This window comes from Ferrovibrio sp. MS7, from assembly GCF_038404985.1.
In the GTDB taxonomy this organism is placed as follows: domain Bacteria; phylum Pseudomonadota; class Alphaproteobacteria; order Ferrovibrionales; family Ferrovibrionaceae; genus Ferrovibrio; species Ferrovibrio plantarum.
On the sequence record NZ_JBBKBA010000001.1, the window covers coordinates 1,121,756 to 1,352,441 of the forward strand.

Genomic DNA, 230,686 nt, shown 5'->3' on the forward strand with positions numbered 1-230,686 from the left:
CGCCAGCGCCAGTTCGCGCACCACCTCGCTGGAATTGGTGCGCAGGAAACTGGCGCCGCCGACACTCACCGGGCCATGACGGCCCTGCAGGCGCCAGGGCAGTTGCCCTTCGGCGGCAAGTAGGCGGTGGCGGCTGAGGTCCTTGAGCTTCGCCGGGGCGCCGAATTCGGCGAGATAGCCTGGCGAAGCGCAGAGCACGCGGCGGTTCGGTGCCAGCCGATGCCCGACCAGGCCGCCCTCCACCTGGGCCGAGACGCGGATCGCCAGGTCGATGCGTTCGGCCACCAGGTCGACATAGGCATCCGATAGGTCCAGCTCCACCTGCAGCTTCGGCCAGCGGTCGAGGAAGGGCTTGAGATGCGGCGCCACATGCAGGCGGCCGAACGAGGTCGGTGCGGTGAGGCGCAGCCGCCCGGCCGGATCGCCGGCGATATCGGCGACCAGATTTTCCGCTTCCCGCGAGGCGGCGAGGATCGCCACCACGCGCTCGTAGAAACGCTGGCCGGCCTCCGTGGTGGCGAGCTTGCGTGTCGTGCGGTGCAGCAGCGTGGCGCCGAGCCGTTCCTCCAGCCGGGCGATGCGCTTCGACACCATGGCGGGGGAGAGATTCAACGCCCGCCCGGCGGCAGCCAGGCTGCCGCGCTCGATCACCTCGGCGAAAAGCTGATATTCGCGGTCCATGCCATTCTTTCTCTACAAGAACGACTGTATTCAATTATTGCCGTCTTTTGCAATAATGCATCCCTGGCTATGCTGCTTGCCGAACAGCGATTCTTGCCAGAGGAAAATGCAGATGAGCCAGATCGTCGACCGCGCCGGGCTGAAAGTGGCAGCCTCGCTTGCCCGCTTCATCGAGGACAAGGCTCTGCCGGGCACCGGGCTGAACGCCGATGCCTTCTGGCGCGGCACCGCCGAGATCTTGGCGCGCTTCGCGCCCGAGAATCGCGCCCTGCTGGCCAAGCGCGACAGCCTTCAGGCCAAGATCGACGGCTGGCACAAGGCACGCCAGGGCCAGAAGCATGATGCGGTGGCCTATGAAGCCTTCCTGCGCGAGATCGGCTACCTGGTGCCTGAGCCGGCGCCGTTCAAGATCGCCACCGAAAACGTCGATGTCGAAATCGCCACCATGGCCGGGCCGCAGCTCGTGGTGCCGGTGCTGAATGCGCGCTTCCTGCTCAACGCTGCCAATGCGCGCTGGGGCAGCCTCTATGATGCCTATTACGGCACCGATGCGATTCCGCACGAGCCGGATGAGAAGAAGGGCTATGACCCGGTGCGCGGCGCCAAGGTGATCCAGAAGGCCAAGGCTTTCCTGGATGTCGCGGTGCCGTTGGCCGAGGGCAGCCATGCTGATGTTGCCGGCTGGTCGGTGTCGAACGGCCAGCTCAAGCCGGCATTGCAGAACCCGGCCGCCTTCGCCGGCTATCGCGGAGATGCCGCCAATCCTTCCGCCATACTGCTGAAGCATAACGGCCTGCATATCGAACTGGTGCTCGACCGCACGCATTCGATCGGCAAGGGCGACCCGGCCGGCCTCGCCGATGTGATCCTTGAGGCCGCGCTCACCACCATCGTCGATCTGGAAGACTCGATCGCCGCCGTGGATGCCGAGGACAAGGTGGAGGCCTATGGCAACTGGCTCGGGCTGATGCAGGGCAATCTCGAAGCCAGCTTCGAGAAGGGCGGCAAGACCATGACCCGCGCGCTGGAAGCCGACCGCACCTATAGCGCACCGGATGGCAAGCCGCTGACCCTGCCGGGCCGCTCACTGCTGTTCGTGCGCAATGTCGGCCACCTGATGACCAACCCGGCGATCCACCTGCCCGATGGCAGTGAAGTGCCGGAAGGCATCCTGGATGGCATCGTCACCAGCCTGATCGCGATCCACGACCTCAAGCGCCGGGGCAAGTTCACCAACAGCCGTGCCGGCTCGGTCTATATCGTCAAGCCGAAGATGCACGGGCCGGAGGAATGCGCCTTCACCAACCGGCTGTTCGATGCCATCGAAGACCTGCTCGGCCTGGCACGCCATACCGTGAAGGTCGGCGTGATGGATGAGGAGCGCCGCACTTCAGCCAATCTGGCGGCCTGCATTGCCGCCGTGCAGTACCGCATCGTGTTCATCAACACCGGCTTCCTCGACCGCACCGGCGATGAGATGCACACCTCGATGCTGGCTGGCCCGATGGTGCGCAAGGCGCAGATGCGCTCCAGCGCCTGGATCAATGCCTATGAGGCGCGCAATGTCGCCATCGGCATCGCCTGCGGCCTTTCCGGCAAGGCGCAGATCGGCAAGGGCATGTGGGCGGCGCCCGACCGCATGGCCGACATGCTGGAACAGAAGATCGGCCATCCGCGCACTGGCGCCAACACCGCCTGGGTGCCGAGTCCGACCGCCGCGACGCTGCATGCGACGCATTACCACATCGTCGATGTGTTCGCGCGCCAGGCCGAAGTGGCGAAACAGCCGGTGCCCGCGCTGGCCGACCTGCTCACCCTGCCGCTGGCCACGGGGCAGAATTTTTCCGAGCAGGATGTGAAGGACGAACTCGACAACAACGCCCAAGGCATTCTCGGCTATGTGGTGCGCTGGGTAGATCAGGGCGTCGGCTGCTCCAAGGTGCCCGATATCCACGATATCGGCCTGATGGAAGACCGCGCGACCTTGCGCATTTCCTCGCAGCATATGGCCAACTGGCTGCTGCATGGCATCTGCACGGCTGAGCAGATTGAAGACTCATTCAAGCGCATGGCGGCCAAGGTCGATGCGCAGAATGCCGGCGATGCCGCCTATCGCCCGATGGCGGTGAATCCGGCCGCCAGCCTGGCGTTTCAGGCCGCTCGCGCCCTGGTCTTCGAGGGCATGCAGCAGCCCAACGGCTATACCGAGCCGCTGCTGCACGCCTTCCGCCAGAAGGTGAAGGCACAGGGGTAGGGCCTGATCGTACAAAGCGCGTCATGCCCGCCGAGACCCTTCGGCTCTGCGCGCCCAGGAACGCCTTGCGTTCCCGCGCTTACAGTGATCCGGGCATGTTTATCCACTTGGCATGAGATCGCCGGATCAAGTCCGGCGATGACGACTGTTAAATATCAACGTCATCCTCGGGCTTGACCCGAGGATTTCAGGCGGGCGCGTAAAAACGCCGATGCTGGCCTAATCCAGCAGGCTTTCGAGCAGGCGCGCGACATGGATCGCGTGCCGTGACCAGTCGCCGCGCGTGCCATCGGCGATCTGGTGGCGGCAGCTTGTGCCGTCCGCGACGAGAATCGCTTCCGGCGCCTTGCGGATGGCCGGCAGCAGGCTCAGCTCCGCCATCTGCATCGACACGTCATAATGCTTGGCTTCAAAGCCGAAGCTGCCGGCCATGCCGCAGCAGGATGAGTCGATCAGTTCCGGCTTGGCACCGGGGATCAGTTTCAGCACATCCAGGATCGGCGGCACGGCGCCGAACGCCTTCTGATGGCAATGGCCATGCAGCAGGATCGGCTGTTCCACGCTCTTGAGCTTCGGGGCGAAACGGCCAGCCTTGGCTTCCGCGCTCAAGAATTCCTCCAGCAGCAGCGCCTTCGCGGCTACCGTTTTGGCCTTCTCGCCCAGCCCGAGCGACAGCGCTTCGTCGCGCAAGGTGAGCAGGCAGGAAGGCTCAAGTCCGACAATGGCGATGCCGGCTGTCGCGAAAGGCAGCAGCGCGTCGATCAGCGCCGAGACCTTTTCGCGCGCCTGATCGATCATGCCGGCGCTGAGATAGGTCCGCCCGCAGCAATGCTGCCCACCGGACTTCTCGACCACATGCACGGCATAACCGGCATGATGCAGCACGCGGGCGGCGGCATGGCCATTCTCGGCCTCGAAATAGCCATTGAAGGTATCAACGAACAGCACGGCGGCTTTCGGTGCCGCGAGCGTCTTCGCGGCATCGGCATAGAGTGCCTGGTCGCGGCCTTGCCAGAAGGTGTCGCTGCGCCAGCGCGGCAGGCTGCGCCGGGCAGAAAAGCCGAGCAGTTTTTCCGAGGCCCAGGCGGCACCCGGTAGCCTGTCACGCAGATTCGCCAGCCAGGGCAGGCGGCTCATGGTACCGGCATAATCCGGCAGATGCGCGATCAGCCGGTCCTTCAGGGTGAAGCCGTGGCGCGCCTTGTAATGGCTCTGGAATTCCAGCTTCATCTTCGCCATGTCGACGCCGGTCGGACAGTCGCGCTTGCAGCCCTTGCAGGAGACGCAGAGGTCCAGGCTCTCCGCCATCGCCTCGCTAGTGAAGGCATCGGGGCCAAGCTGGCCCGATAGTGCCAACCGCAAGGTGTTGGCGCGGCCGCGCGTCAGATGCTGCTCGTCGCGGGTGACGCGGTAGCTCGGGCACATGGTGCCGGCATCGAATTTGCGGCAATGGCCGTTGTTGTTGCACATCTCGACGGCCATGGCGAAGCCGCCGGTGACATCGCCGCCGGTACCCGGTGCTGTGGTCGCCTCGGTGACCGGATCGTTCTGCACATTCCAGTCCGACCAATCGAGATTGGTCTTCAGCGGCAGGCGCTGATAAGGCCGTGGGCTGCCCGGCGGCGGGAAGCGGAACAGCGCGCCGTCATCCATCTTTGGCGGATCGATGATCTTGCCCGGATTGAACAGGTTCAGCGGATCAAGCTGTTGCTTGATGGCGCGGAAAGCATCGTTCAGTTTCGGGCCGAACTGCCACTCGATCCATTCGCCGCGGCACAGGCCGTCGCCATGCTCGCCGCTATAGGCGCCCTTGTACTTGCGCACCAGGGCGGCGGCTTCCTCGGCGATGGCGCGCATCTTCGCGGCGCCGCCTTCGGCGCCGGCGCGGCGCATGTCCAGGATCGGACGCACATGCAGCGTGCCGACGGAAGCATGGGCATACCAGGTGCCGCGCGTGCCATGGCGGGCGAAAACCTCGGTCAGCGCGTCGGTGTAATCGGCCAGATGCTCCAGCGGCACCGCGCAATCCTCGATGAAGCTCACCGGCTTGCCGTCGCCCTTCAGGCTCATCATGATGTTGAGGCCGGCCTTGCGCACCTCCCACAGATTCTTCTGCCGGGCCTCGTCGGGCATTTCCACTACGCTGCCCGGCAGGCCGAGATCGCCCATCAGTTCGACAAGCTGGCGCAGCTTCGGCAGCAAAGGCGCGCCGCTCTCGCCGGAGAATTCCACCAGCAGGATTGCTGCCGGCTGGCCGATCAGCGCGGTCTGCATCGTCGGGCGGAAAGCCGGATTGGCCAGCGCCAGTTCGATCATGGTGCGGTCGACCAGCTCCACCGCCGTCGGTCCCAGCTTCACGATATGCTGCGCGGCTTCCATGGCGGCGCGGAAGGTGGGGAAATTCACCACACCCAGCACCTTGGCGCGCGGCAGGTCGGAAAGATTGAGCGTCAGGCTGCGCGTATAGGCCAGCGTGCCTTCCGAACCGACCAGCAGATGCGCCAGGTTGACGCTGTTGTCGGTGGTGTAGGGCCGCTCGCTCTGACAGTCGAAGATGTCGAGATTGTAGCCGGCGACACGGCGCATCACCTTCGGGAAATTCGCCGCGATCTCGCCGGCATGGCTGCGCGCCAGCGCCTCGACGAACAATGCAATGTCGCGTGCCTTGCCGCTCAAGTTGGGTAGCGGGCCGAAATCCACGGCGCTGCCATCCGAGAGCCATGCCGACAGGCCGTGCACGTTATGCACCATGTTGCCATAGGCTATGGAGCGCGAACCGCAGGAATTGTTGCCGGCCATGCCACCCAGCGTCGCCTGCGCCGAGGTCGAGACATCCACCGGATACCACAGGCCATGTTTCTTGAGCGCGGCATTGAGGTGGTCCAGCACCATGCCGGGCTGCACGGTGACGCGGCGGCGCGAGGTATCCAGCTCCAGGATGTCGCGCAGGTATTTCGAATTGTCGATCACCAGGGCGGTGCCGCTGGTGGTCTGGCCGCATTGGCTAGTGCCGCCGCCGCGCGCCAGGATTGGCAGCTTCATGTCGCGGGCAATGTCGATGGCCACCGTGACATCGCGCTCCGATTTCGGCACCAGCACACCGATGGGAAACGCCTGGTAGATCGAGGCATCGGTGGCGTAGCGGCCGCGCGAGGCGAGGTCGAACATCACCTCGCCCTCGGTCTCGGCACGCAGGCGGCGTTCAAGCAGGTGGCTGGTATCGGTATGGGTCTGTGGGGCGGCAGACATGACGGGGCGGATCAAGCCTTGGCAGAGAGAGGATAGATTTCACCGGCGCGCAGCAATTCCAGCACCGCATCGCGCTTGCGCCGCAGATGCTGCATCAGCAATTGCCGCATGGCCGGGGCATCGCGGCGGCTCAGGGCTTCCACCATCTGCTCATGCTCGCGCACGGCTTCCGCCCACTTCGCCTCATTCTGGTTGGTGCGGAAGCGCAACGACTGCACGCGCGCATTGATGGCGCGGTAGGTATTGGTCAGAACCGGATTACGCGCCGCGTTGTTGATCGCGGCATGAATTCGCGCATTGATGCGGTAATAGCCGGAAAGGTCGCGGCGCGCATAGCAGGCCATCATCTCATACTGCAATGCGCGCAGCTCGCTGAGCTCTGCATCGGTGATGCGCTCGGCGGCGAGTTCGCCGGCCATGCCTTCCAGCGTCGCCAACAGCTCGAAGGTGTTGATCACATCGTCTTCGGTCAGCTTCACCGCGATGGCGCCGCGATTGGGCAGCAGGTCCACCAGCCCCTCGGCGGCAAGCAGCTTGATCGCCTCGCGCAACGGCGTGCGCGACACGCCAAGCTTTTCGCAGAGTTCGCGCTCGTTCAGCTTGGCGCCAGGCTGGATCAATCCCTCCACCAGCATGGTGCGCAGCCGTGCCGCCACCTGGTCATGCAGGCCGAGGCGGGTGATCTCGACGATGTCTGCCATGGCGATGCTCCCGTATGCTGGGTCAGGCGGCGGCGCGGCTGGCGAGGAAATCCATCGCGGCCTGCACGCCGCCCTTGTTATGCGGAATCTTCGCCACGCCCAACGCCATTTCCACGCCGGCTAGTGCGCCGAGGATGGTGAGGTCGTTGGTATCGCCGAGATGGCCGATGCGGAAAACCCGGCCGGTCACCTTGCCAAGCCCGGTGCCGAGCGAAATGTCGAAGCTGTTCAGCGCCACTTCGCGGAAATCGTCGGCATTCAGTCCCTCGGGCAGCAGAACGGCGGTGAGCGAGGAGGAATAATCCTCAGGCTTGCGGCAGAGAATTTCCAGGCCCCAGGCGGTGACGGCGCGGCGCGTCGCCTCGGCATGGCGGTCATGGCGGGCGAAGACATTCTCAAGCCCTTCCTCGTGCAGCATGTCGATGGCTTCGGCCAGGCCGTAGAGCAGGTTGGTGCCGGGCGTGTAGGGGAAGAAGCCGCGGGCGTTATGCGGCAGCATGTCCTCCCAGGCCCAGAACAGTTTCGGCATCTTCGAGGCCTTGGCCGCCGCCAGCGCCTTGTCGGAAAGCGCATTGAACGACAGGCCGGGCGGCAGCATCAGGCCCTTCTGCGAGCCGGAGATGGTGACATCGACACCCCATTCGTCATGGCGGTAGTCAATCGAGGCGAGCGATGAAATCGTGTCCACCATCAGCAGGGCAGGATGCTTCGCCGCGTCGATGGCCTTGCGGATCGCGGCAATCGGCGAGACGCAGCCGGTCGAGGTCTCGTTATGCACGACGCAGACCGCCTTGATGGTGTGTGCCTTGTCCTCGCGCAGCCGTGCCTCTATCGCCTGCGGATCGGCACCGGTGCGCCAGTCGGAGGCGATGAACTCGGCCTCCAGGCCGAGCTTGCCGGCCATGTTCTTCCACAGCGTGGCGAAATGGCCGGTCTCGAACATCAGCACGCGGTCGCCGGGCGAGAGCGCATTGGCCAGCGCGGCTTCCCAGGCGCCGGTGCCGGAAGCCGGGTAGATGATCACCGGGCTGGCTGTCTTGAACACGGTCTTGATGCCGTCCAGCACCCGCTTGCCCAGCTTCTGGAAGTCGGGACCGCGATGGTCGATGGTCGGCATGTCCATGGCCCGCAGGATGCGGTCGGGCACCGGGGTCGGGCCGGGAATCTGCAGAAAATGGCGGCCGGCCTTGCGGGCTGCGTTGCTTGCCATGGCGGGATCTCTTTTTTGTTGTTTTCGGCATGAGCGCCGAAGTGTCCTGCCCCGGCTAAAATGCATAATGAATGCAAAAATGAGTTTGGTCAAATCGCCTAAATGTAAAAAATACAAAGCCTGTGGATAAAATGCATGCAAATTGCCTAGGCCCCCCGGCCCCATGCTAGCCTGCGGCAAGCGATAGAGAAGGGAGCCAACCGCATGACCGATCTGAGCCTTGCCGCCGCCCGCATCATTGTCGATACCGCGCTGTCCCATGCCCGGGGCGCCAGCCTGAAGCCGCTGGCCGTGGCGGTGCTGGATACGCGCGGTGCGCTGAAAGCCTTTGCGGCGGAAGACGGCACCAGCCTGAAACGGGCCGAAGTGGCGCAGGGCAAGGCCTCTGGCGCCCTGGCGCTGGGCATCGGCTCGCGCTCGATCTGCAAGCGCGCCAAGGAGCAGGATTACTTCATCGCCGCCGTCAGCCATGTGGTTGGCGGGGCGCTGATCCCGGTGCCGGGCGGCGTACTGATCCGCGACAAGGCCGGTGTCCTGCTCGGCGCCGTCGGCATCTCTGGCGACACCTCCGACAACGACGAGGCGGCGGCCTTGGCCGGCATCCAGGCGGCGGGCCTGGTTGGCGATCCCGGCGTCGATTGAGGCCTGCTATGATCCTGGAGGGCAAGCGAATCCTGATCACCCAGGCGGACACTTTCATGGGGCCGATGCTCTGCGCGGTGTTCCGCGAACAGGGCGCCACGGTGATCGCCGATGACCGCGCGCTGGCCGATCCGGCCTTGCCGGCGGAACTGGTGGCTTCTGCTGGCGACATTGATGTGCTGGTCGCCAATCTGGCGATCCCGGCGCCCGCAACGCCGGCAGCGCAGGTCGGCGAGGAAGAATGGCGCGAGGCGTTTGCCCATATGGTCGATCCGCTGCCCCGTCTCTGCCGCGCCGTGCTGCCGCAGATGCTGGCGCGGCGCGCGGGCAAGATCTTGCTGATGGGCAGCGCCTCGGCTTTGCGCGGCATGCGCAATGCCTCCACCTACAGCGCGGCGCGCGGCGCGCAGCTTGCTTACATCCAGGCGCTCGGCGTGGAAGTGGCGGCACAGAATGTACAGGTCAACGCCATTGCACAGAACTTCGTCGACAACCCGACCTATTTCCCCGAAAGCGTACAGCAGAATCCGCGCTTCCAGGAGCGGCTGAAGCGCGAGGTGCCGCTGGGCCGGCTGGTGTCGCCGCGCGAGGATGCGAGCTTCGCCGCCTATCTCTGCAGTGATGCGGCGAATTGTTTCGTCGGTCAGATTTTCCCGGTCTGTGGCGGTTGGGCACCGCGCTGATCGCGCTGCCGCCGCAATGCGGCGGTAGTATCGCACCGCGAATTGATAATCCTAATTTTACCTGACGCGTGCGCGGCCTGCGTGATACGCCAATCATGGGTTTCATCCCCATGACAATGCAACGATAATCCCGGAGGAAAACATGCCCTCGCCTGCGCTCAAGCGCGGCCTGTTTGCCGCATTCGCTCTTGCCACCACCGCCATTTCCGCGCCGAGCCTGGCGCAGGGCGTGAAGATCGGCGTGCTTAACGATCAGTCCGGCGTCTATGCCGATTACGGCGGCAAATGGTCGGTGGAAGCCGCGCGCATGGCGATCGAGGATTTCGGCGGCAGCGTGCTCGGTGGCAAGATCGAACTGATCGCCGCGGACCATCAGAACAAGCCCGATGTCGGCTCCAACATCGCCCGGCAATGGTACGATATCGACGGCGTCGACATGATCACCGAACTCACCACCTCCTCGGTGGCGCTGGCGGTGCATGAACTTTCCAAGCAGAAGGGCAAGGTCGATATCGTGGTCGGCGCGGCCACTTCACGTCTTACCGGCGATGCCTGCCATCCGTTCGGCTTCCACTGGGCCTATGATACCCGCGCGCTGGCGGTGGGCACCGGCGGCGCCTTGACCAAGGAAGGCGGCGATACCTGGTTCTTCCTCACCGCCGACTACGCCTTCGGCTACCAGCTCGAGGAAGATACCTCGAAGATCGTCACCGCCTCGGGCGGCAAGGTGTTCGGCGCCGTGAAGCATCCGCTGAACGCCACCGACTTCGCCTCCTTCCTGCTGCAGGCGCAATCCTCCAAGGCCAAGGTGGTGGGGCTGGCCAATGCCGGCGCCGATACGGTGAACTCGATCAAGCAGGCCGCCGAATTCGGCATCACCGCTGGCGGCCAGAAGCTCGCCGGCCTGCTCACCACGCTGGCGGAAGTGCATGGCCTCGGCCTGCAATCCGGCCAGGGCCTGGTGGTGACGGAGGGCTATTACTGGGACAATGACGACAAGTCGCGGGAATTCGGCGAACGCTTCATGAAGCGCACCGGCCGCATGCCGAACATGATCCAGGCCGGCACATACTCGGCCACGCTGTCCTACCTCAAGGCGGTAAAGGCGGCGGGCAGCAAGGATGCCGCCGCTGTCTCGGCCAAGCTGAAGCAGTTGCCGGTGGATGATTTCTTCGGCCAGGGCGGCAAGGTGCTGCCGAATGGCCGCATGGTGCATGACATGTACCTGTTCGAGGTGAAGAAGCCGTCCGAGAGCAAGAAGCCCTGGGATTATTACAAGAAGCTCGCCACCATCCCGGGCGACCAGGCCTTCTTCACGGTGGCCGAAAGCGGCTGCAAGCTGTAGTCACCAAGCTGTAGTCAGGTGTCTTCCGGTTGGTTAGCATCGGCGCGCCAACCGGAGGAAACCCATGATTCACGTTATCGCCGTCATCACCGCCAAGCCGGGCCAGCGCGCCGCTTTGCTTGACCTGTTCCGCGCCAATGTGCCGGCCGTGCTGGCGGAAGACGGCTGCATCGAATACGGCGCCGCCGTCGATATCGATGCCATCGGCCCGGCCCAGGCCCGCTTCGGCGAAGACAGCTTCGTGGTGATCGAGAAATGGGCCAGCATCGAGCATCTGCGCGCCCATGCGGTCGCCCCGCATATGAAGGAATACAGCCTCAAGGCCAAGGACCTGATCGCCAACCGCGCCATTCATGTGCTGGGTGCGGCCTGAGGCATGACGCGGCGGTATGACGTCGCCATCATCGGCGGCGGGGTGATCGGTTCGTCCGTCGCCTATCACTTGAAAACGCTCGATCCCGCCCTCTCGGTGGCGGTGATCGAGCGCGATCCGACCTACCGCACGGCCTCCTCGGCGCTTTCCGCCTCCTCGATCCGGCAGCAATTCTCCACCCCGGTGAATATCGCCATCTCGCGTTTCGGCATCGACTTCCTGCGCCGCGCCAATGAGTACTTGAGCGTCGATGGCGAAATGCCACATCTCGGCCTCACCGAGCCGGGCTATCTCTATCTCGCCACGGATGCCGGCGTGCCGGTGCTGCGCGAGAACAATGCCATTCAGCGCCAGGCTGGCGCCGATATCGCCCTGCTGGAACCGGCGGCGCTGCAGCAACGCTTTCCCTGGCTCAACACGGAAGACCTGGCGCTGGGCTCATTGGGCCTGCGCGACGAAGGCTGGTTCGATGGCTATGGCTTGCTGCAGGCCTTCCGCAACAAGGCCCGCGCGCTCGGCGCCGACTACATCACCGCCAGTGTCAGCGGTCTGGACATCAGCGCCGGCAAGGTCGAGGCCTTGCTGCTTGATAGCGGCGAGCGGATTGCCTGCGGCTTTGCCGTGAATGCCGCCGGGCCGCATGCCGCCGCCATTCTTGGTAAAGCCGGGGTGGATTTCCCGCTGGCGCCGGAGCGTCATTGCGTGTTCGTGTTCACCTGCAAGGAAACCCTGCCGGCCTGCCCGCTGGTGATCGATACCAGCGGCGTCTGGTTCCGCGCCGAAGGCTCGGGCTTCATCGCCGGGCCGCCGCCAAGGATGAGCGATACGCCCGAGCAGCAGGCATCACTGGAAGTCGATTACGGCCTCTATGAAGAGGTGCTGTGGCCGGCGCTGGCGCATCGCGTGCCGGCCTTCGAGGCGATCAAGTTCAGCAATGCCTGGGCGGGGCATTACGACATGAATCATTTCGACCATAATGCCATCATTGGCTTCGTGCCGGGCCATGGCAATTTCCTGATGGCGAATGGCTTTTCCGGCCATGGCATGCAGCAATCGCCAGCCGCCGGGCGTGGCATCGCCGAACTGATCCTGTTCGGTGCCTATCGCAGCCTGGATTTAAGCGAATTGGGGCCGGAGCGGCTGCTCAACAACCAGCCGATCATCGAGAAGAATATTATCTAGCTCTACCCCGATACCCGTTTCTAATTTTGTCACTCTCGCGAAAGCGAGAGTCCCATTAGAATAAAATTGCATCCCCGCTTTCGCGGGGATGACAAGGCAGGGATGTGTCAGTCTCAAATCAGCGACCAGCCGAGATTCTCGCTGCCGAACACCACCAGACGATCGCTGCCCAATGGGATTTCGGCGGGCACACTGGCCGCCTGCTTGCGCAGGGTGATCTTTTCCTGGTTCACCGGCAGGCCATAGAAGCGCGGGCCGTTCAGCGAGGCGAAGGTTTCGAGCTGGTCCAGCGCGCCTTCCTCATCGAACACCTGGGCGTAGCATTGCATGGCAGTCGGCGCATTGAAGATGCCGGCACAGCCGCAGGCAGCTTCCTTGGTATGGGCGGCATGTGGCGCCGTGTCGGTGCCGAGGAAATAGCAGGCATCGCCGGAGGTGGCGGCCCGGCGCAAGGCCAGCCGGTGCGTCTCGCGCTTCGCAATCGGCAGGCAGTAGAAATGCGGCCGGATGCCGCCGGTAAAAATATCCGTGCGGTTGATGATCAGGTGATGCGGCGTGATCGTGGCGGCAAGCTGCGGTGCACGCTCTTTCACGAAATCGGCGGCTTCGGCGGTGGTGATGTGTTCCAGCACCACCTTCAGTTCCGGAAAATCCTGCAGCAGCGGGGCCAGCGTGCGGTCGATGAACACCTTCTCGCGGTCGAAGATATCGACATCGTGGTCGGTCACTTCGCCATGCACCAAAAGCGGCATGCCGATACGTTCCATCATCGCCAGCACCGGGCGGATTTTCGCCAGGCTGGTCACGCCATGGTCGGAATTGGTGGTGGCGCCGGCCGGGTAAAGCTTGGCTGCTACCCAGGCGCCGCCCTCATGGCCGCGACGGATTTCTTCCGGGTCGATCGTGTCGGTGAGGTAGGCGGTCATCAGCGGCTGAAAGCTGCTGCTTGCAGGAAGGGCGGCCAGGATGCGCTGGCGATAGGCTTCAGCGGCGGCAACCGTGGTCACCGGCGGCTTCAGATTCGGCATCACGATGGCGCGGCCGAACTGTGCCGCCGTGTGTGGCAGCACGGTGGCCATCACGTCGCCATCACGCAAATGGGCATGCCAGTCATCCGGCTTGATGATCACCAGATCGTTACTGCTCATGCCCTGGTCTCTCCTGCTGTGTGGCGGCGCTGAATCGGCGCAGCATATTGGCAAAAACGCCCCGCTCTTGCCAGGGCGCGGAACCTTGTTGCGGCTCGTAACTGCATCAAAGCCTCTGGCAGCGGGGCAGGGCAATACGTTAAGGTAATTTATCAGCGCATTATTCCAGCCGGCAGGCCCCAGCCGGGTATCGCCTGCCGTCTTTGCCCCCAATTCAGGACATGAGAAGCCTTCAAGGAGGACGGCGATGGCGAAGTTGAACGTGAATGGCAAGCTGCAGGAATTCCAGGCCGAGGAGGATACCCCGCTGCTCTGGGTGCTGCGCGACCATCTGCGCCTCACCGGCACCAAGTATGGCTGCGGCGTGGCGCAATGCGGCGCCTGCACCGTGCATGTGGATGGCGAGGCGGTCCGCGCCTGCTCGATGCCGGCCTCGGCCTTCACCGAAGAACAGAAGATCGTCACCATCGAAGGCCTGTCGCCCGATGGCTCGCATCCGGTGCAGAAGGCCTGGGCGGCGCTGGATGTGCCGCAATGCGGCTATTGCCAGTGCGGCATGATCATGGCCGCCGCCGCGCTGCTGGCGAAAACGCCGAAGCCGACCGACGCCGATATCGACAACGAGATCACCAATATCTGCCGCTGCGGCACCTATAACCGCGTCCGCGCCGCGATCAAGACGGCCGCGGGCTAAGGGGAGGGCATACCATGACTGAACTCAAGCCGCTCTCCCGCCGTGGTTTTCTCGCCACTGCTGGTGCCGCCACCGCCGGGCTGACGCTCGGTTTTCACATCCCCTTTGGTGAAGCCCAGGCGCAGGGCAGCATCCCGCCGGAAATCAATGCCTGGGTGGTGGTGAAGCCTGACGACACCGTGGTGATCCGCATTGCCCGCTCGGAAATGGGCCAGGGCTCGCTCACCGGCCTGGCGCAGCTCGTCGCCGAGGAACTGGAATGCAATTGGGCCAAGGTGACGACGGAATACCCGACGCCGGGCCAGAACCTGGCGCGCAACCGAGCCTGGGGCAATTTCTCCACCGGCGGCAGCAGAGGCATCCGTGAGTCGCATGATTATGTGCGCAAGGGCGGTGCCGCCGCCCGCATGATGCTGGTGCAGGCCGCCGCCGAGCAATGGAAAGTGCCGGTGGCCGAATGCATGGCGGCCAACAGCGTCGTCACCCATCGCCCCTCGGGCCGCACGCTGCGCTATGGCCAGCTCGCGGACGCCGCCGGCAAGCTGCCGGTGCCGACCGATGTGGCGCTCAAGGACCCGAAGGACTGGAAGATTGCCGGCAAGCCGCTGAAGCGCCTCGATACGGTGGACAAGCTCACCGGCAAGCAGGTCTATGGCGCCGATCTGCAACTGCCCGGCATGCTCAATGCCGCGATCAAGGATTGCCCGGTCTTCGGCGGCAAGGTGAAGAGTTTCGACGCGGCCGCGGCGATGAAGAAGCCGGGTGTGAAGAAAGTCGTCCAGGTTGGCGATTCCGCCGTGGCGGTGATTGCCGATACCTGGTGGCGGGCCAAGACCGCGCTGGATGACATGGCCATCGTCTGGGACGAAGGCCAGCATGCCAATGTCTCGAGCGAGAGCATTGCCGCCATGCTGCGCGAGGGCCTGGAGGCCAAGGAAGCCGCTGTCGGCAACAAGGTCGGCGAGGCGCTGACTGTATTGGCGCAGGGTGCCCCGGCGGGCGGCCGCATCGTCAGCGCCACCTACGGCTATCCGTTCCAGAATCACGCCACCATGGAGCCGATGAACGCGACGGCAAAGTGGACGCCGGATTTCTGCGAGGTGTGGACACCGACGCAGAATGGTGAGGCGGCACTGGCTGCTGCCTCGGAAGCTTCCGGCCTGCCGCCGGCGAAATGCGAGGTCTACAAGCTGCATCTCGGCGGCGGCTTCGGCCGGCGCGGCGCGGTGCATGACTGGGTGCGCCAGGCGGTTGCCATCGCCAAGGAGATGCCGGGCGTGCCAGTGAAGCTCCTGTGGTCGCGCGAAGAAGACATGCTGCATGGCCGCTATCATCCGGTCACGCAATGCAAGATGACGGCGTCGCTGGATGCCAATGGCGATGTGCAGGCGCTGCATATGCGGATTTCCGGCCAGTCCATCGTTGCCGGCATCTTCCCGCAGAATATCCGCAACGGCGTCGATCCGGTGGTGTTCCAGGGCCTCAACCCGCCGGGGCCGGAAGCCTCCATCGGCTACAGCTTCCCGAACCTGCTGATCGACCATGCCATGCGCAACCCGCATGTGCCACCGGGCTTCTGGCGCGGGGTGAACCTGAACCAGAACACCATCTATCTCGAATGCTTCATTGATGAGCTGGCGAAAGCCGCGAACAAGGACCCGCTGGAATTCCGCCGCAAGCTGATGGCCAACCACCCGAAGCACCGCGCGGTGCTGGAGGCGGTGGCTGAAAAGGCCGGCTGGGGCAAACCAGCGCCGGCCGGGGTGTTCCGTGGGCTGGCGCAATGCATGGGCTTCGGTGCTTACGTGGCCGCCTGCGCCGAGGTCTCGGTGTCGAAGGAAGGCAAGGTGAAGGTGCATCGCATCGTCGCCTCCACCGATCCGGGTCATGTGGTGAATCCGCAGCAGGTCGAAGCGCAGATCGAAGGCTCCTTCGTCTATGGCCTCACGGCAGCGCTGCATGGCGAATGCACCGTGGCAAAGGGCCGTATCGAGCAGGAAAATTTCGATACCTACCCGATGATGCGGATCGACGAGATGCCGAAGGTGGAGAGCGTGCTGATTCCGTCCGGCGGTTTCTGGGGCGGCGTCGGCGAACCGACCATCGCCGTGGCGGCGCCGGCGGTGCTGAACGCGATCTTCGCCGCCACCGGCAAGCGGGTGCGCAGTCTGCCGCTGAAGAACCACGATCTGAAATCCGCCTGAGGCGCCGTGGCGCTAAAGCGGTTCGGATTCCTGGTTCTTTGTTTGGCGTTGCTGGGCTTTCCTGCGCTGGCCCAGCCGGCATTGGCGCAGTCCGATGAACTGCGCCAGCCGCTGGAGCCGGGGCTTGTTGGCGATGCCACACGTGGCCGCGCCATCGTGGTCAGTCGGCAGAAGGGCCTCTGCCTGCTCTGCCATAGCGGGCCGTTCGCCGAGGAGCGCTTCCAGGGCAGTCTGGCGCCGAGCCTCGCCGGGGCGGGGGCGCGGTGGAATGTGGCGCAGTTACGGTTGCGTATCGCCGATTCCCGGGCGGTGAACCCGGACTCGCTGATGCCATCCTATTATCGCATCGAGGGCTTGCGCCAGGTCGGCGCGGCCTGGCAGGACAAGCCGATACTCACGGCGCAGGAGATCGAGGATGTGGTGGCATTCCTGGCCACGTTACGGGAGTAGGCCATGCTGAAGGCGAACCGGCGCATGGTGCTGGCGGGCGCGGCCTCGCTGTTGCTGGTGCGGCCGTCTCTGGCCACACCCCAGGCGATGCAGGAAGCGATCCGCGCCCTGGTCGGCGAGGCGCCAATCCGGCCTGGCCGCATCAAGCTGGATATCTCGCCGCTGGTCGAGAATGGTAACAGCGTGTCGGTGACGCTCACTACCGACAGCCCGATGACCGCAGCCGATCATGTGGCGAAATTCGCGCTATTCACCGAGGCCAATCCGCAGCCGCATGTGGCGGTGTTCCATCTCGGGCCGCGCTCGGGCCGCGCCATCGTCACCACGCGGATGCGGCTTGCCACCTCGCAGGCGGTCACCGCCCTGGCGGTGATGAGCGATGGCAGCGTGTGGTCAGACCGCGCCGATGTCATCGTCACGCTCGCCGCCTGCGTGGAGGGTTGAGGTTATGGCCCGCGCGCTGATCAACTTTCCCCGCAATGTGAAGAAGGGCGAGATCTTCGAGATCCGCACCCTGGTGTCGCATCCGATGGAAACCGGCTACCGCCCCGGCCCCGATGGCCAGGTGGCGCCGCGCGACATCATCCGCCGTTTCACCTGCCATTACGGCGGCGAGGTGGTGTTCCACGCCGAGATGCATCAGGCCATCGCCGCCAATCCCTTCATCTTCTTCACCACGGTGGCAACAGAAAGCGCCATGCTCAGCTTCACCTGGGAAGGCGATAACGGCTTCAGCCAGACCGAGGCCATCGCGATCACTGTTACATGAAGCGTGGGACATGAAGCGTTTTGCCTGGCTGCTGCTGTTAGCCACGCCGGCCATTGCTGGCGATATTCCTTTGTCCGAACGCCGCTCCGGCTTTGATTTCATGACCGCCGAGACCCAGGCGATGCAGCGCGACGACACGCTCAATCCCGGCATGCTCTGGGTGCTGGAAGGCGAAGCGCTATGGCGCCAAGGCAATAAGCCCTGCGCTTCCTGCCATGCGGAAGGCAGCATGCAGGGCGTGGCGGCACGCTATCCGGCCTATGATGAGAAAACACAGCAGCCCATCGACCTGGCTGGCCGGATCAATCGCTGCCGCAGCGAGAATCAGGGCCAGGCGGCCTATGCCCCGGAAAGCCGGCCACTCCTCAGTCTTGCCGCCTATATCGGCCAGCAATCGCGCGGCCTGCCGATGGCGCCCCCCGAAGATCCCCGGCTCACACCTTTCATCGAGCGTGGCAAGGCGGCGTTCGAGCGCCGCATCGGGCAGCTCAATTTCTCCTGCGCGCAATGCCATGAGCAGAATTGGGGCCAGAAGCTCGGCGGCAGCCCGATACCCCAGGGCCATGCCAATGGCTATCCGATCTACCGCCTGGAATGGCAGGGGCTGGGATCGTTGCAGCGCCGGCTGCGCAATTGCATGATCGGCGTGCGCGCCGAACCCCATGCCTTCGGGGCGCCGGAACTGGTGGAGCTGGAGCTGTATCTTGCCCAGCGCGCCAAGGGCATGGCGGTGGAAACCCCGGCGGTGAGGCCCTGATTGCGTGACATTACCGAACTTGGCCCATCGCCCTTCCTGAAAGGCTTCCGTCTCGCCGATGTGCCGGTGAGTGAGGAGATCACCTTGCGTGCCGCCATTAGCGGTTCGGGTCCGCCCCTGCTGCTGCTGCATGGCCATCCGCAGACCCATGCCACCTGGCACAAGATCGCGCCGGCCCTGGCCGAGCGTTATACCGTGGTCGCCGCCGACCTGCGCGGCTATGGCGATTCATCCAAGCCCGAGGGCGGCGAACGGCAGATCAATTATGCCAAGCGCGCCATGGCCGCCGACCAGGTGGCGCTGATGCGGCTTTTGGGTTTCGGTCGTTTCGCCGTTGTGGGCCATGATCGCGGCGCCCGCGTGGCGCACCGCATGGCGCTGGATTGGCCGGAGGCCGTGGAACGGCTGGCTTTGTTCGATATCGCTCCCACCGCCACCATGTATGCCCGCACCGACAAGGCTTTCGCCACGCGGTATTTCTGGTGGTTCTTCCTGATCCAGCCGGCGCCGTTCCCGGAAACCCTGATCCTCAATGATCCGGCCTTCTTCCTGCGCCATCATCTCAACGGCCAGAGCAAGACGCCGGGCGCCACGTCCGAAGCCATCTTCGCCGAATACCTGCGCTGTTATCAGCGGCCCGAAACCATCCGTGCCATCTGCGAGGATTACCGCGCCGCCGCCGGCATCGACCTCGAGCATGACGCCGCCGATGCCGACAAGCGCGTCACCGCGCCGCTGCTGGCCCTGTGGGGCGGCAAGGGCACGGTCGGCGCACTCTATGATGTGCTGCAAACCTGGCGCGACAAGGCGCTGGATGTGCGCGGCAGGCCGCTCGATTGCGGCCATACCTTGCAGGAAGAAGCGCCGGAAGCGACACTGGCGGCGCTGCTGGACTTTCTGAGTGGGGAAACGCGATGAAATTCTACGATCTCAAGAACGGCATGAATCCGCGCCGGGTGCGCATCTTCATGGCCGAGAAGGGCATCAAGCTCGAGACCGTGGTGCTCGACATGGAGGCCGGCGACAACCGCACACCGGAATTCCTGGCGAAGAATCCGCTTGGCACCCTGCCGTTGCTGGAACTGGATGATGGCACGATCCTGACGGAATCGCTGGCGATCTGCCGCTATCTCGAGGAATTGCAGCCCGAGCCGCCACTGTTCGGCACCACCATGCTGGAGCGTGCCCAGGTCGAGATGTGGACGCGGCGGCTGGAACATGAAGTGGCGATCCCGGCTACCAACGTGTTCCGCCACATTCACCCCTACTGGGTTGGCCGCGCCGAGCAATATGGCGATTACGGCCAGTTCAGCCAGCAATACTTGGCGGCCCGCATGGCCTGGCTGGATGAGGAGCTGGCCGGCAAAGAATACTTTGTCGGCGACCGCTACAGCATCGCCGATATCACCGGGCAATGCGCCTTCCTGCTGGCGCGTGCCTGCAAGCAGGCAATCCCGGCGGAGCTGCAGAATCTCACCGCATGGTATGGCCGTGTCACCAGCCGGCCGACGGCCCGGGCCTGAATTACACCTCTTAATTTTTTCCAATACGGCTGCCGGCCCGCCGGCTAGAGTAGCGCCATGGATTTCCCCCATGCAAATTTTGCTGGACAAAGCATTCTTATTTCCGGCGCCACTTCCGGTATTGGCCGCGCCACCGCGCTGGCCTTCGCCCGGCGTGGCGCGCGGCTCACCCTGGGCGGCCGCGATGCGGCGCGCGGCGAAAATATACGGGCTGCCTGCGCGGCCCTGGGTGTCGAAGCCCAGTTCCTGCTCAACGATGTGAAGGATGTGGCTGCGCCAGAGGCGCTGGTGCAGGCGGCGCTTTCGCGTTTCGGCCGGCTGGACGTGGCGTTCAACAATGCCGGTGCACAGGAAAAGCGCGCCCTGCTTGCCGAGCAGTCGCTGGAAGTCTACGAGCATATCCTGGATACCAATCTGCGCGCCGTGTTCCTGGCGCTGCAGGCGCAGGTGAAGGCGATGCTGGCACAGCCGAAGCGCGAGGGCGCCCAAGGGACCGGTGTGATCATCAACACCGCCTCGGTCAGCGGCGTGCGCAATTCCAATACGGGCCTGAGCGTTTATTCGGCGTCGAAGGCGGCTTTGCTGTCGCTGACCCGCTCTGCGGCGCTGGAATATGGCCCCCAGGGCATCCGCATCAACGCCGTATCGCCTGGTCGGGTGAAGACGCCGATGATGCTGGCCTCCGGCATCGCCGACATGAAGGCCGTGGCCGATGGCCTGCCGATCCGCCGCATGGGCGAGCCGGAGGAAGTGGCGGAAGCCGTCGTGTGGCTGGCGAGCGATGCAGCCGGCTACATGGTCGGCCACAATCTCTGCCTCGACGGCGGCTTCCTCGCTTCCTGACGGCGCTCCCTAGTAGCCGAGATACTTCGGCAGCCAGGTGATCAGCGGCGGGTAGATGATGAACGATACCAGCAGCAGCATCATCGCCAGCACGAACCACATCACCCAGGGCACCGTCTTCTCGATCGAGATGCCGGCCAGCCTTGAGGCGACCATCAGGTTCACCGCCATCGGCGGCGTGAACTGGCCGATCGCCACCATGTAGGTGAGCAGCACGCCGAACCACACCGGATCCCAGGCGAAGGCCCGCATCAGCGGCATCAGGATCGGAATGAAGATCAGGAAGATCGACACGCCGTCCAGCACCATGCCGGCGGCCAGCAGGATCACCACAATGATCGCCAGGGTCATGGTGCTGCCCATGCCGCTGGTGGTGATCGCCTTGGCGATGGGGTCGATGATGCCCAGCGTCGAGACGGCATAGGCGAAGACCGAGGCCAGCCCGAGGATGATCAGAATGATGCCGGCGGTTTCCGCCGCTTCCACCAGGATCGGGCCGATATCCTTCACCTTGATCGTGCGATGCACCACCATGCCGACGAACAGGCCGTAGAACACCGCCACCACAGCGGCTTCGGTCGGTGTGAACCAGCCGGCACGCATGCCGCCGAGGATCAGCACCGGCGCCGCCAGGCCCCAGCTCGCCTGCAGCAGCGAGGAGAAGAAGGGCGGGCGCGGCTGTTCGCGTTCCTTGGCGCCAAAGCCATGCTTGCGCGACAGCCAGATAGCCGGGATCATCAGCGCCAGGCCGGCCATGATGCCGGGCACGATGCCGGCGGCGAACAAGGCCGGCACCGAGGCGCCCGGCACCAGCACGGAATAGACGATGAAGGCGATGGAAGGCGGAATCAGGATATCGGTGGCCGCCGCCGCGCCGATCACGCTGGCCGAGAACGGCGCCGGATAGCCGGCGCGCGCCATTGCCGCCAGCATCACGCCGCCGACGGCGGCGGCGGAAGCCGGGCCGGAGCCGGAAATGCCGCCGAAGATCATCGCCACGGTGATCGCCACCACCGGCAGCATGCCGGGGCCGCGCCCGATCACCGCCTGGGCGAAGGTGACAAGGCGCTGCGCCACGCCAGAGCGGTCGAAGATCACGCCCACCAGCACAAACATCGGCAGCGCCAGCAGCGGATATTTCGCCACCGTGGGATAGAAGTTGTTCGGAATCGACATCCAGCCGAGATTGCCGAAGCCGATGCCGATGGCACCGCCGAGCAGCAGGGCGACGCCGATCGGTACCCCCACGGTCATCAGGAAGGCGAAAACGATGAAGATGGTAAGGCCGGTCATGACTGCCGCCACTGCTTGATGAAGAGTTGCGCGGCGCGGAGCGTCACGGCCAGAGCAAGCAGCGGCAGCCAGATGCTGAACCACCATTGCGGCAGACCGATGCCCGGCGAGGTGACATCGAAGCGGTAATCGTCATAGGCAAAGCGGCAGCCGAAACCGGTGAGCAGGCCGAAGGCGATGGCGGTGCACAGCGAGGACAGCAGCGCCAGCAGCTTGCGCCGCGCTGCCGAGCCGGAGAGCAGCAGGAATTCGATACGGATATGGCGGTCGCGCGCCACGGCGGCGGCGCCGGCGGCCAGCGTCAGGGTCACCATCAGGCCGGTGGAGATTTCCTCGGTCCAGGCGAAGGACTGGTCGGTGAAATAGCGCGCCACCACATTGGCCATGGTGATGATGGCGAGCAGGCCCATGGAAGTGGCGCCGATCCAGTCTTCCCAGCGCAGCGCATTGTCGACCGGCGGTGGATCGAGCGGGGCGGGTTTTTGATCGCTTGGGCTTGTCACGGCACCACCTTCTACGAAATTTTTACGGCAAGGTCTCTAAAGCGAAGGCCGGGACTTGCCCGGCCTTTGCCTCATCTTGTTGTCTGGTCGCGCTGGCCGATCAGGCCTTCTTGCGCGCGGCCACGGCATCCTCGGCCCGCTTCACCAGGTCGGGGCCGATTTCCTTGGTCCACTTCTCGAACACCGGCTTCACCGCCGCCTTGAAGGCATCCTTCTCGGCCGCCGAGAGTTCGGTGACGGTGACGCCGAAGCCCTTCACCTCCTCGACCAGCGACTGGTCGCCCGGCACCAGGCCCTTGCGGGCGATGGCGATTTCCTGCTTGCCGGCATCCAGCGCCGCCTGGCGCACGATGTCGCGGTCCTTGGCCGACCAGGAATCGAACACATCCTTGTTGGCGGCGAAGATCAGCGGATCGGCGACATAGCCCCAGCGGGTGACGAACTTCTGCGCCAGGTTATGCAGCTTCGCGGCAGTGAAGATATGCAGCGGGTTTTCCTGGCCTTCTACGGCGCCCGAAGCCAGCGCCGGCTGCGCATCGGCCCAGCTCATCTGGGTCGGGTTGGCGCCCAGCGCGGTGAAGGTGTCGTTGAAGATCGGCGAACCGACAACGCGGAACTTCAGGCCCTTCATGTCGGCGGGGGTGCGGATCTCACGCTTCGAATTGGTCACTTCGCGGAAGCCGTTCTCGCCCCAGGCCAGCGCCACAACGCCGGACTTCTCCACCAGGCCCATGATCTCCTTGCCGACCGGACCCTGCACCATGGCGTCGATGCCGGCATGGTCCTGCGCCAGGAAGGGCAGCGAGAACAGGTTGAGCTGTTTGATCTGCGGCGACCAGTTGATGGTCGAGCCGATGGCGAGGTCGATCACGCCCTGGCGCATGGCGGTGAATTCGCGGGTCTGGTCGCCGCTGACCAGGGCAGCGCCCGGATACATCTTGATATTGATGCGGCCCTCGGTGCGCTCACGCACCAGGTTGCCGAGGATCTCGCCGCCCTGGCCCCAGGGGAAGGGCAGGCCGACCACGGTCGAGAGCTTGTATTCCGGCTTGTAATTGGCTTGCGCCCAGGCCGGACGCAGACCCACCAGGGCCGGCGCGGCAATGAGGCCGAAGCCGGCGGCGCCGGTCTTGAGCAGGGTGCGACGGTTAAACTTCATCTCTTGTTTCCTCCGGTTACGGTTCTACTTTTGCCGAAAGCCTTGCACAGCTTCGGCGGCTTTACCAGCCCTGACCGTATTGGTTCAGGGCTTGCACAAATTTACGGCTTGCACAAATCCCGTGCCCTTGCGGCGATGCGCTCGGGCGTCACCCGCACCTCCGCCTCCAGCAGCGGCGCGTAGCCCACCGGCAGGCGCTGCCCGCCCAGCCTGGCGACCTTCGCCGTGCCGGCCTCGGCCAGGGTGGCGGCGATTTCGGCGCCGAAGCCGGCCACCTGCACGGCTTCATGGGCGATCAAAACCCGGCCGGTCTTTTTCGCAGAAGCGAACACCGCTTCGCGGTCCCAAGGCCAGAGCGTGCGCAGGTCGATCACCTCGGCCGAGATACCGTCGGCAGCCAGCGCGTCGGCGGCTTGCAGCGACCAATGCACGGCGCGGCTCCAGCTCACGATGGTGACGTCTCGGCCCTCGCGGCGGATCGCGGCGCGGCCTAATTCGGCGGGCGCGGACGTGTCCACCTCGCCTTCCAGGCCCCAGAGTTCCTTATGCTCGAAATAAGTGACGGGGTCGCCGCAATTGATCGCGGCGCGCAGCAGGGAGTAGTTGTCCTGCGGTGTTGCCGGCGCGATCACCACCAGCCCCGGCACATGGGCGAACCAGGCTTCCAGCGACTGCGAATGCTGCGCGGCGGAAGCGCTCCAGATGCCGATGGGCATGCGGATCACGGCGGGCACGCGGCCCTGGCCGCCGAACATGAAGCGGTTCTTCGCCGCCTGGTTCACGATCTCGTCCATGGCGCAGAGCGCGAAATCCACCACCCGCATCTCGACCACTGGCTTCAGGCCGGTCAGCGCCATGCCGACAGCGGCGCCGACGATGGTGGCCTCCGAGATCGGCGTGTCGATCACCCGCTCCGGCCCGAATTCCTGCTGCAGGCCACGATACTGGCCGAAAATGCCGCCACGGCCGATATCCTCACCCAAAGCGACCACGGTCTGATCCTGCCGCATCATGGCGCCGAGGCTCTCGGCGGCGGCGGCGGCGTAGGTCATCACAGCCATTGCCCGGCCCCCGTATCCTGAATTTGCGTGAAGGCGGCGCTGGTCTCGGGCCAGGGCGCATCGGCGGCAGCCTGCACGGCCTTCGCCACTTCGGCGCGTGCCTCGGCCATGATCGCCTCGATACGGGCCTCCGACAGCCCGGCATCGCGCAATTGCCGCGCGGTGACACCGAAGGGATCGTTCAGCAAGGCGGCTTCCAGTTCCTTCGGGTCGCGGTAGCTCGCCGGATCGACCGAGACATGGCCCTTGAAACGGTAGGTCTTGGCATGCAGCAGGCGCGGACCCTTGCCGGCGCGCACATCGGCGACCAATGCCTTGGCGGCTTCATGCACCGCCCAGGCATCATTGCCATCCACCATTTCCGCCGGGATGCCGTGCGCGCGGGCGCGGGCGGCGGCGCCATCGCCGGCCGAGACCGGGCCGGTTTTGGTGGTGGCGGACCATTGGTTGTCCTCGCAGACGAACAGTACCGGCAGCTTGAAGGCGGCGGCCCAGTTCAGGCTTTCGGCGAAGGGACCGCGATTGATCGCGCCATCGCCGAAGAAGGTCACCGCGATGGCGTCGATACCGCGCAGCCGGATCGACTGCGCCGCGCCGACCGCAATCGGTATGCCGGCGGCGACGACGCCATTGGCGCCCAGCATGCCGACCGAGAAATCGGCGATATGCATCGAGCCGCCCCGGCCGCCGCAGAAGCCCGGCGCGCGGCCGAACAATTCCTGCATCATGCGGGTGAGGTCGGCGCCCTTGGCCAGCGTGTGGCCATGGCCGCGATGGGTCGAGGTGAGATAGTCGGCGGGCTTGAGATGGGCGCAGACGCCAGCCGGCACGGCTTCCTGGCCGGTGGAGAGATGCAGCGGGCCGCGCACCTGGGCGGTGCCGGCGGCGGCCTGGCCGAAGGCGGCGACGCCGCCCTTGCTGGCGGCCTCGGCGGCATCCTCGAAGGCGCGAATGCGGCACATGGTGCGGTAGAGCGCCTCCAGAATGGGCAAGGCGATATTGGTCTGGTTCACACGAAATCTTCCCGGCTTTATGCGTGATTTGGAGGCTTATTAAGGGAGGGAAGCTAGCAAAGACCGTCGGCTGTGTTAAGACTTTCGTGGCGTATCAGATGGGAGGAAATCAATGGCGGCGATCCTGACCGAGCAGCGCGACGGGCTGCTGATCATCACCCTCAACCGGCCGGAGGCGCGCAACGCCATCAATGCCGAATTGGCCCAGGGCCTGGATGCGGCGCTGACCCGGCTGGATGAGGACGCGACCTTGCGTGTCGGCATCATCCAGGGCGCCGGCGGCACCTTCTGCGCCGGCATGGACCTCAAGGCTTTCGTGCGCGGCGAAAGCAGCTACACGCCGAAGCGCGGCTTTGGCGGCATCACCGAGAAACCGCCGGAAAAGCCGCTGATCGCGGCGGTGGAGGGCTTCGCGCTGGCCGGTGGTTTCGAGGTGGCTTTAAGCTGCGACCTGATCGTGGCGGCGGAAACCGCGCGGTTCGGCCTGCCGGAAGTGAAGCGCGGCCTGATCGCTGCCGCCGGTGGCCTGATGCGCCTGCCGCGCCAGCTACCCTACCGCCTGGCGATGGAAATGGCGCTTACCGGCGACATGTATGACGCCGCCCTGATGCACCAGCATGGCCTGATCAACCGCCTGGTGCCGGCGGGCGGCGCGCTGGCGGCGGCGCTGGAACTGGCCGCCCGCATCACGCCGAATGCGCCGCTGTCGCTGGCCGGCACCAAGCGCACCATCGTGGAATCGCGAGACTGGCCGCAGGACGGCATGTTCGCGCGGCAATTCGCCATCTCGAAGCCGATTTCCGGCTCGGCCGATGCCATCGAGGGCGCCACCGCCTTTGCCGAGAAGCGGGCGCCGGTCTGGAAAGGCAAGTGACTTTGTGAGTAGACTCGGGATACCTAGGGTCGGGGCCTTGAAGCAGGAGTGGCGGAATGGCCAAGCGTGAGGCGGTGCGGCAGGAGCCGAAGCTGGGGCTGGTAACGGTGGAAGCCGTGCCATCCGAGGGCCGCGCCATGGCGCGGCGGCGCAAGATCATCACTGAAGCGGCGCGGCAATTCGTCAAGCAGGGCTTCGACGGCACCTCGATGCGCGACATTGCCGCCGCGTCAGGCATCATGGCCGGCTCGCTCTATTATCACTTCGCCTCCAAGGAAGACCTGTTCGTTGCCGTGCATGCCACTGGCATGGACCTGATGGAGACTTCCGTGAAGCGGGCGCTGATTGGCGTCAGCGACCCCTGGGCGCGGCTTGAAGCGGCAGCGGAAGCGCATTGCGAAGCGCTGGTGAACTGGTCTGATCTCGGTGCCATCGTCACCGCGCATTTCTCGCCCTCGATGGCCAAGATCCAACCCGAGCTGATCGTGCGGCGCGACCGCTACGAGGTGATCATCAAGGAACTGATCGCGGCTTTGGACCTGCCAGCCGAAATCGATCCGGCGGTCTTCCGGCTGCATTTCCTAGGTGCGCTGAACTGGATTCCCACTTGGTATCGCGCTGGCGGTGAATTCACCCCGGCGCGCATCGGGCGGCAACTGGTGCGCATGCTGCGCGATGGTGGCAAGGGGAAGGCAGCGGCTAAAGCCGGCGCCAAACCGGCAAAGCGGCGCGTAAAGCCAGCGAAGTAACAGCGCTCAGCGCGGCTGGCGGATCAGCAAAACCGCCGGCATCGATGCCACCGCGATCAGCATCAGCAGGCGGAAGCAGTCGTTATAGGCGATCAGCATGGTCTGGCGCGTCACCTCTGCCGCCAGGGCTGCACGGCCCGTATCGGTGGCTGGATTCCACATCTCCGGCAGCCAGCGCACGATGTCGCTGAACGGTGTCACGTGCTGCACCAGGTCGGCCTGCAGCAGACTCTGGTTGCTCGACAACACGAATACCGTGGTCGAGACCAGGATGCTGGAGCCGATATTGCGCAGCAGGCTGTAGAGCGCCGTGCCCTGCGGGCGGTGCTCTGCCGGCAGCGTGCTGAAGCTTAGCGTGGAAAGCGGAATGAAGATCATGCCGAGGCCGAAGCCCTGCAGCAGGCCGGTACTGATGATGTCCGCCATGCCGCTGTTCAAGGTGAAGCCACTCATGCCATGCAGCGACAGCGCGGTGAGGCTGAGGCCGATGAACAGCAGCAGCCGCATGTCGACGCGGTGGATGATGCGGCCCACCAGCATCATCGATACCATGGTGCCGATGCCGCGCGGCATCATCACGGTGCCGACAGTGAGCGCGGGATAGCCGAGCAGGCTTTGCGCGAAGGGCACCAGCAGGGCCAGGGTCGTCACCATGATGCCGGCGGCGACAGCGATGAACAGCAGGCCGGTCACGAGATTGCGGTCGCGGAAGATCGCCGGCTCGATGAAGGGATTGCGCGCGGTGAGGATGTGCACCACGAACAGGTAGGCACCGAGCAGGCTCAGCGCCGCCTCGATGACGATTTCCGGCGAGGAGAACCAGTCGAGCTGCTCGCTGCGGTCCAGCATCAATTGCAGTGCGCCGATGGCCAGGCTCATGGTGGCGAAGCCGAACCAGTCGAGCCGCTTGCCGGGATCAGGCGGCGTTGCCGGCATCACCGCCGAGAGGCCGAGGAAGGTGAGCACGCCGACCGGCAGGTTGATCAGAAACACCCAATGCCAGGAGAAATTATCGGTCAGCCAGCCGCCGAGCGTAGGCCCCAGGATCGGGCCGATCATCACCCCCATGCCCCACAAGGCCATGGCATAGCCGTGGCGCTCGCGCGGGTAGCTGTCCAGCAGCACCGCTTGTGAGAGCGGTACCAGTGGCGCGCCGAACACGCCTTGCAGCAGGCGGAACAACACCATCTGCTCCAGTGAGGTGGCCAGGCCGCACAGCACGGAAGCAATGGTGAAGCCGGCGACGGCAAAGAGAAATACCGGCTTGCGGCCAAAGCGCGCGGTGAGCCAGCCGGTCGGCGGCGTCATGATCGCGGCAGCGACGATATAGGAGGTCAGCACCCAGTTGATCTGGGTCAGGCTGGCGGAAAGCGAGCCCTGCATATAGGGCAGCGCGACATTGGCGATGGTGACATCCAGCGCCTGCATGACCGTCGCGGCCATGACGCAGGCGGTGATTGCCGCCAGACCGGCGGCCTGCTTCTGCGGCGGTGCCGATGCCGCTACAGCCCGGCCCATTGCTTCAGGCTTCGCAGCACATCGCTCAGGCTGCGCTGTCGGCCGCTGTCGATGCTGGCCGTGGCGCTCATGCCGGCGCGCAGCTCCGGTGCGCCGGGTTCAGGCTGCAGCCGGATGCGCACCGGCACGCGCTGCACCACTTTGACCCAGTTGCCGCTGGCATTCTGCGGCGGCAGCAAGGCGAATTCAGCGCCCGAGGCCGGGCTCAGGCTTTCCACCACGCCGCGCCACACGCGGCCGGGATAGGCATCCACTTCCACCGTAACCGCATCGCCCGGCTTGATGGTGCCGAGATCGGTTTCCTTCGGATTGGCTTCCAGCCAAGCGCCGGCGGTGGCAACGATGCTCAGGGCAGGCTGGCCGATTTCGAGATAGCGGCCTGTGCGCACGGCATCCAGGTTGGCCAGCGTGCCGGCGGTCGGTGCCGTCACCGTGGTCTGGCGCAGGTCGCGCCCGGCTTTCGCCACTTGGGCCATGGCCTGACGCACGCGCGGATGCTCGTCGGTCGGGCGGTCGGGATTGCCGCCCAGACTGGCCAGCACCGCCTGGGCCTGCTGGCGCAGCACCAGGATACGCTGGCGGGCGACATCCAGGTTGCGCTGCGCATCCTCGAATTTCTGTTGTGTCGCCACGCGGCGTTCGGCCAGATCGCGCTGGCGGTTGAACTCGCGCTCCATATAGGCGAGGTCGGCTTCCGCCTGCTTGATCTCGGCCAGGGCCTGACGGTATTGCGCCCGCGTGGTGGCGATCTCGTTGCGCACCGCATCGAGCTGCGCCTCGGCGCCGGTGAGTACAATGCGATAAGGCTCTGGATCGAGCCGGAACAGCACCTGGCCGGCCCTTACGGTTTCGTTGTCGCGCACCAGCACGGCGCTGACGATGCCGGCGACTTCCGGCGCCAGGTTCAGCTTCTCGGCGCGGATATAGGCGTTGTCGACGGTGATATAGCGGCCGCCTTGCAGATAGAGGTAGCCGGCGATGGCGGCAGCGAGCAGCGGCAGGCCGAGCAGCAGCAGGCGGCGCAGCGCGCCATTGCTGCGGCCGATGCGCCGCGAAGCGGTATCGCCGATCTCGATTGCCTCATCCATTGCCGAGTTCATCCATTGGCCGCATCCTCGGCGTCATTTTGCAGCAGGTTTGCCTTCATCACCTGCAACGCCGCGAGCAGCGTTTCCTGATCCGCCGGGCTGATGCCGGCCAGGGCTTCCTGGCGTACGGCGGCACCCAGCGCGCGCATCTCGGTCAGCACCGGATGGGCGGCGGGAGTTAGATAGAGGCGCCGCGTGCGACGGTCGCGCGGATCGGGCCGTCGCTCCACCAGCCCGTCGCTTTCCAGGCGGTCGAGCAGCCGCACCAGGCTGATCGGCTCGATCTCCAGGATTTCCGCCAGGCCGGCTTGGTGGATGCCTTCGCGGCGCGAGAGATGCGACAGCACCGACCAATGGGCGCGGGTGAAGTCGCGACCGAAGGCACGGGCACGCTGCTCGAACTGCTTGCGGAGCAGGCGGGCTACGTCGTGCATCAGGAAGCCGACATGCTGGTGTGGATTTTCGAGGGGCATTAGGTCCGGAACAAAAATAGATTACATTGTATATAATAAGCTTTATATATGATTCGGCAAGGCTGGAAACAAGCCTAGAAAATCGACTGCCCGTCGGCGTCGTAGAGATGCGAATAGCCCAGCACCAGGCCGAACAGGCCTTCGTGGCGGAAGGGCAGCACCAGATTTTCGATCATGCCCCATTCACGCTGCACCATCATGCGCGGCTTCCCCCGGCGGAAGCTGGGTTCGGCGCTGGCCACCGCCTCGCGGTAGCGTGTGCCCTGCTCGGGGCCGAAATGCGGCCACACCTCATCGACCCACTTGCCCGTCGGGTCGCGGCCATAGGAGCCCGAGATATGGGTGCCGACCAGGCGGTAGCGCAGCCGGTAGGGTTCATGCACTTCGATGGCCCAGAGCCGGGAAAGATGCTTCGGCATCCGGATCGGATCGAAGCGGCGCCAGTCGGGCAGCCGGTCCGGGCCGCGCAATTCCTGCCAGTAATCGAACAGCGCGGCATAATCCTCGCCCCATTCCAGCAGGTCCGAGGCAGTGTGCGGCGTGAAGGGCTCTATGGGTGCGCGCGGCGACATCTACTGCCAAGTAAAGCATCCGGCATGGGCGCTGTCTACCTTAGGTAGCAAACGACCCGTAATGCTTGCGACGTTCCGCCGCGCGGCAATCTGCCGGAAGGGTGGTCCATGGCTTTCAACAGGGTAACATGGTGGAATGAGTGATGCGGCGCGGGTGCCGCGGCAACGCCTGGGGTGAGCCATGGACGTGCTGTTCGATCCGCTGTTTCTGGCGCGGGCGCAATTCGCCTTCACCGTTTCTTTCCACATCGTGTTCCCGGCCTTCACCATCGGGCTGGCCAGCTATCTCGCGGTGCTGGAGGGTCTGTGGCTGCTGACCGGCCGCGATGTCTACCTGCAGGTCTTCCGTTTCTGGCTCAAGATCTTCGCCGTCAGCTTTGCCATGGGGGTCGTCTCCGGCCTGGTGATGAGCTACCAGTTCGGCACCAACTGGTCGGTGTTTTCCGACAAGGCCGGGCCGGTGATCGGTCCGCTGATGGGCTATGAAGTGCTCTCGGCCTTCTTCCTCGAGGCCGGCTTCCTTGGCGTCATGCTGTTTGGCATGAACAAGGTGGGCAAGGGGCTGCACATGTTCGCCACCGGCATGGTCGCCTTCGGCACCTTCCTCTCGGCCTTCTGGATCCTGGCGGTGAATAGCTGGATGCAGACGCCAGCGGGTTACGCCATTGCCGCCAACGGCCAGTATGTGCCAGTCGACTGGCTGGCGGTGATCTTCAATCCCTCTTTCCCCTATCGCCTGGTGCATATGGTGCTGGCGGCCTATCTCACCACCGCCTTCGTGGTCGGCGCGGTCGGCGCCTGGCATCTGCTGAAAGACAAGTCGAACCAGGCGGCGCGCGTCATGTTTTCCATGGCGATGTGGATGGCGGCCATCGTGGCGCCGATCCAGATCGTTGCCGGCGACTTCCATGGCCTCAACACGCTCAAATATCAGCCGGCCAAGGTGGCGGCGATGGAGGGGCATTACGACACCCATCGCGGCGCCCCGCTGATCCTGTTTGGCTGGCCCGACAACGATGCCGCCGAAACCAAATATGCCATCGCCATCCCGAAGCTCGGCAGCCTGATCCTCACGCACGAGTGGGAAGGCGAGGTGAAGGGCCTGAAGGAATTCCCGCGCCAGGATTGGCCGCCGGCGCATGTGGTGTTCTGGAGCTTCCGCATCATGGTCGGGCTTGGACTGTTGATGGCCCTGCTCGGCGGCGTCACGCTGCTTTTGCGCTGGCGCGGCGGGCTTTATGATGCGCCCTGGCTGCACAAGGCCGCACTGCTGATGGGGCCAAGCGGCTTCATCGCCGTGCTCGCCGGCTGGGTCACCACCGAAGTCGGCCGCCAGCCCTATGTGATCTACGGCCTGCTGCGTACGGCGGATGCGGTCTCGCCGATCGGCCTGCCTGGCGTTGCCGCCTCGCTGATCGCCTTCGTCATTGTCTATTTCATCGTGTTTGGCGCCGGCATCTTCTACCTGCTGCGCATGCTGGGCAAACGGCCCGGACCGGACGACCTGCATGCACCGGCTGCGGAAGCACCGATCCGCTCGGCTGGCATCATGCCCGGCCCGGCAATGAGTCAGGCTGATATGAATCAGAATCGGGGAGGCACGCCATGACTCTCGACCTGCCGCTGATCTGGGCCGGCCTGATCGCCGTTGCCATCATCGCCTATGTCATCCTCGATGGCTTCGACCTCGGCGTCGGCATGCTGTTTCCGCTGTTCAAGCGCGAGGATGAACGCGACACACTGATGAATTCCGTCGCCCCGGTCTGGGATGGCAACGAGACCTGGCTGATCCTCGGTGGCGGCGGCCTGCTTGCCGCTTTCCCGTTGGCTTACTCGATTGTGCTGCCGGCACTCTATGCGCCGCTCACCCTGATGTTGCTCGGCCTGATCTTCCGTGGCGTGGCGTTTGAATTCCGCTGGCGCACCGCGCGCTGGAAGCGCGTGTGGGACTACGCCTTCGCCGTCGGCTCGGTGGTGGCGGCCTTCACGCAAGGCATCGCGCTCGGCGGCCTGATCCAGGGCATCAAGGTGGTGGACCGCGCCTATGCCGGCGGCTGGTGGGACTGGCTTTCGCCGTTCAGCCTCGCCACCGGCTTCGCGCTTGCTGCCGGCTACTGTCTGCTCGGTGCCTGCTGGCTGATCATCAAGACCGATGGCGAGATCCAGGCGCGCTGCTACGGCTATGCGCGCTGGCTGGCTATCGTGCTGGTCGGCATGATCGGCATTGTCAGCCTGTGGACGCCGTTCCTCGATGCCAAATTCCTGGCGCGCTGGTTCACCTGGCCGAACATTGCCCTCACCGCGCCGATGCCGCTGCTGGTGCTGGCCGCCGCCTGGGCGCTGTGGCGCGGCCTGCGGGACAAGACGCGCGAAAAGCAGCCCTTCCTGGCGGCTTTGGCCTTGTTCGTGCTGTCCTATATCGGGCTCGGTATCAGTTTCTGGCCGCTGATGGTGCCGCCCAGCATCACCATCTGGGACGCGGCGGCACCCGATATCAGCCTGGGTTTCCTGCTGGTTGGTGCCCTGGTGCTGCTGCCGATCATCCTGGCCTATACCGGCTATGCCTATTGGGTGTTCCGCGGCAAGGTGGACAAGCATGCCGGATACCATTGAAGCGAATAAGCCGCTTGATAAGTCGTGGGGCAAACGGCTGCTATGGTTCGTGGCGTTGTGGGCCGCTGGCGTCTTGAGCGTCGCGGCGGTCGGCGCCCTCATAAAATGGGCACTTAAGAGCTGATTGGAGCCCTCTATGAGCGTCATGCCCGGGCTAGACCCGGGCATCTTTCTCCGCGTCAAGGAGATGCCCGGGTCTAGCCCGGGCATGACGAATTTCCCCAAGTTAATCAGGAGGAAGTCAAAGTAATAGGGCTGGGCTTGCCAATATGATGATGATCATCATATTATGTCCGTCATATTCCCTGGCCCGAGACCGCCATGCCCCGCACCCAAGCTGCCCGCAACACCCGTCCCGCATCCGGTGGGCGCAAGCAGGAGACGCCCGCGCCGAGCAGGCGCAAGCAGGAGAGTCACGAGAAAGTGCTGCGTGCCGCCGCCCGCGCCATTCGTGCCGAGGGGCCGGGCCGTGTCGGCGTGCTGGAGGTGATGCGCGAAGCCGGGCTGACCCATGGCGGCTTCTACGCCCATTTCGCCTCCAAGGACGCGCTGATCGCCGAAGCCATCGCCTGGATGTTCGCCAGCGCGCGTGCCAAGCGCGAGGCGCGCGCCGCGCTGGACCCGGATAGCGACACGCTGGATGCCTGGATCGAGAGTTACGTCTCGCGCCGCCACCGCGACGATCCCGGCAGCGGCTGTCCGCTCACCGCCTTGATCAGCCATATGCCGCATGCTTCGCCCGAGGCGCGCGCCGCTTTCGATGCCGGCCTTGCCAACATGGCCGGACGCGTCGCCGGCAAACTGAAAGGCAGCGAGGCGAAGCGCCGCCAGCAGGCCCTGGCGTTGATCGCGCAGATGGCCGGCGCGGTGGCGTTGTCACGCGCGGTCAGCGATCCGGCACTTTCGGACAGCATTCTCGATTCAGCGCGCACGGAACTGCGCCAGAAGGTGGCGTAATGCCAGAAAGTAGTGTCATGACTGCGCAACAGAAGATTGCCAAGCCGGCCAAGGCGCCGCTGGTCGGCGAGAAGCTGCTCACCACACCGATCCTCTCGACCCTGTTGTCGCTCACCATCCCCAATACCATCGCCATGCTGGCGACGGCGTTGGCGGCGGTTGCCGAAACCGCCTATGTCGGCCGCCTCGGCGTCGAGCCGCTGGCGGCAATGGCACTGGCTTTCCCAATGGTGATGCTGATGCAGATGATGTCGGCCGGTGCCATGGGCGGCGGTGTCTCTTCCGCCGTCAGCCGCGCCATCGGTGCCGGCGATATTCCGCGTGCCAACGCGCTGGCGCTGCATGCCATCGCCATCGCGGTGATCGCGGCGGCCTGTTTCACGCTGTTCTTCTTAACATTAGGCCCGGCGATCTACCGTCTGCTCGGCGGCAGCGGCGGCGCGCTGCAGCAGGCAGTGATCTATTCCAACATGCTGTTCGCCGGGGCGCTGGCGATCTGGCTGTTCAATACGCTTGCCTCGGTGCTGCGCGGTACCGGCAACATGGCGATGCCATCGCTGCTCGGGCTGCTGCTGGCCGGTTTCCAGGTGCTGCTTGGCGGTTTCCTCGGGCTTGGCTTCGGCGGTTTCGAGGGCATCGGCATCATCGGCCTTGCCATCGCCCAGGTGGCGGCCTTCGGCCTCGCGGCATTGGTGCTGCTCTGGTATCTGATTTCCGGCCGCTCGCGGCTGGTGCTGCGCTTCAGCGGGGTACCGTTTCAGCGCGCCATGTTCCTCGATATTCTCAAGGTCGGCGCGGTGTCCTGCCTGTCGCCGCTGCAATCGGTGCTTACCGTGCTGATCTTCACCGGCCTGGTGGCGCGCTTCGGCACCGAGGCGCTGGCTGGCTATGGTATCGGCGCGCGACTGGAATTCCTGCTGGTGCCGATTGCCTTCTCGGTTGGTGTTGCCAGCGTGCCGATGGTCGGCATGGCGGTCGGCGCCGGGGCCATTGCCCGCGCGCGGCGCGTCGCCTGGACTGCGGGTGCAGTCGCGGCCACGGCGCTCGGTCTGATCGGCCTGGTAGTGGTGATCGCGCCGGAAAGCTGGTCCGGCCTGTTCACGCGCGATCCGGCGGTGCTGGAAGCGGCGCGGCAGTATCTCACCGCTGCGGGCTTCGGCTTCCCATTCTTCGGCGTCGGCCTGTGCCTCTATTTCGCCTCGCAGGGTGCCGGCCGCATCGTCGGCCCGGTGCTGACAGCGACGATCCGCCTGGTGCTGGTGGCGGCGGGCGGCTGGTGGCTGACCCAGATCGGTGCCCCGGTCTGGACGCTGTTCGCACTGGCCGGCGTGGCGATGGCGGCTTATGGCCTCGCCACCGCCGCCACCGTCTATTTCACCGATTGGTCGAAGAAGTAAGTATCACTTGCCCTGGAAAGCCGGCTTGCGCTTGCCCTTGAAGGCGGCAATCCCTTCGGCGATGTCGTCGCTGCCGAAAGCCATGGTCTGCGCCGAGGCTTCGCTTTCCAGGAAACCTTCCAGCGGCAGGTTATAGGCGCGCTGCAGCAGGCCCTTGGCCAGGCCATAGCTGGCGGTGGGGCCGGCGGCGAGCTGTTCGGCCAGCTTCATGGCTTCTTCCATCAGCTTGTCGGCGGCTATCACGCGCGTCACCAGGCCGATGCGCAAAGCCTCCTCGGCATCCACATCGCGGTTGGAGAACAGGATTTCCTTCGCCCGCAGCATGCCGACGGCGCGCGGCAGGGTGTAGGCAAGGCCGAGATCGGGCACGGCGGCGATGCCGAAGAAACCGGCGCGGAACCGCGCTTCCGTGGAGGCCAGCACATAATCGCCGGTCAGCGCCAGGGCGAAGCCGGCGCCGGCGGCAGCGCCGTTCAGTGCCGTGATCACTGGCTTGCGCGCATTCAGCAGCGGCAGCAGCCAGTTGTAATTGCTGCGCATGCGGGCCTGGCTGCGGAGCGTGCCGCGCTCATCCATGGCGCGGATATCGCCGCCGGCACAGAAGGCGCGGTCGGTGCCGGTGATCAGCAGGCAGCGCACGGCATCGTCTTCCAGCAGTCCCGGCAGATGCCGGTTCAGCCCGGCCTTGATGGTCGGCGACAGCGCATTCATGGATTTCGGCTCGTTCAGCCGCAGCACAGCCACGGCCCCATGGCGTTCCAGCACCACGGCGTCAGTCGTTCCCGGCTCGCTCATCGCCGCACCCTCCCCAGGGATCATATTGAACTTGCGAAGTGACATTTCATTATGCGAAATTGTGGGGCAAGGAACAATGGTCCTCTAGGGAGGGATTCGTATGCTGCGGCTGACCGCCTCGCTGCACCGCGCGGTGCAGATCCGGCCGGCGCATCCTGCGGTGATTTTCGGCGACAGGCGCTGGACCTGGACCCAATTCACCGACCGCGTCGCCAGGCTCGCCGCCGTGCTGCGGCAACTCGGCCTCAAGCCCGGCGACCGTGTCGCCATGCTGGCGCATTCCAGCGACCGCTACCTGGAATTCTACTACGGCACGATGTGGGCCGGCGGCGTCATCGTGCCGGTCTCGACCCGTTATGCCCTGCCCGAAACCGCCTTCCTGCTGAACGATAGCGGCGCCGAAATCCTGCTGGTGGATGATGAATTCGCAAGCCAGGTGCCGGCCCTGAAGCCGCTGGCGCCAGGGCTGCGCCATGTCCTCTTCACTGGCGAGGGCGCGCTGCCTGACGGCTTGCTGGAGTATGAGGCGCTGCTGCGGGCCGCCAGCCCCTGCGAGGATGCCAGGCGTGGCGGCGATGATCTGGCGGTACTGTTCTATACCGGCGGCACCACCGGGCGGTCCAAGGGCGTGATGCTCAGCCACGCCAACATGCATATCAATTCCTACAACTCGATCATCCATTGCCGCTTGCGCGATGTGGTCGGCCTGCATGCCGGGCCGCTCTACCATGCCGCCGCCGGCAGCCGGGTCTTTACCAATTCCATTCTTGCCGGCACCCATGTGGTTATCCCGCGCTTCAGCGTCACGGCTTTGCTCGAAGCCCTGCACAATCACCGCATCACCATGGTCTCGATGGTGCCGACCATGCTGACCATGGTGCTGAATGAGCCGACACTGGACCGCTACGATCTTTCGGCCCTGGAACTGATCGGCTATGGCGGCGCGCCGATGCCGCCGGCGACCTTGGAGGCGCTGATGCGCCGCCTGCCGCATGTGCGCTTCTCCCAGGCCTATGGCATGACTGAACTCTCGCCGGCCTGCACCTATCTCGATCCCCAGGATCACACGCTCGACCCGAAGGTGGCGCATCGCCTGGCGTCGGGCGGGCGCGCGGCGCTGGGCCTTGATGTCCGCATCGTCGACCCGGAGGACCGTGAAGTGCCGCGCGGCCAGATCGGCGAAATCGCCGTGGCCGGCGCCACAGTGATGCTCGGCTACTGGCGGCAGCCGGAGCTGACGGCACAGGCGATCCGCAACGGCTACATGCATACCGGCGATCTCGGCTACATGGATGCGGACGGCTATGTCTATGTCATGGACCGGCTGAAGGACATGATCGTGTCTGGCGGCGAGAACGTCTACACGGTGGAAGTCGAGAACGCGATCCTCAAGCATCCGGCGGTGCGCGAATGCGCGGTGTTTGGCATCCCGCATGAACTCTGGGGCGAGGCGGTGCATGCCGCCGTGTCGCTGAAAGATGGTGCCAGCGCTTCCGCCGAAGACCTGATCGAGCATTGCCGGCAGCATATCGGCGGCTTCAAGATTCCGCGCAGCGTCGAATTCCGCAGCAGTTTCCCGCTTTCGGCGGCGAACAAGATTCTGAAATCCGAATTGCGCAAGCCCTTCTGGGATGGGCGCGCGCGCTCAGTCAATTAATAGTGGCTGTGAATTAGAACGGGAGTATCGGCGTGCATCAGGGCATTGTCAGCGGCAGGCAGAACCGCACCGACGCGGAAGTGGAAGCGCGGGTGCAGCGCATGGCCGGCGGCTTCAAGGCGCTGGGTATCGGACAGGGCGATTGCGTCGCCATCCTGATGCGCAACGACATTGCCTTCTTGGAAGTGACCTATGGCATCATGCGGCTGGGCGCCTATGCGGTGCCGGTCAACTGGCATTTCAAGCCCGAGGAAATCGCCTATGTGCTGCAGGATAGCGGCGCCAAGGCGTTGATCGGCCATGCCGACCTGCTGAACAAGCTTCGCGCCCATGTGGCGCCCGATGTGTTGGCTGGCCGCCTGCTGCTCTCGGCGCCACCGCCGGAGGAAGTGGTTGCCGCCTATAAGCTGGCGCCGGCGGATTGCGCAGCACCCTCTGGTATTCTCGATCTTGAATCCTGGCTCACCACACAGCCGGTTTACGATGGCCCTAACCTGCCGGCGCCGCAGAGCATGATCTATACGTCTGGCACCACTGGCGCGCCCAAGGGCGTGCGCCGCATGGCGCCGACGCCGGCCGAGGAAAAAGCCACCACCGCGATGCGGGCGCTGATCTATGGCGTGAAGCCCGGCGTGCGCGCGCTGCTGCCGGGGCCGCTCTATCACTCGGCGCCCAATGCCTTCGCGGTACGCGCTGGCCGGCTCGGCGGCGTACTGGTGCTGCAATCGCGCTTCGACCCGGAGGAATTCCTGCGGCTGGTGCAGGACGAGCGCCTGGACACGGCGTTCATGGTCCCGACCATGTTCGTGCGGCTGCTCAAGCTGCCTGAAGAGACGCGGCACAAATACGATATCTCGTCGCTGAAATTCATCATCCATGCCGCCGCGCCCTGTCCGCCGGAAATGAAGACGGCGATGATCCGCTGGTGGGGCCCGATCATCCATGAATTTTATGGCGGCACCGAAACCGGCCCGGTCAGCTTCGCCTTGCCCGAGGATGCACTGAAAAAGCCCGGCACCGTGGGCCGCGCTTCGCCGGGGGCGGAAATCCGCATTGTCGATGACCAGCTTAATGCCCTGCCGACCGGCAGCATCGGCGAAATCTATGCCCGCATCGAGGGCTATCCCGATTTCACCTACCACAACAAGCCGGAAAAGCGCGCTGAGGTCGATCTCGATGGCCTCGTCACCTGCGGCGATGTCGGCTACCTGGATGAAGATGGCTATCTGTTCATCTGCGACCGCAAGCGCGACATGGTGATTTCCGGCGGCGTGAATATCTATCCGGCCGAGATCGAGGCGGTGCTGGTTGGCCTTGAGGGGGTGCAGGATTGCGCCGTGTTCGGTATCCCGGACACGGAATTCGGCGAAAGCCTGCTGGCGGTAGTGGAGCCGCGTCCGGGCGTGACGCTGGATATCACCGCGCTGCGCCAGGAATTGGCGAAGCATCTGGCGGATTACAAGGTGCCGCGCCGCATCGAGATCGGCGCCAACCTGCCGCGCGAGGATTCCGGCAAGATCTTTAAGCGCCGCCTCCGCGATCCCTATTGGGAAGCGGCCGGCCGGAAGATTTGAGCGTTGTTACAAGCCTCGTCATGCCCGGGCTTGACCCGGGCATCTCGCTCCGGTTGGCCTGAGATCGCCGGGTCAAGCCCGGCGATGACGTCTAGATAAAAAAAGCCCGGGGCATGCCCCGGGCTTTTAGCGTCGTGTTATCCGCTCATTCAGCCGTCGTAGCGGCCGACAATCGAGATCGAGCAGACATTCTGGTGCGGGAAGCCGCCCAGGTTATGCGTCAGGCCGAGGCGCGGCACCTGCTTGCGCTGGCGTTCGCCGGCGCGGCCCAGCATCTGCAGATACATCTCGTAGATCATGCGCAGGCCCGAGGCGCCGATCGGGTGGCCGAAGCATTTCAGGCCGCCATCGATCTGGCAGGGGATGCTGCCATCAGCGTCATAGAAGCCGTCCAGCACGTCGCGGATGGCAGTGCCTTCCGCCGAGATATGAAGGTCTTCCATGGTCACCAACTCGGTGATCGAGAAGCAGTCATGCACCTCGATCAGGCTGATCTCGTCGCGCGGCTTCTCGATGCCGGCTTCCTGGTAGGCGCGCTTGGCGGCGATGCGGGTGGTGGCGAAATAGCTGCCATCCCAGGAATTATGCTGCGCTTCCTGGCCGTTGGAGACCGAAAGCTGCAGCGCCTTCACGGTGATCAGGTCGGTCTTGCCCAAGCTGCGGGCGATTTCCGGCGTGGTGACGATGGCGCAGGCGGCGCCGTCCGACACGCCGCAGCAATCGAACAGGCCGAGCGGCTCGGCGATCATGGGCGCGTTGAGCACGGTATCCAGCGTGATCTTGTTGCGCAGATGCGCCTTCGGATTCTTGGCGCCGTTGTCGTGGCTCTTGACCGAGATATGCGCCATGGCGCGCTTCAGATCTTCGGGCGAGGAGCCATGCTTGGCGCGGTAGGCGGCGGCGAGTTGGGCGAAGCTGCCGGGCGCCGAGAGATTCGGCCAGGTCTGGTTGTTCAGTGTGCCACGGGTGCGCTGCGGCAGACCGCCATAGCCGGTATCCTTCAGCTTCTCGACACCGAGCGCGAGCGCGATATCGGCGGCGCCCGAGGCGACAGCATAGACCGCGCCGCGGAAAGCTTCGGTGCCAGAGGCGCAGAAGTTTTCCACCCGCGTCACCGGGATGAAGGGCAGGCGCAGGCCAACAGCCAGCGGCACGGCGGACTTGCCGACATGCTGTTCCTCGATAGCGGTGCCGAGCCAGGCGGCATCGATCTGCTTGGTCTCGATGCCGGAATCCTGCAAAGCCTCGGCATAGGCCTCGACCATCAGGTCATGTGCCTCCATGTCCCAGCGCTCGCCGAACTTCGAGCAACCCATACCCAGAATGGCGACCTTGTCGCGAATACCCTTCGGCATGATTAACTCCCCTGCGCTGCTGCGGTGGGTGCAGCTTTCCAGAAATAGCGGCGGAAGCCGCGTTGCTGATCGATATCCTTGATGCGGAACATCATCTGCATCGACTGGCCGACGGCAAGCGCGTTGGCATCGATGTCGGTGAAATCCATCATCCAGCGGCCGCCTTCATCGAACTGGATCATGCCGTAGCAGGCTGGCGGATCCGGCGAGTAGGTGAGGCGGTCGGCGGTATAGGAGTTGATGCGGCCGATCTTGTCGGCGAAGGCATGTGGCTGCTGGCTGTCGATGGCGTTGCAATTCGGATTGACGCAGATGCGGCTGATCGGGAATTGCAGCGTGCCGCAGCGTTTGCATTCGCCGCCCATGAAGCTGGTCAGCGCGGCGCGGTTGCGCCACAGCGAAGAGAGCGGCGTTTCCTTATCCACCTCGGCACGCTTGCCGCGATCCAGTTCCATATTGTCGTTGAAGGCGAGGAACTTGGTGTAGTTGGTCTCCGGCTGGCGGCGGGCCAGATGGCCCTTCACGCCGAGTCGCGCCGGCAGCTTGGGCAGCGCCGGCGTCACCTGGAACAGCAACGCATCGGCGCCCTGGCCGAAGCCCACCACCAGGATCAGGTCGCCGGGCTTGGCCTCCTCGAAGGCGGCTGCCAGCATCAGCAAAGGATGCGCCGTGCCGGTTTCGCCGCACACGCTATGCAAATTGTCGCGCACGGCGGCATCGGCAATGCCGGCCGCCTTGGCCATGGCATTGGCGAGTTTCGGCAGCACGGCCGGCATGCAGAAATGCGTCACCTCGGCGGCAGACTTGCCGGCCTGCTCCAGGCAGCGCTTGATCACCGGCGGCACGATCCGGGCATAGCCGGCATCGCGGATCCAGCGTTCTTCCCAGCCGTAATCGCCGTCCGAATCGGCGCTGCGGAAGTGATCGACGAAATCCGCCGAGCGGGTGGCGGCGCCGAGCAGCAGGGCGATGGGGTCGCCCTCGCCGATCAGCAGAGCGGCGGCGCCGTCGCCAGACGACATCTCCACCGGGCCGGCCGGCTTGGCTTCGCGCTTCTCGGCGCCGACGATCAGCACGTCCTCGCGGCCCTGCAAAGCTTGCAGCAAGGCCGTGGTGGCGGCGCGCTGGGTGCCGGAGACATCCTGCGAGCCGATTTCCTCGCCCAGATTCAGTGCCTCGGCGACCAGGCTGGCATTGAGGCGGTCGAGGAAGGGAAAGGTGGTGGAGGCGAAGCGCAGTGACTTCACGCTGGCACGGCTGCGGCCCTTCAGGGCGTCGCGGCCGGCTTCCACCGCCATGGTCACCGGGTCTTCATCCCAGTTGCAGATGGCGCGCTCGCCCTTGGCCTGGGATTTCAGTGCCGGATTGAACCAGCTATTGGCATCGGCGATGGATTTCCGCGCCAGCCGCAGCCGGGGGATATAGGCGCCGAAACTGAGAATACCGTAACTCATTGCTGCTTATCTCCGAATCAGATCGGGTCCCAGGAGAAGATGTCGGCGGAACGGTCCAGCGGATAGAACGAGCTTTTCAGCGCCGGAATGCCGTGGTCGCGCAGGCTGTCGCAAGTCCAGCCTTCGCTGCGGTGGATCGAGCGGATGGGCCGCGACTGGCTCATCAGGAAAATCTCGTTCATGCGCACGGAGAAGATCTGGCCAGTCACGTCCTTGGCGCCGTCACCCAGCAGGAACACGCTCAACGGCGCGATCTTTTCCGGGCCCATCGCCTTCATGCGGTCGACGCGCTTCTTCTCGGCTTCCGTGTTGGTCGGGATTTCGCCGATCAGGCGACTCCAGGCGAACGGCGACACGCAGTTGGAACGCACGTTGAAACGCTGCATGTCCAACGCGATCGACTTCGACAGGCCGACAATGCCGAGCTTGGCGGCGGCATAATTGGCTTGGCCGAAATTGCCCACCAGGCCCGAGGTGGAGGTGAAATGCACAAAGCTGCCGCTATTCTGCTCGCGGAACAGCCGTGCCGCCGCATGGGACATATAGAAGCTGCCCATGAGGTGCACTTTGATCACGATCTCGAAATCCGCCACGCTCATCTTGTGGAAGATCGAGTCGCGCAGGATGCCGGCATTGTTCACCACGCCATCGAGGCGGCCATACTTGTCCAGCGCGGTCTTGATGATGTTGTTGGCGGTGGCCGGTTCGGCCACGCTGTCGAAATTGGCAATCGCCTCGCCGCCCTTGGCCTTGATCTCGTCCACCACCTGCTGCGCCGGTTCCTGGCTGGCGCCGCTGCCGTCACCGCCGCCGCCGAGATCGTTCACCACCACGCGACCGCCTTCGGCCGCCGCCAGCAGCGCAATTTCGCGCCCGATGCCGCGCCCCGCGCCGGTGACAATTACCACCTTGCCGTCGAGGGCCCCGTTCCCGCTCATCCCGTTTCCTCCAGGTTATGCTCAGTCTATCAGTCGTTAGATTTGCACCCTAGGGAGGTTCGAGTCAAGAATTACGAAATCCCATTTCATTTGACGAAACGCTCGGGCCAAGGCAGAGTGGGGCCAGAAACGTTGAGGAAACCCCAAGGAGACCGCCCCATGGCCGCCGCCGCAGCCCTGTCCGACCTGCCTGCCTATACCGAGGAGCATGAACTGTTCCGCAGCACCGTGCGCAAGTTCATTGCCGCCGAGGTGGCGCCGCATCATGCGCGCTGGGAGGAACAGGGCGTGGTGGACCGCAGTGTTTGGCAGAAAGCGGCGGAATACGGCCTGCTGCTGACCAATATCCCGACCGAGTATGGCGGCGGCGGCGCCGATTTCCTTACCAGTGCCATCATGGTGGAGGAGATGGCGCGCGGCATCTTCTCCGGCCCCGGTTTCCGGCTGCATTCCGATATCGTCGCGCCCTATATCCTGCATCACGGCTCCGAGGCGCAGAAGCAGAAGTGGCTGCCGCGTATGGCCCGGGCGGAAACCATCACCGCTATCGCCATGACCGAGCCAGGCGCCGGCAGCGACCTGCAGGGCATCCGCACCACCGCCGTGCGCGATGGCGACCATTTCATTATCAACGGCCAGAAGACCTTCATCACCAATGGTCAGCTCGCCGACCTGATCATTGTTGCCTGCAAGACCGATGCGGCGGCCGGCGCCAAGGGCATCAGCCTGATCCTGGTGGAAGCCAGCACGCCGGGCTTCAGCCGTGGCCGCAACCTGGAAAAGGTCGGCATGAAGGCGCAGGACACCTCGGAATTGTTCTTCCAGGATGTGCGCGTGCCGGTGAGCAATGTGCTGGGCCAGGAAGGGCGCGGCTTCGCGCTGCTGATGACCGAATTGCCGCAGGAACGCCTGCTGGTCGGTATCACCGCCGTCGGCGTCATGGAAGCAGCCTATGAGATGACGCTGAACTACACCCGCGAGCGCAAGGCTTTCGGCAAGCCGTTGGCGGATTTCCAGAACAGCCGCTTCCGCCTGGCGGAAGTGAAGACGGAAGTGCATGTAGCGCGCACCTTCCTCAACGACTGCGTCGCCAAGCATATGCGCGGCGAACTCGATGTGCCCACAGCCGCGATGTGCAAATGGTGGCTCTCGGAGTTGGAAAACCGTGTCGTCGATACCTGCGTGCAGCTCCATGGCGGCTACGGCTATATGTGGGAATACCCCATTGCCCGCGCCTTCGCCGATGCCCGCGTGCACCGCATCTATGCCGGCTCGAACGAGATCATGCGCGAGATCATCGGGCGGTCACTCTAAGGCATCGGACATCGGGAGGGCGTCGCCATGGCGATCGAGTATCAGAAGCTGAAAAATTGGAAATTCGCCGATCTGGAGCACACCTACACCACCCGCGACACCATTCTCTATGCGCTGGGCCTTGGGTGTGGCGCCGATCCGATGGACCTCGACGACCTGCGCTATGTCTATGAGGAAGGCGATGGCCTGCTGGCATTGCCGAGCATGGCCGTCACGCTCGGCTATCCCGGTTTCTGGCTGAAAGACCCCAATACCGGCGTTGACTGGCGCATGGTGCTGCATGGCGAGCAGGGCATCGTGCTACACAAGCCGCTGCCGGTGGCCGGCACGGTGATCGGCAAGAGCCGCGTCACCGAAATCGTCGACAAGGGGCCGGGCAAGGGCGCGCTGCTGTTCTCCGAGCGCGACGTGATCGACAAGCAGAGCGGTGACCTGCTCTGCACGCTCACCTCCACCACCTTCATTCGCGGCGAGGGTGGCTTCGGCGGCCCGGCCGGCCTGAATGGCGGCCCCGTTCCGGCGCCGCATCCGATCCCGGAACGCGCGCCGGATGAGACCGTGGATATTCCCACCCTGCCGCAGGCGGCGCTGATTTACCGGCTTTCTGGCGATTACAATCCGCTGCATGCCGATCCGCGCATCGCTCAAGCGGTCGGCTTCAAGATGCCGATCCTGCATGGCCTGTGCAGCTATGGCATCGCCACGCGTGCGCTGGTGCGCGCCTGCTGCGGCAACGAGCCGGCCAAGCTCAAGACCATGCAGCTCCGCTTCACCGCGCCGGTCTATCCGGGCGAAACCATCCGCACCGAAATCTGGCGCGAGGCCGAGGGCGTGTCGTTTCGCGCCCGCGTGATCGAGCGTGACCTGGTGGTGCTGAACAACGGCAAGGCGACGTTCCTGTAGTCTCCAGCATATCGAAATGAAATTTCACCTCGCGAAATAAGTTATTGTCGCCGCCTGTAACGGCTGTTATCGTTTCTTTCAGAGACCGCTGAAGCGGCCGCGCCCGATCAGGGCATACTGGGAGAGAAACGATGGGTCTGCGCAGGATTGCGGGCAGCAAGGCTGTCATTAATCGTCGTCAATTCGGCCTTGGTGCTGCGGCACTCGGCTTCGCCATGCCCTATATCCGCCCCAGCTACGCCCAGGGCGCCACCATCCGCGTCGGTGTGATCAACTCGATGAGCGGCAACCTCGCCGCTTACGCGCAGGAAGGCCATCCCGCCTTCCTCTACGTCATCAACAAGATAAACGCCTCTGGCGGCATCAAGAGCATGGGCGGTGCCAAGATCGAACTGGTGGTGGCCGATGACACCAGCCAGCCGGCGCGCACCGCCGCCGAGGCCCGCCGCCTGATCACGGAAGAGAAGGTGGCCTTCCTCACCGGCACGATTCTTTCGGCGCAGATGCTGGCGATCACGCCGGTGCTGGATGAATTGAAGATGCCGACGCTGTCGGTCTGGGCCGGCGGTTCCAAGTCGCCCTACATGTATTCGCTGGGCTATCCCTATGATCGCGGCTATGCCCAGTCGATGCATGATTTCGTTGTCTGGCTGCGCGACAAGCAGGGCTACAAGCTCAAGACCGTGGCGCCGGCCTATTCCAACTACGAAGCCGGCCAGCAGGTGAACAACTTCCTGGTCGACAAGCTGAAAAAGAGCGGCTTCGAGATCATCGGCGAGGCGCCGCTGGATACCAAGGCGCAGGATCAGACGGCGGCGATGATCCGCATCCGCTCGCTCAAGCCCGATCTCGTCACCGGCCTGGTGACGCCGCGCGACGGCATCCTGATGCATCAGGCGCGTTTCAACGTGAATTACCATGGCAGCCTGTTCGTCGGCGGCACCGGTGGCTACACCGACATGTCGCTGTGGCGCGACCTGGGGCCGGAAATCGGCAAGTCGGTGCTGACCCGCAACCTGTTCGGCATGACCGGTTTTTCCGCCGGCGCCAAGATGGAATCGATGCAGAAGATCATCGCCGAGCTGCGCGACAACGCCAAGCTCAGCATCATCGGCCAGGGCGCGATCCAGGCGGCGCAGGCCGCACGCATCGTGCAGCGCACGCTGGAAGGGGCGGGTTCGGCTGATCCGGTGGCGATCCACAAGGCGCTGGCAGCGGTGAAATTCCCCAGCGGCGACCCGGACCTCTATGTCGCCAAGCCGCAGGGCCTGGCCTTCGCCGAGGACCGCCTGCCGGCCGATGGTTCGGCCATGTTCATCCAGTGGCTGGAGAATCAGGGCCAGGAAGTGGTGTTCCCGAGCGAATTCGCGCAAGTGAAGCCGCGGGCGCGCACCTAACCCATGGCGCTTCTCGAAGTCGATGCCGTCACCAAACGCTTCGGTGGTTTGGTGGCGGTGAACGCAGTCAGTTTCAAGGTCGAAACCGGCGACATTCTCGGCATCATCGGGCCGAATGGCGCCGGCAAGACCACGCTGTTTGCCTTGATTTCCGGCTTCCTGCCCATCGATAGCGGCGAAGTCCGTTTCGAGGGCCAGCGCATCAACGGCGTGCCGCCGCATCATCTGGTGCGGCGTGGCCTGGTGCGCAGCTTCCAGATCGTGCAGACCTTCGCCGACATGACCACTCTGGACGTGGTCGCCACCGCCGCCCTGGTGCGCCGGCCTTTGCGCGAGGCCATTGATTTTGCCGCCCACACGCTCAAGCGTGTTGGCCTCGGCGGCAAGGAATTGCTCACCCCGGCTTCGCTTTCGCTGCAGGACAAGAAGCTTTTGGAAGTGGCGAAATGCGTCGCCACCGAGCCGCGCTTCATTCTGCTGGATGAAGTGATGGCTGGCCTCACCATGGCCGAGACCGAGGCGCCGATCGCCGCTATCCGCGACCTGCATGCCCAGGGCGCCACCATCGTCATGGTAGAGCATGTCATGCCGGTGATCATGCGGCTGGCGACGAAAATGGTGGTGATCAACTTCGGCGAAAAGATCGCGGAAGGCACGCCAGCCGAGATCATCGAGGACCAGCGCGTCAAGGACGCTTATTTCGGCGAGCATCTCGATGCTTGAACTGCGCTCCATCACCGCCGGCTATGACGGCGTCGACGTGCTGCATGACGTGTCGATCACCGTGCAGCCGGGTGAGATCGTCGGCCTGCTCGGCGCCAACAATGCCGGCAAGTCGACCCTGATCAACTGTGTTTCCGGCATTGTGCCGGCCAGCAAGGGCCAAATCCTGTTCGAGGGCCGCGACATCACCGCCATGCCGGCGAAGCAGCGCGTCGCCGCCGGCATCGTGCAGGTGCCGGAAGGCCGCCTGGTCTTCCCGGAAATGAGCGTACGCGAGAACCTGCTGCTTGGTGGCCTCAATCCCACCGCCAAGCCGCATCGTCCGGCGGAACTTGAGCGCGTGCTGGAAATGCTGCCGCGCCTCAAAGAACGCATGAGCCAGGATGCCGGCACGCTTTCCGGCGGCGAGCAGCAGATGCTGGCCATCGGGCGTGGTCTGATGGCGCGCGGGCGGCTCTTGATGCTGGACGAGCCATCGCTCGGCCTGGCGCCGCTGTTCGTGCAGTACATTTTCGAGATCATCGACCAGTTGAAGGCCGCCGGCATGACAATCCTGCTGGTGGAACAAAATCTCAATCTGACGCTGAAGCATGCCGACCGCTGCTATGTACTGGAACGCGGCCGGATCGCGGTGGAAGGCGTGGCCGATGCGGTGCGCGACGATCCGCGCACCCGGCGCGCCTATCTCGGGCTCTAGGAGGAAGCGATGGAAGAACTCCTGCAAGCCCTCAGCCAAGGTCTGCTGATCGGCTCCACCTATGGCCTGCTGGCGCTCGGCATGGGCCTGGTCTATGGCGTTAGCGGCATCGTCAATTTCTCCCATGGCGATTTCGTCTCGCTCGGCATGTTCCTCTGCCTCGCGGTCTATTCGCTCACTGGCATGGACCCGTATCTCGCCATGCTGATTGGCGTGCCGGTGCTCACAGCCCTTGGCGGTCTGGCCTATCATTTCCTGATCCGGCCGGTGGCAGGGCATCATCTCCTGATGGTGATTCAGCTCACGCTCGGCCTGTCGCTGCTGCTGCAGAACGGCCTGCTGATGGGCTTCGGCGGCCAGCCGGTGCGCGTGCCCTCCATGGTGGAATCGAAGCTGGTGATTGCCGGCGACGTGATCATGCGGCTGCCGCATATCATCGCCTGCCTGTCGTCCTTCGCGCTGGCTATCCTGCTTTACGTCATGCTGCGGGCCACCGATATCGGCCGCTCGATCCGCGCCGTGCACCAGAATCCGCGTGCCGCAGCCCTGATGGGCATTGATGTGCCGCGCGTGCGGCTGTTCACCTTCGCGCTCGGCATCGGCATCCTGGCCATAGCTGCCGCTTTGCTGATCCCCGGCACGCCAATCCATCCCAACCAGGGCCTGCGCTACACGGTAATCACCTTGCTAGCCGTGGTGCTCGGCGGCATGACCAATTTCGTCGGCATCATGCTCGGCGGTATCGTCATCGGCACGGCGGAAGCCATGGGCACGATCTACCTCTCGCACACGCTCGGCATGCTGCTGCCCTACATCATTTTTGTGCTGATCATGCTGTTCCGGCCGCAAGGCCTCACCTGGAAAACCCGCTAGGAGAGGCGACGATGCGTCCGGAATTCTTCACCACGATCAAGAATCCCTGGCTCTGGCTGGCGCTGGCGGCCACCGCCACCCTGCCGCTCATGCTGCCGAGCTATTACCTGCATATCCTGACCCTGACGCTGGTCTACATGGCGCTGGCCTCGGCCTGGAATGTGGTCGGCGGCATTGCCGGGCAGATTTCGCTGGCCCATAGCCTGTTCGTCGGCTGCGGCGCCATGCTGGCCAGTGCCTTGCTGCTGAAACTCGGTATCAATATGTGGTTCGGCATGCTGATTTCGGCGGCGGTTGCCGCTGTGCTGGCAGCAGCCATCGCCTGGGTCGATTTTCGCTTCCGCCTCGGCCATCTCTCGTTTGCGCTGATCACCCTGGCTTTTGCCGAGATGGCCGAGATCGTGGTGATCGGCAGCGATTTCCTCGGCGCCGCGTCCGGCCTGTTCCTGCCCAAGGATAACGGCAATTTTCTCAATTTCGAATTCGGCGGTGGCAAGGGTGCCTTCTGGATGATGCTGGCGCTGGCCGTCATCTGCATTCTGGTCAACCTGGCGATCCTGAATTCGCCGCTCGGCTATTACCTGCGCACGGTGCGCGACAACGAGAATGCCGCCCAGGCCATCGGCGTCGCCCTGCTGCGCAACAAGACCCTGGCGATGGTGATTTCCGCCGTGCTGACCTCGCTGGTCGGCACCGTCTATGCCCGCTATCTCACCTTCGCCGATCCGTATCAGCTGGTTTCGCCGGTGATCACCATTGAAATCGTGCTGTTCGCCACGGTGGGCGGGCTGGGCCGCGCCTTCGGGCCGGCGCTCGGCGCGCTGCTGCTGGTGCCGCTCGGCGAAGTACTGCGCGGCAAGCTCGGCGGCGTGCTGCCGGGACTGCATTACTTCATCTATGGCGCGGTGGTGATCGGCGTCATCCTGGCCTCGCCGCGTGGCCTGCTGCCGCTGATCGAGCGGCTATTCAAGCGCAAGCCGGCTTAACTCAGGCTTTGCCGCTTTTTTGCGTCACCAGGGCCTTGGCGATGCGGGCGGCGGTCTGGCGCAAGGGCTCGGCGAACTGCTTGATGCCGTCTTCCACCGCCACGGCGCGGCGCAGCATCATGATGTTGATGCTGGCGAAAACCTGATCACCCTGCATGATCGGCGCGCCGATGGCCCACATGGCGTCGTTGAACACTTCGCGGCTATAGGCATCGTCGGTGAAGGCATAGCCGCGGCTGCGGGTATCGCTCAGCAGGCGGTTCAGCTTCTTGCGGTTGCGTGCCAGATCGTTCCAATGCTCCGGATTCTTCGCCAGTTCGCTGACCACCGCCTCGCGTTGTTCCTCGGGCAGGAAGGCGAGATAGGCACGGCCGAGCGAAGTCGCCAGCAGTGGGAAACGGAAGCCGGGCTTGCGGCTCAGCAGCATCGAACCGGGTTCGCGTGTGGTCTGCACCACGATCATGGCGTCGCGGTCGAACAGCGCCACGTCGGAGGGCCACCCGATCTGCTTGCGGAATTCCTGCAGGAAGGGGTCGGCAACGCTGCCGATCCACAGATGCTGGTCATAGCCCTGGCTCAGCACCAGCACGCGGCCGGTGGGGGCATAGAGCGCGCGGTCGGCGTCGCGCATCACATAGCCCTCATGCTCCAGGGTTTCCAGCATGCGCACGATGGTGGCCTTGTCGAGCCCGGTGGCCTTGTGCAGCGCGCCCACGCTGGTCTGCTGCTGCTCGTTCACCACACGCAGGATTTCCAGGCCGCGCGTCAGCGCGATCACCGGCTTGAAGGATGGCATGTCTGCTGTCTCCTCCCGGAAACTCTTGAACGCCCATTTCAATACGTGAAATAGTGCCGAAGGGCAAGGGAAATCCCTTCAAATACGCCGCCGTCTTCGCTAGGAAGAAGGCCAAGAAGCAATCGGAGGAAATGCCATGAGCCAGCCGAGTTTCGCGGCACGCCGCGCCGCCCTGCGCCAGCGTCTCAAGGCCAGGGACAAGGGCCTGCTGGTGGCGCCCGGGATCTATGATCTGATCACCGCGCGCATCGCCGATACCTTCGGCTTCGAGGCGCTTTACATGACCGGCTATGGCGTTTCGGCTTCCTATCTCGGCGTGCCTGATGCCGGCTTCGCCACCTATACGGATATGGAAAACCGCGTGCGCACCATCAGCAATGTGGCATCTACGCCGCTGATTGCCGATGGCGATACCGGCTATGGTGGCGCGCTGAACGTGATGCACACAATTCGCGGCTACGAGCGCGCTGGCGCCGCTGCGATCCAGATCGAGGACCAGGAATTCCCCAAGCGCTGCGGCCACACCCTGGGCCGCCGCGTGCTGCCGATGGAAGACATGGTGCTGAAACTGCGGGTGGCGGTGGATACGCGCGAGGACCCGAATTTCCTCATCATCGCCCGCACCGATGCGCGCACTACCTTGGGCCTGGACGAAGCCTTGCGGCGCGGCGAGGCCTATGTGAAGGCCGGGGCCGATGTGCTGTTCGTGGAATCGCCTGAAAGCGAGGAGGAGATGGCGCGCATCTGCCGCCATTTCGACGTGCCGCTGCTGGCCAACATGGTGGAATCCGGCCGCACCCCGGTGTTAAGCCGCGAGAAGCTGGAACAGCTCGGCTATGCCCTGGCGATTTTCCCCACCGCTGCCTTCCTCTCGGCCGGTGCGGTATTCCAGCAGGTCTACACCACGCTGAAAGAGCAGGGCTCGACGGCAGGCAGCCCGATCCCGATGGCCGATTTCCAGAGCTTCAGCCGCCAGATGGGTTTTGCCGAAGTGTGGGATTTCGATAAGAAATACGGCAGTCGCGACTAGTTGGGAAAATGCTCCACATGCATTTCGCCGTCGCGGCCGTAATAGACCACGCGGCGGCCCAATAGCGACACGATATAGCCGGCGCAGCCGGCCGTTGCGGCCTTGATGCAGAAGCCGGGATAGGTGTAGCCCGGCGCATTGCTCTGGGCCTCCCGGATCGCAGCGCGGATCGCTTCCGCCTCGAAGCGCGGCGCGATGGCCGCATCGAGCCTGTGCATGGCAATATCCAGCGGTGCTGCCTCGGGCGGATAATAGGTTGCCATGCCACGGCGGAAATCCACTGCATAGCCATCGAAGCCGGCCTGCATCAGCGCGCCGATGATCTCGGGAAAACTCATACTGCCGGTCTCCGCCCCCTTCATGCAGGCGGTGGCCAGGGTTTCATGGGCAGAGATGTTCATGGTCGATGTCCTTATTCGGTGGCCATGCCGCTGATGCGATGCTGTATGGCAAGCAGTTGCAGTAGCCGGCGCAGGGTTTTCTGATCCGTGGCCGAGAGTGCGCCGAAGAATTCTGTGTCGTTGCGGTCGGCATGGGCGGCGAGTTTTGGCACCAGCCGGGTGCCGCGCGGCGTGAGTTGCAGGGTCTGGGCGCGGCCATCCGCCGGATCGGCTTGGCGTAGCAGCAGGTCCTTCGCGATCAGCCGGTCGGCCAGCTTGGTGATGGCGCCGCGCGTCATGCCCATCATCTCCGCCAGCCGGCTTGGCGCCAGGGGCGGCTGGCCGTGCAATGCCCGTAGCATCACCCATTCCGCCACCGTCACTTCCTCGGCGGCGAGCCGGGCAGCGAAATTCTGCGACACCTGGTTCGATACCAGGCGCAGCCAATAGCCGAGATGGTCTTCGATGCCGGAGGGAGCGGACATGACAATTCCTTGTTGACTAGGAAACTACATGGATGTGGTTTCTTAGTCAACTATTATCCGGGCAGTCATTGGCTCACGGCTATGGGCAGCTTCAGGCGGTGATATCGTGGCGGGTCAGCAACCGTTCGGCGCTGTCGTTCCACACATCCATCTGCACGATCTTGCCGCCGCGCACCACGAAGCGGTCGATATAGCGATTGCCCTCGAAAGGGGTGCCGTCGGGCCATTCGCCATAGAGCGTGCCGAGCGAATAGACGATGGTCTCGGCCTCGTCGGGCACCACGTCGAAGCGTTCGAACTGCTTCTTCACCCGCTGGTAGCGCCCGGCATTGAAGGCAGCGGTCTCGCGCGGATGGCGGTATTTGCGCCCGCCGGTGAAGGTGATCACTAGGTCGGGGCTGATATAGCGTTCGGCGGTTTCCGGGTCCGGCACCATGCTGGCTTCCAGGAATAGCCGCACCGTCTCGGCATCCTGCTCGGTTTGGCTCAGGGTCTGCTTCGGCGCGGCGCTCATGGCTTCCTCATATATAGATGTGCGGCAATTGCTCTCTGCAAAAGCAGTGCCGCCGGCTGGTGTATGACAGTCCAGGGCTTTGACCATAGCTGGTCGCCATACTGTATACAATCTTGGCAAATTCCGCGTGCAATCTGCTCAAAACCTGGGCACGGAACCCCCTGCCCAGGGATAAACTCCGCCGTATCAAAAGCTTAGCCTCTGGCATGGGCCTTGCTCTTTCTTCCTTCGGCTTATCAACCGGGGGAGACCTGCCATGTCCGTACATACTGCCTTCAGCCGCCGCCAGCTTTTGGGCGCCGCCGCCATCGCCGCTATGCTGGCGCTGCCGGGCGCCGCTGCCCATGCCGCTGATCCGATCAAGATCGGCCTGGTCGCCGCGCTTTCGGGCCAGTCGGCGAAATCCGGTGAAGCCATCACCCGTGGCCTCACCATCGCCATCGAGGAAGTGAACGCCAAGGGCGGCGTACTCGGCCGGCCGCTGGAACTGATCCGCCGCGACGACGAGAGCAACCCCGGCAAGGGCCTGCTGGCGGCGCGTGAACTGGTGCAGCGCGAGAAGGTGGCGGTGCTGTTCGGCGGCCTCGATACGCCGGTCTCCATGGCCATCGTGCCCTATATGAATACCGAGAAGGTGCCCTTCATGGGCGTCTGGGCCGCCGGCACGCCGATCACTCGCAATGGTGCGGCCGAGAATTATGCCTTCCGCGTTTCCGCCGTGGACGAGATCGTCGATCAGGCCCTGGTCGATTACGCGGTGAAGAAATACGGCGCCAAGAAGCCGGGCATGATCCTGATCAACAATTCCTGGGGCGAGTCGAACGAGGCTGGCCTGAAGAAGGCGCTCGGCGGCGCCAACATGCCCTATGCCGGCATCGAGAAGTTCAACGATGCCGATGTCGACGTGGTGCCGCAGCTCACCCGGCTGAAGGCGGCCGGTGCCGATACGCTGTTCATGGTCGGCAATGTGGCGCCCAGCTCCATCGTGGTGAAGTCACTCGACCGCATGGGCTGGGATGTGCCCATCGTGTCGCATTGGGGTCCGGCCGGTGGCCGCTTCAACGAACTGGCCGGTGCCAGCGCGCCCAAGGTGCATTTCATCCAGACCTTCACCTTCTCGGGCAAGCTGACGCCGAAGGGCGAGCAGGTTTTCGCCGCGCTGAAGAAGAAGTTCCCGGAGATCAAGACCACTGCCGACGTGACGCCGGCGGTCGGCATCGCCAATGCCTATGATGGCCTGCATCTCACCGCGCTGGCGATTGCCAAGGCCGGCAGCACCGAAGGCCCCAAGGTGCGCATGGGTTTCTACGGCATCGACAAGTATGACGGCCTGATCAAGAGCTACTTCAAGCCGTTCTCATCCGATAACCAGGATGCGCTTGGGCCCAAGGACTATATCTTCACCCGCTTCGTCGGCCCGGAAATCCTCCCGTTGACCAATTGATTGCCTCCTGCCGGGCCGTCTGCGCGGCCCGGCAGTTCTTCATTGTTAGGGCAAGCCCATGCTTCTCACCGCCGCCATCGTCTCCGGCCTCGGCCTCGGCAGCATGTATGGCCTGATCGCGCTCGGCTATCATGTCACCTATGCCGTGTCGAACACGGTGAATTTCAGCCAGGGCAGCGTGGTGATGCTGGCTGCTGTGCTCGGCTACATCATCGGCGTCCGCTATGGCTGGCCGATGCCGCTGGCAATCATTTTGAGCCTCATCCTCTGCGCCCTGTTCGGCCTCGTTGTCGAACGCTTCCTGGTGCGGCCGTTTGCTGAACGCGGCTCGAATGGCTGGCTGATGGCCACCGTGGCCGGCGGCATCATCCTGGATAATTGCGTGCTGTTCACTTTCGGCAAGGAGCCGCGAAGCTTTCCGTCCGAACTCGCGGTGAAGCCGGTGGAGATCATCGGTGCCGGCGTCTATCCGCTGCAACTACTGATTCCGGTGGCGGGCTTGAGCCTTGCCGTGCTCTTGCAATTCGTCATGCAGCGCACGCGGCATGGCAAGGCCTTGCTGGCGGTGGTGCAGAATGCGGATGCCGCGCGCCTCATGGGCGTCAATGTACGCGCCGCGATTGCCATTTCCTTCGCCGTCTCGGCGCTGTTCGCCGGCATCGCCGGCCTGTTGATCGCACCGCTCTATGCGGTGCATTCGGATATGGGCACGCTGTTCGGCATCAAGGCCTTCGCCGTCGCCATCCTTGGCGGCATCGGCTCTGCCTGGGGCGTGATGCTGGCCGGTCTGGTCTTCGGCCTGATGGAAGCGCTGATCACCGTCTCGTTTGGCTCGACCTATACCCAGATCGTCACCTTCGCTCTGGTCATCGTGGCTTTGGCCTTCCTGCCCAATGGCCTTTTGGGCCGCGCCAGCGTCAAGAAAGTCTAGGCCATGCCGCGTTCCGCCCTCATGCCGCTGCTGATTTTCGCTTTCACCATGCTCGGCATCATTCTCGCCGGCATGGCCAAGGGCTACATGCTGCTGGTGCTCTCCCTGATCGCCATGACGGCCACGGTCGGCGTCGGCCTCAATGTGTTGCTCGGCCTCACCGGCCAGGTCTCCTTCGGCCATGTCGGTTTCTATGCGCTCGGCGCCTATACCACCGGCATCCTGGCGCTTAAGGGCGTCAGTTTCTGGAGCGCCTTTCCGCTTGCCGGCCTGATCGGCGGCGCCATCGGCTTCCTGCTCGCCTTGCCGGCGTTGCGCGTCAAGGGGCCGTATCTTGCCATGGTGACGATTGCCTTTGCCTTCATCATCGAACATGGCGCGGTGGAATGGCGCGACCTCACTGGGGGCGCCAATGGCCTGATGGGGATCATGCCGCCGGCCCTGGGCCGCATCTCCTTCGGCGAGCGCGAAATGGCGATGCTTGCCGTGCTGCTCGCCGGCCTGGCTTTCGCGCTGTATCACCGGCTCGATAAATCCGCCTGGGGCCTCGGCATGCGCGCGGTGCGCGATGCGGAAACCGCCGCGCAGTCGCTGGGCCTCGATCCGGTGAAAATCAAGGTGGTGGCCTTCACGCTTTCCGCCGTGCTCACCGCTTTGGCTGGGGCGCTGTTCTCGCCGCTGATGATGTTCATCGCGCCAAGCTCGTTTCCCTTCTTCCAGTCGATCCTGTTTCTGCTGGCGGTGATCATCGGCGGCGCCGGCTCGGTGCTGGGGCCGTTGCTTGGCGCCGTGGTGGTGGTCGGCCTGCCGGAAGTGCTGTCCGATTTCGCCGAATACCGGCTGCTGTTTTTCGGCGTGGTGCTGCTGGTGGTGCTGTGGGCAGCGCCGAAGGGCCTGATCGGCACGCTTGGCAATCGTTTCCGCCGCGAGGATCCGCGTCGCGCAATGGAAGACAGCGACATGCTGCTGCCCGATATCGCCGCCTGGCTGAAACCGGCCGATCCGGCGCCGCTGGAAGTGAAGGGGCTGGGCATTTCGTTCGGCGGCCTGCGCGCCGCGCATGACGTGGCCTTCACCGCACAGCCCGGCCAGGTCACCAGCGTGATCGGCCCCAACGGCGCCGGCAAGACCACGGTGCTGAATATGATCGGCGGCTTCTACAAGCCAGGCAGCGGGTCGATCCAGTTGCAGCATGGCGAACTGGCTGGCTTGCCGGCCTGGCGCATCGCCCGTGCCGGCATCGCCCGCACCTATCAGACGACGCAGCTTTTTCCCGAACTCAGCGTCATCGATAACATCCGTATCGCGCTGCGCCGCGGCCGGCTGGGCGCGCTGCTGGGACGGGCCGGGGCGAGGGGCGCGGAAGAAGATGCGGTGGCCGAGGCGCTGCTCGCCTTCGTCGGCTACCGCGAGCCGCTGGCGCGGCTGGCCGGATCGCTGCCCCATGTCGATCGCCGCCTGGTGGAGATCGCCCGCGCGCTCGCCACCCGCCCGCGCGTGCTGCTGCTGGATGAACCTGCCGCCGGCCTGATGCGTGCCGACAAGGATGGCTTGAGCCTGCTGCTGCGCCGCATTGCCGATGCCGGCATCGCGGTGATCCTGGTGGAGCATGACATGACCCTGGTCATGGGCATCTCCGATCATATCGTGGTGCTGGATGCCGGCACGCCGATTGCCGCCGGCGCGCCGCTGGCGGTGCGTGGCGATGCCCGCGTCATCAAGGCCTATCTCGGCGAGGCCGGCGCCACCGGCCGGCCGCGCGCCGCGCCCTGGCAGGGGCCGAGCGATCCGATCCTGGCGGCGGTGAACCTCACCGCCGGCTACGGCGCCGCACCGGTGCTGGAGAAACTCAACATCGCGGTGAAGCCCGGCGAGTTGGTGGCTCTGCTCGGCGCCAATGGTGCCGGCAAATCCACCGCTATGCGCGCCATCAGCGGCCTGCTGCGGCCTATCGAGGGCCAGGTGCTGCTGAACGATGCCGAATTGCGCCAGCAATCGGCGCCGGCCATTGCGCGCGCCGGCCTTGCCCTGGTGCCGGAAGGGCGGCAGGTATTTCCCGAACTGAGCGTGCTCGACAACCTCAAGCTGGGTGCCTATACGCGCCGCGACTTCGATGCTGCCGAGATCGACGCGGTGCTGAACCGTTTCCCACGCCTGCGCGAACGCCTGCAACAGCGCGCCGGCCTGCTATCGGGCGGTGAGCAGCAGATGCTGGCTTTGGGCCGTGGCATGCTGGCGAAGCCGAAAGTCATGCTGCTGGACGAGCCCTCGCTCGGCCTGGCGCCGGCCATCGCGCAGGAAGTCTTTACCGTGCTGGCCGATCTGCGCGATGAAGGCGTGACGCTGTTGCTGGTGGATCAGATGGCGACCCAGGCGCTGGCGGTGGCGGACCGCGCCTATGTGCTGGAACAGGGCCGCGTGGTGCGCGAGGGCCAGGCTGCCGAGCTGCGCGGCGACAAGGCCCTGGAAGCCGCCTATCTCGGCGGTGGCCAGGCAGCGGCGGAATAAGGCCATGTCTTTCGATCTCATCCTGCGCGATGTGCGGCTGCCCGAGAACGAGGCCGAGCGCGTTGATATCGGCCTATCCGGCGGCCGCATCGCCGCCGTGATGCCGGCATTGAAAGGCGACGGGCCTTCGCTGACCTTTGGTGGCCGGCTGGCATTGCCCGGATTCATCGAAACCCATCTGCATCTCGACAAGGCCTGCATCCTCGATCGCTGCGCCTGCGCCAAGGGCACATTGGAGGAGGCCATTGCGGAAGTGGCCGCCGCCAAGCGTGGTTTCACCGAAGCCGATATCGAAGCGCGGGCGGCGAAAGTGCTGGAACGCGCCATCGCGCAGGGCACCACGCGCATCCGTAGCCATGTGGAAGTGGATCCGCGCATCGGGCTGAAGGGCTTCGATGCGGTGATGCGGCTGCGCAAGGCCTATGCCTGGGCGTTGGATATCGAAATCTGTGTCTTTCCCCAGGAAGGTCTGCTGAACGATCCCGGCACCGAGGCGCTGCTGCGCCAGGCGCTGAAACAGGGTGCGCATCTGATCGGCGGCTGCCCCTATACCGACACGGACCCGTTCGGCCAGATCGAACGCATCTTCTCGATTGCCCGCGAATTCGATGTCGACATCGACTTCCACCTCGATTTCGATCTCGATGCCTCGCGCAACACCATCGAGGAAGTCTGCCGCCAGACCGAAGCGCATGGCTGGGGCGGGCGGGTGGCTATCGGCCATGTCACCAAGCTTTCCGCCATGCCGGCGGCGCAGTTTGATCATATCGCGCGGCTCTTGGCCGATGCCGGCGTGGCAGTGACGGTGCTGCCCGCGACCGATCTGTTCCTGATGGGCCGGGGCTTCGACCATAACGTGCCGCGCGGCGTGGCGCCGGCGCATCGCCTGCTGCGCCAGGGCGTCAATTGCTCGCTTTCCACCAATAATGTGCTCAATCCCTTCACGCCGTTTGGCGATGCCTCGCTGGTGCGCATGGCCAATCTGTTCGCCAATGCCGCACAGCTTGGCCGGCCGCAGGACATGGCCGATTGCTTCGACATGGTGACGCGCCGCTCGGCAAGGCTGCTCAACTTGAGCAGCTATGGCATTGCCGCCGGTGCCGAGGCCGACATCGTGGTGCTGGATGCGGAAAGCCGCGCCCAGGCGGTGGCGGAACTGGCGCAACCGCTGATCGGCTTCAAGCGCGGGCGCCAGAGCTTCACGCGCCCGGCGCCGGCATTGAATAAGCCCTAGCGGCGCTGCCGCGAGAACGGCCCTAGCGCCGCTGGCGCGTGAAAGGGAGCGTACTGCTGAGGCCGCCATCCACGGCGAAGGCCTGGCCGTTCACATAGCTCGCCTCGTCGCTGGCCAGGAACAAAGCCATGGCGGCGATTTCCTCCGGCTGTCCGGCGCGCTCCAGTGGATTGAGCTGGCCGATGCGGTCGCCCTTGCCTTTGGCGCGAGCGGCATCGAAGATCGGTTGCGTCATGCCGGTCTCAATCAGGCCGGGGCAGATGGCGTTGACGCGCACGCCGGTGCCGGTCAGGGCATTGGCCGTTGTCTGCACCAGGCTGATCACGCCGGCTTTGCTGGCGGAGTAGGGCGTGCCGGCGGCATTGGCGCGCAGGCCCGCCACGGAAGCCGTGCAGATGATCGAGCCCTTGCCGCGCGATGCCATGCCCTGGGCGGCATGCTTGATCGCCAGGAACGGCCCGATCAGGTTGATGCGCAGGATTTCCTGCCATTGCTCCACGGTTTGCTCAAACAGCGGCACCAGGCCGCCGCTGATGCCGGCATTGGCATAGAGCACATCCAGCGGCCCGAGATCGCGTTCCGCCAGGGCGATCATTTCCTGCACATCGGCTTCCGATCCGGCATCGATGGTGGTGGCTAGCACGTCATGGCCTTCATCGCGCAGGCGGGCAGCCACTGCTTCCACGGCATCGTGCTGGCGGTCGGCGATCAGCAGCCGGGCGCCTTCGCGGGCAAACAGCCCTGCGGTGGCGCGGCCGATGCCGCTGGCGGCGCCGGTGACAATTGCGGTTTTTCCAGCCAGACGCGACATAGGCTTCCTCTCCGTTTTGTTGACAATCATACGGGGCGGCGCCTACCGTTGCCACAATCATAAGAATACGGGGGGCAGGGAAACCACGATGGCGGCAGAGCGGCCTTTTCCATGGGAGAAATCCTATCCGCCCGGCATGCGCTGGGATGCGCCGATTGTGCGTTCCAGCCTGCCCGACATGCTGCGCCGCGCTGTGGCGGAACACGGTCCCAGTCCGATCCTGGAATACCGCGATAGCGTCATCAGTTTCACGGAACTGGGGCGGCAGGCGGAAGCATTTGCAGCCGCCCTGCTGCGCGACGGTATCGGCAAGGGCAGTACGGTAGCATTGTACTTGCCCAACACGCCCTATCATCCCTTCTGCTTTTTCGGCAGCGGTATCGCCGGGGCAAAGGTGACGCATCTCTCGCCGCTCGATGCCGAGCGCGAACTGGCGCACAAGCTTTCCGATAGCGGCGCGCGGCTGCTGGTGACGGTGGATTACCCCGCGATGCTCAGCATGGCGCTGAAGCTGAAAGCCGCCGGGCTGGTGGATCAAGTCGTTGTCGGCTCGGAAGTCGATTATGCCCTGCCGGCCTCTTCTCTGATGCCGATACCGGCAGAGCCGGGCGTGCAGCGCTTCAGCGATTTCATTGCCAATGCCGTGGCGCCCGCCGCTTGGCCTGCTGTGGGGCCCGACGATATCGCGCTGCTGCAATATACCGGCGGCACCACCGGGCGTGCCAAGGGCGCCATGCTCACCCATGGCAATCTCACCGCCGCCTTATCGATGTATGATGAATGGTATAATCGCCAGGCTGATGATGTGAGCATGCGCCAGCGCGTCATCGGCGTGCTGCCGCTATTCCATATCTATGCGCTCACCACCATTCTGCTGCGCCAGGTGGCGGCCGGCGGCGAAATCCTGCTGCGGCCGCGCTTCGATGTTGAAACCACATTGCGCGATATCGAGCAGAAGCGTGCCTCGGCCTTTCCCGGCGTGCCGACCATGTGGATCGCGCTGGCCAATCATCCCGGCATTGAGACGCGCGACTTTTCCTCGTTGCAGCATTGCGGCTCCGGAGGCGCGCCCTTGCCGGTCGAAGTCGCGGCGCGGTTCGAGAAGCTCACCGGCATGCGGCTTGGTGGCGGCTGGGGCATGACCGAAACCTCGCCCGCCGGCACGGCGCAGTTGCGCCATGGCCTGCACAAGCCGGGTTCTGTCGGCCTGCCGATGCCGGGTATCGAAATGGATGTGGTGGCGCTCGACGATCCGCGCCGCAAGCTCGGGCCCAACCAGACTGGTGAAATCCGCATCAAGGGCTTGAATGTCACGCCTGGTTACTGGAACCGTCCGGAGGAAACAGCGGAAGCCTTCGTGGATGGCTATTTCCTCACTGGCGATATCGGGCATTACGATGAGGACGGCTATTTCTATCTCGTCGACCGCAAGAAGGACATGATCATTTCCGGCGGTTTCAATGTCTATCCGCAACTGATCGAGCAGGCGATCTACGAGCATCCGGCGGTGGCGGAAGTGCTGGTGGTTGGCGTGCCGGATGGTTATCGCGGCGAGGCGGCGAAGGCCTTCATCACCGTGAAGCCGGGCCAGGCCGAATTCACCCTCGATGAACTGCGCGCCTTCCTGGCCGACAAGGTCGGGCGCCATGAAATGCCGGCGATGCTGGAATTTCGCGAGGCCCTGCCGCGCACGCCGGTGGGCAAATTGTCGAAGAAGGAATTGCGCGACGAAGAACGCGCCAAAGTATCTCAGGAGAAAGCCGCGTCATGACCCACCCGTTTGATCTTTCCGGCCAAGTCGCCATCGTCACCGGCTCAAGCCGGGGCATTGGCCGCGCGGCGGCGCATGCGCTGGCGGCCTGCGGCGCGAAAGTGGTGATCTCGGCGCGCAAGGCCGAACCTTGCGAGGAGGTTGCCGCTGAGATCCGTATGAAAGGTGGCGAAGCACTGGTGGTGCCTTGCAACATCTCGCGCAAGCCGGAAGTCGAGGCGCTGGTCGCTGGCACGCTGCGGCATTGGCATCGCATCGACATCCTGGTCTGCAACGCGGCGATCAATCCGGTTTATGGCCCGCTCGGCAATTTGAGCGATGAAGCCTTCGACAAGATCATGCATGCCAATGTGAAGAGCAATCTCTGGCTCTCCAACCTGGTGCTGCCGGGCATGGCCGAGCGCGGTGGCGGCAGCATGATCATCGTCTCGTCCATCGCCGGTATCCGCGGCACGCCGGTGATCGGCGGCTACGGCATCTCGAAGGCGGCCGATTTCGCCCTGGCGCGCAATCTCGCCGTCGAGTGGGGCGTGAAGAATATCCGCGTCAACTGCGTGGCACCCGGCCTGATCAAGACCGATTTCGCCCGCGCGCTGTGGGAGGACGAGGCGCTGCTGAAACAGCGCACCGCCACCACCCCGTTGCGCCGCATCGGCGAGCCGGATGAGATCGGCGGCATCGTCGCCTTCCTCGCCTCTGGGGCGGCGAGTTTCATCACCGGCCAGGTGATCGTCGCCGATGGCGGTGTGACGATCGGGTAGGGGCGCTCTTACACCAATTCGTCATCGCCGGGCTTGACCCGGCGATCTCTCGCCATTTTGCCTGAGATCGCCGGGTCAAGCCCGGCGATGACGCTCTTTAGGCAAGTCTAATCCCACGGATTTTCCACCAGCGGCCAGTAATCCGGCTTGCGCTTGGTATAGACCAGCGTGTCGCCTTCGCCGAATACGGCGCCGGGGGTCTGCACATAGATCACCTCCTGCGCTATCGGCGCGAAGCCGCGATAGAAATGCTGGCTGGATTTCACCACGATGATGCGCATGGCCGAAAGGTCGATGCCGAGTGCCGTGAAGGCATCGGGATGGAAGGTCTGGCTGCGGGTGCTGGCCAGCACCAGATGCAGGCCGTCGATATCGAGATGCACGGATGTGCCGAGCGGGCTGCGCTGGCCGGACATGTCGGTCTGGGAATGATCCTCGATGATGTTGCGCACCAGGCCATAGACATCCACCGGATCACCCGATGTCGGCCCTAGCTTGCCGCCGATGCGCAAGGGCAGACGGGCACCGATGCCGACTTCGCGGCAGATCGCCACCGCCTGCGGGTCCCAGTAGACGCCGCTGGCAACATCGCTCAAGCCCCGCGCCACAAATTCGCGCAGGATGAAGGTTGAATCGCCGCCAGCACCGCCGCCGGGATTGTCAGCGCTGTCGGCCAGTATGACGGGTTTTCCTCGCGGCATCGCCAGGGCACGGTCGATGGCATCGCTTACCGATACGCTGATCGGGATCGTAGCCTCGCGCATGGCAAAGACCTCGCGGGCCATCTGCTCGGCCAAAGCCGTCGCTTTCGCTGCATCATTGTCGGTGATCACCCAGGTGCGGGCGCCGACATCGGGCACATCGCCGAGGCCGAAGCCATGGCCGAAATTGACGCTGAGCACGCCGTCGCGGCCCTCGAAGCTTTGCATCCGGGCGATGAAGCTTTTCGCCGGCTCGCGCGTGGTGTGGAACACGCCGATCAGCCGGCAATCGGCCAGGTGCATCACCGGTTTGGTCCGCCCCAGCGCGGCATCACGGCAGAGCGCATAAAGCTCAGCCGCGCGCAGCAGCGTATCGGCATGGGGGTATTCCTTGTAAGCGATCAGCGCAGTGGCATTGTCGATCATCGCCTCGGTGGTGTGGCAATGCAGGTCGAGTTCGGCGCCGACCACCATATCGGGCCCGACCAGATCGCGGATATGGCGCAGCAGGTCGCCTTCGCAATCGTCATAGCCGTCGGCCACCATGGCGCCGTGCAGGTTCAGCAGTACCATATCGACGGGCAGGGCGGCCTTCAGCCCCGCCACCAGTTCATCGCGGAGCGCCTCGTAGACCTTGCGCACCGTGGTGCCGGCCGGCTGCGCCGCCGCCATCAGACCCTCGATCACGTCATGGCCTTCGGCCTCGGCAAGCAGGCGCCATTCATGCAACGGCCCGGAGAAGAAATGCGCCGGGCGCCGGGTGGCGTCGCCTCGAAACGTGCCCTGGGCGAAAGCAACCTCGCCGGTGGGGAGCGGCGAGAAGGTGTTGGTCTCGGTGGCGAGGCCGGCAATGAAGAGGCGGAGCGGCTTTTGCGTCATGGTCTGGCTCATAGGGGGGCAGGGGAACTGCTTTTGCTCCCAGCATAGCCGGCGTGGTGGTGGTTTAGGAATTGGCTTGCCTCTGCTACCCTGGGCAAACCGATTCGGAGTCCCCAGACGTGTCCTTGGAGCAGGCCCGCGCCACCCTGAAAAGCGTGTTCGGCTTCGCCGATTTCCGCCCCGGCCAGGCCGAGGTGATCGGCGCCGTGCTCGGTAACCGCGACGTGCTGGCGGTGATGCCTACCGGCAGCGGCAAGTCGCTCTGCTATCAGCTTCCCGCCATCGTCCGCCCCGGCCTCACTCTGGTGGTGTCGCCGCTGATCGCCCTGATGCGCGACCAGGTGCGCCAGCTTTCGGCCTTCGGCATTGAGGCCGGCAGTCTCAATTCCGCCAATGACCCGGATGAGAACCGCCGCGTGCATCAGGCTTTGCGCGAGGGCCGGCTCAAATTGCTCTATATCGCGCCCGAACGCCTGGCGCGGCCCGATACCCTGGCCTTGCTGGCCAACAGCAATGTGTCGCTGCTCGCCATCGACGAGGCGCATTGCGTTTCGCAATGGGGCCATGATTTCCGCCCCGAATATCTCGCGCTGGGCAACCTGCGGGCCGAGCTGGGCCAGGTGCCGGCCATCGCGCTCACCGCCACCGCCGATGCGCCGACGCGGGATGATATTGTCAGCAAGTTGTTCCCGCGCGAGCCGCAGAGTTTCGTCCGCTCCTTCGACCGCCCGAACCTGCATCTGCTGATGCGGCCGAAGAACAGCGCGCCGAAGCAGATCGCGGAATTCCTCAGCGCGCGGCGCGGCGCTTCCGGCATCGTCTATTGTTCCTCGCGCAAGCGCACCGAGGATATGGCGGCCTCGCTCGCCGCCGCCGGCCACCGCACCTTGCCCTATCATGCCGGCATGGAGCAGCGGCTGCGCGATGAGAATCAGGATACGTTTCTGCGCGAGGATGGCGTGGTGATGGTGGCTACCGTGGCCTTCGGCATGGGTATCGACAAGCCCGATGTGCGCTTCGTCTGCCATGCCGACCTGCCGGCCAATGTGGAAGCCTATTACCAGGAGATCGGCCGCGCCGGCCGCGATGGCCTGCCGGCGGAAACCTTCACGCTCTATGGCCTCGACGACATGCGGCTGCGCCGCTTGCAGATCGAGCAGGGCGAGGCGCCGGAGGAGCGCAAGCGCATCGAGCGCCAGCGCTTCAATGCCCTGGTGGCACTGGCTGAATCGCCGCGCTGCCGGCGCCAGACCCTGCTGGCCTATTTCGGCGAGCAGGCCGAGCCCTGCGGCCATTGCGACCTCTGCCAGGAAGGCGTGGCGGTATTCGATGGCACCATCGAGGCGCAGAAGGCGATGTCGGCCATGGCGCGCACCGGCGAGCGGTTCGGCACCGAGCATCTGGTCAATCTGCTGGTCGGCAATGCCACCGATGCCATCATCCGCTACGAGCATGACCGGCTGCCGACCTTCGGTGTCGGCAAGGACCGCCCGGCCGATGCCTGGCGCTCGATTTTCCGCCAGATCTATGCCGCCGGGCTGATCGGCCTGGATATCGTCGGCCATGGCCGCTGGGTGCTCACCGATGCCGGGCTGCAGGTGCTGCGCGGCAAGGCGCGGGTGGAACTGCGCCGCGATGTGGTGGAAGGCGGCGGGGCAAAGCGCGCCAAGAGCAAGAGTAGTGTTGCCGGCCTGGCGGAAGATACGCTCAATGCCGCCGATGCCGCGCTGCTGGCGGAGTTGAAGGCACAGCGCCGCCAGCTCGCCACCGAGCAGAACCAGCCAGCCTATGTCGTGTTTTCCGACCGCACCTTGCTTGAACTGGCGACAAAGCGGCCCGACAGCTTGGCCCGGATGGCGGAAATCCACGGTATCGGCGCCGCCAAGCTGGAACGCTACGGGCCGCTGTTTTTAACCATTCTGCTGCGGCATCAGAGCCTTGCCGCGTGATCCCGGTCCTTTTTTCGCCATAAAGCCCGGTCTATAAGGCGGAAAAGGGATAAAACAGACGCCATGCCTCGCCTCGCCATTTTCCGCGCCGCCTGCTTCAGTCTGACTTTGGGCCTGATCCTGGTTCCAGTCGCTTATGCCCAGGAAGCCAAGCCGGCGCCCGAGCCGCCGCCGCCGCAAAAGGCCGGCACGCTCAGCTTCGTGCTGGAAAATGACATGCTGTTCGCCAATGCCGACCGGCATTACACCAGCGGCGTCTATATGTCGTGGCTGACGGCCCCCGGTGCCGAGCCGGAATGGCTCGGCAATGCCTTCCGCGAGCTTCCTTTATTCTTCGATACCAAAGATTTGCGGTTCGATCTGGGCCTGGGCCAGGCGATGTACACGCCGCGCGATATCAGTCTGGTCAACCCGCCACCGGGCGACCGGCCCTATGCCGGCTGGCTGTATCTCAATGCCGGCGTGATCTCGGAAACCAAGAGCCACCTCGATCAATTTCAGGTTGGCATCGGCATTGTCGGCCCGGCCTCGCTGGCGGAACAGTCGCAAAAGGTCGTGCATGAGGCGATCAATTCCCGCGAGCCGATGGGCTGGGACAGCCAGCTCAAGACCGAACCGACCTTGCAGCTCAACTACCAGCGCTCCTGGCGCCGGGTAGCGGAGCCGGAATTCTTCGGCCTGAAACTCGAGGCGACGCCCCATGCCGGCGTCGCGCTCGGCAATGCCCTCACCTATGCGAATACCGGCCTGATGCTGCGGCTGGGCTACAATATCCCCAAAGATTACGGCCCGCCGCGGGTGCAGCCGAGCCTGCCGGGGTCGGGCTATTTCGAGCCCACCGGCGAGTTCGGTTTCTATTTCTTCGTCGGTGGCGAAGGCCGTGCCGTGGGCCGCAACATGTTCCTGGATGGCAACCTGTTCGCCGATAGCCGCAGCGTGGACAAGCGTTACCTCGTCGGCGACCTGCAAGGCGGCGTGGCGGTGATCTGGCAGGGCATCCGCTTCGCCTACACCCATGTGCTGCGCAGCCGGGAATTCGAGACCCAGGAGACACCGGATCGCTTCGGTGCCTTCAGTGTCTCCTTCCGCTTCTGAGGTGAAAAAATACACCCGGCTTTGGATGAGTCACACGTGGTGATTGTTTACGGTCTGCATTAATAAAATTTATGAATTAAAACAAAAGCTTGTTTAAAAATATTAGCGTTTTTTGATCTGGATCAGGGGTTTTTTGATGAGCCGATCTTAGGGTCGCGCCCGCTTTGGTGGGCGCTTTAGTGCTCGATTACTCAACCCCTGTGATGTATAAGTAAAATTATGAACGATGACAGATTGGCTCAACTTATCGCCCAGGTTGCGCATGCCCGGGATGGCCAGACCCTGGAACATTCCACCCGGATGGTCGAAGTCGGCAGCGTGCTGGCCGAGGCCATGGCCCTGCCGGCCCCGACCATCGAAGCCATCAAGCTTGGCGCCTTGCTGCACGATATCGGCAAGAACGCGATTCCGGACACGGTGCTGTTCAAGCATGGCCGGCTGGATCCGGAAGAGCGCCGCATCATGGCGCTGCATCCGCAGCAGGGGCATGACATGCTGCGCCTGGCCCAGAATCCGATGCTGGATGCCGCCGCCGATATCGCGCTGTCGCATCACGAAAACTACAATGGCAGCGGTTATCCGCGCGGTTTGGCGGGCGAAAAGATTGCGCTGCCGGCCCGTGTCGTGGCGGTGGCGGACGTGTATGATGCGCTGCGCGCGATCCGCAGCTACAAGCCCGGCCTGAGTCATGAACAGGCGATGCGGATTATCACCGTGGGTGACGACCGTACCACCCCGGATTGCTTCGATCCGGCCGTACTGGCCGCCCTGGAAAAGCGCCAGGGTGCGATTCAGGCACTTTACGGGTGACCACGCTTTTGCCGTTTTCGTCGAAATAATACGAGTTTAACCCGGCTTTAAGATTCACCATGCTGATAATGCCGGCGTCGCGCTAGTCTCAAGGACGTGGGGGTAGTGCGACCGGCCTGTGCCGCGCCGGGAGGAAGCTTCCGGCCCGAAATGTAGCCGGTCGTCAAAATGACGATTGCGAAGTTGGAGAAACCTGCGTTAGCCACATGACACGACCACGCCCGCCTTCCGCCATGAAAACGGCTTTCCTGCTTTGCGCGGGATATTTTGCCGCGGCCGGCGTGTTCAGCCTCGTCATCAATCTGATGGGCCTGGCGCAGCCGCTCTACATGATGCAGGTGTTTGACCGTGTGCTGTCGTCGGGCAGCCTCGCCACCCTGGCGATGCTCACCCTGGCGGTGTTCGTGGCACTGATCGTGATGTCGCTGATCGATGATGTGCGCAGCCGCATCCTGATCGGCTGGGGCATCCGTATCGACAACATGCTTTCCGCCAAGGTCCTGGCCGTGGAAGTCGAGCGCGCCTCGCAGCGCTCCGGCGGCTCGCAGGGCCAGGCTTTGCGCGATCTCGATCTGGTGCGCCAGGTCGTCACCGGCAGTGGCACGCTGGCTTTCCTCGATCTGATCTGGACCCCGGTCTATCTCGGCATCTGCTTCATCCTGCATCCGCTGCTTGGCATCACCGCGCTGTCCGGCGCCGGTATCCTGCTGCTGCTGGCCATCGCCAACCAGATTTTCGTCAGCAAGCCGATGGCGGAAGCCTCGCAGCATGCGCAGAAAAGCTATCGTCTCACCGAAGGCAGCCTGCGCAATGCCGAGGCCGTGCAGGCCATGGGCATGCTGCCCGGCCTGATGCAGAATTGGCGCCGTGAACGCAATGCCTTCATGCTGCGCCAGGCCACGGCCAGCCGCCGTTCATCCGGTTTCATGGCCGCCATCCGCATGCTGCGCGTCGGCCTGCAGATCGCCATTCTCGCCGTCGGCGCCTGGCTGGCGGTGGACCAGTTGATCACGCCCGGCGCGATGTATGCCGCCATGTTGCTGGCCGGTCGCGGTGTGCAGCCGGTGGATCAGGTGGTCAGCGTGTGGAGCCAGATCGTCAATGCCTTCGCCGCCGCCAAGCGCGTCGATGAAGTGCTTTCCCAGCCGATGCGCGAGCAGCAGATGCAACTGCCCGAGCCGGAAGGCCATCTCTCGGTCGAGGGTGTCACCTTTGCCGCACCTGGCTCCGAACTGGCGATCCTGCGCGGCGTCAGCTTCGCGCTGCAGGCCGGCGAAAGCCTCGGCGTAATCGGCCCCACGGCGGCCGGCAAGTCGACGCTGGCGCGCATCCTGGTCGGCGTGTGGAAACCCTATTCCGGCGTGGTGCGCCTGGATGGCGCCGATGCCTTCAGTTGGGATCGCGAGGATTTCGGCCGCCATGTCGGCTATCTGCCGCAGGATATCGAACTCTTCGCCGGCTCGGTGCGCGATAACATCGCGCGCTTCGGCAATGTCGATGCGGAAGCGGTGGTGGAAGCGGCGCGGCGCGTCGGCATCCATGACATGATCCTGAGGCTGCCGAAGGGCTACGACACCGATATAGGCGACGGCGGCGCGGTGCTGTCCGGTGGCCAGCGCCAGCGCATCGGCCTGGCCCGCGCCATCTACGGCAATCCGCGCCTCGTGGTGCTGGACGAACCGAATTCCAATCTCGATGGCCAGGGCGAGGAAGCCTTGCGCCAGGTGCTGCTGCATCTCAAGCAGACGCGCTGCACCGTGGTGATCATCGCGCACCGTCCCAGCATGCTGGTGACGGTGGACAAGATCGTGGTGCTGCGCAACGGCCTGGTCGACCGCATGGGTCCGACCGCCGCGATCATGGCGCAGTTCGCACCGAACACGCCGCAGTTGCGCGTGGTGCAGGGCGGTGCGCAGCCGGCCGTGCCAGGTGCCGCGCCGAAACAGATTGACGCGAGGCAGGCATGAACAAGGCCGTCGCCCCGCGCCAGGAGACGTTGCCCGATAACGTGCAGCGCCGGCCGCGTGCCCTGGTGCTGGCCGGCGGCAGTGGTCCTGGTGGCCGCGCGAGCGTCGAGCCGCCGCTGAAAGATGGCGCCAAGGGCTCGATGTGGTTTGGCTTCATCGTGATCTTCATTTTTATCGGCCTGTCAGGTCTGTGGCTCTATACCGCGCCGCTCGATAGCGCCGCCATCGCGCCCGGCGTGGTGCGCGTGGAAGGCAATCGCAAGGCGGTGCAGCATCTCGATGGCGGCATCGTGCGCAGCATCAGCGTGCGCGAAGGCGATCTGGTGCAGAAGGGTCAGGTGATGATCCAGCTCGACAGCGTGCAGGCCCAGGCGGCGGTCGAAATCTTCTCCAATCAGTATGACATCCTGCGTGCCCAGGAGGTGCGTCTGCGCGCCGAACGAGATGGCGCGCTGGTGGTGGAATTTCCGCCCGATCTGCTGGCCCGCGCCGGCAATCCTGTGGTGGGCGAGGCGATCCGCGGCGAGGCGCAGCTTTTCACCTCGCGGCGCGTGGCGCAGGAAGCGCAATTCAATGTGCTGCGGCAGCAGATTCTGCAATTTGGTGAGCAGAGCCGTGGCCTGGTGCAGCAGGTGGCGGCGCTGGAGCGCCAGATGTCGCTGATCAACGAGGAACTCAGCGGCACGCGCGACCTGTATGAGAAAGGCTATGCGCCGAAAACCCGCGTGCTTGCTCTGGAGCGCGCCATGGCAGCAATCTCGGGCCAGATCGCGGAATATCGCGGCTCGGTTGGCCGCGTGCGTTTCACCGTGGCGCAGGCCGAAGCGCAGATGGAACAGCTTCGCCGTGATCGCCTGTCGCAGGTCAGCACCGAACTGAATTCCGTGCAGGCCCGTCTCGCCGATACCGGCGAGCGCCTGAATGCGGCACGCGATGTGCTCGAACGCATCGATATCCGTGCGCCCGATACCGGCTTCGTCGTCGGTCTCACCGTTTTCACCGTCGGCGGTGTGATCAACAAGGGCGAGCGTATCCTGGAGATCGTGCCGGAAGGCGAGCCGATGGTGATCGAGTCGCGCCTGAAGCCGGAAGACGCCAAGGACGTGCATGAAGGCATGCGCACCGAAATCCATCTGCTGGCCTACAAGCAGAAGGGAATCCCGATCATCCATGGCACGATCAAGACTCGCTCCGCCGACCGCTTCACTGATCCGCGCACGGGCGAAGGTTTCTTCACCATCCAGGTGGTGCCGGACGCCAAGGAACTGGCCGCTTTGCCCGATGTGAAGTTGGCGCCGGGCATGCCGGCCGAGGTGATCGTGCCGACCGGTTCCCGTACGGCACTGGAATACCTGATCCAGCCGCTGGTTCTGGCCAGCCGTAAGTCATTCAAAGAAAAGTAGGATTCTGACGGAAATGTACTACACAACCCTCAGTATACGACCGGGTTCCAGGAATTGCGGGCGGAAAACCGCTCTGGATGCGAAGTTTCTTGCCCTCGTCAATTGCCGTAAACGCTTCGGTAATAAAACTCTGATTGACTCCACCGTGAACCAGGAGTAGTGGTTAGGCATCATTAGGGGAAGAGTACCCGCCGTCTCATTTGGCAGGTTCGTCAGGAATTGTGCCAAAATTTGCAGGGTTCCATCCTCTGAAACAGTATCCGGTCGGGTATCCGACCAGCGTAAAAAGTTAGCGTAACCGGGGAAAAAACCGGAATTTGACGCTCCGTTAATGCCAGGCGAAGCCTGGATGGGGGCATCTCAGAAGGAGAGGTCGCGTCATGGCTGATAGCATTACCCTTGGCAATTCCGACAATTCCGCCACCCTCAGTGGCTTCGGCACCCTCACGACGGGCACCGGCACGGACACGATCGTCGTTACCGGCGGTCTGACCAACGCCTCCGTCAACCTCGGGGACGGCAACGACAGCCTCACCCTTGGCAACGCCGCAAACTCCCTCACCGTCAGCAACGTCGAGACCCTCATCGGTGGCTCCGCTGCGGACACGGTGACGATCAGCGGCACGCTCGACAGCTCGGCCTCGATCGACCTCGGCGATGGCAAGGACAAGCTGACGCTGGGCAACAGCGGCTACAGCCTGACGGTCGCCAACGTTGAAAGCGTGGTCGGCGGCACCGGCGCCGATGTCATCGGCCTCTCCACCACGGTTTCCGGCGGCAGCTTCCTGCTTGGCACCGGTAACGACCAGCTCACCTTCGCTGACGGCGGCAACTCGGCCACGGCCAGCGGCGTTGAAACCATCATCGGCGGCACCGGCGCCGACGTCATCACGCTCGGCGCTGCCGCCACTGGCATGCAGATCGACCTGGGCGATGGCAACGACAGCGTCACCCTGTTCAACGGCACCAACAGCGCCTCGATCTCCAATGTCGAGACCATCACCGGCGCCGCCGGCGCCGACACCATCACGCTTGAGACCACCGTCACCAACGGCGTCATCAACCTCGGCGCCGGCAACGACAGCCTGACCCTCGCCGATGGCGGCAACACGCTGACCGCTACCAATGTCGAGACCATCACCGGCGGCACCGATGCCGATGTCGTGACGCTCGGCGCCGCGATTGCCGGCGGCAACATTGATCTGGGCGATGGCTCTGACAGCCTGGCCCTGGCGACCGGCTCGAACACCGCGACGGTCACCAATGTCGAGACCCTGACCGGCAACACCGGCGCTGACACCATCACCCTTGGCAGCACCATCGACTCGAGCTCCTCGATCGATCTCGGCGACGGCAAGGACAAGCTGACCCTGGCCGATGGCGGCAACACCGCCAACCTGGCCAACATCGAGTCGATCATCGGCGGCTCTGGCGCCGATGAAGTGACCCTGACCGGCACGATCTCCGGCGGCAATGTCGATCTGCGTGCCGGCAATGACACCCTGACTCTGGCCGATGGCGGCAACAGCCTGACGGTTTCCAACGTCGAGAGCATCATCGGCGGCACCGGCTCCGACGTCGTCACTCTGGGTTCGACCCTGCCGTCCACCGCTTCGGTGGATCTCGGCGATGGCGCCGATACCCTGAATCTGTTCAACGGCCCGAACCACCTCACCATCACCAATGTCGAGACGGTGATCGGCGGTTCCAATGCCGATGACCTCACCATGTCGCAGACCGTGACCGGTGTGCTGTTCCAGCTCGGCGCAGGCGCCGACAAGCTGCAGCTCGCTGATGGCGGCAACGACCTGACCGCGACCAATGTCGAAACCGTGCTCGGCGGTTCGGGTGATGACGTTGTCACCTATGGCGCTGGCGTCACCAATGCCACCATCGACCTGGCCGGTGGCAGCGACAAGGTCACTCTCGCCAATGCCGTCAATTCGGCCAGTGTCTCCAATGTCGAGACCCTGATCGGCGGCACCAACAACGACACCATCACGCTCGCCACCACGATCGACAGCTCGGCTTCGATCGACCTCGGCGACGGCAAGGACAAGATCACCCTGGCCGATGGCGGTAACACCGCCGTGCTGACCAACATCGAGACCGTGATCGGCGGCTCGGGTGCTGACGATGTCACCCTGTCCACCACCATCACCAGCGGCGTCGTCGACCTCGCGGCGGGCAGCGACAAGCTGACGCTCGCCGATGGCGGCAACACCCTCACCGTTTCCAACGTCGAGACCCTGACCGGCGGCACCGGCAACGATGTCGTCACCCTCGGCGCCACCGTGGCGGGCGCTTCCGTCGACCTCGCGGCCGGCAATAACAGCCTGACGCTCGCCAACGGCACCAACAGCCTTACCGTCACCAACGCTGAAACCGTCACTGGCGGCAGCGGCGCTGACACCGTTACCCTGGGTTCCACCGTTTCGGCCGGCTCCATCAGCCTCGGCACTGGCAACGACACCCTGACTCTGGCTGATGGCGGCAACACCGCCACCGTGTCGGGCGCCGAGACCATCAATGGCGGCGCTGACGCCGACATCATTACGCTGGGCGCGGCGCAGTCCTCGGGCACCATCGATCTCGATGATGGCAGCGACAAGCTGGTGCTGGCCAACGGCACCAACACCCTGAATATCGCCAATGTCGAGACCCTGACCGGCGGCACTGGTACCGACAACATCACCCTGACCACCACCATCGACTCTTCGGCGGCGATTGATCTCGGCGATGGCAAGGACAAGATCACGCTCGCGGCCGGCGGCAACACCGCCGTGCTGGCCAATGTGGAAAGCGTGATCGGTGGCTCTGGCGCCGATGACGTTACCCTCTCCACCACGGTTTCGGGTGGCACGGTCGACCTCGCCGGCGGCAGCGACAAGCTGACTCTGGCCGATGGCGGCAACAGCCTGACCGCGACCAATGTCGAGAGCGTCGTCGGCGGCACCGGCGCTGACGTTGTCACGCTCGGCACCACCATCGACTCGAACGCCTCGATCGACCTGGGCGACGGCAACGACACCATTATCCTGGCCAATGGTGCCAACACCGGCACGCTGACCAACGTTGAAACCGTTACCGGCGGCACTGGCGCTGACGACATCACCCTCGGCAGCACGGTCACCAATGGCGCGATCAACCTCGGTGCCGGCAGCGACAAGCTGACGCTCGCCGATGGCGGCAATACCGCCACCGTGAGCAACGTTGAAACCCTGACCGGCGGCGCCGATGCCGATGTGGTCACCCTGGGTGCCGGCGTCACCGGTGCGCAGATCGACCTCAAGGATGGCAGCGACAGCCTGGCGCTCGCCAATGCGGTCAACTCGGCCACGATCTCGAATGTCGAGACCCTGACCGGCGGCAGCAACAACGACACCATCACGCTCGGCACCACGATCGACAGCTCGGCTTCGATTGATCTCGGCGCTGGCAAGGACAAGCTGACCCTGGCCGATGGCGGCAATACCGCTGTGCTGGCGAACGTGGAAAGCGTGGTCGGTGGCAGCGGCGATGACGATGTCACCCTCTCCACCACGGTTTCGGGCGGTTCGGTCGACCTGCATGGCGGCAGCGACAGCCTGACCCTGGCCGATGGCGGCAATACCCTCACCGTCACCAATGTCGAGAGCGTCACCGGTGGCACCGGTGCGGATACCGTCACCCTGGGTTCGACCCTGCCGACCAACGGCCTGGTCGATCTCGGCGATGGCGCCGACACCCTCTACCTGGCGGCTGGCGGCAACAACTTCTCGATCACCAACGTCGAAACCGTGATTGGCGGTTCGGGTGACGATCAGCTCACCCTGTCGCAGACTGTGACCGGCGTGCTGTTCCAGCTCGGCGGCGGCAATGACAGCCTGACTCTGGCCGATGGCGGCAACGAGCTGACCGCGACCAATGTCGAGACCGTCACCGGCGGTGCCGATGCCGATACCGTGACGTTGGGTGCGGCGCAGTCCTCGGGCACCTTCGATCTGAAGGACGGCACCGACAAGCTGGTGCTGTTCAATGGCGCCAACACCCTGAACGTTGGCAACGTCGAAACCCTGACCGGCGGTACGCTGACCGACAACATCACCCTGACCACCACCATCGACTCATCGGCGGTGATCGATCTCGGCGATGGCAAGGACAAGATCACCCTGGCGGCTGGCGGCAATACCGCTGTGCTGACCAACATCGAGTCGATCATCGGTGGCTCCGGCGCCGATGACGTCACGCTCTCCACCGCCCTGACCGGCGGCACGGTCGACCTGGCTGGCGGCAGCGACAAGCTGACCCTCGCCGATGGCACCAACTCCATCAGCGTCGCCAATGCCGAGAGCATCGTCGGTGGCACTGGTGCCGACACCATCACCCTGCAGTCGACCATCGACAGCAACTCGTCGATCGACCTGGGCGACGGCGCCGACACCCTGATCCTGGCGAACGGCGGCAACACCGGCACGCTGACCAACGTCGAGAGCGTCACCGGCGGTACTGGCGCTGACGACATCACCCTCGGCAGCACGGTCACCAATGGCGTCATCAACCTCGGCGCCGGCAGCGACAAGCTGACGCTCGCCGATGGCGGCAACACGCTGACTGCCACCAACGTTGAAACCATCACCGGCGGCGCCGATGCCGATGTGGTCACCCTGGGCGCCGGCGTTACCGGCGCTTCCATCGACCTCAAGGATGGCAGCGACAGCCTGGCGCTCGCCAATGCGGTCAACTCGGCCACGATCTCGAACGTCGAGACCCTGACCGGCGGCAGCAACAACGACACCATCACGCTTGGTACCACCATCGACTCGAGCTCCTCGATCGATCTCGGCGCCGGCAAGGACAAGCTGACCCTGGCGGCTGGCGGCAATACCGCTGTGCTGGCGAACGTCGAAAGCGTGGTCGGCGGCTCTGGCGATGACGATGTCACCTTCTCCACCACGGTTTCGGGTGGCTCGATCGACCTGGATGGCGGCAGCGACAAGCTGACGCTGGCCGATGGCGGCAATACTGTCACCGTCACCAACGTTGAAAGCGTGATGGGCGGTACCGGTGCGGATACCGTCACTCTGGGTTCGACCCTGCCGACCAACGGCCTGATCGACCTCGGCGATGGCGCCGACACCCTGACCCTGGCGGCTGGCGGCAACAACTTCACCATCACCAACGTCGAAACCGTGATCGGCGGTTCGGGCGACGATCAGATCACCCTGTCCGAGACCGTGACCGGCGTGCTGTTCCAGCTCGGCGGCGGCAATGACAGCCTGACTCTGGCTGACGGCGGCAACAGCCTGACCGCGACCAACGTTGAGACTGTCACCGGCGGCTCGGGCGATGACACCGTGACCCTGGGCGCAGCCCAGACCTCGGGCACCTTCGACCTGGATGCCGGCAGCGACAAGCTGGTGCTGGCCAACGGCATCAACACCCTGAATGTCGGCAACGTCGAGACCCTGACCGGCGGCACCGGCAACGACACCATCACGCTGACCACCACGGTGGACAGCTCGGCGTCGATCGACCTCGGCGACGGCAAGGACAAGATCACCCTGGCGGCTGGCGGCAATACCGCTGTGCTGACCAACATCGAAAGCGTGGTTGGCGGTTCGGGCGATGACGATGTCACGCTCTCCACTGCCCTGACCGGCGGTTCGGTGGATCTGGATGGCGGCAACGACAAGCTGACGCTGGCCAATGGCACCAACTCGGTCACCGTCACCAATGTCGAGACCCTGGTTGGCGGCACCGGTGCGGATACCATCACCCTCGGCGCTGCGCTGACCACGAATTCCTCCGTTGATCTGGGTGACGGCAATGACGCCATCACCCTGGCGAATGGCGGCAACACCGGCACGCTGACCAACGTCGAAAGCGTCACCGGCGGCACCGGCGCTGACGACGTCACGCTCGGCAGCACGGTCACCAATGGCGTCATCAACCTCGGCGCCGGCAGCGACAAGCTGACGCTTGCCGATGGCGGCAACACGCTGACCGCGACCAATGTCGAGACCGTCACCGGCGGTGCCGATGCCGATGTGGTCACCCTGGGCGCCGGCGTCACCAACGCTTCCATCGACCTCAAGGATGGCAGCGACAGCCTGGCGCTCGCCAATGCGGTCAACTCGGCCACGATCTCGAACGTCGAGACCCTGACCGGCGGCACCGGCAACGACACCATCACCCTCGGCACCACCATCGACTCGAGCTCCTCGATCGATCTTGGCGCCGGCAAGGACAAGCTGACCCTGGCCGATGGTGGCAACACCGCCGTCCTGGCCAATATCGAGAGCGTGGTCGGCGGCACCGGCGATGACGATGTCACCTTCTCGGCGGCCATCACCGGCGGCTCGATCGACCTGCATGGCGGCAGCGACAAGCTGACGCTGGCCAATGGCACCAACTCGGTCACCGTCACCAACGTTGAAAGCGTGATGGGCGGCACCGGTGCGGATACCGTTACCCTGGGCTCGACCCTGCCGACCAACGGCCTGATCGACCTCGGCGACGGCGCCGACACCCTGACCCTGGCGGCTGGCGGCAACAACTTCTCGATCACCAACGTCGAAACCGTGATCGGCGGTTCGGGCGACGATCAGATCACCCTCGGCCAGACGGTCTCGGGCGTGCTGTTCCAGCTCGGTGCCGGCAATGACAGCCTGCAGCTCGCCGATGGCGGCAACGAACTGACCGCGACCAATGTCGAGACCATCACCGGCGGTGCCGACGCTGATGTCGTGACGCTGGGTGCGGGCCAGACCTCGGGCACCATCGACCTCAGCGATGGCGCTGACAAGCTGTCGCTGTTCAACGCCAACAACACGCTGACTGTCACCAACGTCGAGACCCTGACCGGTGGCAACCAGAACGACACGATCACCCTTGGCAGCACCATCGACTCGAGCTCCTCGATCGACCTCGGCGCCGGCAAGGACAAGCTGACCCTGGCCGATGGCGGCAACACCGCCCTGCTGACCAACATTGAAACCGTGATCGGTGGTTCGGGTGACGATGATGTCTCCTTCTCCACCAATGTCGCGGGTGCCACCGTCGACCTGCTCGGCGGCAACGACAAGCTCACCCTGGCGGCCGGCGGCAATTCCGCCACCGTCAGCAATGTCGAGACCATCGTTGGCGGCGGCAACAACGACGTCATCACGCTCGGCAGTGCGCTGACCACCAACTCGTCGATCGATCTCGGCGACGGCAGCGACACCGTGAACCTGGCCAATGTTGCCAACACCGGCACGCTGACCAATGTCGAGAGCATTGTTGGCGGCACCGCTGCTGACAGCATCACGCTGGGCACCAACACCGCTGGCGCGACCATCAACCTGGGTGCGGGCGCTGACAGCCTGACCCTGGCGGCTGGTGGCAACACGGTCACGGTAAGCAACGTCGAAACCATCACCGGCGGCACCGATGCCGATGCGGTGACCCTCACCGTCTCCCTGACCCAGGGCAAGATCGACCTCGGCGATGGCACCGACAGCCTGACCCTTGGCGGCGCTGGCAACGTGATCTCGGTGAGCAACGTCGAAACCCTGATCGGCGGCACTGGTGTCGACAACATCACCCTGGAGACCACGGTCGACAGCTCGACCTCGATCAGCATGGGTGCTGGCTACGACACCCTGAAGCTGGCTGACGGCGGCAACACTGCGGTCATCAGCCAGGCCGAAGTCATCACCGGCGGTACCGGCGACGACGATGTCACCGCGATCAGCAACAGCGCCACCAAGGTCGACCTTGGCGATGGCAACGACAAGCTGACGCTCGGCACGGCGGCCCTGACCTGGACGGTGACCAACGTCGAAACCCTGGCGGGTTCGTCGGGTGCCGATACGGTGACCCTGGGCGGCGCGCTGACCACCAACCACACGATCGATCTCGACGCCGGCAATGACAGCCTGACCCTCGCGGCGGGCGGCAATACCGGTACGCTGACCAATGTCGAGACCGTGATCGGCGGTACGGGTGCCGACGTCATCACCTTCGGTACCAATGTCGCCGCGGGTTCCGTCAGCCTCGGTGCGGGCAATGACAGCCTGACCCTGTCGGCTGGTGCCAACACCCTGACGGTCAACAACGTCGAAACCCTGACCGGCGGCGCCGATGCCGACACCGTGACGCTGAGCCTCAATATCAGCAACGGCCATTACGACCTCGGCGATGGCAGCGACAAGCTGACCCTGTCTTCGGGCAACAACACCCTGACGGTGTCGAACGTCGAAACCCTGATCGGCAACACCGGCGCCGACGCCATCACCCTGCTGACCACCCTGGACAGCAGCGCTTCGATCGACCTCGGCGGTGGCAAGGACGTGGTCAACCTGGCTGACGGTGGCAACACCGCCATCCTGACCAATGTCGAAGTCATCACCGGCGGTACCGGCGACGACGACGTCACCCTGGGCGCGGCCGTGACTGGCGCCACAGTCAACCTGGGTGCCGGCAGCGACATCCTGCGCCTGGCCAATGGCACCAACAGCCTGACGGTTGCCAATGCTGAGACCGTGATCGGCGGTACCGGCAACGACACCGTGACCCTGACCAGCACCCTGCCGGCCACTTCGCTGATCGACCTCGGCGATGGCGTCGACACCTTGGTGCTGTTCAACGGCCAGAACAACTTCACCATCACCAACGTCGAGAACGTCGTCGGTGGCACCAACAACGATACCGTGGTGCTCTCCGAGGCGGTCACCGGCGCCAAGTTCGACCTGGGTGTGGGCAGCGACAGCCTGACCCTGGCCGATGGCACCAACAGCCTCACCGCGACCAGCGTTGAAACCCTGATCGGCGGCACCGGCGCTGACACCGTCACCCTGGGTGCGGGCCAGACCACCGGCACCATCGACCTCGGCGATGGCGCCGACAAGCTGACGCTTGCCAACGCCAACACCACCATCACGGTCAGCAACGTTGAGACCCTGATCGGCGGCACCGGCGTGGATACCATCACGCTCGGCACCACCATCGACAGCTCGACCTCGATCGACCTCGGCGCCGGCAAGGACAAGCTGACGCTGGCCGATGGCGGCAACACCGCCAACCTGACCAACGTCGAAATCGTGGTCGGCGGTTCGGGTGACGACCTGGTCACCCTGGCCACCACCGTGAACGGCGTGACCGTGGATCTGGGTGCGGGCAGCGACAGCCTGGCCCTGGCCAATGGCAACAACACCATCACGGCGGCGGGCATCGAAACCCTCACCGGCGGCACCGGCAACGATAACGTCACCTTCTCGGCTTCGCTCGATAGCTCGGCGGTGGTCGATCTCGGTGACGGCACCGATACCGTGACGCTGGCGACGGGCGGCAACACCCTGACCCTGACCAACGTCGAAAGCATCGTTGGCGGCACCGGCGCCGATGCCATCACCATGGGCAACGCGGCGACCAACGTCATCGTGAACCTGGGTACCGGCAACGACAGCCTGCAGCTCGCCGATGGCACCAACAGCATCACCGTCTCCAACACCGAGACCGTCACTGGCGGTACCGGCAACGACACGGTGACCTACGGCGCCCTGATCACCAATGGCACCATCGACCTGGGCGACGGCAGCGACAAGCTGGTGATGTCCTCGGCCGGTGGCACCGTCACGGTGGCCAACGTCGAAACCGTCCAGGGCGGCACGGGTGCTGACAACATCACCCTGTCGGCCACGGCTGACAGCTCCACCACCATCGATCTGGGCGCTGGCGCCGATAAGCTGACGCTTGCCAATGGCGGCAACGAGCTGGCGGTGAGCAATGTCGAGACCGTCATCGGCGGCACGGGTGCCGACCTGCTGACCCTCAGCCTGGCTCTGACCAATGGCCGCATCGACCTGGGCGCAGGCAGCGACAGCCTGACCCTGGCCGCTGGCACCAACAACGTCACGGTCTCCAATATCGAGACCGTGACCGGCAACACCGGCAACGACAGCATCACGCTGCTCACCACGGTTGACTCCTCGACCACCATCGACCTGGGCGCCGGCAACGATAAGCTGACGCTCGCCAACGGCACCAACGTGCTGTCGGTGGCCAACATCGAAACCATCACCGGCGGTACCGGTGCCGACGAGGTTCACCTCTCGGGCACCACCAATACGCTGCAGATCAACCTCGGTACCGGCAGCGACAAGCTGGTGCTGCTGGATGGTGGCAACACGGTGACGGCGACGGCGGTGGAGAGCATCATCGGCGGCACCGGCGACGACATCATCGTCTACGGCGCATTCATCACCGGTGCTTCCGCCGACCTCGGCGACGGCAACGACAAGGTGACGCTGGCCAATGGCGCCAACAACATCACGCTGACCAACGTCGAGACCATCCTGGGTGGCACCGGCGCGGACATCGTGACGCTGGGTGCCTCGCTCGCCTCGAATGCCTCGATCGACCTGGGTGCCGGCGTTGACACGCTCAACCTGTCGAACGACGGCAACACCCTGACCCTGACCAACGTCGAAACCGTCAATGGCGGCACTGGCGACGATGTCATCACCCTCAGCGGTGCGCTGGCCTCGGGCAAGTTCGACCTCGGTGCCGGTACGGGCGACAGCCTGACGCTTGCCAACGGCACCAACAGCATCACGGTCAGCAATGTTGAAACGCTGACCGGCGGTACTGGCGCCGACACCATCACGCTGGGCGCCACCGTGGCCGGCATGACCATCGACCTCGGCACCGGCAGTGACAAGCTGACGCTGGCCAACGGTGCGAACTCGCTGTCGGTGGCCAATGTCGAGACCATCACCGGCGGCACCGGTGCAGACATCATTACGCTGACGGCCGGCATCACCGGCGGCAGCATCGCCCTCGGCTCCGGCAACGATAAGCTGGTGCTGGCCGATGCGACCAACAGCGTGGCGGTGAACGGCATCGAGACCATCATCGGTGGTACCGGCAACGACACCGTCACCTTCGCGGCGGCGGCGACCAACACGACGATCGATCTCGGCGACGGCAACGACAAGGTTACGCTGTTCAACGGCGTCAACAATGTCACCATCACCAATGTCGAAACCATCGTGGGCGGCACCAACAACGACACGGTGACCCTGACCACCACCGTCTCGTCGATCAACCTCAGCCTCGGCAACGACAAGCTGATCCTGGCCGATCTCGCCAACAACCTGACTGTCTCTGGCATCGAAACTGTCATCGGCGGCAACCAGGCTGACGACATCACGGTCAGCGGCGGCATCACCAAGGGCTCGATCGACGGCGGCGCCGGCAACGACAGTGTCACCCTGCTGGGCGGCACCAACTCACTGGTGATCACCAATGTCGAGACCATCACCGGCGGCACCGGCGCTGACACTGTCACGCTCGGCAATGCGGTGAGCGGCCTCAACATCGACCTCGGCGCGGGTGGCGACAAGCTGATCCTGTTCTCGGGCACCAACACCCTGACCACCACCAATATCGAGAGCATTACCGGCGGCAGCGGCGCTGACACGGTGACCATCGATGGCGCGGTGAACAACGGTGTCTATGACCTGGGTGCGGGCACCGACACGCTGAACCTCGACGACACGGTGAATATTGCCACCGTGGCGAATATCGAGACCGTGAACGGTGGCTCCGACATGGATGTCATCACCATCACCGGCACCCAGGCGACCATGGTGTTCGGCAATGGCGGCGACGACGAGGTTATCGGCGGTTCCTCGGCCGATACGATCATCGGCGGTGCGGGCAACAACACGGTCACCGGCGGCGCAGGTAACGATACCTTCGTCTTCGCGGCGTCCGGTGGTGCCACCACCTTCGTCCGTGACATGTCGGCCAGCGACAAGATCGGCCTCGATATCGCAGGCGGCACCTTCGGTACCGATGCTTTCGCGGCGGTCTCCTCGCTCAGCAACAACGTCAACATCAAGGCGGTGGCCGATGCCACGGCCCTGGGCGGTACCAACCTGTCCCAGGCCGGCTTCGCCTACCAGTCCGATACCGGCGAGCTGTACTACAAGGCGGATGGCGATTTCAGCAGCGGTGCGGTGCTCATCGGCACCATCACCACGAACTCGACCACGCCTTGGACCTACGACTTCACCAAGTTCCAGGCGGTGTAACCGCCCGGGTTCCTGGTCCAGACCGGTTCAGTATCAGCGGGGCGGCCCATCGGGCCGCCCCGTTTGCTTTCCAGGGCCAGGGCTGGCGGAAAGCCGGCGCCGGTGTTGCATTTCGCCGCATTCGGCGCCGTGGTAACGGTTGGGTAAGATCGAACCGGAATACTCCCTGCACAACCTCGGCGTTGATTCCGGGGGCCTGGGCATGGCCCGGGCGATTCCGTCATTCCCGATGGGATGGCATGATGAATGCGGTGTCAGGGTAGGACAGGACAGGCATGGCCAAGGCGGCGGCAGGCGGGGTGGTGACGGCACAGGCGGTGGTTGAGGCAGCGGTGGCTGCCTTCCAGCGCGGGGCTTATGAGGAAACCGAGAAGCTCTGCCGCGTGCTGCTGAATGCCGCGCCGAATGATCCGGCGGCCTTGCAATTGCTTGGCCTTGCCGCTTTTCGCCGCGGCCAGTTGATTGATGCCGAGGCGACCCTGGCCAAGGCGGCCGCCAATGCCAAGACCTCGCCGGAAATCCAGGCCAACCACGCCGCCGTGCTGCGGGCGCTGGGGCGGCTGAAGGATGCCGAGGCGGCCAACCGCCGCGCCATTGCGCTGAAAGAGGATTTCCCCGAGGGGCACCAGAATCTCGGCAACACGCTGCGCGATCTCGGCCGCCATGCCGAGGCCGAAGTCGCCTTCCGCCGTGCCGTCGAGCTGAAGCCGAATTTTTCCGATGCCTGGCTCAGCCTCGGCCGCCTGCTGCAACTGGTCGGCCGTCTCGCCGATTCGGAAGTGGCATTCCGCAAGGTGATCGAGCTGAAGCCGGATTTCGCCGATGTGCACAGCGATCTCGGCAATTCGCTGATGGGCCTGGACCGTCTGACGGAAGCCGAGGCGTCTTTCCGCCAGGCGCTGGCACTGAAGCCGAACAGCCATGAGGCATCGGTCAATCTCGCCGCCCTGCTGCTGCGTGCCGGTCGCCCGAACGATGCCGAAATCTTCGCCCGCCGTGCCCTGGCGCTGAAGCCCGATCTGCATCAGGGCTTCAACAATCTCGCCATCGCGCTGGAGGACCAGGGCCGCCTGGATGAAGCCTCCGGCGTGTTCCGCCAGGTGCTGAAGCTGAAGCCGGATTATGCCTCCGGCCATAGCAGCCTGCTGTTCTGCCTCAATTACCGCCACGATCTTTCCGCCGAGGAAATCGCCGAGGAATACCGCACCTGGGACAAGACCCACGCGAGGCCTTTGCTGCCGCGTCCGCTGCGCCATGCCAACAGCCCGGAAGCCGGTCGCAAGCTGAAGATCGGCTATGTCTCGCCGGATTTCCGCCAGCATGCCGTTGCGTTGTTCTTCGAACCGGTACTGGAAGCGCATGACCGCGAGCAGGTCGAGATCTATCTCTATGGCGAAGTCAGCAATCCCGATGCGGTGACACAGCGGCTGAAATCCAAGGCCGATCACTGGCGCAGTACGGTGGGCCTGAGCGACGACCGCATGGCGGCGCTGATCCGCCAGGATGGCATCGATGTACTGATCGATCTTGCCGGGCACACCGCCGGCAACCGTCTACTGGTTTTCGCGCGCAAGCCGGCGCCGGTGCAGTTCAGCTACTTGATCGGCCATGGCACCACCACGGGCCTGTCCGCCATCGACGGTTTCATTTCCGATGACTTCATGGTGCCGGAAGGCTTCGAGCATCTGTTCTCGGAAAAGATCATCCGCATCCCGCGCTCGCCACTGGTCTACCGGCCGCCGGAGCATATGCCCGATGTCGGTCCGCTACCGGCGAAGCAGTGTGGCAAGCTGCGGTTCGGCTGTTTCAGCCGCACCGTGCGCATCAACGAAGATGTCATCGCCATCTGGGCTGAATTGCTCAACCGCATCCCGGATGCCACGCTGGTGCTTAATTCGAAGCCTTTCGCGGAAAAGTTCACGCGCCAGATGTTCGAGGAGCGTTTCGCGACGCACGGTATCGGGCCGGAGCGGCTGGAACTGATCTATACCCAACCGCAGCCCAAGACCTGGGCGCATTACAACGAAATCGATATTGCGCTGGATCCGTTCCCGCATAATGCTGGCACCACCACCATCGAGGCGCTCTGGATGGGCGTGCCGGTGTTGAGCCTGGCGGCCAGGCCGTCGGTGGGGCGCTTCGGCGCCTCGATCCTCGGCGCGCTCGGCATGAGCGACTGGGTGGCGGCCGATCCGGACGAGTATCTCGATATCGCCGAACGCTGGGCCAAGGACATCGATGGCCTGGCCAAGCTGCGGGCTGGCCTGCGCGACCGCTTCGAGGCTTCGGCGATGCGCGATGCGCCGGGCCTGGCGCGTGCCATCGAAACCGCCTACCGCCAGCTCTGGAACGATTGGTGCGAAAGCCGCGCGCTCGCCGGCACCGAGCCACCGGAAGCCGAGCGGCCACTGACCTATTCCGATGTCGTCGCCGCCTTCAATGTCGGTGACCGCGAACAGGCCCGCCGCATCTGCGCCGCCCTGCTGGAGCAACAGCCAGACAATGCCGATGCGCTGCAGGCGATGGGCGTGCTGTGCTGCGACGTGAAGGATTATCCGGCGGCGATGAAATGGCTGTCGCGCGCCGTAGCGATCAATCCGAATTTGCCGGAATACTGGTCCTCGCTCGGCGTCGTTGCCCGCGCCATGAAACTGCATGGCGATGCGGAGAATTTCTACCGCAAGGCCATTGCGCTGCGGCCCATTTTTGCCGAGGCCTACAACAATCTCGGCAATGCGCTGCGCGATCAGGGCAAGCTGGTGGAAGCCGAGGAGGCCTTGCGCAAGGCCATCGAGCAGAAGCCGGATTTCGAGGATGCCATGGTCAATCTTGGCCTGGTGCTGCTCGCCCGCGAACGTTTCGACGATGCCGAAGTGGTGCTGCGCAAGGTGCTGGCGCTGAAGCCGGAGCGACCGGATATTCACGATGCCCTGGCGATCATGCTGATGCGTCGTGGCCGGCTCTCGGAAGCCGAGGAATTTGCCCGCTCGTCGTTGCGCCTGCGGCCCGATCATCCGGCCACGCTCGGCACGCTCGGCGTGGTGCTGGAAGACCAGGCACGCCATGACGAAGCGCTGGCGGCCCTGCGCCGCGCCGTCACCATCGCGCCCGGTGATCTCGCCGTTTCCTCCAGCCTGCTATTCTGCCAGAACTACCGCCCCGGTGCGACGGCAGAGGAAATCTTCGAGGAATACAAGCGTTGGGACGACCGCCACGGCAAGCCGCATCTGCCCAATCCGCTACGCCATGACAATGATCCGAACCCGAACCGCAAGCTGAAGATCGGCTATGTCTCGCCCGATCTGCGCCAGCATGTGGTGTCGCTGTTCTTCGAGCCAGTGCTGTCGGTGCATGATCGCGGCAAGTTCGAAATCTTCCTCTATGGCGAAGTGCCGAATCCGGATGCGATGACCACGCGCTTTCAGAAGATGGCTGATCACTGGCGCAGCACGGTGGGCAAGAGCGACGATGAAGTCGCCAACATGATCCGCGCCGATGGCATCGACATCCTGATTGACCTGGCCGGCCACACGGCGGGCAACCGCCTCACTATGTTCGCGCGCAAGCCGGCGCCGGTGCAGTTCACCTATCTGATCGGCCATGGCACCACCACCGGCCTCAGTGCCATCGATGGCTTCCTGGTCGATGCCGCCATGGTGCCGGAAGGCTATGATCATCTGTTCGCCGAGAAGGTGGTGCGCCTGCCGCGTTCGCCGCTCTGCTACATGGCGCCGCCGGCGATGCCGCTGGTGGCCCCATTGCCGGCGCTGAAAAAAGGCAAGAAGAAAAAGCCTGTCGTCACCTTCGGCTGTTTCAGCCGCACGGTGCGCATGAATGACGAGGTGATCGAGGTCTGGTCGCGGATTCTGAATGAGATTCCGAATGCGCGCCTGGTGCTGAATTCCAAGCCCTTCACCGATGAGCCGACGCGCAAGCTGTTTCTCGACCGTTTCGCAGCCCATGGCGTCGAGCCGGAACGGCTCGACCTGATCTTCACCAACCCGCAGCCGCGCACCTGGGACTACTACGGCAATATCGATATCGCGCTGGACCCGTTCCCGCATAATGCCGGCACCACCACCATCGAAGCTTTGTGGATGGGCGTGCCGGTCCTAAGTCTGGCTGGCCGGCCCTCGGTGGGCCGTTTCGGCGCCTCGATCCTCGGCGCGCTCGGCATGGATGACTGGGTGGCGCAGAACCACGACGAATACGTCGCGATTGCCAAGAAATGGGCCAACGACCTGCCGGCCCTGGCGGAGCTGCGGCGCAATCTGCGCGGCACATTCGAAAAGTCGCCGATGCGCGATGGCGTTTCGCTCACCCGCGCCATCGAACAGGCCTATATCCAGTTCTGGCATGACTGGTGCGCCAGCCAGGGCGCCAAGTCTGCCGTGCCGGCGGTTGCCAAGCCGGCGGCGACGCCGGCCCAGGAAGCTGCTGCCAAGGCGCAAGCCCTGCTGGATGCGGCGATCCGGGCGTTCCAGTCCGGGCAATTGCCGCAGGCCGAGCAGGCTGCCGTGGCTTTGCTCGCCCTGGCACCGAAAAATGCCGATGCCTTGCATATCCTCGGTCTGATCGCCTATCGCCGCCGCGACTGGCAGAAAGCCGCCGATCTGATCGGCGAAGCGGTGAAGCAGCTGCCGGACATGGCGGAATTGCGCTGGAACCGCGCCGGTGCGCTGCGCCAGCTTGGCCGCCTCAAGGAAGCCGAAGCCGAATGCCGCAAGGCGGTGGCGCTGAAGCCGGATTCGGCGGAAGCGCGCAACAACCTGGCCAACACGCTCAAGGATCTCGGCAAGCTCGATGAATCCGAGCAGGAATTCCGCGAAGCGGTGCGGCTCAGGCCGAACTATCCCCATGGCTGGGCCAATCTCGGCAACACGCTGTTCGCCATGGGCCGCTTTGTCGAGGCCGAGGAAGCCTGCCGCAAATCCATTGCGCTGGAAGCGCGCAATCCGGATGCCCATAACAATCTCGGCAATGCCCTGCTCGGCCAGGAGCGGCTGGACGAGGCCGCGGAATCCTTCCGTGCCGCACTGGCGATCAATCCGGACTATGTGCTCAGCCATTCCAACCTGCTGTTCTGCTCGAACTACCGTGCCGATCTCACGGCGGAAGAGATCTATGCCGAATACCGGCGCTGGGATGAGCGTTTCGGCAAGCCGAAGCTGCCGAACCCGTTGCAGCATGCCAATGCCCGCGAGCCGGAACGACGGCTGAAGGTCGGCTATGTCTCGCCGGATTTCCGCAATCATGCGGTGGCGATGTTCTTCGAGCCGCTGCTGGCCTCGCGCGACAAGGCGGCTTTCGAGATTTACCTCTATGGCGAGGTGCCGACGCCGGATGCGATCACCGAGCGGCTGAAATCGCAGGCCGATCACTGGCGCGGCACTGTGGGCAAGGGCGATGACGATGTGGCGGCGATGATCCGCGCCGATGGCATCGACATCCTGGTCGATCTGGCCGGCCATACGGCGGGCAACCGGCTCGGCGTGTTCACGCGCAAGCCGGCGCCGGTGCAGTTCAGCTACCTGATCGGCCAGGGCTATACCACCGGCCTGTCGGCGGTGGATGGCTTCTTCTCCGATGATTACATGGTGCCGCAGGGCTTCGAGCACCTGTTCTCGGAGCGCATCGTGCGGCTTGGCCGCTCGCCCCTGGTCTACCGCCCACCGGAAGCAATGCCGGAAGTGGGGCCGCTGCCGGCCTTGCGCAACGGCCATGTCACCTTCGGCAGTTTCAGCCGCACCGTGCGCCTGAACGAGAAGGTGATTGCCCTGTGGTCTCGGCTGCTGAAGCGCGTGCCGGATTCGCGCCTGGTGCTGAATTCCAAACCCTTCGCCGAGGCTGCGACGCGGGATCTGTTCCAGCAGCGCTTCGATGCCCATGGCATCACACCGGAACGGTTGGAGCTGATCTACACCTTCCCGCAGACCAAGACCTGGGCGCATTACAACGAGATCGACATTGCGCTGGATCCGTTCCCGCATAATGCCGGCACCACAACCATTGAGGCGTTGTGGATGGGTGTGCCGGTATTGAGCAAGGCAGACCGGCCTTCGGTAGGCCGCTTCGGTGCCTCGATCCTTGGCGCGTTGGAAATGCAGGATTGGGTCACCGAGGATGAGGCCGCCTATATTGAGATCGGAGCCCGCTGGGCCGGCAATCTCGAGGCTTTGGCGCAGCTCCGCGCCGGCCTGCGGCCGCGTTTCGAAGCCTCGCCGATGCGCGACGGGCCCGGCCTGGCGAAGGCCATTGAAGCCGGCTATCGCCAGCTCTGGCGGGAGTGGTGCGGCGGATGACATCGCCGGGCGCCAGCACGGGCGCCGATATCGGCGCATTGCTGCAGGCGTCGCTGGCTGCGGCCAAGGCGGGCGATCTCGACCGCTGCTTCGCTTTAGCCAAGCAGGTGCTGCGGCTGGATCCGGCGCATCGCGATGCGTTGCGCCTGGCCGCGCTCTCGGCGGTACAGCGTTATAACTGGCCGATAGCCACCCGCTACCTGCAGCAGTATCTGCAGTTTTATCCCAATGATGCCGGCATGCTGGTGCATCTCACCAATGTGATGGTGAATAGCGGCGATGCGGCTGAACTTGACAGCGTGTTCCGTGCCGCCTTGGCGGCCTCGCCGCCTGGGCCGAAACTATGGCAGCGCCTGGTCTATGGCCTGATGAGCGCCAACCGCACCGGTGATGCCCGGCGCTATGCCGAGGAAGCGCAGGCGCTATTTCCGGCCTTGCCGGATTTCGAGAGCGCGCTGGCCATAATCCTGGTGCGCGAAGGCCGCATGGATGAGGCCCGCGAGGCGTTGCGCAAAGTGGTCGAACGCTATCCGCATCTGGCGGTGCCGCATAGCAACCTGCTGTTCTGCCTCAACTACGACATGACGCTGACGCCGGAACAGCTTTTTGCCGAATACCAGCGCTACGATGAACGGCATGGCCGGCCATATCTGCCGCAGCCCTTGCAGCATGGCAACAGCCGCGATCCGGCACGACGACTGAAGGTTGGCTATGTCTCCGCCGATTTCTGCCGTCATGTGGTGCCGATGTTCTTCGAGCCGCTGCTGCGTGGCCATGACCGAGAGGCGGTGGGGGTGTATCTCTATGCCGAAGTATCCGTGCCAGACCAAGTAAGCCAGCGGCTGCGCGAACAGGCGGATCATTGGCGGGTCATAGTCGGCAAGAGCGACGATGACGTGGCAGCGATGATCCGAACCGACGGCATCGACATTCTGGTCGATCTTTCCGGCCATACGGCAGGCAACCGGCTGGGCGTGTTTGCACGCAAGCCGGCGCCGGTGCAGTTCAGCTATCTCATCGGGGCCGGCTATACCACCGGGCTTTCCGCTATCGACGGTTTCTTCGCCGATGCCGAGATGGTGCCGCCGGGATATGAGCATCTGTTTTCGGAAAGAATTATGCGGCTTGGCCGCTCGCCGCTGGCCTATCAGCCACCCGATGATGTGCCGGCTATCGGGCCACTGCCGGCCTTGCGCAATGGCCATGTCACCTTCGGCTGCTTCAGCCGAGCGGTGCGGATCAACGACCGCGTCGTCGCGCTCTGGGCGCAATTGCTGCAGCACGTGCCAGCTTCCCGCCTGGTGCTGAACAACCGGCCCTTTGTCGATGCCGCGACGCGGCAGTTTTTTGCCGAACGCTTCGCTGCCCATGGCATCGCGGCGGAACGGCTGGACCTGATCTTCACCTCGCCGCAGGCCAAGACCTGGGAATATTACAACGAGATCGATATCGCGCTCGATCCATTCCCGCATAATGCCGGCACCACCACGATTGAAGCCTTGTGGATGGGGGTGCCGGTGTTGAGCCGCTCGGATCGGCCATCGGTTGGCCGTTTTGGTGCCTCGATCCTCGGTGCGCTCGGCATGAGCGACTGGGTGGCGCCTGATGATGCCGGTTTCATTGCAGCGGGGATCGCCAAGGCCGGCGATCTTGCGGCGCTGGCGCAACTTCGCGCCGGCTTGCGTCAGCGTTTTGAAGCATCGCCGATGCGCGATGGTGCCGGGCTGGCCCGCGCTATAGAAGCCGGCTATCGCCAGCTCTGGCGCGAATGGTGTGCCGGATGACGGAAAAGACGCTTGCCGAAGCCGCGGCGGCGCTCGAGGGCGGCGACAATGATCTGGCCTTCCAGCTTGCCAAGGCGGTACTGCGGGTGGCGCCAGCTACAGTCGCGGCCCTGCGCCTGGCCGGATTGGCTGCGATGCGGAAGGGCGTCTGGCCGGTGGCATTGCGCTATTTTGATCAGGCGCTAGCGCTGGTGCCGGCGGATGCGGAGCTTGCCCGTCTGCGCGATGCCTGCCGCGACAAGGCCGGCGATCTGGCGGTGCCAACCGTGAAGCAAGAGGCCGCGCCGCCGCCGATCCGCCTGGTCAATTTGTTGCTTGCCCAGGAAAAGCTACCGCAGGCGGAAAAGCTGCTGCGGCAGATGCTGGTGTTGCAGCCGGAAGACTCCTCGGCGCATTCCAGCCTGTTGTTCTGCACCAATTACCGCATGGATCTTACGCCGGAGCAGATTTATGCCGAATACCACCGCTGGGATGAAGTGCATGGTCGGCCACGCCTGCCGAAGCCATTGGCGCATGACAACAAGCCGGAACCCGGGCGGCGCCTGAAGCTCGGCTATGTCTCGCCGGATTTCCGCCGTCATGCCGTCGCGCTGTTTTTCGAGCCGCTGCTGGCCGCCCATGACCGCGTGTCTTTCGAGATCTATCTCTACAGCGAAGTGCAGAAGCCGGACCACATCACCGAGCGGCTGAAGGCTCAGGCCGATCACTGGCGCAGCACAGTGGGTTTGAATGACGCCGCCGTGGCGGCCATGATCCGCGCTGATGGCATTGATGTGCTGGTTGACCTTGCCGGTCATACCGGCGGCAACCGGCTGCTAACCTTCGCGCGCAAGCCGGCACCGGTGCAGTTCAGTTATCTGATCGGCGCTGGCTGCACCACCGGGCTTTCCGCCATCGATGGTTTCTTCGCCGACGATGCCATGGTGCCGCCTGGGCGCGAAAATCTTTTCTCCGAACGCGTGATGCGACTTGGCCGCGTGCCGCTGGCCTATCGTCCGCCCGAAGGTATGGCGGAGGTCGGCCCGCTGCCGGCGTTGCGCAACGGCTATGTCACGTTCGGCCATTTCGGCCGCACGGTACGGCTGAATGAAAGCGTGGTGGCGGCCTGGGCCGCATTGCTGCAGGCGGTGCCGGATGCGCGGCTGATGCTGAATGCCAAGACCTTCCTGGATGAGGGTATACGACAGGATTTCAGCCAGCGCTTCGCCACCCATGGCATCGCGCCGGAGCGGCTCAGCCTGGTCTATACCCACCCGCAGACCGCCACCTGGGCGGCCTATAATCAGATCGATATCGCGCTGGACCCGTTTCCGCATAATGCCGGCACCACCACCATCGAGGCCCTGTGGATGGGGGTGCCGGTGGTCAGCATGGCCGCCCGTCCGCCGCTGGGGCGTTTCGGCGCCAGTATTCTGGGCGCGCTCGGCATGGGCGATTGGGTGGCCGAGGACAGGACTGGCTATCTCGGGATCGCCACCCGCTGGGCGAATGATCTCGAAGCGCTGGCCAGGATCCGTGCCGGATTGCGACCGCGCTTCGAAGCCTCGGTCCTGCGCGACGCGCCCGGGCTGGTGCAGGCCATGGAGGCCGGCTACCGCCAGCTCTGGCGTGAATGGTGTGCGTCAGCCGGCGCCTGATCAGGCCGGGCTGATGCCTAGGCGCTCGTCGCGGCGGCGCAGCCAATGCACCAGCGGCAGCGCCAGCAGCACCATCCACAGCTTGCCGATCATCTGGCCACCGAGATAATTCAGGCTGCCGAAGGCGAGATAGAGAAACACCACGGAATCGACCGCCAGGCCGACCAGGCTGGAAAGCAGCACGGCGCGCACCAGGCCGCGCTGCTGCAGCGGCGTATAGACCGCGAAGTCGGCGAGTTCGGAAAGCAGGAAGGCGATCATCGAGGCGATCACCAGGGCCGGTGGCGCCACGAAGGCGGAGAGCAGGGCGCCGATCACGATGGCACCAATGGTCCAGGCCTTGCCCAGCCGGCGCTGCAGCAGGTCACGCAGCACCAGAGCGGCGCCGATCATCAGCACGCCGCTCGGCGCGGTGATCGGCCCGTCCAGGCCCGGGGCGACCGGCACCAGGCAGGGGCCCTTGGGGATGCAGGTGGTGCCGACATTGCCGATCAGCCAGTTCGCCGCCGGTACACAGGCGATGAAAGCGGCCAGAAACAGGTAGCCCTCGATACGCAACCGGTTCATGTTTGTTCTCTTATGGGGGAGCTTCTTTCAGCCGGGTATACGGCGAAGCGGCAAGCGCCGCAAGCCAGTTTCAGGCTTGCAGCCGGGTTCAACCCTGAAGGCGGGCGATGGCGTGATCGAGCTGGCGGCGCAGCGCCCGGGTCTCGGTATTGCCCAGCAGGGCGCCGATTTCGCCCTGGGCCTGGTGCCACAGCGGCAGGGCGCGCTGGAAGGCGCCGCGACCTTGGGCAGTCAGTTCGATCACCCGGCGGCGGCGGTCATCCTTGGCGGTTTCCTGCCGCAACAGGCCGCGCTTTTCCAGCGGCCTGAGGATGCGGGTCAGCGTCGTCGGGTCAACGCCGACCAACTCCGCCAGTTCGCCCATGCTCAAGCCGCCATCGCGGTAGAGATAGGCCATCGGCGCGAATTGCGTGATGGCGATGCCGGCGGGTTTCAACGCCTGGTCCAGTCGCTGGGTGGCCAGCCGCATCGCCTGGCGCAGGCGCATGCCGATGCAGCCGACGCCATCCAGTTCCTGCCAGGCGGCAGTCCAGGCGGCATCGGAGGCAGAGGTTGCGCGGCGGGCCATGCTTCCGGTTTAGGGTTTTTCCCGGCTTTTGCCAAGCGGTGCGGGCCTTGCCAAGCAGTGGCACAAGCCATATATCTGCATATACATCTATTGTATATGCAGGAGACTGGTGATGCGCGAAGTCGTGATAACCGGCATGGGCCTGGTGACGCCGTTGGGCCAGGGCGTGGCGGGCAATTGGCGCCGCCTGCTGGCCGGGCTTTCCGGCATCCGCCGCATCGCGCGTTTCCCTGTGGATGACCTCGGCGCTCGCATCGCCGGCATGGTGCCGGGGCGCGAGGCGGATCCCGAACACGGCTTCGATCCGGAAACAGCAGCGCCGGCCAAGGATCGCCGCAAGATGGACAGCTTCATCCAGTATGCCCTGGCCGCCGCCGCAGAAGCGATGCAGCAGGCCGGCTGGGCGCCGCAGGACGAGCGGGCGCGCGAACGCGCCGGCTGCATCGTTGCCACCGGCATCGGCGGCTTCCCGGCCATCGCACAAGCCACACGCACGGTGGCGCAGGATGGTCCGCGCAAGCTCTCGCCTTTCGTGATCCCGAGTTTCCTCGGCAATCTTGCTGCCGGCCATATCTCGATCCGCTGGGGCCTGGAGGGGCCGATCGGCTGCCCGGTCACCGCCTGTGCCGCTGGCGCCCAGGCGATTGGCGATGCGGCGCGCGCCATCCAGCGCGGCGAAACCGATGTGATGATCGCCGGCGGTGCCGAGGCCTGCATCGACCGGGTCAGTCTGGCCGGCTTCGGCGCGGCGCGGGCCTTGTCCACGGTGCATAACGAGGCGCCTGAGCGCGCTTCGCGGCCCTTCGATGCGGCACGCGATGGCTTCGTGATGGGCGAGGGCGCCGGCATCCTGGTGCTGGAAGCCGAGGAGCATGCAAGGGCACGCGGCGCTGAAATCCTGGCGCGCTTCGGCGGCTATGGCACCAGCGCCGACGCGCATCACATCACCGCGCCGCCGGAAGATGGCCGTGGCGCCATGCTGGCAATGCAGAAGGCGCTGGCGGAGGCCAAGCTGTCGCCGGACGCTATCGGCTATATCAACGCCCATTCAACCTCGACGCCGGTGGGCGATGCAGCGGAAGTGGCCGCCGTGCGCCGCGTTTTCGGCAATGGCATCGCGCAGCTCGCCATGTCCTCCACCAAGTCGGCCATCGGGCATCTGCTGGGTGCTGCGGGTGCGGTGGAGGCGATCTACTCGATCCTGGCGCTCCGCGATCAGGTGGCGCCGCCGACGCTGAACCTGGAGAATGTCGATCCGGCCTGCGCCGGGCCGGACCTGGTGCCGCTCACCGCTCAAGCACGCCGCTTCAGCCACGCCATGTCGAATGCTTTCGGCTTTGGCGGCGTGAATGCCGCGCTGGTGTTCGGTAAAGCGTAATCTTAGTGTCACCCTCGCGAAAGCGAGGGTCCCATTTCAGATAGCAAATGGGATGCCCGCTTTCGCGGGCATGACGGACAGAGAGGTATTTCTATTCAACGCCTCACCTGTCTTCGCTACACTGCCAATCCTGGCATGGAGGCGGAGCGGGATGCGGTTGCGGCTGTTCGGAATACTGCTGATGCTGCTTGTGGCGGTGCCCGCCATGGCGCAGCAGGCCGACTTGTCTGGCCGCTGGTATGGCGAGGGCTATCAGGGCCGCGTCTACCTGCATTGGCTTTCCGAGCGCCGGCCTGATGGGGGCTTCGCGGTGGAATTCCGCCGCTATGAGGAATGCCAGATCGTGCATCGCTCACTGGAAGCCGGGCGCTGGTCGCTGCAAGGCAGCATCTATGCCACCAACACCACCATGATCGATGGTCAGCGCGTCAACTATGCCGACCGCTACCTGCTGCTGGGCTTAAGCAATAACGAGATGAGCTATCAGCATATCGCCAGCGGCACGCTATTCCGCGCCCAGAGGGTCGCTGCGGATTTCGACTGGCCCGGCTGCGACCCGTCGAAGCTGGTGTCTTAGCGACTTGAATAACACAATCGTCATGCGCGGACTTGATCCGCGCATCTCATGCAGAAGGCCAAAGATGCCCGGGCTCTAAGCGCGCGCCACTGAAAGCGGCGTGGGCGCAGAGGCTCGAAGGGCTGGCCCGGGCATGACGACTGGGAGGTGGCCGCCTCACTTCCCCAGAAACGGCAGCTTGAGGCCCTTTTCCTCGGCGCATTGCACGGCGATGTCGTAGCCGGCATCGGCATGGCGCATCACGCCGGTGGCGGGATCGTTCCACAGCACGCGCTCCAGACGACGCGCCGCGCCCGCCGTGCCATCGGCCACGATCACCACGCCGGCATGCTGCGAATAGCCGATGCCGACGCCGCCGCCATGATGCAGCGACACCCAGGTGGCACCCGATGCGGTGTTGAGCAGGGCGTTCAGCAGCGGCCAGTCGGAGACCGCATCCGAGCCATCCTTCATCGCTTCGGTTTCGCGGTTCGGGCTCGCCACCGAGCCGGAATCGAGATGGTCACGGCCGATCACGATCGGGCCTTTCAGTTCGCCCTTGGCCACCATCTCGTTGAAGGCGAGGCCAAGGCGATGGCGCTGGCCGAGGCCGACCCAGCAGATGCGCGCCGGCAAGCCCTGGAAGCTGATGCGCTGCCGCGCCATGTCGAGCCAGTTATGCAGGTGCGGATCGTCCGGGATCAGCTCCTTCACCTTGGCATCGGTCTTGTAGATATCCTCCGGGTCGCCTGAGAGCGCTACCCAGCGGAACGGGCCAATGCCACGGCAGAACAATGGCCGGATATAGGCCGGCACGAAGCCGGGGAAATCGAAGGCTTCCGCGACGCCGACTTCCTTGGCCATCTGGCGGATATTGTTGCCGTAGTCGAAAGTCGGGATGCCTTGCGCCTTGAAGGCCAGCATGGCGCGCACATGCGCCGCCATGGACTCTTTCGCGGCCCGCGCCACGCCTTCCGGGTCGCTCAGCTTGGCTTCTTCCCACTTCGCCAGGCTCCAGCCGGCCGGCAGGTAGCCGTTCACCGGGTCATGGGCGCTGGTCTGGTCGGTGACGGCATCGGGGCGGATGCCGCGCTTCAGCATTTCAGGCAGAATCTCGGCGGCATTGCCGAGCAGGCCGATGGAGATTGCCCTGCCGTCGCGCTTGGCTTCTTCCAGCATGGCCATGGCTTCATCCAGCGTCTTGGCCTGCTTGTCGAGATAGCGCGTGCGCAGCCGCATCTCGATGCGCGAGGGCTGGCATTCGATGGCGAGGATCGAGGCACCAGCCATGGTGGCAGCGAGCGCCTGGGCGCCGCCCATGCCGCCGAGGCCAGCGGTGAGAATCCAGCGGCCCTTGAGATTGCCGCCGTAATGCTGGCGGCCCATCTCGACGAAGGTTTCGTAAGTGCCCTGCACGATGCCCTGGCTGCCGATATAGATCCAGGAGCCGGCGGTCATCTGGCCATACATCATCAGGCCGGCGCGGTCGAGCTCGTGGAACTTCTCCCAGGTGCCCCAATGCGGCACCAGGTTCGAATTGGCGATCAGCACGCGCGGCGCATCCTCATGGGTGCGGAACACGCCAACGGGTTTGCCTGATTGCACCAGCAGCGTCTCCTCCGGCCCCAGCGTCTTCAAAGCCTGCTCGATCTGGTCGAAGCTCTGCCAGTTGCGCGCGGCGCGGCCGATGCCGCCATAGACCACCAGTTCCTCCGGCTTTTCCGCGACATCGGGATCAAGGTTGTTGCGCAGCATGCGGTAGGCGGCTTCGATCTGCCAGTTCTGGGTATGCAGCGCATCGCCGTGCGGCGAGCGGATGACGCGGCTGTTGTCGCGGCGCGAGGGAGCGGACATGGGAGGCCTCATGCTTACAGATTGGATCGCTTCGACGTGCCGTCGGAACGGTAGGCGAAGCGGGTGGTGAAGCGGTGGCTGTTGCCGGGATATAGCAGCGTGGCGCTGGACACCACGACGCCGCCGGACCAGGTGCGGCGGCGCAGCCGCAGGCAGGGTTCGTTATCGGCCAGCCGCAGCAGGCGGCGGGTGCGGGCATCGGGCATGGCGGCTTCCACCACATGCTCGACTTCCGTCAACGGCGCCACCAGGCTCAGATGCTCGTTCGGCGTCATGCGGCTGAAATCGGCGTTCAGGTAATCCGGCGCCGCCGCCGGATTGACCCAGCGGTCTTCCAATTGCACCGGAATGCCATCGGCGGCATGCAGGATGATGGAGTGGAATACGCGGGCGCCGGTCCTGAGGCCGAGATCGCGCGCCACATCGGCGCCGGCTTTCTCGGGCCGCAGCAGTTCCACCTTGGCGGCGTGGCGCTGGCCGCGCTCATTGATCTCGTCGGCGATATTGCGCAGCTCCACCAGATTGGCCATTGGCCGCTTTTCGGCGACGAAGGTGCCGGCACCCTGCACGCGCACGAGCAGGCCTTCATGGGTGAGTTCGCGCAAAGCACGGTTCACCGTCATGCGGCTGACCTTCAGCGTCGCCACCAGGGCGCTCTCGGAAGGCACCTGGTCGCCCGGTTTGTAGGTGCCGCTTTCGATATGGCGGACGATGAATTCCTTGACCCGGCGATAGCGCGGGGTCGGCCCTGCACTGCTCATGGCGTGCAGTATAGGGTCAATTGTATATACAAGTCCAGACGGCTTTTACGTCGCCTGTTTCCGGGGCGTTTTTACGCGGGCGGTTGCGGCCAGGCCGGCAGGGCCGGGCGCAGCCTTTCGTAGATCGCCGCCAGCCGCAGCACGCCGAGATCATCGAAACGATGGCCGATGATCTGCAGGCCGATGGGCAGGCCATCCTCATCCTGGCCGCAGCAGATCGAGGCCGCGGGCTGCTCCGACATGTTGAAGGGCGCGGTGAAGCAGATGTGGTGGAACGGCTTCGACACGTCGTTGCCCGGCGCGGCTTCCTCGGCTGCATAAGCCGTGATCGGCGAGGTCGGCGACAGCACCAGGTCATAGGGTTCGCAGGCGGTGCAGGCGGCTTCCCGCATCGCCATCACCTGGCCGAGCGCGCGCATCGCCTGGGCGCCAGTGATCTTCTTGCCATCGCGGCACCAGTCGGCGATGAAATGCAGCAGCTTGCCCTGCTGTTCCGGTGTCATCAGTTCGAAATCCGCCAGGGCGCGGGCCTGGAAGAAGGTGTTGAGGCCCTGCATCATCGCTTCGGTGAGGAAGGGTTGGATCGGCTCGATGATGGCGCCGTGCTTTTCCAAGAGCCGCGCCGCCGCGACCACGGCATTGCGCACCGCCGGCTGCGGCTGGCTGCCATAGCCGATATCCAGCAGCAGGCCGATGCGCAGGCCCTTGGCCTCGCCATCCAGGCTGCGCGCCCAGTCGCGGTCCTCATAGGGCAGCGCCATGTAGTCGCGCGCATCGGGCAGGGCCAGGTGATTGAGCAGCATCGCTGCATCCTGCACCGTCCGGGTCATCGGGCCGGTGACGCGGCCCAAATAGGGCGGATGGATCGGCACACGGCCAAGCGTGGGCTTCAATGCGAAGGTGCCGGTATAGGCCGCCGGCAGGCGCACCGAGCCACCGATATCGGTGCCGAGCGCCAGCGGGCCATAGCCGGCGGCGAGTGCCGCGCCGGCGCCGGATGAGGAACCGGCGGTGTTGCGCTTGAGGTTCCAGGGATTGCGGCTGATGCCGTGCAGGCTGGAAACGCCCGATGCCAGCATGCCGAAATCCGGCATCGTGGTCTTGCCGAGAATGACACAGCCGGCTTCGCGCACCCGCGCCGCCGGCGGCGCATCAGCCGGTGCCGGTGTCATCGGGCTGGCCGCCGTGCCGATCGGGGTCGGCACGCCCTTGGTGGCGATGTTTTCCTTGATGGTGATCGGCACGCCATCCAGCAGGGAAAGCGGCTTGCCGTCGCGCCAGCGTTTCTCGGCCTCACGCGCCTGCTTCATGGCGCCGGCCATATCCACCAGATACATGGCGTTGATATGGCGCTCCCAGGATTCGATGCGGTGCAGGGCCGCCTTGGTCGCCTCGACCGGCGAGAGCTTGCGGGTGCGGAAGCCAAGCGATAGTTCGTGCGCCGTCAGGTCATGCAGCTCGGCCATCTTGTCCTCCCGGATGTAACGAACGGTCTTGGTTTATTCGCCGGCCTCCAGCCAGTCTCGGCCAGGCAGGGCGGCGAAAAGCTGCCGCGTATACTCATGCTGCGGATCGGCGAACAGGGTGGCGGTATCCGCCAGTTCGACGATGCGGCCGCGCTGCATCACCGCGATGCGGTCGCAAAGCCGTGCCGCCACGCGCAGGTCGTGGGTGATGAACAGGATCGCCAGCTTAAACCGATCCCGGATCGATTCCAGCAATTCCAGCACCTGCGCCTGCACCGAGACGTCGAGTGCCGAGACCGCTTCATCGGCAACCAGGATTTCCGGTTCCATCGCCAGGGCGCGGGCGATGCAGAGGCGCTGGCGCTGGCCGCCGGAGAACTGGTGCGGGTAACGGCTCAAGGCTTCCGCATCCAGGCCGACCAGGCGCATCAGCTCGCGGGCCTTTTCCAGCGCCTGGGCGCGCGACACGCCATAATTCAGCGGCCCCTCGATGATCGAATCGCCCACCATGCGGCGCGGGTTCAGCGACCGGTAGGGATCCTGGAAGATCACCTGGATGCGGCGGCGGAAGGGGTGCAGGGCGCCTTCCGAAAGCTGCGCGATATCGGTGCCATCCAGGGTCACTTTGCCGCCGCTGGGGCGGATCAGGCGGGCGATGCAGCGTGCGGCGGTGGACTTGCCGGAACCGGATTCGCCGACAATGCCGAGCGTCTGGCCCCGATAGAGCGCCAGTTCCACATCGTTCACCGCATGCACCACGCGGCCGGCCTTGAACAGGCCGCCATCGCTGTAGATCTTCTGCAGCTTCTCGGCGCGCAAAACCGGTTCGCCGCTCAAGGGCTGCGCCGCGCGCGGGGTCAGGCGCGGCACGGCATCAATCAGCAGCTTGGTATAATCATGCTGCGGCTGGCGCAGGATCTGCGTCGTCGGTCCGGTTTCCACCACCTCGCCATGACGCATCACCACCACGCGGTCGGCGATATCCGCCACCACGCCGAAATCATGGGTGATGAACAGCACGCCGGTACCGCGCTTGCGCTGCAATTCCTTCAGCAACGACAGGATCTGCGCCTGCGTTGTCACGTCCAAAGCCGTGGTCGGCTCGTCGGCGATCAGCAGGGCCGGCTCGAGCGCCAGCGCCATGGCGATCATCACGCGCTGGCGCTGGCCGCCGGAAAGCTGATGCGGGAAGGCCTGGGCCAGGCGTTCCGGATCGGGCAGATGCACATCCTGGAACAGTTGCAGCACGCGCTCCTCGATGGAAACGCCACGGCCCTTCCAGCCATGCTGGTGCAGCATTTCCGCCACCTGTTCACCAACCCGGTGCACTGGGTTCAGCGCCGTCATCGGCTCCTGGAAGATCATCGCCATGCGGCTGCCGCGCAATTCGCGCAAGCGTGTCTTGGAAGCGGCGAGCAGGTTCTCGCCTTCGAGCAGGATTTCGCCGCCCACCACCGGCAGGGCGCCGAGTCCCATCACCGAGAAGGCGGTGACGGATTTACCCGAGCCGCTTTCGCCGACCAGACAGACGATTTCGCCCGGCGGCACATCCAGGCTGATGCCTTTCACGGCATGGGCGCGGTCGCCGCCCTTCGGCAGCGCCACGGCGAGATTGCGGATGCTCAGAACAGGCTGCGCGGTGTTGGCGGAGGTCATCGCACGCCCCCCAGCCGCTTCTGCAGGCGCGGATCCAGCGTATCGCGCAGGCCGTCGCCCAGGATGTTGATGGCCAGCACGGTGACGGCGAGCAGGCCGCCGGGGAAAAAGATGATCCAGGGCGCGCGCTGAAACACGGCGCGGCCTTCCGAGATGATGTTGCCCCAAGTCGGCACTTCCGACGACAGGCCGGCGCCGAGGAAGCTCAGGATGGCTTCGGTCAGCATGGCGGACGCGCAGATATACGTGCCTTGCACGATCAACGGCGCAATCGTGTTGGGCAGCACATGTTGCACCAGGATCTTGCGCAACGGCGTGCCGAGCCCGATGGCGGCCTCGACATAGGGTTCCTCGCGGATCGACAGCACGACGCTGCGCACCAGGCGGGCGACGCGCGGGATTTCCGGCACCATGATCGCCACGATCACGGTGATCAGCGAGGCGCCCGAGAGCGACACCAGGGCAATGGCGAGCAGGATGCCGGGGATTGCCATCAGGCCGTCCATGGCACGCATCACGATGCCATCCAGCCAGCGCAGATAGCCAGCCAGCAGGCCGATCACCAGCCCGACCGACAGGGCGATGGCGGCGACGCAGGCGGCCACCAGCAGCGACACGCGGGCACCATACATGGCGCGGCTGAACACATCGCGGCCCAGGCCGTCGGTGCCCATCAGGAATTGCTCGGATGGCGCGCGCAGGCGGAAGCGCGGCGCGATGGCGGCCGGATCGGCGCTGGCCAGCAAGGGCGCGGCAATGGCGAGCAGCAGCAGCACCAGCAGCAGGCCGCCGCCGATCAGCACGGAAGGATTGCGGAAGGCGGGATGCTTGATCAGGGCGCGCATCAGTAGCGGATCCTCGGATCAAGCAGCACATAGGCGATGTCGATGGCCAGGTTGATCAGCACATAGATGCCGGAGAACAGCAGGATCACGCCCTGGATGATCGGGTAGTCGCGCGCCAGTACCGCTTCCACCACCAGGCGGCCGATGCCGGGGATGTTGTAGACAGTCTCGGTGATCACCACGCCGCCGATCAGCAGCGCGAAGCCGATGCCGATCACCGAGACGATCGGGATGGCGGCATTGCGCAGCGCATGGCGGGTCAGCACGATATGCTCGGGCAGGCCCTTGGCATGGGCGGTGCGGATATAATCCTCACCCAGCACTTCCAGCATGGCGGCGCGGGTGATGCGGGCGAACAGCGCGATATAGATGAAGCTCAGCGTGATGGTGGGCAGCGCGATACGCTCGAGGAAGGCACCGAGGCCCTGTTTCAGCGGCGCGAAGCCCTGCACCGGGAAGAGGTCGAGCTTGATCGAGAACACGAAGATCAGCACATAGCCGAGCACGAAGACCGGCACCGAGAAGCCGGTGACCGAGAGCGCCATGATGCCGCGGTCGAGCCAGCCGCCATGCTTCCAGGCGGCCAGGATGCCGAGCGGCACCGCGACCATGATGGCGAATAGCAGCGTGGTGAAGGCGAGGCTTAAGGTCGGCTCCAGGCGCTGGCTGATCATCATGGTGACCGGCTGGCGTGAGATCACAGAGCGACCGAGGTCGCCCTGGATCAACTGCCCGACCCAGGTGACGAATTGCTCAGGAATGGGTTTGTCGAGGCCGAGATTGGCGCGGATCGCCGCGATGGTTTCCGGTGTGGCGGCATCGCCGGCCAGGATGGCCGCCGGGTCGCCGGGGCTCAGGCGCAGCATGAGAAAGACGAAGACCGCCACCACCCCCATAACGGGGATGGCGGCAGCCAGACGCGACAGAACCAGACGCAGCATGTTGTGCTGGGGATTTTATATGCTGCTTAGCTTCAGTTCTTTTCCACGTTCCACAGCAGGAAGGCCGGGCTCTTGAGGATGCCCTTGATGTTGCTGCGGTGGGCCGAGGGCTGGAAGTATTCGCCGAGCGGGATGTAGGTGACCATCTCGTAGGCGCGCTTCTGCACCGCGGCAGCCAGTTCCTTCTGCTTCGCCGGATCGGTCTCGCGGGCATAGAGGTCGCGCAGCTTCTCGATCTCGGCATCCTCGGTCCAGCCGAAGAAGCCACCGGTCTTCCCTAAGCCACGCACGCCGGCATTGGCAATCGGGTTCATCATGTCGGCGGTGCCCCAGGCGGTGTGGAAGATATGCCAGCCGCCCTGGTCAACCGGGTCCATCTTGGCGCGGCGGCCCACCAGGGTCTGCCAGTCCATCGACTGCACGTCGATATTCATGCCGATGGCGCGCAAAGCCGGCGCGGTGACCAGCGGCAGCTGCGAGATCGACTGCAGGTCGGTCGGCGCCATGATGACGATCTTTTCGCCCTTGTAGCCGCTCTCGGCGAGCAGCTTCTTGGCGGCGGCGATATCCGGCTTCTTGGTGCCGACGGCGCCGGCATCGGAAGCCAGCGGCGTGGAGCAGCCGAACATGGCACCGCAGATCTTGTACAGCGACGGATCGCCGATCTGGGCATCCAGGTAATCGCCCTGGTAGATGGCGTGCAGGATCGCCTGGCGCACCTTCACGTTATCCAGCGGCGGCTGCAGCCAGTTCATGCGCATCATGTAGTTCATGCCAAGCGGGCCGTAATCGGCCACCACCACATCCTTGGCCTTCTTCACTTCCGGCAGCAGGTCGTAGGAAACCTGTTCCCAGATGTCGATTTCGCCCTTCACCAGGGCATTCATCGCGGTCTGCGGATCGGCGATGGAATTCCACACCACGCGGTCCACCTTGGCCAGCTTGGCGCCGCTCATGAAGCTCGGCGCTTCCTTGCGCGGCACGTAATCCGGGTTCTTCTCGTAGACCACCTTCACGCCGGGCTGGAACTCAGCCTTGACGAAGCGGAACGGGCCGGAGCCGATTTCCTCGGGCACGTTCTGGGTATGCGGCGTTTCCGCCATCTTCTTGGTCATGATGAAGGGCACGTTCGAACTCGGCTTGCCGAGCGAATCGAGCACCAGGCCGTAGGGCTCCTTGAGGATGAGCTGGAAGGTCTTGTCGTTTACCTTGGTCAGTTCCTTGGTATAGCTCATGAGCTTGATGCCCATGCCGTCGGCCTTGCCCCAGCGCTGCAGCGAGGCGATCACGTCATCCGTGGTCACCGGCGAGCCATCATGGAACTTGAGGCCATCGCGCAACGTGAAGGTATAGGTCAGCTTGTCGGCCGAGACTTCATACTTGTCGACCATCTGCGGCTGCACTTCCATCTTCTCGTTCACGCCGAACAGCGTGTCGTAGATCATGTAGCCGTGGTTGCGGCTCATGAAGGCCGTGGTGATGATCGGGTCGGTGATGCGCAAGGAGGCATGCGGCACCATCACCAGTTCCTTCTTGGCCTGGGCCTGGGCGTCGGCCATGCCGAGGCCGGTCGCCAATGCCAGCAAGGATACCAGGGTCAGGGCCCGCGAGGGCTTGGATAGGCGAATCGACATGGTGTTGTTCCCCATTGTTGTTTATCCCTGTTGGATCGTTTGACGACTTATGAAATTCTGACCCTATTGAAACCGTCCGGTCAAGCGGAGTCATGCGGGCGGTGCCGTAAAAAGCGGCTTGCCTTTTCCGGCGGCAGGTTGCCTAGCGCTTTTGCCCAAAGGGGAGACAATAATAATGGTGCAGAATCTCAGCCGCAGCTTGCGCTATGCCAAGGATGCCGTGGTAGGCCGCAACGGCGTGGTGGCGGCGCAGAATCAGGCGGCGGCGGATATCGGCGCCCGCGTGCTGGCCGAAGGCGGCAATGCGGTGGATGCGGCGGTCGCCACCGCCTTCGCGCTGGCCGTGCTGGAGCCGTGGATGAGCGGGCTGGGCGGCGGCGGCTTCATGCAGGTTTATGATGCCCGCAACAACAAGTCGCATTGCATCGATTTCGGCATGATCAGCCCGAAGCGGCTGGACCCCGCCACCTATCCGCTGGCCGGCGGCACGGCGGGCGACCTGTTCGGCTGGCCGGCCGTGGTCGAGGACCGCAATATCGTCGGTTATCACTCCATCGCCCTGCCGGGCCAGCCCGATGGCATGCGCCTGGCGCTGGAGCGATTCGGCACCCGGAGCTGGGCGGAATCGCTCGCTCCGGCGATTGCCGTCGCGGAAGAGGGGCTCGAGGTCGACTGGTTCTTAAGCCTGGTGGTGGCCTCTGCCGCCAAGGATCTGGCGCGCTTCCCGGCGTCTGCCGCCTATTTCCTGCCCGATGGCCTGCCACCGCCGGCGGAATGGGTCGGTGCGCCGGCCAAGCTGAAGAATGCCGCCTTGCTGGCGACGCTGAAGCGGCTGCAGGCTGCCGGCGCGCGGGATTTCTATGAGGGCGCATTGGCGAAGAGCCTGGTCGCCGATCTGCAGGCCGGCGGCAGCACCATCGCCGCCGATGATCTGGCCGGCTATGCGGCGCGCGAAGTGGCGCCGCTGCTGGTGCAGGAAGGCGCCTATACCCTGGTGCTGCCGCCGGGTCTTACCGCCGGCCCGACCTTGGCCGATGCCTGGGCACGCTGTCGCGCCGGTCTGGAGAAAGGCGCCAAGGGGCCGGGTGCTAACAGCTTCGTCGCCTATGCCGAGGCGCTGGATGCCGCCTATGAGCATCGCCTCGCCACCATGGGCGATACCGAAAACAACGGCGGCTGCACCACCAATTTCGCCATTGTCGACAAGCACGGCAACATGGTGACGCTGACCCAGACCCTGCTCTCGTTGTTCGGCAGCCGCGTCATGCTGCCGCAATCGGGTGTGCCGATGAATAACGGCATCATGTGGTTCGATCCGCGGCCCAATCGGCCGAATTCCATCGGCGCCGGCAAACGGCCCTTGTCCAACATGGTGCCGAGCCAGGTGCTGAAAAACGGCAAGCCGTGGCTGGCGGTCGGCGCCTCGGGCGGCCGGCGCATCCTGCCCGCCGTGATGCAGCTTATCTCCTTCGCGGTGGATTTCGGCATGGACCTGGAAACCGCCTTCCACCAGCCGCGCATCGATGCCAGCGTGGTGGGCATGCCGGCCTATAACCCGCGCCTGCCCGCCGATGTGATCGCCGCCGTGAAGGCGCGCTTCCCGAAGGCAATGGAGCGCCGCCTCGATCCCTTCCCGCTGGCCTTCGCCTGCCCCTCTGCCGTGATGGTCAACGACGATGGCAGTCAGGTGGCGATGACCGAAATCGGCCAGCCCTGGGCGGGAGCGAGTGCGGGGTAAGGAACGGGAAACAGCTTGACGTCACCGCCGCCGGGCCCTTCGGGCCTGTGCGCCCACCGACGCTTTATTCGCGTCGGCGCGCTTACAGTGACACGGCGGTCTTGTCAAAACCGGGATGAGATGCGCGGATCAAGTCCGCGCATGACGATACTGTTTGTATGCTTTGGCCAACTCAACTCAAATCAGCGAATTGGCGCCGGGCCAGGTCGGCGAACACGCCGCCCTGTGCCACCAGTTCGTCAAAGCTGCCGCGCTCGATGATGCGGCCCTGCTGAAGTACCAGGATCATATCCGCCTTGCGGATGGTGGAGAGGCGATGTGCGATCAGAAATGTCGTGCGGCCCTGCATCAACTGCTCCAGCGCCTTCTGGATGCGCGCTTCCGTGGCGGTATCCAGCGCCGAGGTGGCTTCGTCGAGAATCAGGATCGGCGGGTTCTTCAGCAGCGCGCGGGCAATCGCCAGGCGCTGGCGTTCGCCACCCGATAGGTTGACGCCGCGCTCGCCGACAATGGTGTCATAGCCCTGCGGCTGGCGCAGGATGAAGTCATGCGCCTCGGCCAGTTCGGCGGCGCGCTGCACCTGTTCCAGCGTCGCATCCGGCGAGCCGATGCGGATATTGTCGGCAATCGAGCGGTGGAACACGGCCGAGTCCTGGAACACCACGCCGATCTGGCGCCGCAGGCTTTCGAGCGTTACGTCGCGGATATCGGTGCCATCAATAGTGATACGGCCAGCTTGTGGATCCCAGAGCCGCGAGAGCAGCGCCATGGTGGTGCTTTTTCCTGAGCCGGTGGCACCGACCAGGGCCACCGAGGTGCCGGCTTTAACGGTGAAGCTCAGATCGCTCACCGCCGGGCGGCCGCCGTCATAGCTTAAACTGACATGCTCGAAGGCGACTTCGCCGCGCGGCTTTTCCAGCGGCCTGGCGCCGGGCTTGTCCATCACGCCCGAGCGGGTATCCAGCACGCCGAAGAATTCCATCAGGCTGTGCATCTGGAAGAACAGCCGGCTGACGAAACCCATGGCATGTTCCAGCCGGCCGATCAGCATGGTGGCGAAGCCCATGAAGCTGACGATCTCGCCGACACTGGCCTGGCCCTGCAGATGCAGCCAGCTTCCCAGCACGAAAATCGCGATCACCGTGATGGTGGAGGCCATGCGGCTCAACACCGTCATCAGCGCCCAGAGATTCAGCACCGGGAATTGCGCGGCGAGCAACTTCTGCATCACGCCGCCGAGTTCGCGTGCCTCCAGTGCCAGGCGCACGAAGCTCTGCACCAGGGTCACGTTGCCGAGCGCATCGCCGGCCCGGGCCGCCAGTTCGGAATGGTAATCCTCCACCTGCGACTGCGCCGTCTCGGTCTTGTGCACCACGAAGGCCGAAAGGGCGGCGAACACCACGATCAGCAGGATCAGCAAGAGGCCGAGGCGCCAGTTCATCCACAAGGCCAGCGGCAGCAGGGCCAGCACGGCGACGAGTGTGGAAAGATGTTCGCGGAAGAAGGCGAGCCAGAGGCCGAACAGGTTATCGGCGCCGCCGAGCATGATCTTGAGCAGGCGGCCGGAATGGGTGGCGCCATGGAAGGCCGCCGGCAGGCTCAGCACATGCTCGAAATACAGCGACATGGCAGCGAGCCGGCGGCGATGCGCCAGGCGGTCGGCATGCAAGGCCACCAGGATCCCGGCGGTGATGCCGACCAGGCCGGCGGCGCACCACAGGCCAAGCAGCTTCAGCGTTTCCGCCCAGGTGACATCGGGCGGGTTTTTGTCGGAAGCCGAGAGCACGTCGATGATGCGGCCGAACAGCACCGGCTCGATGAAACTGATGCCGGCCAGGCCGACATTGGCAATCGCCAGCAGCCAGCCCAGCTTCTTCTCCGGGCCGAGCAAAGCCAGCACCCGGCCATAGACGCGCATGAATTCCATGGCCCGATTATCGCCAATCGGGCGGCTGCGTGCTAGAGGCACAGGCATTATGGAACTGTCCCCGGAGTTGCTGGGCGCGCTGTGGCGCGGCCTGTCGGTCGCCTTGTTCGTCGGCGCGGTGGTCTATGTCATGGACCGGGCGCCGCCCTTCATCGGCGGTATCGTGCTCGCCCTGCCGATGGTGGTGGGGCCGAGCTATTTCTTCCTCGGATTGCAGCAGGATGCGCTGTTCCTGCATCAGGCCATCGTCATCGCGCTGGGCATGATTGGCGCCGTGCTGTGTTTCCTCACGCTCTATATCCGCCTGATCGGCCAGTTCAGCGCGCCGCTGTCGCTGCTCGGCGCGCTCATGGCGTGGATGCTGGCGGCTGTTCTGGTGCGGCATCTGCCGCTGCTCTGGCCGGTGATGCTGGCCTTCACGGCCGCCATTGGCCTGCTCGCCTGGCGGGTCAATCGCGGTGTGGTGCAGCTTGGTTTCAGCGACGGCAAGCGCGCCCCAGCGCCGACCTATGACGTGCTTTTGCGCGCCGCCAGTGCCGGGCTGCTGGTGGTGCTGGTGACGCTGCTGGCGAACCGCCTAGGCCCGCTCGGCTCCGGCCTGCTGGCATCCTTCCCGGTGGCGCTCAGCGTGATCTGCCTGTTCCTGCTCCGGCGCTACAGCCGCCAGGCGGCCCGTGCCGCGCTGGCTTCGACCCAGCGCGGCCTGGTCTGCCATGTGGTGTTCTTCCTCAGCCTGCTCGGGCTTGAAGCGGCTTTGCCCGCCGTCACGCTCGGCTGGCGCTTCCTGCTGGCTGCCCTGGCCTCGGCGGCCACGGCGACCGCCGTGGCCCTGCTGACGCGGCGCGCTTAGGCTTTCGCCGGAATCGTGCGCGGCGTGTCGACGCCGACGACGCGACCGCGCAGATATTGCGGCGGCACCGTCACCTTGCCGCCCAGCTTGTCGGCGGCACGCCAGGCCCAGAAGGGATCATGCAGCAGGCCGCGCGCCATGGCGATCAGGTCGGCCTGGCCATGGTCGAGGATCGCCTGCGCCTGCTCGGCCTCGGTGATCATGCCGACCGCCATGGTGACAAGCCCGGTGGCCTTGCGCACCGCATCGGCGAACGGCACCTGGTAGCCAGGGCCGGTGGTTATCTTCTGCTGCGCCGAGACGCCGCCCGAGGAGACATCGACGAAATCGCAGCCGCGCGCCTTGAGTTCACTGGCCAGCGCCACCGCATCCTCGATGCCGAGGCCGGCGACGCCGACCCAGTCGCTGCCGCCGATGCGCATGCCGAGCGGCTTATGCGCGGGCCATGCCGCGCGTACCGCCTCGAACGCTTCGAGCGGGAAACGCATGCGGTTCTCGCGGCTGCCACCATAGCGGTCGGTGCGGCGGTTGCTCACCGGCGAGAGGAATTGATGCAGCAGGTAGCCATGGGCGCCATGCAGTTCGATCAGGTCGACGCCGATGCGGTCGGCGCGCTTGGTGGCCTGCACGAAGTCGTCGCGCACGCGCGCCAGCCCGGCCTCGTCCAGCGCCTCCGGCGCCGGCCAGTCGGCGTCATGCGGCAGGTCGCTCGGTGCTTCCGTCACCCATGAGGCGGCACCGCTCAGCGGCTTGCCGCCATTCCAGGGTGCATCGCTCGAGCCCTTGCGGCCGGCATGGGCAAGCTGCACGCCCACCGGCGGGCCGTTCAGCGCCTTGATCATGGCGACCACGCTGCCCAAAGCCTGTTCATTGGCATCGCTATACAGCCCGAGGCAATAGGGCGTGATGCGGCCACGGGCCGAAACATGGGTGGCTTCGGTGATGATCAGGCCGAGCCCGGCGCTGGCATAGCGGCCGAGATGCACCCGGTGCCAGTCGTTGGCCGATCCGTCCGTGGCGCTGTACTGGCACATCGGCGAAAGCACAATGCGGTTGCGCAGCGTGACGGAACGCAGGGCTAAGGGCTCGAACAACGACGGCATGAATGATCTCTCCGTTAAGGTCGCTCCCGGATGTAGCGCCCGGGATGGCTTAGGGCAAGCATTGCTTGCTGCCCCATGACTGTTGGCCTAACATAAGCCAGACTTATCGCTCAATCGGAAATCGATAAATGGTCGATCTGCGCAATCTCGAAACTTTCGTCTGGGTGGCGCATCTTGGCGGCTTTCGCACCGCTGCCGAGAAGCTGAATACCACCCAGCCCGCCGTGTCGCAGCGCATCGCCCAGTTGGAAGACGAACTGGCGGTGAAGCTGTTTCAGCGCGAGGCGCGCGGCGCCAAGCTGACGGTGAAGGGCTTCGAGCTGCTCGGCTATGCCGAACGCATGCTGGCCCTGCGCGCCGACATGCTGCAGGCGTTGCGCGAGAAGAAGGCGATGCGCGGCGTGGTGCGGCTCGGAGTGGCCGAAACCATCGTGCATACCTGGCTCTCGCGGCTGATCGAGCGCATGCATGCGGTCTATCCGGCGATCACGCTGGAAATCGAGGTCGATACCACCCCGATCCTGCGCCAGTCGCTGCTCAGCCATCAGCTCGATATTGCCTTCGTGCTCGGTCCGATGAGCGAACCGCGCATGAAAAATGTCAATCTCGGCTCCTATCCGATGGCCTGGGTGGCCAGTCCCAGCCTGGATATCGGCCCCGAGCCGGTGCGCGTCACCACGCTCGGCCGCTGGCCGATCATCACCTATCCGCGCAACACGCGGCCCTATATCGCGGTGAATGAGATGCTGATCCGCGCCGATGTGCCCAATCGGCGTATCTACGGCAATGCCTCGCTTTCCACCATCGTGCGCATGACCCTGGACAATATCGGCATCAGCGCGATCCCGCCGGTGGTGATTCAACGCGAACTGGCGGAAGGCCGCCTGCGCATGCTGCGCGCCGAAGCGGTGCTGCCCGACCTCACCTTCACCGCCACCTACCCAGTGAAGCCGGACAGCTACATGGCGGAGGCGGTGGCCGAACTGGCGCGTGAGGTGGCTGCCTCAGAACCGGGCCGGCTGCCCGGCAATGCGGCAGGGCGCAAGCAGAAGCGATAAGTTTTTCTTATCAATCTCCATCCTAACTCACGATTGGACATATCACCCCGCTTCATGCTGCCATTGTGACAGTGGTGAGACACAGTGGTTAAGGCATGGAGGGGACCATGAACGCGGTGGCACGGCATGCGGATTTCCGTGGCGAGACCGGCGAAGCGGCGCGGCTGCGCGTGCGCAGCGGCGACCATCGCGGCCCCACGGCCGGCCTGGCGCCCGGCTATGTGCAGGCCAATCTGGCAATTCTGCCGCGGGCACTGGCCGCCGACTTCCAGCGCTTCTGTGCGCTGAATCCGAAGCCATGCCCGCTGCTGGCTTCCACCGAGCCGGGCGACCCGCGACTGCCGACGCTTGGCGCCGATATCGATGTGCGCACCGACCTGCCGCTCTACCGCGTCTGGCGCAACGGCGAATTGGTCGAGGAAGTGCGCGACCTCAAGGCCTTGTGGCGCGATGATCTGGTTGCCTTCCTGATCGGCTGCTCGTTTTCCTTCGAGGAAGCGCTGCTCGAGGATGGCATTCCATTGCGCCATATTGCTTGCGGCAGCAACGTGCCGATGTACCGCACCAATATTCAGAACCAGCCCTCTGGCGCCTTCCATGGCCCGCTGGTGGTGTCGATGCGTTCGTTCAAGCCCGCCGATGCGATCCGCGCCGTGCAGATCACCTCGCGCTTCCCGAATGTCCATGGCGCGCCGGTGCATATCGGCAAGCCGGAACTGATCGGCATCAAGGATCTCGCCAAGCCGGATTACGGCGATGCGGTGGAGGTGAAGGACGATGAGTTGCCGGTGTTCTGGGCCTGCGGCGTCACGCCCCAGGCGGTGATCGCCGCCGCCAAGCCGGATTTCTGCATCACCCATGCGCCGGGCTACATGCTGGTCACCGATCTGAAGAACAGCCGCCTGGCGATTCTTTGAGACGTTTTCGATAGTCAACCACAGGAGGGGAATATGCGTGCCATGATGAAATCGCTGGCTTTGGCCGGCATGGTGCTGGCCGGCATGGCCGGCAGCGCCGTTGCGCAGGAAATGCCGAAGACCGCACTCAAGGTCGTCGGCGCCTGGGGCAACCTGACCCAGTACAAGAATTTCGAGCAGCCGTTCTGGACCAAGGAAATCACCGAGAAGTCCAAGGGCGCCATCACCGCTGAAATCACGCCGTTCAACGAAATGGGCCTGAAGGGCGCGGAAATCTTCCGCCTGATGCGCCTCGGCGTCATCGATTTCGGCTCCACCGTGCTTGGCTATGTCGCCGCCGACGATGCCCGCAACGAAGCCGTCGACCTCGCCGGCCTGTCGCCGGATGTCGCCACCGCGCGCAAGGTCTCGGATGCCTACAAGCCGGTTTACGACAAGTTCTACCGCGAGCGCTTCGGCGTGCAGGTGCTGGGCATCTGGCCGTATTCGGCCCAGGTGCTGTTCTGCAACGGCGAGATCAAGGGCCTCGCCGACCTGAAGGGCAAGAAGGTGCGCACCGGCAACCGCACGCTGGCGGAATTCGTCGAAGCCTTCGGCGGTACCGGCGTGACGCTGGCCTTCAACGAAGTGGTGCCGGCGCTGCAGAACAAGGTGGTGGATTGCGCCATCACCGGCACGCTGTCGGGCAATTCGGCCAAGTGGTACGAAGTCGCCACCCATATCTATGCCCTGCCGCTGGGCTGGAGCCATGTCATGCACGCCGTGAACGTGAAGACCTGGGACAAGCTGCCGGCGCCGGTGAAGACTTTCCTGCAGGCCGAGATCGCCAGCCTGGAAGACCGCATCTGGAAGGCCGCTGCCGAAGAGACCGACCAGGGCTATGACTGCAATGCCGGCAAGGACAATTGCACCATGGGCACCAAGGCCAAGATGACCGTTGTGCCGGTGTCGGAAGCCGACAAGGCGCTGCTCAAGAAGGTGATGGCCGAGACCGTGGTGCCGAAATGGGCCGCGCGTTGTGCTGGCGATTGCGTGCCGGCCTGGAACGACTCGATCGGCAAGATCGTCGGCATCACTGCCAAGGCCAACTAAGTAAATTGGGGCCGGAGCGATCCGGCCCCAATCTCTTCTCTCTCTCTTCCCATCTCAATTTCATCTGCATCGGAGGGCGGGCGATGACCTTGCTCGATCGCTGGTTGGCGCTGGCCGACCGTATCTCCAGCTATGCCGTCTGGTTCGGCGGCACGCTGGTGCTGGCTTCCGCGATCCTCGTGTCGGTGGACGTGCTGCTGCGCAAGATCCTGCTGGTGTCGCTCGGCGGTGCCGATGAACTTTCCGGCTATGCCTTCGCCATCGGCACCGCCTGGGCGCTCGGCTTCACGCTGCTACGCCGCGCCAATGTCCGCGTCGATGCCCTCTATACCCGCCTGCCAGCGCCGGTCTGCGCCGTGCTTGATCTCGTCGCCCTGGCCAGCCTCGGCCTGTTCATCGGCCTGCTCACCATCCAGGCCTGGGATGTGCTGGATACCTCGCTGAGCTTCCAGGCCCGCGCCACCACGCCGCTGCAGACGCCGCTCTGGATCCCGCAGGTCCTGTGGGTGATCGGCCTGGGCCTGTTCCTGTTCACCCTGGCGCCGCTATTCCTGCGCAGTCTGCTGGCCCTGTTGAGCGGCGATCTCGCCACGGTGCGGCGCCTCGCCGGTGCGCGCACCATCGAGGAAGACGCCGCCGATGAATCGGCCCATACCGCTGCCCTGCGCGTGAAGGAGTAAGGCCCATGCTTGGCACCACCCTGATCCTCCTGCTGGCCCTGCTCGCCGCCGCCCTGCCGGTAGCCGGCGCACTCGGCACCCTCGGCCTGCTGCTCGACAAGCTCTATTCCAAGATGCCGCTGAGCCTGGCGCTCGGCGAGGTCGCCTGGTCGTCGTCTAAGGATTTCCTGCTGGTCTCGATTCCGATGTTCATCCTGCTCGGCGAGATCCTGCTGCGCGCCGGTGTCGCCGAGCGCATGTATGGCGCCATGGTGAAGTGGCTGAGCTGGATTCCCGGCGGCCTGATGCATTCCAATATCGGTGCCTGCGCCATTTTCGCCGCGACTTCTGGTTCCTCGGTGGCGACGGCCGCCACGGTCGGCACCGTCGCTTTGCCGCTGGTGAAGAAGCATGGCTATAACGAGCGCCTGTTCCTCGGCACGCTGGCTGCCGGCGGCACGCTCGGGATTCTCATCCCGCCGTCGATCAACATGATCATCTACGCGGTGCTTACCGATACCTCGATCCCCAAGCTCTATCTCGCCGGCATCATTCCGGGTCTCGGTCTCGCCGGCCTGTTCATGCTGCTGGTGGCTTTGGCCTGCTTTTTCCGCCCCGCCTGGGGCGGCAGCAGCCTGAGCTATAGCTGGGGCGAGCGCGTTGCCAGCCTGGTCGACCTGGTGCCGCCGCTCGGCATCTTCCTGGTGGTGGTCGGCTCGATCTATGCCGGCATTGCCACGCCGACCGAAGCCGCTTCGCTGGGTGTTGTCGCGGCGCTGGGCTTGGCTGCGTGGTACCGCAAACTGTCGTTTGCCATGATGCGCGAAGTGCTGGAAAACACCATGCGCACCACCGCCATGGTCATGCTGATCATCGTGGCGGCGTATTTCCTCAATTTCGTCATCTCGGCCATCGGCCTCACCACCATGCTCACCGATTTCATCTCCGGGCTGGGCCTGTCCAAATTCTCCATGCTGATCGCCGTGGTGATCTTCTATCTGATCCTCGGCTGCTTCATGGAGACCCTCTCCATGATGATCACCACCATCCCGATCATTGCTCCAGTGATGATCGGCCTCGGCTTCGATCCGATCTGGTTCGGCATCGTCATCATCGTGCTGATCGAGATGGCGCTGATCACGCCGCCGGTGGGCCTGAACCTGTTCGTGGTGCAGTCGCTGCGCAGCCATGGTTCGCTGAACGACGTCATCGCCGGCTCGATTCCCTTCGTGCTGACCATGATCGTGCTGATCGTCCTGCTGGCGATCTTCCCCGGCCTGGCCCTGTGGCTGCCGCAGACTTTTGGGTAAGGAGTTGACGATGCTTCAGTTCACCCGCCATTGGGCCGGCCGCCAGGATCGTATCGCGGCCGAGATTACCACCCTGATCGTTGCCGGCTGGACCGGCCGCGACAGCCACGCCATCGAGCATCACATCGAGGAACTGGCCGCCCTTGGCGTGCCGCGTCCGAGCACGACGCCGCTATTCTATCGTCTCGGCGTCGGGCAGTTGATCCAGACCGGCAATCTGCAGGTGCTGGGGCCGGATAGCTCGGGCGAGGTCGAGCCGGTGATTGTATCGCTGGCCGATGGCCTCTGGGTCACGCTGGGTTCCGACCATACCGACCGCAAGGCGGAAGCCGCCGGCGTCGCGCTCTCAAAGCAGATGTGCGGCAAGGTGGTGGGCGAGGAATTGTGGCGCTTCGACGAGGTGGCGCCGCATTGGGACAAGCTGATGCTACGCAGCCATGCCACCATCGACGGCCAGCGCCTGTTGTACCAGGAAGGCAGCATTGCCGCGATCCGCGATCCGCGCGACCTGATGGCGCGCTATCTCGGCCCAGGCTCGAGCTTGGATACCGCCAGCCTGCCGCCCGGCAGCCTGATGTTCTGCGGCACGCTCGGCGCCATCGGCGGCGTGCGTCCGGCGGCGCGGTTCGAGATGGAATTGCACGACCCGGTGCTAGGCCGCAGCCTGAAGGCTGGCTACACTGTGGAAGTATTGCCCGTTATCGCCTGAGGAGCCGTTCGTTATGCCTGTGTCCAGCCGTGATCGTCTCGAGGCCTGCCTCGCCCGCATCAAGGATCCGGCCGGCGAGGGCAAGCGCGTGTTCATGCGGGTGTATGAGGAAGCGGCCTTTGAGGCCGCTACTGCTGCCGATGCGCGCAAGGCGCGCGGTCTGCCCCTGAGCCCGCTGGATGGCAGCATCGTCTCGATCAAGGACCTGTTCGACCAGCCCGGCGAAGTGACGCTGGCCGGTTCGAAGCTGCTGCGCGATGCGGCCCCGGCGCTCGCCGAGGCACCGGCCATCGCCCGGCTGCGTGCCGCCGGTGCGGTGATCATCGGCAAGACCAACATGACCGAATTCGCCTTTTCCGGCGTTGGCATCAATCCGCATTACGGCACCCCGGGTAACCCGGCCGATCGCAGCCGCATTCCCGGCGGTTCTTCGTCGGGCGCGGCGGTGAGCGTGGCCGACGGCATGGCGGAAATCGCCATTGGTACCGATACCGGCGGTTCAACGCGTATTCCCGCAGCGCTCTGTGGTATTACTGGCTGGAAGCCGAGCCAGCAGCGGGTGCCGCGCGATGGCGCCTTCCCGCTCTCCTTCGCGCTCGATTCCATCGGGCCGCTGGCGAAAAGCGTGACGGAATGCGCGCTGGCCGATGCCGCCATGGCCGGTGAGCCGGTGCTGCCGCCCGATGCCGCGCCTCTGGCCGGCCTGCGTTTCGGCATCCCCACCGGTCCGCTGCTCGACAACATGATGCCCGAGGTGGCGCAGGCTTTCGCGGTTGCCAAGGCCGTGCTGGAAAAGGCCGGCGCGCGCATCACCGAATGGCCGATTGCCGATCTGCTGGGGCAGGCCGGTGTGCTGAATGCGCGCGGTGGCCTGGTGGCGCCGGAAGCCGCCCATATCCATTCGGCCTGGTTGGAAAGCAAGGCGGAAGAATTCGATCCCATGGTGCTCGGCCGCGTGCGCCGGGGCTTGGCTGTCTCAGGCCCGGATTACGTGGCGATCCAGCAGGGCCGCGCCGCCCTGGTGCATGCCATGGACCAGCGGCTGGCCGATATCGACGCGCTGCTGTTGCCCACCGTGCCGCTGCTGGCGCCGAAAATCGCCGAACTGGCCAATGATGAGGCGGCCTTCACCCGCGACAACCTGCTGCTGTTGCGCAATACAGCAGTTATGAATTTCTTCGATCTCTGCGCCATTTCGCTGCCCATGCCGGTGGCGCTGGGCGCACTGCCCGCCGGGCTCATGCTGGCTTCCCGCAATGGCCAGGATAAGCGCTTGTTCCGTATGGCGCTTTCGGTCGAGGCTGCCCTGGCTTAAGGGCGGTCTAGCCAAAGCGGGGTTTTTAGCCCTATAACCCCGGCCATGAGCCAGTCCCGCCCCGCCTCACAGCCCGCTAAAGTCGGTATCGTCAGCCTTGGCTGCCCCAAGGCGCTCGTCGATTCCGAACGCATCATCACCAAGCTGCGCTCGGAAGGCTATGCCATTTCCGGCGCCTATGACGATGCCGATGTGGTGCTGGTGAATACCTGCGGCTTCCTCGACAGCGCCAAGCAGGAAAGCCTGGAAGCGATCGGCGAGGCGATGCGCGAGAATGGCCGCGTCATCGTCACCGGCTGCATGGGCGTGGAGGAAGAGAAAATCCGCGGCCTGTTCCCGGATGTGCTCGCCGTCACCGGCCCGCAGCAATACGAGGCGGTGGTCAGCGCCGTGCATGAAGCGGCGCCGCCGGCCCATGATCCCTTCGTCGATCTGGTGCCGCCGCAGGGCATCAAGCTCACCCCGCGCCATTATGCCTATTTGAAGATTTCCGAAGGCTGCAACCATTCCTGCAGCTTCTGCATCATCCCCTCCATGCGCGGCAAGCTGAAGAGCCGGGCGTCGAATGATGTGCTCTACGAAGCCGAGCGGCTGGTCAAGGCCGGGGTCAAGGAACTGCTGGTGATCTCGCAGGATACCTCGGCCTATGGCGTCGATCTCAAGCATGCCGAAAGCGTATGGCGCGGCCAGAGCGTCAAGGCACGCATGACCGAGCTATGCGAGGCGATGGGCTCGCTCGGTGCCTGGGTGCGGCTGCATTACGTCTATCCCTATCCGCATGTCGATGAAGTCATCCCGCTGATGGCGGAAGGCAAGCTGCTGCCCTATCTCGATATCCCGTTCCAGCATGCCGAGCCGCGCGTGCTGAAATCGATGCGCCGCCCCGGCAACCAGGTGAAGCTGCTGCAGCGGCTGAAATCCTGGCGCGAGATCTGCCCGGATATATCCGTGCGCTCCACCTTCATCGTCGGCTTCCCCGGCGAGACCGAAGCCGATTTCGAGTTCCTGCTCGACTGGATGCAGGAAGCCCAGCTCGACCGCGTTGGCTGCTTCAAATACGAGAATGTGGAAGGTGCCGCCGCCCGCGACCTGCCGGACCAGGTGCCGGACGAGGTGAAGCAGGAGCGCTGGGAGCGGTTCATGGCGGCGCAGCAGAAGATTTCCGCCGCCAAGCTGAAGGCCAAGATCGGCCGCACCCTGGATGTGCTGGTGGATGAGGTGAAGCGCACCACTGCTGTCGGTCGCAGTTACGCCGATGCGCCGGAAATCGACGGGCTGGTGAAGATCAAGGCAGCAAGCGGCGTCAAGGTCGGCGACATGATCAAGGTGCGCATCGACAAGGCCGACGCCTACGACCTCACGGGTACGCGGGTCGGGTAACCAACTATCGTCATACCCGCGAAGGCGGGTATCCCATTTTATAGTGAAATGGGACCCTCGCTTTCGCGAGGGTGACACAGGTTGTCGTCTTAGGGCCGCCCCTTCACCGCCTGCTTCCAATACTCGGCATCCTCATACACCGTCGGATCAGGGATGCCGGCGAGATGGAAGGCTTCGGCACGCTCGACGCAGGTGCCGCAGCGGCCGCAATGATGCGCGCCACCCTTGTAGCAGCTCCAGGTTTCGGCAAACGGCACGCCCAGCATGGCCGCTTCCGTGACGATGCCGGCCTTCGTGGTGTGCACGAAGGGCGCGAAGAGTTCGACCTCCCCCATGCCTTCGAGTGCCTTCTCCTGCATGGTGCGGAAGGCATCGACGAAGGCCGGGCGGCAATCGGGGTAGATGAAATGGTCGCCGCTATGCACGGCGATGCCGACCGCCTCCGCCTTCATGCCGCTGGCGATGCCAAACGCGATGGTCAGCATGATGGCGTTGCGGTTCGGCACGATGGTGGATTTCATCGTCTCTTGCGCGTAATGACCGTCGGGAATGGCATCCGCCGCCCCGGCGATCAGCGAGGATGACGACAGGAACTGCGCCAGGGCGCGGATATCCACCACGTCATGCCGCGCACCAAGGCGCTGGGCGGTGCGGGCGGCATATTCCAGTTCCTTGGCATGGCGCTGGCCGTAATCGAAGGTCAGCAGCCGCACCAGTTCGCGCTCGGCAGCCACCTTATGCGCCAGCGTCACCGAGTCGATGCCGCCGGAGCAGAGGATGACGGTCTTGAGGCTCATGCCGGCCCCCCATTCATGCCGATTGTAACTCAAGTTTGCGGCGGCGCTGCTGGTTCAGCGCCAGCAGGCCGAGCAGGGCCAGTGCCGGCACATAGACCCAGTGCTTGGTCGGCCGGTCGGAGGGCAGCAGCACCTCGGTGATGACAAAGCCGTTTTCCAGGCCGACGCGCTTCGCCGCCGAGCCGAACTTGATGCCGGCGATCTGCATGCGGTCACCGAGCTGGGTCACCGTGGCGCCGGCGGCATTCACCCGGACGCGGCCATCGCCAGGCGCAGTGAGCGGCAGCGACACCGTCTTGCGCACATCCTCGCCCTCGATATTGGTGCCTTCCACGATCATCAGCAGGCGGCCATCGGCGGGCAGTTCGCCGGCAATGCGGAACAGCTCATTGCCCGGCCGGTGGATATAGGGATCATACAGCTTGTCCCAGAAGAAGCCGGGGCGGAACAGCGCAAAGCAGATCAGCAGCAGCGCGATATTCTCCCACCAGCGGCTGCGGGTGATGAACCAGCCCATGGTGCCGGCGGAGAAGACCAGGATGGCGATGGTGGAAATCACGATCACCAGGCCGGCTTCCAGCCAGTGATCGACGTCGATCATCAGCATCTGCGGATTGAAGATGAACACGAAAGGCAGGATCGCCGTGCGCATCGAATAGACCGTGCCCTGCAGGCCGGTCTTGATCGGGTCTTCGCCGGAGATGGCGGCGGCAGCGAAGGAGGCAAGGCCGACCGGCGGCGTGACGTCGGCCATGATGCCGAAATAGAACACGAACAGATGCACCGCGATCAGCGGAATGGCGAGGCCCGATTGCGCGCCGAGTTCCACGATCACCGGCGCCATCAGGGTTGCCACCAGGATGTAGTTCGCGGTGGTGGGAATGCCCATGCCGAGGATCAGGCAGATGAAGGCGGTGAGCAGCAGCATGGCGATCAGGTTGCCGCCGGAGACGAACTCGACGAAGTCGGTCATCATCAGGCCCATGCCGGTCAGCGTCACGGTGCCGACGATAATGCCGGCGGTGGCGGTGGCGATGCCGATGCCGACCATGTTGCGGGCGCCGAGATTGAAGCCATCCACCAGATCGGCAACGCCCACCCGGAAGGCGGCACCGATATCCTGGTGGCGGAACAGCGCGATCAGCGGCCGCTGCGTCACCACGATGGCCATGATCGAGGCGGTGGCCCAGAAAGCCGAGAGGCCGGGCGACATTTCCTCCACCATCAGGCACCACAGCAGCACGATGATCGGCAGGGTGAAATGCAGTCCGGTGCGGGCCACGGCCCAGGCCTCGGGCAGCACGGTGATCGGTGAGTTGGGATCATCGAGCTTGAGATCGGGATAGCGCGCGCCATACCACAGCGTCACCAGGTAGAGGCCAAGGCCGGCAAGGCCCACCAGCCAGGGGGCGGCAGCGCCGAACACAGCCTGGATGCCGAGGATGCCGTAATAGATCGCGCACATGGCGACGATGGTGCCGCTCCAGCCCAGCGCCAGCCGCAGCCAGCGTTGCGCCCTGGTATGCGCGGCGGAGCGCATCAGCGGCTTGGAGCCGATCTTCACCGCTTCCAGGTCGACGATGTAGAACAGCGCGATATAGGAGATGATCGCCGGCAAAGCGGCGTGCTTCACGATTTCGGAATAGGGCAGGCCGACATATTCGGTCATCAGGAAGGCGGCGGCGCCCATCACCGGCGGCATGATCTGGCCGTTCACCGAGGAGGCAGTCTCGATGGCGCCGGCCTTGATGCCGGAAAGCCCGGTACGCTTCATCATCGGGATGGTGAAGATGCCGCCAGACACCACGTTGGACACCGAGGAACCGGAAACCACGCCGTTCAGCGCCGAGGAAACCACCGCCACCTTGGCCGGGCCGCCGCGCAGATGGCCGAGCAGGGCAACGGAAATCTGCATCATGTAATTGCCGCCGCCGGCCTTCTCCAGCAGCGAGCCGAACAGCACGAACAGGAACACGAAGCTGGTGGAGACGCCGAGCGCGACGCCAAACACGCCTTCCGTGGTCAGCCATTGATGCTGCAGGAACTTGGTCAGCGACGAGCCTTTGTGCTGGATCACTTCCGGCATGTAGGGGCCGGCGAAGGTGAACAGGATGAAGAACAAGGCCACCACCACCATGGGCGGGCCGAGCGTGCGACGCGTTGCTTCCAGCAGCAGCAGCATGCCGATGCCGGCGATCACCAGGTCCTGCATGATCGGCGTGCCGGGGCGGGTCGAGAGCGCCACGTAATGGCTATAGAGATAGCTGGCAGCAAAAGCGCCGAGCAGGGCGAAGATCCAATCGAGCAGCGGCACGCGGTCGCGCGGCGATTTCTTCAGCGCCGGATAGGCGGTGAAGGCCAGGAACACCGCGAAGCCGAGATGGATGGCGCGGGCTTCGGTGTCGTTGAGGATGAATACACCGAAGATGAAGGGCAGCGGCGAGGCATACCAGACCTGGAAGACCGACCAGGCCACGGCAACGATCAGCAGGATGCGGCCCGCCAGGCCCAGCGGCTCGCGCGCACCGGTATCGGCTTCCGCCACCAATTCATGCAATTCGGCTTCGCTTGCCGGCCGGCGCTTGCTGTCGTCGCTCATCACTGTCCCCGAAAAATCGTCACGCAATAGAAAACGGCCGGCCCGTTGCCGGGCCGGCCGTGCAGGCCGGACTTACATCCAGCCCTTTTCCTTGTAGTACTTGATGGCGCCCGGATGCAGCGGCGCCGAGAGGCCGTCCTTGATCATGTTCTTCGGCTCCAGCACGGCCAGTGCCGGATGCAGCTTCTTGAACTCGTCGAAGTTGTCGAAGGTGGCCTTCACCATCTGATAGACGGTCTCATCCGCAACCTTGGCCGAGGAAACCACGGTGGCGAGCACGCCGTAGGTGGTGGTCGGCTGCGGGTTGTTGTTGTAGAGACCACCCGGGATCGTCGCCTTGGCGAAGAACGGGAAGTCAGCAACCAGCTTGTCCACGGCCGGGCCGGTCAGCGAGATCAGCTTGGCGCCGCAGCTCGTAGTCGGATCCTGGATGTTGGCGGAAGGGTGGCCGACGCCGTAGAAGAAGCCGTCGATCTTGTTGTCGCAGAGCGCCGGGCCATGCTCGTCGGCCTTCAGCTCGGAAGCCAGAGCGAAGTCCGAGAGCTTCCAGCCCATGGCGCCCATGAGCTGCTCGAACGAGTTCCGGGTGCCCGAACCCGGATTGCCGATGTTGAAGCGCTTGCCCTTGAAATCCTCGAACTTGGTCACGCCGGCTTCCTTGCGCGCCAGCACGGTGAACGGCTCGGGATGGATCGAGTAGACCGAGCGCAGGTCGGTGAACGCGCCGGCATCCTTGAACGCACCTTCGCCCTTCAGGCCGTAGTAATGCACGTCAGACTGCGCCATGCCGAAATCCAGTTCGCCGGCCCGGATGGTGTTGACATTGAAGGCCGAGCCGCCGGTCGATTCCACCGAGCAGCGGATGCCGTGAGCCTTGCGATCCTTGTTAAGCAGGCGGCAGATCGCGCCGCCGGCCGCATAGTACACGCCGGTGACGCCGCCGGTGCCGATGGTGACGAATTTCTGCTGGGCGATGCCGGCGCCGGGCAGGGCGGCCAGCAAGGCAGCGGCGAGTGCGCCACCGGCCAGATGCTTGATTGAGAACGCGGTCATATTGTTGTCCCTCCTTGTTGAGATCGCGATAGGCACGCAAAACGGTGAAGAGTCGCGAGGCCGCTTACCGTCCTTCTGATAGCGGAAAGCGCATTGCCCCCGCCATGCGTATCGGTGCCGGCCCCATGCTCTTGTGTAATGGGGCCGTTCCAGAATGATTCCGTCAAGCCGCAGGGGCCGACAACATTGTAGCGATACTTTTCTCCGCCCAGGTAAGGGCTGCGCCGAATTGCCCGGCCAGCAGGCCCGGCGGGCCATGCTTGGGGCGCATCACCTGTACGGCGAAGGGAATCGAGGGCTGCAGGCGGCGGATCGCCACCTTGGCCGGATTGCGCGCTGCCGCCGTATACTGATCGACGATGGCTGCCCCGGCGCCCTTTTCCACCAGGGCCAGTGCCACCTGGTTGGTTTTCACTTCCACGATCGGATCGAGTTTCACGCCGGCGAGGTTCAGCACCGCCGAAAATACCGAACCCAGCGGATCGTCGCTGCGCAGGCCGATGAAGGGCTGGCGCGTGAAGTAGTTCAGCTTTACCAGATGGGGCAGGTTTTTTTCCTGCGCCGCCGGAAAGGCGCCGAAGAAATGCCCCTGGGCCAGCGGCGCCAGTTCCAGGCCGGGATGCGGCGGGATATCGAAGCCGATGCCGATATCCACCTCCTGTGTCAGCACGGTGCGCACCAGGTCGGCATATTGCCGCGTCTCGACCTCGAAGGTCACATCCTTGTGCTTCTGGCGGAAGCGCGTGATCGCCAGCGGCACCAGTTCCAGGCACAGGGCCGGCGCCGCCGCGATGCGCAGATGGCCGCTGGAAGCCGTGCCGAGATTGCGCGCCAGCTTGCGCAGGTTCTCCAGGCCGGCGATCAGTTTCTCGCTTTCCGCCTGCAATATCAGGGCTTCCTTGGTCGGCAGCAGCCGTCCGCGCACGCGGTCGAACAGCTTGTAGCGCAACTGGTCCTCGGCGCGCAGCAGCAGCCGGGTTGCCGCCGGCTGCGAAATATTCATCAGCTTGGCTGCCGCCGTGATCGTGCCGGTCAGCATCACGGCGTGAAAGATTTCCAGATGGCGCAACTGCATCGCCGGACCCCTCGGTTTCGCCCATAACATAAAGGTATGGGTGGTCCGAGTAAACGCAGTGGTCCGGCCCGACCGTCGGGCGCATGCTCAGGCCTGCCTCCCCCGGCAGCAGCGCCCCCTCCGACAGCAACGGGCGCTGCGACATAGAAGAAGGAAATTTGCCATGCATGTGCTGGTAATCGGCGCCGGCGTGATCGGCATGACCACGGCCTGGGCTTTGGCCCGCGATGGTCACCAGGTGACGGTGCTGGATGGCGGGCCGGAACCGGCCAGCGGCGCCAGCCATGCCAATGGCGCGCAGCTCAGCTATTCCTATGTCGCGCCGCTGGCCGGTCCCTCGATCTGGAAGGACCTGCCCAAGCTGCTCTGGGGCCGTGACGCGCCGGTGCGTTTCCGCGCCGGCTTCGATCTGCGGCAATACCGCTGGGGCCTGAAATTCCTTGCCGCCTGCACCGGCGCCAAAGCGCGCGGCACCACGGAGGCGTTGCTGAAATTGGCCTTCCTCAGCCGCGATGTGCTGGGCGGCGCCAAGGAACTCCGTGAAATCGAGTTCGATCATGTGCAGGCCGGCAAGCTGGTGGTCTATTCCACGCCCGAGAGTTTCGCGGCGGCCAAGGCGCAGACCGCTTTCCAGCGGACGCTCGGCTGCAAGCAGGAGGTGCTCGATGCCCCGGCCTGCCTGGCGCTGGAGCCGGCTTTGCAAGCCATCGCGCATCGCCTGGTCGGCGGTATCTTCACGCCCGATGATGCCGCCGCCGATCCGCGCAAGCTCTGCCTCGGCCTGCTCAAGCTGCTGGAAGGCCATAACAGCGGCGTGCAGTTCCATTTCAACACACCGGTGATCCGGCTGCTGAAAGAGCAAGGCCGCCTGGTGGGGGCCGAAACCGCCAATGGCGTGTTCCGGGCCGATGCCTATGTGCTGGCCGGCGGCATCAGCAGCGTCGAGCTGGCGCGCGGTATCGGCCTCGACCTGCCGCTCTACCCGATCAAGGGCTACAGCCTGACGCTGGATGTCGCCAACGAGAATGCGGCGCCGCGCGTCAGCGTTACCGATTACGGCAACAAGGTGGTCTATGCCCGGCTGGGGCAGAAGCTGCGCGTCGCCGGCATGGCCGATATCGTCGGCAGCGACTTGAGCCTGGAGCCGGACCGCGTGGCGCAGCTTACCCGCCAGGCGGCGGAAACCTTCCCGGTTTCGCCGCAAGCGCCATTGCAGCAGCCCTGGTGCGGCCTGCGCCCGGCAACCCCGAGCGGCCGTCCGATCCTGGGCAAAAGCGGCATCGACGGCCTGTGGCTGAATGTCGGCCATGGCGCGCTCGGGCTTACGCTGGCTTTCGGCTCGGCGGCAGCCGTCGCCGCCGTGATCGGCGGCAAGCAAGCTCCGGTGTCGCTGGCCGATTTTTCGCTGCAAGCCTGACGCCTCCCTTAATTCAGGTCCCGCATCCAGGCGCGGGCGGCATCGGCATCGGCCGTCTGCCGCCCGGCGAAAGGTGCCCCGACACTGATCTGGCGTACCAGCGCGGCATTGTCGGGCGCCGACGAGCCATCGGCGAGCAGGGTGTTGTTCTCGAAGCCGACGCGGGCATGGCCGCCAAGGCCGAGCGCCGTGACGGCACAGGCGCCTTCCAGCTTGCCGAAGGCGCAGACGGCGAATTCGCCCCAGGCCGGCTGCCATAGCTGCATGAACGGCAGCAGATCCGTCGGCTGCGATTGCTGCCCCGCCGTGTAGCGGCCGAGCACGAACAGCACGAAATGCCTCTCGCCCGGCACGATGCCGCGCGCCACCAGGTCGCGGAATTTCTGCAGGTCCTCGGCGGAATAGAGGATGTATTGCAGCAGGGTGCCGGCCTTGTGCATATGCTTGAGGAAATCCGCCGCCGCCGCTTCATGGGCGGCATCGGGCACGATTTCGCGAATCCCTAAGCTGCAAGCCTCCGGCATCAGCTCGCGCATTGCCGCGATCTGCTCCGGTGCGGCATAGATACCGGCGGCCTCGCTGGTGCATTGGATGATCAATTTGTCGCCCAGTGCTGCGCGGATGCCGGCAATCGCCGGGCGGTAGAGTTCCGGCGCGATGGAATGGCGCCCACTCGGCTCGCGCACATGCAGGTGGATCATCGCCGCACCGGCCTCCAGGCAGGATACGGCGCAATCCACCAGTTCCGGCACGGTGAGCGGCACGGCGGCGTGATCGGCTTTCAGCTTGCGCGCGCCGTTCGGCGCCACGGCGATGAGGGCGGGGAGCATACTCATGCCACTGCTCCCGCGATGGCGGCATCCACCGCATCGCCCAGCCGTTCCACGATCATGTCGATCTCGGCTGCCGTTGCTATGAAAGGTGGTGCCAGCAGCACATGGTCGCCGTGCAGGCCGTCGATGGTGCCGCCCATGGGATAGCACATCAGGCCGCGCGCCATCGCCTCGCGCTTCACCCGCGCATGCAGTTTCAGCGCCGGATCGAAGGTGGATTTGTCGGCGCGGTCGCGCACCAGCTCGATGGCCTGGAACAGGCCGCGGCCACGGATATCGCCGACATGATGATGGTTGCCGAAACGCGCCTGCAGCCGCGCGGTGAGGTGGCTGCCCATCGCCACCACGTTTTCCAGCAGCTTGTCGCGCTTGATCACGCGCTGCACTTCCAGCGCGGCGGCGCAGGCCACCGGATGGCCCAGATACGTGTGGCCGTGCTGGAAGAAGCCGCTGCCCTGCCGGATCGCGTCGATGATCTTGCCATGGATCAGCACGGCGCCGATCGGCTGGTAGCCGCCGCCTAAGCCCTTGGCGATCACCTCGATATCCGGCGCAATGCCTTCCTGTTCGCTGGCATGCAGCGTGCCGGTGCGGCCCATGCCGCACATCACTTCATCCAGGATCAGCAGCACATCGTATTTGTCGCAGATTTCGCGGATGCGCTTGAAATAACCGGGTGCCGCCGTCACGGCGCCAAGCGTGGCGCCCACCACCGGCTCGGCGATGAAGCCGATCACGTTTTCGGCGCCAAGCTCCAGGATTTTGGCTTCCAGGTCGTTGGCGGCGCGCAGGCCATAGGCTTCCAGGCTTTCGCCCTCCTGGCGCTCGCGATACTCGAAGCAGGGCGCGATGTGATGCGCCTCGATCAGCAGGGGCGCGAATTGCCGCCGCCGCCAGGCATTGCCGCCGACCGCCAGCGCGCCAAGCGTGTTGCCGTGATAGCTCTGGCGCCGGGCGATGAAATGGCGTTTTTGCGGCTGGCCCTTCTCGACCCAGTATTGCCGCGCCAGCTTCAAGGCGGTCTCGATGCCTTCCGAGCCGCCGGAGATGTAATAGACATGGCTCATGCCGGCTGGCGCATCCTCGATCAGCATGTCGGCCAGGGTCTCGGCCACTTCGGTGGTGAAGAAGCCGGTATGGGCGAAGGCCAGCTTGCCGGCCTGCTCCTGCAGCGCCCGGGTCACGTCTTTATGACCATGGCCGAGGCAGCTCACGGCGGCACCGCCGGAGGCATCAATGTAACGCTTGCCGTCTTTGTCGGTCAGGTAGATGCCTTCGCCGGAAACGGCGACGGGCAGGGGGAATTGCATCTGGCGATGCAGGATGCGGCTCATGGTTTCCTCGTCTTACGCGCTGCCCAGTAGGTGTCGAAGGCGCCGAGCTGGGCCTCGGCGTTGCGGATGGCGTTGAGTGCCTTGTCGCCGGCACGGGCGGCGAGCAGGGCGAGCAGGGTTTCGCAGGCGGCGAAGGCCGGCGTCACGCCGTGGAAGAAGGAGGGGCCATCGGTCGGCACCAGCAAGGTGGTGGCGGCCTGGCGGGCCAGCGGCGAGAGCGGGCTGTCGGTGATGGCCAGCAGCTTGACGCGGCGTTGGGTGGCGAATTCCGCCTGTTCCACGGCGCCGCGCGTATAGGGCGCCAGGCTGATCGCCAGCAGCACATCCTGCGGCCCGGCATGGCGCAACGGGTCGCGGCCGGTGTCGCCGGGGCCATCGAGCAACTGGCCATTGTCGCGCAGCAGGCCGTAGACATAGGCGAAGTGATAGGCGACGGAAAAACAGGAGCGCAGCCCCAGCACATAGACGCGGCGTGCGGCCTCGATGGCCTCGGCGGTATCCAGCAGCGCCTGGGTGCCGTTTCTGGCGGTGAGGGCGCTTACCTGCTGCGCCTGGTGGCGCTCCATCTGTTCCGCCAGCGGCGCCGCGCCGCCCTGGCGGGCGCGTTTCTGCAGGCCGGGTACGCGCTCGGAAAACGGCGCCGACTTGCCCCCAGGTACAGGCCCGGGACGCAAAGCCTGGGCATGCACCTGGCGGAAGGCGTTGTAATCAGCGAAGCCCAATTGGCGCGCCAGGCGCAGCATGGTCACCGGCGGCACGCCGGCGCGGCGGGCCTGCTCGCGCATGGACAGCAGGGCGACATCCTGGGGATGTTCGAGCACGAAGCGGGCCGCTGCCTGCGCCTGGGGCGTGAGGCTGTCGAACTGGTCGACGATCTGCGGGCCAAGCGGGGCGTGCTCCATGGCGGCGAAGCAAACCATGGAATCGCTGTGCCTGCAACAAATGATTCAATTTTCTTGATCGTGAAACAAATGCTCCGAAATACAGACAATTTATCGATAAAGTGTGATTGTTCTTGCACCCTGCGGAGCCTTGGGTAGAATTCAGCCCAGAGCAGGAGCGGGGCGTGAGCAACACGGAAAATCAGGCAGTGGTGGACCAGGCCCCCGTTGTCTTTCAGACAATGGGCGACACCGCCTTCAGTGTCGAATTCGCCACCAAGGTGGACCGCGCCGCCAATGCCCGCGTCATGGCTTTGCATCGCATGCTGGCTGCCGCCGCCCTGCCCGGCGTGATCGAGGCGATACCGTCGTTTGGCGCCCTGGTGATCCAGTATGATCCGCTCAGCACCAGCCGCGCCGGGCTGCAACAGGCCGTGGAAGCCATGCTGCCGCAGTTGAAGCCGGAAGCCGCCGCCGGAAGGCTGTGGTCGATTCCCTGCTGCTACGATGCCGAATTCGCGCCGGATCTCGCCGAAGTCGCCGAGCGCCGCGGCCTCAAGCCTGCCGATGTGGTGCAGGGCCACAGCCAGGGCCGCTATTTCATCTACATGCTCGGCTTCATGCCGGGGCTGGCCTATATGGGCGGGCTCAGCGAGACGCTGCAATTGCCCCGCCGCTCGGCGCCGCGCCTGAAAGTGCCGCAGGGCTCGGTGGCCATCGCCGAGGCCATGACCACGATCTATCCCTGGGAAAGCCCGGGCGGCTGGCATCTGATCGGCCGTACCCCGGTGCGGCTGTTCGAGCAGCACCGGCCGGAGCCGATCCTGTTCGCCGCCGGCGATGAAGTGACCTTCCGCGCCGTTTCCCGTGCCGAATTCGATAAAATAGCCGCAGAGGTCGCCGCTGGTCGCTTCAATCATGGCTCGCTCAAGGTGATGTCATGATTCGCGTCAAGGCACCGGGCCTGTTCACCACATTGCAGGATCTTGGCCGCTATGGCGCGCAAGAGCAGGGCATGCCGGTGGCCGGCGCCATGGACACGCTGGGGCTGCGCATCGCCAATGTGCTTTGCGGCAATGCCCAGAATACGGCGGCGCTGGAACTTAGCTATATGGGCCCGACCCTGGTGGCCGAAGCGGATGCCGTGCAATTTGGTCTCGCCGGCAACATGGCGGTGGAATGGCTGCCCGCCGATGGCGGCAGCCCGAAAAAGCTCAATTCCTGGCGTAGTGTCACGCTGAAGCGCGGTGAAGCCTTGCGTATCGGCGTGCTGGGCGAGGCCTATACCTATGTTGCCGTGGCTGGCGGTTTCGATCTGCCGCCGCTTTTGGGCAGCCTCTCGACTTATACCCGCGCCGGCCTGGGCGGCTTCGAGGGCCGGCAGTTGCGCGAGAATGATGTGCTGCCGCTGAAATCCGTTGCGCCTGGCAGCGATCAGGAATTGGCCGCTGACGCGGCTTCACTCTATGGCGAGGGGCCGGTGCGGGTCACGCTGGGGCCGCAGGCCTATCGTTTCTCGGAAGCCGGCACGCAGGCGTTTCTGTCAGGCGAATACACCGTGAGCAAGGAAGCCGACCGCATGGGCTTGCGGCTCGAAGGCCCGGTTATCGAGCATCTGCGCGGCGCCGACATCGCATCGGAAGGCATTGTCACCGGCGCTATCCAGGTGCCGGGCAACGGCCAGCCGATCCTGCTGCTGGCGGATCACCAGACCACCGGCGGCTATACCAAGATCGCCACGATCATTTCCGCCGACCTGCCGCGCGTCGGCCGGCTCAAGCCCGGCGCGAAACTGCGCTTCCAGGCGGTCAGCGTCGCGGAAGCTGAAAGCATCCGCCGTGCCCAGGAAGCGGCGCTGAAAAGCCTGCTCGGCAGCATGCGCCCGGCGCGGCCCGAGGGCGGGCTCGACCTCGATGCGCTCTACACGGCCAATCTGATCAGCGGTATGGTGGATGCCGCAACAGGAGCAGACGCATGAAAGTAAACCTGAACAGCGATCTCGGCGAAAGCTATGGCGCCTGGACCATGGGCGATGATCCGGCGATGCTCGGCGTCGTTGGCTCGGCCAATGTCGCCTGCGGCTTCCATGGCGGCGATTGGCTGGTGATGCGCAACACCGTGCTGGAAGCGAAGAAGAATAATGTCTCCATCGGCGCGCATCCGAGCTATCCGGATATCCAAGGCTTCGGCCGCCGCGCCATGAATATCACCGGCGTGGAAGCCGAAGCCTTGATGGCCTATCAGATCGGCGCCCTGCAGGGCATCGCGGCGCTCGCCGGCCATAAGGTGACGCATGTGAAGCCGCATGGCGCGATCAACAACAAGGCCTGCGTCGACCGCGCCCTGGCCGATGCCCTGGCGCGCGGCTCGGCGGGCGCCGGGCGCGACCTGATCTTTCTGGCGCCGGCCGGCTCGGCCCTGGTGGCGGCGGGCAAGGCGGCGGGCATCCCGGTGGCCGAGGAAGTGTTCGCCGACCGCAATTATGATGACGATGGCAACCTGGTGCCGCGCGGTCAGGCCAATGCCATGGTGCATGATCCGGAAGAAGCGCTGCAGAATGTGCTGCGCATGGTGCGGGAGCAGGTGATCGTTTCGGTCACCGGCAAGCGCATTCAGGCGCGTGTCGACAGCATCTGCGTGCATGGCGACAGCGACGGCGCCGTGGCGATGGCGCGGCATATCCGCTCAGGCCTCGAAGCGGCGCAGGTGCGGCTGGTGACGCTGCCCGAGATGCTGGCTTAGCCTTTCTGTTTTGTCGGCAGACGCCGGAAGTCCGCCGTTGCCAGGCCTTCCGCCGCTTGGCCGGCAAAACGGCCGGGCGGTTCGCCATAGCGTGCCTTGAAGGCACTGATGAAATTGGTGACGTGATTGTAGCCGACGCGGAAGGCCACCTGTTTCAGCGGTGCGCCGGCTTCCAGCGCGATGCGCGCATGTTCCAGCCGCTGGTTGCGCAGCACGTCGAACACCGTGCCGCCGAATTCATGGCGGAAACAGGCATTCAGCCGTTTTTCGCTCAGGCCCACTGCCGCAGCCAGGTCGCCCAGGCCCGGCGGATTCCGCATATCGGCCAGCAGCCGCTCGCGTGCCGCCATCACCGCGTCGCGCTCGCGCAACGTGATTGGCCGGCCTTGCCGGGTCTTGGCGGCGAGCTGTGTCGCCAGCAGTTGCAGCACCGTGCCTTCCATGAACAGCAAGCGCAGCGGGCCGTTCAGGCCCGGCGCGAACAGGCCGGCCGCCAGCCGGCGCAGGCGCTGGTCCGCCGGCATGGTGATGAAGCGGCTGACGGTGAATTCGCGCGCCAGCATCGGGCGCAGGGCCGCCGGCAGGTCGCCATCGAAAATGCGTTCCAGCCGATCCAGCCGCAGCGCATAGCCGGCCAGCCGCAGATGCTGCGGCGCCTTGACGTGATAGCGCGGGTTGCGGTCGGAGGGGCGGAACAGCAGGGCCTGATCAGTACCGGAGGTGGCGAGCTGGCCATCGGGCATTTCGATCTCGACCTTGCCTGAAACCGTGATGTTGCTGCTGATCCAGGGCTCGGATTCGGTATCGCGGGGTTGCACGGTGATGTCGTTGCGGACCTCGGCGCTGGTGAGGAAGATGCGCAATCCCGGGCCGGTCTCGATCCGCTCGATTTCCGCCTTCCACTGGCTGTCATCCAGTTTCATGCGCGCACTGACTTGCAGCGGCCGTTCGCTGCCCGCCTCATGCAGCAACCAGTCGATATTGTTCATTCGCCCCCGTTCGCGCCCCACCGCGATTCTTTCCATACCCTGTGGCTGTTTCGCATAGCACCACCGGTTGCGCATAGCACGCGCTTTGCGGCGATTTGCTCGCCGAAATGGCTTCTTTTCAATTGGAAATTGACATTGTCGATCCGGAAATCTCTGGCGCCGCGTAAATCCTGCCCTCCCGCATAATTGCGGCTTTTTCCCATATACCGCCCTGCTTGATCCATCCCGATGCCGCCGGAATAAGGAATGAAATCAAGGGATTTGGGGGTGTAATGCGGGGCATTGGAACGGGTACAGGGCTGTGGCGGGCGGCGACTGTCGCCGCAGGGGTGGTGTTGCTATTCGCCAGCATGCCTGCCCAGGCGCAGGACCTGAAATGGGGGCCGCATATCGACCTTGAGGCCAAGCCGGGCAGCAAGCGCAGCCTGGGCGAGGCCGATCTGTTCGTGCCGCTGCTGCAGAATGCCGACACGCTGCTGTTTGGCAGCTTCCGTGCGCGGATGGATGATCAAGAGAGCAGCGAAGGCAATTACGGCCTCGGCCTGCGCCACATGCTGAGCAGTGGCTGGAATCTTGGCGCCTATGGCTATTTCGACCGGCGCCGCACGGAATATGGCAACCATTTCCACCAGGCGACCTTCGGCATTGAGGCGCTGTCGCAGGATTGGGATCTGCGCGCCAATTACTATGCCCCGGTCGGGCGGCGCAGCCACCGGATCGACAGCCTGAACGCGGCGTCGATCTCTGGCGCCACGGTGGTCGTGCGCGGCGGTGAGGAACGCAGCCTGGGCGGCTTCGATGCCGAGGTCGGCTGGCGTGTGCCGCTGTTCGATGCCAAGGCGGAGCAGCAGTTGCGCGTCTATGGTGGCGGCTACCGCTTCAGCGAAAGCGGCGTGCCGGATATCAGTGGCCCGCGCGCCCGCGCCGAACTCACCTTTGATTCTATTCCCGCTCTGTGGGACGGGTCGCGCTTCTCGCTCGGTGCGGAATGGCAGCATGACGAGCCTCGCGGCAGCCAGGGCTTTCTCACCGCGCGGTTGCGCATCCCTCTTCAGGTTTACGGAAAACCTGCATCGCGGCTGACGCCGATGGAACGCCGCATGGCCGATCCGGTGATGCGCGATGTCGATGTCGTCACCCGGGCCGGTACCTTCGGTGCGCCGGAGGTGGCGACGGCCACGAATGGCAACCCGATCAGTGTGATCAGCAGCACGCAGAATACGGGCGCGACGCTGAGCGATGAACTGGCGGCTGCGGGAGCGAACTCCACTGTCATCCTTTCCGGCACTTTCAATACGACCGCAACAACCACCATGCAGGTCGGCCAGACCGTTATGGGCTCCGGTACGCTGCGGGTGCGTAGTTCCTCTGGCCGCACGGCAATTCTGACCACGCCGACGGCAACGATTTCGGGCGCAATCGATTCCGGGATAACCCTGGTGGCCAACGCCGATGGTGCCGTGACAGGTCTTGCCATCAGCAATACGCACAGCGCGAGCGGCTCCGCCGCGAGTCTGAGCGTCGAAGGCAATAATGTCAGGGTTGCAAATAATGTGATCACTGCGGGCAGGTTGGATGCAGTCAACAGCAACACGGCTGTTGCCCTTCGGGTCCAGGCGGATAACGCCGTAATTGATGGCAATGTCATCACGACAACAAATGTCGGCGGCGGTGCTGCGATCGGCCTTGTTCTGGATGCAGCGAACAATGCCCAGGTTACGGGAAATACGCTCAGTGCATCCGGCGGGGCTAGTAACTGGCACACGATGTTTTTTGGCGGAGTGAATGTTTCGACCGGTTCTGTCGGTAACAGACTCGGCACCGGGAACACAGGTAGTTGCAACACGCAGAACAATGGCAGCGGTTTTGTGGGCTATGCCAATGCGCCCGACTGCAACGCCTTCTGATGGGGAAACGAATGAAAACCACGGCAAGAATTACCGCGGTGCTCTTTGTGTTCGCCAGCATGCCCGCCCTGGCGCAGGACCTGAAATGGGGTCCGCATATCGACCTTGAGGCCAAGCCAGGCAGCAAGCGCAGCCTGGGCGAGGCCGATCTGTTCGTGCCGCTGCTGCAGAATGCCGACACGCTGCTGTTTGGCAGCTTCCGTGCGCGGATGGATGATCAAGAGAGCAGCGAAGGCAATTACGGCCTCGGCCTCCGCCACATGCTGGGCAGTGGCTGGAACCTCGGTGCCTATGGCTATTTCGACCGCCGCCGCACTGAGTATGGCAACCATTTCCATCAGGCGACCTTCGGCCTTGAAGCCTTGTCGCAGGATTGGGACCTGCGCGCCAATTACTATGCCCCGGTAGGGCGGCGCAGCCACCGGATCGACAGCCTGAACACGGCGACAATCTCAGGTGCCACGGTGATGGTCCGTGGCGGCGAGGAGCGCAGCCTGGGCGGCTTCGATGCCGAGATCGGCTGGCGTGTACCGCTGTTCGATGCCAAGGCGGAGCAGCAATTCCGCGTCTATGGCGGCGGCTATCGCTTCAGCGAAAGCGGCGTGCCGGATATCAGCGGCCCGCGCGCCCGCGCCGAACTCACCTTCGACAGCGTGCCGGGCCTTTGGGAAGGGTCGCGCTTCTCGCTCGGTGCGGAATGGCAGCATGACGAGCCTCGCGGCAGCCAGGGCTTTCTCACCGCGCGGTTGCGCATCCCTCTTCAGGTTTACGGAAAACCTGCATCGCGGCTGACGCCGATGGAACGCCGCATGGCCGATCCGGTGATGCGCGATGTCGATGTCGTCACCCGTGCCGGCAGTTTCGGTGCGCCTGAAGTGGCGACGCAGACGACGGGCGGCCAGACGCTTGCCGTGGTCAACAGCAGCTTGACGGCCGGTACGGCCCTGGCGGGCGAGGTAACCGCCGCCGGTGCGAATTCCACTGTCATCCTGGTCGGCAGTTTCAATACCGGCACCAACGCTGTGACGCTGAACAGCGGCCAGACGGTCATGGGCGCCGGCACGCTGGGCGTGCGCACCGCCACGGGGCGCACGGCGTCGCTCACCACGGCATCGGCCACGATCAATGGCCAGGTCGCCGCTGGCGTTGCCGCCGCTGTTTCCATGGGCAGCAACAGCACATTGAGCGGCATGACCGTCACCAACACGACGGCCGGCGGCAGCGGCGCCAGCGGCGTCGTCATCGATGGTGGCGTCAGCGGCGCAACCATTGCCAACAGCACGCTCACCGGCATTTCCAACGGCTTCGATGCCGCGGGCATCCTGTTGCTGAACGGCACGAATATTACAATCCGGAACAACACCATTACCGGCACCAGCAATGGCGGCACGAATGCCATCGGCCTGAATGTGTCGCCGACTGCCACCAGCAGCGCGCTGCTGGCCGGCAATACGGTCAGCGCTTCGGGCGGCACGACCAACCTGCATACCGCCGTCGTTTCAAATACCGGCGCGGTCACCATCCTGGGCGGATCGACCGGCAATGTAATCGGCAGCGGCACCTGCTTCAGTTCCGGCGGCTCCACCACGGGCTCGATCAGCTATAACGGCGGCAGCACCTGCCCGTAAGGCCGGTTGCCCCGGCTTGACGCCGCCCCCCCTCGCCCGGCAAGACTGCCTCTTGCCCGCCAAGACTGGGCGAGGGGAGTCCGTCCATGACCAAGTCCAAAGCCGCCAAGCCTGCTGCTGCAAAGCCCGGCCCCGCAAAGCCTGGCCCGGTGAAATCAGAGGCCGTGAAATCAGGGACCGCCAAACCGCGCCAGCCGGACGTGACGCGGCGCAACATCCTGGATGCGGCCTTGGTCGAATTCGCCGCCCATGGCCTGGCCGGCGCGCGGGTGGATGAGATCGCGGCGCGGTCCGGCTCCAACAAGCGCATGATCTATGAGTATTTCGGCAACAAGGAGGGCCTCTGGCTCACCGTGCTGGAAGGCGCCTATGCGCGGATGCGCGAGGAGGAGCACACCATCGATGTGGCGCGCATGAAGCCGGTGGACGGCATGCGCTACCTGATGGAATTCAATTTCCGCTTCTGCGCCCGCAACCCGGAATTCATCGCCCTGTTGAGCGCGGAAAACCTGAATAAATCCAGCTATCTGCGCGGCTCGGAAAAGATCCAGCAGCTCTATTCGCCGCTGCTGGCGGTAATCCGCGACCTGCTGGATCGCGGCCAGCGCGAAGGCGTGTTCCGCAAGGGCGTCGATCCGGTGCATGTCTATCTCACCATTGCTTCGCTCGGCACCTGCTACTTTTCCAATATCCACACGCTTTCCACCATTTTCGACCGCGACCTCGGCTCGGCGGCGGAGCTGAAGAGCCGCACCGAGCATTGCGTCAACGTGCTGCTGGGCTATCTGCGGGCCTGAGAGCCGTCCGCAACAAATTCGTAACCGTTCAGTTACTTAGCCGTTGACAACCGCTGTGCGGAACGGAATGCTGTGCGCCACAAAGAACGAGGCCCCGTCCGGGGCCCGATAAACGGAGGAGCGCACGATGACTACCCTTATTCTGAGGTCGGCTATGGCTGGCCTGGCGCTTGGCGCCGCTGCCCTGATGGCTGTTCCGGCGGCCCAGGCGCAGGATTGGAAGCCGACCAAGCCGATCACCGTGATCGTGCCATGGGCTGCCGGCGGCTCCACCGACCAGGTGATTCGCGTCACCGCCTCCGAACTCGAAACCGCCCTGGGCCAGAAGGTCGTTGTCGTGAACCAGCCCGGCGCCTCGGGCTCGATCGGCTCCAAGACCGCGCTTGAAGCCCCGAAGGACGGCTATACCTGGACCTCTGGCGCGGCCAAGGATATCGGCACCTATGCGGTTTCCGGCCTGCTCGACACCAAGATGGATGACTGGAATTTCTATCTCACGGTGGCGAATCAGTCGGTGGTCTCGGTGAATGCCAATTCGCCCTACAAGACGCTGGCCGACCTGATCGCGGCGATGAAGGCGAAGCCGGGCCAGATCACCATTGCCACCGCCGGCGTGAATTCCTCGGGCCATTTCGGCTCGGAGGCGCTGGCCCGTGGCGCCGGCGTCACCTACAAGCATGTGTCCTATGATGGCGGCAACCCGGCGGTGATCTCCACCGTTTCCGGCGAGACCGAAGTCACCACCCAGCTCGGCGTCGAGCAGGTGGAAATGATCCGCGCCAAGCGCCTGCGCCCGCTGGCGGTGCTGGCCTCCAAGCCGCTGGAAGTGGATGGCATCCCGGCGATCGAGCCGGTGACCAAGACGCTGCCGAATTTCCGCACCGAGACCAACTATTTCGGCATCTTCGTGCCGAAGAGTGTCCCGGCGGAAGTCACCGCGACGCTGAACAAGGTGTGGCAGGAAAAGATCGCCAATTCGGCGGCGCTGAAGAAGTATGCCACCGACAAGGGCGCGCTGTTCGATCCGTCCTATGGCGATGCCGCGAAGAAGGCGGCCTTCCCGGCGATCCAGGGCGCGGCCTGGATTCTGCAGGAAGGCGGCAAGGCCAAGGTTTCGCCCGATACGCTGGGCATCCCGAAGCCGTAATCAGTCACGCGTAACGGGCCGCCCGGCTTTCAAATGAAGCCGGGCGGCTCATTTGCTTTAAGGAGAGCATGCCATGGCCGACGCCACGCCGACACCGCAGGATGCAGCCGCGCCCGAGCTGGCCGCGGATCAGGTCGCGCCGCGCGCCGATTTCTGGTCCGGCCTGCTCTGGATCGCCTTTGGCCTCGCCATTGTCGTGATCTCCTGGAACATGGACCGCATGGAGCGGTTCCAGGCCAGTGTCTATACCGCGCCGGGCCTGGTGCCGGGTCTGCTCGGCCTCTGCATCGCCATCATGGGCGCCCTGCTGATGCTGCGCGCCGTCAAGGCCGGCGGCCTCAAGCCGGTGCAGCGCCAGAAGCTGGTGCTGGCCGAGCATTGGCGCCTGATCTTCTCGCTTGGCTGGTCGCTGGTCTACGCCCTGGTGATCGTTGCCAGTGCCCTGCCTTTCTGGCTCGTCACCGCCGCCTATGTCGCGGTGTTCGTCGTTGTCTTCCAGTACGAGGAACGTCGCGCCAAGGGCCAGATTCGGCGCGGCATCGTTGTTGCTGTTGTGCACGGGCTGATTTCCGGCCTGCTGATCCAGTATGTGTTCGAGGAATTGTTCCTCGTGCGGCTGCCGTGAGGGCGTGAGCATGTTTGACGGTCTCATCGGTTTCGCCACCGCGATTGGCCATTTCGCCAGCCCGCAGACGATTCTCTACGCGCTTGGCGCCTCGCTGGTCGGCCTGATCATCGGTGCGCTGCCCGGCCTCACCGCCACCATGGGTGTGGCGCTGATGACCACGCTGACGCTCAAGCTGCCATCCGGCGAGGCATTGCTGATCCTGATCTGCACCTATGTCGGCGCCATCTATGGCGGCAGCCGCAGCGCCATCCTGCTCAATATTCCCGGCACGCCGGCTTCCGCCGCTTCCTGCCTCGATGGCTATGCCCTGGCCAAGCAGGGCCTGGCCGGTCGCGCCATGGGCATCGCTACCTCCGGCTCGATCCTCGGCACCTGGATCGGCATGTTCTTCCTGGCGCTGTTCACGCCGATCCTCGGCGAGATGGCGCTGAAATTCGGCGCCTATGAATTCTTCTGGCTGGCGGTGTTCGGTGTCGTGATCTCGGGCAACCTCACCGGCACCGATCCGCTGAAAGGCTGGATCGCCGGTTTCATCGGCCTGTTCATCGCCGCCATCGGCCAGGAAGGCATGTATGCCTATGATCGCTTTACCTTTGGCGTACACGATCTCTCCGGTGGCATTTCGCTGATTCCGGCGCTGGTTGGCGTGTTTGGTTTCGCCGAGGTGCTCAGCGTGATGAAGGACAAGCCGCAGAAATTCATCATCAACGCCTATGACACGGTGATCCCGAAAATCCGCGATGTGCTGCAATACTGGCGCACCGTGATCCGCTCAGGGCTTATCGGCACCTTTATCGGTATCGTGCCGGGTGTTGGCGAGGATGTCGCCGCCTGGTCCTCCTATGCCGCCGCGCGCCGCGCCAGCAAGGAGAAGGAAAAATTCGGCAAGGGTTCGGTGGAAGGCCTGATGGCCGCTGAAACCGGCGACAATGCCTGCGTGCCGGGCGCGGTGATTCCGGTGTTGACCTTGGCCGTGCCGGGCTCGGCGCCGGCCGCCGTGCTGCTCGCCGCCATGCTGATCCATGGTGTGCGCCCCGGCCCGCTGATCATGGTGGAGAATCCGCAGTTTGTTTACGACGTGGTGGCGATGATGCTGTTCGCCTCCATCGGCATCCTGATCTATGGCCTGGTGCTGACCAAGCTGCTGGTCAAGGTGCTGCTGGTGCCGCGTCCGCTGATCATGCCGGTGATCTTCGTGCTCTGCGCCGTCGGCTCCTATGCCATCGCCTCGCGCCCGTTCGATATCCTGGTGATGCTGTGCTTCGGCATCCTCGGCCTGATCCTGCGCGGCCTGAATTATCCGATGGCGCCGCTGGTGCTTGGCATTGTGCTCGGCGACCTGCTCGACAAGAGCCTGCGCCGTGGCCTCAACCTCTCGGATGGCGACCTGACGCCGTTTTTCTCCCGGCCGATTTCGCTGGTGATGTTCCTGCTGGTGCTGCTCACCGTGCTGATGAACATCCCGCCAGCGCGCCGCGCCATGGGCCAGGGACTCGGCTTGCTGCTCAAACCCTTCGGCCGCAGCGCCTGAGCCTTTGCCGATTGACGGCGAAGGCGGCTCGCGGCTATAAGTAACCAGATAGTTACTTGGAACGAATGATGCGACTGAGCCTGTGCAACGAAGTGCTGGCGCCTCTGCCCCTGGCGGAGCAATGCCGCATGGCCGCCGAACTCGGCTATGCCGGGCTGGAAATCGCCCCGTTCACATTGGGCGAGGATCCGCTGGCACTTAGCGGTGCCGAGCGCCGCACCGTGCGCCGCACGGTGGAAGCCGCCGGCCTGGTCGTCACCGGGCTGCATTGGCTGTTGGTCGCGCCCAAGGGCCTTTCGCTAACCGATCCGAGCGAAACGGTGCGGCGGCGCACGCAATCGGCGATGCAGCAGCTTACCGGCCTCTGCGCCGAGCTTGGCGGCCGCTATCTGGTGCATGGCTCGCCAGCGCAGCGCAAGCTGCCGGAAGACAAGCCGGCCACCGCGCGCGCCTGGGCGATGGAGGCTTTTGCCGCCGCCGCCGATGCCGCCAAGCGCAATGGCGTGGTCTATTGCCTGGAGCCGCTCTCGCGGCACGAAACCAATTTCGTCAACACCGTGGCGGAAGCCGCCGAGATCGTGCGCGAGATCGGCAATCCGAATTTCCGCACCATGGTCGATTGCAGCGCGGCCGGCCTCACCGAATCGGTCAGCGTGCCGACCCTGCTGCAGAAATGGCTGCCCTCGGGCCTTATCGCCCATGTGCAGGTGAATGATCCGAACCGCAAGGCGCCGGGTCAGGGCGAGATGGATTTCGCGCCGATACTGAAGGCCCTGAAAGCCGGTGGCTATCAGGGCGATATCGCTGTCGAGCCGTTCATCTATCAGCCGGATGGGCCGGGTGCGGCCAAGTTCGCCATCGACTACCTGCGCCGGATGATGCCGCAATGAGCGCGCCCAGCTTCCGCCTGCGCGATATCGAGCTTTATGAGCGGCCCGTCGAACTGCGCCTGCCGTTCCGTTTTGGCGTCGTCACCTTGCGCGCTGCGCCTCAGGCCTTCGTGAAGCTGCGCATCGAAACCGCCGATGGCCGCTCAAGTATCGGCATGGCCGCCGAACTGATGGTGCCGAAATGGTTCGACAAGAACCCGGACCTGAGCAACGAGCAGAATTTCGCCCAGCTCCGCCTGTCGCTGCGGCACGCCGTCGATGCCTACAGCGACAAGGCGCTGCGCAGTGCTTTCGGCCATTCCGCCGCGCATCACCGCGCGCTGGTCGATCAGGGGGCAGGGCGCGGCCTCAATCCGCTGGTGGCAAGCTATGGTCCGGCCTTGCTCGACCGCGCGGTGATTGATGCGCTCTGCCGCCTCAGCAATCAGCCTTTCGCTCAAGGCTTGCGCCGCAACCTGTTCGGCATCGAGGCAACGGCGCTCACCCCCGATCTTGCCGGCTTCGACCTGGCTGCCTATCTCGGCGAACTGACGCCGGCCCGGCGCATCGCCGCGCGCCACACTGTCGGCATGCTCGACCCGCTCACCGAGGCCGGGCTGGCGGCGGCCGAGCGCCTGAATGATGGCCTGCCGGAGACGCTGGAAGGCGCCATCCGCCGCTATGGCCTGCGCTGGTTCAAGCTCAAGGTGGGCGGCGATATCGCCGCCGATCTAGCCCGCCTCAAGGCCATCGCCGCCGTGCTGGATAAAGCGCCCGAGCCCTATCGGGCCAGCCTGGATGGCAATGAGCAGTATGATGATGCCGATGGCATCGCGGCGCTTTGGCGGGCGATGCGGGCAGAGCCCGATCTGCGCCGGCTCTGCGCCTCGATCCAGTATATCGAGCAGCCGATCAAGCGCGCCGCCGCGCTCGACAAACCGGTGGCCTCCCTGGCCGGCGAAATCCCGCTGATCGTCGATGAATCGGATGCCGATTATGATGTCTTCCCACGCGCGCGGCGCCTGGGTTATGGCGGCATCTCGTCGAAAACCTGCAAGGGCGTCTATCGCGCCATCCTCAATGCCGCTCGTACCAAGCACTGGAATCGGCAGATGGGGCGGGAGGACTGCTTCGTCACCGGCGAGGATCTCACCTGCCAGGCGGGCCTCAGCGTGCAACAGGATCTGGCGCTGGTCGCCGCTCTCGGCCTCTATCATGTCGAGCGCAACGGGCATCACTATGTCGATGGCTTCGGCGCCGCGCCGCAATCGGAGCAGGCTGCTTTCGCCGCCGCCCATCCTGACCTCTATGACATATCCTCCGGCCGGCCGCGCCTGCGTATAGCAGGGGGCGATATTGCGCTCGGCAGCCTGCTGGATGCACCGAGTTTCGCCAGCAATGCGGCGCCCGACTGGGCCAGCCTGGCGGCCATGAATTTCACCGCTACAGCAGTTCTTGAAGGGAGCACAGCATGAGCAAGGAAGTCCGCCTCGGCATCATCATGAACGGCGTCACCGGCCGCATGGGCATGAACCAGCACCTGATCCGGTCGATTGTCGCCATCCGCCAGGATGGGGGCGTGGTGCTGAAGGATGGCCGTCGCGTGATGCCCGATCCGATCCTGGTCGGCCGCAACAAGGACAAGGTCGGCCGCCTGGCCAAGACCTATGGCATCGAGCGTTTCACCGATGATCTCGATGCCGCGCTGAAGAACAAGGAAGACACGCTGTTCTTCGATGCCGCCACCACCCAGGCCCGTGCCGGCCTGCTCAAGAAGGCGATGGCGGCGGGCAAGGATGTCTATTGCGAGAAGCCGACCGCCGAGACCCTGGCGGTGGCGCTCGATCTGGTGAAGGCGGCGAAGAAGGCCGGCGTGAAGCATGGCGTGGTGCAGGACAAGCTGTTCCTGCCCGGCCTGCAGAAGATCAAGATGCTGATCGACAGCGGCTTCTTCGGCGATATCCTCTCGGTGCGCGGCGAGTTCGGCTACTGGGTGTTCGAGGGCGACTGGCAGCCGGCGCAGCGCCCGTCCTGGAATTACCGCTACAAGGATGGCGGCGGCATCATCCTGGATATGCTCTGCCACTGGCGCTATGTGCTGGATAACCTGTTCGGCGAAGTCGAGAGTGTCTCCTGCCTTGGCGCCACCCATATCAAGAAGCGCTGGGACGAGAATGGCAAAGCCTACAAGGCCGATGCCGATGATGCCGCCTATGCCACCTTCCAGCTTAAAGGCGGCGTGATCGCGCAGATCAATTCCTCCTGGGTGACGCGCGTGCGCCGCGATGATCTCGTCACCTTCCATGTCGATGGCACGCTCGGCTCGGCGGTGGCCGGCCTCACCAAGTGCCGCACCCAGTCGCGCGTCAACACGCCGAAGCCGGTATGGAATCCCGATGTGCCGCAGACCATCGATTTCTTCGGCGGCTGGCAGGAAGTGCCGGACAATGTGGTGCACATCAACGGCTTCCGCGCCCAGTGGGAAATGTTCATCCGCCATCTGATGGAGGATGCGCCGTTCAAGTGGACTTTGCTGGAAGGCGCCAAGGGTGTGCAGCTTGCCGAAGCCGGCCTCAAGAGCTGGAAGGAACGCCGCTGGGTCGATCTGCCCGAATTGAAGGTCTGAGATGCCAACACTTAATCTGCCCGTCGCCGCCGGCAAACTGGTGCCCTACACGCTGCAGCAGCCGAAGGCGTTTCCGGTATCCCAGAATTTGATTGAAGGGCCCCCCTTCAGCCGCATCGCCTTTGCCGCCGCCCATGTGGTGGCGGACCCGCTGGCCGACCATGATCCCTGGCTGACGCCGGCGGTGGACTGGGACCGCACCATCGCCTTCCGCCGGCATCTCTGGTCGCTCGGTTTCGGCGTGGCGGAAGCCATGGACACGGCGCAGCGCGGCATGGGCCTGGACTGGAAAGATGCGCTGGAACTGGTGCGCCGCTCGCTCGATGCTGCCAAGGATGTGCCGGGCGCCGTGGTTGCCTCGGGTGCCGGCACCGATCACCTGGCGCCGGGCGCGGGCGTTACCATCGACAAGGTGATCGCCGCCTATGAAGAGCAGATCGAAGCCATCGAGAAGCTCGGCGGCCGCATCATCCTGATGGCCTCGCGTGCACTCGCCGCCGTTGCCAAGTCGCCGGATGACTACATCAAGGTCTATGGCCGCATTCTCTCCCAGGTGAAGCAGCCGGTGGTGATGCACTGGTTGGGTGAGATGTTCGATCCGGCTCTGGCCGGATATTGGGGCAATGCCGATCACATGCGGGCGATGGATACCTGCCTGGAGGTGATCAAGGCCAATGCCGCCAAGGTCGATGGCATCAAGATTTCGCTGCTCGACAAGGACAAGGAAATCGTCATGCGGCGCAAGCTGCCGCAGAACGGCTCCGGGGGCGTGCGCATGTATACCGGCGACGACTTCAATTACGCCGAACTGATCGCCGGCGACGCACAGGGCTATTCCGATGCGCTGCTCGGCATCTTCGATGCCATCGCGCCGGCAGCTTCGGCGGCTTTGGGTGCGTTGACGCGCGGCGACGAGAAGACCTTCCACGCGATTCTCGCGCCCACCGTGCCGCTGTCGCGCCATATCTTCAAGGCGCCGACCCGCTTCTACAAGACCGGCGTGGTGTTCATGGCCTATCTCAACGGCCACCAGGATCACTTCGTCATGGTCGGCGGCCAGCAGAGCACGCGCTCGGCCTTGCATCTGGCGGAACTGTTCCGCCTCGCCGATGCCGCCGGCCTGCTCAGCGATCCGGAGCGTGCCGCTGCCCGCATGAAGGCAGTGCTGACCGTGCAGGGCATCGCGGCATGAAGAAGCCCGGACCTCTGTCGCTCAATACCATCACCGTGCGCGAGCAGTGGTCGCTGAAGGACTGCATCGAGGGCTGCGCGCGCCATGGCATCACCGGCATTTCGCCCTGGCGCGACAAGCTGGCGGAATACGGCGTTGCCAATGCCGCGAAGCATATCCGCGATACCGGCCTGACGGTGACCGGCCTGTGCCGTGGCGGCATGTTTCCGGCGGCTGACGCCGCCGGGCGCCAGGCCAATATCGCCGAGAACAAGCGCGCCATCGACGAGGCGGCAGCGCTTGGCGCGCAATGCCTGGTGCTGGTGGTGGGCGGCATGCCATCTGGTTCCAGGGACTTGGCTGGTGCGCAGATGCAGGTACGCGATGGCATCGCCGCCGTGCGCGACTATGCGCTTGCGGCCAAGGTGCCGCTGGCCATCGAGCCGCTGCATCCGATGTTTGCCGCCGACCGCGCCTGTGTGAACACGCTTGGCCATGCGCTCGATCTTTGTGACGAGTTAGGCGAAGGCGTGGGCGTTGCCGTCGATGTCTACCATGTCTGGTGGGACCCGCAGCTAAGCCAGCAGATCAAGCGCGCCGGCAAACGCATCCTGGCCTTCCATATCTGCGACTGGCTGGTGCCGACCACCGACCTGCTGCTGGATCGCGGCATGATGGGCGATGGCGTGATCGACATTCCCGGCATCCGTGCCCAGGTCGAAGCCCAGGGCTATGCCGGCTTCTGCGAGGTCGAGATCATGTCGGCCAACAATTGGTGGAAGAAGCCGGCCGACGAGGTGCTGCGCACCTGCATCGAGCGGCACGCTACGGTCGTTTAATTGTCGCGGGTATACGCCAGGCCTGAGGATTGACCGCAGCGGGTGCGCGCCGCAGAATGCCGGCGTTAACCATAAGCACCCATAACCATAAGAATCGGGCATAGAATATGACCGCGCTGCTGGATGTCGTCTCGTTAGCCCTGCCGGGCGTCAAGCTGATCCGCCCCACCTTCTTCATGGATGAGCGCGGCTATTTCGGCGAGGTGTTTCAGACCAGCCGCTTCGCCGCTGCCGGCGTCGACACCGTGTTCGTGCAGGATAACCAGATCTATTCCGAGAAGCGCTTCACGCTGCGCGGCCTGCATTACCAGGCACCGCCGGCGGCGCAGGCCAAGCTGGTGCGGGCGCTGCGCGGTCGCGCCTATGTGGTGGCGGTGGATATCCGCCGCGGCAGTCCCAGCTTCGGCCAGCATGTCGGGCAGGAGATTTCCGCCATGGGCGGCGAGCAGCTTTTCATTCCCGCCGGTTTCGCCGATGGGTTTCTCACACTCGATCCGCAGACCGAAATGCTGTTCCGCGTCGATCAGTTCTACGATCCGGCGTCAGAGCGCGGCGTCAACTGGCGCGATCCGGCGCTCGGCATCAAATGGCCAGTGCCGCTGGGCCAGGCGGTGCTTTCGGTGCGTGATGTCGAAGAACTGATGCTCGCCGAGCAGCCCGACCTGCTTTAGAGCAGTACATCCTGCAAAATCGCATCGAGGTCGCTGCGCGGGCGCCAGCCGGTCGCTTCATGCAGCCGGGCGATGGTAGGCACGCGGATGGTGGCCTCGGCAAAGCCGCTGCCGAATACCTGCGCCACCGGCACGAAACGCGGCGGCTTGTCACTGCCGGCGGCATGCAATGCGCGCTCGGCGACATGGCGGATGCTGACGCCGGTATCATGGCCGAGATTGACCGGCCGACCGATCAGCGCGGCGCTTTGCGGGATCAGCAGCAGGGCTTCCACTGCATCCAGCACATGCAGGAAGGCGCGGCGCTGGCTGCCATCACCATGCACTTCCGGCACATCGCCTTGTTTCAGCGCGGCGGCGAAAGCAGCGATGCATAACCCGGTTTCGGGTCGCTGGCGTGGGCCGGCGATGTTGAACGGACGGATGATCCAGGTGGCGAGGCCGGCTTCCCCGGCAAGCCCGGCACAAAGCTGCTCCAGCACCATCTTGCCTGCCGCATAGCCCCAGCGCGGCGCAATGCCGAAGCCGCAGGGCTGTTCCTCGTCGATGGCTTCGGCCTGGCCGGCGCCATAAACCTCGGAGCTCGACATCGCCAGCAGCGGCACGCGCGCCGCTTCGCAGGCCTCGGTCACGGCCTGGGAAGTGGCGATGATCTCGCGCACCATGGTCAGCCGCTCGGCATGGGCGCGGCGCACGCCGATCGGGCTGGCAAGGTGATAGACCAGATCCGCGCCGGCTATTGCCTCGCCGATATCGTCACGGCCGACATGGGCCTCGCGGATCTCAAGCTGCGGATGCGCCGGCAGATTGGCGCGGCACCCAGCGGAGAAATCATCCAGCACCGTTACCGCCACGCCGCGCGCCAGCAGCGCCTCGACCAGATGCGAGCCGATGAAGCCGGCGCCGCCGGTGACGACGACACGCTGGCCGGATTGGAAAGGCGGAAGGGCGGAGGGCGCGGTCACGAAAAGCCCTGAAACATTCCTGAATGGCAGCGGTCAGATCACATAGCGCCCGGCATGGCGCTGCACCACGCTGCTCAATTCGCCGGCATCCACCAGCTTGCCTTGTTCCAGCACCAGGGCCTGATCGCAGAACCGCGCCAGCAAAGTGGCGGCACGCTCCACCAGCAGCACCGCTCCTTGAGCGGGCGGGCCGGAACGGAAATGCTTCGCCAGGCGGTCGAGGAATTCCGGGCCCGCATGTTCCAGCACTTCGTCGAACAGCAGGATTTCCGCTTCCAGCGCGGCGGCGATGCCGGCGCCGAGGCGCAGCCGCTGGCCGGGGCCGAGCAGTTTCAGCGGCGTGTCGGCGGCCTTGTCGTCGAGTTCGCCGAATTCCATTGCAGTTTCGGCGCGGCGGCGGCTTTCCTTGAGGTCATGGCCGGCCAGCAGGCCGTGGCCGATGGCGGTGTTGTAGGCCGAGAGATCGGGATCGACGCCCAGGCCGACATTCAGCACTGCGAAGGCACGGCCCTGCCGCGTCACACTGCCGGCATTGGGCTGCAGCAGGCCGGCGGCGGTGCGCAGCAGGGTGGTCTTGCCCGAGGCGTTGCCGCCGAGCAGCGCGGTGCGCGAGCCACGCTTCAGGCTGAGGCTCAGATCGTCCAGTGCGGTGATGCGGTAGCCGTCGCGGCTGCCCAGCAGGTTGCGCTTCAGCGAGCGCTCGGGGGCGAAGAAGACCGGGAATTCCACCCGCACATGATCGAAGCTCAGGGCCGCGCTCATGGCATCAGGTCCAATAGGGCAGGCGCCAGGACAGGCGCTTGTAGAGCAACCAGGTGAACAGGCTGCCGAACAGCAGCAGCAGTATGGAGCCAGCCCAGTTTTCCAGCCCGACCGCATTGCCCAAGATTGGTTCGCGCACCAGCACCAGCAGTTGATAGAACGGGTTGATATCGGCCAGCCAAGTGTAGCGGCCGAGGAAAAAGGTGGGCCACAGAATTGGCGTCAGAAAGAATGCCAGATGCAGCATCCAGGCGATCAGTTGCGGCAAATCGCGGAAGCGGGCGCAGAGCAGGCCGATGGCCAGCGCCATCCAGCCAAGATTGGCGGCAAGCAAAGCAATACCGCCAAGCAGTGCAATCGGATGCACCGTCACGGTGTCGAGCAGCAGCCATTGGGCGGTCAGCGCCACGGCGATATTCTGCGCCAGGATCAGCAATTGCCGCAGCATCAGGCGCAGCACCGTGGCTGGCAGCGGCAGCGCGGTATGGCGCAGTTGTGCCATGAACTGCCAGGTCTGGTTCGCGGTGGCGTGCAGCATGCCGGCGATCAGGCTCCAGGCAATCATGCCGCTGGCAACGAAGGGAACATAGACCGCATAGGGCGGGACCAGCTGCTGCAGCACCGTGCCGAAGAACAGCCCCAATGCTCCAACCACCAGTGCCAGGCCGAGCGTCACCCACAGCGTGCCAAGCCCGGTGCGGCGGAAGCTCGCGGCAATATCCAGCCCGGCCATGAACAGCGCAAAGCGCAGGCTGGCCAGCAGGCCCGGGGTCTGGGCCTGAGCAGGAAAGGGCAGGGTGGCGGTAGTCTGGATCATCAGGGGCGAGGTATAGCCGGCAATTGCGCCTCTTCCTAGCATTTCCGGCGAGGCATGGCCGCCCGGGAGATCCGGTCGGCGATGGTTGCGGGGCGGAGTTTGGCCCTGTAATCCTGCCCCATGATGTCTGAACAGGGCCTTAAACCGGACCGTCCGGCGCTGGAACGTCCGGCCCTCGAGCGGGGCAATGGCGGTGTCACCGCGCGTTTCGGCCCGGCCCTGCCCGGGCGCGGCGGCGCCCGGCTGCTCGATCTGTACCAGTCCGATCCCGGCCGCGCCCTGCTGCCCGATCCGGAGCCCGGCGAGCCCGGCTCCCTGGTCATGGTCACCACGTCGGGTGGCCTCACCGGCGGCGACCGCCTGGCGCTCGAACTGGCCCTGGAGCCGGGTGCGCGGGTCACCGCCATGGCCCAGGCGGCAGAGAAACTCTACCGCTCGACCGCTTCCGACCATCCGACCCTGCTGACCCAGGATCTGCGCGCCGGCAATGGTGCCTGGCTGGAATGGCTGCCGCAGGAGACCATCCTGTTCGATGGCGCCCGGCTGGAGCGCCACACCCGCATCGACCTCGATCCAGGCGCCGAAGCGCTGATCGGCGACATGCTGGTCTATGGCCGCCTGGCCCATGGCGAACGCTTCACCCGCGGCGAATTGTTCGACCGCTGGGAATTGCGCCGCGCCGGCCGCCTGGTCTGGACCGAGCGCCAAGGCTTGCAGGGGGGCCTGGGAGGGGGGATGGATGGCGACATTCCGGCCTTGCTGGCGGCGCCGGCCGGCTTCCATGGCGCTCTGGCCCAGGCCAGCCTGCTTTTCGTGCGGCCGGGCTTTGCCAGCGATAGTGGCGCGGCCCCGATACTTGCCGCCTTGCGCGCGCTGCTGGAGGCGCATCCCGATGTGCGCGGCGGCGCCACGCGGCTGGATGGCTTCATCCTGGCCCGGCTGCTGGCGGCGGACCCGCTGGCTTTGCGCCGCGCCTTCGCTGCCCTGTGGCGGCATTGCCGTGCCGAGGCGGGCTGGGCTGATGCTATGCCCCGGTTGTGGCTGCGCTGACGCTACCTACCGATTACTGACCAGGATTGATTCAACTTCAGTCAGTTTTTGCTCGAATTCCATACAGCCGTATTTGTGTGTTTAAAAATTATGCATGACTAGGTTTTATGCTGATTAAATAAACACCTGTCCTTCCCTTGCGCAGAAAGCCCGGCCTCGTTGACTGGGAGCCGGTTGTTTCCACCTCTCGCGGGAATCCGTGTTGCATTGCGGAATCAAGACTCTAGGCACGATTGCGGGGCCTGCCGCCGCGCCGCTCAGGCTTTGGCACGGCTCTTGCCTTTGAGTCCCCGCGGTCGGTCCCGGGGGGGCCGGCAAACCAACACGGAGAGGGATTTATGGGACGCATCCTTAACACGGCAGCAGCGCTGGGCCTGGTGGCCAGCATGGGCTTCGCCGCCTCGGCGCAAGCCCAGGATACGATCAAGGTGGGCGTGCTGCACTCGCTGAGCGGCACCATGGCGATCTCGGAGACCACCCTGAAGGACACCGTCCTGATGATGGTCGACGACGTGAACAAGAAGGGCGGTCTGCTCGGCAAGAAGCTGGAAGCCGTGGTGGTGGATCCCGCCTCCAACTGGCCGCTCTTTGCCGAAAAGGCGCGCGAACTGCTGGCCAAGGAAAAGGTCTCGGTGGTGTTCGGCTGCTGGACCTCGGTGTCGCGCAAGTCCGTGCTGCCGGTGTTCGAGGAACTGAACGGCCTGCTGTTCTATCCGGTGCAGTATGAGGGCGAAGAATCGTCCCGCAACGTGTTCTACACCGGCGCGGCGCCGAACCAGCAGGCGATCCCGGCGGTCGAATACCTGATGGGCAAGGAAGGCGGCGAAGTGAAGCGCTGGGTGCTGGCCGGCACTGACTACGTCTATCCGCGCACCACCAACAAGATCCTCGAGGCCTTCCTGAAGTCGAAGGGTGTGGCCGCCGACGACATCATGATCAACTACACGCCGTTCGGTCATTCCGACTGGCAGACGATCGTGGCGGACATCAAGAAGTTCGCCTCGGCCGGCAAGAAGACTGCCGTGGTTTCGACCATCAACGGCGACGCCAACGTGCCGTTCTACAAGGAACTGGCCAACGCCGGCATCAAGGCTTCCGACATCCCGGTCGTGGCCTTCTCGGTCGGTGAGGAAGAACTCGCCGGTATCGACACCAAGAACCTGGTCGGCCATCTCGCCGCCTGGAACTACTTCCAGTCCGTGAAGGCGCCGGTCAACGACGCGTTCATCAAGCAGTGGAAGACCTACATCAAGTCCGACAAGCGCGTCACCAACGACCCGATGGAAGCCACCTATATCGGCTTCAAGATGTGGTCGCAGGCCGTGCTGCAGGCTGGCACCACCGATGTGAACGCGGTGCGCCAGGCGATGTATGGCCAGAAGGTGCAGGCGCCGGGCGGTTTCGTCTCGACCATGAACACCAACCACCACCTGTCGAAGCCGGTCTATATCGGCGAAATCCGCCCCGATGGCCAGTTCAACATCGTGTGGAAGACCCGTGGTCCGGTGAAGGCCGATGCCTGGTCGAAGTTCATCCCGGAAAGCGCCAAGCTGACTGCCGACTGGACCTATCCGTGGGTCTGCGGCAACTGCGAGAAGCCGAAGTTCTAAGCCTCCTGTGACGGCGCGGGCCGGCGGTGCAAGCCGCCGGCCCGTATCCGCCAGCACCAGTCCCGATTCCAGTCAGTCCAACTCCCAGTCAGTCGCGTACCCGTCTCGTCAACAAAAACAAAACCCAGCAAGGTGAGTGCAATCGTGGCTCTGCGTCGCTGCCTTCTGATCCTGGCCCTGGTGTTGCCGTTTTTTGCCGGGCTGGTCCCGTCTCACGCCGAGGCCCAGGCTCTGCCCGATCTGCTTGCCGGTCTTACCGAATCCGATCCCAAGCCGGCGCTCGAACAACTGGTGGCGTCGGATAGCCCGCAGGCCAAGGCCGCGCTCGCCGCCCTTGCCGCCGGCAAACTCTATCGCCGTACTGCCGATGGCGCCGTGGTCATCGGCGAGCCTGATGGCAATATGCTTGTCATCACCAATGCCGCCACCGGCGACATGGAAGACATGGCGGCGCCCGCCGATGTCGAACTGATCCAGTTGCCCGATGATGCCAAGGCCGATCTCGCCGCCGCCGGGCTCGGTGCTGCGGCGGTGGAAACGCCGAAGGATTTCGCCAGCGCGGTGATCGCGCTCAATGCCGAGGATTTCGCCGCCAAGGGCAAGGCCATCGAAGTGCTGACCCAGCTTGGCGATGCCCGTGCCGTGCCGGTGCTGCGCGCCATGACCGAGGGCCGCCTGTTCACGCGCAAGAGCGATGGCGCCGTGGTGATCGCGGAGCGCGCCGGCAACCAGCAGAGCCTGACGCTGGCCACCACGCTGGAACCCGCCGGCACCGCCAGCAACGCCGAACTCGATCCGGTGGTGGTGAACAACAATCTGCGCGGTGCGCTGCGCGAGGCGGTGGGCCGCCTCGGCCTGCTCAACCCAGATCCGGCGCAGCGCCGCCTGGCTGCTGCCGCCCTGCTTGAGAATGCCACGCCCGATGCCGTCGCCCTGCTGCGCGAGGTGATGCCGAAGGAAACCAACGCCAAGACCAAGGAGATCATGGCGCTGTCGCTGGCTGCCGCCGATGTGGCCGATCCGGCTGCCGACAAGCAGCGCAAGCTCGCCGCCGTGGCGACGCTTTCAGGCGCCACCGATCTGCGCGTGCGGTCGCTGCTGCAGGGGCGCCTTGCTGCCGAAACCGATGCCGATGTGAAGGCGGCCTTGCAGAGTGCCTTCACCTCGGTGCAGCGCAAGCTCACGGTGATCGGCTGGTTTGCCAATATCTTCCAAGGGATAAGCCTCGGCTCGGTGCTGCTGCTCGCCGCCGTCGGCCTCGCCATCACCTTCGGTGTCATGGGCGTGATCAACATGGCCCATGGCGAAATGATCATGATCGGCGCCTATGCCACGTTCGTGGTGCAGGAAATCTTCCGCGCCTATCTGCCGCCTTCCTGGTTCGGCGGCTATCTGGTCGCGGCCTTGCCGGTCGCCTTCCTGGTGGCAGCCCTGTTTGGCATCGCCATCGAGCGCGGCGTGATCCGCTTCCTCTATGGCCGGCCGCTGGAAACCATGCTCGCCACCTGGGGCATCAGCCTGATCCTGCAGCAGCTTGTCCGCTCGATCTTCGGTGCGCCGAACAAGGAAGTGTCGAACCCGAGCTGGATGACCGGTTCCTATGAAGTGATCGGCGGCTTCGACGTCACCTGGAACCGCGTCATCATCATCATCTTCTGCTTCCTGGTGCTGGGCCTGATCGCCCTGATCCTGCGCCGCACCAGCTTCGGCCTGCATATGCGCGCGGTGACGCAGAACCGCGGCATGGCCAGCGTGATGGGCATTCCCACCGCGCAGGTCGATGCGCTTACCTTCGCGCTCGGTTCCGGCATCGCCGGCATGGCCGGCGTGGCCTTGAGCCAGATTGGCAACGTCTCGCCCAATCTCGGCACCATCTACATTGTCGACAGCTTCCTCGTCGTGGTGTTCGGCGGCGTTGGCAACCTGATGGGCACGCTGGTCGGCGCCATGACGCTCGGCATTGTCAACAAGCTGCTCGAGCCGGTGGCCGGCGCGGTGCTGGGCAAGGTGGTGGTGCTGGTGGCGATCATCCTGTTTATCCAGAAGCGGCCGCGTGGCCTGTTCGCGGCCAAGGGGCGCTCGGCAGATGCCTAAAGACGAATTGCTGCAACTCGCCAAGCCGCGCCCGCTGCTCGATACCAAGGGCTGGGCGATGTTCCTGGGCCTCGGCTTCATCCTCATCGTCGTGGTGCCGCTGCTCAACATGCTGCCCTCGGGCAATTCGGCGCTGCATCTGCCCGATTACCTGGTGCCGCTGCTCGGCAAATATGCCTGCTATGCCATCCTGGCCCTGAGCCTCGATCTGGTCTGGGGCTATGCCGGCATCCTCAGCCTGGGCCATGGTGCCTTCTTCGCGCTCGGCGGCTATTGCATGGGCATGTACCTGATGCGCCAGATCGGCACGCGCGGCGTTTATGGCAATGCCGAACTGCCGGATTTCATGGTGTTCCTGAACTGGAAGGAACTGCCGTGGTACTGGTATGGCTTCGACAGCTTCCCCTTCGCCATGATCATGGTGATCCTGGTGCCGGGTATCCTGGCCCTGGTGCTGGGCTGGTTCGCCTTCCGCAGCCGCGTCACCGGCGTCTATATCTCCATCGTCACCCAGGCGATGACCTTTGCCCTGCTGCTCGCCTTCTTCCGCAACGATATGGGCTTCGGCGGCAATAATGGCCTCACCGATTTCAAGGATATCCTCGGCTTCCCGATCCAGGCGCCGAGCACCCGCATCGGGCTTTATGTCGCTTCCGTCATTGCGCTTGGCATCTGCTTCCTGGTCTGCCGCTTCGTCACCGGCTCCAAGCTTGGCCGCGTGCTGCTGGCGGTGCGCGATGCGGAAAGCCGGGTGCGCTTCTTCGGCTATTCCGTCACCAATGCCAAGCTGGTCGCCTTCGTGCTCTCGGCGGTGCTGGCCGGCATTGCCGGCGCGCTCTATGTGCCGCAGGTCGGCATCATCAATCCGGGCGAATTCTCGCCGGCCAATTCCATCGAAATCGCCATCTGGGTGGCGGTGGGCGGTCGTGGCACGCTTTATGGCGCGGCGCTCGGCGGCGTGCTGATCAACCTGGTGAAAACCTGGCTCACGGGTGCGGCGCCTGATCTCTGGCTGTTTGTGCTCGGCGCGCTTTTCATCGTCTCGACCCTGCTGTTCCCCAAGGGCGTGGTCGGCCTGGCCGGCCAGGTCAAGGCCTGGCGGGCGCAGCGTGCCGCCTATCAGGCTGCTGGTGGCAGTAAGGCAGCCAGTGGAAAGGCAGGCGGGGAATGATGACCATGTCCGCGCCGCTGCATAACACGCCGCCGCTGCCGAAGGCTGATGTGGAACTCAAGGCCGGCCTAGGCGAAGGCGTCACCGAACGTCCGCGCGTTTCCGACAGCCAGCTCTATCTCGATGGTGTCTCGGTCGCCTTCGATGGCTTCAAGGCGATCAACAATCTCTCGCTGATCGTGGCGCCGGGCGAATTGCGCACGGTGATCGGCCCGAATGGCGCCGGCAAGACCACGATGATGGATATCATCACCGGCAAGACCAAGCCCGATGCCGGCGAGGTGCTGTTTGCCGGTCGCGTCGATCTGACCAAGCTGGATGAGACAGCGATTGCCAATCTCGGCATCGGCCGCAAGTTCCAGAAGCCGACCGTGTTCGAGCATCTCACCGTGTTCGAGAATTTCGAACTGGCGCTGAAGGCACCACGCGGTGCGCTGCGCAGCATGTTATCGCGGCTGAATTCCGAAGCTGTCGACCGCATCGCCTGGGCGCTCAACACCGTCGGCCTGATGGGCCGTGTCACCGATCTCGGCGGCGACTTGAGCCATGGTCAGAAGCAGTGGCTGGAAATCGGCATGCTGCTGGTGCAGGACACCCAGCTCATCCTGCTGGACGAGCCGGTGGCCGGCATGACCGATTCCGAAACCAAGCAGACCGCCGAGCTGATCCTGCAACTGGTGGGGCAGCGCACCCTGATCGTGGTCGAGCATGACATGGAATTCGTGCGCGATCTCGGCGCCCGCGTCACCGTGCTGCATGAAGGCAGCGTGCTGGCCGAGGGCAGCCTGGACACGGTGCAGAATGACCAGCGGGTCATCGAAGTTTACTTGGGGCGCTGAGGAACGATGCTGCAGGCCGAAGGACTGAACCTCTATTACGGCGCATCGCACGCGCTGCGCGATGTTTCAATCACCGCTGAGCCGGGCAAGATCACCTGTGTGCTGGGCCGCAACGGCGTCGGCAAGACCTCGCTGATGCGCGCCCTGGTCGGGCGCCAGCCGGTGCGCTCGGGTAGCATCGTCTGGGAAGGCGAGGATATCACCAAGCTGAAGCCGCATGAGCGGGCGCGGCGCGGCATCGCCATGGTGCCGCAGGGCCGCGAAATCTTCCCGCGCCTGACGGTGCAGGAGAATCTGGAAACCGGGATGGCGCCGCTGCCGCGCGGCCAGCGCAAGATCGACGACGAGATCTATGCGCTGTTTCCCATCCTGCATGACATGCGAAATCGCCGGGGGGGCGATCTTTCGGGGGGCCAGCAGCAGCAGCTCGCGATCGGGCGGGCCTTGGTCACGCGACCGCGGCTGCTGCTGCTGGACGAACCCACCGAAGGCATCCAGCCCTCGATCATCAAGGATATCGGCCGGGTGATCCAGGAACTGGCCTCGCGCGGCACCATGGCCATCGTGCTGGTGGAGCAGTATTTCGACTTCGCCCGGGCGCTGGCCGACCGCTTCCTGCTGCTGCAGCGCGGCGAAGTGATGGTCTCGGGCGGCCCTGAGGCTATGGATGGCGACGACGTTCGCGGCTATCTTACCGTTTAGGTATTGGCTTTAGCGGCAGGGGAGGCCGGGCGGCATGAATCTCACGCCCCGCGAAAAGGACAAGCTGCTGGTGGCGATGGCCGCCATAGTGGCAAGGCGCCGGCTCGAACGCGGCGTCAAGCTCAACCACCCGGAAGCCGTGGCGCTGATCACCGATTACGTGGTCGAAGGCGCCCGTGATGGCCGCTCGGTCGCCGAACTGATGCGCGACGGCGCCAAGGTGCTGAGCCGCGAACAGGTGATGCCGGGCATCCCGGAAATGATCCACGAGATCCAGGTCGAGGCCACCTTCCCGGATGGCACCAAGCTGGTCACCGTGCACCAGCCGATCCGCTAAGCGAGGGCCGATCCGCTGATGCATATAAAATTGCGTCACCCCCGGGCTTGACCCGGGGGTCTCAGGCCACCCGGGAAGAGATGCCCGGGTCGAGCCCGGGCATGACGATTGAGTTGAGAGAGACGGCGAGGAGGGAGTAGCAGCATGATCCCAGGCGAAGTGATCCCGAAGGCTGGCGAGATCGAGCTGAATGCCGGTCGCCCCACCGTCACCATCGACGTTGCCAATAGCGGCGACCGCCCGATCCAGGTCGGCAGCCACTACCATTTCTTCGAGACCAACCCGGCGCTGAAATTCGACCGCACCAAGGCCTATGGCTGCCGCCTCGACATTCCCGCCGGCACGGCGGTGCGTTTCGAGCCGGGCCAGACGCGGCAGGTGCAGCTTGTGTCCTTCGCCGGTTCGCGCGAGGTGTTCGGTTTCCGGGGCGATGTGCAAGGCAGTTTGAAGGGGGGCGCGTAACCATGGCGAACCGCATTTCCCGCGCCGCTTATGCCGGCATGTATGGCCCCACGGTGGGCGACAAGGTGCGGCTCGCCGATACCGAATTGTTCATCGAGGTCGAGAAGGATTTCACCGCCCAGCCGCCGGTGGCCGCGGGCCAGAAACGCACCGATGGCTATTCCGCCAACGTGCCGCTCTATGGCGAGGAAGTGAAATTCGGCGGCGGCAAGGTGATCCGCGACGGCATGGGCCAGAGCCAGCGCACCCGCGCGGAAGGCGCTGTCGACACCGTGATCACCAATGCCCTGATCCTTGATCATTGGGGCATCGTGAAGGCCGATATCGGCCTCAAGAATGGCCGCATCGTCGGCATCGGCAAGGCCGGCAACCCCGATATCCAGCCCGGCGTCGATATCATCATCGGCCCCGGCACCGAGGCGATTGCCGGCGAAGGCAAGATCATTACTGCTGGCGGCATCGACGCCCATATCCATTTCATCTGCCCGCAGCAGATCGAGGAGGCTTTGTTCTCCGGCGTCACCACCATGATGGGCGGCGGCACCGGCCCGGCGGCAGGCACCTCGGCCACCACCTGCACCCCCGGCCCGTGGCACCTGATGCGCATGCTGCAGGCAGCCGAAGCCTTCCCGATGAATCTCGGCTTTTTCGGTAAGGGCAATGCCTCGCTGCCCAAGGCACTGGAGGAACAGATCCTGGCCGGCGCCTGCGGCATGAAGCTGCATGAGGATTGGGGCACCACGCCCGCCGCCATCGACAATTGCCTCAATGTCGCCGAGAAGTTCGATGTGCAGGTGGCGATCCACACCGATACGCTGAACGAATCCGGTTTCGTGGAAGACACCATCGCCGCCTTCAAGGGCCGCACCATTCATGCCTTCCACACCGAAGGTGCGGGCGGCGGCCATGCCCCGGATATCATCCGCGTCGCCGGCATGGCGAATGTGCTGCCAAGTTCCACCAACCCGACCATGCCCTACACGGTGAACACCGTGGACGAGCATCTCGACATGCTGATGGTCTGCCACCATCTCGATCCGCGCATCCCGGAGGACGTGGCCTTCGCCGATAGCCGCATCCGGCGCGAGACCATCGCGGCGGAAGACATCCTGCATGATCTCGGCGCCTTCTCGATGATGTCGTCCGACAGCCAGGCCATGGGCCGTGTCGGCGAAGTGATCATCCGCACCTGGCAATGCGCCGACAAGATGAAGCGCCAGCGCGGCCGCCTGAAGGAAGAGAGCGGCGACAACGACAATTTCCGCGCCAAACGCTACATCGCGAAATACACCATCAATGTCGCGCTGGCCCAGGGTATAGCTGGCCATGTTGGCTCGGTCGAAGTCGGCAAGCTCGCCGACCTGGTGATCTGGTCGCCGGCCTTCTTCGGCGTGAAGCCTGATATGGTGCTGAAATCCGGCTCGATTGCGGCGGCGCCGATGGGCGATCCCAATGCCTCGATCCCGACGCCGCAGCCGGTGCATTACCGCCCGATGTTTGCCGGCTTCGGCCGCAACCTGGTGCAGTCCAGCGTGCTGTTCGTCTCCCAGGCCGGCCTCGATGGTGGCATCGCGGAGAAGTTCGGTCTCAGCCGGCCGCTGCTGGCGGTGAAGGATACCCGCAGTGTCAAGAAGCAGGATATGGTGCTGAACAACTACCAGCCCAATATCGAGGTCGATACCGAGACCTACGAGGTGCGCGCCGATGGCGAGCTGCTGACCTGCGAACCGGCCACCGAACTGCCGATGGCGCAGCGTTATTTCCTGTTTTAGCGACAACAGCGTCATGCGCGGACTTGATCCGCGCATCTCGTGACGAGATTGCCGGGTCAAGCCCGGCAATGACGACGGAGTGAGGGTACGAGTATGGATCGAACCACCGAAATCGCGCCGGCCGGCGCCTGGCCGACGCCTGAGCGCCGCGACAGCGTCACCCTGCCGCATCATGACCGTTTCCGCCGCCGCATCCGGCTCACTGGCGATAATGGCCTGGATTTCCTGCTCGACCTGCCGGAAGCCCGCGTGCTGCATCATGGCGAGGGCCTGAAGCTCGTGGGCGGCGGCTATGTCGAGGTGATCGCGGCGCGCGAGCCGCTGATCGAGATCACCGCCGGGCCACATGTCTCCATCGCCCGCCTCGCCTGGCATCTCGGCAACCGCCATCTGCCCGCCGAAATCCAGGCCGAACGGATTCTGATTCGCGACGACCATGTCATCGTCGAGATGCTGAAGGGCCTCGGCGCCGCCGTGCGCGCCGTGGAAGCGCCGTTCGAGCCGGAAGGCGGCGCCTATGGCCAGCATAACCACGACCCCAAGCATCCCTTCGGCCATGGCTCGAAATACCACCAGCATGCCGATGGTAGCTGGCATTCTCATGATTAAGGCTTTGGCCCATGACTGAGACCGTCGATGTGAGCGGCGCGGCACTCTACCGCCTGCTTGCCTGGCTCAGCCCGAGCTATCCGATCGGTGCCTTCAGCTACAGCCATGGCCTGGAATATGCCATTCACGCCGACCTGGTGCGCGACCGCGCCACACTGATTCCCTGGCTCGCCCATGTGCTGCGCCATGGCGCCGCCTGGATCGATGCCGTGCTGCTGCGCGAAGCGCATGCCCTGGCCGCCGAGCCTGAGAAGCTCGACGACCTCGCTGATCTCGCCGCCGCCTGGCGCGGCACGGCGGAAACCGCGCTGGAAAGCGGCCAGCAGGGCGGCTCCTTCCTCACCATCACCCGCGCCGCCTGGCCGCATCCCGCACTCGAGGCTTTCGCCGCCCGGCGCGGCCAGCGCGTCATCGCGCTCCCCATAGCGCTGGGCTTGGCCGCTGCCGTGCAAGGCGTGCCGGTGGCGGCCTTGCTGCATGGCTATCTGCATGGCTTCGCCGCCAATCTGGTTTCCGCCGCCGTGCGCATCATTCCGCTGGGCCAGACCGATGGCCAGAAGGCGCTGGCGGCGCTGGAGCCGGTGGTGGCCACCGCTGCCGCCGCTGCGCTGGTGCAGCCGCTGGAGCGATTGGCCAGTGCCGCGCCCATGGTAGACTGGGCGTCGATGAGTCACGAAACGCAGTATACGAGGTTGTTCAGATCATGACCGACAATAAGAATCCTCTCCGCGTCGGCATCGGCGGCCCGGTCGGCTCCGGCAAGACCGCCCTGGTCGAGCGCCTCTGCCGCCATCTGCGCGCGGACTGGAATATCGCCGTTGTCACCAACGACATCTATACCAAGGAAGATGCCGAATTCCTCACCCGTGCCGGCGCGCTGGATCCGGAGCGCATCGCCGGTGTCGAAACCGGCGGCTGTCCCCACACGGCGATCCGCGAGGATGCCTCGATCAATCTCGCCGCCGTCGCCGACATGCAGCAGCGTTTCCCCGGCCTCGACGTGATCTTCGTTGAAAGCGGCGGCGACAATCTCGCTGCCACCTTCAGCCCGGAACTGGCCGATATCACCATCTATGTCATCGACGTTTCTGCCGGCGACAAGATTCCGCGCAAGGGCGGGCCCGGCATCACGCGCTCCGACCTGCTGGTGATCAACAAGACCGACCTGGCGCCGCTGGTCGGCGCCTCGCTTGAGGTAATGGACCGCGACGCCAGGAAGATGCGCGGCACCCGGCCCTTCGTGTTTTCCAACCTCAAGGAACTGAAGGGCGTGCCGGAAATCGCTCAGTTCATCCTGAAAAGCGGCGGCCTGGTGCAGTAGAACGCCGGAGGCGGCTACCGGCCATTGTGGGGAGCAATGTCCAAACCGGTCTTCTCTGATCTGCTTACATTTTCCGTCCGGCGCAATCGAAAATCTTACGCGCTTGCGCAGCTGTATATTGCACTCCCGCTGTTTATTCTGATCTGTGGGATCGCGCTGGTCGTAAAAACGAATCTTCAGACTATTGCACTGCTGCCGCTTTTCATTCTGCTGCTGTTCATCTGTGTGGTTTTGACTGTGCAGCGTCTGAACGATATAGGTTGGTCTGGCTGGCTGGGTTTGGGGTTGCTTCTTTTGCCCATTGGCTTTTTTTTAGAACTTGCATTGCTGCTGATACCTGGGGAGGTTGGCCCGAACAAATACGGGCCCGATCCGCTGGAGCCGCCAGAGTCACCCGCCGCCTGAGCCTTCCACTCCGCCGTTATTGCCGTGAGCCACGGTGCTTGCTAGCATCCACCCAATCACAGGGGGAGGATGCCATGCTTGAACTGCGCCCGAATTGCGAATGCTGTGGCCGTGACCTGGCCCCGGATTCTGCCGATGCCCGCATCTGCTCCTTCGAATGCACCTTCTGCGCCGATTGCACCACCGGCACGCTTTCGGGCCACTGCCCGAATTGCGGCGGTGAATTGCTGCGCCGCCCGATCCGTCCGGCCGAGAAGCTGGCGAAATTCCCCGCCAGCACCACGCGCAAGGTGAAGCCGCAAGGCTGCGCCGCCTGATGTCCGCCCGTCACGTCATCGCGCTCGACCAGGGCACGACCTCGACCCGCGCCATCGTGTTCGATGCAGCCGGCGCCGTGCGCGGCGTAGCGCAGCGTGAATTCCCGCAGCATTACCCCGCCGATGGCTGGGTCGAGCATGATGTCGAGGATATCTGGCGCGATACGCAAGCCGTGCTGCGCGAGGCTTTGGCGCGGGCCGGCTTGCGCCCTCAGGATATCGCAGCACTCGGCATCACCAATCAGCGCGAAACCACCGTGATCTGGGATCGCGCCACCGGCCAGCCGATCCACCGCGCCATCGTGTGGCAGGATCGCCGCACGGCGGATACCTGCGCGCAACTGCGCCAGTCTGGCGCCACCGCCCTGGTGCAGGCCAAGACCGGCCTCCTGATCGACAGCTACTTCTCGGCCACCAAGATCGCCTGGTTGCTCGACCATGTACCCGGCGCGCGGGCACGGGCCGAACGCGGCGAACTCTGCTTCGGCACCATCGATTGCTTTCTGCTCTGGCGCCTCACCGGCGGCCCGGGACAGTCGGCGTGTCATGCGACCGATGCCACCAATGCCGCCCGCACCATGCTGTTCGATATCGTGCGGCAGCAATGGGATGAGGAACTCTGCGCGCTGTTCCGTGTGCCGCCTGCCTTGCTGCCCGAGGTGCGCGACTGCTCCGGCATGTTTGGCGCCACCAAAGCCGATCTGCTCGGCAGCGCCATTCCGATCACCGGCATGGCCGGCGACCAGCAGGCCGCCACCTTCGGCCAGGCCTGTTTCCAGCCCGGCATGATGAAATCCACCTATGGCACCGGCTGCTTCGCCCTGGTGAATATCGGCGATAAGCCGGTGATCTCCAACAACCGCCTGCTCACCACCGTTGCCTATCGCCTCAACGGCAAGCCGACCTATGCACTGGAAGGCTCGATCTTCGTGGCCGGTGCCGGCGTGAAATGGCTGCGCGACAAGCTGAAAATCGTCAAGGATGCCGCCGAGACGGCGGCGCTGGCGGCCAGCGTGCCCGACGGCCATGGCGTCTATGTGGTGCCGGCTTTCGTCGGCCTCGGCGCGCCTTACTGGGACTCGAATGCGCGCGGCGCCATCCTCGGCCTGACGCTGGATTCGTCCGCCGCCCATATCGCGCGCGCCATGCTGGAAGCCGTCGCCTACCAGACCCGCGACCTTACCGGCGCCATGATCGCCGATGGCGCCGCCTCCACGAAGGCTTTGCGCGTCGATGGCGGCATGGTGGCGAATGACTGGCTCTGTCAGTTCCTTGCCGACATGCTGAATGTCGCCGTCGAACGCCCGCGCGTCATCGAAACCACGGCGCTGGGCGCGGCCTATCTCGCCGGCCTGGCGGTCGGCGTCTATCCCGGCCTCGATGCCATCTCGTATGCCTGGCAATGCGAGCGCCGCTTCGAGCCGCGCATGGGCGAGCAGCAGCGCCAGCATCTCTATGCCGGCTGGCAAGCGGCGGTGCAGCGGGTACTGAGCGGGGGATGATATCAGCACAAGGAAATAATAATGCGGCCGGCTCTAATAATGCGTTCGCTTTTTTATTTGATAATTTTGATGATCTATATTTTGTGTTGTTTCCCGTTGATTTATCGGAGAATAGCCAACGCAGATAGCTAATTCTGTGCTCAAGCACCTGCTGGCATTGTTGCCACTAATTACACTGTGTCGCGGCAACTCGACAAATTCTCCTAAAGGTTCGTATATTTCTCGAATGGAAGGGTGATTGGCATTTGTAACAAGGCACATTGCACCGCGTTTTCTCGCACCCTCTACAGCATCTCTCAATCTAAGTTGATCTCCCCATCGGAAAATTTTCTGATTGTATTTCACAAAGCCGTTTTTGTTGTGGCGTACTGTATAAGGGGGGTCAATGAAAATGAAATCTCCTTGCCCAGCCTTATCAATTGTGGATTGAAAGTCTCCCGCGATCAAATCGAACCCATTTAGCGCATTTGAAATTTGGCAAAAATCATCGGTGTCAAAAAGGATATTGTCTTTAGTGCCGCGAGGAACATTAAATTCTCCTTTTAGATTCTCCCTATATATCCCGTTAAAGCAGGTTCTATTTAGATAGATGAAGCGTGCCGCTTCATAATACATTGAGGAGCCCTTTTTTGAGCGAGCTATATAGTAGTACTCATCTGAATGCTTATCTCTGAAGTTTTTCAGATTCCTTAGCACCTTCTGAGGGGCATTTTTTATTGCCAAATAACAGTTGATCAGAGATGAATTGGTATCCGAAAGAACACCATATTGCGGCAGGATACTGAAAAAGACTGCCCCACTGCCTAAGAATGGTTCAAAATATTTCCCAAATTTCACCGGAAATAAATACGGGTGATTTCTGACAAGCCATCTCTTTCCGCCTGCCCATTTAAGAAATGGCTGCACTTTATGCCTCCATATCATTCAGGCGTTCATATATGAACTCAAGCAATTCAATATCACTGTCTTCATATTTTCTGCCGTACGGATGCGCGTTGACGCGCCGAATCTCATTTAGCTTTAGAAGCCAGCCGACATACTTTGCTTGCCCTTTTTTTTCGTTGGGCAGCTTGATGTTCATCGTTTCCTTGAACATGTCCCAGTTTGGTGTGCACTCAATTATTTTTTTGAGATCTACAAGGTCTAGATAGTTTTCAGCAGGCATACGTGAGTTGTCATCGATCCGTTTTGAATAAGCCTCTTTCTTTATTTCCTTAAATGGAACGCCTTTGTCAAAGTACTCATTCACTCCATAATTTTGTTTCAAAATTTTTATTACGTGTCCGTGCACGCGATCAATTATTTGCTTTGTGAGTGAGTCTCCCCGCACGGCCTCTGCTTCGTCTCGTTCTGAAAGTAAGCGATCAAGATCCGGCGGGTTGAAGGCTTCAAATTCAGAGCGAACAATTTTGCAGAGTTCGGCATAGTATCTCGGTGGACCTCCGGAGCCAAATGGCTGCTTAAATCGTCTCGAAAAATCTAGGTCATCTGCTTCCATAATAATACTCACTACTGGAGCAAGTAGCGGCTTTATTTGTTCCACTAAGTCTGATGGCTCCAGCGTGTGAGGTTCTTGACCCGTCGAAGTGCGAATATGCTCGCAGAGCGATGCCAGTAGTCGGATGTGCCCTTGTACACCTATGTTGCTGCACAAATATCCTGCGCGTCCCAACTCCCAGCGCGCTTGATTAGCCTTCTCTATAATGGAGAAATATTCTGTCAGACCCTCACAAAGTGCATGAACACTTTCCTCTGGAGAGTTTCTATAAAAAGGTCCGGGCGTAATTATGCCGGACTTAGATTCCACCCCCAAAAGCTTGGCGGCTAGTATTCCTTTCTTTATCTCTGAGATTGTTAATGGAGCAGCTTCGCTTTCGGAAATATCAGCAGATTTTATTCTATCTTCGAATGGATTCCCTGTTTCGGCAGACAACAGATCGAGTGATCGTGCGATGATGGCGCCGCACCTTTCGTGATGGCTCTCAGAGGATAATTTTAATTCGCCAGCGAGTTCGTCCAGTAGGCCGGGCGCGACCTTTTGTTGTTTACTGTTTATTGTTGTAAACAGTTCTGCTTCCTTAATTGCAGGGAGTTTTTCAAAAGCTAGGACAGGGAGAACGTGACTCTTTGCTTTTTCTGCTGTTTCCGTAAAGCCATATAGCCTATGTTGACCATCTATTATCCATATACTCTTAAAGCTATCTGGTAAGTACAATTGTCCAAAGGTTATTTGGCGGTCGTCAAAAGAAGTTTGTTTGTCAAAACGCACGGGACGTTTGAAGTTTGCAGTAATGCAATTTGGGAAGAAGCCACCTCGATCAAGATAAAGACCTATCTCTTTAAGACGGGATTTTTTTAGTACGCGCTGATACGCGGGTGCTCCGTCTGGATCCCGCAGGCCTCTATGATTTACGAATGCGATGGGTAGGAGGCGCGCCGCCGGCGCTAGAAAGAAAAAAGCCCATTGCCCTGCGAGTTTTGTACGAATCGCGGGAACAATGCAGTTCGCAAGGGATGGTATCTGCTGACTTGCTAAAAATTCTCCAAGAAACTGGTACTTCGCTGCTTTACCAACGTTTTTAGCAACTGTTTCGAAATAGCGAAGTTCTCTATCTTCAATTACATGAATATTATTCTCACCCGCTCGAAGCCGGTCTGGTTTTCCCCATATGATGTTACGCGTAGCAATAAGCCACAAGAATTTCAGATTCGGCTCATTGAAGTGTTTTTTTATGGATTTCGCCAGCGGTCCCTTCAATGTGGAGAATTCGCCGATTTCTTTTTGTAGAGATTTATTCTGCTTTTTTTCTGCTGATTTGCATTGAGCGACAATAACAACATCATCGATCCTTGCTATAACATCAATCTTCTTGGTGATCTGTTGTCCATCAATAGATAGGTTAACGTGAAAATTGCGTCCTTCGTTTAGACAGTCCGCGCCCAATTGGTACAGAACCGCCCATAGGCGATCCTCATGAATTTCATCGGCAGACTTGGACTTCTCGATTAAGATTTTTTTGTTTGCTAGCGCTCGGACTTCCTTCCACCCTTTTGATTCAGCGGCGGCTAATTTTTCAACTGATATTCGTGCTTGGAATAGGCGCTTTTTACGCTTTTTGAATTCTGCGATACGGGAATGTTTTTTCTAAAACCAATGGCCCCAATATTTCAACTTGCTTCTCTGTTTTTTGATTGTGATTGGGCATGTAACGATCCCGCATAAGTCGCTTTATTTTTCTGAACTCTATCAATGTAAGAACAATTTTAAACTGAATATCTCAATCTTGTGTATTCTTCTTCCAGGGTGGTGCTTATTGGTAGATGAAGATTATATATTCATATTATTATCTTGTAATGTTCTTATTTTGATCTAGAATGCCAGCTCCCCCGACTGCAGGAGCCTGTCATGCCCAAGGCGTATGACCCGTTCAAGGATGAGTCGCTGATTTATGGCCCGCCGCTGGATGAGGATGAATATGGCCCGGGGCGGAATCCGACGTCTCATGTTGTGCAGCCAGCGCCCAAGCCTGCCCCGAAGCCGAAGCGCCGGCGCTATGACTGGGTGCTGGCGGCCTCCCTGCTGGTGCAGGGCGTGGCGCCGGAAGCCATCGCGGCGCGGCTGGGCTGCTCGACCGAAAAACTGTGGCGCCAGATGAATGACAGCGGGCGCTTCCGTGCCTTGGTGGAAAAGGCAGTGCAGCGGCGCCGGCTGCTGGCGAGTTTCCAGGTGGAGGCGGCGGCGGGTGTGGCGCTGACCGGCGCCGTTGCCACCCCGGATGGTGCATCACCCCAGGATGCGGCGCAGCTGCGCGAGCTGGGGCAGGTTGCTCAGGCCGTGCCGGTCGCCATCGAGCTGCATGACGCCACGGCCCCGGAAGCCACCGCGCTGGATGCGCGGCTGCGCCAGGCCGGCCGTCGCGCCAAGCCCTATCTCACCGACAAGCGCCGCGCCCGCCTGCTGGCTGAAATCGCCGCGATGCCGACAGCGGAGGAATTGCGCGCATTGCAGCGGCGCGATTTCAGCCTGTTGCCGCGCAACCTCGCGCGCTTGGCCGAGGAGGCGGCCCTGGCCAAAAGGCTGGAGGACGAGGCCCGCGCCGCGCCGGCAGCGAATGGCGTCAATAACGCCGGATAAGCGCGAATAGCGCCGAATAAGCCGGAATAAGCAAAAATAAGGAGAAATAAGGAGAAATAAGCCGGAATAAGGAATTTTAAGGATGGATTTGGCGGATTTCAGCCAGCGTGGATTTTTCAAACAGGAATGCGGTCCTGATTTAATGCCGTCATGGCCCGGCTTGGCCGGGCCATCCACGATTAGTTTTTTTACAAAAGAATGAACTCGTGGATGCCCTGCCTCCGCAGGGCATGACGAATGGGGATTTCCTCCAATCTTCCTTGTCATTCCCGCGAACGCGGGAATCCCATTTCACTGTTAGCCAATGGGTCTCTCTGTAAGCGCGCAAACGCTGAAGGCGTTTGTGGGCGCACAGGCCCGAAGGGCTTTCGCGAGGGTGACAGCGAAGAACAAAGGGCCGCTACCAGCCGCCGCGTGTCAGCCAGAGGTCGAGCAGGTCTAGGCTGTCATTGCCCCAGAAGGGTTCGCCGTCGGCGATGACGAAGGGCGAGCCGAACACGCCGCACTGCATCGAGGCCTCCACTTCATCGCGCAGCCTTTGCGCCACGCGCGGATCGGCCAGTGCCTCGCGCAGGGCGTCGCTGGCGACGCCGAGCGGCGCCAGCACGGCGCAAAGCTGCTCCAGGTTGCCCATGTCGTGGCCCTCGCGCCAATAGGCACGGTAGATCGCCCGGGCGGCGCGCTTGGCCAGGGCCGGGTCCTGGTCGAACAGCCAGTAATAGGCGCGTGCCGGCGGCAGCGGATTCATGAATTCGTCGCGCGGCTGCCGCTTCATCTCGATGCCATGCAGGCGGCGGTAGCGCTCGACACTGCGCTCGATATAGGGGCCTTTCAGCGGCGTATCGAGCAGGGGCTTCAAGCCCATCACTTTCAGCACGCTGACGCCGAGCAGCATCGGGCGCCAGGTGGTGGTGCGGCCATGCTTCACCGCCAGTTCGTCGATGCGCAGCGAGGCGAAATAGCCGAAGGGCGAGATGAAGTCGAAATAGAAATCCAGCGGTGGCTGCGACACGTATGTTTAGTCCTTCGGCATGTGATGCCAGGCTTACGGCTTATGGTGGGTGTGCCAATGCTCGGCGATGTCGCGGCGGCGGCAGATCCACACCTTGTCCTTGGCCTGGATGTAATCCAGGAAGCGGGCCAGCGCCTGGGCGCGACCGGGCCGTCCGGCAAGCCGGCAATGCAGGCCGATCGACATCATCTTCGGCGCGCCGAGGCGGCCTTCTTCGTAGAGGCAGTCGAACGCGTCCTTGAGGTAGTCATAAAAATCCGTGCCGGTGCCCATGCCGTTCAGCACCGAGAATTTCATGTCGTTGTTATCGAAGGTGTAGGGGATCACCAGATGCGGCTTGGCTGGCCGCTTTCCCATGCTCTTACCCGGTACCCAGTAGGGCAGGTCGTCGTCATAGGCATCCGAGTCATAGAGGAAGTTGCCTTCCTCGATCACCAATTTGCGCGTGTTGCTGGAAAGCCGCCCGGTATACCAGCCCACTGGCCGCTCGCCGGTCGCCTGCCGGATCGCCTCGATGGCAAGCTGCATATGGGCGCGCTCGGTGGCCAGCGGCACGCGGCTGTAATCGTACCAGCGCCAGCCATGCGAAGCGATTTCGTGGCCCTGCTCATGCATCGCCTTCACGGCTTCCGGGTAGCGCGCCACCGCCATGCCCACGGCATAGGCGGTGAAGCTGAGACGGCGCTGCTGGAACAGCCGCAGCAGGCGCCAGAAGCCGGCGCGCGTGCCGTAGTCGTAGACGGATTCGACCTGCTCATCGCGCAAGCCCTGGCGCGGCACGCCGCCCGGCACTTCATGCAGGAAAGTCTCGCTCTCCTTGTCGCCATGCAGCAGGCTGCGCTCGCCGCCTTCCTCGAAGTTGAGCACGAAGGATACCGCGACATTGGCCTGGCCGGGCCAGTGCGGATCGGGCGGATGGGCGCCATAGCCCTTGAGGTCGCGCGGATAGGGCTTGGAGCCCAGGGCTTTGCGCACAATGTCGATGCGCTTGGTCGTTTTCTTCGCTGCCTTTTTCTTCTGGGCCATCGCCTCAGCCCATCAATTCGGCGAGCGTGCGCGCCACCACCTCGGTCGCCTTGTAGAGATCGGTCAGCACCAGCTTCTCATCGGCGCGGTGGCCATTGGCTTCCAGCAGGTTGCGCGGCCCGGCGCCGTAGAGCACGGTCTTGATCCCGGCGGCCGAGTAATGCCGCGCGTCCGTGTACAAGGGAATGCCTTCAGTCTCGACGGGCTTGCCCATGATGCCGCTGGCCTGGCGGCACAGAATCTCGATCAGCTTCTCCACGCCCGGCACGGCGCCAAACGGCTTGGCCAGCATGATGCGCCTGGTTTCCACCGTGATGCCCTTGAGGCCGGCGGCGGCGGTGGCGATCACCTCGCGCAAGGCGGCTTCGACTTCCGCCGGATTCTCCTCCGGGATCATGCGGCGGTCGAGCCGGAAGCTCACCTTGTCAGGCACCACGTTGGTGTTGATGCCGCCCTTGATCAGGCCCACCACCATGCTCGGCGAGACGATGCCGGCGACCTTGGATTTCAGCGCACCGAGGCCGTTGCGATAGGCATAGAGCGCGGTCAGCACGCGGTTGGCGGCCTCCAGCGCGTCATGCCCGGTATCGGGCCGGGCCGCATGGGCGGAAAGGCCGCTCACCGTCACTTCCAGATGCAGGCAGCCGTTATGCGCCGTGGTCACGGCATAGGAAAAGCCGGCGGAGAAGGCGTAGTCCGGCTTGCTCAAGCCCTGCTCGAGAATCCATTGCGGGCCGATGGCGCCGCCGGCTTCCTCGTCATAGGTCAGGTGCAGTTCGACTGTGCCTTTCAGCTTCGCACCGCTCGCCTTGAGCGCCAGCAGCGCGAAGGCATAGGTGACGAAATCGGATTTCGATACCGCGACGCCGCGGCCATACATCACGCCGTCCTTCACCACCGCCGCATAGGGATCGACGCTCCAGCCTTCGCCCGGCGCCACCACGTCGCCATGGGCGTTCAGCGCGACAACAGGCCCGCCCTCGCTGAATTTCTGCCGCACGATGAGATTGGTGCAAGAGATCATGCCGTTCTGCTGCACCAGGTCAGTGGGCACCGGGTGGCGCTCGACGGTGAGGCCAAGGCCTTCGAGCAATTCGGCGGCACGCTTGGCATGTGGCGCGCAATCGCCCGGCGGATTGTCGGACGGCACCTTCACCAGTTCGGCCAGCATGCTGCGCATGGCCTCCTGGTTGGCGGTGATGAAGCTGTGCAGCGCCGAGGCGGTGGCGGCGTCGAGACTCATTGCAGGGACTCCAGCGTAAAATGTTCAACGAAGTGATACAGCGCCGCCGTGGCCAGCTCCACGTCCTCGGGCAGCACGGCTTCGAGCGGGTTGTGGCTGATACCACGGGTGCAGCGCATGAAGATCATGCCCACCGGGCAGATCGCGGCAACCGTCATGGCATCATGGCCGGCGCCGGATGGCAGCCGCATGGTCGGCACATTCTGCGCCAGGATGGCACGCTCCACCGCATCCATCAGCCGGGGATCGCAGGGCGTGGCGGCGCTGTGATGCAGCGGCGTGACGATGGCTTCCACCTTGCGCCGCGCCGCGATGGCCTGGATCTCGGCCAACACGTCATCGGCGGCGGCATCGCGCAACGGATCCTGGGCTGCACGGATATCGATGGAGAAACGCGCCATGCCGGGGATCACGTTCACAGCACCCGGAAACGCTTCCATCTGGCCGACGGTGCCGACCAGCGTGGGCGTGCCGGTGCAGCGCTGCTCGATGTAAAGCGCGATTTCGGCGGCGGCCAGCAAGGCATCCTGGCGCCCGCCCATCGGCACCGTGCCGGCATGGCCGGCCAGGCCCTTGATCTCGACGCGGTAGCGCCGCGCGCCGGAGATGGCGGTGACGACGCCGAGCGCCAGGCCGTTGCGTTCCAGCACCGGGCCCTGCTCGATATGCAGTTCCATGAAGGCGGCGATTTCGCCCGGCTTGCGCGCCTGGGCGGTGATGCGGGCGGGATCGAGGCCGAAATCCTGCAGCGCCTGCTTGAAGCTGATGCCGTCGCGGTCCTTGGCTTCAAACACGGCCGGGTCGAAAGCGCCGATCAGGGCGCGGCTGCCGGTCATGGTGGCACCGAAGCGGGTGCCTTCCTCGTTGGAGAAACCCACCACCTCGATGCCGAAGGGCAGCCGCTTGCCCTGACTGTGCAGTTCCTCGACGCAGGCGATGGCGGCGATCACGCCCAGCATGCCGTCATACTTGCCGGCGTTGCGCACGGTATCGAGATGCGAGCCGAGCATCAGGCGTGGCAGCTTGGGATCGCTGCCGGCATAGATGCCGATGACGTTGCCGGCATCGTCGGCGCTGGTCTCCATGCCGGCTTCCTGCATCCAGCGCAAGGCCAGGGCATTGCCCTGCTTGTGGGCGGGGGTGAAGGTGGTGCGGGTCAGATTCTCGGGGTTGTCGCTGACGCGGCCCAGCTCATCCAGGCGGGCCATCATCTTGGGCGCGAAACGGGGGGCGGCAGCGGACATTTTTCGGCCTCGAAGTCGGGTTTTTCCGACTATAGCCGCCCGCCCGGCCCTGGCAAAGCCATCGGGCTTGGGTTAGCAAAAACCATGACCATGAAGCCACTTGATGCCGACGCTTTCCTGCGCGCCCTGTTCGACGCGGCGCTGGCTGCCGCCGATCCGGCGCGCTGCCTGGCGCCGTTTCTGCCCAAACCCCCGAAAGGCCGTACCATTGTGGTGGGTGGCGGCAAGGCGGCGGCCACCATGGCCCGTGCCGTGGAACAGGCCTGGCCCCCGGAGGCGCCGCTTTCCGGCCTGGTGGTAACGCGCTATGGCCATGCCGTGCCCTGCCAGCGGATCGAGGTGGTGGAGGCGTCCCATCCGGTTCCCGACGAGCCTGGCATGCGCGGCGCCGCCCGCATACTGGAGCTGGTACAGGGCCTCACCCCTGACGATCTGGTGCTGTGCCTGATATCCGGCGGCGGCTCGGCCTTGCTGGCCCTGCCGGCGGAAGGGCTGACGCTGGCCGACAAGCAGGCGGTGAACCAGGCGTTGCTGCGCTCGGGCGCCAATATCGCCGAGATGAACTGCGTGCGGAAACATCTCTCGGCGATCAAGGGCGGGCGGCTGGCCCTGGCCGCCGCGCCAGCACCGGTGGTGGCCTTGCTGATTTCCGATGTGCCGGGCGACGATCCGGCGGTGATCGCATCCGGTCCCACGGTGCCCGATCCCACCAGCTTTGCCGATGCCCGTGCCGTGCTGGCGAAATATGGCATCACGCCGCCGCCCGCATTGGCGGCCCATCTCGCCGCTGAAAAAGATGAGACCGCCAAGCCCGGCGATCCGCGCTTAAGCGCCGTGCGCAACATCATGGTGGCGGCGCCGCAGATGGCACTGGAGGCCGCAGCCCAGCGGGCCCGGGATTTCGGCGTCACGCCGCTGATCCTCGGCGATGCCATCGAGGGCGAGGCGCGCGAAGTGGCCATCGTGATGGCCGGCATCGCGCGCCAGGTACGCCGCCATGGCCAGCCGCTCGGCGCCCCTTGCGTGCTGCTCTCAGGCGGCGAAACCACGGTGACTTTGCGCGGCAATGGGCGCGGCGGGCGCAACGCGGAATTCCTGCTCGGCCTGGCGGTGGCGCTGGATGGGCTGGATGGCGTGCATGCGCTGGCCGCCGATACCGATGGCATCGATGGCAGCGAGGATAATGCCGGCGCGCTGCTGCATCCGGACAGCATCGCGCGTGCGGCGGCGGCCGGCATTGCTGCCAAGGCCGCGCTGGCGAATAACGACGGCTATGGCTTCTTCCAGGCCGCGAACGGCCTGCTGATGACCGGGCCGACGCTCACCAATGTGAATGATTTCCGCGCCGTGCTGGTGCTACCATAGCGGCGGCTTGATGGGGGTTGGCATGCGTGGCGTGGTCGAGTTGATGGCCGAGCTTAATGGGTTGCCGGCGGCGGAGTTCGTCGCCCGGCTTGGTGGCATCATCGAGCATTCGCCCTGGGCAGCGGAAAGCATTGCCGCCTACCGCCCCTTCGGCGATCTCGAAAGCCTGCATTCCGCCATGCTTGGCGCGGTGTGGCGGCGTGGCCGCGAGGCCCAGATCACCCTGCTGAATGCCCATCCGGAACTGGCCGGCAAGGAAGCCGATGCCGGCACGCTCACGACCCATTCCACCAATGAGCAGGACAGTGTCGGGCTGACGTCGCTCAGCCCCTGGGAAAAGACGCGGATCACCGAGCTGAACCAGGCCTACCGCGAGAAGCATGGCTTCCCCTTCATCATCGCCGTGAAGCTGCGCAGCAAGGCGCAGATCCTGGCCAATTTCGAGCGCCGGCTGGCCAACGACACCGAGGTGGAACTGGCAGTGGCGCTGATGGAAGTGAGCAAGATCGCCCGTATGCGCCTGGAGGCGCTGCTGACGGCGTAATTCAAAAGGAGAGCACGATGGCCCGCCTGAGTACCCATGTGCTGGATACGGTGAACGGCAAACCGGCTGCTGGCGTGGTGATCGAGTTGTTTCGCCTGGAAGGCGAGGCGCGCAGCCTGGTCAAAACCACGGTGACCAACAGCGATGGCCGCACCGACGAGCCGGTGCTGACGGGCGACGCCTTCCGCACCGGCGTCTACGAGCTGGTATTCCATATCGGCAGCTATTTCCGCACGCGGGGCGTGGCGGCGGCGGAACCGGCTTTCCTCGATGCCGTACCGATCCGCTTCGGCATCGCCGAGCCGAACGGCCATTACCACGTGCCGCTGCTGGCGACGCCCTGGAGCTATTCCACCTATCGCGGGAGTTGAGATTATGGCTGACCATGCCGCCTTCATGCGCCGCGCCATCGACCTGAGCCGCGAGCATATGCAGGCCGGCCATGGCGGGCCGTTCGGCGCCGTGGTGGTGATTGATGGCCGGATCGTCGGCGAGGGCTGGAACCGCGTGACCGGCACCAATGATCCCACTGCCCATGCCGAGGTGGTGGCGATCCGGGAAGCCTGCAAGACCCTGGGCCGCTTCGACCTGCGCGGCGCCACGCTCTATACCAGTTGCGAACCCTGCCCGATGTGTCTCTCGGCAGCCTATTGGGCGCGCATCGACGGGCTTTATTACGCAAACACCCAGGACGACGCGGCGGCGATCGATTTCGACGATGCTTTCCTCTACCGCGAACTGGCCTTGCCGATGGAAAAGCGCAGCTTGGCCTGCGCGCCGCTGCTGCGCGACGAGGCACTCACCGTGTTCAACGAGTGGCGCGACAAGCCGGATAAAGTGCCGTACTGAGGCCCCGCTTACTGCAGCTTCGCGCCGCCATCAATCCAGGCGCCGAGCGTGGCGCGCTCTTCCGGTGTGATCTCGGTGACATTGCCCGGCGGCATCGCCTCGGCACGCACCGCCTGCTGGTTGATCTGGGCGGCGAAGCGGCGGATCTGCTGCGGCGTTTCCAGCATCACGCCCTTAGGCGCTTCGGTAATGCCGTCGAAGGTCGGCTTGGCGGCATGACACGACGTGCAGCGCGCGGCGACGATCTTCTGCACCGACTCGATACTGGCATCGCCGGCCAGCGCATCGCGCGCCGCCTTGTGTGGGTCCCATTTGGTGAAGAAGAATAGCGCGGTGGTGATCAGGAAGGCGACGACCAGGTATTCGTAGCGGGCGCCGCGGCCCTGGTTCTTCAAGTTGAAGAAATGCCGCACCAGGCCGCCGACGATGAACACGCCGGCCAGGATCACCCAGGCATAGGGGTGGCCATAGGTGACTGGATAATGGTTGCTGATCATGGCGAACAGCACCGGCAGGGTGAGGTAGTTGTTGTGCAGCGACCGCTGCTTGGCTTCCTTGCCCCAGATCGGGTCCGGCGCCTGGCCGGCGATCAGCGCCGCCACCGTCAATTTTTGATTCGGGATGATGATGTGGAACACATTGGCGGTCATGATCGCGCCGATCAGCGCGCCGACATGGATATAGGCGGCGCGGCCCGAGAACAGTTTGCTGTAGCCATAGGCGGCCAGCACCAGCAGCACGAAGCCGACGATCGCCAGCGCCGCGTCATTCTTGCCGAGCGGCGACTTGCAGAGCAGATCGTAGACCAGCCAGCCCAGCACCAGGGAGACGATGCTGAAGCCGATGGCCTCGGCCTGGCTGAGCTTGGCGACGCGTTCGTCGATCAGGTAGAGGTCGGCGCCGAGATAGTAGAGCACCGCCAGCAGCAGGAATCCGGAGAGGAAAGTGGCGTAGCTCTCGTATTTGAACCAGTGCAATTCGGCCGGCATGTTGGGCGGTGCCACGGCGTATTTCTCGACGAAATAGAAGCCGCCGCCATGCACCATCCAGGTTTCACCAAGCACGCCCGCCTTCTTGTTCGGGCGCAGCGAATTATCGAGCCAGACGAAAAAGAAGGACGAACCGATCCAGGCGATGCCGAAGATCAGGTGCATCCAGCGGATCGTCAGATTGACCCACTCCCAGAACAGCTCGCTCATCCGGCCCCCGCGTATTTCGCGCTGCAACATGCGCATCCCAAGCGGTATGCGAGGGGGAGCCAAGCGTCAATGATTTTTGACGCTTAAATTAAATCGCCCCCGCCGAGTCCCTGAGCCTGGAGGGCTGCGGGTCTGGACGGGGGCGACGGCCCGGCTGCGACTGGGGGGAGCGAGCCCAGCCGGGCCCGGGGGACTAATCCCGGGGGAGGGGATCAGGCCAGGAGATTAGGCCTGGGGTTGGCGGTTACTTGGACATGGCGCCGACGGCCGCACCGCCCGCACCACCGATCAGGGCACCAGCCAGGGTATGGCCGGTCATCAGGCCGATGGCGGTACCGGCCGCGGCACCAATGGCGCCGCCGCTCAAGGCGCGCTGCTGCTGGTTGTTCATGTTCTCACAGCCGGTGGCGACCAGGGCGAGCAGCGCCAGGGCCGAAAGCTTGGTAACGCGGGAGGACGCAATCATTTCTGATCTCCTTCTTCTTCTGCTGCCGGGCTGCCCCAGCGGTGAGGAGGATTGAAGCGGCCAATTTCCGCGAAAGTGAGCCGAGAATTGGGCAATACCGCGACTGGGTTCCACGAGCCGCCGGTTAAGTATCTGAATTGACAAAGGCTGCGGATAAGCTATTTGTAATTTCAAATAAAAAGGGAGGAACCGCGGGCATGAACCAGCAAATGCCGCCGCCGGACCTGCAGAGGCCTGATTCGACCGCCCCAACCCGCCTCTGGCTCGATCCGGGCGCCAGCCGGATTCCCTATTGGGCCTATACCGACCCCGCCATCTACCAGCGCGAATTGCAGCATTTCTTCTATGGCCCGCATTGGTGCTATGTCGGCCTGGAGGCGGAAATCCCTAAGACCGGCGACTACCGGCTGAGCCGTATCGGCGAGCGCAGCGTGATCGTGGTGCGCGACCGGGAGGGCGCCGTGCATGTGGTGGAGAACCGCTGTGCCCATCGTGGTGTGCGCTTCTGCCAGAAGCCGCGCGGCAACGCCCGCAGCTTCGTCTGTCCCTATCATCAATGGACCTACAAACTGAATGGCGACCTCGCCGGGCTGCCGTTCCGCCAGGGCGTGAAGCATGGCGATGAAATCCAGGGCGGCATGCCGGCGGATTTCGATCTCAAGGCGCATGGCCTCACCCGGCTGCAGGTCGCCCGCTATGGCGGCCTGATCTTCGCCAGCTTCGATGCCGCTGTGCCGCGTTTCGAGGAGTATATCGGGCCCGAGGTGATGCCCTGGCTCGACCGCATCTTCAAGGGCCGCCAACTCACCCTGCTTGGCGTCAACCGCCAGCGCATTCCAGGCAACTGGAAACTGATGATGGAGAATATCAAGGATCCCTATCATCCCGGCCTGCTGCATACCTGGTTCGTCACCTTCGGCCTGTGGCGTGCCGACCAGCAGTCGCGCATGGTGCTGGACAAGCATGGCCGCCATGCAGTGATGATCTCGCAGCGCAATGCCGGTGGCGCCGGCACGGTCACGGAAGGCGTCACCAGCTTCAAGGCCGATATGAGCCTGAATGACCCGCGCCTGCTGGATGTGGTGCCTGAGCCGTGGTGGAACGGCCCCACCGTCACCATGATCACGCTGTTTCCCAGCCTGATCATTCAGCAGCAGGTAAATTCGCTGTCCACACGCCATATCCTGCCGGCGGGTCCGGATAGTTTCGATTTTGTCTGGACGCATTTCGGCTTCGCCGATGACTCTGAGGAAATGACCCGCCGCCGCCTGCGCCAGGCCAACCTGTTCGGCCCGGCCGGTTTCGTCTCCGCCGATGATGGCGAGGTGATCGAATTCAGCCAGCAGGGTTTTCATCGCGGCGATGATGCCAGCACGCTGTGCGAACTGGGTGGGCGCGATGTGGCACCGGCCGACCACATGGTGACCGAGACGCTGATCCGCGGCATGTATGCCTATTGGCGGCGGGAGCTTGGCCTGTGACCCCGCCCAAGATGGTTCTGGAAGAATTGCTGCTGCGGTCGGAGATCGACCGCTTCAATGCCGATTATGCCGCCCTGCTCGATACCGGCGATTTCACACGCTGGCCGGATTGCTTCGCCGCCGATGGACTCTACCGCGTCATCGGGCGGGAGAACCACGAGGCCGGATTGCCACTCTGCATCATGCAGCTCGAAGGCCATGGCATGATGCGCGACCGTGTCTATGGCATCAGCAACACGCTGTTCCATGCGCCCTACTACCAGCGCCACGTGATTGGCACGGCACGGCTGCTGGGCACAGAAACCGGCGAGGTGCTGGCGGAGGCGAACTATGCCGTGTTCCGCACCCGCCCTGGTGCCGGCATGACCGGCGGCGTGTCGGAAGTGTTCAATGTCGGGCGCTATATCGACCGCTTTCGGTGTCAGGAGGATGGCCGCCTGCTGCTCAGCCGCCGCGACTGTGTATTCGACAGTGAAATGATCCTGAATTCGCTCATTTACCCGATCTAGCCGAGCGGCTACAGTCCGGCCAGTTTTGGCAAGGGGCAGTTATGTCGTTCGGCGGCGAGGCGGTCTATTTCAACCGGGTGCGGCAGGAAATCCTGCCGCTATTGCCTGCTACGCCTGGCCGTTATCTTGAAATCGGCTGCGGCGCCGGCGCAACGCTGGCGCATATCCGCACTCTCGGCCTGGCAACCTGGGCCGGCGGCGTCGAATTCAGCCCGGAAGCCGCTAAGCGGGCGGGAGAGAAGGGCTTCGACCTGCTGCTGCAGGGTGATGTCGAGACCATGGCCTTGCCGCTCGAGCCGGGATCGCTGGATGTGATTCTCTGCCTTGATGTGCTGGAGCATCTGCGCGACCCCTGGGCGATGGCGGCGAGGCTCGCCGGCCTGCTCAAGCCGGGCGGGGTGCTGGTGGTCAGCCTGCCGAATATCCGCCACTACAAGATCGTGCTGGCTTTGCTGTTCCGCGGCCGGTGGCGCTACCAGGATGCCGGTATCCTGGATCGCACCCATCTGCGTTTCTTCGTGCGCGAGAGCGCGGTTGAGCTGCTCCAGGGGGCGGGCCTGGCGGTGGAGGCGGTGCAGCCGCATGGCCTGAAACGCTGGAAACTGAAATGGATCCTGAACCGGCTGCTGCTCGGCAGTCTGACAGACCTGTTTGCCGAGCAATTCCTGTTGCGTGGGCGGAAGGGATCGTGATGGCATTGGACAAGCCGCCGGCTTCCGTCGACCAGGATCATTTCCGCTTCGGCGAAAACTGGTCCGATTTCTCGCGCCATATCGATCCGGCGCGTATTGCGCAAGCCGAGGCCGATCTGGCCCGACTGCTGCCGGCCGCCGACATTGTCGACCGCCACCTGCTGGACATCGGTTCGGGCTCCGGGCTTTCGGCGCTGGCGGCGCTGCGTCTCGGTGCCGCTGCCGTGACGGCAGTGGACCTGGATCCGGACTCGGTGGCGACCAGCGAGGCGACCTTGCGCCGATTTGCGCCGGATGCCCGCTGGGCGTGCCGCAAGGTCAGCGTTTTTGATCTCGATGCAGCGAAGGACGGCTATTTCGATATCGTGCATTCCTGGGGCGTGCTGCACCATACCGGCGCCATGTGGCCGGCAATCGAGCGCGCCGCCTCGTTGGTGGCACCGGGCGGCCTGCTGATTCTGGCGCTCTACCGCAAAACGCCGGTCTGCGGCTTCTGGAAACTGGAGAAGCGGCTCTATTCCGCTGCACCGGCCTGGCTGCAGGCACCGGCGCGCGGCCTTTTCAAGCTGGCCTACCTCGCCGGCCTGTTGGCTACCGGCCGCAGCCCGGCGGCCTATATCCGTAGCTACAGCGGCAAGCGCGGCATGAACTGGAGCCATGACGTGCATGACTGGCTCGGCGGCCACCCGTATGAATCTGCGGCGCCGGCGGAAGTGCATGATTTCCTGGGGCAACGTGGCTTCCGCCTGGAACGCGAATTCCTCAAGCCGGCACCCGCCCTCGGCCTGCTTGGTTCGCCTTGCGATGAGTATGTTTTCCGCCGGACACCTTGATCTTTGCCCCTGGGGCCGGTACTGCATTTGCTGGCAAAACCCCGCGTGAGGGCCCCGTGACCAACCCGGATTCCAAGCGTTTCGCCCTGATCGGTGCCGCCGGCTATATCGCGCCGCGCCATATGAAGGCCATTCGCGACACCAATAACCAGCTTGTGGCCGCACTCGACCCCAAGGACAGCGTCGGCATCATCGACAGCTATTTCCCAGAGGCCGATTTCTTCATCGAGTTCGAGCGTTTCGACCGCCATATCGACAAGCTGCGCCGTGCCGGCACCGGCGTCGATTATGTGGCTATTTGCTCGCCGAACTATCTGCACGACGCCCATATCCGCTTTGCGCTGCGCAGCGGCGCCAAGGCGATCTGCGAAAAGCCGCTGGTGCTCAATCCCTGGAATATCGACGCCCTGGCGGAAATCGAGAAGGAATCCGGCAGCCGCATTTACAATATCCTGCAGCTCCGCCTGCATCCGGCGATCCAGGCCCTGCGTGCTAAGGTGGCCGCGGCACCGGCCGACCATGTTTTCGATGTTGACCTGACCTACCTCACCTCGCGCGGCCACTGGTATTTCACCAGTTGGAAGGGCGCAAATGACAAGTCTGGCGGTATCGCCACCAATATCGGTGTGCATTTCTTCGATATGCTGGCCTGGGTGTTTGGCAAGCGCCTGGACAGTGTGGTGCATCTGCATCGCCCCGATGCTGCCGCTGGCCTGCTGACCTACCAGCGCGCCCGGGTGCGCTGGTTCCTGTCGGTGAATGCCGAGCATTTGCCGCCCGCCGCGCTGGCAGCCGGCAAGCGTACCTATCGCTCGATCCTGATCGGTGGCGAGGAGCTGGAATTCAGCGAGGGGTTTACCGACCTGCATACCGCCAGCTACCAGGATATCCTGAGCGGTGGTGGCTTCGGCCTGGAAGCGGCCCGTCCGAGCATCGAAGCGGTGCATGATATCCGGCATGCCGCCATTACACCGTTGCAGAACGACTACCATCCGTTCTGCCGCAATGTCGCTGCCTCCTCATAGGGCTTGGCGATGACCCAGGCCTGGACTGCTCACCCTACCGCGATTGTTGACGATGGCGCCCGTATCGGCGAGGGCACGCGCATCTGGCATTGGGTGCATGTTTGCGGTGGCGCCGAGATCGGCAGCGGCTGCTCGCTGGGCCAGAATGTCTTCGTCGGCAATCGGGTGAAAATCGGCAACAGCGTGAAAATCCAGAATAACGTCTCGGTCTACGATAACGTGACCATCGAGGATGGCGTGTTCTGTGGTCCCAGCATGGTCTTCACCAATGTGTTCAATCCGCGCGCCAAAGTGTCGCGCAAGGATGAATACCGCGACACCCTGGTTAAGCACGGCGCCAGCATCGGTGCCAATGCCACCATCGTCTGCGGCGTCACCATCGGGCGCTATGCCTTCATCGGTGCCGGAGCCGTGATAACCAAGGATGTGCCCGACTTTGCCTTGATGACCGGCGTGCCGGCGCGGCGTACCGGCTGGATGAGCCGCAGTGGCATGCGGTTGGGGCGTGATCTGGTCTGCCCGCTGGATGGCTCGCGCTACCGCCTGACGGATGCCGGCCTGCTGGAAGAAGTGACATGAGTGTCCCGATTGCCTTTGTCGATTTGCAGGCACAGCGCCGCCGGCTGGGCGAAGACCTGAACCGCGCGATTGCCCACGTGCTCGAGCATGGCGGTTTCATCCTCGGCCCTGAAGTGGCCGAACTGGAGCGCCAGCTTGCGGCTTTCTGTGGGGCGCGCCATGCCATCACCTGCGCCAACGGCACCGATGCCTTGCAGCTGGTGCTGATGGCGGAGGGTGTCGGGCCCGGCGATGCCGTCTTCGTGCCGGGCTTTACTTTCGTGGCTTCGGCGGAAGTTGTGGCCCTGGTCGGCGCCACGCCGCTTTTCGTCGACGTGCTGCCGCATAGCTTCAATCTCGATCCCGCCAGCCTGCAGGCCGGCATTACGGAAGCCAAGCGGCTTGGCCTCAAGCCGCGCGTAGTGATGCCGGTGGATCTGTTCGGCCAGCCCGCCGACTATGGTGCCATCAGCACGATTGCCGCTGAACATGACCTGCTGTTGCTGGCCGATGCGGCGCAGAGCTTCGGTGCCCGCCGCGACAACCGCCGCGTCGGCACGCTTGGCGCCTATACCGCCACCAGCTTCTTTCCGGCCAAGCCGCTGGGCTGCTATGGCGATGGCGGCGCGATCTTCACCGACGATGATGCCAAGGCAGAGTTGCTGCGGTCGCTGCGTTTTCACGGCAAGGGCGACGACAAATACAACAATGTCCGCATCGGCATGAACAGCCGGCTGGATACATTGCAGGCGGCGATCCTGATCGAGAAGCTGCGCATCTTCGAGGACGAGATCGCAGCGCGCCAGCGTATCGCGGATTGTTACAACGCCGCTTTTGCCGGCTTGGCGCAGTTGCCGTTGCTGGATGCGGGTGCCACATCGGTCTGGGCACAATATACTCTGGTGGTGCCGGACCGTGCCGTGGTGGCGAAAGCCTGCCAAGCGGCGGGCATACCCACGGCGGTCTATTATCCGATCCCGCTGAACCGGCAGGCCGGCTATGGCCATTGCCCGGTGGTGCCGGGTGGCTTGCCGAATGCGGAGCGTCTGGCGGCGCAGGTGATCAGCCTGCCCATGCATCCCTATCTGGAAGACTACGTGCAGCAGCGCATCATCGCTGTGGTGCGTGCGGCCCTGGATATTGCCAAGCCATGATCGGTATGGCGGTGCGGCCGGTCAAACTGCTGGCGATTGCCAACGGTCTTGATGTTGGCGGCACCGAACGACATCTGCTGCAAATCCTGCCGGCGCTGAAGCAGCGCGGTTTCGATGTGCATCTGTTACTGCTGCGCCGTGGCGGTGCTCTGGAAGCCGAGATGGCGGCACATGGTATCCCGATTTATGGCGGCCCGTTCCGTCGCCTGCCGATGCGACCGCTGATGGGCTTCTGGCATGCGGTACGGCAAATGCGGGAATGGCAACCCGATATCGTGCACTGCTTCCTGCCCGAGGCTTATCTGATAGGGGGGCTGGCCGCCTGCTTGCTTGGTGCGCCAGTGCGGGTGATGAGCCGCCGCAGCCTGAACGACTATCAGCGCAAGCATCTGCTGGCCGGCTGGCTGGAGCGACGGCTGCATCGGCATATGACAGTCCTGCTCGGCAATTCGCGTGTCGTGGTGGCGCAGCTGATAGCCGAGGGCATGCCGGCGGAGAAGGTCGGGCTGATCTACAATGGCGTTGCCTTGCCGGCGGCCAAGCACAGTCGTGCCGAGGTGCGGCTGGCTTTCGGCTTGGCGCCCGAGGCATTGGTTTTCGTGCTGGTTGCCAACCTGATTCCCTACAAGGGTCATGCCGATCTGATCGAGGCCATGGCGAAGGCTGCTCCGCGCCTGCCCCCGGATAGCCGCATCGTTTGTATCGGTCGTGACGATGGTCATGGTGGCGCGCTACGGTTGCTCGCAAAGTTGCATGGGGTAGCCGACCGTTTCCTGTGGTTGGGACAGCTTGCCGACCATGGCCAGGTCGCCAGTCTGCTCGCTGCCGCCGATGCCGGGTTGCTGGTGTCGCATGAGGAGGGCTTCTCCAATGCCGTGCTGGAAGGCATGGCAGCAGGCCTGCCGATGCTGGTGACGGATGTCGGCGGCAATGCTGAAGCGGTGGGCAATACCGGCATCGTGGTGCCACGGCAGGCACCCGACGCACTCGCCGAGGCGCTGGTAAAGCTGGCCGAACCAGGCTGGCGGACAGAGATGGCGGCGGCAGCGCGCGAGCGCGTGGTGAAGCAGTTTTCTCTGCCGGCCTGTCTGAACCACTATGCCGTGCTCTACACGGCATTGGTGGCCGGTGCGGTGCCAGACGTGGCGTTGCGGCAAATGCGGGAGGCGGGCTGATGTGCGGTCTGGCCGGCCTGTTCATTCCGGGCGGCGCGTCGCCGGAGCGGTTGCGCGGCGATGTGCTTGCAATGTCGAACGCTATCGCCTATCGCGGGCCTGACAGCCATGGCATCTGGGTCGATGGCGAAGCCGGCGTGGCTTTCGGCCATCGCCGTCTCGCCATCATCGACTTGACCAGCGAGGGCGCGCAGCCGATGTCTTCGGCCTCGCACCGCTTCTGCATTGTCTATAACGGCGAAATCTACAATTACCTGGCCATACGCGAACGCCTGGCTGCCACCGGCGTGCATTTCCACGGCGCTTCCGATACCGAAGTGCTGCTGGCGGGGTTCGAGCAATGGGGCGTGGAGGCGACGCTGGCGGAAGCGAACGGAATGTTCGCCTTTGCCTTATGGGATGCATCCGAACGTGTTCTCACGCTGGGCCGCGACCGGTTTGGTCAGAAACCGATGGCCTATGGCTGGAATAACGGCGTCTTCCTGTTCGGCTCGGAACTGCGTGCCCTGGAAGCCTGGCCGTCTTTCGCTGCCGGCATCGATCCGCAGGCGCTAGCCCTGCTGCTGCGCTACGGCCATGTGCCGGCGCCGCACTCGATCAGGGCCGGCATCGCCAAACTGCCGCCAGGTTGCCTGCTGCGGCTTGGCGCTGATGCCGTACCCGGCAGCATGCCAGTGCCGCAGCCTTACTGGTCAGCCAGCGCGGTGGCGCAGGCGGCACTTGCCAGGCCATTTGCGGGCAGCGAAGCGGATGCGGTTGCCGAACTCGAGACATTGCTGCGCGATGCGGTGCGGCTCTGCATGGTATCAGACGTGCCGCTGGGGGCGTTCCTGTCCGGCGGCATCGATTCCTCGAGCGTCGTGGCGCTCATGCAGTCGCTGGGCGGCCCGCCGGTGCGCAGCTTCAGTATCGGCTTCCGCGATGCAGCCTTCGATGAGGCGCGGCATGCCCGGGCAGTGGCATCGCATCTCGGCACCGAGCATACCGAGCTTTATCTCGACGAAGCCGAAGCACTCGCTGTGGTGCCGGATCTTGGCCGGATTTTCGACGAGCCTTTCGCTGATTCATCGCAGATACCTACCTATCTGGTTTCGCGCCTGGCGCGGCAGGCTGTTACTGTCAGCCTCTCGGGCGATGGTGGTGATGAGCTTTTCGGCGGCTATAACCGCTATGCCCTGGCGTGCCGTCTGGGCAATGCCGTGCAGGCCATGCCTGGGCCTTTGCTGGCCTTGGGCCTGGAGGCGGCGCGTGCCGTGCCGCCCGGGTTGTTGAATGCCGTGCGGCCATTGCTGGGCGACCGGCTGCACAAGCTGGCAGCCGTGCTGGCGCCGGGAGAATTGCGAGGCATCTATCGCCAGTTGATGGCGATGGCACCGGCTGTGCAAGTGGCGCCGGATGGGCTACTGGACCGCCCCGGCGACTGGGCAGAGTTGGATGATCCGCGCCACATGATGATGTTGCTGGACGCCGAGACCTATCTGCCGAATGATATCCTGGTGAAGCTGGACCGGGCGAGTATGGCGGTGAGCCTCGAGTCGCGTGTGCCGCTGCTCGATCACCGGCTTTTTGAATTCGCCTGGCGCCTGCCGCTGGCGATGAAGATCGCGCCAGGTGGCAGCACGCGCGGCGGCAAGTCGATCCTGCGTAAGGTGTTGCACCGCCATGTGCCGGCTGCCTTGGTGGAACGACCGAAGATGGGCTTCGGCGTGCCACTGATGCGCTGGCTTAATGGGCCGCTGTTGGATTGGGCGGAGACGCTCCTGGCGCCCACAGCGCTTGCCGATAGCGGCATGCTTGATGTTGCCGGCATCCGCCGCATGTGGTCGGAGCACCGCAGCGGCAGCCGTGCATGGCATAATCCGCTCTGGTGCGTGCTGATGTTCCAGGCTTGGCGCGCGGCGCGCTAAGGGCGCCTGCGGGCCGAAGCCGGGCAGCAGATGTGGGCGAGCTTCAGCGCCATTGCTCGGCCATGAGTGCGACGATGCGGTTGGCGGCATGGCCATCGCCATAATCGGCGATATCGCGGCGTGGCGCGTAATCCGGACCCTGCCACAGGCGGTTCCAGCCGGAGTTAACGGTTTCCACCCACTCGGTTTCGCTACGCAGAGTCACGCAGGGCTTGCGGTGGAAATAGGCTTCCTTCTGCAGGCCGCCTGAATCGGTGTAGACCGCCGCGCAATCATCTAGCAGCCGTGCCATGTCCAGATATCCCAGCGGTGTTACCACCTGCAAGCCGGCGAGCGGCACGCTGAAGCGTTCGGCAGCGGCAACGGTACGGGGATGCAACGGCAGCACCACGGGCATGCGAGCGGCCCGTTCGCGCAAATACTCGATGACGGCGCCGAGTTTCCGCGCGTCGGCGGTATTCTCTTCGCGATGTATGGTGGCGACAGCATATTCGCCCGGCTTGACGTTCAGCCTGGCCAGGATGTCGGACCGCCGACGCGCCGCCTCGCGCGTCAGCAGTACAGTGTCGTACATCACATCGCCGACCACATGCACGCCGCGCTCGATGCCTTCCTGCCGCAGATTATCCACCGCCTGCTGCGTCGGGCAGAATAGCAGTTCGCTGACATGGTCGGCGAGCACGCGGTTAATCTCCTCAGGCATGGCGCGGTTGAACGAGCGTAGGCCAGCCTCTACATGCGCCACCGGTATGCGCAGTTTCGCGGCTGCCAGTGCGGCAGCCAGGGTGGAGTTTGTGTCGCCGTAGATCATCACCCAGTCAGGCTTTTCCTCAAGCATCACGCGCTCAAGTTCCTCGAGCATCCGTCCGGTCATCGAGCCGTGCCCGCCGCCATGGATGCCGAGATGATGCTTTGGTGCCGGAATGCCGAGTTCCTGGAAAAAGATGTCAGACATCTCGAAATCGTAATGCTGACCGGTATGCACCAGCACTTCTTCCAGTGTCTGCAACTGCTGGAAAGCGCGGCTCACCGCCGCCGCCTTGATGAATTGCGGGCGGGCGCCGACCACGGTGATGCCACGGCTGGGATGGTTAGGCATCAGCGGATTCCGATTTCGCCAAGGAAATGTTCGAGCGTTGCAAATTGTTCTCCGCGCGAGAGGCCTGCCTTCGCCGAAGCTGGCGGCGACACCACACCATTCCCACGCTTCTGGGCGAGCCACAGCCGCAATTGCTGCGCTATGGCTTCCGGCTGGTTCAGCACCTTGCCAAGGCCCCGGGAACGGATCAAGTCGGCTGCCACGCCATCCTCGCAGCCGAGCGTCAGGATCTGCCGTCCGGCGCCGGCATACTCGAACAGCTTGCCGGTGAATACACCATGCTCGCGCGGGTCGTTCCACAGCAGTAGCAGCAGGATATCGGCATGCAACTGCAACGCCTGCGCCGTCCGCAGCGGCACAGGGACATGAATATGCACACTGCCACCGATACCGTGCTGTCCGGCGGCATGGGCCACGCCACGCAGGTCCTGGCCGTAGAAATGCACGGCCACGCCGGCGCGTTCCTCGGCAGACAGCAAGGCAAGCGCGGCAAACAGATTTGCCGGATCGCGCCGGCCCGGATAGATGATGCCGGTATAGACGATGTTGAGTTTCCCCCGATCAAGGTCGGGTGCGGCAGGTACGTCGCCATAGGCGGCGGGATCGTAGCCATTCAGCACCACGGCGGTGCGCTTGCCATAGCGGCGACGCAGCGACTCGGCCAGCGGTTCTGAAACCGTGACACAGGCCACGGCCGGGCGCAGTGTCCAACGCTCGATCACAGTGTCGATGCCCAGCCGCCAGTCTGGCGTGTTGCCATAGGGGTTCTCGGTGAAGAGGTCGCGATATTCCGCCACCCAGGGGGCGCCGGCCAAGGTGCTGAGGCGGCGGCCGATCAGGTGGTCGGTGAAGGGCAGGGCAGTGGAATAGACAAGATCCGGCCGCCAGTCGCGCAGCAGCCTCTTGCCTGCAGCCACGGCCTGGGGATACCAGCCAATCTGGCCATCGGGAAACCCGACGATGCCTTTGGCAAGATCGATCAGCTGGCGCCGCAGCCGGGAGGATTGTGCTGGGGCGGAAGTGCCGCTGTTTGCTGTTGTGCCGTTCTCGGCCTGCCGCAGTTTCTCGTAGGGCGCGAATACATTGATCCAGCCCGTGGTGGTTACGCGCTCGGCCGGGAAACGGCTCACCATGGTTTTGGCATAGCCTATATTCCCAGCGGTGAGCACACGCACATCGTGGCCCTGGTCGAACAGGTATTCGGCCAGCATGCCGGCGCGCACCGCGCCGCTGGCATTAAAAGGCGGGAAGGCGAAAGCGATCAGCAGAATCTTCATGCCGCCGCCCTGCCGGTTTCAATATCGCCGAACTCGGCGCCAAACAGTTTGGCCCAGCGCAGCAGGTTAAGGCAGCGCCAGAGCGATGCATCATGCTGTGTGCGGCCATCGGCCAGCGCCAGTAGGCGGTTGCGCACTACCGGCGTGAAGCAGCCGGGCAGCGGCATTGCCGCAGTGTCGCGGATATAGGCCGCCAGCGCGGCATCCCGGCCAAACCAATCGGCTTCCGGCGTAACGAAGCCGATCTTGTCGCGGCGGTCGAGGATGGCATCCGGCACCAAGCCGCGCAGTGCTTGGCGCAGCACGGCTTTCGTGGTGCCATCGGGAGCGATCAGCAGATCGTCAGACAGGCCGGTGGCGAAGTCGGCCAGGGCCGTAGTAAGGAATGGCACGCGGTTCTCCACCGAAACCCGCATGGCGTTGCGGTCGGCGTAGCGCAGCAGCATCGGCAAGCTGGAGCCGAAGGTGGCGTCGAGCAACTGCCGCTGTAGGGGCGTAGCACCAGGCCATTGCTTCGCCTCGGGGGGATTCACCGCGCCAAACCAGTCCCCATTCAGCCAGTCTGGCATCAGCGAGCGGCCAACCAATCGGCGCATCGGTACCTGCAATGCCGCTGGCAGCATAGGTGCCAGTGCCATCAGCAGTAGGTTACGCCGGTCCTGCGGCAAGGCAGTGAGCAGTCCGAGAGCTTCGCTCCAGCGGCCATGGCGGATCAGCGCCTCGAGCCGCGCAGCGCGGAAGACTGGATAGCCGGCAAAGAGTTCGTCAGCACCCTGGCCGTCCAGCACCACCTTGTAGCCCGCCTGATGCACGGCAGCGAAGACATGCGCCTGCGCCCACATGCTGCTGGTGCCGAAAGGCTGCTCCTGGCTCAGGATAAGTCCGTCGAGTTCTTGCGCCAGATCACCCGGCTGCAGCCTGACCGGATGCACCATGCCGCCAATGCTGCTTGCCACTTGCCCAATCCAGTGGCTCTCATCGATGCTGCCGGCACCGGCATAGTAGCTGAACAATGGCAGCGGATCGCTGCTGCCGCCAATCCGCTGCATGGCGCAGACGATGCCGCTGGAATCGATGCCGCCCGACAATGTGGCGGCCACCGGCACATCGGCGGTCATATGCAGGCGCACGCTATCAAGGAACAGGCCACGCAGTTCCTCGGCTGCAGCAGCCATGCTCAACCCGCCGCGCTTGCGCCGGCCAGGCTGCCAGTAGGGCTGCGGCACAACGCGGCCAGGATGCGCCAGGTTGACCTCCATATAATGTGCCGGCGGCAATTCGTGGATGTCGCGAAACAGCGTGGCGCCGTCTTGGTTGGTCACGGCATGGCGCAGATAGCGGAACAGGGCGGCAGTATTTACCTGGCGTGAGGCGGCACCAATGGCGAGCAGCGGCCGGATTTCAGACGCGAAGCTGAATTGCGTATCGCTATAGGCATAGTGCAGCGGCTTAATGCCGAACTGGTCCCGGGCCAACAGCAGGCGGCCCTCGCGGCAATCCAGGAAGGCAACGGCGAACATGCCGGTAAGGCGGTTAAAGCAGCCGGTGCCTTCGCGGATCAGTAGCTGGAATAGCACTTCGCTGTCGGAAGTGGAGCGGAAGCGGTAGCCGGCTGCCTCGAGTTCAGCCCGCAGTGCCGGATAATTGTAGATCTCGCCATTATAGACCATCGCATAACGGCCGGTTTCGTCCGCCATCGGCTGCCAGCCGGTGGGCGAAAGATCGACAATGGAAAGCCGCCGATGCACAAGGCCGACCGAGCCGCCGCCCAGGGCCTCCGGGTCGCGGCCAAGACGCGGCGCCGCGACGCGGTCCCACAGCAGAAAACCCCAGTCGTCGGGCCCGCGATGGCTCTGTTGCTCGGAAAGCAGCCTCAGTGTCTCGGCTGGTCTGGCGAGATGGGCATTGGAAACGATGCCAGCAATACCGCACATCTGGGTCAGGCTTTCCTGTGGCCGATATAGCCGACGCCGAGCAGCCGCTTGCCGATCAGTTCGCGATACTTGGCGGGCGACTGCGGTTTTGGCGTGAAGCCGGTATCCTCGAACCAGAGCGCCACTTCGTTGAAGCCGTGCTGGTGGGCATAGCGCGGCGTGAAGGCATCGCGCAGGCCATGAAGCGTGTTCTGGAAGCGCCAGCCGGCTGGCCGGCGGTCGCGCAGCTTGACCAGTGGATGCAGCAGGCAGGTAATTAAGAACATCACGCCATTGCGGAAGAAGGCCGGGCTGCGGCTGAGCACCGGCCGGAACAGCCGGTGGGTGATGAACCAGTAGAGCCAGATGATGAATCCGCGCAGGCCAGGGACCACGTAGGCATCCTCGACGGCATAAAGCCATACGAATAGCGAGCCATCGGGCCGCACGAACTTGGCTATGGCATCGAACGCTGCCTTGGTGGAATAGGTATGGTGCAGTACTCCTTGGCTGTGAACATGCGCCATGCTGTTCGGTGCGAAAGGAATGCGGAACAGCGAGGCCACCACCGGATGCACGCGCGGCGATGCCTGCAAGGTCTTGCCAGCAGCGACGAGGGCAAGATTGAGGTCGAGCGCGATCACGTCTGCGGCAGGAAAAAGCTCAGCCAGGATACGGGATTCCTTGCCGAAGCCGACGCCGACATTGAGTACGGTATCGACCTTGTCCCGCTCGGCTTTGCTCATCTGCAGCCAGACATCGCGGTGCAGTGCCACCAGCTCGTCGTCGCGGTAGATGAAAGTAAGTTCGTCGTCGGCCAGGCCGTTCCACTCCTCGGTGAAGGTTTGCTGCACCGAGCGCTCGCCTGGCATCGGCAGCAAGTCCGGCGGCGCATAGCCAGGATGGGCTGCCAGCGCAGCAGCATGATCGGCAGCGAAGCGGGTGAGCAGCGGCGTTGGAAAAGCCAGCAGGATCGGCACGAAATTCACGATCGGATACCACAGCTTGGCGTTGTCGCAGAGCAATAGCCCGGTGCGGACCGCATCGCCTTCGCACTCGATGGCTTCGAGTCGCAGGGAGCTGCCGCTTACCGGACAGCGCAGGAGGGGTAGCAGCTTTGGATTCATGATGCTTGCTCTGTGTGGTCGCCGACGGCCTGGCTTTGTAAGGATGAGGCAATATGGCGCACGATGCGGGCCGGAGAGCCTGCGATCACCACCTTGCCTTCGGGAAAGGAATCGCGGACGACGCTATTAGCGCCGACAATGGTGCCGTCGCCCAGCGTGACACCGGGCAGGATTACCGAGCCGAAGCCGATCCAGCATTCACGCCCAATGCGAATGCCGGCCGTGGGTGGGGCATCGTCCAAATTCTCGATGGCGTGGGTCTGCGACACGATGGCGACATTGGCGCCCCAGATGGTACCACGGCCGAGCCAGAGTCCATCGGCGGCATTGATATAGCTGCCACCGCTGACGGCGAAGCTGCGACGCACGCGCGGGCAGTCATCCTCGATATGCAGGCCATAGGCATGCAGCACCCGCGTGGTGAAATGCTTGTTGTAAGGGCAATCGGCATCCAGCCGGAAAAGGCGTTGGAACAGGATGTTGATCAGCCACAGCGCCACGCCGGTGCCGGGAGGGTAGCGGAGCAGGGCAAAAAGCCGGTTCTTCATGGGTGAGCGGCTCCAGAGGGAACGGATGTGGCGAACCAGCCGAGCAGGGCAACAGCCGGTCGGCGCAGCGGCAGCGGCAGGGATCCCAGATGCGGCGCCAGCCATCGCAGATGATGGAACCAGTGCAATTGCCGGCCGAGAAACAGTCCGGTGCCGAGCAGTACCAGCCCGATCACCGGTGCCAGCGCCGGTGGTGCCAGCACGACAGCCAATGCACAGACGATGCTGCCCAGGCCGGTCGCGGCAACCTTGGCAAGCTCTGCAGCATTGGCGTGACCGCAGCCGATCTGCCATATCAGCAGGATCAGGGGCAGGGCCATGAGCCAGATGGTGAGCGAGGCGGCAAGTGCGGCTCCGGCAAGGCCGAAAGCTGGAACGAGCAGCAGGTTGGCGGCGATATTGGCGGCTGCTGCGGCCATGTTGATCGTCACCACACGGCCCACGGCCTGCTGGTAGGCCATCAGCAGCGGACTGATGATGTAGGTAAGTAACTGGCCGGGAAAGCTGCTGAGCAGGAGCAACAGCGGCAACTCGGCATCGGCATAGGCGATGGGCCAGATCGTCGTGCCGGCCAGTGTCACTAGCACCAGCGCCAGCGGCATCAGCGTGGCGAGCAACGCTGAAGCGGAAACCGCAAAACGCAGCATCCGCTCGATGTTCTCGGTGGAGCCGGAAAGGCGCAGGTCGGTCATGCGCGGCGCGATCACGGCGGAAAGAGCCATCAGCAGTCCCACCGCAAGGCTGTAGAGGCTGAAAGCCCAGGCATAGATGCCGGCGGCATGCACATCGAGAAAATAGCGGATCGCCCAGATGCCGAGCCAACTGACGATAATCCCCGAGGCGGTGGCCAGCGGTAGCTTCCAGCCATAAGCCACCAGGCGGCGGAGCGTGGCTTGGTCGAACAGGCTGGCGCGCCGGCGCGGCGGTAGCCGCAGCAATTGATAGGTGGCGGACAGCAACCAACCGCCAATGGTGCCAAGCAGCAGCATCTGCGTGCTGGCAGGAAAGCCGACGGTAAATACCAGCACTACCGCCAACGGCCCGAACTTCGTCAGCACCTGTCCGGCGCCGTACCCCGAAAAGCGGTTGGCCGCTTGGCAGGCAAAGCTGAAGGCCTCGACGATGATCGCCATCGTCAGGCCTGCCAGCAGCCAGGGCAGCATGCCTAGGGAGAGTCCGAAGCGTTCGCCATAGAGCGTGGCCGCCAGCCAGGCCAGGGGGGCCACTGCGACGAGCAACGCGGCCTGCATCGAGAGGGCAGTACCGAGCGTGCTCCATACCGAGCCGGACGTATTGAACTCCTCACGCGCAAACCGGAAGATCGACTGGTTGAGCCAGGAGAAGCCGACGCCGGCAGTGATCTGCATGGTGGAAAGTAGCAATGTATATTCGCCGAACACTGCCGGTGGCACCACGCTGGCGGCTAGTGCGATCGTGGTGGCGGCAAACAGGAAAGCCACGCCCTGCAGCCCCAGCACGCGGAACCAGTTGCCGAGGATATGCGTAGCGTTGGTCATATGACGCGGCTCGCAGCAACATTGAGGGCGGCCAGGCGCTGGCCGAGTTCGGCAGCATCAGCACCGAACAGCGCCGTTTCGGCCCAGATCGAAAACGACAGCAGCAGACAGGCCGCCATGTAGGAATGGTCGATGGCCCAGGCGGCGCCTTCGCGGCTGAACACGCCGAGTTCGAGATAGCGGCCGCGCAGCAGGCATTCCTCCACCGCCGGCCGCCAGGCATGGCGCAGCAAGTCATGCAGCTGGATGCTGTAGCCGAAGCCGATCTTCGGCGCATGCACCAGACTTTCGGGCAGCACCTGGGTAAGATGCTGCTTCATGATCCATTTCGTATTCTGCGGCGCAGGCCGCTCGCCCAATAGCAGACTTGCCGGCAGCGACGCGGCAAATTCCGCAATCGGATGCGACAGGAACGGTGCCCGCAATTCCAGCCCATGCCGCATGCCCGACATGTCGCCGATCACGGCATGGCCATGCTGGTGGCATACCATCAAGTCACTGTAGATCGTTGCATCGAGCAGGGTTTCGGGGTTGCATTCGCGCGCGGCGGCTGCGGCATAGCGACCCGGCTCGTCGTCTTGCCAGCGCGCGGCGAAGGCGGGTGTGGCTAGGCGCTGCATCAGAGTGCGGGCGGCGGCATCCAGGCTACGTCCCCGCCGCTCCGCCAATGGCAGCTTGGCGTTGGTCAGTAGCAGCGCACCACTGGATCGTAGCTGCGCCGGCAGCAGCCGGCTTAAGACCGGTGGCCAAGGCCGCGCCAGGATGTCCAGGCGCTGGCGCATCGGTATCCGCGCATAGCCGGCATAGCCGGCGAAAACCTCGTCAGCGCCGTTGCCAGACAGTACCACTTTCACTTCCTGGCTCATCTGCCGCGCCAGCAGGTCGGCATAAAGCATCACGAACGACGACATCGGCTGGTCGTAATGCGCGATCACGCCGACCGCCTGTGCGATATCGATCTCGCCGACATCCACATTGCGGTGCCGGGTATGCAGCAGCTCCGCGGCGATTCCGGCACGGCGAAATTCCTCATCCTCGCCGCCCGGTGGATTATGTCCGATGCAATAGGTGTTGATGGCAGGATCGGCCTGCCTGGCGAAGCGGGCAATCGTACTGGAATCGACACCGCCCGACAGCATCACGCCTACCGGCACATCGGCGATCAGTTCGTCGCGCACGGTTTCGGCCAGCAATGTGCCATAGGCTTCCAACGCTTCGTCCTGCCGCCAGGCGTGCCGGCGGCTGAAATCGAGCTTCCAGTAGCGTTGGCGTCGCGAATTTCCGTTCTGCCAGATCAGAATCTCGGCCGGCGCCAATTGCTCGATGCCGCGATGGATGCTGTGCGGCGCGGGGAGGCTCTGGTAGGCCAGCAGCAAGGGAATAGCCGCTTCATTGAGGCTGCGATCCACCCATGGCAATCGCCGCAATCCCTTGATCTCAGAACTGAAAGCCAGCATGCCACCGGCCTCGGCGAAATAGAGTGGTTTCTCACCGATGCGGTCGCGCGCTAGCAGCAGGCGCTGCTGTTTGTTGTCCCACAGCGCGAAGGCGAACATGCCGACCAGATGTTCGACGCAGCGCTCGCCATAGCGCTGGTAGAGCGGCAGGATCACTTCTACATCGGTATCGCTCTGGAAGCGGTAGCCATCGCGGGCCAATTCGCGGCGCAGCGCGCGGTAATTGTAGATTTCGCCGTTGCAGACCATGACTAGGCTGCCATCGGCGCTGAGCATCGGCTGCGTCCCGCGCTCGCTCAGGTCGATGATGCTCAGTCTGCGGTGGCCGAAGGCCATATGCGGCATGATATGGATCGATCCACCATCGGGGCCGCGGTGGCGCAGCGCGTCATTCATCGCTGCTATCCAGGCCGGAGCCTCCGCTGTTTCAGGCTGGGTTGAGACCAGGCCGTTTATGCCGCACATAGCATCACCATCAGTGCGGCGGTCGTTCGCCGATCGCGATCAGCCCGGCGGATTGGCTCGGCAGCAGGCGCCCCATGGCTTCCATCGCCATTCGACCGATGGCAATGCGGCCAAACAGGCGGCCCAGAGCCATATGCGGCATGAAGAAGCCTTCCCGGGCCACCAGCCGCACCTTCACGCCGCTGGCTGTGAGCGCGCTGTCCAGCGAGGTGGCGGTGAAGAAATGCACATGGTCGGTGGTCCGCAAGATTGAGCGCTGCAGGACATTGTTGCGCAGCCGGGCAAACAAGCAGCCTTCGTTCGGCACGCCTACCACGATCAGGCCACCGGGCCGCAGCACGCGGCAGAGTTCGGCCAGGGCAGCGGCTTTTTCCGGTATGTGCTCGATCACATGGTTGCACAATACCATGTCGAAATGGCTGTCAGGATAGGGTAGCGCGGTGAGCGAGCCGATGGTGAGGCTGGCGATCCCAAGTTTGCCGGCCCGCTCAATACGCTTCGGATTATAGTCAATGGCGAGGAAATTCGCCGTGAGGCCTTGCTGCAGCACGATCTGTTGCAGGCCCTGCAGGTTGATGCCGTCGCCACAGCCGGCGTCGAGGATGCGCAGCCTGTCCTGAGATGGTTTGTTGCGGCCGCGCCAGTCTCGCAGCGCCTGGGCAAACAGCCGCCAGCGGCCCTCAACTACGGCCCTGGTTGCCGCATGGTCGCACTGTATGTGGAACTGATCGTCGCTATACCACTCGGCACGATTGGGATCGTGCTCACGCGAGGCAGCAGGCCTGCTGCCGGCCTCGGCTAGCCATTCGGCATAATGGCGGCGCTTGTTGGCGGAGGCTGCCGCCAGCGAATGCCGAGCCACAGCGAGGTCGCGCGCGGCAACGCCGAATGTCCTGGCCTGTGCCGGATCGTCCAGCAATTGACCGATGCGGCGTGCCAGGGCGGCGGTATCATGTTCGGGTACCAGGAAGCCGGTTTCGCCGTCGCGCACCAGTTCGCTATGCCACTCAACGTCATATGCCACGATGGCGCTGCCGGCGGCGCAGGCCTCGATCAGGCTAAAACCGGCCATGGTGCAGATGCTGGCCACGGATTCCTGGCGCAGCGCGGCAACCGCGGCCCGCGATATGAAACCAGTAAACTCGACGCATCTCCGCAGCACCGGATCGGTGGCCACTTTCTTGCGCAGCCGCGCTTCTTCGGCACCGCCGCCGGCAATCACCAGCCGAAAATCCTGCCGCGCCACCCCCAGGATCGCGGCGGCAGCCAGGATGTCGTCCAGGTAGTTTTCCTTCGACAGGCGACCGGCAAAACTCACGATGGCACGGCCATCGCGTGGTACCGGCAATTCCTGCTGCGATGTGGTGAACAGGCTGAGATCGGCGCCGTGCGGTATCACCCGGATACGTTCGGGCTTTGCGCCATGGCGCAAGGCATAGGCCGAAAGGCTCTCACGGATCGGCAGCACGCGGTCTGCGCGCGCCAGCACGAAGCGCTCGATCAGCAGGGCAAGGCGGCGCGACCCCATCAAGGTAGGCGCACCGGCGGCTCCATCCAGCTCATAGCGCTTGTCGTAATCGGCATGCAGCGACACGCAGAACGGCTTGCCGGAAAGCCGTGCAACGATCAAGGCAAATAGCCCCGAGAAGCAGGGATCGGTCGAGCGGATAATGTTGATTTCTTCCTTGCGTGCCAGGTCTCGCAGTGCCAGCGAGGTGCGCAGCAGATGCAACGGCGCCATTAGGCGCCTGAGCCAGCGCCGGTTGCGCGTCGGCGCAAACCAGTCGAGGCCATACTCATGCACCACATGGCAGTCGCTCAGGTGATGCTGGCGCGTGTGGTGGGTAAAGGGAAAGGCGAAATGCACAGCCTCGAAGAAACCCTGCTCGTCGAAATCCTGCAGCAGCTCGGACACGCCCTTGCGCACCGACGAATCATAGTCGGCTGGTGCAATCACCATGAGGCGCGGTCGTGCTGCGGCGGCAGATGTTGTCATTTCTTTTCCGCCACGAAGCCGAGGCGCCAGGAAACGAAGCTGAGGATGCGGAAGCCGAACGTCTTACCCCAGCGGATCGCATCGCCTTCATCTGCCGCCTCGGCATAGCTCGGCGAATAGGCGTCGTAGAGATTGATCAGGCGGTAACCCTTGTCGCTATGGCTGGTGATGCCGGGGGTGAAGAAAGCGACCACGCGGCCGAGGATCGGCAGGTTGCGCAGCTTGTATACCGTGTCCGTCGCCAGCACGCGCAGCACTGCCACCAGCATGTCGTTGGGCAGGCGCATGAAGATGTTGTGCAGCAACTCGGTATAAAGCAGGTGGGCCATCCGGGCGATCAGCATCAGGTAGGCCAGCGGCCCGGTGCGGTATTTGTCGCCAAGCGGCAGCAAAGGCCGGGCATAGATCCAGATCGCCAGCCGCTTCGCCTTGGCGGTGGCGCGTGCCACTTCACTGATGCAGGCTTCAAGGAAGCCGGAATGATGGATCGAGGCCAGGGCCATGGCGAAATCGGCGCGGTCGCTTTTCACTGGCAGGTACTTGGCATTAGCCTGCACGAACACGATGCGGTCGAGAAATTCGGGATAGCGCTGCGCGATGATCCGCCGGCCGACATCAACGCCGCGTGTCAGGTCGAAGGCATAGACGCGCTTGGCGCCAAGCTGCAGCAGCCGCACGCTGTATTGCGCCGTGCCGCAGCCGATATCCAGACAGACTTCCGCATCTTTGATGTCAGCGAACGCCTCGCCGTCCTCCTCGAAGTAGCGGATGACGTTGTGTACCTCATAGGCCGGCGTGCCCTGCTCGATAATCTCGTAATTGTAGCCGCGGCCGCCATCCAGCTCGGTCCACTTGTAGTCCCACATGGTGTTGTAGTTGGCGCCGCCATCCAGATGCAGCAGGCGGGGAATCCCGTCGACGACCGGATAGTCGCGCGTGCAGGGGGCGCAGTGGAGTTTGTCCTGCCCGAAGGTAAGGTCGCTCTTGCAGACCGGGCAGCAGAGAACCGAAAGATCGCTGGATTCAAACATGCGGCGTTGCTCTTGGCTGGTAAGTGTTATGGCTTATGGCCCGGGTATCGGCCGGCTGGCAATGCGGAGCACTGGGGGGTGCAGGATTTGCTCCGGCCGCAACACAGTGGCCAGGCGGTCGTAGGTTTCCTGGGGCATCTGGCTGTCGGTGATCACTACCAGGTCTTGCGGGCCGACGAGTTCCAGGTCGCGTAATACCGCCAGGCCATGGACGGTTTCCCGGTTGGTCTTGCCATCGATCACGCCACGAAGCCTGAGGCCGGATTCCTGGGCACTGAGATTGGCGATTTCGGCAAGCTCGCCGGCACCAGCCAGGAAAACGCGGGCATCGGCGCCGAGCGGGCGTAGCAGCTCGCTGTATTCAGCTCGAACGCGCCGGAAGAAATCCAGGGAATCCGATAAATACTGCGAAACCAGACGGCCTTTTTCGGCAAAACCATGGGGCGTGAGGTAATAGGCGAAGCGGCGGGCGGGCGCTTCCGATACCTTGATGTAGCCCTTGTTGATGGCCCGCCGCAGCAGGGCGTTCACCAGCCCCACGGCGACGCCGACCTGCTTGGCGAGGGAGCGCTGGTTAGCGTTTTCCGTTCCCTCGACAGCATTCAGCAGGTCCAGCGTCTCGCGCAGGTGCTGGTCTGTAGCATGGCGGGCATCATCGGCGTTCATAATGTGAACACTATACTGTTCATACTGTGAACGTCAATCTCGCCGAACCTAAATCATGGGAAAACAGGTTATTTCCCGGTCTCATATAGACGGAAATTAACGCTTTCCGCGACCAGTGGCAGGTTCAACTCCCAATCCCGGGGTACCAGGATATCGGTAAAACCGTAGCTCGCCGCCAGGGCTGCCCATTGCCCGGGGCTGCGCTGCTGCCATTGCCGACGCAGGCAGGGGGAACTGACGTAATTGCAGTCCGGGTCGGTGCTGAACAGTGCGATGCCATAGACCTGCTCCAGCAGGTCTGCCTGGGCTGCGGCCTGTTCACCGAGATAAGGCAGGGCGGTGACGGTGAGCGGGTCGAACAGCACCGGCCGGCGGGTCTGTAACTGGCCCCAGAGCTGCCATGTCGCGTAGTCGCCGGTGAACAGCAGCAGGCCCGGCCGGCCATGGCTGGCCTTGAGGGCGGCATCGTTCTGATAGTAGGCAAGCCGGTCGTCCATGCCGCGCCAAAGGCCCAGGCTCTGCTGTGCCATGGCGATCAGGCCCACGGCCAGCGCCAGTCCGGTGGCGGCATTGGCCAGCAGTGGCCGCCCTTTGCCGTCTGGCGACATGAGGGCAAACAGGCTCGTCCCCGTGGCGATCAGCGGAATCACCACGAAATCCGTCGCCGGCCAATGTTGCAGCAGGTTCGCCGCGCGCAACGCCAGCAAGGCGCCGCCGGCGATGATGGCCATGACGGCGGCGATGCGCAGCAGCAGGCCGGGCAGGCGCCCGGCAAGCGCTGGCCGCAGCGGCTGCAGCAGGGCCAAGGGCATGGCAGCGATTGCCAGCAAGGTGGCACTGGTGCCGCGCTCGGCATGGCCTGGGGCGAATACCAGCACGATCCCCGCCCAGCCGAGCAGCAGCGCTGGCAGTGCCATGCTGCTTGCCGCGCCGCGTTCGCGCCCCAGGATGCCGATCAGCAGCGCCGCGAATAGCGCCGCGTTGATATTGAGGAAGCGGTTGGGCATGGCCGAGAATAGTTCCACCGGAATCCAGGCATCCGGCCAGTGATAGACCGAGGTGGCGATAGCAGCGAACAAGGCATTGATGCCGAGCAGCAGAAACAGCAGGCGCTGCGCGCCGCCCAGGCTGCGCCAAGCCAGCGCGCCATAGCCAATCACCAGCATGACCGCCGCGATGACCTCCAGCAGGGTAAGTGATGGCCGGATAGCGGCGCGGTGGCCATCATGTAGGCGTGAATAATCCAGGATCGCCTGTTTTTGTGCGTTACCAAGGCCCTGTGGCATCGGAAACAGCCTGAAATGCAGCCACACCACCAGGGCGGAGAGAACAAGGCCGATCAGGCCCCAGGTCACGGCACGGCGGGTTTCCGCCGGCCGGCTGCCATACTGTACCAGCACGGCTAGGCCGGCGATGCCGGCACCCCACAGGCCGACTACCGGATGCGTCACCGGCAGCAACCCGGCAAGCAGCGCGCCCGCCCTGGTCCAGCCCATGGCGAAATAGGCCGCCACCAGGGTGATGAGCGTGATGGTGAAGCCACCATAGCCATAGTCGGCAGGCGGCAGGATGATTGGATAATTCAGGCCGCGCAGGGCCGCCAGGCTGGCATAGATGAGGCAAGGCGCCAGCATTGCAAGCAACTGGCGGCGGCATATTGCCAGGATCAGCAGGCCCCAGGCCTGGAAAGCTGCGGCGGTGAGCAGGCTGCTAAAGCTGATCGATACTGCGCGCTCGTCCAGTCCGGCCATCAGAAGCCAGGCAGCAATGTAATGCTGCAGCACTGGTATCTTCATCAGGTAGAGGTAGCGGAGATTCTCGCTTGGATAATGCACCAGGTCGGCGATCACTTGCCCCGGCTCAATGATCGCCTGCCAGCCAGCGCCGGCACCACCGAGCAGCGCACCTGCCAGCGCACAGAAAATAGCAACAATACTGCCATGCGGCGTGCCCGCCGCTTCAGCCTGTTGATGTGAAACGCTTTCCCATCGCGGCATGGCCGCACGATCCATTCCTGTTGGCGGCGCTGATCTGTGGCCGGGCATTGTGACGACGCCGCCTTGCTCTATGATGCGGCGCGTCAGCATACGGAAAACCGCTCCGGTCGCAAATGCAGCTCTTTGCCGATTTTTTTGCCGATGTACTGCTGCGGTTGGAGGAATACCGGCTGCTGGCCATGCTGGCATTTATTGTGCTGCATGTGGCTGCGGCAGCATTGCTGCTGCCTTGCTCGCAATTCACCTTGCTGGCCGGCACCCTGTGGGGACCGGCGGTTGGCTTCGCGCTGTCATCAGCCGGCATGCTGGCTGCGGCGGCAACCACACATCTGCTGGGCCGGAAGGTGCTGGCAAAACGTATCGATGGTGCCAAGGGGCGTTTTCGACGCATAACCGATGCGGTGCATAATGTCGCCGAAACGGTTGGGCCGGGTTGGAAGCCGGTGCTGCTGCTTCAGGGGCTGCCGCTGGTGCCGGCCTCAAGCACCGGCTACGTTTTCGGTGTCATCGGCACGCCGCTGCACATCTTCCTGCCGGTAACGTATATCGCCACGTTGCCGCAGCATGCGCTGATCGTCTTCTCGGGCACCCTGCTGCGCGATGCGGTTGCGGTCGGCGAAGTCCGTCTCTACCTGGCTTTTGTGTTGCCGGCGGTGGCGGTAGCATTCATCCTGCTGCCGGTTTTCCAGCGCCGGATGCGGGCCTGGCTCTCCGGACGATCCTGACGCGCTAGTCGAAACCGACAGTATTGTCGACGATATAGCGCGGCCGGCCACGCACATCCTTGTAGGTGCGCACCACATAAATCCCCACGGTGCCGATCGCCAGTAGCAAAGTGGCCCACAGCATCAGGCCAAGGCCGATGAACAGCGCCATTGTGTAGCCTGGCGTATCGGTAAACATCATGCCCAGAGCGGCGACGACCGTAAGCAGCAGCGAGGCGCCAAGCACTGTCACTGAAAGCACGCCGATCAGATAGATCGGCGTGAAGGAGAAGGACGTGATGCCGCCGAGCAGTGCCTGCCAGGGATTGCGGCTGAACACCGGGAAATGCGATTTGCCCTCGTGCCGCGCGTCGCGGATATACGACACGAAGGTCTGCTGGTAGCCGATCCAGATCACTAGGCCGCGCAGGTAGGGATCGTTCTCGCGTAGGGTCAGCAGGCGGTCTACCACCACGCGGTCGAGCAGTTTGTAGTCGCCGCAATCCATAGGTAGCTTGATGTTGCTGCCGAGCTGGATGGCGCGATAGCCCATCCGTGTCACAAACAGCTTGAGCGCGCTTTCGCCCAGGCGGCGTTCGCGCACGGTATGCACCACCTTGGAGCCGGCATGCCATTGCGCAAGCAGCGTGGGGATCAGCTCCGGCGGATCCTGCAGGTCGCAATCGAGGTAGATGACGGCGGCGCCGCGGGCATGCTCCATGCCGGCCAGGGCGCATTCGGAAACGCCAAAACGCCGTGACATGTTCACCACCTTTACCCGGCTATCGCGGGCATGCAACTCCTGCAGCACCGCCAGTGACCGGTCGGATGAGACATCGTTGACGAAGATGATTTCAAAATCCTCGGGCAATGGCTCGAATACCTTGGTGACCCGGGCCACCAGCAACGGGATGTTCTTCTCCTCGTTGCGGAAGGAAACGACGATGGAAACCAGAGCCGGGGACATGGTGGACGGCATGATGCGGCGGTTCTCCTGGAAGGCCTGGCGGTTAGGCTGCGAATCGGCTGACATTCTAGATTAAGGCGCCGCGGGAGCGGAGTACCGAGGGCAAAAAATCGCCTGGCAGGCTGGCCTGAAATCCCGCATTTTGCCCAGGAATTGAAGATAAACACTTGCGAATACACGGTAAAACGTCTATCACCCGGCGGGCCTCCAGGGCGGCGCACCAGCCCTCCCCGCCAAGCCGGAAAAGTGAGCCGAGGTGGATTCCCCTATGACCAAGCTCCCTGTCGCCAGCCTCGATCCGGCCGACCTGTCGCGGCTGTATCGGAAGCTCCGATTGATCCGTCGCGTTGAAGAGGAAACGGCCCGGATCTATCCCTCCGACAAGATCAAGAGTCCGGTTCATCTCGCCATCGGCCAGGAAGCCGTATCGGCGGCGGTATGCGACGTGTTGCGCGCCGACGATGCCGCCTCGGGCACATATCGCAGCCATGCCGTCTATCTGGCGAAAGGTGGCAATGTGGCGGCAATGATGGCGGAGATGTATGGCAAGGATACCGGCTGCTGCCGCGGCAAGGGCGGCTCGATGCATATCATTTCGCCGGAAGCGAATGTGCTCGGCTCCTCGGCGGTGGTTGGCACCAATATTCCGATTGCTACCGGCTATGGCCTGAAGCTGAAGCGCGAAGCGCAGGGCCGTGTCTGTGCCGTGTTCTTTGGCGATGGCGCCACCGAGGAAGGCTGCTTCTACGAGAGCGTGAATTTCGCGATGCTGCACCGGTTGCCGGTATTGTTCGTCTGTGAAAACAACGGCTTTGCGATCCATGAGCCGCTGTCCAAGCGCTGGTCCAGTGAAGATATCTGCGGTCGCGTGTCGGCTTTTGGCATGCCGGTATACCGAATCGCCGATGGTGACGTACTTGCTATCCGCGAGGCTGCCGCTGAAGCCGTTGCGCGCATGCGGCGCGGCGAAGGCCCCAGCTTCATCGAGTGCAAGGTCTACCGCTGGCGCGAGCATGTTGGCCCAGCGGAGGATTTTGACCAGGGCTATCGCGCGCGCAGTGAAGCAGAGCCTTGGATGAGCAACGACCAAGTGGCACGCGTCGGCGCGATGCTCGATCCCACCGAGCGTGCGGCCATCGACGCTGCCATCGAAGCGGAACTTGCAGTCGCCATCGAGTTCGCCGAAGCCTCGCCTTTCCCCGCCGCACAGGAGTTGTACGCCAATGTCTACGCCTGAGCGCCTGCTGCGCTATGTCGATGCGCTGGCCGAGGCCGTGGCGCAGGAAATGGAGCGGGATCCTAGCGTTTTCGTCATGGGCCTGGATGTGGACGACCACAAGGCGATTCAGGGCTCCACCCGAGGTCTGCTGCAGCGCTTTGGTGCTGACCGGGTTTTCACCACACCGCTGTCGGAAGATGCCATGACCGGCGTGGCTATCGGCGCGGCCATGGCGGGCATGCGGCCGATCCATGTGCATATCCGCATGGACTTCCTGATGCTGGGCATGAACCAGCTGGTGAACATGGCAGCGAAGGCGCATTACATGTATGGCGGCGCGGTGAAGGTGCCAATGGTGGTGCGCTGCATGATTGGCAAGTCATGGGGCCAGGGCGCCCAGCATAGCCAGGGCCTGCATTCCATGTTCATGCATGTGCCCGGCCTGAAGGTGGTGGCGCCGAGCAATGCCCATGATGCTAAGGGTTGCCTCATTGCCGCGATCCGCGACGATAATCCGGTGATCTTCATGGAGCATCGCCTACTCTATGGCCTGGATGCCTATGTGCCGGAAGAGCCGTTTGCGGTCGAACTGGGCAAGGCGCGCATCGTCGCCAAGGGCAATGACATCACCATTGTCGGCATTTCCAACATGCTGGTGGAATGCCTGCGGGCTCGCGAATTGCTGGCCGAGCAGGGCATCCACGCCGAAGTGATCGATCCGATCACGCTATCGCCGCTGGATAGCGAAACAGTGCTGCAATCGGTCGCCCGCACCGGCAAGCTGCTGGTGGTGGATAATGGCTGGACAATGTGTGGCGCCAGTGCGGAAATCCTAGCCCGCGTTGCCGAAACACGCGCGACGCGCGGTGCCGTAGTGCAGCGCATGGGTTTCGCACCCACTACCTGCCCCACCTCGCCGCCGCTGGAGCAACTTTTCTATCCGAACCCCGCCACCATCGCCGCCGCCGCTCATGTCTTGGTGCGGCCCGATGCAGAGGCCTGGATGCCTACCGCAGACCAGGCCAAGCTGGCGTATCAGGCGCAATTTCGCGGCCCCTTCTGAGCCGCAGCTTTAGGGGATTGTCAGCGATGTTCTACGAATTGGCCGCGTCTTCCTGGGGTGTTGAGGAAATCCAGGCGATGCACCGCGTCATCGACAGCGGTTTCTTCACCATGGGTGAAAACGTCAAGAAGCTGGAGCGCCAGTTCGCCGACTATTTTGGCATGAAGTATGGTATAATGGTGAATTCCGGCTCTTCGGCCAATCTGGTGTCCACCGCGGCGCTGTTCTACAAGAAGCATTGCCCACTGCAGCGTGGCGACGAAGTGATTGTGCCGGCCATCTCCTGGGCCACCACTTACCACCCGCTGCAGCAATACGGCCTCAAGCTGCGCTTTCTTGATGTTGACCTGCACTCGCTCAACATGGATATAACCCGCCTCGAAGAGGCGCTGACTCCGCGTACCCGCGCCATTGTGGCGGTGAGCATCCTTGGTAACCCGGCCGAGCTCGACGTGCTACGCAACTTCGCCGACAAGCATGGCCTCTACTTGTTGGAAGACAATTGCGAGTCGATGGATGCGGAACTGAATGGCCGCAAGACCGGCACATTCGGCCACCTCAACACCTTCAGCTTTTTCTTCTCCCACCATATTTCCACCATGGAAGGTGGGATGATCCTGACCGACGATGTGGAATTGGCGCATCTCTGCCACTCTATTCGTGCCCATGGCTGGACGCGCGATCTGCCTCCTGACACCACCATCTACGAGCGCAAGGGCAGCGATTTCTATGAGGCCTACAACTTTATCCTGCCGGGTTATAACGTGCGGCCATTGGAACTGTCGGGCGCCATCGGCCTTGAACAGATCAAGAAGTTGCCGGCGATGACCGCGCAGCGGCGCAAGAACTGGGCACTGTTCCAGGAGCTCTTCGGCACGGATGAACGCTTCATCATCCAGCGTGAGCACGGCAAGAGTTCGGCCTTTTCCTTCACGCTGATTCTCAATCCGGCCCTGAAGGTGGATCGCGAGCGTGCTTTCGCGGCGTTGCGCGACGCCGATATCGGCTATCGCATCATCACCGGCGGCAATTTCCTGCGCCACAGCGTAATGAAGTACTACGAATATGAGATTGTCGGCGACGTAAAGAACGCCGACCTTGCCCATGATCACGGCTTCTTTGTCGGCAATCATCCGCAAGACTTGACGCCGCAGCTCGAACGGCTGCGCAATGCCCTGCACAACTTTGTCTAATCCTGGGAGTTTGGCTGATGGCTGCGCGTAAAACCTCCGTGCTGGTGACTGGTGGTGCCGGCTATCTAGGCGCGATCATGGTGCCCGAGCTGCTGCAAGCGGGCTACCGGGTTACAGTGCTCGACAACTTCATGTTCAAGCAGGCATCGCTCAACCATATCTGCGTTCACCCAGATTTCGATGTGGTGCGTGGCGATGCACGCGACGAAGCGGTGCTGAAGCCGTTGATAAAGGATGCGGACTACGTCATCCCGCTGGCCGCTCTCGTCGGCGCGCCACTTTGCAATAACGATAAGCTCGGCGCCACCAGTCTTAATCGCGATGCGGTGATCACCCTGACCAGGCTGCTTTCCAAGGAGCAGCGCATCCTGACGCCGATCACCAACTCGGGCTACGGCGTCGGCGAGAAGGGCAAGTTCTGCACCGAGGAAACGCCGATGCGACCGATCTCCCTCTATGGCACCACCAAGGTGGAGGCTGAACAGGCAGTGATGGCGCGCGGTAATGCTATCAGCTTCCGGCTGGCCACTGTCTTCGGCATGTCGCCGCGGATGCGGCTTGACCTGCTGGTCAATGATTTCGTCTACCGTGCGGTGTTCGACCGTGCCGTGGTGCTGTTCGAGCCGCATTTCAAGCGCAACTACATCCATGTGCGCGATGTCACGCGCGCCTTCCTGCATGGTATGGCGAATTTCGAGGCAATGCGCGACCAAGCCTATAATGTTGGCCTTTCGGATGCCAATCTGTCAAAGCTGGAGCTGTGCGAACGCATTCGCCAGCATCTGCCGGGCTTCGTGTTCCCCGAGGCGCCGGTGGGTGAGGATCCAGACAAGCGTGACTATATCGTTTCAAATGCCAAGATCGAGGCGACCGGCTTTGCCCCGGCCTACGGCCTGGATATGGGTATCCAGGAACTGATCAAGGGTTACCGGATGATCCGAAACAGCCTTTACGGCAATATCTAGGCTGGTGGCCCGGTGCCCACCGGCATTATGATGCATAGGCATGGCTCGGCCATGGCATGGAGCCCCGCATGACGGCGACCGAACAACTCGATCTCCTGTTGATCAATCCGGGTGGTCGGGAGAAAATCTACCAGAAGCTCGGCGACAGCCTCACGGCGGTGGAGCCGCCGCTGTGGTGCCGCCTGATCGCCGGCTATGCGCGCGACCGCGGCTACAAGGTGACGATTCTGGATTCCGAGGCTGAACAGATCGGTCCAGCCGGCATCGCGGCCAAGGTTGCCGCGTTGGCGCCGCGCCTCACATGCCTGGTGGTGTTTGGCCATCAACCTTCCGCATCCACGCAGCAGATGGTTGGTGCGCGCGATGCTTGCGAGGCGATCAAGGCTGACCTGCCGGAGATGCCGATCCTGATCGTCGGCGGCCATGTCTCGGCGCTGCCCGAGCGCACGCTGCAGGAAGAACCGGTGGACTTCGTCTGCAAAGGCGAGGGGCCAGTCACCACTGTGCAACTGATCGATCAGCTCAAAGCACCGGTGCCGGATTTTACCCAGGTGGCCGGCCTAGTCTGGCGCGATGCCGTCGGCAAGGTTGTGAACAACAAGCCCGCTGAACTGATCAAGGAACTAGATATCGACCTGCATGGCAATGTTTGGGACTTGCTGCCAATGCAGAAATACCGGGCGCATAACTGGCAGTGCTTCGGCGACTTGCCGTCGCGCATACCCTATGCCTCCGTCTATACCTCGCTTGGCTGCCCCTATAAGTGTACGTTCTGCTGCATCAACGCGCCGTTTGATGTGAACCGCTACCGGATGCGCAAGCCTGAAGCCGTGGCTGCCGAGATCGATCTGCTGCACAACACCTATGGCGTAAAGACCTACAAGTTCATCGACGAGATGTTCGTGCTGAACGATCGCCATGTGATGGCGATCTGCGACCTGCTGATCGAGCGTAATTACGATCTGAATATCTGGGCCTATGCGCGCGTCGATACGGTGAAGCCGCATATGCTCGAGAAGCTGCGCAAGGCCGGCTTTCGCTGGCTCGCGCTTGGCATCGAATCCGGCTCCAAGCACGTACGCGATGGTGCGCAAAAAGCCCTGCGACACGAAGACATCATCAGCATCGTGCGCCAGATTCAGGCAGCCGGCATCAGCGTGATCGGCAACTTCATCTTCGGCCTGCCCGACGACGATGCTGAGACCATGCGCGAAACCTTGGAACTGGCGCAGGAGCTGAACTGCGAATTCGCAAATTTCTACTCCGCTATGGCTTATCCCGGTTCCCCGCTTTACACACAGGCGGTGGCCAATGGCTGGGCGCTACCCGATAATTGGTCGGGTTTCTCTCAGCATTCCTATGATTGCCAGCCGCTGCCAACCGAGAAGGTTTCCGCGGCCGAGGTGCTCGCCTTCCGCGACGAGGCCTTCCACGCGTATTTCGAGCACCCCCGCTATCTCGACATGGTTACCCAGCGCTTCGGCTGGGATACCCGCCGCCATATCGAAGAGATGGCGCGGCATCGCCTGAAGCGCAAACTGCTGGAAGAACGGGAGCGCGCGGCTTGAGCGTGAGTTGCGCCGAGGAAGGCCTGGAGGCCGTTATTCTCGCAGGCGGATTGGGCACGCGGCTTCGTGGCGTGCTGGGCGACATTCCGAAAGTGATGGCACCGGTTGCTGGGCGACCGTTTCTTGACTGGCTGCTCGAAGCGCTTGCTGCAGCCGGCATCACGCGCGTGTTGCTCTGCCTTGGTCATCTAGCACATAAGGTGGTGGCGCATCTGCAGGATCAGCCACCGCCGCTGGCGGTTTCCTGGGTGATAGAGCCATCGCCGCTGGGCACTGCTGGTGCATTGCGCCTGGCACGGCCGCAGCTCACCGGGCGGCGCGTGCTGGTGATGAACGGCGATACCTGGATTGGCTTTGACATGCCGGGATTCCTGGCGGCTTTCGAAACTGCCGGCACCATGGGCGCGCTGGTTTTTGCCGAGGTCGCTGATGCCGGCCGTTACGGCAGCCTGGATATTGATGCGGATGGGCGTATTCGCGCGTTCCTTGAAAAGGATGTGGAGCGGCATGGCGGCGGTGCCATCAATGGCGGCGTCTATCTCTTTTCCGCAGCCCTGCTGGACCGCGTTGCCGCTGCCGATGCGGTGTCGCTAGAGCGCGATATACTGCAGTATCTGCCGCCTGGCAGCCTGCTCGGTTTCCGTGCCAGCGGCGATTTCATCGATATCGGAACGCCAGAAAGCCTGGCGGTTGCACCATCGGTGATGGGCGCCGGCGCTTTTGGACGTGTGCCGTGATCATTAGCCGCACGCCTTTCCGCATTTCATTGTTCGGCGGCGGTTCCGATTATCCGCATTGGTATCGCAGCCATGGCGGCCAGGTGCTGGGCTTTGCCATCAACAAATACTGCTACATTTCACTGCGCGAACTGCCGCAGTTCTTCGGACATCGTCATCGCCTGGTCTATTCGAAGGTCGAGACGGTCAATCGGCTTGAGGAAATCCAGCATCCGGCGGTCAGGCATGTGCTGCAGGAGATGAAAGTCGATCTCGGCGTGGAAATCCATCACGATGGTGACCTGCCGGCGCGCTCAGGCCTCGGCTCCTCCTCGTCCTTCACGGTTGGCCTGATCAATGCCATAGAGGCGCTTCGTGGCCGCATGATCAGCAAGCAGCAGCTTGCTCAGGAGGCGATCCGCATAGAGCAAGATGTGATCCGCGAGAATGTTGGTTCGCAGGACCAGATCTGGGCCGCCTATGGCGGGTTCAACCGCATCGATTTTCACCGTGATGGTGGCTTTGAAGTGGCGCCGCTTATCTTACCGGTGATGCGCCGCGATGCCCTGATCGGCAACCTGATGCTGTTCTTCACGGGCATTTCACGGATTGCTTCGCAGATTGCCGGTGAGAAAATCGCCGCACTAGATGAAAAGGCCGCGCATATCCGCCGCATGACCGGTTTGGTGGACGAGGCTGTGGCGATCCTGAACCGGGAGCGTGGCGATCTGGATGATATCGGCCATTTGCTGCATGAATCTTGGCAGTTGAAGCGTGAATTGACCGGCTCGATCTCGACCCCAGACGTCGATGAGATCTACCAGCGTGGCCGTGCGGCCGGTGCATTGGGCGGCAAGCTGCTGGGAGCCGGCGGTGGCGGTTTCATGGTGTTCTATGTGCCGCAAGGATGCCGCGATGCAGTGCGGGCCGCGTTGGCCCCGCTGATTGAAGTGCAGGTGAATGTCGACATGTCAGGCAGCAAGATCGTGGTCTATGAACCCGATGGGCTCCAGAGCCGATGAAGCATATACCAGAAAACATTGTCAGCCTGCTCGCACGCCAGGAAGGCAAGGGCAACAGCAAGTGGCGGGTCTTCTACGATCACATTCGCGGCGCTAATGGCACCGAGGTGAGCGACTATCTGGTGCTCGAGCCGCGTTCGACCCGGCCCGACCAGATAACGGGTGCCAGCGTGCTGCCGTTGGTGGGCGACCGTATCGTGCTGCTGCGCACCTATCGCCATCCACTAGCCGAATTTGCCTGGGAATTGCCGCGCGGCTTCGTCGATCCTGGCGAGGAGCCAGAAGCGGCGGCCTTACGCGAACTGGAAGAGGAAACCGGCTTGCTTTGCGAGCCGAGCAATCTGCGCCGTATCGGCACTTTTACGCCGGAAGCCAGCACCATCATTGGCCGAGGCGCGCTGTTCGTGGCCAGCGATTGCCGGCCAGGCGGTACGCGGCAGGAAGACGAACCGGGCCTTGGCGAGATGCATTTCTTTACGCGCGCGGAGATCGCCGGCCTGCTGGCGCAGCATGCCATCCAAGATGCTTCCACGCTGGCTGCGCTGTTCCTAGGCCTAGCTCATTGGCCGGGAAGCTGACGCGTATGACGGGCGACTACGATCTGGCGGGAAAGCGGGTCTGGGTTGCCGGACATCGCGGCATGGTCGGCTCGGCACTGGTGCGGCGCTTGGCGCGCGAGGGTTGCGAGATGCTCACCGCCGATCGGGCCGAGGTCGATCTGCGCCGCCAGCAGGATGTGGAGGCCTGGATGCGCGTAGCGCGGCCGCAAGCCGTGTTTATCGCAGCGGCCACTGTCGGCGGCATCCATGCTAATTCCACTCGGCCGGCGGAATTCCTCTACAACAACATGGCGATTGAATCCGCCATCATCCATGCTGCGCATGAGATTGGTGTGGAGAAGCTGCTGTTCTTTGCCTCGAACTGCATCTATCCCCGGCTCTCGCCGCAGCCGATGAAGGAAGAATATCTGCTCACTGGTCCGCTCGAGCCGACGAATGAATGGTATGCCCTGGCGAAAATCACCGGCATCAAGCTCTGCCAAGCCTACCGGCAACAATATGGCCGCGATTTCATTTCCTGCATTCCTGCCAACTTGTATGGCCCCGGCGACAATTACGATCCAGTGCAGGGCCATGTGCTGCCGGCCTTCCTGGCCAAGCTGCATCAGGCGAAGCAGGAGGGGCGCGACAGCGTGGAGATCTGGGGCACTGGCAAGCCGGTGCGCGAATTCATGCATGTCGACGACATGGCCGATGCCGCCATTCACCTGATCCGGTATTACGCGTCTGCCGAGCCCATCAACGTCGGCAGCGGCGAGGGCATCAGCATACAAGACCTGATGCATTTGGTCGCCGATGTGATCGGCTATCGCGGGCGTTTCGTCAATGCGCCCGACAAGCCCGACGGCATGCCGGTGAAGCTGCTCGACAGCAGTCGCATGACTGCGCTCGGCTGGCGGCCACAGGTTACACTGCGCACCGGCCTTGTTGGTGCCTATGGCGATTATCAGGCCTATCTCAAAGACCGCGGCGCGGCCTGAGGCCTGAGGCGGTAGCCTCTAGCCGATTACCTTCTGGATCTCCAGTGCCTGGCTCGCTGCTATTTCAGGCACCGACTGGAAGGCGGTACGCACTAGCATGGTGCCACTCTTGCGGCCCCAGAGGATCGTCTCGCGGGCGAAGCGCTTCTTGTCGCCGGCGAAGTCGATCGGGCTAGTGGTCATGCTCTGTGGGATGGCCACAAGTGGCACCGGCTGTGTCGAGAAGCGCCGTTCAAAATATTCCGGCAGGTTATGGCGGAAGTTGAAGGCGGTTTCGTCTGGAAGGTAGCGGCTCGGAATGCGTGCACGCTGATAATGCATCACTTCCTCAAGGTCGGCGCGGTCGAAGATTACGCCACGGCTCGCCAGGAAATCGGCTACCAATTCCTCGAACTCGGCATAGAAGCGACCGAGATCCTCGGCGGCATTGAGGAAGGTGGATTCCTCCACATCCCAGTATATGTCGCCGTATTCGCGCAGCGCTAGGCCGCGGCCGGCGCCATCATTCAGCATGTTATCGATGAGTGCATCGTAGGAATCGAGTTCACGACCCAGCATGGTCTCGCCACGATCAGGCATGTCGCGGTCGGAGATATATTGGATCAGATCACTCGCCTTGGTGCCGAAGCGATCGCGCAGCCAGATCATCACATAGAAGCCAAGTTTCATCGAATGCAGCACCATGGTGATCCACGAGAGGCGCACCATGCGGCGCCACTCGGCTTGGGTCATGGAATAGGTCTCGGTGATCACATGCTCGAATTCGGTAACCCAAGATTTGTCGCGGATACTGCCGTGAATCTCGTTCAGTTCGATCTGCTTGGTTTTAATGCCGAATTTTTCACAATAAGCCGGATCGCCGAGCTCTGTATTGTTAAACACCTGACAGAGATAGATGAAGAGCTGGTTCTTCAGGCCGGATTCCAGCAATTCGTCGATGCCGTTCTTCCATGTGGTGACCGTCTCGCCGGGCAGGCCGAGAATCAGCTCGCTGTATATCGGTACATTCGCGTCATTGAAGCGCGTCTGCAGGTTGGTGTAGGTCGACATCTTGATGTTGCCGCGCTTGATATTCTTCAGCGTGGTCTTGTCGTTGGTCTGACGGGCAAGCGTGATGCCCTTTTCCAGTCCCTTGCTGTGGAACAGCAGGCCAATATTGAAAATAGTTTCGTCGGTATTCTTGCCGAAGCAGGTGCGGAACTTGTCTGGATAGCCGTACTTCTCCTTCACCGACACGATGAAGTCGGCGATGTCGGGATCGCGCTTGTGCATGCCAAAATTGGAATCGGCATTGAAGACATAGAGGATCTTGTTGCGGCCAGCCCAGTCGAGCTCGGCAAACACACGGTCCATGTCGTGGTAGCGGTATTTGCGGCTCAGGCCGCCGCGGCCCCAGTAACAAAAGGTACATTGAAACGGGCAGCCGCGATTGGTCTCGATGATCGCCTGGAAATCCAGCGTATCGCTGCGCAGCGACAACAAATTGTCGAACACGCCTTCAAGATAGGGCGAGGGATAGGAATCCAGGTCGCGCTGGAAGGGCCGCTCTTTCGCTACCTCAATGATCGCGCCATCGCTCTTGCGGCGGTAGGAAACATTCGGAATGTCGTCGAACTCGCGGCCTTCGAGATGATACAGCAGAATATCGAGGAAGGTTTCCTCGCCTTCCGCCCGCACCGCCACATCGATAAAGGGGTGCCGTTCCATATAGGCCGTGGGATGATGCGGTACATTGGCGCCACCGAAAACGATCAGGCAGTTTGGCCACCGGCGGCGCACTTCGGCAGCCACCTTAAGGTTAAGCTGCTCATTCCACATTGCGACCGAAAAGGCGGCCACGTCCGGCTCCTCGGTATACTGGGCCATGACGTTGTCGAAGCTGTCGATGGAGAAGATAGGGCGCATGAACTGGTAGTTTGCGCGCACAACATCTGAGGTCTGCGCGTAGCATTGCAACAGGCCTGAGACGAGGGGCAGATAGCACATCTTGCCCATACGAACATTGTATTCGTTAAAATAGACCCGCTTCATCGGCCCAACCTTAGCATCTTCAATCATTTGGCGGCTTGCCACCTGTTGAAGTGTCTATCATGCCAGACTGGGCTTGTCTCAGTAATCCTGTGTATTTGTTAATAGATTCTGGTTCGGTGGGGGCGTATGCCGGCCCCTGGGTGAACCGATTCCGGCCCTGGTTGGGCTGCTAGATACCTTGCCACACGCCAATGTGGAAAACCCAACTGTGCCGTTCATCGCACCGAGCTGGACTAACCATTTAGATTGACTGGTTTTTTGGCGCCAGATGGAACGCTGGTCTCTGCCGGCCACTTCCCATGGCCTGACCGCTAGGCGCTGCTGAAGCAGCCCAAAGAGACGCCGCCGTAAGCGGCAGAACGGCCAAAGCTGCGCATGGCCACGATCAGCAGGCTGAAGCTGACGGCCAGCAGGCCGATCCACCAGCTATGCCAGGTGTTGAAGGATGCCAGGAAATAGCATAGGGCCGTGATGAAGGCTGCTGCCGCTGCTGCGCGCGCGCTGGGTGTCCAATGCGGTGCCGCGATGGCCCGCCAGATCAGCCATTGCCCGGCCAGCAATAACGCGCCGCCAAGCAAGCCCAATTCGAGCCAGAATTGCAGGATGCCGTTATGCGGATGGCTCGGCACCTGTTCACCGCCGCTGGCCAGTTCGGCATCGCCACCGGGCAGCAGCCGCGCCGCATCGATCCCCCAGCCAAGCCATGGCCGTTCGAGATAGCGCTCGGCGACAAAATCCCAGACATGCAGGCGATGTTTCGCCGAATAATGCAGGCTTGGATATGACTCTATGGCAGCCTCGGCGCTGAACAGCCGGCCTAGAATAAAAGGCGTGAGCAGCATCACCAGGGCAACAAGGCCGCCAAGCAGCAGGGCGGCGTTGCGGCGGCCCAGCCATATGAAAAGGCCGGCGGCACTACCCGCCGCGAAGGCCAGTTTCGCGGTCACTTGCGGAGAAACATAGGCGGCGATGCCGCCAATCAGGTAGAGCAGGGCTGGCAGCCAGAAACGCTTTGCCGTCAGCCACCAGGCCGCCAGCATTGCCGGCCACAGCAGCAGCGTGACCAGCACGCCGGCGCGGATGTTGATATTCGCTATCCAGTCGTTGCGGCGCTTCAAAGCACCGATCGTGACAGCATAGACACCGCCGTGCGTTGCCTGATCCACCAGCAGCAATAGAGAGAGAATCAGAAAGCCGCCGATCAGGCCGCAGGCAAGGCGGCGCTGCCATCGTTCATCGGCAGGCAAGTCGATCAATTGCGCCAGGCTCAGCAGGCATAGCGCAGCAACCAGCAGGGCGGTGAGGCCTTGCATGGTTTCGAGAGAGTTGCTGGCCTCGATAGACCAGAATGCGCTGAGCAGACCGGCGGCAATCCAGGCCAGCAGCAGGCGGCTGGAGGGCAAGGTGAGGGCCGGGAGCATTTGCCGCCGTACCAGCAGGAGCAGCAACGCCAGCAATCCAGCCGCACCGCCGAGTCCGGCAAAGCCCTTGCCGGCGAAAAAAGCCATCAGCCCGGCGGCTGGGGCAAGTATGGTGAAGAAGATCAGGGGCGCGGCGGGGCTCATGCGCCGTTTTCTATCATGGGGGGCAGATTGCCGCTATCGCCGGCCATCACGGGCCATCGCTGGCTGGCTTGGTCAGCTGCCACAGGCTTTCGGCGGTCTGGCTCTGCCGCGCCCGGGGGCGTAGCAGCAGGATACGCAGCGGAATTGCCTCGGCATCCTGGCCGGCAATCACCAGGCGGCCGGCAGCTAGATCCTCAGTCACCAGGCTGTGCGGCAGCCAGGCGAGGCCGCGGCCATCACGCGCCATCATGCGCAGCACGGCGGCGGAATGCGAGGTGAAGATGGTTCGCAGCCCGGCTTGCGGCCTGGTGGCCTGTGCCGCAGCGATGATGCGACCCAGGCCTGACTCGTCGCTGTAGGCCAGGAAGGGTGTGGCCGTATCCTGGCCGATGTGGAAACACGGCCGGCCCGTGGCATCGGGGGCAGAGAGCGGCAGCAGCCGATCCTCGCCGATCACCCGGCTGGCGAATTGCGCTGCATCCAGCCGCTGCGCCGCCGCATCATGGCCATGGCAGAGCATGAATTGCGCGTCGCCTTCCAGCATGGCCTGCTCGCAGGCCTGCATGCTTTCCGAGAGCAGATGGATAGGCCCCAGGGCGAGTTCGCTGCCCAGGCGCTGAATCCAGGCGGGAAAGAAAGTCAGCGACAATGAATGCGTCGCGGCGAAGCGCAAGGCGCTGGCGCCTTCTGCCGCTGTCTGGCGCAGTTCCTCGCGGGCCTGGGCCAGTCGGCGCAGCACCTCTTCCACCGCCGGGCGCAGCCGCTCGCCGGCCTCGGTCAGGGTGATTGGCTGGCTGGAGCGGTCGAATAGCGGGGCACCGGCCCAGTCTTCCAGCAGCCGCACGCGCCGGCTGAAGGCCGGCTGGGTCATGTGGCGGCGCTCGGCGGCGCGGGAGAAATTGCCGCTTTCCACGAGTGCGATGAAATCCTCGAGCCAGGCGAATTCCATGGCAGTTCCCAAGTACCTGGCCGGCATGATGCCATGCCGATCCAGCATTGGCGGAGTGAGCCATGCCCGCCCTATGCTGCGCAAGCCACAGAGCCAGGGGAATTAGTCCAGAGGAATCCATTATGCGTATCGTCGATGTCCGTGAGAAGACCGTTTCCATCGCCTCGCCTATTGCCAATGCCTATATCGATTTCTCCAAGATGACCTGCTCAGTGGTGGCGGTGATCACCGATCAGGTGCGCGATGGTAAACCGGTGGTCGGCTTCGGCTTCAATTCCAATGGCCGCTACGGCCAGGGTTCGCTGATGCGCGAGCGTTTCCTGCCGCGCCTGATGGAAGCCGATCCCGACAGCCTGATCGATGCCAAGCATGGCAATCTCGATCCGTTCAAGATCTGGTCCACGCTGATGATGAACGAAAAGCCGGGCGGCCATGGCGAACGCTCGGTGGCGGTGGGCACGCTCGACATGGCGGTGTGGGATGCCGTGGCGAAGATTGCCGGTGTACCGCTCTGGCGCCTGCTGGCCGACCGCTATCGCGGTGGTGTTGCCGATGACAAGGTCTGGGTCTATGCCGCTGGCGGTTATTATTATCCGGGCAAGGGCCTGGAGGCTTTGCAGGACGAAATGAAGAGCTACCGCGACCGCGGTTACCGCGTTGTCAAGATGAAGATTGGCGGCGCATCGCTGGCCGAGGATATCAAGCGTATCGAGGCGGTGCTGAAGATCGTCGGCGACGGGCAGAATCTCTGCGTCGACGTCAACGGCCGTTTCGATATCAAGACTGCCATCGAGTATGGCAAGGCTTTGCTGCCCTACAACCTGTTCTGGTACGAGGAAGTGGGTGATCCGCTGGATTATGCCCTGCAGGCCGAACTGGCGCAGCATTACGACAAGCCGATGGCCACCGGCGAGAACCTGTTCTCGATGCAGGATGCGCGCAACCTGATCCGCTTTGGCGGCATGCGCCCTGACCGCGACTGGCTGCAATTCGATTGCGCGCTGTCCTACGGCCTCGTGGAATACCTGCGCACGCTGGAGATGATGCAGCAGCATGGCTGGTCCAGTCGCCGCGTGGTGCCCCATGGCGGTCACCAGATGTCGCTCAATATCGCTGCCGGCCTACATCTCGGCGGCAACGAGAGCTACCCCGATGTATTCAAGCCATTTGGCGGCTTCGCCGATGGCATCGCGGTGAACGACAGCTATGTCGGCCTGCCGCAGATTCCGGGAGTTGGCTTCGAGGCCAAGAGCGAACTCTACGCCGTGATGCAGGGCCTGCTCGGCTGAAGGCTCTAGCCGCTTATTCCTTCCAGCGTTCGCCCTCGAAACCGGCGCGGCCAAAAGCGACGCCGCCATCCACGGTCAGCGTAGAGCCGACCACATAATCGCCGGCCCGCGAGGCCAGGAAGATGGCGGCACCCGCCATGTCCTCTTCGCTGCCGATACGGCCGGCCGGCACGCGCTTGGCCACGGCCTCACCATTGTCGCGGGCATCGGTATTCATGTCGGACACAAACGGTCCCGGAGCGATGGCGGTCACCACGATCTGGTCCTTGATCAGCTTTGCCGCCATACGGCGGGTAAGGTGGATCAGGCCGGCCTTGCTGGCAGCATAGGAATAAGTTTCCAGCGGGTTGACGAAAATGCCGTCGATCGAGGCAATGTTGATCACCTTGGCCGGTCGTTCGGCGCTGGCGGCGGCCTTCAGCGGGGCGTAGAGCGCCTGGGTCAGGAAGAACGGCGCCTTGAGGTTGAGGTTCATCACCTTGTCCCAGCCATTCTCCGGGAATTGCTCGAACTCGGCGGCCCAGGCGGCGCCGGCATTGTTCACCAGGATGTCGAGCTTGCTTTCGCGCTGCTTGAGTTCACTGGCAAGCGCCTGGGCGCCGGCCACGGTGGAAATATCGATTGGCAGGGCGATGCATTCGCCGCCATTAAGGCTCAGTTCGCGTGCCGTGGCATCGCAGGCGGCTGCCTTGCGGGCAGTGATATAAACTTTCGCTCCTTGAGCGATGAAGCCGCGCGCGATCATCTTGCCGATACCGCGCGAACCACCGGTGACCAAGGCCACGCGGCCCTTCAGTGAAAACAGCTCCTGCATCACAGCCTCCCTGTTTATGTCTGGCGCCCTGTTTATATCCGGCCATGATAGCGCGCCCCGCTGCCGGGGCCAGCATTGGCCGGTGGAATCTTCGGCTAAGGCCTGTATAGTGCCGAATCAAACATCCAGTTGATCGAGCGTGAGGGTAAGGTATGCCGGCAGCGGGAGCGAAGCGGAGCGAAGGCAGCGTCAAGCGCCGGCCGGTCGGCGGCGCAGCTAGGCCCGGAGTGGCGAAGACCCAGGCAGCGAAGACGCGGGCGGTGAAGCCCTTGGCGGCGAAGCGCGGCGAGCAGACCAGCCGCGACCTGCTGCTGGCCGCTGCACATCAGGAATTCGCCAGCCGCGGTTTCGAGGGCGCCCGCGTCGATACCATCGCCGCCGTTGCCGGGGTCAACAAGCAGCTCGTCTATCATCATTTCGGCAACAAGGATGATCTCTACGCCAAGGTGTTGGAGCGCGCCTATGACGGTATCCGCGAGCGCGAGCGGTCGCTTGATCTCGGGCAGCTCAAGCCGGCCGCGGCGATGCGGCGGCTGATCGAAATGTCATTCGACTACCTGGCGGAAAACCGCGATTTCGTTTTTCTGCTCACGGATGAAAACCTGCACCGGGGCAAGCATCTTAAGCAGATCGTGAACCTGCAGCGGCTCAACACGCCGCTGCTCGGCACGCTGGACGACATTCTGAAGCGCGGTGCGGAAGAGGGACTGTTCCGCAAGGGAATGGATCCGCTGCAGGTCTATATCTCCATTGCCGGGCTCGGTTTCTTCTACTTCAACAACATTTATACGTTGTCGGCGATCTTCGGGCGCAACCTTGATGGCGCAGCGGAAGTGGCGGTGCGCCGCCGCCATGTCGTCGAGATGATGATGAGCGCGCTGCGCCCCTGACATTCCGTCGCTAATTTCTCGTTCTGGCGTTTCATACTGTCATGCGCTTTTCATCTTGACAGCCTGCCGGCCCCGGGTGTCTCATCAACCAACTGGTTGATCATGTGCAGCGCACGTGGGGGAACATGCGGGATTTAGCCTGGGCTACGGCTGCCGAGCTTGTAGCCGCCTATCGTGCCAAGACGCTGTCGCCCGTGGAGGCGACGGCCATGGTGCTGCGCCGTGCCGAGGGCCTCAATCCCGAACTGAATGCCTTCTGCCTGCTGGATGCCAAGGCCGCCAATGACGCGGCCCGCGCCTCGGAAGCGCGCTGGCAGCGCGGCGAGCCGCTGGGGCCGCTGGATGGCGTGCCGGTATCGATCAAGGACATCATCCTGACCAAGGGCTGGCCGACCTTGCGCGGTTCCAAGGCGATCAACCCGGATCAGCCGTGGAACGAGGATGGCCCGCTTGTGGCGCGGCTGCGCGAGCAGGGTTCGGTGATCTTCGGCAAGACCACCACCAGCGAATTCGCCGCCAAGGCCACCACCAACACCGCGCTATGCGGCGTCACGCGCAATCCCTGGGATCTGGCGCGCACCCCGGGCGGTTCCAGCGGCGGTGCGGCGGCTTCCGTGGCGGCCGGCATTTCCGCCATGGCGGTGGGCACCGATGCCGGCGGTTCGATCCGCATGCCGGCGAATTTCTGCGGCATCTATGGCTTCAAGCCGGGCGGTGGCCGGGTGCCGATGTATCCGCCGACGCCCTATGCCACGCTCGCCGGCTTCGGCCCGATGACCCGCACGGTGATGGATGCGGCGCTGATGTTCAGCGTCATTTCCCGGCCCGATAGCCGCGATTGGGAGGCGCTGCCCTACGATCCGGTGCAGTACCAGGATAATCTAGCCGCCGATCCGAAAAGCTGGCGCATTGCTTGGAGCCCGACATTGTGCGGCGCCCGTGTCGATCCAGAGGTCGCGGCACTCACCGAGCGCGCGGCCAAGGTGTTCGAGACGCTGGGCGCCAAGGTCGAGCTGGTCGAGAAGGTGTTCGACGATCAGCGCGACCTGATGCATAAGCTGACCCGTGGCCTGACGGATTATGCCTTCCACAAATTCACCCCGGCACAGCTCAGCGTCATGGACCGTGATCTGGTGAAGCGTATCGAGGAAAGCCGTGGCACCAGCGCCATCGAGCATTTCGATGCCGAGATGCAGCGGGCGCAACTGGCCCGCCAGATGAACGATTTCCATCAGCGGTATGACCTGTTGCTGACGCCAGTCACCTGCGTGCCCGCCTTCGATGCCGCCGGCGATGCGCCGGAAGGCTATGGCGCCCGCGAATGGTATCCCTTCACGCCGCCCTTCAATCTGACACGTCAGCCGGCTGCCAGCCTGCCTTGCGGTTTCACCGCCAAGGGTCTGCCGGTCGGCCTGCATCTGGTTGGCCCGCGCCACCGCGATCTGCTGGTGTTGCAGGCATCCTGGGCCTTTGAACAGGCGGCGCCGTGGCTGGCCCGCCGGCCGGCCGTAGCCGAAAGGAGCTTCTGATCCGATGAAGCAGGAACGCAAATCCGACATGCAGGCGACCGAGGCTTTGCCTGGCCGCATCGCCGATACCGAGGCCTTGGAAGAAATTCTGTCGCGCCCGGATATCATTCTGCAGCGCGAGTTGCAGAGCCTGGATGGCGACATCATGGTGCTCGGTGTCGGCGGCAAGATGGGGCCGTCGCTGGCCCATATGGCCAAGCGTGCGGCGCCCGACAAGCGCGTGATCGGCGTGGCGCGGTTCAGCGAAGCCGGCCTGCGCCAGCAACTCGAAGGCTGGGGTATCGAGACGATCCAGTGCGATCTCACCGACCGCGCGGCCCTCGAAGCCCTGCCGAAGGTGAAGAATATCGTGTTCATGGCCGGCATGAAGTTCGGCGCGGGCGGCGACCAGCCGCGCACCTGGGCGATGAACACTTATCTGCCCGGCATGGTGGCCGAGACCTTTACCGATGCGCGGATCGTCGCTTTCTCCACCGGCTGCGTCTATCCCTTTGTCGGCATCGACGAGATTGGCGCCACCGAGCAGACGCCGCTCAATCCGCCGGGCGAGTATGCCAATTCCTGCGTCGGCCGCGAGCGCTTGTTCCAGTATTTCTCTGCCCAGCATGGCACGCCGGGCCGTTTGATCCGCCTCAACTACGCAATCGACCTGCGCTATGGCGTGCTGCATGACCTGGCGGTGAAAATCCGCGACGGCAAGCCGGTCGATCTGACTACGGGCCATGTCAACGTGATCTGGCAGGGCGATTCCAACCGCTATTCGCTGCGCGCCCTGGCCCATGCCACGGCGCCGACCACGCCGATCAATGTCAGTGGTCCGGAAACCCTGTCCGTGAAGTGGCTCGCCACCGAACTGGCGCAGCGTCTGGGCAAGCCGGTCACCTTCACCGGCGAACCGGCCAAGACCGCTTGGTTGAACAATGCCGCCGAGGCGATGCGGCTGTTCGGTTATCCGCTGGTGTCGATCAAGGTGATGCTGGATTGGGTGGCCGACTGGGTTGCCGGCAACGGCCAGAGCCTGAACAAGCCGACCAAGTTTGAGAACCGGGATGGCGAATACTGAGGCGATCGGCAGCATGAAGATGCAGCCCTGGCATCTGCCGGGGGCGCTGGCCTTGTCGGCGGAGGCCGGCTGGAACCAGGTCGCGCCCGATTGGCTGCTGATGATCGAGCATGGCCATGCCATTGGTGTCGAAGCCGGCGATGATGGTGCGTTGGTTGCCTCTGCCTTGGCCTTGCCCTTTGGTGCACGATTGGCCTGGATCAGCATGGTGCTGGTGACTGCGAGCCATCGCCGCCGTGGCCTGGCGAGCAAGCTGGTATCCGATTGCCTGGCTTGGCTGGAGCAGCGCGGCTGCGTGGCCGTGCTGGATGCTACCGCTGCCGGTGCCGAAGTCTACCGCCCGCTGGGTTTCGAGACCGTGCGGCGCATCACCCGCTGGCAGCATCCCGGGCAGGCGATCTCCGCTGCCACGCTGCAGCCGGCACTGGCGGAACAGGATCTTGCCTGGATCGTGCCGCTGGACGAGGCCGTATTCGGCGCCAAGCGCGATTTCGTGCTGGCCGATCTGCTGTGCCGCCCGAAGGCCGTGGCCTTGGGTCTGCCATCGCGCGATGGCTTTGCGTTGTCGCGCGAAGGCCGCGTTGCGACGCAGATCGGGCCGGTGGCAGCGCCACAGGCAGAGGCCGCCACGGCGCTGCTGGATGCCATGCTGGCCCGTATCCATGGCCCGGTCTTCATCGATGCCTATGACGATCAGGCGGCTTTCGCCGCGCATCTGGAAGAGCTCGGTTTTCGCCGCCAGCGCGGCTTCGAGCGCATGGTGCGTGGCAAGATCGAATCTTTCGGTGACATGGCGCGGTCCTTTGCCGCTGCCGGGCCGGAACTGGGTTAAGGAGTAGAGCGATGGCACTACATTGGAGCGATATCCCGGCGCCGGTGCTGAACCTGCTGCGCCAGGGCACGGTGATCCCGGCGCATCCGCTGGCCCTGGATGAACAGCGCCGGTTTGACCCCAAGCGGATGAGCGCGTTGACGCGTTATTACGTTGATGCCGGTTCCGGCGGTCTGGCGGTGGGCGTGCATACCACGCAATTTGCCATCCGCGAGGTTGGCCTCTACGAGCCGGTGCTGAAACTCGCCGCCGAGACCGCCGCCGCCTGGACCTCGCGGCCGCTGGTGCGCGTCGGCGGCCTTGCCGGCCGTACCGAACAGGCCTGCCGTGAAGCCGCCATCGCCCGTGGGCTTGATTACCATGCCGGTTTGCTCAGCCTTGCCGCCATGAAAGGCGCCAGCGAGGACGAACTGATCGAACATTGCGCGGCGGTGGCGAAGGAAATCCCGCTGGTCGGTTTCTATCTGCAGCCTTCGGTGGGCGGCATCCGGCTGTCGTTCGATTTCTGGCGCCGTTTCGCTGCTATCGAAAATGTCGTGGCGATCAAAATGTCGCCGTTCAACCGCTATGCGACGCTGGATGTGATCCGGGGTGTGGTGGCGGCCAAGGCCGAGGATCGGGTCACGCTCTATACCGGCAACGATGACCATATCGTCGCCGATCTGGTGACGCCCTATACGCTGATCCGCGATGGCAAGCCGGTAACGGTGCGGATCAAGGGCGGCCTGCTCGGCCATTGGTCGGTGTGGGTGCGCGCCGCGGTGCAGCTTCTGGCGCGCTGCCAGGCGGAAGCCGCCAAGCCGGCGGTGAGCGCCGAATTGCTGGCGCTGGATGCCCAGGTGACGGATTGCAATTCGGCGTTGTTCGATGTGGCCCACGCCTTCCATGGCTGCATCGCCGGCTGCCATGAAATCCTGCGCCGCCAGGGCTTGATGCGTGGCATCTGGTGCCTGGATCCGAACGAGGGTTTGAGCCCGGGCCAGGCCGAAGAATTGACCCGCGTGGCGCAATCCTATCCGCATCTCACCGATGACGCATTCGTCGCCGCCAACCTGCAGCGCTGGCTGGCAGGCGACAGCAACCAGGCACTGAAGGAACTCGCGGCATGATGAAGGCAGTGAAATGGGTTGTCGAACGCCTGCCGGCGCTGTCGCTGTTCGTCGTGCTGCTGATTGCCTGGCAATTGGCGGTGACGGTGGGTGGCGTACGTGAATACCTGCTGCCTTCGCCGCAATCGGTTTATGCCGCGCTTACCGGCAACCAGATTCCCTGGAGCCGCCACATCTGGGTCACGGCGCTGGAAATCTTCGGTGCTTTCACCATTGCGGCGGCGACCGGCGTGCTGCTCGGCACCATGATCGCCTGGTCGACCATGATCTCGCGCGCCCTGATGCCGTTCCTGGTTTTCGTCAACACGCTCCCGAAAGTGGCGGTGGCGCCGCTTTTCCTGATCTGGATGGGTTACGGTATCCTGCCCAACATGCTGATCGGCGCGTTGATCGGTTTCTTCCCGGTGGTGATCAACACCGCCGTTGGCCTGACCCAGATCGACCGAGACCTGCTCGACCTGGGCCGCGTGTTCAGTGCACCGAAATGGAAAGTGTTCGTCAAGATCCGCATTCCGAACGCCTATCCCTTCATCCTCAGCGCGCTGAAGATCACCGCTACCTCGGCGGTGGTCGGCGCTATCGTCGGTGAATTCGTCGCGTCGCAGCGCGGTCTTGGCTATGTGATCATTGCGACCCAGAGCAGCATGAATACCTCGGTGGCTTTCGCTGCATTGTTCTGGATTTCGCTCATGGGTTTCGCGGTCTTCGGGATTGTGGCGATGCTTACCCGCATCCTCACGCCCTGGGCCGATAATGGTGACAATCAGTAAAACACAGCAACCAACAAACACTGCAACAGGAGGGTAGCGATGAAACGGAGTAAGACCTTGTTTGGCGCCTTGGTGACGGCTTCGCTCGCGCTTGCGGGTGCGTCCGCTGCCCAGGCACAGGAAAAATTCCTCTTTGCCCTGAACTGGTTCCCGGTCGGAGACCACACCGCCTACTGGGTCGCGCTGGACAAAGGCTACTACGCCAAGGCCGGCCTCGATGTGACGCTGGAGAATTCCAAGGGTTCCGGCGACTCCATCGCCAAGGTGGATACCAATCGCGCCGATGCCGGCCTTGCCGATGCCGCCGTGGTGATCTCCGCCGTGTCGCGTGGTGCCAAGATCAAGACCGTCGGCATGATTTTCGACAAGACGCCGCTGAACGTGTTCAGCCGCCAGGATACCCCGATCCGCAAGCCCAAGGATCTGGAAGGCCGCACCATCGCGGCGCCGCCGGGCGACAGCCAGCGCCAAGTCTGGCCGGCTTTCGCCAAGCTGCATGGCGTCGATATCGACAAGGTGACCTGGGTCAATATCGAGCCAACCGCCAAGGTGGCGGCGGTAAGCGAGAAGCGCGTCGATGCCGTAGCCGATTATCTCACTGGCCAGCCGAACTATGACAAGGCAATGGGCGGCCCCGGCAAGGCGGTGCTGATGCCCTGGGCGGATTTTGGCTTCGATATGTATTCGATGTCGATCATGGCCAGCGAAAAGACCATGAAGGATCGCCCGAAAGCGCTGAAGGCGTTTCTCGAGGCTTCCTACATGGGCTGGCGTGACGTGATGGCCGATCCGGATGCGGCTATTGCCATCTTCAAGAAGCGCGTGCCGGAAATCGATGTGGCCTATATCAAGGCCAACACCATGCTCGGCCTCAGCCTGATGAACACCGACCGCTACCGTCAGAATGGTATCGGCTGGATGGACCCGAAGAAGATGTGTGGTTCGGTCGACCTGGTGAACACCTATATGGGCCTCAGCAAGACGGTGGCCTGCGATCAGGTCTACACCAACGAGTTCCTCACCAAGGTGTCCATGCCGGACAGCTTCAAGTGAAGCCGTATTCCGCCTGAACCGGTTCGATAGGAGGTCGTACGTTGAACGATGAAGTGATCCAACTCGACCGGGTTGGCATGATTTATCAGGCGGAAAGCGGCCCCGTCGAGGCGCTGAGCGATATCTCGCTCAGCGTCCGGCGTGGCGAATTCATTGCCTTGGTTGGCCCCAGCGGCTGTGGCAAATCCACCTTGCTGCGCATCATTGCCGGCCTGCGTCCGGCGACGCGCGGTTCGGTGAAGGTGAACGGTGCCGAGGTGACCAAGCCGATTGCGGCGGTCGGCATGGTATTCCAGGCAGCGGTGCTGCTGCGCTGGCGCACCATCCTTGACAACGTGCTGCTGCCGGCGGAACTGGCCGGTCTCGATCCGAGCAAGTATCGGGAACGCGCCTATGAATTGCTGCGCCTCACTGGGCTGCAGGATTTTGCGCAGAAACGACCGAACGAATTGTCCGGCGGCATGCAGCAGCGCGCCTCGCTTTGCCGCGCCTTGCTGCTCGATCCGCCCTTGCTGCTGATGGATGAGCCCTTCGGCGCGCTCGACGCCATGACGCGCGACGACATGAACCTGGAATTGCTGCGCGTCTGGGGCGAAAGCTCAGAGCAGCGCAAGACCATCATCTTTGTCACCCACTCGATCCAGGAGGCCGTGTTCATGGCCGACCGGGTTGTGGTGATGTCGGCTCGCCCAGGCCGCATCGCGGAAATCAAGCCGATCCGCCTGCCGCGCCCGCGCACGGTGCAGGTACGGGCGACGGCGGAAGCCGGCCAGCTTTCGCTGGATATTTTCGAGAAGCTCACCGGGCGCAAGGCTTGAGGCTGTGAAACAAGCTCGATGAAGCTTTCCTTGTGCAATGAGGTGATCGCCGAGGGCCGCGACTTTGCCGCGCAATGCCGGTTGGCTGCGGTGCTTGGCTATCAGGGCCTGGAAGTGGCGCCTTTCACCCTGGGCGACGAGCCGCACAAGCTGCAGGCCCAGCGGGTTGGCGAAATTCGCCGCATTGCCGAGGATGCCGGCTTGCGGATTTCCGGCCTGCATTGGCTGCTGGTGAAGCCGGCGGGCCTGTCGATCACCTCGGATGACCTAAGTGTGCGTCATCGCACCCGCGATGTGATGCACCATCTGGTCGATCTCTGCGCTGCGCTCGGTGGCGATGTGCTGGTGCATGGTTCGCCGGCGCAGCGCCGGTTGCCTGAGGGCAATACCGATGCCGCACGCGGCCATGCCGGGGAGATTTTCGCTGCCATCGCCGAACATGCCGAGCGTGCCGGCGTGATCTATTGCATCGAGCCGCTGGCGGCACCGGGCGCCAACTACATCAATACGCTGGATGAAGCCGCGGCTATCCTGCGCCAGGTCAAGAACCCGGCCTTGCGCACCATGATCGATTGCAGTGCCTCGGTGCAGATGGAAGCCGAGCCGCTGGACAAGCTGGCCGAGCATTGGCTGCCGACCGGCATGGTGGCGCATATCCAGGTGAATGACCGCAACAAGCGCGGTCCTGGCCAGGGCAGCGATCCCTTCGCACCGTTATTTGCCGCGCTGAAGCGGCTGGACTATCGCGGCTGGATCGCCGCTGAACCTTTCGACTATGTGCCGGATGGTGCCACCTGTGCCGCCCGCACCATCGGCTACCTGCAGGGATTGATCGAGGCAACGCCATGACCAGCCAATCGCCTTTGCTCACCGTTCTGGCCGTCGAGCCGTTCGAGCGCGCCTACAACAACCGCATGACCTTCCGCTTCGGCAACATTACCTCCACCGGGGGGCGGCAATCGGTAGTGCGCCTGCTTGTGCGGCTGGCCGATGGCCGTGAAGGCTGGGGCTATTCATCGGAATCCATCGGCGGCAAATGGTTCGATAAGCGGCCGGAACTGAGCGACCAGCAGGCCGCCGATCAGTTGCGCCGTTCGCTCGCCATGGCCGGCGATCTCTACATGGCTTCGAAGCCGCGCACGCCGTTCGGCTTCTTTGCCGATCACTATGCCGAGCATGTCGCGGCCTGTGGCGCCAAGGGGCTGCTGCCGCTGGTGGCGAGCTATGGTCCGGCCTTGCTCGACCGTGCCATTCTCGATGCCGTCTGCCGGCTGCAAGGCATCAGTTTCTATGCCGCGATGCAGTCCAACCTGCCCGGCATGCATCCGCATGCCATCATCCCGGACATGGCCGGCTTCGATTTCGCCAAATTCCTGAGCGGCCTGAAGCCCGCGGCCAGTATGGCTGCCCGTCATACCGTTGGCATGGTTGATCCCCTGGTGGCGGCGGACCAGAAGCCGGAAGATCGCGTCAATGACGGTTTGCCGGAAACCCTGGAAGAAGTGGCCGCAACTTATGGCCAGCGATATTTCAAGCTCAAGGTTGGCGGTGATCTGAAGGCCGATATCGAGCGCCTGAGCAAGATCGCCAGCGTGCTCGACCGCATGGCTGAGCCGTATTTCGCCACCATCGACGGCAACGAGCAGTATGCCACCGCCGAAGCGGCGCTGGAATTGTGGCATGCCATCGAGGCAACACCGGCATTGCAGCGCCTGGCGCAATCGACGCTGTTTGTTGAACAGCCGATTGCCCGCCAGATGGCACTTTCCACCTCGGTGGAGCCTTTCACCAAGGCCAAGCCGCTGATCATCGACGAGTCGGATGGCGAGATCGATTCCTTCCCGCGTGCCCGCGCGCTGGGCTATGACGGTGTGTCGTCGAAGGCTTGCAAGGGGTTCTACAAGTCGATCATCAACCGTGCCCGCTGCGAAAAGTGGAATGCTGAAGGCACTGGCCGGCGCTATTTCATGTCGGCGGAAGACCTCACTGTCCATGCCGGCGTGTCGCTGCAGCAGGATCTGGCCCTGGTCAACTATATCGGCCTCACCCATGTCGAGCGCAATGGCCATCACTTCGTCGATGGCTTCTGCGAGCGTCCGGCCAGCGAAGCCGATGCCTTCCTGAAGGCGCACTCGGATCTTTATCACCGCCATCACGGCAAGGTGCGGCTGCGCATCGAGCACGGCATGTTGCAGCTCGGTTCGCTGGATTGCGTCGGCTTCGGCCATGTGCCGGTGCCGGACTTCACGCAATTGACGGCCATGCCTGTCCCTGCTTAGCTGCGGGGATGAGGGAACTGCCATCTGAGATCGGTGGCCCATCCGCGTGGTATGGGCCGGATATGCTGCGCCAGCCCGACTGGCTCGGGCACTTCACATCGGCCGAGATCGCCGAGATCGATGCCGCCTTGGCTGGCCTGCAGGCCGATCCGGCGCATCTGACCGCCGCGGATTTCCCGTTACCGACATTGGGGCCGCGCCTGGCGGAAATCCGCGACGAGGTTCTGCATGGCCGTGGTTTCGCGCTGCTGCGCGGCTTGCCAGTGCAACGCTGGGATCAGCGCAGCGCCGCCATCGCCTTCCTCGGACTTGGCAGTCATATCGGCTCGGCGCGGTCGCAGAATGCCAAGGGGCATCTGCTCGGCCATGTGAAGGATATGGGCCTGTCCAGCGACGACCCCAATGTGCGCATCTACCAGACCCATGAGCGCCAGACCTTCCATACCGATTCCTGCGACATTGTCGGGCTGCTCTGCCTGCAGGAAGCGCGCCAGGGCGGCGATTCCGCGCTGGTCAGTTCGGTCACCATCTTCAACGAGATGCGCCGTCGCCGGCCTGATCTTGCCGCCCTGCTATTCGAGCCGGTCGAGACCGACCGGCGCGGCGAGGTGCCGGTAGGCGAGAAGCCGTATTTCACCATTCCGGTCTATAGCTGGCATGAGGGCCATCTCAATGCCATCTACCAGCGGCAATATATCGAATCGGCCCGCCGTTTCGCCGATGTGCCGCCGCTCACCGCCGCCCAGGTGGAGGCGCTGGACCTGTTCGATGCGCTCG

The 230,686-nt window shown here is 63.8% G+C and carries 195 protein-coding genes (2 of these 195 cut by a window edge); 125 read left to right on the forward strand and 70 right to left on the reverse strand.

All coding sequences use genetic code 11. The annotated features are described in order from the left end of the window. Nucleotides 1-681: the 5' portion of a LysR family transcriptional regulator gene (locus V6B08_RS05450; RefSeq protein WP_341978712.1), read on the reverse strand. 222 nt of this gene lie to the left of the window's left edge; only the first 681 of its 903 coding nucleotides appear in the window; the start codon lies at nt 679-681; its stop codon lies off the left edge, out of view. Nucleotides 682-793: 112 nt separating this feature from the next. On the opposite strand from V6B08_RS05450, the gene V6B08_RS05455 reads away from it, so the two are divergent. After that, the gene (locus V6B08_RS05455) at nt 794-2,935 is read left to right on the forward strand and encodes a malate synthase G (protein WP_341978713.1); all 2,142 of its coding nucleotides are present in this window, start codon (nt 794-796) and stop codon (nt 2,933-2,935) included. Nucleotides 2,936-3,154: 219 nt separating this feature from the next. Here the strand turns inward: V6B08_RS05455 and V6B08_RS05460 are convergent, their stop codons facing one another. The 3 genes from V6B08_RS05460 to V6B08_RS05470 are packed head-to-tail and all read right to left on the reverse strand — an operon-like array spanning nt 3,155 to nt 8,095. Continuing rightward, the gene (locus V6B08_RS05460; RefSeq protein ID WP_341978714.1) at nt 3,155-6,184 is read right to left on the reverse strand and encodes an FAD-binding and (Fe-S)-binding domain-containing protein; all 3,030 of its coding nucleotides are present in this window, start codon (nt 6,182-6,184) and stop codon (nt 3,155-3,157) included. An 11-nt stretch (nt 6,185-6,195) separates the two neighbouring features. Beyond that, nucleotides 6,196-6,885 (reverse strand): GntR family transcriptional regulator, encoded by a 690-nt coding sequence (locus V6B08_RS05465; RefSeq protein ID WP_341978715.1) that lies wholly within the window; start codon nt 6,883-6,885, stop codon nt 6,196-6,198. A 22-nt stretch (nt 6,886-6,907) separates the two neighbouring features. Then, nucleotides 6,908-8,095, reverse strand: coding sequence for a pyridoxal-phosphate-dependent aminotransferase family protein (locus V6B08_RS05470; RefSeq protein WP_341978716.1), 1,188 nt, complete (start codon nt 8,093-8,095; stop codon nt 6,908-6,910). Between the two features lie 204 nt (nt 8,096-8,299). Here V6B08_RS05470 and V6B08_RS05475 point away from each other — a divergent pair, with 204 nt between their 5' ends. From V6B08_RS05475 to V6B08_RS05495, 5 genes are all read left to right on the forward strand, one after another. After that, nucleotides 8,300-8,737, forward strand: a complete 438-nt coding sequence (locus V6B08_RS05475; protein WP_341978717.1) for a GlcG/HbpS family heme-binding protein — start codon at nt 8,300-8,302, stop codon at nt 8,735-8,737. A gap of 8 nt (nt 8,738-8,745) precedes the next feature. Beyond that, on the forward strand, nt 8,746-9,420 hold the full coding sequence (locus V6B08_RS05480) for an SDR family oxidoreductase (protein ID WP_341978718.1): 675 nt from the start codon (nt 8,746-8,748) through the stop codon (nt 9,418-9,420). A gap of 142 nt (nt 9,421-9,562) precedes the next feature. Next, on the forward strand, nt 9,563-10,765 hold the full coding sequence (locus tag V6B08_RS05485; protein WP_341978719.1) for an ABC transporter substrate-binding protein: 1,203 nt from the start codon (nt 9,563-9,565) through the stop codon (nt 10,763-10,765). 64 nt (nt 10,766-10,829) lie between these two features. Next, the gene (locus V6B08_RS05490) at nt 10,830-11,138 is read left to right on the forward strand and encodes a putative quinol monooxygenase (protein ID WP_341978720.1); all 309 of its coding nucleotides are present in this window, start codon (nt 10,830-10,832) and stop codon (nt 11,136-11,138) included. A 3-nt stretch (nt 11,139-11,141) separates the two neighbouring features. After that, the gene (locus tag V6B08_RS05495; RefSeq protein ID WP_341978721.1) at nt 11,142-12,320 is read left to right on the forward strand and encodes an NAD(P)/FAD-dependent oxidoreductase; all 1,179 of its coding nucleotides are present in this window, start codon (nt 11,142-11,144) and stop codon (nt 12,318-12,320) included. Nucleotides 12,321-12,433: 113 nt separating this feature from the next. Here the strand turns inward: V6B08_RS05495 and pyrC are convergent, their stop codons facing one another. After that, the gene (gene pyrC, locus V6B08_RS05500) at nt 12,434-13,468 is read right to left on the reverse strand and encodes a dihydroorotase (RefSeq protein WP_341978722.1); all 1,035 of its coding nucleotides are present in this window, start codon (nt 13,466-13,468) and stop codon (nt 12,434-12,436) included. A gap of 247 nt (nt 13,469-13,715) precedes the next feature. On the opposite strand from pyrC, the gene V6B08_RS05505 reads away from it, so the two are divergent. Genes V6B08_RS05505 through V6B08_RS05545 form a run of 9 tightly spaced genes read left to right on the forward strand, consistent with a single transcriptional unit; the run spans nt 13,716 to nt 20,708 of the window. Beyond that, nucleotides 13,716-14,162, forward strand: coding sequence for a (2Fe-2S)-binding protein (locus tag V6B08_RS05505; RefSeq protein WP_341978723.1), 447 nt, complete (start codon nt 13,716-13,718; stop codon nt 14,160-14,162). A gap of 14 nt (nt 14,163-14,176) precedes the next feature. Next, complete coding sequence (locus V6B08_RS05510) at nt 14,177-16,366, forward strand: xanthine dehydrogenase family protein molybdopterin-binding subunit (protein ID WP_341978724.1); 2,190 nt, start codon at nt 14,177-14,179, stop codon at nt 16,364-16,366. Between the two features lie 42 nt (nt 16,367-16,408). Then, entirely contained in the window at nt 16,409-16,816 is a 408-nt protein-coding gene (soxX, locus tag V6B08_RS05515; RefSeq protein WP_341978725.1) for a sulfur oxidation c-type cytochrome SoxX, read from the forward strand. A gap of 3 nt (nt 16,817-16,819) precedes the next feature. Then, a complete protein-coding gene (locus V6B08_RS05520; RefSeq protein ID WP_341978726.1) occupies nt 16,820-17,260 on the forward strand; it encodes a SoxY-related AACIE arm protein in 441 nt (146 codons plus the stop codon). 4 nt (nt 17,261-17,264) lie between these two features. Then, nucleotides 17,265-17,585, forward strand: a complete 321-nt coding sequence (gene soxZ / locus V6B08_RS05525; RefSeq protein WP_341978727.1) for a thiosulfate oxidation carrier complex protein SoxZ — start codon at nt 17,265-17,267, stop codon at nt 17,583-17,585. Nucleotides 17,586-17,595: 10 nt separating this feature from the next. Then, on the forward strand, nt 17,596-18,342 hold the full coding sequence (soxA, locus tag V6B08_RS05530) for a sulfur oxidation c-type cytochrome SoxA (protein WP_341978728.1): 747 nt from the start codon (nt 17,596-17,598) through the stop codon (nt 18,340-18,342). Beyond that, entirely contained in the window at nt 18,343-19,260 is a 918-nt protein-coding gene (locus V6B08_RS05535) for an alpha/beta fold hydrolase (RefSeq protein ID WP_440588794.1), read from the forward strand. After that, nucleotides 19,257-19,865, forward strand: a complete 609-nt coding sequence (locus tag V6B08_RS05540) for a glutathione S-transferase family protein (protein WP_341978729.1) — start codon at nt 19,257-19,259, stop codon at nt 19,863-19,865. The genes V6B08_RS05535 and V6B08_RS05540 overlap by 4 nt, the downstream gene beginning before the upstream one ends. A 57-nt stretch (nt 19,866-19,922) precedes the next feature. After that, complete coding sequence (locus V6B08_RS05545; RefSeq protein WP_341978730.1) at nt 19,923-20,708, forward strand: SDR family NAD(P)-dependent oxidoreductase; 786 nt, start codon at nt 19,923-19,925, stop codon at nt 20,706-20,708. A gap of 9 nt (nt 20,709-20,717) precedes the next feature. On the opposite strand, the gene V6B08_RS05550 is transcribed toward V6B08_RS05545, so the two are convergent. The 5 genes from V6B08_RS05550 to V6B08_RS05570 all read right to left on the reverse strand — a co-directional run bounded on the left by V6B08_RS05550 (nt 20,718) and on the right by V6B08_RS05570 (nt 25,737). Then, nucleotides 20,718-22,001, reverse strand: coding sequence for a TRAP transporter large permease (locus tag V6B08_RS05550; protein ID WP_341978731.1), 1,284 nt, complete (start codon nt 21,999-22,001; stop codon nt 20,718-20,720). Further along, nucleotides 21,998-22,504 carry a TRAP transporter small permease gene (locus V6B08_RS05555; RefSeq protein ID WP_341978732.1) on the reverse strand — a complete coding sequence of 169 codons (507 nt, stop codon included), beginning with the start codon at nt 22,502-22,504 and terminating at the stop codon, nt 21,998-22,000. The genes V6B08_RS05550 and V6B08_RS05555 overlap by 4 nt, the downstream gene beginning before the upstream one ends. A gap of 100 nt (nt 22,505-22,604) precedes the next feature. After that, entirely contained in the window at nt 22,605-23,663 is a 1,059-nt protein-coding gene (locus V6B08_RS05560; protein ID WP_341978733.1) for a DctP family TRAP transporter solute-binding subunit, read from the reverse strand. 101 nt (nt 23,664-23,764) lie between these two features. Next, nucleotides 23,765-24,724: an alpha-ketoacid dehydrogenase subunit beta gene (locus tag V6B08_RS05565; protein WP_341978734.1), complete on the reverse strand. Its 960-nt coding sequence runs from the start codon at nt 24,722-24,724 to the stop codon at nt 23,765-23,767. Continuing rightward, nucleotides 24,715-25,737: a thiamine pyrophosphate-dependent dehydrogenase E1 component subunit alpha gene (locus V6B08_RS05570; protein ID WP_341978735.1), complete on the reverse strand. Its 1,023-nt coding sequence runs from the start codon at nt 25,735-25,737 to the stop codon at nt 24,715-24,717. Before V6B08_RS05570 ends, V6B08_RS05565 begins: the two co-directional genes overlap by 10 nt. Nucleotides 25,738-25,849: 112 nt before the next feature. On the opposite strand from V6B08_RS05570, the gene V6B08_RS05575 reads away from it, so the two are divergent. Next, nucleotides 25,850-26,611 (forward strand): crotonase/enoyl-CoA hydratase family protein, encoded by a 762-nt coding sequence (locus V6B08_RS05575; RefSeq protein ID WP_341978736.1) that lies wholly within the window; start codon nt 25,850-25,852, stop codon nt 26,609-26,611. Nucleotides 26,612-26,667: 56 nt separating this feature from the next. Continuing rightward, nucleotides 26,668-27,360 carry a TetR/AcrR family transcriptional regulator gene (locus V6B08_RS05580; protein WP_341978737.1) on the forward strand — a complete coding sequence of 231 codons (693 nt, stop codon included), beginning with the start codon at nt 26,668-26,670 and terminating at the stop codon, nt 27,358-27,360. Between the two features lie 6 nt (nt 27,361-27,366). On the opposite strand, the gene V6B08_RS05585 is transcribed toward V6B08_RS05580, so the two are convergent. From V6B08_RS05585 to V6B08_RS05600, 4 genes are all read right to left on the reverse strand, one after another. Then, entirely contained in the window at nt 27,367-28,878 is a 1,512-nt protein-coding gene (locus V6B08_RS05585; RefSeq protein ID WP_341978738.1) for a DHA2 family efflux MFS transporter permease subunit, read from the reverse strand. After that, nucleotides 28,863-29,966 (reverse strand): HlyD family secretion protein, encoded by a 1,104-nt coding sequence (locus V6B08_RS05590; protein ID WP_341978739.1) that lies wholly within the window; start codon nt 29,964-29,966, stop codon nt 28,863-28,865. Before V6B08_RS05590 ends, V6B08_RS05585 begins: the two co-directional genes overlap by 16 nt. Before the next feature lie 8 nt (nt 29,967-29,974). Continuing rightward, nucleotides 29,975-30,400 carry a MarR family winged helix-turn-helix transcriptional regulator gene (locus tag V6B08_RS05595; RefSeq protein WP_341978740.1) on the reverse strand — a complete coding sequence of 142 codons (426 nt, stop codon included), beginning with the start codon at nt 30,398-30,400 and terminating at the stop codon, nt 29,975-29,977. A gap of 113 nt (nt 30,401-30,513) precedes the next feature. Further along, nucleotides 30,514-31,011 carry a PAS domain-containing protein gene (locus V6B08_RS05600; protein WP_341978741.1) on the reverse strand — a complete coding sequence of 166 codons (498 nt, stop codon included), beginning with the start codon at nt 31,009-31,011 and terminating at the stop codon, nt 30,514-30,516. Between the two features lie 181 nt (nt 31,012-31,192). On the opposite strand from V6B08_RS05600, the gene V6B08_RS05605 reads away from it, so the two are divergent. From V6B08_RS05605 to V6B08_RS05620, 4 genes are all read left to right on the forward strand, one after another. Then, a complete protein-coding gene (locus tag V6B08_RS05605; RefSeq protein ID WP_341978742.1) occupies nt 31,193-32,620 on the forward strand; it encodes a cytochrome ubiquinol oxidase subunit I in 1,428 nt (475 codons plus the stop codon). Then, nucleotides 32,617-33,624 (forward strand): cytochrome d ubiquinol oxidase subunit II, encoded by a 1,008-nt coding sequence (gene cydB / locus V6B08_RS05610; RefSeq protein ID WP_341978743.1) that lies wholly within the window; start codon nt 32,617-32,619, stop codon nt 33,622-33,624. Before V6B08_RS05605 ends, cydB begins: the two co-directional genes overlap by 4 nt. 321 nt (nt 33,625-33,945) lie before the next feature. Then, nucleotides 33,946-34,581 (forward strand): TetR/AcrR family transcriptional regulator, encoded by a 636-nt coding sequence (locus V6B08_RS05615; protein ID WP_341978744.1) that lies wholly within the window; start codon nt 33,946-33,948, stop codon nt 34,579-34,581. Nucleotides 34,582-34,598: 17 nt separating this feature from the next. Continuing rightward, on the forward strand, nt 34,599-35,978 hold the full coding sequence (locus V6B08_RS05620) for an MATE family efflux transporter (protein ID WP_341978745.1): 1,380 nt from the start codon (nt 34,599-34,601) through the stop codon (nt 35,976-35,978). A 3-nt stretch (nt 35,979-35,981) separates the two neighbouring features. Here V6B08_RS05620 and V6B08_RS05625 read toward each other — a convergent pair whose 3' ends face one another. Beyond that, nucleotides 35,982-36,773, reverse strand: a complete 792-nt coding sequence (locus tag V6B08_RS05625) for an enoyl-CoA hydratase/isomerase family protein (protein ID WP_341978746.1) — start codon at nt 36,771-36,773, stop codon at nt 35,982-35,984. Nucleotides 36,774-36,873: 100 nt separating this feature from the next. On the opposite strand from V6B08_RS05625, the gene V6B08_RS05630 reads away from it, so the two are divergent. Both V6B08_RS05630 and V6B08_RS05635 read left to right on the forward strand, forming a co-directional pair. Further along, complete coding sequence (locus V6B08_RS05630) at nt 36,874-38,430, forward strand: long-chain-fatty-acid--CoA ligase (protein ID WP_341978747.1); 1,557 nt, start codon at nt 36,874-36,876, stop codon at nt 38,428-38,430. Nucleotides 38,431-38,462: 32 nt separating this feature from the next. Further along, complete coding sequence (locus tag V6B08_RS05635; RefSeq protein WP_341978748.1) at nt 38,463-40,004, forward strand: acyl-CoA synthetase; 1,542 nt, start codon at nt 38,463-38,465, stop codon at nt 40,002-40,004. 149 nt (nt 40,005-40,153) lie between these two features. Here the strand turns inward: V6B08_RS05635 and V6B08_RS05640 are convergent, their stop codons facing one another. The 3 genes from V6B08_RS05640 to V6B08_RS05650 are packed head-to-tail and all read right to left on the reverse strand — an operon-like array spanning nt 40,154 to nt 43,751. After that, on the reverse strand, nt 40,154-41,359 hold the full coding sequence (locus V6B08_RS05640) for an acetyl-CoA acetyltransferase (RefSeq protein ID WP_341978749.1): 1,206 nt from the start codon (nt 41,357-41,359) through the stop codon (nt 40,154-40,156). A gap of 2 nt (nt 41,360-41,361) precedes the next feature. Continuing rightward, complete coding sequence (locus V6B08_RS05645; RefSeq protein ID WP_341978750.1) at nt 41,362-42,813, reverse strand: 3-oxoacyl-[acyl-carrier-protein] synthase III C-terminal domain-containing protein; 1,452 nt, start codon at nt 42,811-42,813, stop codon at nt 41,362-41,364. 17 nt (nt 42,814-42,830) lie between these two features. Beyond that, nucleotides 42,831-43,751: an SDR family NAD(P)-dependent oxidoreductase gene (locus V6B08_RS05650; protein ID WP_341978751.1), complete on the reverse strand. Its 921-nt coding sequence runs from the start codon at nt 43,749-43,751 to the stop codon at nt 42,831-42,833. A gap of 159 nt (nt 43,752-43,910) precedes the next feature. Between V6B08_RS05650 and V6B08_RS05655 the strand changes: the two genes are divergently transcribed. From V6B08_RS05655 to V6B08_RS05685, 7 genes are all read left to right on the forward strand, one after another. Then, entirely contained in the window at nt 43,911-45,065 is a 1,155-nt protein-coding gene (locus V6B08_RS05655; RefSeq protein ID WP_341978752.1) for an acyl-CoA dehydrogenase family protein, read from the forward strand. A gap of 27 nt (nt 45,066-45,092) precedes the next feature. Beyond that, nucleotides 45,093-45,968, forward strand: coding sequence for a MaoC/PaaZ C-terminal domain-containing protein (locus V6B08_RS05660; RefSeq protein ID WP_341978753.1), 876 nt, complete (start codon nt 45,093-45,095; stop codon nt 45,966-45,968). A gap of 131 nt (nt 45,969-46,099) precedes the next feature. Continuing rightward, nucleotides 46,100-47,365: an ABC transporter substrate-binding protein gene (locus V6B08_RS05665; protein ID WP_341978754.1), complete on the forward strand. Its 1,266-nt coding sequence runs from the start codon at nt 46,100-46,102 to the stop codon at nt 47,363-47,365. Between the two features lie 3 nt (nt 47,366-47,368). After that, entirely contained in the window at nt 47,369-48,088 is a 720-nt protein-coding gene (locus V6B08_RS05670) for an ABC transporter ATP-binding protein (RefSeq protein ID WP_341978755.1), read from the forward strand. Then, complete coding sequence (locus tag V6B08_RS05675; protein ID WP_341978756.1) at nt 48,081-48,785, forward strand: ABC transporter ATP-binding protein; 705 nt, start codon at nt 48,081-48,083, stop codon at nt 48,783-48,785. The genes V6B08_RS05670 and V6B08_RS05675 overlap by 8 nt, the downstream gene beginning before the upstream one ends. A 9-nt stretch (nt 48,786-48,794) precedes the next feature. Next, nucleotides 48,795-49,658 carry a branched-chain amino acid ABC transporter permease gene (locus V6B08_RS05680; RefSeq protein ID WP_341978757.1) on the forward strand — a complete coding sequence of 288 codons (864 nt, stop codon included), beginning with the start codon at nt 48,795-48,797 and terminating at the stop codon, nt 49,656-49,658. Between the two features lie 11 nt (nt 49,659-49,669). Further along, nucleotides 49,670-50,644, forward strand: coding sequence for a branched-chain amino acid ABC transporter permease (locus tag V6B08_RS05685; protein WP_341978758.1), 975 nt, complete (start codon nt 49,670-49,672; stop codon nt 50,642-50,644). 1 nt (nt 50,645) lies between these two features. On the opposite strand, the gene V6B08_RS05690 is transcribed toward V6B08_RS05685, so the two are convergent. Then, the gene (locus V6B08_RS05690) at nt 50,646-51,440 is read right to left on the reverse strand and encodes an IclR family transcriptional regulator domain-containing protein (RefSeq protein WP_341978759.1); all 795 of its coding nucleotides are present in this window, start codon (nt 51,438-51,440) and stop codon (nt 50,646-50,648) included. 136 nt (nt 51,441-51,576) lie between these two features. On the opposite strand from V6B08_RS05690, the gene V6B08_RS05695 reads away from it, so the two are divergent. Further along, nucleotides 51,577-52,470, forward strand: a complete 894-nt coding sequence (locus V6B08_RS05695) for an isocitrate lyase/PEP mutase family protein (protein WP_341978760.1) — start codon at nt 51,577-51,579, stop codon at nt 52,468-52,470. Here V6B08_RS05695 and V6B08_RS05700 read toward each other — a convergent pair. From V6B08_RS05700 to V6B08_RS05710, 3 genes are all read right to left on the reverse strand, one after another. Beyond that, nucleotides 52,467-52,871, reverse strand: a complete 405-nt coding sequence (locus V6B08_RS05700) for a DUF1398 domain-containing protein (RefSeq protein WP_341978761.1) — start codon at nt 52,869-52,871, stop codon at nt 52,467-52,469. The genes V6B08_RS05695 and V6B08_RS05700 overlap by 4 nt on opposite strands. Before the next feature lie 11 nt (nt 52,872-52,882). After that, nucleotides 52,883-53,335, reverse strand: a complete 453-nt coding sequence (locus V6B08_RS05705) for a MarR family winged helix-turn-helix transcriptional regulator (protein WP_341978762.1) — start codon at nt 53,333-53,335, stop codon at nt 52,883-52,885. 91 nt (nt 53,336-53,426) lie between these two features. Beyond that, nucleotides 53,427-53,849 (reverse strand): nuclear transport factor 2 family protein, encoded by a 423-nt coding sequence (locus tag V6B08_RS05710; RefSeq protein WP_341978763.1) that lies wholly within the window; start codon nt 53,847-53,849, stop codon nt 53,427-53,429. Between the two features lie 256 nt (nt 53,850-54,105). Here V6B08_RS05710 and V6B08_RS05715 point away from each other — a divergent pair, with 256 nt between their 5' ends. From V6B08_RS05715 to V6B08_RS05730, 4 genes are read left to right on the forward strand one after another with little or no spacing between them, the layout of a single operon-like run. Continuing rightward, on the forward strand, nt 54,106-55,293 hold the full coding sequence (locus tag V6B08_RS05715) for an ABC transporter substrate-binding protein (protein ID WP_341978764.1): 1,188 nt from the start codon (nt 54,106-54,108) through the stop codon (nt 55,291-55,293). 58 nt (nt 55,294-55,351) lie between these two features. Then, the gene (locus tag V6B08_RS05720) at nt 55,352-56,224 is read left to right on the forward strand and encodes a branched-chain amino acid ABC transporter permease (protein ID WP_341978765.1); all 873 of its coding nucleotides are present in this window, start codon (nt 55,352-55,354) and stop codon (nt 56,222-56,224) included. A 3-nt stretch (nt 56,225-56,227) separates the two neighbouring features. Continuing rightward, the gene (locus V6B08_RS05725) at nt 56,228-58,732 is read left to right on the forward strand and encodes a branched-chain amino acid ABC transporter ATP-binding protein/permease (RefSeq protein ID WP_341978766.1); all 2,505 of its coding nucleotides are present in this window, start codon (nt 56,228-56,230) and stop codon (nt 58,730-58,732) included. Nucleotides 58,733-58,736: 4 nt separating this feature from the next. Then, on the forward strand, nt 58,737-59,966 hold the full coding sequence (locus V6B08_RS05730; RefSeq protein ID WP_341978767.1) for an amidohydrolase family protein: 1,230 nt from the start codon (nt 58,737-58,739) through the stop codon (nt 59,964-59,966). A 22-nt stretch (nt 59,967-59,988) separates the two neighbouring features. Here V6B08_RS05730 and V6B08_RS05735 read toward each other — a convergent pair whose 3' ends face one another. Next, a complete protein-coding gene (locus tag V6B08_RS05735) occupies nt 59,989-60,777 on the reverse strand; it encodes an SDR family NAD(P)-dependent oxidoreductase (RefSeq protein ID WP_341978768.1) in 789 nt (262 codons plus the stop codon). Nucleotides 60,778-60,865: 88 nt separating this feature from the next. On the opposite strand from V6B08_RS05735, the gene pimA reads away from it, so the two are divergent. Both pimA and V6B08_RS05745 read left to right on the forward strand, forming a co-directional pair. Beyond that, the gene (gene pimA, locus V6B08_RS05740) at nt 60,866-62,548 is read left to right on the forward strand and encodes a dicarboxylate--CoA ligase PimA (RefSeq protein WP_341978769.1); all 1,683 of its coding nucleotides are present in this window, start codon (nt 60,866-60,868) and stop codon (nt 62,546-62,548) included. Continuing rightward, nucleotides 62,545-63,309 (forward strand): SDR family NAD(P)-dependent oxidoreductase, encoded by a 765-nt coding sequence (locus V6B08_RS05745; RefSeq protein WP_341978770.1) that lies wholly within the window; start codon nt 62,545-62,547, stop codon nt 63,307-63,309. Before pimA ends, V6B08_RS05745 begins: the two co-directional genes overlap by 4 nt. 107 nt (nt 63,310-63,416) lie before the next feature. Here V6B08_RS05745 and V6B08_RS05750 read toward each other — a convergent pair whose 3' ends face one another. Further along, entirely contained in the window at nt 63,417-64,889 is a 1,473-nt protein-coding gene (locus V6B08_RS05750; protein ID WP_341978771.1) for a M81 family metallopeptidase, read from the reverse strand. 119 nt (nt 64,890-65,008) lie between these two features. On the opposite strand from V6B08_RS05750, the gene recQ reads away from it, so the two are divergent. The 9 genes from recQ to V6B08_RS05795 all read left to right on the forward strand — a co-directional run bounded on the left by recQ (nt 65,009) and on the right by V6B08_RS05795 (nt 93,898). Then, a complete protein-coding gene (recQ, locus tag V6B08_RS05755; protein ID WP_341978772.1) occupies nt 65,009-66,838 on the forward strand; it encodes a DNA helicase RecQ in 1,830 nt (609 codons plus the stop codon). Nucleotides 66,839-66,901: 63 nt separating this feature from the next. Continuing rightward, nucleotides 66,902-67,933 carry a lipid A deacylase LpxR family protein gene (locus tag V6B08_RS05760; protein WP_341978773.1) on the forward strand — a complete coding sequence of 344 codons (1,032 nt, stop codon included), beginning with the start codon at nt 66,902-66,904 and terminating at the stop codon, nt 67,931-67,933. A 234-nt stretch (nt 67,934-68,167) separates the two neighbouring features. Beyond that, nucleotides 68,168-68,743 carry an HD-GYP domain-containing protein gene (locus V6B08_RS05765; RefSeq protein WP_341978774.1) on the forward strand — a complete coding sequence of 192 codons (576 nt, stop codon included), beginning with the start codon at nt 68,168-68,170 and terminating at the stop codon, nt 68,741-68,743. A gap of 233 nt (nt 68,744-68,976) precedes the next feature. Beyond that, nucleotides 68,977-70,710, forward strand: coding sequence for a type I secretion system permease/ATPase (locus V6B08_RS05770; RefSeq protein WP_341981596.1), 1,734 nt, complete (start codon nt 68,977-68,979; stop codon nt 70,708-70,710). Next, complete coding sequence (locus V6B08_RS05775; RefSeq protein WP_341978775.1) at nt 70,707-72,113, forward strand: HlyD family type I secretion periplasmic adaptor subunit; 1,407 nt, start codon at nt 70,707-70,709, stop codon at nt 72,111-72,113. Before V6B08_RS05770 ends, V6B08_RS05775 begins: the two co-directional genes overlap by 4 nt. Nucleotides 72,114-72,493: 380 nt before the next feature. Further along, complete coding sequence (locus tag V6B08_RS05780; protein ID WP_341978776.1) at nt 72,494-84,175, forward strand: beta strand repeat-containing protein; 11,682 nt, start codon at nt 72,494-72,496, stop codon at nt 84,173-84,175. 275 nt (nt 84,176-84,450) lie between these two features. Continuing rightward, entirely contained in the window at nt 84,451-90,477 is a 6,027-nt protein-coding gene (locus V6B08_RS05785; protein WP_341978777.1) for an O-linked N-acetylglucosamine transferase, SPINDLY family protein, read from the forward strand. Further along, nucleotides 90,474-92,261: an O-linked N-acetylglucosamine transferase, SPINDLY family protein gene (locus V6B08_RS05790; protein ID WP_341978778.1), complete on the forward strand. Its 1,788-nt coding sequence runs from the start codon at nt 90,474-90,476 to the stop codon at nt 92,259-92,261. Before V6B08_RS05785 ends, V6B08_RS05790 begins: the two co-directional genes overlap by 4 nt. Further along, nucleotides 92,258-93,898, forward strand: a complete 1,641-nt coding sequence (locus V6B08_RS05795; protein ID WP_341978779.1) for an O-linked N-acetylglucosamine transferase, SPINDLY family protein — start codon at nt 92,258-92,260, stop codon at nt 93,896-93,898. Before V6B08_RS05790 ends, V6B08_RS05795 begins: the two co-directional genes overlap by 4 nt. Here the strand turns inward: V6B08_RS05795 and V6B08_RS05800 are convergent, their stop codons facing one another. Both V6B08_RS05800 and V6B08_RS05805 read right to left on the reverse strand, forming a co-directional pair. Continuing rightward, nucleotides 93,899-94,465, reverse strand: a complete 567-nt coding sequence (locus V6B08_RS05800) for a VUT family protein (protein WP_341978780.1) — start codon at nt 94,463-94,465, stop codon at nt 93,899-93,901. Nucleotides 94,466-94,553: 88 nt separating this feature from the next. Further along, nucleotides 94,554-95,033 (reverse strand): MarR family winged helix-turn-helix transcriptional regulator, encoded by a 480-nt coding sequence (locus V6B08_RS05805; RefSeq protein ID WP_341978781.1) that lies wholly within the window; start codon nt 95,031-95,033, stop codon nt 94,554-94,556. 112 nt (nt 95,034-95,145) lie between these two features. Here V6B08_RS05805 and fabF point away from each other — a divergent pair, with 112 nt between their 5' ends. Further along, nucleotides 95,146-96,411, forward strand: coding sequence for a beta-ketoacyl-ACP synthase II (fabF, locus tag V6B08_RS05810; protein ID WP_341978782.1), 1,266 nt, complete (start codon nt 95,146-95,148; stop codon nt 96,409-96,411). A 181-nt stretch (nt 96,412-96,592) separates the two neighbouring features. Then, complete coding sequence (locus tag V6B08_RS05815) at nt 96,593-96,988, forward strand: hypothetical protein (RefSeq protein ID WP_341978783.1); 396 nt, start codon at nt 96,593-96,595, stop codon at nt 96,986-96,988. A 156-nt stretch (nt 96,989-97,144) separates the two neighbouring features. On the opposite strand, the gene hutU is transcribed toward V6B08_RS05815, so the two are convergent. From hutU to V6B08_RS05850, 7 genes are all read right to left on the reverse strand, one after another. Continuing rightward, nucleotides 97,145-98,821: a urocanate hydratase gene (hutU, locus tag V6B08_RS05820; protein ID WP_341978784.1), complete on the reverse strand. Its 1,677-nt coding sequence runs from the start codon at nt 98,819-98,821 to the stop codon at nt 97,145-97,147. A gap of 14 nt (nt 98,822-98,835) precedes the next feature. After that, nucleotides 98,836-99,582, reverse strand: a complete 747-nt coding sequence (gene hutC, locus V6B08_RS05825) for a histidine utilization transcriptional repressor HutC (protein ID WP_341978785.1) — start codon at nt 99,580-99,582, stop codon at nt 98,836-98,838. 71 nt (nt 99,583-99,653) lie between these two features. Then, nucleotides 99,654-101,048: an amidase gene (locus tag V6B08_RS05830; RefSeq protein WP_341978786.1), complete on the reverse strand. Its 1,395-nt coding sequence runs from the start codon at nt 101,046-101,048 to the stop codon at nt 99,654-99,656. Nucleotides 101,049-101,081: 33 nt separating this feature from the next. Then, on the reverse strand, nt 101,082-102,704 hold the full coding sequence (locus tag V6B08_RS05835; RefSeq protein ID WP_341978787.1) for an ABC transporter ATP-binding protein: 1,623 nt from the start codon (nt 102,702-102,704) through the stop codon (nt 101,082-101,084). After that, nucleotides 102,701-103,549: an ABC transporter permease gene (locus V6B08_RS05840; RefSeq protein ID WP_341978788.1), complete on the reverse strand. Its 849-nt coding sequence runs from the start codon at nt 103,547-103,549 to the stop codon at nt 102,701-102,703. Before V6B08_RS05840 ends, V6B08_RS05835 begins: the two co-directional genes overlap by 4 nt. Beyond that, a complete protein-coding gene (locus tag V6B08_RS05845) occupies nt 103,549-104,490 on the reverse strand; it encodes an ABC transporter permease (protein ID WP_341978789.1) in 942 nt (313 codons plus the stop codon). Before V6B08_RS05845 ends, V6B08_RS05840 begins: the two co-directional genes overlap by 1 nt. A 32-nt stretch (nt 104,491-104,522) precedes the next feature. Beyond that, complete coding sequence (locus V6B08_RS05850) at nt 104,523-106,124, reverse strand: ABC transporter substrate-binding protein (protein ID WP_341978790.1); 1,602 nt, start codon at nt 106,122-106,124, stop codon at nt 104,523-104,525. A gap of 175 nt (nt 106,125-106,299) precedes the next feature. On the opposite strand from V6B08_RS05850, the gene V6B08_RS05855 reads away from it, so the two are divergent. Then, nucleotides 106,300-107,862, forward strand: coding sequence for a gamma-glutamyltransferase (locus V6B08_RS05855; RefSeq protein ID WP_341978791.1), 1,563 nt, complete (start codon nt 106,300-106,302; stop codon nt 107,860-107,862). A gap of 172 nt (nt 107,863-108,034) precedes the next feature. Here V6B08_RS05855 and V6B08_RS05860 read toward each other — a convergent pair whose 3' ends face one another. Next, the gene (locus tag V6B08_RS05860; protein WP_341978792.1) at nt 108,035-109,789 is read right to left on the reverse strand and encodes a glucan ABC transporter ATP-binding protein/ permease; all 1,755 of its coding nucleotides are present in this window, start codon (nt 109,787-109,789) and stop codon (nt 108,035-108,037) included. A 49-nt stretch (nt 109,790-109,838) separates the two neighbouring features. On the opposite strand from V6B08_RS05860, the gene V6B08_RS05865 reads away from it, so the two are divergent. After that, nucleotides 109,839-110,639 (forward strand): hypothetical protein, encoded by an 801-nt coding sequence (locus V6B08_RS05865; protein WP_341978793.1) that lies wholly within the window; start codon nt 109,839-109,841, stop codon nt 110,637-110,639. On the opposite strand, the gene V6B08_RS05870 is transcribed toward V6B08_RS05865, so the two are convergent. Next, nucleotides 110,636-111,742, reverse strand: a complete 1,107-nt coding sequence (locus tag V6B08_RS05870) for an NADH:flavin oxidoreductase/NADH oxidase (RefSeq protein ID WP_341978794.1) — start codon at nt 111,740-111,742, stop codon at nt 110,636-110,638. The genes V6B08_RS05865 and V6B08_RS05870 overlap by 4 nt on opposite strands. Nucleotides 111,743-111,870: 128 nt before the next feature. Between V6B08_RS05870 and V6B08_RS05875 the strand changes: the two genes are divergently transcribed. The 8 genes from V6B08_RS05875 to rimO all read left to right on the forward strand — a co-directional run bounded on the left by V6B08_RS05875 (nt 111,871) and on the right by rimO (nt 120,182). Further along, nucleotides 111,871-112,800 (forward strand): LysR family transcriptional regulator, encoded by a 930-nt coding sequence (locus V6B08_RS05875; protein ID WP_341978795.1) that lies wholly within the window; start codon nt 111,871-111,873, stop codon nt 112,798-112,800. A gap of 107 nt (nt 112,801-112,907) precedes the next feature. Next, entirely contained in the window at nt 112,908-113,717 is an 810-nt protein-coding gene (locus V6B08_RS05880) for a putative hydro-lyase (RefSeq protein WP_341978796.1), read from the forward strand. Between the two features lie 33 nt (nt 113,718-113,750). Next, a complete protein-coding gene (locus tag V6B08_RS05885) occupies nt 113,751-114,809 on the forward strand; it encodes a TRAP transporter substrate-binding protein (protein ID WP_341978797.1) in 1,059 nt (352 codons plus the stop codon). 83 nt (nt 114,810-114,892) lie between these two features. Then, the gene (locus V6B08_RS05890) at nt 114,893-115,489 is read left to right on the forward strand and encodes a TRAP transporter small permease subunit (protein ID WP_341978798.1); all 597 of its coding nucleotides are present in this window, start codon (nt 114,893-114,895) and stop codon (nt 115,487-115,489) included. A 5-nt stretch (nt 115,490-115,494) separates the two neighbouring features. After that, nucleotides 115,495-116,778 carry a TRAP transporter large permease gene (locus V6B08_RS05895; protein ID WP_341978799.1) on the forward strand — a complete coding sequence of 428 codons (1,284 nt, stop codon included), beginning with the start codon at nt 115,495-115,497 and terminating at the stop codon, nt 116,776-116,778. 10 nt (nt 116,779-116,788) lie between these two features. Next, nucleotides 116,789-117,487 (forward strand): DUF2848 domain-containing protein, encoded by a 699-nt coding sequence (locus V6B08_RS05900; protein ID WP_341978800.1) that lies wholly within the window; start codon nt 116,789-116,791, stop codon nt 117,485-117,487. Between the two features lie 13 nt (nt 117,488-117,500). Beyond that, nucleotides 117,501-118,802, forward strand: coding sequence for an amidase (locus V6B08_RS05905; RefSeq protein WP_341978801.1), 1,302 nt, complete (start codon nt 117,501-117,503; stop codon nt 118,800-118,802). Nucleotides 118,803-118,847: 45 nt separating this feature from the next. After that, nucleotides 118,848-120,182 carry a 30S ribosomal protein S12 methylthiotransferase RimO gene (rimO, locus tag V6B08_RS05910; protein ID WP_341978802.1) on the forward strand — a complete coding sequence of 445 codons (1,335 nt, stop codon included), beginning with the start codon at nt 118,848-118,850 and terminating at the stop codon, nt 120,180-120,182. Between the two features lie 89 nt (nt 120,183-120,271). Here the strand turns inward: rimO and queC are convergent, their stop codons facing one another. The 4 genes from queC to V6B08_RS05930 form a co-directional block, all read right to left on the reverse strand. Further along, nucleotides 120,272-120,979 (reverse strand): 7-cyano-7-deazaguanine synthase QueC, encoded by a 708-nt coding sequence (gene queC / locus V6B08_RS05915; RefSeq protein WP_341978803.1) that lies wholly within the window; start codon nt 120,977-120,979, stop codon nt 120,272-120,274. Nucleotides 120,980-120,992: 13 nt separating this feature from the next. Then, nucleotides 120,993-123,578 carry a TRAP transporter permease gene (locus tag V6B08_RS05920; RefSeq protein WP_341978805.1) on the reverse strand — a complete coding sequence of 862 codons (2,586 nt, stop codon included), beginning with the start codon at nt 123,576-123,578 and terminating at the stop codon, nt 120,993-120,995. A 72-nt stretch (nt 123,579-123,650) separates the two neighbouring features. Beyond that, the gene (locus tag V6B08_RS05925; protein ID WP_341978806.1) at nt 123,651-124,631 is read right to left on the reverse strand and encodes a TAXI family TRAP transporter solute-binding subunit; all 981 of its coding nucleotides are present in this window, start codon (nt 124,629-124,631) and stop codon (nt 123,651-123,653) included. 163 nt (nt 124,632-124,794) lie between these two features. Further along, nucleotides 124,795-125,706 (reverse strand): LysR substrate-binding domain-containing protein, encoded by a 912-nt coding sequence (locus V6B08_RS05930; protein ID WP_341978807.1) that lies wholly within the window; start codon nt 125,704-125,706, stop codon nt 124,795-124,797. Nucleotides 125,707-125,764: 58 nt separating this feature from the next. Between V6B08_RS05930 and V6B08_RS05935 the strand changes: the two genes are divergently transcribed. Continuing rightward, entirely contained in the window at nt 125,765-127,123 is a 1,359-nt protein-coding gene (locus tag V6B08_RS05935) for a D-amino acid dehydrogenase (RefSeq protein WP_341978809.1), read from the forward strand. Nucleotides 127,124-127,131: 8 nt separating this feature from the next. Here V6B08_RS05935 and V6B08_RS05940 read toward each other — a convergent pair whose 3' ends face one another. From V6B08_RS05940 to V6B08_RS05950, 3 genes are read right to left on the reverse strand one after another with little or no spacing between them, the layout of a single operon-like run. Then, entirely contained in the window at nt 127,132-127,959 is an 828-nt protein-coding gene (locus tag V6B08_RS05940) for a beta-keto acid cleavage family enzyme (RefSeq protein WP_341978811.1), read from the reverse strand. Then, nucleotides 127,956-129,290 (reverse strand): aspartate aminotransferase family protein, encoded by a 1,335-nt coding sequence (locus V6B08_RS05945; protein WP_341978813.1) that lies wholly within the window; start codon nt 129,288-129,290, stop codon nt 127,956-127,958. Before V6B08_RS05945 ends, V6B08_RS05940 begins: the two co-directional genes overlap by 4 nt. Then, nucleotides 129,287-130,192, reverse strand: coding sequence for a MurR/RpiR family transcriptional regulator (locus V6B08_RS05950; RefSeq protein WP_341978814.1), 906 nt, complete (start codon nt 130,190-130,192; stop codon nt 129,287-129,289). The genes V6B08_RS05945 and V6B08_RS05950 overlap by 4 nt, the downstream gene beginning before the upstream one ends. Before the next feature lie 164 nt (nt 130,193-130,356). Here V6B08_RS05950 and pxpB point away from each other — a divergent pair, with 164 nt between their 5' ends. Genes pxpB through V6B08_RS05965 form a run of 3 tightly spaced genes read left to right on the forward strand, consistent with a single transcriptional unit; the run spans nt 130,357 to nt 132,913 of the window. After that, nucleotides 130,357-131,115 (forward strand): 5-oxoprolinase subunit PxpB, encoded by a 759-nt coding sequence (gene pxpB / locus V6B08_RS05955; protein WP_341978815.1) that lies wholly within the window; start codon nt 130,357-130,359, stop codon nt 131,113-131,115. Further along, the gene (locus V6B08_RS05960; protein WP_341978816.1) at nt 131,112-132,149 is read left to right on the forward strand and encodes a 5-oxoprolinase subunit C family protein; all 1,038 of its coding nucleotides are present in this window, start codon (nt 131,112-131,114) and stop codon (nt 132,147-132,149) included. Before pxpB ends, V6B08_RS05960 begins: the two co-directional genes overlap by 4 nt. Then, nucleotides 132,146-132,913, forward strand: coding sequence for a LamB/YcsF family protein (locus V6B08_RS05965; RefSeq protein WP_341978818.1), 768 nt, complete (start codon nt 132,146-132,148; stop codon nt 132,911-132,913). The genes V6B08_RS05960 and V6B08_RS05965 overlap by 4 nt, the downstream gene beginning before the upstream one ends. On the opposite strand, the gene V6B08_RS05970 is transcribed toward V6B08_RS05965, so the two are convergent. Continuing rightward, complete coding sequence (locus tag V6B08_RS05970; protein WP_341978819.1) at nt 132,910-133,902, reverse strand: helix-turn-helix transcriptional regulator; 993 nt, start codon at nt 133,900-133,902, stop codon at nt 132,910-132,912. The genes V6B08_RS05965 and V6B08_RS05970 overlap by 4 nt on opposite strands. Before the next feature lie 215 nt (nt 133,903-134,117). Here V6B08_RS05970 and V6B08_RS05975 point away from each other — a divergent pair, with 215 nt between their 5' ends. The 12 genes from V6B08_RS05975 to rfbC all read left to right on the forward strand — a co-directional run bounded on the left by V6B08_RS05975 (nt 134,118) and on the right by rfbC (nt 147,716). Next, nucleotides 134,118-135,809, forward strand: a complete 1,692-nt coding sequence (locus V6B08_RS05975; protein WP_341978820.1) for an inverse autotransporter beta domain-containing protein — start codon at nt 134,118-134,120, stop codon at nt 135,807-135,809. An 11-nt stretch (nt 135,810-135,820) separates the two neighbouring features. Further along, complete coding sequence (locus V6B08_RS05980) at nt 135,821-137,437, forward strand: inverse autotransporter beta domain-containing protein (RefSeq protein ID WP_341978822.1); 1,617 nt, start codon at nt 135,821-135,823, stop codon at nt 137,435-137,437. 86 nt (nt 137,438-137,523) lie between these two features. Beyond that, a complete protein-coding gene (locus V6B08_RS05985; RefSeq protein WP_341978824.1) occupies nt 137,524-138,234 on the forward strand; it encodes a TetR/AcrR family transcriptional regulator in 711 nt (236 codons plus the stop codon). 154 nt (nt 138,235-138,388) lie between these two features. After that, on the forward strand, nt 138,389-139,381 hold the full coding sequence (locus V6B08_RS05990) for a Bug family tripartite tricarboxylate transporter substrate binding protein (RefSeq protein ID WP_341978826.1): 993 nt from the start codon (nt 138,389-138,391) through the stop codon (nt 139,379-139,381). Between the two features lie 73 nt (nt 139,382-139,454). Next, a complete protein-coding gene (locus tag V6B08_RS05995; RefSeq protein WP_341978827.1) occupies nt 139,455-140,006 on the forward strand; it encodes a tripartite tricarboxylate transporter TctB family protein in 552 nt (183 codons plus the stop codon). A gap of 10 nt (nt 140,007-140,016) precedes the next feature. Next, a complete protein-coding gene (locus V6B08_RS06000; protein WP_341978828.1) occupies nt 140,017-141,540 on the forward strand; it encodes a tripartite tricarboxylate transporter permease in 1,524 nt (507 codons plus the stop codon). Between the two features lie 65 nt (nt 141,541-141,605). Beyond that, on the forward strand, nt 141,606-142,430 hold the full coding sequence (locus tag V6B08_RS06005) for a sugar phosphate isomerase/epimerase family protein (protein ID WP_341978829.1): 825 nt from the start codon (nt 141,606-141,608) through the stop codon (nt 142,428-142,430). After that, nucleotides 142,427-143,884, forward strand: coding sequence for an enolase C-terminal domain-like protein (locus tag V6B08_RS06010; protein ID WP_341978830.1), 1,458 nt, complete (start codon nt 142,427-142,429; stop codon nt 143,882-143,884). The genes V6B08_RS06005 and V6B08_RS06010 overlap by 4 nt, the downstream gene beginning before the upstream one ends. Continuing rightward, a complete protein-coding gene (locus V6B08_RS06015; RefSeq protein WP_341978831.1) occupies nt 143,881-145,035 on the forward strand; it encodes a Gfo/Idh/MocA family protein in 1,155 nt (384 codons plus the stop codon). The genes V6B08_RS06010 and V6B08_RS06015 overlap by 4 nt, the downstream gene beginning before the upstream one ends. Nucleotide 145,036: 1 nt before the next feature. Continuing rightward, the gene (locus V6B08_RS06020) at nt 145,037-146,227 is read left to right on the forward strand and encodes a dihydrodipicolinate synthase family protein (RefSeq protein WP_341978833.1); all 1,191 of its coding nucleotides are present in this window, start codon (nt 145,037-145,039) and stop codon (nt 146,225-146,227) included. Then, entirely contained in the window at nt 146,224-147,045 is an 822-nt protein-coding gene (locus tag V6B08_RS06025) for a sugar phosphate isomerase/epimerase family protein (protein WP_341978834.1), read from the forward strand. The genes V6B08_RS06020 and V6B08_RS06025 overlap by 4 nt, the downstream gene beginning before the upstream one ends. Nucleotides 147,046-147,152: 107 nt before the next feature. Beyond that, a complete protein-coding gene (rfbC, locus tag V6B08_RS06030) occupies nt 147,153-147,716 on the forward strand; it encodes a dTDP-4-dehydrorhamnose 3,5-epimerase (RefSeq protein ID WP_341978835.1) in 564 nt (187 codons plus the stop codon). Here the strand turns inward: rfbC and V6B08_RS06035 are convergent. From V6B08_RS06035 to V6B08_RS06045, 3 genes are read right to left on the reverse strand one after another with little or no spacing between them, the layout of a single operon-like run. Beyond that, nucleotides 147,713-148,681, reverse strand: a complete 969-nt coding sequence (locus tag V6B08_RS06035; protein ID WP_341978838.1) for an NAD-dependent epimerase/dehydratase family protein — start codon at nt 148,679-148,681, stop codon at nt 147,713-147,715. The two genes, rfbC and V6B08_RS06035, sit on opposite strands and share 4 nt — an antisense overlap. A gap of 33 nt (nt 148,682-148,714) precedes the next feature. Next, on the reverse strand, nt 148,715-149,443 hold the full coding sequence (locus V6B08_RS06040; protein ID WP_341978839.1) for an ABC transporter ATP-binding protein: 729 nt from the start codon (nt 149,441-149,443) through the stop codon (nt 148,715-148,717). Between the two features lie 4 nt (nt 149,444-149,447). Continuing rightward, complete coding sequence (locus V6B08_RS06045) at nt 149,448-150,260, reverse strand: ABC transporter permease (protein ID WP_341978840.1); 813 nt, start codon at nt 150,258-150,260, stop codon at nt 149,448-149,450. Nucleotides 150,261-150,380: 120 nt separating this feature from the next. Between V6B08_RS06045 and V6B08_RS06050 the strand changes: the two genes are divergently transcribed. The 15 genes from V6B08_RS06050 to glpK all read left to right on the forward strand — a co-directional run bounded on the left by V6B08_RS06050 (nt 150,381) and on the right by glpK (nt 164,451). Then, nucleotides 150,381-151,310 carry an urease accessory protein UreD gene (locus V6B08_RS06050; protein WP_341978841.1) on the forward strand — a complete coding sequence of 310 codons (930 nt, stop codon included), beginning with the start codon at nt 150,381-150,383 and terminating at the stop codon, nt 151,308-151,310. 338 nt (nt 151,311-151,648) lie between these two features. Beyond that, nucleotides 151,649-152,920: an urea ABC transporter substrate-binding protein gene (gene urtA, locus V6B08_RS06055; protein WP_430397190.1), complete on the forward strand. Its 1,272-nt coding sequence runs from the start codon at nt 151,649-151,651 to the stop codon at nt 152,918-152,920. Nucleotides 152,921-153,064: 144 nt separating this feature from the next. After that, nucleotides 153,065-155,014, forward strand: a complete 1,950-nt coding sequence (gene urtB, locus V6B08_RS06060) for an urea ABC transporter permease subunit UrtB (protein WP_341978843.1) — start codon at nt 153,065-153,067, stop codon at nt 155,012-155,014. Then, nucleotides 155,007-156,185: an urea ABC transporter permease subunit UrtC gene (urtC, locus tag V6B08_RS06065; RefSeq protein WP_440588795.1), complete on the forward strand. Its 1,179-nt coding sequence runs from the start codon at nt 155,007-155,009 to the stop codon at nt 156,183-156,185. The genes urtB and urtC overlap by 8 nt, the downstream gene beginning before the upstream one ends. Nucleotides 156,186-156,190: 5 nt before the next feature. Then, entirely contained in the window at nt 156,191-157,024 is an 834-nt protein-coding gene (gene urtD / locus V6B08_RS06070) for an urea ABC transporter ATP-binding protein UrtD (protein WP_341978844.1), read from the forward strand. A 6-nt stretch (nt 157,025-157,030) separates the two neighbouring features. After that, entirely contained in the window at nt 157,031-157,726 is a 696-nt protein-coding gene (urtE, locus tag V6B08_RS06075; protein WP_341978845.1) for an urea ABC transporter ATP-binding subunit UrtE, read from the forward strand. Nucleotides 157,727-157,760: 34 nt separating this feature from the next. Beyond that, nucleotides 157,761-158,063, forward strand: coding sequence for an urease subunit gamma (locus V6B08_RS06080; protein WP_341978847.1), 303 nt, complete (start codon nt 157,761-157,763; stop codon nt 158,061-158,063). Between the two features lie 144 nt (nt 158,064-158,207). Continuing rightward, the gene (locus tag V6B08_RS06085) at nt 158,208-158,525 is read left to right on the forward strand and encodes an urease subunit beta (protein WP_341978848.1); all 318 of its coding nucleotides are present in this window, start codon (nt 158,208-158,210) and stop codon (nt 158,523-158,525) included. Between the two features lie 2 nt (nt 158,526-158,527). Then, on the forward strand, nt 158,528-160,297 hold the full coding sequence (ureC, locus tag V6B08_RS06090) for an urease subunit alpha (RefSeq protein WP_341978850.1): 1,770 nt from the start codon (nt 158,528-158,530) through the stop codon (nt 160,295-160,297). A gap of 93 nt (nt 160,298-160,390) precedes the next feature. Then, a complete protein-coding gene (locus V6B08_RS06095; protein WP_341978851.1) occupies nt 160,391-160,906 on the forward strand; it encodes an urease accessory protein UreE in 516 nt (171 codons plus the stop codon). An 11-nt stretch (nt 160,907-160,917) separates the two neighbouring features. After that, entirely contained in the window at nt 160,918-161,613 is a 696-nt protein-coding gene (locus V6B08_RS06100) for an urease accessory protein UreF (protein ID WP_341978852.1), read from the forward strand. Next, a complete protein-coding gene (gene ureG / locus V6B08_RS06105; protein ID WP_341978853.1) occupies nt 161,610-162,227 on the forward strand; it encodes an urease accessory protein UreG in 618 nt (205 codons plus the stop codon). Before V6B08_RS06100 ends, ureG begins: the two co-directional genes overlap by 4 nt. A 36-nt stretch (nt 162,228-162,263) precedes the next feature. Continuing rightward, nucleotides 162,264-162,632, forward strand: coding sequence for a DUF805 domain-containing protein (locus V6B08_RS06110; protein ID WP_341978855.1), 369 nt, complete (start codon nt 162,264-162,266; stop codon nt 162,630-162,632). Nucleotides 162,633-162,706: 74 nt separating this feature from the next. Then, nucleotides 162,707-162,949 (forward strand): DUF1272 domain-containing protein, encoded by a 243-nt coding sequence (locus V6B08_RS06115; RefSeq protein ID WP_341978856.1) that lies wholly within the window; start codon nt 162,707-162,709, stop codon nt 162,947-162,949. Further along, on the forward strand, nt 162,949-164,451 hold the full coding sequence (gene glpK / locus V6B08_RS06120; RefSeq protein WP_341978857.1) for a glycerol kinase GlpK: 1,503 nt from the start codon (nt 162,949-162,951) through the stop codon (nt 164,449-164,451). Before V6B08_RS06115 ends, glpK begins: the two co-directional genes overlap by 1 nt. Before the next feature lie 33 nt (nt 164,452-164,484). Here the strand turns inward: glpK and V6B08_RS06125 are convergent, their stop codons facing one another. Then, entirely contained in the window at nt 164,485-165,357 is an 873-nt protein-coding gene (locus V6B08_RS06125; RefSeq protein ID WP_341978858.1) for a DNA adenine methylase, read from the reverse strand. Nucleotide 165,358: 1 nt separating this feature from the next. After that, the gene (locus tag V6B08_RS06130; protein ID WP_341978859.1) at nt 165,359-167,395 is read right to left on the reverse strand and encodes a DGQHR domain-containing protein; all 2,037 of its coding nucleotides are present in this window, start codon (nt 167,393-167,395) and stop codon (nt 165,359-165,361) included. Between the two features lie 462 nt (nt 167,396-167,857). Here V6B08_RS06130 and V6B08_RS06135 point away from each other — a divergent pair, with 462 nt between their 5' ends. Beyond that, entirely contained in the window at nt 167,858-168,586 is a 729-nt protein-coding gene (locus V6B08_RS06135; RefSeq protein WP_341978861.1) for a hypothetical protein, read from the forward strand. Nucleotides 168,587-168,986: 400 nt separating this feature from the next. Here V6B08_RS06135 and V6B08_RS06140 read toward each other — a convergent pair whose 3' ends face one another. Genes V6B08_RS06140 through V6B08_RS06155 form a run of 4 tightly spaced genes read right to left on the reverse strand, consistent with a single transcriptional unit; the run spans nt 168,987 to nt 173,111 of the window. Continuing rightward, complete coding sequence (locus tag V6B08_RS06140) at nt 168,987-169,598, reverse strand: 2-hydroxychromene-2-carboxylate isomerase (RefSeq protein ID WP_341978862.1); 612 nt, start codon at nt 169,596-169,598, stop codon at nt 168,987-168,989. 33 nt (nt 169,599-169,631) lie between these two features. Further along, on the reverse strand, nt 169,632-170,624 hold the full coding sequence (gene puuE, locus V6B08_RS06145) for an allantoinase PuuE (protein ID WP_341978863.1): 993 nt from the start codon (nt 170,622-170,624) through the stop codon (nt 169,632-169,634). Nucleotides 170,625-170,628: 4 nt separating this feature from the next. Then, on the reverse strand, nt 170,629-171,867 hold the full coding sequence (locus tag V6B08_RS06150; protein ID WP_341978864.1) for a M20/M25/M40 family metallo-hydrolase: 1,239 nt from the start codon (nt 171,865-171,867) through the stop codon (nt 170,629-170,631). Then, on the reverse strand, nt 171,864-173,111 hold the full coding sequence (locus tag V6B08_RS06155) for an allantoate amidohydrolase (RefSeq protein WP_341978866.1): 1,248 nt from the start codon (nt 173,109-173,111) through the stop codon (nt 171,864-171,866). Before V6B08_RS06155 ends, V6B08_RS06150 begins: the two co-directional genes overlap by 4 nt. Before the next feature lie 90 nt (nt 173,112-173,201). On the opposite strand from V6B08_RS06155, the gene V6B08_RS06160 reads away from it, so the two are divergent. From V6B08_RS06160 to V6B08_RS06175, 4 genes are read left to right on the forward strand one after another with little or no spacing between them, the layout of a single operon-like run. Then, complete coding sequence (locus V6B08_RS06160; protein WP_440588810.1) at nt 173,202-174,476, forward strand: glycerate kinase type-2 family protein; 1,275 nt, start codon at nt 173,202-173,204, stop codon at nt 174,474-174,476. A gap of 22 nt (nt 174,477-174,498) precedes the next feature. Then, nucleotides 174,499-175,020: a 2-oxo-4-hydroxy-4-carboxy-5-ureidoimidazoline decarboxylase gene (uraD, locus tag V6B08_RS06165; RefSeq protein ID WP_341978868.1), complete on the forward strand. Its 522-nt coding sequence runs from the start codon at nt 174,499-174,501 to the stop codon at nt 175,018-175,020. Nucleotides 175,021-175,037: 17 nt separating this feature from the next. After that, complete coding sequence (gene uraH, locus V6B08_RS06170) at nt 175,038-175,391, forward strand: hydroxyisourate hydrolase (protein ID WP_341978869.1); 354 nt, start codon at nt 175,038-175,040, stop codon at nt 175,389-175,391. Nucleotides 175,392-175,395: 4 nt separating this feature from the next. After that, a complete protein-coding gene (locus V6B08_RS06175; RefSeq protein WP_341978871.1) occupies nt 175,396-175,869 on the forward strand; it encodes a nucleoside deaminase in 474 nt (157 codons plus the stop codon). 8 nt (nt 175,870-175,877) lie between these two features. Here V6B08_RS06175 and V6B08_RS06180 read toward each other — a convergent pair whose 3' ends face one another. Beyond that, the gene (locus tag V6B08_RS06180; protein WP_341978873.1) at nt 175,878-177,068 is read right to left on the reverse strand and encodes a urate hydroxylase PuuD; all 1,191 of its coding nucleotides are present in this window, start codon (nt 177,066-177,068) and stop codon (nt 175,878-175,880) included. Nucleotides 177,069-177,312: 244 nt separating this feature from the next. Then, complete coding sequence (locus V6B08_RS06185; protein WP_341978874.1) at nt 177,313-177,534, reverse strand: YMGG-like glycine zipper-containing protein; 222 nt, start codon at nt 177,532-177,534, stop codon at nt 177,313-177,315. Nucleotides 177,535-177,731: 197 nt separating this feature from the next. On the opposite strand from V6B08_RS06185, the gene V6B08_RS06190 reads away from it, so the two are divergent. The 9 genes from V6B08_RS06190 to asnB (V6B08_RS06230) are packed head-to-tail and all read left to right on the forward strand — an operon-like array spanning nt 177,732 to nt 186,868. Further along, nucleotides 177,732-179,015, forward strand: coding sequence for an aromatic ring-hydroxylating dioxygenase subunit alpha (locus tag V6B08_RS06190; RefSeq protein WP_341978875.1), 1,284 nt, complete (start codon nt 177,732-177,734; stop codon nt 179,013-179,015). After that, nucleotides 179,012-179,524 (forward strand): aromatic-ring-hydroxylating dioxygenase subunit beta, encoded by a 513-nt coding sequence (locus V6B08_RS06195; RefSeq protein WP_341978876.1) that lies wholly within the window; start codon nt 179,012-179,014, stop codon nt 179,522-179,524. Before V6B08_RS06190 ends, V6B08_RS06195 begins: the two co-directional genes overlap by 4 nt. 41 nt (nt 179,525-179,565) lie before the next feature. Next, the gene (locus tag V6B08_RS06200) at nt 179,566-180,216 is read left to right on the forward strand and encodes a class I SAM-dependent methyltransferase (RefSeq protein WP_341978877.1); all 651 of its coding nucleotides are present in this window, start codon (nt 179,566-179,568) and stop codon (nt 180,214-180,216) included. Beyond that, a complete protein-coding gene (locus tag V6B08_RS06205; protein WP_341978879.1) occupies nt 180,216-181,049 on the forward strand; it encodes a class I SAM-dependent methyltransferase in 834 nt (277 codons plus the stop codon). The genes V6B08_RS06200 and V6B08_RS06205 overlap by 1 nt, the downstream gene beginning before the upstream one ends. A 56-nt stretch (nt 181,050-181,105) precedes the next feature. Then, complete coding sequence (locus tag V6B08_RS06210; protein WP_341978880.1) at nt 181,106-182,074, forward strand: Gfo/Idh/MocA family protein; 969 nt, start codon at nt 181,106-181,108, stop codon at nt 182,072-182,074. A gap of 9 nt (nt 182,075-182,083) precedes the next feature. Then, a complete protein-coding gene (locus tag V6B08_RS06215; RefSeq protein WP_341978881.1) occupies nt 182,084-182,653 on the forward strand; it encodes an acyltransferase in 570 nt (189 codons plus the stop codon). Next, entirely contained in the window at nt 182,650-183,786 is a 1,137-nt protein-coding gene (locus tag V6B08_RS06220; RefSeq protein WP_341978883.1) for a DegT/DnrJ/EryC1/StrS family aminotransferase, read from the forward strand. Before V6B08_RS06215 ends, V6B08_RS06220 begins: the two co-directional genes overlap by 4 nt. Then, a complete protein-coding gene (locus V6B08_RS06225) occupies nt 183,783-184,961 on the forward strand; it encodes a glycosyltransferase (RefSeq protein WP_341978884.1) in 1,179 nt (392 codons plus the stop codon). Before V6B08_RS06220 ends, V6B08_RS06225 begins: the two co-directional genes overlap by 4 nt. Then, the gene (gene asnB / locus V6B08_RS06230) at nt 184,961-186,868 is read left to right on the forward strand and encodes an asparagine synthase (glutamine-hydrolyzing) (RefSeq protein WP_341978885.1); all 1,908 of its coding nucleotides are present in this window, start codon (nt 184,961-184,963) and stop codon (nt 186,866-186,868) included. The genes V6B08_RS06225 and asnB (V6B08_RS06230) overlap by 1 nt, the downstream gene beginning before the upstream one ends. A gap of 43 nt (nt 186,869-186,911) precedes the next feature. On the opposite strand, the gene wecB is transcribed toward asnB (V6B08_RS06230), so the two are convergent. The 11 genes from wecB to V6B08_RS06285 form a co-directional block, all read right to left on the reverse strand. Further along, nucleotides 186,912-187,967: a non-hydrolyzing UDP-N-acetylglucosamine 2-epimerase gene (gene wecB / locus V6B08_RS06235; RefSeq protein ID WP_341978887.1), complete on the reverse strand. Its 1,056-nt coding sequence runs from the start codon at nt 187,965-187,967 to the stop codon at nt 186,912-186,914. After that, the gene (locus V6B08_RS06240) at nt 187,967-189,244 is read right to left on the reverse strand and encodes a glycosyltransferase (RefSeq protein ID WP_341978888.1); all 1,278 of its coding nucleotides are present in this window, start codon (nt 189,242-189,244) and stop codon (nt 187,967-187,969) included. The genes wecB and V6B08_RS06240 overlap by 1 nt, the downstream gene beginning before the upstream one ends. Next, nucleotides 189,241-191,178, reverse strand: coding sequence for an asparagine synthase (glutamine-hydrolyzing) (gene asnB, locus V6B08_RS06245; RefSeq protein ID WP_341978889.1), 1,938 nt, complete (start codon nt 191,176-191,178; stop codon nt 189,241-189,243). Before asnB (V6B08_RS06245) ends, V6B08_RS06240 begins: the two co-directional genes overlap by 4 nt. A gap of 5 nt (nt 191,179-191,183) precedes the next feature. Beyond that, nucleotides 191,184-192,284: a methyltransferase domain-containing protein gene (locus V6B08_RS06250; protein WP_341978890.1), complete on the reverse strand. Its 1,101-nt coding sequence runs from the start codon at nt 192,282-192,284 to the stop codon at nt 191,184-191,186. After that, the gene (locus tag V6B08_RS06255) at nt 192,281-192,832 is read right to left on the reverse strand and encodes an acyltransferase (RefSeq protein WP_341978891.1); all 552 of its coding nucleotides are present in this window, start codon (nt 192,830-192,832) and stop codon (nt 192,281-192,283) included. The genes V6B08_RS06250 and V6B08_RS06255 overlap by 4 nt, the downstream gene beginning before the upstream one ends. Further along, entirely contained in the window at nt 192,829-194,349 is a 1,521-nt protein-coding gene (locus V6B08_RS06260) for an oligosaccharide flippase family protein (protein WP_341978892.1), read from the reverse strand. The genes V6B08_RS06255 and V6B08_RS06260 overlap by 4 nt, the downstream gene beginning before the upstream one ends. Beyond that, a complete protein-coding gene (gene asnB, locus V6B08_RS06265) occupies nt 194,346-196,271 on the reverse strand; it encodes an asparagine synthase (glutamine-hydrolyzing) (RefSeq protein ID WP_341978894.1) in 1,926 nt (641 codons plus the stop codon). Before asnB (V6B08_RS06265) ends, V6B08_RS06260 begins: the two co-directional genes overlap by 4 nt. 10 nt (nt 196,272-196,281) lie before the next feature. After that, a complete protein-coding gene (locus tag V6B08_RS06270) occupies nt 196,282-198,267 on the reverse strand; it encodes a glycosyltransferase (RefSeq protein ID WP_341978895.1) in 1,986 nt (661 codons plus the stop codon). Beyond that, complete coding sequence (locus V6B08_RS06275; RefSeq protein ID WP_341978897.1) at nt 198,264-199,298, reverse strand: methyltransferase domain-containing protein; 1,035 nt, start codon at nt 199,296-199,298, stop codon at nt 198,264-198,266. Before V6B08_RS06275 ends, V6B08_RS06270 begins: the two co-directional genes overlap by 4 nt. A 33-nt stretch (nt 199,299-199,331) precedes the next feature. Then, nucleotides 199,332-199,964: a winged helix-turn-helix domain-containing protein gene (locus V6B08_RS06280; protein WP_341978898.1), complete on the reverse strand. Its 633-nt coding sequence runs from the start codon at nt 199,962-199,964 to the stop codon at nt 199,332-199,334. A gap of 68 nt (nt 199,965-200,032) precedes the next feature. Then, nucleotides 200,033-201,961, reverse strand: coding sequence for a putative glycosyltransferase family protein (locus V6B08_RS06285; RefSeq protein WP_341978899.1), 1,929 nt, complete (start codon nt 201,959-201,961; stop codon nt 200,033-200,035). A gap of 113 nt (nt 201,962-202,074) precedes the next feature. On the opposite strand from V6B08_RS06285, the gene V6B08_RS06290 reads away from it, so the two are divergent. Then, the gene (locus V6B08_RS06290) at nt 202,075-202,686 is read left to right on the forward strand and encodes a TVP38/TMEM64 family protein (protein WP_341978901.1); all 612 of its coding nucleotides are present in this window, start codon (nt 202,075-202,077) and stop codon (nt 202,684-202,686) included. A 4-nt stretch (nt 202,687-202,690) separates the two neighbouring features. Here V6B08_RS06290 and V6B08_RS06295 read toward each other — a convergent pair whose 3' ends face one another. Next, nucleotides 202,691-203,698, reverse strand: a complete 1,008-nt coding sequence (locus V6B08_RS06295; RefSeq protein WP_341978902.1) for a glycosyltransferase family 2 protein — start codon at nt 203,696-203,698, stop codon at nt 202,691-202,693. Nucleotides 203,699-203,900: 202 nt separating this feature from the next. On the opposite strand from V6B08_RS06295, the gene V6B08_RS06300 reads away from it, so the two are divergent. From V6B08_RS06300 to V6B08_RS06340, 9 genes are all read left to right on the forward strand, one after another. Beyond that, a complete protein-coding gene (locus V6B08_RS06300) occupies nt 203,901-204,869 on the forward strand; it encodes a thiamine pyrophosphate-dependent dehydrogenase E1 component subunit alpha (protein WP_341978903.1) in 969 nt (322 codons plus the stop codon). Continuing rightward, complete coding sequence (locus V6B08_RS06305; RefSeq protein ID WP_341978904.1) at nt 204,856-205,914, forward strand: alpha-ketoacid dehydrogenase subunit beta; 1,059 nt, start codon at nt 204,856-204,858, stop codon at nt 205,912-205,914. The genes V6B08_RS06300 and V6B08_RS06305 overlap by 14 nt, the downstream gene beginning before the upstream one ends. Before the next feature lie 26 nt (nt 205,915-205,940). Further along, a complete protein-coding gene (locus tag V6B08_RS06310; RefSeq protein ID WP_341978905.1) occupies nt 205,941-207,107 on the forward strand; it encodes a DegT/DnrJ/EryC1/StrS family aminotransferase in 1,167 nt (388 codons plus the stop codon). Nucleotides 207,108-207,124: 17 nt separating this feature from the next. Further along, nucleotides 207,125-208,072: an NAD-dependent epimerase/dehydratase family protein gene (locus tag V6B08_RS06315; protein WP_341978906.1), complete on the forward strand. Its 948-nt coding sequence runs from the start codon at nt 207,125-207,127 to the stop codon at nt 208,070-208,072. Between the two features lie 68 nt (nt 208,073-208,140). Further along, on the forward strand, nt 208,141-209,640 hold the full coding sequence (locus tag V6B08_RS06320) for a B12-binding domain-containing radical SAM protein (protein ID WP_341978907.1): 1,500 nt from the start codon (nt 208,141-208,143) through the stop codon (nt 209,638-209,640). 2 nt (nt 209,641-209,642) lie between these two features. Then, nucleotides 209,643-210,377, forward strand: coding sequence for a nucleotidyltransferase family protein (locus tag V6B08_RS06325; protein ID WP_341981601.1), 735 nt, complete (start codon nt 209,643-209,645; stop codon nt 210,375-210,377). Beyond that, entirely contained in the window at nt 210,374-211,378 is a 1,005-nt protein-coding gene (locus V6B08_RS06330) for a GHMP family kinase ATP-binding protein (RefSeq protein WP_341978908.1), read from the forward strand. The genes V6B08_RS06325 and V6B08_RS06330 overlap by 4 nt, the downstream gene beginning before the upstream one ends. Beyond that, nucleotides 211,375-211,956: an NUDIX hydrolase gene (locus V6B08_RS06335; protein ID WP_341978909.1), complete on the forward strand. Its 582-nt coding sequence runs from the start codon at nt 211,375-211,377 to the stop codon at nt 211,954-211,956. Before V6B08_RS06330 ends, V6B08_RS06335 begins: the two co-directional genes overlap by 4 nt. Nucleotides 211,957-211,961: 5 nt before the next feature. Further along, nucleotides 211,962-212,918 (forward strand): GDP-L-fucose synthase family protein, encoded by a 957-nt coding sequence (locus V6B08_RS06340; protein WP_341978910.1) that lies wholly within the window; start codon nt 211,962-211,964, stop codon nt 212,916-212,918. Between the two features lie 18 nt (nt 212,919-212,936). On the opposite strand, the gene V6B08_RS06345 is transcribed toward V6B08_RS06340, so the two are convergent. From V6B08_RS06345 to V6B08_RS06355, 3 genes are all read right to left on the reverse strand, one after another. Further along, a complete protein-coding gene (locus V6B08_RS06345; protein ID WP_341978911.1) occupies nt 212,937-214,976 on the reverse strand; it encodes a B12-binding domain-containing radical SAM protein in 2,040 nt (679 codons plus the stop codon). A 284-nt stretch (nt 214,977-215,260) separates the two neighbouring features. Beyond that, entirely contained in the window at nt 215,261-216,514 is a 1,254-nt protein-coding gene (locus tag V6B08_RS06350; RefSeq protein WP_341978912.1) for an O-antigen ligase family protein, read from the reverse strand. Nucleotides 216,515-216,560: 46 nt separating this feature from the next. Next, a complete protein-coding gene (locus tag V6B08_RS06355) occupies nt 216,561-217,463 on the reverse strand; it encodes a LysR family transcriptional regulator (protein WP_341978913.1) in 903 nt (300 codons plus the stop codon). A 122-nt stretch (nt 217,464-217,585) separates the two neighbouring features. Between V6B08_RS06355 and V6B08_RS06360 the strand changes: the two genes are divergently transcribed. Next, nucleotides 217,586-218,752 carry a mandelate racemase/muconate lactonizing enzyme family protein gene (locus V6B08_RS06360; protein ID WP_341978915.1) on the forward strand — a complete coding sequence of 389 codons (1,167 nt, stop codon included), beginning with the start codon at nt 217,586-217,588 and terminating at the stop codon, nt 218,750-218,752. Between the two features lie 13 nt (nt 218,753-218,765). Here V6B08_RS06360 and V6B08_RS06365 read toward each other — a convergent pair whose 3' ends face one another. Then, nucleotides 218,766-219,566, reverse strand: a complete 801-nt coding sequence (locus V6B08_RS06365; RefSeq protein ID WP_341978916.1) for an SDR family oxidoreductase — start codon at nt 219,564-219,566, stop codon at nt 218,766-218,768. A 152-nt stretch (nt 219,567-219,718) separates the two neighbouring features. On the opposite strand from V6B08_RS06365, the gene V6B08_RS06370 reads away from it, so the two are divergent. From V6B08_RS06370 to V6B08_RS06420, 11 genes are all read left to right on the forward strand, one after another. Further along, nucleotides 219,719-220,456: a TetR family transcriptional regulator gene (locus V6B08_RS06370; protein WP_341978917.1), complete on the forward strand. Its 738-nt coding sequence runs from the start codon at nt 219,719-219,721 to the stop codon at nt 220,454-220,456. A 125-nt stretch (nt 220,457-220,581) separates the two neighbouring features. After that, on the forward strand, nt 220,582-221,985 hold the full coding sequence (locus V6B08_RS06375; protein WP_341978919.1) for an amidase: 1,404 nt from the start codon (nt 220,582-220,584) through the stop codon (nt 221,983-221,985). A gap of 4 nt (nt 221,986-221,989) precedes the next feature. Beyond that, a complete protein-coding gene (locus tag V6B08_RS06380; RefSeq protein WP_341978920.1) occupies nt 221,990-223,048 on the forward strand; it encodes an NAD-dependent epimerase/dehydratase family protein in 1,059 nt (352 codons plus the stop codon). Then, a complete protein-coding gene (locus V6B08_RS06385; protein WP_341978921.1) occupies nt 223,035-223,880 on the forward strand; it encodes a GNAT family N-acetyltransferase in 846 nt (281 codons plus the stop codon). The genes V6B08_RS06380 and V6B08_RS06385 overlap by 14 nt, the downstream gene beginning before the upstream one ends. A gap of 11 nt (nt 223,881-223,891) precedes the next feature. Then, nucleotides 223,892-224,989, forward strand: a complete 1,098-nt coding sequence (locus V6B08_RS06390; RefSeq protein ID WP_341978922.1) for a dihydrodipicolinate synthase family protein — start codon at nt 223,892-223,894, stop codon at nt 224,987-224,989. Further along, on the forward strand, nt 224,986-225,759 hold the full coding sequence (locus V6B08_RS06395) for an ABC transporter permease (RefSeq protein ID WP_341978923.1): 774 nt from the start codon (nt 224,986-224,988) through the stop codon (nt 225,757-225,759). Before V6B08_RS06390 ends, V6B08_RS06395 begins: the two co-directional genes overlap by 4 nt. Before the next feature lie 39 nt (nt 225,760-225,798). Further along, nucleotides 225,799-226,812, forward strand: a complete 1,014-nt coding sequence (locus tag V6B08_RS06400; RefSeq protein ID WP_341978924.1) for an ABC transporter substrate-binding protein — start codon at nt 225,799-225,801, stop codon at nt 226,810-226,812. A 41-nt stretch (nt 226,813-226,853) separates the two neighbouring features. After that, nucleotides 226,854-227,630: an ABC transporter ATP-binding protein gene (locus tag V6B08_RS06405; protein WP_341978925.1), complete on the forward strand. Its 777-nt coding sequence runs from the start codon at nt 226,854-226,856 to the stop codon at nt 227,628-227,630. 18 nt (nt 227,631-227,648) lie between these two features. Beyond that, nucleotides 227,649-228,479 (forward strand): sugar phosphate isomerase/epimerase family protein, encoded by an 831-nt coding sequence (locus V6B08_RS06410; RefSeq protein WP_341978926.1) that lies wholly within the window; start codon nt 227,649-227,651, stop codon nt 228,477-228,479. Beyond that, nucleotides 228,476-229,909 carry an enolase-like domain-containing protein gene (locus tag V6B08_RS06415; protein ID WP_341978927.1) on the forward strand — a complete coding sequence of 478 codons (1,434 nt, stop codon included), beginning with the start codon at nt 228,476-228,478 and terminating at the stop codon, nt 229,907-229,909. Before V6B08_RS06410 ends, V6B08_RS06415 begins: the two co-directional genes overlap by 4 nt. 62 nt (nt 229,910-229,971) lie before the next feature. Beyond that, nucleotides 229,972-230,686: the 5' portion of a TauD/TfdA family dioxygenase gene (locus tag V6B08_RS06420; RefSeq protein WP_341978928.1), read on the forward strand. Its footprint extends 272 nt past the window's final position; the window shows 715 of its 987 coding nt (coding positions 1-715); the start codon lies at nt 229,972-229,974; its stop codon lies off the right edge, out of view.

Bases quoted from the DNA above. Each gene is read 5' to 3' on its own strand.
- V6B08_RS05455 (WP_341978713.1), top strand. From the start codon at position 794: ATGAGCCAGATCGTCGACCGCGCCGGGCTGAAAGTGGCAGCCTCGCTT.
- V6B08_RS05460 (WP_341978714.1), bottom strand. From the start codon at position 6,184: ATGTCTGCCGCCCCACAGACCCATACCGATACCAGCCACCTGCTTGAA.
- V6B08_RS05465 (WP_341978715.1), bottom strand. From the start codon at position 6,885: ATGGCAGACATCGTCGAGATCACCCGCCTCGGCCTGCATGACCAGGTG.
- V6B08_RS05470 (WP_341978716.1), bottom strand. From the start codon at position 8,095: ATGGCAAGCAACGCAGCCCGCAAGGCCGGCCGCCATTTTCTGCAGATT.
- V6B08_RS05475 (WP_341978717.1), top strand. From the start codon at position 8,300: ATGACCGATCTGAGCCTTGCCGCCGCCCGCATCATTGTCGATACCGCG.
- V6B08_RS05480 (WP_341978718.1), top strand. From the start codon at position 8,746: ATGATCCTGGAGGGCAAGCGAATCCTGATCACCCAGGCGGACACTTTC.
- V6B08_RS05485 (WP_341978719.1), top strand. From the start codon at position 9,563: ATGCCCTCGCCTGCGCTCAAGCGCGGCCTGTTTGCCGCATTCGCTCTT.
- V6B08_RS05490 (WP_341978720.1), top strand. From the start codon at position 10,830: ATGATTCACGTTATCGCCGTCATCACCGCCAAGCCGGGCCAGCGCGCC.
- V6B08_RS05495 (WP_341978721.1), top strand. From the start codon at position 11,142: ATGACGCGGCGGTATGACGTCGCCATCATCGGCGGCGGGGTGATCGGT.
- pyrC (WP_341978722.1), bottom strand. From the start codon at position 13,468: ATGAGCAGTAACGATCTGGTGATCATCAAGCCGGATGACTGGCATGCC.
- V6B08_RS05505 (WP_341978723.1), top strand. From the start codon at position 13,716: ATGGCGAAGTTGAACGTGAATGGCAAGCTGCAGGAATTCCAGGCCGAG.
- V6B08_RS05510 (WP_341978724.1), top strand. From the start codon at position 14,177: ATGACTGAACTCAAGCCGCTCTCCCGCCGTGGTTTTCTCGCCACTGCT.
- V6B08_RS05520 (WP_341978726.1), top strand. From the start codon at position 16,820: ATGCTGAAGGCGAACCGGCGCATGGTGCTGGCGGGCGCGGCCTCGCTG.
- soxZ (WP_341978727.1), top strand. From the start codon at position 17,265: ATGGCCCGCGCGCTGATCAACTTTCCCCGCAATGTGAAGAAGGGCGAG.
- soxA (WP_341978728.1), top strand. From the start codon at position 17,596: ATGAAGCGTTTTGCCTGGCTGCTGCTGTTAGCCACGCCGGCCATTGCT.
- V6B08_RS05540 (WP_341978729.1), top strand. From the start codon at position 19,257: ATGAAATTCTACGATCTCAAGAACGGCATGAATCCGCGCCGGGTGCGC.
- V6B08_RS05545 (WP_341978730.1), top strand. From the start codon at position 19,923: ATGGATTTCCCCCATGCAAATTTTGCTGGACAAAGCATTCTTATTTCC.
- V6B08_RS05550 (WP_341978731.1), bottom strand. From the start codon at position 22,001: ATGACCGGCCTTACCATCTTCATCGTTTTCGCCTTCCTGATGACCGTG.
- V6B08_RS05560 (WP_341978733.1), bottom strand. From the start codon at position 23,663: ATGAAGTTTAACCGTCGCACCCTGCTCAAGACCGGCGCCGCCGGCTTC.
- V6B08_RS05565 (WP_341978734.1), bottom strand. From the start codon at position 24,724: ATGGCTGTGATGACCTACGCCGCCGCCGCCGCCGAGAGCCTCGGCGCC.
- V6B08_RS05575 (WP_341978736.1), top strand. From the start codon at position 25,850: ATGGCGGCGATCCTGACCGAGCAGCGCGACGGGCTGCTGATCATCACC.
- V6B08_RS05580 (WP_341978737.1), top strand. From the start codon at position 26,668: ATGGCCAAGCGTGAGGCGGTGCGGCAGGAGCCGAAGCTGGGGCTGGTA.
- V6B08_RS05585 (WP_341978738.1), bottom strand. From the start codon at position 28,878: ATGGGCCGGGCTGTAGCGGCATCGGCACCGCCGCAGAAGCAGGCCGCC.
- V6B08_RS05590 (WP_341978739.1), bottom strand. From the start codon at position 29,966: ATGGATGAGGCAATCGAGATCGGCGATACCGCTTCGCGGCGCATCGGC.
- V6B08_RS05595 (WP_341978740.1), bottom strand. From the start codon at position 30,400: ATGCACGACGTAGCCCGCCTGCTCCGCAAGCAGTTCGAGCAGCGTGCC.
- V6B08_RS05600 (WP_341978741.1), bottom strand. From the start codon at position 31,011: ATGTCGCCGCGCGCACCCATAGAGCCCTTCACGCCGCACACTGCCTCG.
- V6B08_RS05605 (WP_341978742.1), top strand. From the start codon at position 31,193: ATGGACGTGCTGTTCGATCCGCTGTTTCTGGCGCGGGCGCAATTCGCC.
- cydB (WP_341978743.1), top strand. From the start codon at position 32,617: ATGACTCTCGACCTGCCGCTGATCTGGGCCGGCCTGATCGCCGTTGCC.
- V6B08_RS05615 (WP_341978744.1), top strand. From the start codon at position 33,946: ATGCCCCGCACCCAAGCTGCCCGCAACACCCGTCCCGCATCCGGTGGG.
- V6B08_RS05620 (WP_341978745.1), top strand. From the start codon at position 34,599: ATGACTGCGCAACAGAAGATTGCCAAGCCGGCCAAGGCGCCGCTGGTC.
- V6B08_RS05625 (WP_341978746.1), bottom strand. From the start codon at position 36,773: ATGAGCGAGCCGGGAACGACTGACGCCGTGGTGCTGGAACGCCATGGG.
- V6B08_RS05630 (WP_341978747.1), top strand. From the start codon at position 36,874: ATGCTGCGGCTGACCGCCTCGCTGCACCGCGCGGTGCAGATCCGGCCG.
- V6B08_RS05640 (WP_341978749.1), bottom strand. From the start codon at position 41,359: ATGCCGAAGGGTATTCGCGACAAGGTCGCCATTCTGGGTATGGGTTGC.
- V6B08_RS05645 (WP_341978750.1), bottom strand. From the start codon at position 42,813: ATGAGTTACGGTATTCTCAGTTTCGGCGCCTATATCCCCCGGCTGCGG.
- V6B08_RS05650 (WP_341978751.1), bottom strand. From the start codon at position 43,751: ATGAGCGGGAACGGGGCCCTCGACGGCAAGGTGGTAATTGTCACCGGC.
- V6B08_RS05655 (WP_341978752.1), top strand. From the start codon at position 43,911: ATGGCCGCCGCCGCAGCCCTGTCCGACCTGCCTGCCTATACCGAGGAG.
- V6B08_RS05660 (WP_341978753.1), top strand. From the start codon at position 45,093: ATGGCGATCGAGTATCAGAAGCTGAAAAATTGGAAATTCGCCGATCTG.
- V6B08_RS05665 (WP_341978754.1), top strand. From the start codon at position 46,100: ATGGGTCTGCGCAGGATTGCGGGCAGCAAGGCTGTCATTAATCGTCGT.
- V6B08_RS05670 (WP_341978755.1), top strand. From the start codon at position 47,369: ATGGCGCTTCTCGAAGTCGATGCCGTCACCAAACGCTTCGGTGGTTTG.
- V6B08_RS05675 (WP_341978756.1), top strand. From the start codon at position 48,081: ATGCTTGAACTGCGCTCCATCACCGCCGGCTATGACGGCGTCGACGTG.
- V6B08_RS05680 (WP_341978757.1), top strand. From the start codon at position 48,795: ATGGAAGAACTCCTGCAAGCCCTCAGCCAAGGTCTGCTGATCGGCTCC.
- V6B08_RS05685 (WP_341978758.1), top strand. From the start codon at position 49,670: ATGCGTCCGGAATTCTTCACCACGATCAAGAATCCCTGGCTCTGGCTG.
- V6B08_RS05690 (WP_341978759.1), bottom strand. From the start codon at position 51,440: ATGCCATCCTTCAAGCCGGTGATCGCGCTGACGCGCGGCCTGGAAATC.
- V6B08_RS05695 (WP_341978760.1), top strand. From the start codon at position 51,577: ATGAGCCAGCCGAGTTTCGCGGCACGCCGCGCCGCCCTGCGCCAGCGT.
- V6B08_RS05700 (WP_341978761.1), bottom strand. From the start codon at position 52,871: ATGAACATCTCTGCCCATGAAACCCTGGCCACCGCCTGCATGAAGGGG.
- V6B08_RS05705 (WP_341978762.1), bottom strand. From the start codon at position 53,335: ATGTCCGCTCCCTCCGGCATCGAAGACCATCTCGGCTATTGGCTGCGC.
- V6B08_RS05710 (WP_341978763.1), bottom strand. From the start codon at position 53,849: ATGAGCGCCGCGCCGAAGCAGACCCTGAGCCAAACCGAGCAGGATGCC.
- V6B08_RS05715 (WP_341978764.1), top strand. From the start codon at position 54,106: ATGTCCGTACATACTGCCTTCAGCCGCCGCCAGCTTTTGGGCGCCGCC.
- V6B08_RS05720 (WP_341978765.1), top strand. From the start codon at position 55,352: ATGCTTCTCACCGCCGCCATCGTCTCCGGCCTCGGCCTCGGCAGCATG.
- V6B08_RS05725 (WP_341978766.1), top strand. From the start codon at position 56,228: ATGCCGCGTTCCGCCCTCATGCCGCTGCTGATTTTCGCTTTCACCATG.
- V6B08_RS05730 (WP_341978767.1), top strand. From the start codon at position 58,737: ATGTCTTTCGATCTCATCCTGCGCGATGTGCGGCTGCCCGAGAACGAG.
- V6B08_RS05735 (WP_341978768.1), bottom strand. From the start codon at position 60,777: ATGTCGCGTCTGGCTGGAAAAACCGCAATTGTCACCGGCGCCGCCAGC.
- pimA (WP_341978769.1), top strand. From the start codon at position 60,866: ATGGCGGCAGAGCGGCCTTTTCCATGGGAGAAATCCTATCCGCCCGGC.
- V6B08_RS05745 (WP_341978770.1), top strand. From the start codon at position 62,545: ATGACCCACCCGTTTGATCTTTCCGGCCAAGTCGCCATCGTCACCGGC.
- V6B08_RS05750 (WP_341978771.1), bottom strand. From the start codon at position 64,889: ATGACGCAAAAGCCGCTCCGCCTCTTCATTGCCGGCCTCGCCACCGAG.
- V6B08_RS05760 (WP_341978773.1), top strand. From the start codon at position 66,902: ATGCCTCGCCTCGCCATTTTCCGCGCCGCCTGCTTCAGTCTGACTTTG.
- V6B08_RS05770 (WP_341981596.1), top strand. From the start codon at position 68,977: ATGAAAACGGCTTTCCTGCTTTGCGCGGGATATTTTGCCGCGGCCGGC.
- V6B08_RS05775 (WP_341978775.1), top strand. From the start codon at position 70,707: ATGAACAAGGCCGTCGCCCCGCGCCAGGAGACGTTGCCCGATAACGTG.
- V6B08_RS05780 (WP_341978776.1), top strand. From the start codon at position 72,494: ATGGCTGATAGCATTACCCTTGGCAATTCCGACAATTCCGCCACCCTC.
- V6B08_RS05785 (WP_341978777.1), top strand. From the start codon at position 84,451: ATGGCCAAGGCGGCGGCAGGCGGGGTGGTGACGGCACAGGCGGTGGTT.
- V6B08_RS05790 (WP_341978778.1), top strand. From the start codon at position 90,474: ATGACATCGCCGGGCGCCAGCACGGGCGCCGATATCGGCGCATTGCTG.
- V6B08_RS05795 (WP_341978779.1), top strand. From the start codon at position 92,258: ATGACGGAAAAGACGCTTGCCGAAGCCGCGGCGGCGCTCGAGGGCGGC.
- V6B08_RS05800 (WP_341978780.1), bottom strand. From the start codon at position 94,465: ATGAACCGGTTGCGTATCGAGGGCTACCTGTTTCTGGCCGCTTTCATC.
- V6B08_RS05805 (WP_341978781.1), bottom strand. From the start codon at position 95,033: ATGGCCCGCCGCGCAACCTCTGCCTCCGATGCCGCCTGGACTGCCGCC.
- fabF (WP_341978782.1), top strand. From the start codon at position 95,146: ATGCGCGAAGTCGTGATAACCGGCATGGGCCTGGTGACGCCGTTGGGC.
- V6B08_RS05815 (WP_341978783.1), top strand. From the start codon at position 96,593: ATGCTGCTTGTGGCGGTGCCCGCCATGGCGCAGCAGGCCGACTTGTCT.
- hutU (WP_341978784.1), bottom strand. From the start codon at position 98,821: ATGTCCGCTCCCTCGCGCCGCGACAACAGCCGCGTCATCCGCTCGCCG.
- hutC (WP_341978785.1), bottom strand. From the start codon at position 99,582: ATGAGCAGTGCAGGGCCGACCCCGCGCTATCGCCGGGTCAAGGAATTC.
- V6B08_RS05830 (WP_341978786.1), bottom strand. From the start codon at position 101,048: ATGGCCGAGCTGCATGACCTGACGGCGCACGAACTATCGCTTGGCTTC.
- V6B08_RS05835 (WP_341978787.1), bottom strand. From the start codon at position 102,704: ATGACCTCCGCCAACACCGCGCAGCCTGTTCTGAGCATCCGCAATCTC.
- V6B08_RS05840 (WP_341978788.1), bottom strand. From the start codon at position 103,549: ATGCGCGCCCTGATCAAGCATCCCGCCTTCCGCAATCCTTCCGTGCTG.
- V6B08_RS05845 (WP_341978789.1), bottom strand. From the start codon at position 104,490: ATGCTGCGTCTGGTTCTGTCGCGTCTGGCTGCCGCCATCCCCGTTATG.
- V6B08_RS05850 (WP_341978790.1), bottom strand. From the start codon at position 106,124: ATGTCGATTCGCCTATCCAAGCCCTCGCGGGCCCTGACCCTGGTATCC.
- V6B08_RS05855 (WP_341978791.1), top strand. From the start codon at position 106,300: ATGGTGCAGAATCTCAGCCGCAGCTTGCGCTATGCCAAGGATGCCGTG.
- V6B08_RS05860 (WP_341978792.1), bottom strand. From the start codon at position 109,789: ATGGAATTCATGCGCGTCTATGGCCGGGTGCTGGCTTTGCTCGGCCCG.
- V6B08_RS05865 (WP_341978793.1), top strand. From the start codon at position 109,839: ATGGAACTGTCCCCGGAGTTGCTGGGCGCGCTGTGGCGCGGCCTGTCG.
- V6B08_RS05870 (WP_341978794.1), bottom strand. From the start codon at position 111,742: ATGCCGTCGTTGTTCGAGCCCTTAGCCCTGCGTTCCGTCACGCTGCGC.
- V6B08_RS05875 (WP_341978795.1), top strand. From the start codon at position 111,871: ATGGTCGATCTGCGCAATCTCGAAACTTTCGTCTGGGTGGCGCATCTT.
- V6B08_RS05880 (WP_341978796.1), top strand. From the start codon at position 112,908: ATGAACGCGGTGGCACGGCATGCGGATTTCCGTGGCGAGACCGGCGAA.
- V6B08_RS05885 (WP_341978797.1), top strand. From the start codon at position 113,751: ATGCGTGCCATGATGAAATCGCTGGCTTTGGCCGGCATGGTGCTGGCC.
- V6B08_RS05890 (WP_341978798.1), top strand. From the start codon at position 114,893: ATGACCTTGCTCGATCGCTGGTTGGCGCTGGCCGACCGTATCTCCAGC.
- V6B08_RS05895 (WP_341978799.1), top strand. From the start codon at position 115,495: ATGCTTGGCACCACCCTGATCCTCCTGCTGGCCCTGCTCGCCGCCGCC.
- V6B08_RS05900 (WP_341978800.1), top strand. From the start codon at position 116,789: ATGCTTCAGTTCACCCGCCATTGGGCCGGCCGCCAGGATCGTATCGCG.
- V6B08_RS05905 (WP_341978801.1), top strand. From the start codon at position 117,501: ATGCCTGTGTCCAGCCGTGATCGTCTCGAGGCCTGCCTCGCCCGCATC.
- rimO (WP_341978802.1), top strand. From the start codon at position 118,848: ATGAGCCAGTCCCGCCCCGCCTCACAGCCCGCTAAAGTCGGTATCGTC.
- queC (WP_341978803.1), bottom strand. From the start codon at position 120,979: ATGAGCCTCAAGACCGTCATCCTCTGCTCCGGCGGCATCGACTCGGTG.
- V6B08_RS05920 (WP_341978805.1), bottom strand. From the start codon at position 123,578: ATGAGCGACGACAGCAAGCGCCGGCCGGCAAGCGAAGCCGAATTGCAT.
- V6B08_RS05925 (WP_341978806.1), bottom strand. From the start codon at position 124,631: ATGACCGCGTTCTCAATCAAGCATCTGGCCGGTGGCGCACTCGCCGCT.
- V6B08_RS05930 (WP_341978807.1), bottom strand. From the start codon at position 125,706: ATGCAGTTGCGCCATCTGGAAATCTTTCACGCCGTGATGCTGACCGGC.
- V6B08_RS05940 (WP_341978811.1), bottom strand. From the start codon at position 127,959: ATGAGTATGCTCCCCGCCCTCATCGCCGTGGCGCCGAACGGCGCGCGC.
- V6B08_RS05945 (WP_341978813.1), bottom strand. From the start codon at position 129,290: ATGAGCCGCATCCTGCATCGCCAGATGCAATTCCCCCTGCCCGTCGCC.
- V6B08_RS05950 (WP_341978814.1), bottom strand. From the start codon at position 130,192: ATGGAGCACGCCCCGCTTGGCCCGCAGATCGTCGACCAGTTCGACAGC.
- V6B08_RS05960 (WP_341978816.1), top strand. From the start codon at position 131,112: ATGATTCGCGTCAAGGCACCGGGCCTGTTCACCACATTGCAGGATCTT.
- V6B08_RS05965 (WP_341978818.1), top strand. From the start codon at position 132,146: ATGAAAGTAAACCTGAACAGCGATCTCGGCGAAAGCTATGGCGCCTGG.
- V6B08_RS05970 (WP_341978819.1), bottom strand. From the start codon at position 133,902: ATGAACAATATCGACTGGTTGCTGCATGAGGCGGGCAGCGAACGGCCG.
- V6B08_RS05980 (WP_341978822.1), top strand. From the start codon at position 135,821: ATGAAAACCACGGCAAGAATTACCGCGGTGCTCTTTGTGTTCGCCAGC.
- V6B08_RS05985 (WP_341978824.1), top strand. From the start codon at position 137,524: ATGACCAAGTCCAAAGCCGCCAAGCCTGCTGCTGCAAAGCCCGGCCCC.
- V6B08_RS05990 (WP_341978826.1), top strand. From the start codon at position 138,389: ATGGCTGGCCTGGCGCTTGGCGCCGCTGCCCTGATGGCTGTTCCGGCG.
- V6B08_RS05995 (WP_341978827.1), top strand. From the start codon at position 139,455: ATGGCCGACGCCACGCCGACACCGCAGGATGCAGCCGCGCCCGAGCTG.
- V6B08_RS06000 (WP_341978828.1), top strand. From the start codon at position 140,017: ATGTTTGACGGTCTCATCGGTTTCGCCACCGCGATTGGCCATTTCGCC.
- V6B08_RS06005 (WP_341978829.1), top strand. From the start codon at position 141,606: ATGATGCGACTGAGCCTGTGCAACGAAGTGCTGGCGCCTCTGCCCCTG.
- V6B08_RS06010 (WP_341978830.1), top strand. From the start codon at position 142,427: ATGAGCGCGCCCAGCTTCCGCCTGCGCGATATCGAGCTTTATGAGCGG.
- V6B08_RS06015 (WP_341978831.1), top strand. From the start codon at position 143,881: ATGAGCAAGGAAGTCCGCCTCGGCATCATCATGAACGGCGTCACCGGC.
- V6B08_RS06020 (WP_341978833.1), top strand. From the start codon at position 145,037: ATGCCAACACTTAATCTGCCCGTCGCCGCCGGCAAACTGGTGCCCTAC.
- V6B08_RS06025 (WP_341978834.1), top strand. From the start codon at position 146,224: ATGAAGAAGCCCGGACCTCTGTCGCTCAATACCATCACCGTGCGCGAG.
- rfbC (WP_341978835.1), top strand. From the start codon at position 147,153: ATGACCGCGCTGCTGGATGTCGTCTCGTTAGCCCTGCCGGGCGTCAAG.
- V6B08_RS06040 (WP_341978839.1), bottom strand. From the start codon at position 149,443: ATGAGCGCGGCCCTGAGCTTCGATCATGTGCGGGTGGAATTCCCGGTC.
- V6B08_RS06045 (WP_341978840.1), bottom strand. From the start codon at position 150,260: ATGATCCAGACTACCGCCACCCTGCCCTTTCCTGCTCAGGCCCAGACC.
- V6B08_RS06050 (WP_341978841.1), top strand. From the start codon at position 150,381: ATGATGTCTGAACAGGGCCTTAAACCGGACCGTCCGGCGCTGGAACGT.
- urtA (WP_430397190.1), top strand. From the start codon at position 151,649: ATGGGACGCATCCTTAACACGGCAGCAGCGCTGGGCCTGGTGGCCAGC.
- urtC (WP_440588795.1), top strand. From the start codon at position 155,007: ATGCCTAAAGACGAATTGCTGCAACTCGCCAAGCCGCGCCCGCTGCTC.
- urtD (WP_341978844.1), top strand. From the start codon at position 156,191: ATGTCCGCGCCGCTGCATAACACGCCGCCGCTGCCGAAGGCTGATGTG.
- urtE (WP_341978845.1), top strand. From the start codon at position 157,031: ATGCTGCAGGCCGAAGGACTGAACCTCTATTACGGCGCATCGCACGCG.
- V6B08_RS06080 (WP_341978847.1), top strand. From the start codon at position 157,761: ATGAATCTCACGCCCCGCGAAAAGGACAAGCTGCTGGTGGCGATGGCC.
- V6B08_RS06085 (WP_341978848.1), top strand. From the start codon at position 158,208: ATGATCCCAGGCGAAGTGATCCCGAAGGCTGGCGAGATCGAGCTGAAT.
- ureC (WP_341978850.1), top strand. From the start codon at position 158,528: ATGGCGAACCGCATTTCCCGCGCCGCTTATGCCGGCATGTATGGCCCC.
- V6B08_RS06095 (WP_341978851.1), top strand. From the start codon at position 160,391: ATGGATCGAACCACCGAAATCGCGCCGGCCGGCGCCTGGCCGACGCCT.
- V6B08_RS06100 (WP_341978852.1), top strand. From the start codon at position 160,918: ATGACTGAGACCGTCGATGTGAGCGGCGCGGCACTCTACCGCCTGCTT.
- ureG (WP_341978853.1), top strand. From the start codon at position 161,610: ATGACCGACAATAAGAATCCTCTCCGCGTCGGCATCGGCGGCCCGGTC.
- V6B08_RS06110 (WP_341978855.1), top strand. From the start codon at position 162,264: ATGTCCAAACCGGTCTTCTCTGATCTGCTTACATTTTCCGTCCGGCGC.
- V6B08_RS06115 (WP_341978856.1), top strand. From the start codon at position 162,707: ATGCTTGAACTGCGCCCGAATTGCGAATGCTGTGGCCGTGACCTGGCC.
- glpK (WP_341978857.1), top strand. From the start codon at position 162,949: ATGTCCGCCCGTCACGTCATCGCGCTCGACCAGGGCACGACCTCGACC.
- V6B08_RS06135 (WP_341978861.1), top strand. From the start codon at position 167,858: ATGCCCAAGGCGTATGACCCGTTCAAGGATGAGTCGCTGATTTATGGC.
- puuE (WP_341978863.1), bottom strand. From the start codon at position 170,624: ATGGCCCAGAAGAAAAAGGCAGCGAAGAAAACGACCAAGCGCATCGAC.
- V6B08_RS06150 (WP_341978864.1), bottom strand. From the start codon at position 171,867: ATGAGTCTCGACGCCGCCACCGCCTCGGCGCTGCACAGCTTCATCACC.
- V6B08_RS06155 (WP_341978866.1), bottom strand. From the start codon at position 173,111: ATGTCCGCTGCCGCCCCCCGTTTCGCGCCCAAGATGATGGCCCGCCTG.
- V6B08_RS06160 (WP_440588810.1), top strand. From the start codon at position 173,202: ATGAAGCCACTTGATGCCGACGCTTTCCTGCGCGCCCTGTTCGACGCG.
- uraD (WP_341978868.1), top strand. From the start codon at position 174,499: ATGCGTGGCGTGGTCGAGTTGATGGCCGAGCTTAATGGGTTGCCGGCG.
- uraH (WP_341978869.1), top strand. From the start codon at position 175,038: ATGGCCCGCCTGAGTACCCATGTGCTGGATACGGTGAACGGCAAACCG.
- V6B08_RS06175 (WP_341978871.1), top strand. From the start codon at position 175,396: ATGGCTGACCATGCCGCCTTCATGCGCCGCGCCATCGACCTGAGCCGC.
- V6B08_RS06180 (WP_341978873.1), bottom strand. From the start codon at position 177,068: ATGAGCGAGCTGTTCTGGGAGTGGGTCAATCTGACGATCCGCTGGATG.
- V6B08_RS06185 (WP_341978874.1), bottom strand. From the start codon at position 177,534: ATGATTGCGTCCTCCCGCGTTACCAAGCTTTCGGCCCTGGCGCTGCTC.
- V6B08_RS06190 (WP_341978875.1), top strand. From the start codon at position 177,732: ATGAACCAGCAAATGCCGCCGCCGGACCTGCAGAGGCCTGATTCGACC.
- V6B08_RS06200 (WP_341978877.1), top strand. From the start codon at position 179,566: ATGTCGTTCGGCGGCGAGGCGGTCTATTTCAACCGGGTGCGGCAGGAA.
- V6B08_RS06205 (WP_341978879.1), top strand. From the start codon at position 180,216: ATGGCATTGGACAAGCCGCCGGCTTCCGTCGACCAGGATCATTTCCGC.
- V6B08_RS06215 (WP_341978881.1), top strand. From the start codon at position 182,084: ATGACCCAGGCCTGGACTGCTCACCCTACCGCGATTGTTGACGATGGC.
- V6B08_RS06220 (WP_341978883.1), top strand. From the start codon at position 182,650: ATGAGTGTCCCGATTGCCTTTGTCGATTTGCAGGCACAGCGCCGCCGG.
- V6B08_RS06225 (WP_341978884.1), top strand. From the start codon at position 183,783: ATGATCGGTATGGCGGTGCGGCCGGTCAAACTGCTGGCGATTGCCAAC.
- asnB (WP_341978885.1), top strand. From the start codon at position 184,961: ATGTGCGGTCTGGCCGGCCTGTTCATTCCGGGCGGCGCGTCGCCGGAG.
- wecB (WP_341978887.1), bottom strand. From the start codon at position 187,967: ATGCCTAACCATCCCAGCCGTGGCATCACCGTGGTCGGCGCCCGCCCG.
- V6B08_RS06240 (WP_341978888.1), bottom strand. From the start codon at position 189,244: ATGAAGATTCTGCTGATCGCTTTCGCCTTCCCGCCTTTTAATGCCAGC.
- asnB (WP_341978889.1), bottom strand. From the start codon at position 191,178: ATGTGCGGTATTGCTGGCATCGTTTCCAATGCCCATCTCGCCAGACCA.
- V6B08_RS06250 (WP_341978890.1), bottom strand. From the start codon at position 192,284: ATGAATCCAAAGCTGCTACCCCTCCTGCGCTGTCCGGTAAGCGGCAGC.
- V6B08_RS06255 (WP_341978891.1), bottom strand. From the start codon at position 192,832: ATGAAGAACCGGCTTTTTGCCCTGCTCCGCTACCCTCCCGGCACCGGC.
- V6B08_RS06260 (WP_341978892.1), bottom strand. From the start codon at position 194,349: ATGACCAACGCTACGCATATCCTCGGCAACTGGTTCCGCGTGCTGGGG.
- asnB (WP_341978894.1), bottom strand. From the start codon at position 196,271: ATGTGCGGCATAAACGGCCTGGTCTCAACCCAGCCTGAAACAGCGGAG.
- V6B08_RS06270 (WP_341978895.1), bottom strand. From the start codon at position 198,267: ATGACAACATCTGCCGCCGCAGCACGACCGCGCCTCATGGTGATTGCA.
- V6B08_RS06275 (WP_341978897.1), bottom strand. From the start codon at position 199,298: ATGTTTGAATCCAGCGATCTTTCGGTTCTCTGCTGCCCGGTCTGCAAG.
- V6B08_RS06280 (WP_341978898.1), bottom strand. From the start codon at position 199,964: ATGAACGCCGATGATGCCCGCCATGCTACAGACCAGCACCTGCGCGAG.
- V6B08_RS06285 (WP_341978899.1), bottom strand. From the start codon at position 201,961: ATGCCGCGATGGGAAAGCGTTTCACATCAACAGGCTGAAGCGGCGGGC.
- V6B08_RS06290 (WP_341978901.1), top strand. From the start codon at position 202,075: ATGCAGCTCTTTGCCGATTTTTTTGCCGATGTACTGCTGCGGTTGGAG.
- V6B08_RS06295 (WP_341978902.1), bottom strand. From the start codon at position 203,698: ATGTCAGCCGATTCGCAGCCTAACCGCCAGGCCTTCCAGGAGAACCGC.
- V6B08_RS06300 (WP_341978903.1), top strand. From the start codon at position 203,901: ATGACCAAGCTCCCTGTCGCCAGCCTCGATCCGGCCGACCTGTCGCGG.
- V6B08_RS06305 (WP_341978904.1), top strand. From the start codon at position 204,856: ATGTCTACGCCTGAGCGCCTGCTGCGCTATGTCGATGCGCTGGCCGAG.
- V6B08_RS06310 (WP_341978905.1), top strand. From the start codon at position 205,941: ATGTTCTACGAATTGGCCGCGTCTTCCTGGGGTGTTGAGGAAATCCAG.
- V6B08_RS06315 (WP_341978906.1), top strand. From the start codon at position 207,125: ATGGCTGCGCGTAAAACCTCCGTGCTGGTGACTGGTGGTGCCGGCTAT.
- V6B08_RS06320 (WP_341978907.1), top strand. From the start codon at position 208,141: ATGACGGCGACCGAACAACTCGATCTCCTGTTGATCAATCCGGGTGGT.
- V6B08_RS06335 (WP_341978909.1), top strand. From the start codon at position 211,375: ATGAAGCATATACCAGAAAACATTGTCAGCCTGCTCGCACGCCAGGAA.
- V6B08_RS06340 (WP_341978910.1), top strand. From the start codon at position 211,962: ATGACGGGCGACTACGATCTGGCGGGAAAGCGGGTCTGGGTTGCCGGA.
- V6B08_RS06345 (WP_341978911.1), bottom strand. From the start codon at position 214,976: ATGATTGAAGATGCTAAGGTTGGGCCGATGAAGCGGGTCTATTTTAAC.
- V6B08_RS06350 (WP_341978912.1), bottom strand. From the start codon at position 216,514: ATGAGCCCCGCCGCGCCCCTGATCTTCTTCACCATACTTGCCCCAGCC.
- V6B08_RS06355 (WP_341978913.1), bottom strand. From the start codon at position 217,463: ATGGAATTCGCCTGGCTCGAGGATTTCATCGCACTCGTGGAAAGCGGC.
- V6B08_RS06360 (WP_341978915.1), top strand. From the start codon at position 217,586: ATGCGTATCGTCGATGTCCGTGAGAAGACCGTTTCCATCGCCTCGCCT.
- V6B08_RS06365 (WP_341978916.1), bottom strand. From the start codon at position 219,566: ATGCAGGAGCTGTTTTCACTGAAGGGCCGCGTGGCCTTGGTCACCGGT.
- V6B08_RS06370 (WP_341978917.1), top strand. From the start codon at position 219,719: ATGCCGGCAGCGGGAGCGAAGCGGAGCGAAGGCAGCGTCAAGCGCCGG.
- V6B08_RS06375 (WP_341978919.1), top strand. From the start codon at position 220,582: ATGCGGGATTTAGCCTGGGCTACGGCTGCCGAGCTTGTAGCCGCCTAT.
- V6B08_RS06380 (WP_341978920.1), top strand. From the start codon at position 221,990: ATGAAGCAGGAACGCAAATCCGACATGCAGGCGACCGAGGCTTTGCCT.
- V6B08_RS06385 (WP_341978921.1), top strand. From the start codon at position 223,035: ATGGCGAATACTGAGGCGATCGGCAGCATGAAGATGCAGCCCTGGCAT.
- V6B08_RS06390 (WP_341978922.1), top strand. From the start codon at position 223,892: ATGGCACTACATTGGAGCGATATCCCGGCGCCGGTGCTGAACCTGCTG.
- V6B08_RS06395 (WP_341978923.1), top strand. From the start codon at position 224,986: ATGATGAAGGCAGTGAAATGGGTTGTCGAACGCCTGCCGGCGCTGTCG.
- V6B08_RS06400 (WP_341978924.1), top strand. From the start codon at position 225,799: ATGAAACGGAGTAAGACCTTGTTTGGCGCCTTGGTGACGGCTTCGCTC.
- V6B08_RS06410 (WP_341978926.1), top strand. From the start codon at position 227,649: ATGAAGCTTTCCTTGTGCAATGAGGTGATCGCCGAGGGCCGCGACTTT.
- V6B08_RS06415 (WP_341978927.1), top strand. From the start codon at position 228,476: ATGACCAGCCAATCGCCTTTGCTCACCGTTCTGGCCGTCGAGCCGTTC.